Annotated in this window: 147 protein-coding genes and 3 tRNA genes; 80 read left to right on the forward strand and 70 right to left on the reverse strand. The window is 48.1% G+C overall.

Annotated elements, in window-relative coordinates; translation table 11 throughout:
- The 3 genes from T411_RS0108645 to T411_RS0108655 form a co-directional block, all read right to left on the reverse strand.
- Positions 1–268 (reverse strand): IS3 family transposase (locus tag T411_RS0108645; RefSeq protein ID WP_027694886.1); only part of this gene is annotated, 268 nt, incomplete at its 3' end.
- 59 nt (positions 269–327) lie between these two features.
- Positions 328–1,695, reverse strand: a complete 1,368-nt coding sequence (locus T411_RS0108650) for a tyrosine-type recombinase/integrase (RefSeq protein WP_001912187.1) — start codon at positions 1,693–1,695, stop codon at positions 328–330.
- 173 nt (positions 1,696–1,868) lie between these two features.
- Positions 1,869–2,456, reverse strand: a complete 588-nt coding sequence (locus T411_RS0108655; protein ID WP_001131372.1) for a DUF2238 domain-containing protein — start codon at positions 2,454–2,456, stop codon at positions 1,869–1,871.
- Between the two features lie 235 nt (positions 2,457–2,691).
- Between T411_RS0108655 and T411_RS0108660 the strand changes: the two genes are divergently transcribed.
- On the forward strand, positions 2,692–3,321 hold the full coding sequence (locus T411_RS0108660) for a DNA-J related domain-containing protein (RefSeq protein ID WP_001284008.1): 630 nt from the start codon (positions 2,692–2,694) through the stop codon (positions 3,319–3,321).
- A gap of 157 nt (positions 3,322–3,478) precedes the next feature.
- Here the strand turns inward: T411_RS0108660 and T411_RS0108670 are convergent, their stop codons facing one another.
- The 4 genes from T411_RS0108670 to tesA form a co-directional block, all read right to left on the reverse strand.
- Positions 3,479–5,128, reverse strand: coding sequence for an ABC-ATPase domain-containing protein (locus T411_RS0108670; protein ID WP_000375433.1), 1,650 nt, complete (start codon positions 5,126–5,128; stop codon positions 3,479–3,481).
- A 125-nt stretch (positions 5,129–5,253) separates the two neighbouring features.
- Positions 5,254–7,137, reverse strand: coding sequence for a sensor domain-containing phosphodiesterase (locus T411_RS0108675; RefSeq protein WP_000035288.1), 1,884 nt, complete (start codon positions 7,135–7,137; stop codon positions 5,254–5,256).
- 168 nt (positions 7,138–7,305) lie between these two features.
- Entirely contained in the window at positions 7,306–8,514 is a 1,209-nt protein-coding gene (gene fabV, locus T411_RS0108680) for an enoyl-ACP reductase FabV (RefSeq protein ID WP_000547707.1), read from the reverse strand.
- Positions 8,515–8,603: 89 nt separating this feature from the next.
- A complete protein-coding gene (gene tesA, locus T411_RS0108685) occupies positions 8,604–9,203 on the reverse strand; it encodes a multifunctional acyl-CoA thioesterase I/protease I/lysophospholipase L1 (protein WP_000197503.1) in 600 nt (199 codons plus the stop codon).
- Here tesA and T411_RS0108690 point away from each other — a divergent pair.
- From T411_RS0108690 to T411_RS0108705, 4 genes are all read left to right on the forward strand, one after another.
- Positions 9,202–9,879: an ABC transporter ATP-binding protein gene (locus T411_RS0108690; RefSeq protein WP_001194970.1), complete on the forward strand. Its 678-nt coding sequence runs from the start codon at positions 9,202–9,204 to the stop codon at positions 9,877–9,879. The two genes, tesA and T411_RS0108690, sit on opposite strands and share 2 nt — an antisense overlap.
- Positions 9,876–12,323 (forward strand): ABC transporter permease, encoded by a 2,448-nt coding sequence (locus tag T411_RS0108695; RefSeq protein ID WP_000645923.1) that lies wholly within the window; start codon positions 9,876–9,878, stop codon positions 12,321–12,323. Before T411_RS0108690 ends, T411_RS0108695 begins: the two co-directional genes overlap by 4 nt.
- A 388-nt stretch (positions 12,324–12,711) precedes the next feature.
- Positions 12,712–13,878, forward strand: coding sequence for a nucleotide sugar dehydrogenase (locus T411_RS0108700; protein ID WP_000684076.1), 1,167 nt, complete (start codon positions 12,712–12,714; stop codon positions 13,876–13,878).
- Positions 13,879–13,986: 108 nt separating this feature from the next.
- A complete protein-coding gene (locus T411_RS0108705) occupies positions 13,987–15,420 on the forward strand; it encodes an FAD-dependent oxidoreductase (protein ID WP_000175435.1) in 1,434 nt (477 codons plus the stop codon).
- 51 nt (positions 15,421–15,471) lie between these two features.
- On the opposite strand, the gene T411_RS0108710 is transcribed toward T411_RS0108705, so the two are convergent.
- The 3 genes from T411_RS0108710 to T411_RS0108720 all read right to left on the reverse strand — a co-directional run bounded on the left by T411_RS0108710 (position 15,472) and on the right by T411_RS0108720 (position 17,959).
- Complete coding sequence (locus T411_RS0108710; RefSeq protein ID WP_000900850.1) at positions 15,472–16,401, reverse strand: 5-oxoprolinase subunit C family protein; 930 nt, start codon at positions 16,399–16,401, stop codon at positions 15,472–15,474.
- 103 nt (positions 16,402–16,504) lie between these two features.
- Positions 16,505–17,215, reverse strand: coding sequence for a 5-oxoprolinase subunit B family protein (locus T411_RS0108715; RefSeq protein WP_000026710.1), 711 nt, complete (start codon positions 17,213–17,215; stop codon positions 16,505–16,507).
- Between the two features lie 3 nt (positions 17,216–17,218).
- Complete coding sequence (locus T411_RS0108720) at positions 17,219–17,959, reverse strand: 5-oxoprolinase subunit PxpA (protein WP_001882609.1); 741 nt, start codon at positions 17,957–17,959, stop codon at positions 17,219–17,221.
- Positions 17,960–18,278: 319 nt separating this feature from the next.
- On the opposite strand from T411_RS0108720, the gene galE reads away from it, so the two are divergent.
- On the forward strand, positions 18,279–19,295 hold the full coding sequence (gene galE, locus T411_RS0108725) for a UDP-glucose 4-epimerase GalE (RefSeq protein ID WP_000866946.1): 1,017 nt from the start codon (positions 18,279–18,281) through the stop codon (positions 19,293–19,295).
- Between the two features lie 90 nt (positions 19,296–19,385).
- Here galE and T411_RS0108730 read toward each other — a convergent pair whose 3' ends face one another.
- Both T411_RS0108730 and T411_RS0108735 read right to left on the reverse strand, forming a co-directional pair.
- Positions 19,386–20,807, reverse strand: coding sequence for a methyl-accepting chemotaxis protein (locus T411_RS0108730; protein WP_001209486.1), 1,422 nt, complete (start codon positions 20,805–20,807; stop codon positions 19,386–19,388).
- Positions 20,808–21,034: 227 nt separating this feature from the next.
- Complete coding sequence (locus T411_RS0108735; protein ID WP_000194442.1) at positions 21,035–22,237, reverse strand: aromatic amino acid transport family protein; 1,203 nt, start codon at positions 22,235–22,237, stop codon at positions 21,035–21,037.
- Positions 22,238–22,756: 519 nt separating this feature from the next.
- On the opposite strand from T411_RS0108735, the gene T411_RS0108745 reads away from it, so the two are divergent.
- On the forward strand, positions 22,757–23,338 hold the full coding sequence (locus T411_RS0108745) for an acyl carrier protein phosphodiesterase (RefSeq protein WP_001009839.1): 582 nt from the start codon (positions 22,757–22,759) through the stop codon (positions 23,336–23,338).
- Positions 23,339–23,374: 36 nt separating this feature from the next.
- Entirely contained in the window at positions 23,375–24,643 is a 1,269-nt protein-coding gene (locus T411_RS0108750; RefSeq protein WP_001292936.1) for a DEAD/DEAH box helicase, read from the forward strand.
- Positions 24,644–24,742: 99 nt separating this feature from the next.
- Here T411_RS0108750 and T411_RS0108755 read toward each other — a convergent pair whose 3' ends face one another.
- The 4 genes from T411_RS0108755 to T411_RS0108770 form a co-directional block, all read right to left on the reverse strand.
- Positions 24,743–25,477, reverse strand: coding sequence for a TetR/AcrR family transcriptional regulator (locus T411_RS0108755; protein ID WP_000570597.1), 735 nt, complete (start codon positions 25,475–25,477; stop codon positions 24,743–24,745).
- Between the two features lie 103 nt (positions 25,478–25,580).
- Positions 25,581–25,889, reverse strand: a complete 309-nt coding sequence (locus tag T411_RS0108760; RefSeq protein WP_001266838.1) for a c-type cytochrome — start codon at positions 25,887–25,889, stop codon at positions 25,581–25,583.
- A 128-nt stretch (positions 25,890–26,017) separates the two neighbouring features.
- Positions 26,018–27,025, reverse strand: a complete 1,008-nt coding sequence (ltaE, locus tag T411_RS0108765; RefSeq protein WP_000347561.1) for a low-specificity L-threonine aldolase — start codon at positions 27,023–27,025, stop codon at positions 26,018–26,020.
- 8 nt (positions 27,026–27,033) lie between these two features.
- The gene (locus T411_RS0108770; RefSeq protein WP_000034744.1) at positions 27,034–27,549 is read right to left on the reverse strand and encodes an NUDIX hydrolase; all 516 of its coding nucleotides are present in this window, start codon (positions 27,547–27,549) and stop codon (positions 27,034–27,036) included.
- 351 nt (positions 27,550–27,900) lie between these two features.
- On the opposite strand from T411_RS0108770, the gene T411_RS0108775 reads away from it, so the two are divergent.
- The 7 genes from T411_RS0108775 (at position 27,901) to artM (ending at position 34,495) form a co-directional block, all read left to right on the forward strand.
- Positions 27,901–29,559, forward strand: coding sequence for an ATPase RavA domain-containing protein (locus T411_RS0108775; RefSeq protein ID WP_000941295.1), 1,659 nt, complete (start codon positions 27,901–27,903; stop codon positions 29,557–29,559).
- 8 nt (positions 29,560–29,567) lie between these two features.
- Positions 29,568–31,013, forward strand: a complete 1,446-nt coding sequence (gene viaA, locus T411_RS0108780; protein WP_000899954.1) for an ATPase RavA stimulator ViaA — start codon at positions 29,568–29,570, stop codon at positions 31,011–31,013.
- A 223-nt stretch (positions 31,014–31,236) separates the two neighbouring features.
- Positions 31,237–31,310: transfer RNA gene (locus T411_RS0108785), tRNA-Cys, on the forward strand.
- Positions 31,311–31,605: 295 nt separating this feature from the next.
- A complete protein-coding gene (gene artP / locus T411_RS0108790) occupies positions 31,606–32,334 on the forward strand; it encodes an arginine ABC transporter ATP-binding protein ArtP (protein WP_001896687.1) in 729 nt (242 codons plus the stop codon).
- A 73-nt stretch (positions 32,335–32,407) separates the two neighbouring features.
- Positions 32,408–33,139 carry an arginine ABC transporter substrate-binding protein gene (locus T411_RS0108795; RefSeq protein ID WP_000722143.1) on the forward strand — a complete coding sequence of 244 codons (732 nt, stop codon included), beginning with the start codon at positions 32,408–32,410 and terminating at the stop codon, positions 33,137–33,139.
- 1 nt (position 33,140) lies between these two features.
- Positions 33,141–33,830, forward strand: coding sequence for an arginine ABC transporter permease ArtQ (gene artQ, locus T411_RS0108800; protein WP_000244571.1), 690 nt, complete (start codon positions 33,141–33,143; stop codon positions 33,828–33,830).
- Positions 33,827–34,495: an arginine ABC transporter permease ArtM gene (gene artM, locus T411_RS0108805; protein ID WP_000662924.1), complete on the forward strand. Its 669-nt coding sequence runs from the start codon at positions 33,827–33,829 to the stop codon at positions 34,493–34,495. The genes artQ and artM overlap by 4 nt, the downstream gene beginning before the upstream one ends.
- Positions 34,496–34,547: 52 nt before the next feature.
- On the opposite strand, the gene T411_RS0108810 is transcribed toward artM, so the two are convergent.
- On the reverse strand, positions 34,548–35,453 hold the full coding sequence (locus tag T411_RS0108810) for a LysR family transcriptional regulator (protein WP_000933929.1): 906 nt from the start codon (positions 35,451–35,453) through the stop codon (positions 34,548–34,550).
- 174 nt (positions 35,454–35,627) lie between these two features.
- Between T411_RS0108810 and T411_RS0108815 the strand changes: the two genes are divergently transcribed.
- The 3 genes from T411_RS0108815 (at position 35,628) to T411_RS0108825 (ending at position 36,530) form a co-directional block, all read left to right on the forward strand.
- Positions 35,628–36,128: a lactoylglutathione lyase family protein gene (locus T411_RS0108815; protein WP_000109226.1), complete on the forward strand. Its 501-nt coding sequence runs from the start codon at positions 35,628–35,630 to the stop codon at positions 36,126–36,128.
- Positions 36,129–36,345: 217 nt separating this feature from the next.
- Positions 36,346–36,432: transfer RNA gene (locus tag T411_RS0108820), tRNA-Leu, on the forward strand.
- A gap of 24 nt (positions 36,433–36,456) precedes the next feature.
- A tRNA-Cys gene (locus tag T411_RS0108825) sits at positions 36,457–36,530 on the forward strand.
- 32 nt (positions 36,531–36,562) lie between these two features.
- On the opposite strand, the gene T411_RS0108830 is transcribed toward T411_RS0108825, so the two are convergent.
- The 3 genes from T411_RS0108830 to trxC all read right to left on the reverse strand — a co-directional run bounded on the left by T411_RS0108830 (position 36,563) and on the right by trxC (position 39,255).
- Positions 36,563–37,351, reverse strand: coding sequence for a lipase family protein (locus T411_RS0108830; RefSeq protein ID WP_000803303.1), 789 nt, complete (start codon positions 37,349–37,351; stop codon positions 36,563–36,565).
- 126 nt (positions 37,352–37,477) lie between these two features.
- Positions 37,478–38,632, reverse strand: coding sequence for an MFS transporter (locus tag T411_RS0108835; protein ID WP_000402449.1), 1,155 nt, complete (start codon positions 38,630–38,632; stop codon positions 37,478–37,480).
- 188 nt (positions 38,633–38,820) lie between these two features.
- On the reverse strand, positions 38,821–39,255 hold the full coding sequence (gene trxC / locus T411_RS0108840) for a thioredoxin TrxC (RefSeq protein ID WP_000102967.1): 435 nt from the start codon (positions 39,253–39,255) through the stop codon (positions 38,821–38,823).
- A gap of 168 nt (positions 39,256–39,423) precedes the next feature.
- On the opposite strand from trxC, the gene T411_RS0108845 reads away from it, so the two are divergent.
- Positions 39,424–40,512, forward strand: a complete 1,089-nt coding sequence (locus T411_RS0108845; protein WP_000189733.1) for a ketoacyl-ACP synthase III — start codon at positions 39,424–39,426, stop codon at positions 40,510–40,512.
- Between the two features lie 141 nt (positions 40,513–40,653).
- On the opposite strand, the gene glpC is transcribed toward T411_RS0108845, so the two are convergent.
- From glpC to glpA, 3 genes are read right to left on the reverse strand one after another with little or no spacing between them, the layout of a single operon-like run.
- The gene (gene glpC / locus T411_RS0108850; protein WP_001014992.1) at positions 40,654–41,895 is read right to left on the reverse strand and encodes an anaerobic glycerol-3-phosphate dehydrogenase subunit GlpC; all 1,242 of its coding nucleotides are present in this window, start codon (positions 41,893–41,895) and stop codon (positions 40,654–40,656) included.
- Complete coding sequence (glpB, locus tag T411_RS0108855) at positions 41,892–43,202, reverse strand: glycerol-3-phosphate dehydrogenase subunit GlpB (protein ID WP_000972327.1); 1,311 nt, start codon at positions 43,200–43,202, stop codon at positions 41,892–41,894. The genes glpC and glpB overlap by 4 nt, the downstream gene beginning before the upstream one ends.
- Positions 43,199–44,842, reverse strand: coding sequence for an anaerobic glycerol-3-phosphate dehydrogenase subunit A (gene glpA, locus T411_RS0108860; protein ID WP_000128106.1), 1,644 nt, complete (start codon positions 44,840–44,842; stop codon positions 43,199–43,201). The genes glpB and glpA overlap by 4 nt, the downstream gene beginning before the upstream one ends.
- 654 nt (positions 44,843–45,496) lie before the next feature.
- Here glpA and T411_RS0108865 point away from each other — a divergent pair.
- The gene (locus tag T411_RS0108865; RefSeq protein ID WP_001076942.1) at positions 45,497–46,351 is read left to right on the forward strand and encodes an MIP/aquaporin family protein; all 855 of its coding nucleotides are present in this window, start codon (positions 45,497–45,499) and stop codon (positions 46,349–46,351) included.
- Positions 46,352–46,480: 129 nt separating this feature from the next.
- Positions 46,481–47,998 carry a glycerol kinase GlpK gene (glpK, locus tag T411_RS0108870; protein ID WP_000139400.1) on the forward strand — a complete coding sequence of 506 codons (1,518 nt, stop codon included), beginning with the start codon at positions 46,481–46,483 and terminating at the stop codon, positions 47,996–47,998.
- 79 nt (positions 47,999–48,077) lie between these two features.
- Here glpK and T411_RS0108875 read toward each other — a convergent pair whose 3' ends face one another.
- The 3 genes from T411_RS0108875 to T411_RS0108885 all read right to left on the reverse strand — a co-directional run bounded on the left by T411_RS0108875 (position 48,078) and on the right by T411_RS0108885 (position 49,062).
- The gene (locus T411_RS0108875) at positions 48,078–48,329 is read right to left on the reverse strand and encodes a YgjV family protein (RefSeq protein ID WP_001882582.1); all 252 of its coding nucleotides are present in this window, start codon (positions 48,327–48,329) and stop codon (positions 48,078–48,080) included.
- Between the two features lie 263 nt (positions 48,330–48,592).
- Entirely contained in the window at positions 48,593–48,742 is a 150-nt protein-coding gene (locus T411_RS1000000121095; RefSeq protein ID WP_000611728.1) for a hypothetical protein, read from the reverse strand.
- Positions 48,742–49,062 carry a DUF496 family protein gene (locus tag T411_RS0108885; protein ID WP_001089529.1) on the reverse strand — a complete coding sequence of 107 codons (321 nt, stop codon included), beginning with the start codon at positions 49,060–49,062 and terminating at the stop codon, positions 48,742–48,744. Before T411_RS0108885 ends, T411_RS1000000121095 begins: the two co-directional genes overlap by 1 nt.
- Before the next feature lie 187 nt (positions 49,063–49,249).
- Here T411_RS0108885 and T411_RS0108890 point away from each other — a divergent pair, with 187 nt between their 5' ends.
- From T411_RS0108890 to luxQ, 6 genes are all read left to right on the forward strand, one after another.
- Positions 49,250–49,447 carry a hypothetical protein gene (locus T411_RS0108890; protein WP_001246071.1) on the forward strand — a complete coding sequence of 66 codons (198 nt, stop codon included), beginning with the start codon at positions 49,250–49,252 and terminating at the stop codon, positions 49,445–49,447.
- A 41-nt stretch (positions 49,448–49,488) separates the two neighbouring features.
- Positions 49,489–50,139 carry a YceH family protein gene (locus T411_RS0108895; RefSeq protein ID WP_001025632.1) on the forward strand — a complete coding sequence of 217 codons (651 nt, stop codon included), beginning with the start codon at positions 49,489–49,491 and terminating at the stop codon, positions 50,137–50,139.
- A complete protein-coding gene (locus tag T411_RS0108900) occupies positions 50,139–50,444 on the forward strand; it encodes a GIY-YIG nuclease family protein (protein ID WP_000448828.1) in 306 nt (101 codons plus the stop codon). Before T411_RS0108895 ends, T411_RS0108900 begins: the two co-directional genes overlap by 1 nt.
- A 101-nt stretch (positions 50,445–50,545) precedes the next feature.
- On the forward strand, positions 50,546–51,706 hold the full coding sequence (locus T411_RS0108905; RefSeq protein WP_001025868.1) for a conjugal transfer protein TraF: 1,161 nt from the start codon (positions 50,546–50,548) through the stop codon (positions 51,704–51,706).
- A 211-nt stretch (positions 51,707–51,917) separates the two neighbouring features.
- A complete protein-coding gene (locus T411_RS0108910; RefSeq protein ID WP_000823677.1) occupies positions 51,918–53,012 on the forward strand; it encodes a substrate-binding domain-containing protein in 1,095 nt (364 codons plus the stop codon).
- 17 nt (positions 53,013–53,029) lie between these two features.
- The gene (gene luxQ / locus T411_RS0108915) at positions 53,030–55,603 is read left to right on the forward strand and encodes a quorum-sensing autoinducer 2 sensor kinase/phosphatase LuxQ (RefSeq protein ID WP_001026313.1); all 2,574 of its coding nucleotides are present in this window, start codon (positions 53,030–53,032) and stop codon (positions 55,601–55,603) included.
- Here the strand turns inward: luxQ and T411_RS0108920 are convergent.
- The 3 genes from T411_RS0108920 to T411_RS0108935 form a co-directional block, all read right to left on the reverse strand.
- Entirely contained in the window at positions 55,595–56,260 is a 666-nt protein-coding gene (locus tag T411_RS0108920; protein ID WP_000268198.1) for a PilZ domain-containing protein, read from the reverse strand. The two genes, luxQ and T411_RS0108920, sit on opposite strands and share 9 nt — an antisense overlap.
- 243 nt (positions 56,261–56,503) lie before the next feature.
- The gene (locus T411_RS0108925; protein ID WP_000914961.1) at positions 56,504–57,022 is read right to left on the reverse strand and encodes a hypothetical protein; all 519 of its coding nucleotides are present in this window, start codon (positions 57,020–57,022) and stop codon (positions 56,504–56,506) included.
- Positions 57,023–57,259: 237 nt separating this feature from the next.
- Positions 57,260–57,658, reverse strand: a complete 399-nt coding sequence (locus tag T411_RS0108935; protein WP_000831416.1) for a YgiW/YdeI family stress tolerance OB fold protein — start codon at positions 57,656–57,658, stop codon at positions 57,260–57,262.
- Positions 57,659–57,859: 201 nt separating this feature from the next.
- Here T411_RS0108935 and T411_RS0108940 point away from each other — a divergent pair, with 201 nt between their 5' ends.
- The 6 genes from T411_RS0108940 (at position 57,860) to modC (ending at position 65,942) form a co-directional block, all read left to right on the forward strand.
- Entirely contained in the window at positions 57,860–58,165 is a 306-nt protein-coding gene (locus tag T411_RS0108940) for a hypothetical protein (protein ID WP_001181132.1), read from the forward strand.
- Positions 58,166–58,464: 299 nt separating this feature from the next.
- Positions 58,465–61,131 (forward strand): TrlF family AAA-like ATPase, encoded by a 2,667-nt coding sequence (locus T411_RS0108945; RefSeq protein ID WP_000580387.1) that lies wholly within the window; start codon positions 58,465–58,467, stop codon positions 61,129–61,131.
- A 773-nt stretch (positions 61,132–61,904) separates the two neighbouring features.
- Positions 61,905–63,359: a cobyric acid synthase gene (locus tag T411_RS0108950; RefSeq protein WP_000759054.1), complete on the forward strand. Its 1,455-nt coding sequence runs from the start codon at positions 61,905–61,907 to the stop codon at positions 63,357–63,359.
- 11 nt (positions 63,360–63,370) lie between these two features.
- Positions 63,371–64,129, forward strand: coding sequence for a molybdate ABC transporter substrate-binding protein (gene modA, locus T411_RS0108955; RefSeq protein ID WP_000910073.1), 759 nt, complete (start codon positions 63,371–63,373; stop codon positions 64,127–64,129).
- A gap of 3 nt (positions 64,130–64,132) precedes the next feature.
- The gene (gene modB, locus T411_RS0108960) at positions 64,133–64,828 is read left to right on the forward strand and encodes a molybdate ABC transporter permease subunit (RefSeq protein ID WP_000524440.1); all 696 of its coding nucleotides are present in this window, start codon (positions 64,133–64,135) and stop codon (positions 64,826–64,828) included.
- Between the two features lie 13 nt (positions 64,829–64,841).
- The gene (modC, locus tag T411_RS0108965) at positions 64,842–65,942 is read left to right on the forward strand and encodes a molybdenum ABC transporter ATP-binding protein ModC (RefSeq protein ID WP_000005590.1); all 1,101 of its coding nucleotides are present in this window, start codon (positions 64,842–64,844) and stop codon (positions 65,940–65,942) included.
- A 110-nt stretch (positions 65,943–66,052) separates the two neighbouring features.
- Here modC and T411_RS0108970 read toward each other — a convergent pair whose 3' ends face one another.
- The 3 genes from T411_RS0108970 to T411_RS1000000121100 form a co-directional block, all read right to left on the reverse strand.
- A complete protein-coding gene (locus tag T411_RS0108970; RefSeq protein ID WP_001125112.1) occupies positions 66,053–67,315 on the reverse strand; it encodes a hydroxymethylglutaryl-CoA reductase in 1,263 nt (420 codons plus the stop codon).
- An 86-nt stretch (positions 67,316–67,401) separates the two neighbouring features.
- Positions 67,402–67,692, reverse strand: a complete 291-nt coding sequence (locus T411_RS0108975) for a hypothetical protein (protein WP_001889103.1) — start codon at positions 67,690–67,692, stop codon at positions 67,402–67,404.
- Positions 67,693–67,748: 56 nt separating this feature from the next.
- Positions 67,749–67,910 (reverse strand): hypothetical protein, encoded by a 162-nt coding sequence (locus T411_RS1000000121100; RefSeq protein WP_001068418.1) that lies wholly within the window; start codon positions 67,908–67,910, stop codon positions 67,749–67,751.
- A gap of 307 nt (positions 67,911–68,217) precedes the next feature.
- Here T411_RS1000000121100 and T411_RS0108985 point away from each other — a divergent pair, with 307 nt between their 5' ends.
- On the forward strand, positions 68,218–68,763 hold the full coding sequence (locus T411_RS0108985; protein ID WP_001161568.1) for a heme NO-binding domain-containing protein: 546 nt from the start codon (positions 68,218–68,220) through the stop codon (positions 68,761–68,763).
- A complete protein-coding gene (locus T411_RS0108990) occupies positions 68,760–69,707 on the forward strand; it encodes a sensor histidine kinase (protein WP_001271648.1) in 948 nt (315 codons plus the stop codon). The genes T411_RS0108985 and T411_RS0108990 overlap by 4 nt, the downstream gene beginning before the upstream one ends.
- A 9-nt stretch (positions 69,708–69,716) precedes the next feature.
- Here T411_RS0108990 and yccS read toward each other — a convergent pair whose 3' ends face one another.
- Positions 69,717–71,882 carry a YccS family putative transporter gene (gene yccS / locus T411_RS0108995; RefSeq protein ID WP_001124241.1) on the reverse strand — a complete coding sequence of 722 codons (2,166 nt, stop codon included), beginning with the start codon at positions 71,880–71,882 and terminating at the stop codon, positions 69,717–69,719.
- A gap of 198 nt (positions 71,883–72,080) precedes the next feature.
- Between yccS and helD the strand changes: the two genes are divergently transcribed.
- Positions 72,081–74,144 (forward strand): DNA helicase IV, encoded by a 2,064-nt coding sequence (gene helD, locus T411_RS0109000; protein WP_001917927.1) that lies wholly within the window; start codon positions 72,081–72,083, stop codon positions 74,142–74,144.
- A gap of 55 nt (positions 74,145–74,199) precedes the next feature.
- Here helD and T411_RS0109005 read toward each other — a convergent pair whose 3' ends face one another.
- The 3 genes from T411_RS0109005 to T411_RS0109015 form a co-directional block, all read right to left on the reverse strand.
- Positions 74,200–74,736, reverse strand: a complete 537-nt coding sequence (locus tag T411_RS0109005; protein ID WP_001118400.1) for a cytochrome b/b6 domain-containing protein — start codon at positions 74,734–74,736, stop codon at positions 74,200–74,202.
- Complete coding sequence (locus T411_RS0109010) at positions 74,729–75,013, reverse strand: PepSY domain-containing protein (protein ID WP_000054773.1); 285 nt, start codon at positions 75,011–75,013, stop codon at positions 74,729–74,731. Before T411_RS0109010 ends, T411_RS0109005 begins: the two co-directional genes overlap by 8 nt.
- A gap of 172 nt (positions 75,014–75,185) precedes the next feature.
- On the reverse strand, positions 75,186–75,542 hold the full coding sequence (locus tag T411_RS0109015) for a diacylglycerol kinase (RefSeq protein WP_000682922.1): 357 nt from the start codon (positions 75,540–75,542) through the stop codon (positions 75,186–75,188).
- A 304-nt stretch (positions 75,543–75,846) separates the two neighbouring features.
- Between T411_RS0109015 and pncA the strand changes: the two genes are divergently transcribed.
- On the forward strand, positions 75,847–76,467 hold the full coding sequence (pncA, locus tag T411_RS0109020; protein ID WP_000030357.1) for a bifunctional nicotinamidase/pyrazinamidase: 621 nt from the start codon (positions 75,847–75,849) through the stop codon (positions 76,465–76,467).
- A 68-nt stretch (positions 76,468–76,535) separates the two neighbouring features.
- Here pncA and T411_RS0109025 read toward each other — a convergent pair whose 3' ends face one another.
- Together T411_RS0109025 and torT are read right to left on the reverse strand one after the other, a co-directional pair.
- Positions 76,536–76,991, reverse strand: coding sequence for a methylglyoxal synthase (locus T411_RS0109025; RefSeq protein WP_000754102.1), 456 nt, complete (start codon positions 76,989–76,991; stop codon positions 76,536–76,538).
- A 54-nt stretch (positions 76,992–77,045) separates the two neighbouring features.
- A complete protein-coding gene (gene torT, locus T411_RS0109030) occupies positions 77,046–78,038 on the reverse strand; it encodes a TMAO reductase system periplasmic protein TorT (protein WP_001133209.1) in 993 nt (330 codons plus the stop codon).
- A gap of 87 nt (positions 78,039–78,125) precedes the next feature.
- On the opposite strand from torT, the gene torS reads away from it, so the two are divergent.
- The gene (gene torS / locus T411_RS0109035; RefSeq protein ID WP_001234230.1) at positions 78,126–81,080 is read left to right on the forward strand and encodes a TMAO reductase system sensor histidine kinase/response regulator TorS; all 2,955 of its coding nucleotides are present in this window, start codon (positions 78,126–78,128) and stop codon (positions 81,078–81,080) included.
- A 118-nt stretch (positions 81,081–81,198) separates the two neighbouring features.
- Here torS and pyk read toward each other — a convergent pair whose 3' ends face one another.
- The gene (pyk, locus tag T411_RS0109040) at positions 81,199–82,659 is read right to left on the reverse strand and encodes a pyruvate kinase (protein WP_000335359.1); all 1,461 of its coding nucleotides are present in this window, start codon (positions 82,657–82,659) and stop codon (positions 81,199–81,201) included.
- Positions 82,660–82,780: 121 nt separating this feature from the next.
- Positions 82,781–84,160, reverse strand: coding sequence for an MFS transporter (locus T411_RS0109045; protein WP_000931484.1), 1,380 nt, complete (start codon positions 84,158–84,160; stop codon positions 82,781–82,783).
- Positions 84,161–84,436: 276 nt separating this feature from the next.
- On the opposite strand from T411_RS0109045, the gene T411_RS0109050 reads away from it, so the two are divergent.
- The 3 genes from T411_RS0109050 to T411_RS0109060 are packed head-to-tail and all read left to right on the forward strand — an operon-like array spanning position 84,437 to position 89,332.
- The gene (locus tag T411_RS0109050; RefSeq protein WP_001138403.1) at positions 84,437–85,729 is read left to right on the forward strand and encodes an ABC transporter substrate-binding protein; all 1,293 of its coding nucleotides are present in this window, start codon (positions 84,437–84,439) and stop codon (positions 85,727–85,729) included.
- Entirely contained in the window at positions 85,726–88,095 is a 2,370-nt protein-coding gene (locus T411_RS0109055) for an ATP-binding protein (RefSeq protein WP_000060357.1), read from the forward strand. Before T411_RS0109050 ends, T411_RS0109055 begins: the two co-directional genes overlap by 4 nt.
- Positions 88,070–89,332, forward strand: coding sequence for a sigma-54-dependent transcriptional regulator (locus T411_RS0109060; protein ID WP_000843516.1), 1,263 nt, complete (start codon positions 88,070–88,072; stop codon positions 89,330–89,332). Before T411_RS0109055 ends, T411_RS0109060 begins: the two co-directional genes overlap by 26 nt.
- On the opposite strand, the gene T411_RS0109065 is transcribed toward T411_RS0109060, so the two are convergent.
- Together T411_RS0109065 and T411_RS0109070 are read right to left on the reverse strand one after the other, a co-directional pair.
- Positions 89,329–89,946: a lysoplasmalogenase gene (locus T411_RS0109065; protein WP_001912281.1), complete on the reverse strand. Its 618-nt coding sequence runs from the start codon at positions 89,944–89,946 to the stop codon at positions 89,329–89,331. The two genes, T411_RS0109060 and T411_RS0109065, sit on opposite strands and share 4 nt — an antisense overlap.
- Before the next feature lie 198 nt (positions 89,947–90,144).
- On the reverse strand, positions 90,145–91,293 hold the full coding sequence (locus tag T411_RS0109070) for an iron-containing alcohol dehydrogenase (protein ID WP_001160754.1): 1,149 nt from the start codon (positions 91,291–91,293) through the stop codon (positions 90,145–90,147).
- 671 nt (positions 91,294–91,964) lie between these two features.
- Between T411_RS0109070 and T411_RS0109075 the strand changes: the two genes are divergently transcribed.
- Entirely contained in the window at positions 91,965–95,120 is a 3,156-nt protein-coding gene (locus T411_RS0109075; RefSeq protein WP_001264252.1) for a chitinase C-terminal domain-containing protein, read from the forward strand.
- Positions 95,121–95,385: 265 nt separating this feature from the next.
- Here the strand turns inward: T411_RS0109075 and glgC are convergent, their stop codons facing one another.
- Together glgC and T411_RS0109085 are read right to left on the reverse strand one after the other, a co-directional pair.
- Complete coding sequence (gene glgC / locus T411_RS0109080) at positions 95,386–96,609, reverse strand: glucose-1-phosphate adenylyltransferase (RefSeq protein ID WP_001154339.1); 1,224 nt, start codon at positions 96,607–96,609, stop codon at positions 95,386–95,388.
- Between the two features lie 302 nt (positions 96,610–96,911).
- A complete protein-coding gene (locus tag T411_RS0109085) occupies positions 96,912–98,795 on the reverse strand; it encodes a sensor domain-containing diguanylate cyclase (RefSeq protein ID WP_000288675.1) in 1,884 nt (627 codons plus the stop codon).
- 418 nt (positions 98,796–99,213) lie between these two features.
- Here T411_RS0109085 and T411_RS0109090 point away from each other — a divergent pair, with 418 nt between their 5' ends.
- The 8 genes from T411_RS0109090 (at position 99,214) to T411_RS0109125 (ending at position 108,057) form a co-directional block, all read left to right on the forward strand.
- Complete coding sequence (locus tag T411_RS0109090) at positions 99,214–99,870, forward strand: SH3 domain-containing protein (RefSeq protein ID WP_000927901.1); 657 nt, start codon at positions 99,214–99,216, stop codon at positions 99,868–99,870.
- Positions 99,871–99,946: 76 nt separating this feature from the next.
- The gene (locus T411_RS0109095; protein ID WP_000281341.1) at positions 99,947–100,402 is read left to right on the forward strand and encodes a hypothetical protein; all 456 of its coding nucleotides are present in this window, start codon (positions 99,947–99,949) and stop codon (positions 100,400–100,402) included.
- Positions 100,403–100,473: 71 nt separating this feature from the next.
- Entirely contained in the window at positions 100,474–102,312 is a 1,839-nt protein-coding gene (secD, locus tag T411_RS0109100; RefSeq protein ID WP_000730735.1) for a protein translocase subunit SecD, read from the forward strand.
- A 3-nt stretch (positions 102,313–102,315) separates the two neighbouring features.
- Entirely contained in the window at positions 102,316–103,218 is a 903-nt protein-coding gene (gene secF, locus T411_RS0109105) for a protein translocase subunit SecF (RefSeq protein WP_000228820.1), read from the forward strand.
- Positions 103,219–103,888: 670 nt separating this feature from the next.
- Positions 103,889–104,629 (forward strand): SDR family oxidoreductase, encoded by a 741-nt coding sequence (locus T411_RS0109110; RefSeq protein WP_001225698.1) that lies wholly within the window; start codon positions 103,889–103,891, stop codon positions 104,627–104,629.
- A gap of 12 nt (positions 104,630–104,641) precedes the next feature.
- Entirely contained in the window at positions 104,642–105,847 is a 1,206-nt protein-coding gene (locus T411_RS0109115) for an acetyl-CoA C-acetyltransferase (RefSeq protein ID WP_000412026.1), read from the forward strand.
- 29 nt (positions 105,848–105,876) lie between these two features.
- The gene (locus T411_RS0109120; protein WP_000287819.1) at positions 105,877–106,224 is read left to right on the forward strand and encodes a phasin family protein; all 348 of its coding nucleotides are present in this window, start codon (positions 105,877–105,879) and stop codon (positions 106,222–106,224) included.
- 57 nt (positions 106,225–106,281) lie between these two features.
- Positions 106,282–108,057 (forward strand): class I poly(R)-hydroxyalkanoic acid synthase, encoded by a 1,776-nt coding sequence (locus tag T411_RS0109125; protein WP_000486237.1) that lies wholly within the window; start codon positions 106,282–106,284, stop codon positions 108,055–108,057.
- 85 nt (positions 108,058–108,142) lie between these two features.
- Here the strand turns inward: T411_RS0109125 and fbpC are convergent, their stop codons facing one another.
- The 6 genes from fbpC to T411_RS0109155 form a co-directional block, all read right to left on the reverse strand.
- Complete coding sequence (fbpC, locus tag T411_RS0109130) at positions 108,143–109,198, reverse strand: ferric ABC transporter ATP-binding protein (protein ID WP_000414900.1); 1,056 nt, start codon at positions 109,196–109,198, stop codon at positions 108,143–108,145.
- Positions 109,199–109,209: 11 nt separating this feature from the next.
- On the reverse strand, positions 109,210–111,306 hold the full coding sequence (locus tag T411_RS0109135) for an ABC transporter permease (RefSeq protein WP_000545076.1): 2,097 nt from the start codon (positions 111,304–111,306) through the stop codon (positions 109,210–109,212).
- 109 nt (positions 111,307–111,415) lie between these two features.
- Positions 111,416–112,450 (reverse strand): ABC transporter substrate-binding protein, encoded by a 1,035-nt coding sequence (locus T411_RS0109140; protein ID WP_000636729.1) that lies wholly within the window; start codon positions 112,448–112,450, stop codon positions 111,416–111,418.
- Positions 112,451–112,562: 112 nt separating this feature from the next.
- Positions 112,563–113,873, reverse strand: a complete 1,311-nt coding sequence (gene uhpC / locus T411_RS0109145; protein WP_000706876.1) for an MFS transporter family glucose-6-phosphate receptor UhpC — start codon at positions 113,871–113,873, stop codon at positions 112,563–112,565.
- Positions 113,874–113,940: 67 nt separating this feature from the next.
- Entirely contained in the window at positions 113,941–115,524 is a 1,584-nt protein-coding gene (uhpB, locus tag T411_RS0109150) for a signal transduction histidine-protein kinase/phosphatase UhpB (protein ID WP_001096181.1), read from the reverse strand.
- 2 nt (positions 115,525–115,526) lie between these two features.
- The gene (locus T411_RS0109155) at positions 115,527–116,153 is read right to left on the reverse strand and encodes a response regulator transcription factor (RefSeq protein ID WP_000628128.1); all 627 of its coding nucleotides are present in this window, start codon (positions 116,151–116,153) and stop codon (positions 115,527–115,529) included.
- 185 nt (positions 116,154–116,338) lie between these two features.
- Here T411_RS0109155 and T411_RS0109160 point away from each other — a divergent pair, with 185 nt between their 5' ends.
- Entirely contained in the window at positions 116,339–117,607 is a 1,269-nt protein-coding gene (locus T411_RS0109160) for an HD-GYP domain-containing protein (protein WP_000843934.1), read from the forward strand.
- A gap of 43 nt (positions 117,608–117,650) precedes the next feature.
- Here T411_RS0109160 and T411_RS01000000119255 read toward each other — a convergent pair whose 3' ends face one another.
- The 6 genes from T411_RS01000000119255 to napF form a co-directional block, all read right to left on the reverse strand.
- Entirely contained in the window at positions 117,651–117,779 is a 129-nt protein-coding gene (locus T411_RS01000000119255; protein WP_000105479.1) for a TIGR02808 family protein, read from the reverse strand.
- Between the two features lie 11 nt (positions 117,780–117,790).
- Positions 117,791–118,366: a NapC/NirT family cytochrome c gene (locus tag T411_RS0109170; RefSeq protein WP_000670286.1), complete on the reverse strand. Its 576-nt coding sequence runs from the start codon at positions 118,364–118,366 to the stop codon at positions 117,791–117,793.
- A gap of 17 nt (positions 118,367–118,383) precedes the next feature.
- Positions 118,384–118,839, reverse strand: a complete 456-nt coding sequence (locus tag T411_RS0109175; RefSeq protein ID WP_000744356.1) for a nitrate reductase cytochrome c-type subunit — start codon at positions 118,837–118,839, stop codon at positions 118,384–118,386.
- Positions 118,840–118,905: 66 nt separating this feature from the next.
- A complete protein-coding gene (gene napA / locus T411_RS0109180) occupies positions 118,906–121,395 on the reverse strand; it encodes a periplasmic nitrate reductase subunit alpha (protein WP_000784576.1) in 2,490 nt (829 codons plus the stop codon).
- Positions 121,392–121,712: a chaperone NapD gene (locus T411_RS0109185; protein ID WP_000082209.1), complete on the reverse strand. Its 321-nt coding sequence runs from the start codon at positions 121,710–121,712 to the stop codon at positions 121,392–121,394. Before T411_RS0109185 ends, napA begins: the two co-directional genes overlap by 4 nt.
- 26 nt (positions 121,713–121,738) lie before the next feature.
- The gene (gene napF / locus T411_RS0109190; RefSeq protein WP_000228048.1) at positions 121,739–122,233 is read right to left on the reverse strand and encodes a ferredoxin-type protein NapF; all 495 of its coding nucleotides are present in this window, start codon (positions 122,231–122,233) and stop codon (positions 121,739–121,741) included.
- Positions 122,234–122,465: 232 nt separating this feature from the next.
- On the opposite strand from napF, the gene narQ reads away from it, so the two are divergent.
- Together narQ and T411_RS0109200 are read left to right on the forward strand one after the other, a co-directional pair.
- Complete coding sequence (gene narQ, locus T411_RS0109195; protein WP_001901239.1) at positions 122,466–124,154, forward strand: nitrate/nitrite two-component system sensor histidine kinase NarQ; 1,689 nt, start codon at positions 122,466–122,468, stop codon at positions 124,152–124,154.
- Positions 124,144–124,770: a response regulator gene (locus T411_RS0109200; protein WP_001277855.1), complete on the forward strand. Its 627-nt coding sequence runs from the start codon at positions 124,144–124,146 to the stop codon at positions 124,768–124,770. The genes narQ and T411_RS0109200 overlap by 11 nt, the downstream gene beginning before the upstream one ends.
- 50 nt (positions 124,771–124,820) lie before the next feature.
- Here T411_RS0109200 and T411_RS0109205 read toward each other — a convergent pair whose 3' ends face one another.
- From T411_RS0109205 to T411_RS0109215, 3 genes are all read right to left on the reverse strand, one after another.
- The gene (locus tag T411_RS0109205; RefSeq protein WP_000555352.1) at positions 124,821–125,831 is read right to left on the reverse strand and encodes a LacI family DNA-binding transcriptional regulator; all 1,011 of its coding nucleotides are present in this window, start codon (positions 125,829–125,831) and stop codon (positions 124,821–124,823) included.
- Positions 125,832–126,091: 260 nt separating this feature from the next.
- Positions 126,092–127,108 (reverse strand): nuclear transport factor 2 family protein, encoded by a 1,017-nt coding sequence (locus tag T411_RS0109210; protein ID WP_000170557.1) that lies wholly within the window; start codon positions 127,106–127,108, stop codon positions 126,092–126,094.
- Between the two features lie 96 nt (positions 127,109–127,204).
- The gene (locus T411_RS0109215) at positions 127,205–128,500 is read right to left on the reverse strand and encodes an MFS transporter (RefSeq protein WP_000208548.1); all 1,296 of its coding nucleotides are present in this window, start codon (positions 128,498–128,500) and stop codon (positions 127,205–127,207) included.
- 338 nt (positions 128,501–128,838) lie between these two features.
- Between T411_RS0109215 and T411_RS0109220 the strand changes: the two genes are divergently transcribed.
- Both T411_RS0109220 and T411_RS0109225 read left to right on the forward strand, forming a co-directional pair.
- Entirely contained in the window at positions 128,839–130,380 is a 1,542-nt protein-coding gene (locus T411_RS0109220; RefSeq protein ID WP_001882525.1) for a sodium:solute symporter family protein, read from the forward strand.
- A 10-nt stretch (positions 130,381–130,390) separates the two neighbouring features.
- A complete protein-coding gene (locus T411_RS0109225) occupies positions 130,391–131,761 on the forward strand; it encodes an L-serine ammonia-lyase (protein WP_000948685.1) in 1,371 nt (456 codons plus the stop codon).
- Positions 131,762–131,858: 97 nt separating this feature from the next.
- On the opposite strand, the gene dcuC is transcribed toward T411_RS0109225, so the two are convergent.
- The gene (gene dcuC / locus T411_RS0109230) at positions 131,859–133,226 is read right to left on the reverse strand and encodes an anaerobic C4-dicarboxylate transporter DcuC (protein WP_000891426.1); all 1,368 of its coding nucleotides are present in this window, start codon (positions 133,224–133,226) and stop codon (positions 131,859–131,861) included.
- A 405-nt stretch (positions 133,227–133,631) separates the two neighbouring features.
- Positions 133,632–135,395 (reverse strand): methyl-accepting chemotaxis protein, encoded by a 1,764-nt coding sequence (locus T411_RS0109235; protein WP_001026132.1) that lies wholly within the window; start codon positions 135,393–135,395, stop codon positions 133,632–133,634.
- Between the two features lie 146 nt (positions 135,396–135,541).
- On the opposite strand from T411_RS0109235, the gene T411_RS0109240 reads away from it, so the two are divergent.
- Positions 135,542–136,180: a beta-phosphoglucomutase family hydrolase gene (locus T411_RS0109240; RefSeq protein ID WP_000183229.1), complete on the forward strand. Its 639-nt coding sequence runs from the start codon at positions 135,542–135,544 to the stop codon at positions 136,178–136,180.
- An 80-nt stretch (positions 136,181–136,260) separates the two neighbouring features.
- Here the strand turns inward: T411_RS0109240 and bamJ are convergent, their stop codons facing one another.
- The gene (gene bamJ / locus T411_RS0109245; protein ID WP_000034756.1) at positions 136,261–136,734 is read right to left on the reverse strand and encodes a BamJ family beta-barrel-assembly machinery protein; all 474 of its coding nucleotides are present in this window, start codon (positions 136,732–136,734) and stop codon (positions 136,261–136,263) included.
- Between the two features lie 221 nt (positions 136,735–136,955).
- Between bamJ and T411_RS0109250 the strand changes: the two genes are divergently transcribed.
- On the forward strand, positions 136,956–137,570 hold the full coding sequence (locus T411_RS0109250; protein ID WP_000675196.1) for an OmpA family protein: 615 nt from the start codon (positions 136,956–136,958) through the stop codon (positions 137,568–137,570).
- 233 nt (positions 137,571–137,803) lie between these two features.
- Entirely contained in the window at positions 137,804–139,366 is a 1,563-nt protein-coding gene (locus T411_RS0109255; protein WP_001277448.1) for a methyl-accepting chemotaxis protein, read from the forward strand.
- Between the two features lie 105 nt (positions 139,367–139,471).
- Here T411_RS0109255 and glpD read toward each other — a convergent pair whose 3' ends face one another.
- The gene (gene glpD / locus T411_RS0109260; RefSeq protein WP_000994113.1) at positions 139,472–141,010 is read right to left on the reverse strand and encodes a glycerol-3-phosphate dehydrogenase; all 1,539 of its coding nucleotides are present in this window, start codon (positions 141,008–141,010) and stop codon (positions 139,472–139,474) included.
- Positions 141,011–141,407: 397 nt separating this feature from the next.
- Here glpD and T411_RS0109265 point away from each other — a divergent pair, with 397 nt between their 5' ends.
- Complete coding sequence (locus T411_RS0109265) at positions 141,408–142,328, forward strand: aminoimidazole riboside kinase (protein WP_000092350.1); 921 nt, start codon at positions 141,408–141,410, stop codon at positions 142,326–142,328.
- Positions 142,329–142,455: 127 nt separating this feature from the next.
- Here the strand turns inward: T411_RS0109265 and T411_RS0109270 are convergent, their stop codons facing one another.
- Both T411_RS0109270 and T411_RS0109275 read right to left on the reverse strand, forming a co-directional pair.
- Positions 142,456–144,096 carry a glycoside hydrolase family 32 protein gene (locus T411_RS0109270; RefSeq protein WP_000923294.1) on the reverse strand — a complete coding sequence of 547 codons (1,641 nt, stop codon included), beginning with the start codon at positions 144,094–144,096 and terminating at the stop codon, positions 142,456–142,458.
- A 75-nt stretch (positions 144,097–144,171) separates the two neighbouring features.
- Positions 144,172–145,164, reverse strand: coding sequence for a LacI family DNA-binding transcriptional regulator (locus T411_RS0109275; RefSeq protein ID WP_000157566.1), 993 nt, complete (start codon positions 145,162–145,164; stop codon positions 144,172–144,174).
- A gap of 297 nt (positions 145,165–145,461) precedes the next feature.
- On the opposite strand from T411_RS0109275, the gene T411_RS0109280 reads away from it, so the two are divergent.
- Complete coding sequence (locus T411_RS0109280; RefSeq protein ID WP_000386194.1) at positions 145,462–146,901, forward strand: sucrose-specific PTS transporter subunit IIBC; 1,440 nt, start codon at positions 145,462–145,464, stop codon at positions 146,899–146,901.
- A gap of 166 nt (positions 146,902–147,067) precedes the next feature.
- Here the strand turns inward: T411_RS0109280 and T411_RS0109285 are convergent, their stop codons facing one another.
- A complete protein-coding gene (locus T411_RS0109285) occupies positions 147,068–147,505 on the reverse strand; it encodes a DUF3069 domain-containing protein (protein WP_000005282.1) in 438 nt (145 codons plus the stop codon).
- 271 nt (positions 147,506–147,776) lie between these two features.
- Between T411_RS0109285 and T411_RS0109290 the strand changes: the two genes are divergently transcribed.
- The 7 genes from T411_RS0109290 to T411_RS0109320 all read left to right on the forward strand — a co-directional run bounded on the left by T411_RS0109290 (position 147,777) and on the right by T411_RS0109320 (position 153,563).
- Positions 147,777–148,358: a DedA family protein gene (locus T411_RS0109290; RefSeq protein WP_000386912.1), complete on the forward strand. Its 582-nt coding sequence runs from the start codon at positions 147,777–147,779 to the stop codon at positions 148,356–148,358.
- Positions 148,355–149,491, forward strand: coding sequence for an ATP-grasp domain-containing protein (locus T411_RS0109295; protein ID WP_000217408.1), 1,137 nt, complete (start codon positions 148,355–148,357; stop codon positions 149,489–149,491). Before T411_RS0109290 ends, T411_RS0109295 begins: the two co-directional genes overlap by 4 nt.
- A gap of 88 nt (positions 149,492–149,579) precedes the next feature.
- Positions 149,580–150,122, forward strand: a complete 543-nt coding sequence (locus tag T411_RS0109300) for a hypothetical protein (protein WP_000881788.1) — start codon at positions 149,580–149,582, stop codon at positions 150,120–150,122.
- Entirely contained in the window at positions 150,122–150,868 is a 747-nt protein-coding gene (locus tag T411_RS0109305) for an NRDE family protein (protein WP_000337286.1), read from the forward strand. The genes T411_RS0109300 and T411_RS0109305 overlap by 1 nt, the downstream gene beginning before the upstream one ends.
- A gap of 10 nt (positions 150,869–150,878) precedes the next feature.
- The gene (locus T411_RS0109310) at positions 150,879–151,325 is read left to right on the forward strand and encodes a YHS domain-containing (seleno)protein (RefSeq protein WP_000878533.1); all 447 of its coding nucleotides are present in this window, start codon (positions 150,879–150,881) and stop codon (positions 151,323–151,325) included.
- Positions 151,325–153,067, forward strand: a complete 1,743-nt coding sequence (locus T411_RS0109315) for a bifunctional lysophospholipid acyltransferase family protein/GNAT family N-acetyltransferase (RefSeq protein ID WP_002033513.1) — start codon at positions 151,325–151,327, stop codon at positions 153,065–153,067. The genes T411_RS0109310 and T411_RS0109315 overlap by 1 nt, the downstream gene beginning before the upstream one ends.
- A gap of 115 nt (positions 153,068–153,182) precedes the next feature.
- Positions 153,183–153,563, forward strand: a complete 381-nt coding sequence (locus T411_RS0109320; protein ID WP_000933880.1) for a VOC family protein — start codon at positions 153,183–153,185, stop codon at positions 153,561–153,563.
- A 93-nt stretch (positions 153,564–153,656) separates the two neighbouring features.
- Here the strand turns inward: T411_RS0109320 and T411_RS0109325 are convergent, their stop codons facing one another.
- Positions 153,657–155,360, reverse strand: a complete 1,704-nt coding sequence (locus T411_RS0109325; protein WP_000161805.1) for an FAD-dependent oxidoreductase — start codon at positions 155,358–155,360, stop codon at positions 153,657–153,659.
- A gap of 65 nt (positions 155,361–155,425) precedes the next feature.
- Entirely contained in the window at positions 155,426–155,611 is a 186-nt protein-coding gene (locus T411_RS0109330; RefSeq protein ID WP_000151363.1) for a YgaP family membrane protein, read from the reverse strand.
- A gap of 154 nt (positions 155,612–155,765) precedes the next feature.
- Here T411_RS0109330 and T411_RS0109335 point away from each other — a divergent pair, with 154 nt between their 5' ends.
- The 7 genes from T411_RS0109335 (at position 155,766) to T411_RS0109365 (ending at position 162,425) form a co-directional block, all read left to right on the forward strand.
- Positions 155,766–156,083 carry an ArsR/SmtB family transcription factor gene (locus T411_RS0109335; protein WP_001114934.1) on the forward strand — a complete coding sequence of 106 codons (318 nt, stop codon included), beginning with the start codon at positions 155,766–155,768 and terminating at the stop codon, positions 156,081–156,083.
- Between the two features lie 16 nt (positions 156,084–156,099).
- Entirely contained in the window at positions 156,100–156,519 is a 420-nt protein-coding gene (locus T411_RS0109340; protein ID WP_001889079.1) for a YeeE/YedE family protein, read from the forward strand.
- Positions 156,520–156,529: 10 nt separating this feature from the next.
- A complete protein-coding gene (locus T411_RS0109345; protein ID WP_001037650.1) occupies positions 156,530–156,988 on the forward strand; it encodes a YeeE/YedE family protein in 459 nt (152 codons plus the stop codon).
- A gap of 109 nt (positions 156,989–157,097) precedes the next feature.
- Positions 157,098–158,102: an efflux RND transporter periplasmic adaptor subunit gene (locus T411_RS0109350; RefSeq protein WP_000646067.1), complete on the forward strand. Its 1,005-nt coding sequence runs from the start codon at positions 157,098–157,100 to the stop codon at positions 158,100–158,102.
- A 1-nt stretch (position 158,103) separates the two neighbouring features.
- Positions 158,104–161,262 (forward strand): efflux RND transporter permease subunit, encoded by a 3,159-nt coding sequence (locus T411_RS0109355; RefSeq protein WP_000445866.1) that lies wholly within the window; start codon positions 158,104–158,106, stop codon positions 161,260–161,262.
- Positions 161,263–161,477: 215 nt separating this feature from the next.
- Positions 161,478–162,131, forward strand: a complete 654-nt coding sequence (nfsB, locus tag T411_RS0109360; protein WP_001028480.1) for an oxygen-insensitive NAD(P)H nitroreductase — start codon at positions 161,478–161,480, stop codon at positions 162,129–162,131.
- Positions 162,132–162,134: 3 nt separating this feature from the next.
- Entirely contained in the window at positions 162,135–162,425 is a 291-nt protein-coding gene (locus T411_RS0109365; RefSeq protein ID WP_000581563.1) for a putative quinol monooxygenase, read from the forward strand.
- Here the strand turns inward: T411_RS0109365 and T411_RS0109370 are convergent.
- A complete protein-coding gene (locus tag T411_RS0109370) occupies positions 162,422–163,363 on the reverse strand; it encodes a LysR family transcriptional regulator (RefSeq protein WP_000645865.1) in 942 nt (313 codons plus the stop codon). The genes T411_RS0109365 and T411_RS0109370 overlap by 4 nt on opposite strands.
- A 9-nt stretch (positions 163,364–163,372) precedes the next feature.
- Positions 163,373–164,098 carry a tRNA (adenine(22)-N(1))-methyltransferase gene (locus T411_RS0109375; RefSeq protein ID WP_000765958.1) on the reverse strand — a complete coding sequence of 242 codons (726 nt, stop codon included), beginning with the start codon at positions 164,096–164,098 and terminating at the stop codon, positions 163,373–163,375.
- A gap of 191 nt (positions 164,099–164,289) precedes the next feature.
- Here T411_RS0109375 and T411_RS0109380 point away from each other — a divergent pair, with 191 nt between their 5' ends.
- The 6 genes from T411_RS0109380 to T411_RS0109405 all read left to right on the forward strand — a co-directional run bounded on the left by T411_RS0109380 (position 164,290) and on the right by T411_RS0109405 (position 168,683).
- Positions 164,290–164,640, forward strand: a complete 351-nt coding sequence (locus T411_RS0109380; protein WP_000729333.1) for a GlpM family protein — start codon at positions 164,290–164,292, stop codon at positions 164,638–164,640.
- Between the two features lie 39 nt (positions 164,641–164,679).
- Complete coding sequence (locus tag T411_RS0109385; RefSeq protein WP_000110101.1) at positions 164,680–165,129, forward strand: NUDIX hydrolase; 450 nt, start codon at positions 164,680–164,682, stop codon at positions 165,127–165,129.
- Between the two features lie 32 nt (positions 165,130–165,161).
- Positions 165,162–165,677 carry a GNAT family N-acetyltransferase gene (locus T411_RS0109390; protein ID WP_001131618.1) on the forward strand — a complete coding sequence of 172 codons (516 nt, stop codon included), beginning with the start codon at positions 165,162–165,164 and terminating at the stop codon, positions 165,675–165,677.
- Between the two features lie 15 nt (positions 165,678–165,692).
- A complete protein-coding gene (locus tag T411_RS0109395) occupies positions 165,693–166,664 on the forward strand; it encodes a D-2-hydroxyacid dehydrogenase family protein (RefSeq protein WP_000684297.1) in 972 nt (323 codons plus the stop codon).
- A 12-nt stretch (positions 166,665–166,676) separates the two neighbouring features.
- Positions 166,677–167,717 carry an AbrB family transcriptional regulator gene (locus tag T411_RS0109400; RefSeq protein WP_000003785.1) on the forward strand — a complete coding sequence of 347 codons (1,041 nt, stop codon included), beginning with the start codon at positions 166,677–166,679 and terminating at the stop codon, positions 167,715–167,717.
- Positions 167,718–168,347: 630 nt separating this feature from the next.
- Complete coding sequence (locus T411_RS0109405) at positions 168,348–168,683, forward strand: TIR domain-containing protein (RefSeq protein ID WP_000013075.1); 336 nt, start codon at positions 168,348–168,350, stop codon at positions 168,681–168,683.
- Positions 168,684–168,747: the final 64 nt, after the last annotated feature.

Consider the following 168,747-nt stretch of genomic DNA (forward strand, 5'->3'; position numbering starts at 1 on the left):
CTTTTTTTAGTATTTCATTATGCTCTTCAAGGCGAGCCAGCTTCTTTTTCAATTCCCGAATTTCTATTTGCTCAGGGGTCATAGGTGAAGCTTTAGGTGTTTTCCCTTGGCGTTCTTCTCTAAGCTGGCGAACCCATTTATCCATCGTGGACTTGCCCACATTCATGGCTTGGGCTGCTTCCGTCACTGAGTAATTTTGGTCTAAGACTAGCTGCGCTGCTTCTAACTTAAATTCTGCGCTAAATAGTCGTCTTGTACGTTTTGTCATAATGTCACCTGTTAACTTATGAGGTGATGATATCACCTCTAACTAAGTGACCAAATTCACTATGCCACTACAAGTCTGAATATATTGTCTGAGTCCTCGTTACAGGTATTCACAATTTCACTCAAGAATAGCTCTAAGTCGAATCCATAAGCCCCATCTACGAGAGGGACTATACGATTACTTGATTTGTTTTTAACTACATTATCGCCTCTATCGTTAATGTCTATGTACCAACAAAGACCATTTGCAGATTGACGAATATCACCTTTACGTAGCTGTAAGATTTCATTAAGTCGTGCACCTGTAACGGCTGCTATCTGAGGAACCCATTTAAGATACTTCATCCCTTCAAGTGTCTTTTTGCTTCTTCTTGCTTCTGTGAAATAACCATGTTTGAAATAGTCAATCAAAGCTATTACCTCAGACTCTGTTAAAGCTTTAGGTTCCTTAATGTCCCTGTCCTTGATGTTCAACTTAACGGCAGGAGACTTACCGATTAGACCTAACGCCTCAGCATTGTTAAAGATTGCTCTAATATCTTGCATATAACCATTTACGGTTAGTGTCTTTAATCCTCTGTTGATTAGCGCTGTACGCACTTCTAACAGGTCATTTCGAGTAAGCTTATCAATCGGTTTATCTTTAAGAGAACAAGCCTCAAAGATGGTTTTAAGATGCTGTAGCTTTGCTCCTTTCTTCTCCTTGGTTGACTCCATCCATTCACCGCTACTTATCTTATCAGCAATGTAGTTATCAATAAGTTCATCTATGGTTAGTGACTCTTTGTGTTCTTTGTGTTCTTTGTGGTCTTGGGGTTCGCTGTGCTTACTTTGTTCGCTATCAACAATCGACAATAAACCTTCTGTATCGCTCTGTAAGCCCTTCTTCATGATGTCCGAATAGGATTGTATGAATCTCACCTGTTCGACTGTTTGAGCTTCTTGGAGGGCTTCTTGTGCAACGATGATATTACCACGGTAAAACCAATCAACTTTGGGACGTCTCAATAGCTCAGCCTTTGCGATTTCCTTTAAGGTTTCTCGCATATGGTTAAAGTCAATAAAGCTTCCTGCTTGCTCTAAAAGTCTATCCTTTAGGTAATCACTTCTCATCTTTGCCTCTCGTCTGCTTTCTGTTCTTAGTGACACAGTAACACTTTCATTCTTTAAATGTTCTCGGTGTGCTTGCTTTGCTCGTTGTGCTTGCTTCGCTCGCTGTGAGACTCGTAGATAGAACGTGTTGTGCTTCTTTAGTGTCGTGAAGTAAATCTTTTGGGTATCCCTAATGTGTGGGTTTATTCCGTTCCTACAGTCAGGGTTAATTGGATTACTTGAAAATACAGATAGAGACAAAGAGTCGTAGTGACTTCTTTTAGTGACCTTTTTGTTGACTTCTTGAGGATTTGAGAGGTTTTCTTGATGTGTCATCTTACGGTAACTCTTTGTTTATGAAAGAATTACCTTGTTGGGTCTTAGAAAAGAGATGCAATTCATAGAAAATACATGCACAAATTGTCATCGATCATACTCTTATCGAGTTCTGTCAGAACCTGTGCATGCGATTGCGCAATAAAAGAAACAACTAGGAACAATATGCGGCCTTAGCCTCTGGCTCGCTGCCACGCAAGTAGGCAAAGTGCGGTGATGGCACCTAAGGTATCGCACAGCATATCTTTCTGAGCATCCCAAATATCCCCTTGTGAGCCCAAAAATGCGATCCCTTCTTCGCCGCCAGCGAGCGCGGCGTACCACCACTCGATAATTTCGTAAGCCGCTGCAAGACTCATCAAGCTAAATAGTGCAAAGCTGTAAGCTAGCCAAGGTTTCGTTTGTTGCTTACGTAACAGCCATTCCGCAATAGGGTAAGCATAAAGACCGATGGAAAAGTGGGCGACGCGATCGAATTGATTGCGTGTAGAGCCGATCAAGGTATTGAACCAGTCAAAAGGGACTTCAGCGAAGGTGTATTTTGCGCCTATGGTATGCAAGCAGAGCCAAACAAACATCAAGACATAGGCGGTCGTGCTCATTGACCAGCGCAATGAGACCCACCAAATTGTGGCCAGAACCAGAATGGCGGGGATGATTTCGGCAAACCAAACCGCACGTGAAGTAGGTGCTATGGCTGAAAAAACAAAAATTAAGCTATAAAAAAGGGTCAATCCGATGAGAGGTCGCGACAAGGGCATAGTGAATCTCCGTCAATGGAATGGGCACTATCCTGCCATCATTATGAACATTGTTCAATTTCCAAATATTCAGAGCTAAGGTTGCGTCAGAAATCTGGCTTTTACAGTGTCAGAAAAACAGCCTGCAAGCCTTATGCGCATTGAGCTTCACACAATCAAGATTTGCCATTTCGCCGCCGTGACAAATGGGTTAGATTGATCTTGAATTAGAGTATTTCATGGGAATGGAAGCCTTATGTCAGACAGTCACCAGCTTGCTGCAACGTTTCAGACTTATATGGAAAATCCGCTGTTGTGGCCGATTTTTGAGGTTCTGAAACGCCAGCCTTCAGGATGGAAAGTGCATACCTTAGCCGCTCACTTGAGTGAGTTAGGCATCATGCCGGTCTTAGACCCTCAGCCGGAAAAAGATCTGTTCAAGCGAAATTTCCTGATCATGAATGCGCTCTATCAGCTCCAAGAAACCTTGCACCCAGAAAAATGGCTGCAAGTGGAAGCGATGAACATCATTTTAACTCCGATGATGCGTAGTGAATTCCACGACATTGATGTCAATGATCCTTTGCGAGATTACTACACTCAGTGGATGAACTATGAAGCGAATGAGGGGGAAGTGAAGCGTTTGCTCAATGAATTCTGGACGCGATATCGACACTCAGTGGGCAGCCATAATGGTAAGGATTTAACCCGAGGACAAGCTCTGCGTCTGTTTGAATTAACCGAAGAGGCGAGCGCCGTTGAGATCCGTAAAACGTGGCGTAAGCTGGCTTTGCGTTGGCATCCCGATCGAGAAAATGGCAATGCCGAACGTTTTCGGATCTTATGTGAAGCGTGGAATGTGCTCAGACAAGACTCTTTAGTTTAAAAAAGACTCTTTAAGTTAAAAGTGAAAAAACGAGAAAAACGAATAACGAAAAGGTCATGCAGCCCTTTGTCAGTTGCATGACCTTTGAAACCTGTTTTCTAGGGATTTCTTCCAACTTGAAGCTGCTGCAGCAAGTGGTTTTGCCCCTGCGTGGGAATTAGGCTTTAAATTGTGCTTTTCGCATCCGGTTTAGGGCTGCCATTGCATCTAAAATTCGCGGCTTAGCTAAATCACCGTGGTTTGGCATGGCTTGATACCAGTCACCTTCAAGCATTTTAGTCATGGCTTTGGCTGGGTTGTCTGTCCAACCTGGCAGTTGTGCCAGTTGGAACCACAGCCAACCAATGGCATTCACTTCACTTGAACTTTGCAACTGCTCCAGTGCGGAAATGTCCGTGAACTCTTTACCAAAACGCAGAGCATCCAAGCCTTTAGCCGACACACGGAATTTGCCATCCAGCAGCAGTTTTTGCAAAGTGGCACAGTTGAGAGCTCGTGGTGTAAAGGTCGCGAGTGGGGTTTCACACTCATTACGACGCAGCGTTGGGTGCTGGGCAATCACTTCACGCGCTTTTTCTGTTACGTCGACGGGTTGGTAGTCGTGCATCTGAATGACGGTATCGGCTACATCCAGATAGTCACCAGAGCCCCCCATCACCACCAGTGTCGAGATGCCGAGATCATCACGTAACTGACCGATACGATCCACCAACGGTGTGATCGGCTCTTCACCTTTGCTGACCAGTGCCTGCATGCGCTCATCACGGATCATAAAGTTGGTAGCAGAAGTGTCTTCATCAATCAGCAGAGTTGTGACACCCGCTTCAATCGACTCTTGTAACCAAGCCGACTGCGAGGTAGAGCCAGAAGCATCTTGCGTGCTGAAATCGGTCGTGTCTTTACCCATAGGTAAATGATTGATGTAGTTCGATAGATTGAGATTGTGTACACAACGGCCTTCTTCCGCGCGGATCTTCATCGCTTTAACATCAGTGACCATGCGCTCACGACCATCACCCGGAATATGGTTGTAGACCGAACGCTCAAGCGCGGTCAGCAAGGTTGATTTACCATGGAACCCACCGCCCACGATCAAGGTAATCCCTTGTGGAATACCCATACCCACCAGTTCACCTTGGTTAGGCGTTGAGAGGGTGACTTCGAGAGATTTTGGGGCGATGAAAGGAACAGCCTCTTTCATTGGCAGATCGCAGTTACCGGCTAATCGTGGCAATACACTGCCGTTAGCGATGAAAGCGACAAGACCGAGATCGTCCAGTTGAGCGCGCATCGCTTCCTGATCTTCTACGATTTCACAATGATGCAGTAGCGCGGCTTTATCTAACTCGCGTTCAAGCGTGGCACGGCGAATGTATTTCGGCAGGTGAAAGGTTAAGATATTCAGCGCTTTTTTCGCCAGAATATCGCGTCCTTCCGCTGGCATACTCATGCGAAAACGCAGTTCGATGCCGTGTTCGTTAAACAGAACAGAGGTACTATCGAGAACCGTTTGACCGCTAATCGCGATCGATAAGCTGTTGTCTTGTTTGGCGAACTCTGCAAAAGCACGAGCGATAAAATCACGCGCAGCCATTTGATAAGCAGGGGATTTCTCTTTCAGCCAATCTAAACCCGTCAACGACCAAGCGCGCGTAGCACGCAGGCGAGAGGCTGAAGCGTATGGATCAGACTGAATGTGATCGATGAACAGAGTAAAGTCGCCAAAGTCGTACTGACCTTTGATCTGCTGATAAGCACGATAGTTCTGCTTTTCGAGTTTCTTGAGTGTTGCAATTAGTCGATCCATCTCGATTATCGCTCATAGGGAAAGAAAAAGAGGAGCGCGATTATAGGTAGCGCCCACGGAAGAGTAAAGGAATGATAAGCCAATCTCTTTATGCTCGACAACCACAGAGCAGGAGATACCTTCGATTACGCCAGAGCGTGGCTTTCGAGCTTGAGGGTAAACACTTCACTGGGCATAGGTTTGCCATATAAAAAGCCTTGGCCGACATCGCAACCCTGTTCCAGAATGAACTGCTCTTGCTGCGTCGACTCAATACCTTCCACCACCACGTTTAAGTTCAGTTTTTTCGCTACATGCAGCATAGAACGCACGATTTCTTGATCGCTTTCGCTGTGTTCGATCTGCTCCATAAAACTTTTATCAATCTTGATGCCATCAAATGGGAATTTTTTTAGATACTGAAACGAAGCGTAACCCGTACCAAAATCATCGAGTGATAATGTCACGCCTAATGTGTGTAGTCGGTTGAGAATATCACTCGCGGTCGGCTCATCGACGATCAGGCCACTTTCGGTGATTTCCAGTTCCAACTGATGCGCAGGGAAGCAATACAGCGCCAGCAGATCTCGAATCTGCTCGACAAAGCCACTGTTTTTGAGCTGTACGGAAGAGACATTGATCGCGATACAAAAGGTTGGGCACACCGCTAACCAATCACTGGCGGCTTTTAAAGCTTGGTGCAAAACAAAATGCCCCACTTCAAAGATAAGACCATTTTGCTCTGCCATATGAATCAAGGTTTCATTGGAAAATTCACCCAACACCGGATGCTTCCAACGCAACAATGCCTCAGCACCGACCCAGCGCTGGGTTTTCATGCTGACTTTAGGTTGGAAGTAGAGCAGCAGATCGTTGTTGCGCACCGCTTGCAGTAAATAGTTTTCCAATTGATTTTGCCGTGCATGGTTATCGGCTAATGCGGGAGAGTGAAAAAACACTTTGTATCCCGAGTCCTTACACGCCAACATGCTGCTGACGGCATGGCGCAGTAGCTGCTGCGGATCGCGTGTTTCACGGCTAAGGGCCACACCAATATAAGGGTTGAGGTGAACGGGCAGCCCCTCCGTCACAAATTGCGCTTGCCCAGCGTGAATTAAACGATGGCAAAGCTGATTTAATTGGGTGTCGAGCGGATGGGCTTTTAAGATCAGCGTCAAATTGGTCGAGTTAGGGCGAGCGGTCAGTAATTCCCCCTCCGTCACCGGACCAAGTCGCTCACGTAACTGCTTTAGCACATCATCCCAAAGGTGGTAACCCAGCCGCGCCTGTAATTGGCGGGCATTGGCAAAACCGATATGAATCACAGCGAGCTCTTCGTGTTCCGCCAATTGAGCCAGCTGCATCGCGAGCTGCTGCTCCAATGCCGTGCGATTCAGAAAGCCAGTCCCAAGGTCGTGACTGCGCTGATACTCAATCTGCTGTTCTGCGGCACGGCGTTTATCGATCTCTTGATGGAGAGATTGGTTCAGCGAGGCGATGCTTTGCATTTTATGACGAACTTTGAAGTGCAAATCTTGGTTCATTTGCAACAACGTTTCGCGTTGGTAAAGGGTTTTAAGCTGAGCTTCAATCGATTCAGCAAAGGTTTTTATCAATTGCTGATCGGTACTAAGAAACTGGCGAGCTTGACGATCGGTGACACACAAAGATCCAAAAAGCTCACCGTTTGGCCATTGCAATGGTACGCCACAGTAAGCGCGCATGCCCAATTCCAGATCTGGGTTATCCTTCCACAATGGGTCGAGGTCGGCGTTACTGACTAACAATATCTGGCGAGTATTGACCACAGTTTCACAATACAAGCCTGTGCCTAATCGTTCGGTCATGCCGACTTGGTATGGATTGTCACTGCCGACACTGGTACAAAACACATCAAGATCGTGATGGCGTAAACGCATGATCAGGGTGGCTGAGACTTTCAGCACTTCGGCCAGCAGGTTGAGCATCTGCTGCCAATTTGCCTGCATGCTAGAAGGGATCGGGATCGAGTGTGAAAGGATCGGTGCCATTAAGAGGTCCTTGATTGCGGCATGGATTTGGGGTGTGACTAGAGCGACTGCCTGTCTGAAGTCACACCTTTACTTCAGTGGTCAGTCACTCTAACAAATGCCGATCAGAATGGCAGAGCGAATTGAGTTAGCTTGTGTGAATTCTCAAATCTAAAACAACGGGGCGTGTCACTTTTTATTAATAAAATTATGCATATCAACAGATTGGCTATAATCGATCTGGTCAAATTCAAACCCGTTAAGCTGCATAAACTCACGTTTAAAACCCGCATAATCGCCTAACTGCTGAAAATTGCTGGCATTCATTTGTTGTAAACGTTCACGAACTTGTACTTGCGTATCGGGGTTCATCTCCCAATCATCCATACGGATCAAACGTTCGCTATCGAGTGGAATTCGTGAATGGCCATACAGCTTGTCGCTAAACAGGCGCTGCATCTGTTCAATGCAACCTTCATGGGTGCCTTTATTTTTCATTACTTGGTACAGCGCGAGTAAGTAAGGACTCAAACCGGGAATAAATACGCTGGCTTTTGTCACTAACGCCTTACAAACAACGGCATACGCACCGCCATCAAAGTTGGCGAGTTTCAGATTCAAAGCATGACTCGTTTGGTGTAAATCGATTTTAGCGCGGCCTAAAGTACCATCCAGATAGATAGGGTGAGTAACGTCAGGGCCCATGTAAGAAAACGCGATCGTTTTGCACCCTTCGGCGAGTGATTCGGCATTGATCAAGGTATCAATCCAGTTTTCCCAATCATCGCCGCCCATGACGCGTAATGTCCCTTCAATTTCCTCTTCGCTGGCCGGTTGCAAGGTGGTTTCAATCCACGTGTCATTTTCAAGCAAGAGGGTTGCACCAGAGACCGCTTCACCAATCGGCTTAATCGCGGATCGCCAAAATTCAGGGTCAGCCTTTTCGCTTCTGGGCTTGCGGCGCATGCCACTGGCAATGCTGTAAATGATGAGATCCACTTCCCCTTCAAAATAGGTTTCTATCGCTTCAATCACTTGCTCACGCATGTCGACAGAAAAAACATCGCCTTCGAGATTGACCGCGATGCGACCTGCTTGCTCGGCATGCTGTTTAAAAAAGAGATTGTTGTAGTAACCTGCACTGCCGGTTTGTGTTTCACTCGGAGCACGTTCAAAGGAGACCCCAATCGTATCGGCTTGCGCGCCACCAAAGGTCAGCGCAATCCTTGCCGCGAGCCCAAATCCCGACGATGCTCCGAGGATCAGAACGCGTTTTGGACCTGACTTGATCGGATTCGCCTGTTTTACGTACTGGATCTGTTGTAGGACGGCTTGTTCGCAGCCATAAGGATGGGCGCTGCGCGCCACAACGCCCTGAATGATTGGCTTGATGTGCATAGGGTCACCTATTCTCTAGTTAAGGGCTCAAAAATAACGTAAAGCTGAGTAAATTTTATTGAGCTAAACCAGTAAATCGGTGGATGGTGTTACAAATGTGCGGCAAGGTGTTCGGCCACAAACTTGGCTATCCAAGGCTGCGCTTCAGGTTTGGGGTGTAAACCATCTGCCATCATCCATTCTGGTTTGAGGATCACTTGCTCAAGAAAGAACGGGATAAGCGGGATAGAAAACTGCTCAGCTAGGCTAGGATAGATCTGGTAAAACGCATCGCTGTACCGTTTGCCATAGTTAGGTGGGATACGGATCTGCATTAAGATGACTTTTGCGTTTTTAGCTTGGATCTGTTCAATCATGGTGGTGAGGTTATGAGTGACCGTTTGCGGTGGAAAACCGCGTAAACCGTCGTTGGCTCCTAATTCTATCAGTACGGTATCGGGCTGATGTTGGCTCAGAAGAGAGGGCAGGCGGGCGAGCCCGTTGCCTGTGGTATCACCAGAAATGCTTCCGTTAACTACGGTAACGGTTTGACCCTGTTCCACTAGCTCTTCGGCCAGTAAACTTGGCCAAGCTTGTTCGATAGGCATTTCGTACCCTGCGCTTAAACTGTCGCCGAGTACCAATAACGTTTTACTGCTGGCTGCAGCAGAAAAGAGAACAACAAACAAAAAGGAAAGTAGTCGAGTCATGCAAACATCCATCATTTCAGCGCAATCACTATCCAAATTAGTCTCCACTAATCAGGAGCATTTAACAATCCTTAAACAGGTGAATCTCTCGATTCAAGCGGGAGAAAGTGTGGCGATTGTCGGCGCATCAGGCGCGGGAAAATCGACGCTGATGACGCTACTGGCGGGGTTAGATACGCCAAGTGAAGGGGAAGTGTATCTGTTGGGGAAACCGCTTTCACAACTGGATGATGAAGCCCGCGCCGCACTGCGCAGTGAATCCGTTGGGTTTGTGTTCCAAAGTTTTCTGCTTATTCCGAGCCTGTCGGCGCTGGAAAATGTCACTCTGCCTTGTTTGTTAAAAGGTGAGGCGGAGGATCGCGAGCGCGCCCAGAAGCTGCTCAAAGCGGTCGGTTTGGAGCATCGAATGCACCATTCGCCCGCACAATTGTCGGGCGGAGAGCAGCAACGCGTAGCGATTGCTCGCGCATTTATGATAAGTCCCCAAGTGCTGTTTACTGATGAGCCAACGGGCAATTTGGATCAAGAAACAGCTGCAAAAGTGATTGATTTACTGTTTGAACTGAACCGTGAACACGGCACTACACTAGTGCTGGTGACGCATGACCCTAAACTCGCGCAGCGTTGTCAGCGACGATTTTTTATGCAAGCGGGTGAGCTGGAGGAGCGCGTATGAAGGCCTTGCCTCCCGCATCGCTCAATCGCCGCTTACTGCGTTGGAGCTTAAGTGAAATTCGTCACGGGCAGTTATGGCCGGTGACTGTTGCGCTAACCTTAATCATTGCCTCGATTTTTGCATTAACCGCGCTCGCGCAGCGTATGGAACAAGTGATTGTGAAACAAGGGCGTGATGCGTTAACCGCTGATACGGTATTTGTTTCGGGCAACCCACTTCCTGAGTCCTTATTGACCCTGACCGCGCAGCAAGCTAGTCAAACTTCACAAATGACCCGTTTTGCGACCATGGCCTTTAGCGATCAAGGCATGCAGTTAGTCACTGTCAAAGCGGTAGATAGTGCTTATCCACTGCGTGGCGAGATGCGTTTAAGTGATGGTCAGCAAACCTTTAATCATGTGGTGAGCAACCAACTTTGGCTTGAACCGCGAGTAAAAGATCAGTTAGGGGTGGATATCGGTGACAATGTCACGATTGGTGATGCGGATTTTGTGGTCAGCGGTGAAGTGTTGGAAGAGCCAGGACTGAGCTTTAACCCATTCCAGCAAATGCCATCGGTTTACATCCATGCCTCTGATGTGGATAAAACTGGCGCGATTCAGCCGGGGAGTCGGGTGCAATTTAGCCTATTTATGACTGGTGATGACTCTGCGATTGAATCGATAAAACAACAAGTGAGCTTAACGGCGAGCGATCGCTGGCGTGATCAAGAAAGTGGCAGCCGTACTAATGAGGTGTTTGCACGCACTCAACAGTACTTATCGCTGACTGTAGCAATTGTGATCTTGATGGCCGCGACCACCTTAGTGCTGACCTGTCAGCATTACGTTTCCACCCGCACGCATACGATTGCGATGTTAAAAAGTCTCGGAGCAAGTCGCCGCTGGTTACGCCATTGGCTAGCGTTGCAAGTCGGATTGTTACTGGTATTTGCGGTGGTGTTGGGCAGCGTTATTGGTGTTGGGTTGGAGTCGCTGCTGCGTTTGCCACTAAAAGATTTGTTGCCCGACCCGCTCCCCAGTTACGGTTTGCGTCCGCTGTGGATTGCACTTGCCAGCAGCTTATTGATTGCGGTGCCAGCTCTGGGGATCCCGCTGGGACGTCTATTGAGCGTGAGTGCGGTTGCGGTCATGCAGCCGGTGGCGGCGCAAACTCGTTGGCAGCGCAATCTACTGCTGATCATGGTACCGATTGTGCCGCTACTGCTGGTGTATGGGCAAAACCAACTGATCTGGATTGTGCTGATCGGTATTGTGGTGCTGTTTGCGGTGTTAGCGGTGGTCAGTGTTTTGGTGACTCGTCTGCTGGCTAAGCTACCGCTTAATCCTGCGATGGCATTGGCTCTGAGCCGAATTAACCGCTCTGTTGCAGCAAGTGGTTTGCAGTTTGGCGCGTTAGCTCTCTCTTTGATGTTGCTCGCCATCATCTGGTTAGTGCGTACCGATTTGCTCTCAGATTGGCAGCGCACCTTGCCGGAAAATGCGCCGAATGCGTTTGCACTCAACATCAGTGAATCCGAAAAGGCCAGTTACCTTGCGGCATTAGATACAGCAAACATTGAGCGCTCTGCTGCTTATCCCATCATGCGTGGGCGTTTAACGCATATTAACGGTCAAGAGGCGAAACAATACGCGCAAAATGGTGAAGAGAGTTCAGATGCGCTGCGCCGTGAGCTGAATTTAACCTGGGCAGAGCAGTTACCCGATTACAACCCCATTTTGCAAGGAGAGTGGCAAAGCCAAAATGGCGTATCGGTTGAGCAGGAAGTGGCGAGCGACCTCGGGCTTAAACTTGGGGATACGCTGACGTTTATGATCAATAGTCAAACAGTGAGCGCGCAAGTGAACACCATTCGTCAGGTCGAGTGGCGTGAAATGAAGCCCAATTTTTACTTCATTTTTAGTCCGGACGTGGTGCAAAACTTGCCAGCCAGTTATTTGATCAGTTTCCGCATTCAGCCCGAACATGATGCGTTGCTCGGTCAGCTCTCACGGCAACACCCGACGGTGAGCTTGATGGACATTCGCACCATGGGAGCCAAAATCCAAGCCTTGTTGACCCAAATTGTTTGGTCTGTGACGGTGTTGGCGGCACTGGGTGTGCTAGCAGGGGTATTGCTGATTTTTACTTTGCTGCGCTTAAGCCTCAGTCAGCGTCAGCAGGAGATCCGCCTGTATCGCACGTTAGGGGCGAGTCGCCGCCGAGTTATGCACACCATTTGGGCTGAGTATGGAGTGATGGCGTTAGTCGGAGGGTTAGTGGCCAGCGTGAGTGCTGATGCAGTCGTCGCTGCGGTCATGAAATGGGGATTTAGCCTGACTCCGAGTCTGCATATGGCGCTGTGGTTTGTGCTCCCTGCGTTGACTTTTTGCACACTTGCTGCGGTTGTGAGCAGTTTGTTGAAACGCCTGTTAGCCCCCGTCAATAAAGCCTTCAGCGATTGAGCATTGGGGTAAATGGGTTAGTTATCCACAAAATCAGTGGATAACTTTTGGGATAAGTAAAGTAGCGGATGAAGGGGGTTGGGTTGTCAGCCCCGTAGTGGCCGAGGTTTGCGAGGATCGGTTATTCACAAAGTGGTGAAAAGGGAAAAATGGCAAATCTCAGTCAAGCGTTTTTTTGACTTTTTTCGGCTAAAAATCCGCTTTGTGAGCCATGAGTGCGTTTGATCAAAAAACCTTATGTTACAGGTTGTTTTTGTTACTTAAGGTCAAATTAGGCAAGCCATTTGCAGTCACTAAATCGTCAATTTTCTATGGCATGGTAAAACTTGAATCTCTCCCGATAACCGCTTGGGTCGGGAGAAAGGGCATCAAGTGAAAGGGATCCGCCATGAAAATTGCCATTGCAGGAACGGGGTATGTAGGATTATCGAATGGAATACTGCTTGCTCAACACAATGAAGTGGTCGCATTGGATATCGTGGTCAGCCGAGTAGAGCAGCTCAATGATAAGATTTCACCGATCGCCGATCCCGAGATTGAATCTTTTCTACAGCATCAACCCCTTAATTTTCGAGCGACTTGCGATAAACGAGACGCCTACCAAGACGCACAGTTTGTCGTGATCGCCACGCCTACCGACTATGACCCACAAACCAATCATTTTGATACACGAACCGTGGAAGCGGTGATTGATGATGTGTTGGCGATCAATCCACAGGCCATCATGGTGATTAAATCCACTGTGCCTGTGGGTTACACCAAACGCATCAAACAACGGCTCTGCTGTAACAACCTGATCTTTTCGCCAGAGTTTTTACGCGAAGGGCGTGCCTTGTATGACAACTTATACCCATCTCGGATCATTGTTGGGGAAAAGTCGGAGCGCGGCCAAGCGTTTGCAACCTTGTTGGCTCAGGGGGCAAAGAAAATGGATATTCCGATTTTGTTGACTCACTCGACCGAAGCTGAAGCGGTCAAGCTTTTCTCGAACACCTATCTTGCAATGCGTGTATCGTTTTTTAATGAGTTGGATACGTACGCGGAAACCCATGGGTTAGACACCAAACAGATCATCGAAGGCGTTGGGTTAGATCCTCGCATCGGTAATCATTACAACAATCCTTCTTTTGGTTATGGTGGTTACTGCTTGCCGAAAGACACTCGCCAGTTACTGCGCAATTTTGAGGATGTACCTAATAACCTGATCCGTGCGATTGTCGATGCCAATACCACACGCAAAGACCATATTGCGTTTTCCATCTTGAACCGCAACCCGAAAGTGGTTGGTATTTACCGCTTAATCATGAAGTCGGGCTCTGACAATTTTCGAGCTTCATCCATCTTAGGCATCATGAAACGAATCAAGGCACAGGGGGTTGAAGTGGTGATTTACGAACCTGTGCTCAATGAATCGACCTTTTACGGCTCACCTGTGATTCGCGATCTTGCCCAGTTTAAAGCGATGGCCGAGGTGATAGTGACCAATCGCCGGGTGGCTGAGCTGGAGGATGTCGCGGAAAAAATCTACACCCGTGACCTGTTTGGTCAGGATTGAGTGATCGGCCGAGGATAAGTCCGCGTAAAAAATGTGATTTTATTAACGTTTCATACCCTTTAGAATGGCGACCACATTTCTTAGCCTTGATGTAACAGTAGGTAAAATATGACATTGCGATCTCAAGATCCCCGAATTGCTATCATAGGTGGCGGTATTGCTGGTGCGACGGCGGCCGTCCATTTGGGTGAGCTGGGACTCAATGTTGTCCTGATGGAAAAAAGTGCTGGTTTAGTCAGTGGGCCACCGATTTGTCATCTGCATGCCGGGGGCAATCTCTATCGAGAAATTTCCGAGCAGCAGTGTATCGACCTATTGGAGCAGTCAATTGAAACGGTACGCCTTTATCCACACACTTTAAATGTTCGCCCAACCTTGATTGCTATCCCGCAATCCGATCCGGGTCAACCCGAAGAAATTCTGCCGCGCTTAGTGACCATTCAAAACGCGTATCGTAAGTTGGTGGAGCAAGATGCGGCCAATCAAGTGCTTGGCGCAGTCGATAATTACTATCGCTTGTATCAGCGTGAAGAGTTAGAGCGTTTGGCGCAGCAGCAACAAGCCAATCCACCGCAAAGCGATGATGAGTGGGTGATTCCGTTTGCTCAGCATGCCGATCTTGCACAGCTCAAATACCCTGTCGTGTTGGTTCAAGAATACGGTTGGAGTGTGTTTCGCTTAGCAGCCAGCGTCGATCTGACTCTCGAAGCCTTACCCAATTGCCAAGTGATGTTGCACACTGAACTGGTGGATGCCACGTTTCAAGACAACCAGTGGCGATTGACTTATCTTGATGCGCAAGGGGAGCGCCATACTCAAACTGTGGATTATCTGGTCAATGCTTGTGGTTTTGAGACCGGACGAGTGGACGATATGGCTCGCCACCACAGACAGCGTTTGGTGGAGTTTAAAGCGGCGTATGTCACTCACTGGCCTGCATGTCATCAGTGGTGGCCAGAAGTGATTTTCCATGGCCCACGTGGTAGCGAAGATGGCATGGCACAGCTTACCCCTTATGCCGATGGCACGTTCCAACTGCATGGCATGACGGAATCCATCACCTTGTTTGCGGATGGTTTGGTCGCCTCGACTCCGACATCCTCGCAGCCACAGTTGCCTGTGTATCTGCAACACAAGATTGAGCGTGGCTGGCCGATGTCGGCACAAAAAGAGCGCACTATGCGTGCGATACAGCATATGAGCCGCTTTGTGCCCAGTTTTGATAATGCGGAGTTTGCGGGTACACCGCTATTTGGTGCGCAGCAGATCCCCGGTGACGATGTGACACTGCGTGCGGCGGACGTCAGTTTTGAAGCCAATCAGTACGCGAGACTCGAAGTGGTCAAAGGCTCATCGGCGCTGAGAGCCGCTCGCCAATTGGTTGCGGTTTGGCAACTCAAGCCAGATGCTGGTGAGCTATCGATTGAGGCTGAGCACCCATGCAGTATGGCCTTTACTGCGCAGCAGGTGGAGCAGAAGGCGATACGCTTATGCCACGCGCGTGGTTATCCTGCCGCGTTAGCCAAGGTGTATGGGCTTTAAAGTCTCAATAACGGAAGTTTTAAAAACGGAAGTTTCAAAAAACGGAAAGGATCAGTAACCGAAAAATCGCGCCCACTGACACCACACCGCTTGAAGCCCAGCGAGATCGCCAGCGACAAACCGTACGGAATGTCCCGGCTTGGCTTGCGCTAAACGGGGCAGATCGATTCTCGCTACACAACCTAGCTTGGGATACCCGCCAATCGTCTGCCGATCATTGAGCAAAATGATTGGCTGACCATTCGGCGGAACTTGAATCGCCCCCAAGGCAATCCCCTCAGAGAGAATGGTTTGATCCGGTGGCGATATGGTTTCACCTTGCAAGCGATAGCCCATGCGATCGCTGTTTGGGGTCACGATAAACTCGCTGCGGTAGAAGCTTTCCATCGCGGATGGTGAAAACGCTTGATATTGGTAACTCTCAATCACGCGCAGTCGCAGAGGTAAGTTGTAATCAGGTCGAAAGCGAAACGTCATCAGCACCGGTTTCTGGGCAATCTGCTGCGCGGAAAATGCTAAGTCATCACCCGTTTGTAGCGCCAGCCCTTGCGACGTTAGTCCACCTAAGCCTTGCCGAACATGGGTAGATACAGAGCCCAGTTGTGGAGAGACCGTAAACCCTCCTTGAACCGCAAGATAGGCGCGTAGCCCGTTGCGTGGTAAACCAAAGCGCAGCGTTTGTCCTTGCTTGGCATAAAATCGGCTCCAATTGGCGATGGGGCGACCGTCTAGCGTGGCATTGAGATCGCCACCGGCAATCGCCAATTGCGCGTCGCTGCGTAAAAGAAATTCCGCTGGACCGAGCGTGATTTCTAAGGTGGCGCAATTGACGGTATTGGCGAGTAAATGGTTAGCCCAGCTGTAGGCGTATTCATCGAGAGGGCCGGAAGGGGTGATCCCGAAATGACTGAACCCATAGCGACCCAAGTCGTGAAGTAGCGTGAGTGGTCCCGCTTTGATCACGTGTAGCTTACCTAGCATGTTCCTTCCTTATGGAAAATATTCCCTGCTTATTCCTTTGTTACCCTAGGCAACTGTTACCTGAGGCAGCTGTTATCTGAGGCAGCTCTGGGTGTTGGCCATCTTAAGCTCTGTGGATTGAGTACGGCTCAATCACACCGCCCAACTGAATAAACTCATCACGTTCAATCGAGCGAAATCGCACTTGAGTGCCAATCTGCCAAGGTGACATCGGCTCTTGTCTCGGGTCAAACAAGGTTTGCGGACAGTTACCGATAATGTTCCAGCCGCCCGGAGAGGCGTTGGGATAAATGGCCGTTTGTTGCTCGGCAATCCCTACGCTGCCTTTGGGGAGCATTAGGCGCGGGGTAGTGCGTCTGGGGCGGCGCAGCGGCTCGGCGACTTGAGTCATAAAGGCAAACCCGGGAGCAAAGCCAATCGCCGCCACCGTGTAAGTCACAGAGGTATGCAACTGAATCACTTCTGCTAATGCAAGCCCTTGTTCCTGATAGCGAATGAGGTCAAGTCCTACATCAGGATGGTAGTACACGGGGAGCTCAATGAGATTGGCGTTCGCGTGGTTAGCCTGTCGCGGTTGATTAAGCAGTAAAGTCAACTGCGCCACCAGCTCCTTTTGTGTTAAACGGTAGGGTAAATAATCAATCAGCAAGGTGGTATAAGAGGGAGTGACGTTCATCAGTCCATAGGCCAAACTCTGCATGATGTCATGCGCACATTGGCCAATATGCATCGCTAAGGTTGCATCAGCCGGATGCTGAAAGCGCACCAGTATGCTGCCTTCCGCAATCGGCTCAATTTCAAATGGGATGGACATGGCCTACTCATCCAACGCAGCACGAATTCTGGCAATGAGCGACACGGCGTTTGGGTTATCGCCGTGCACACATAAAGTATCTGCTTCAATCGGGATAACGAACCCATCAGAACTGGTGACTTTGCCATAACGGGCGATTTGTCGCACTTGGTTGAGAATGGCTTCTTCGCTACTGAGTACCGCATTGGGTTGTGAGCGCGGTGTCAGCTTGCCATTGGCGAGATAGGTACGGTCGGCAAAAGCTTCAAACAGCAGTGGTACATCAAAACGGTCCGCAATATCGAGATAGTCTTGATTGTTGGCAGAAGCGAGCACCATCAGAGGCAGGTTAAAACAGGAAACGGCATCGACCACCGCACGAAAGATGCTCGGGTCGCTCATCATGTCGTTATACAGCGCGCCATGAGGCTTCACATAGCTCAATTGGCCATTTTTACTTTCACACAGCGCCTTCAGTGCGCCGACTTGGTAAAGAATGATTTCACTCACTTCTTGCTCATTCATCGCCAACGAGCGGCGCCCAAATCCTTGCAAATCTGGGTAGCTAGGATGGGCACCTATCATCACTTCATGCTCAAGCGCTAAATCTATCGTACGGCTCATAACATGAGGATCGGACGCGTGAAAGCCACAAGCGATATTGGCCATATCAATCCAAGGCATCACTTCTTCATCGGCCCCCATGGTCCAGACGCCGAAGCTTTCGCCCATATCGCAATTGAGTTGGATTGTCCGTTTGCTCACTGATGTACATCCTTCTGTAAACTCTGCCCGCTAAAGTAGCGAAAAAGAGTGATTTCGTCAGCCGAAATTAGGGTTTGGTCAATAAATTTTGCGTGTTTTGGAGCATTCTGAATCAAATGCAATGCCACAAATGTTCCGGATTGCCCGCCTCTCGCCTACTTTTCGCCACAAGGGGATATTTTAGAGCTTAAATCTGGATCTCAGATTTGATCCATTTGCTTCAGGTATAGTAGAGCCTGTTTTTAAATCCAGAGGCATCAATGTTTTGGCGATCGCTGAAAAGCCGTTACAATCGCCGAAAACATGAAGGAGGCTAGGCATGAAAGTATTGGTTACAGGTGGCATGGGTTACATTGGCAGTCACACCTGTATTCAGATGATCCAAGCGGGTATGACCCCTGTGATCCTCGATAATTTATACAACAGTAAAGTAACGGTCCTTGATCGTATTGAAAAAGTGATTGGTGTTCGCCCTCAGTTTGTGCAAGGGGACATTCGTGATAAAGCTTTGCTGGTTGATCTCATGCAACAGCATAATATTGAGGCGGTTGTGCATTTTGCGGGCCTCAAAGCGGTGGGTGAGTCCGTACAAAAACCGCTCGAATATTACGATAACAACGTGAATGGCACCTTAGTTTTGGTGGCGGCGATGCGTGAAGCGGGCGTGAAATCGCTGGTGTTCAGCTCATCTGCAACCGTATATGGCGATCCTGCGTCTGTGCCGATCACTGAATCTTTCCCAACCAGCGCGACCAACCCATATGGGCGCAGCAAGTTGATGGTGGAAGAGTGTTTGACCGATTTTCAAAAAGCCAATCCAGACTGGAGTATTACGCTACTGCGCTACTTTAACCCGGTTGGCTCTCATCCCTCTGGTGAGTTGGGTGAAGATCCACAAGGCATCCCTAATAACTTGATGCCGTTTGTGTCTCAGGTTGCGGTAGGGCGCCGCGAGTATCTTTCCGTGTTTGGTAGCGATTATCCGACCAAAGATGGCACTGGGGTGCGTGATTACATCCATGTGATGGATCTGGCGGACGGTCATATTGCCGCGCTGCAAAAAGTCGGCACTCGTGCGGGTCTGCATATCTACAACCTAGGCACAGGGAATGGCTACAGCGTGCTTGAAATGGTGAAAGCGTTTGAAGCGGCTTCGGGTTGCGCTGTCCCTTATAAACTGGTGGAACGTCGTCCGGGGGATATCGCGGAGTGCTGGGCTGACCCGACAAAAGCTGCGCAAGATCTCGGCTGGAGAGCAACCCGAACCTTAGATGAAATGACGCAAGATACTTGGCGCTGGCAGTCGAATAATCCGCAAGGTTACCCAGAAGCTTAAACAGTCATTAGTGACTGTTGCTATTGAATACAAACGCCCATCATGATTGATGGGCGTTTGCTTATGCGCTTCGCTGAGTTGAAACCTAAATTAGGTGCGGTAGCGCGCGAGGATTTCCCCTAAATTGCGTGTCGCTTGAGTAATTTCACTGACACCTTGCGACGTCTGCTCTGCAACACGGCGCAGCGTGTTGGACTGGCTGCGAATATCACTTAGTTCGGATGAAATATCGTGGGCAACCGAGCTCTGTTCGCTGGCTGAAGTGGAAATTTGCACACTGAGATCATTGATAAGCTGCGCCGAATGCGCGATGGCTTGTACATCGTTACCCACTTCACTTACCAATTGGCTGCTGGTGTGTGCTTGGCTCACCGTCTGCTCGGTAAGTTTGGCGATGTTTTGGCTTTCCACCTGTAGCTTTTCAATCATGGCTTGAATTTCCACCGTGGCCGATTGAGTGCGACTGGCCAAAGTGCGGACTTCATCGGCAACCACCGCAAAACCTCGACCTTGTTCACCGGCGCGAGCTGCTTCAATGGCGGCATTGAGTGCCAAAAGATTGGTTTGCTCTGAAATGGCATTGATGGTGGTGATCACCGCATTAATCTGCGTTGCATTGGTGTTGAGGGTTTCGACTGAGGATGACGCTTGGGCGATGTAACGTGAGAGCTGTTCAATATCTTGAATCGCTTTTCTCACTCGCTGCTGGCTGCGTTCAACCTGCTTGGTGTCTTGTTCCGTTTGTTCGGTGGCACGCTGTGAGGTCGTCGAAACTTCGGCTGCTGAAGCCGTCATCTCTTCCATCGCGGTGGCCACCGAATCGAGCGAACTGTATTGATTCTGAATCTGTACTTCCGATTCTTTCACTTCGTGAGCAAAAGTCATTGCGGTGTCACGCAGTGTGGCGCTGTTTTGTTTTACGGCCACAATCAGCTCTGCAAGTGTATCCATGGCTTTATCGAGCGCACAACCAATCGTCCCGAACTCATCACGTCCGGGATGGAAACCGAGTCGTGATGTAAGATCGCCTTCAGCGATTTTTTGGGTGGTGGTATAAAGCACCCACAAGGCACCACCAATAAAGGTCGCGACCCAGTAAGTGAAAATGGCAAAAGGAATGGCCCACAAATAGGTGAGTAAAAAGCTGCGCAGGGCTTGCTCGCGAGCCGGCTGCTCATACTGTTTCATTGACTCTGTATAGGCATAGACCTGACCGTTTGCGCTAGTGGCACTGGCTGTGACGACACCTTGTGAATAGATCGTGTCGCTTACGCGATTTTGTACTTTCAGTACGGAAAGTTGGCTAGGGTCGGGATGGTTGAGTAGCCCTTGTAATTTGTATTCCACTGCCAATTGAGACTGCTGCTCAATGCTGGCAAGGGTGTGCCAATAGCGCATACCTGCAATGGTGGTGATTGCGCTTAAAAACAGTAAAAAGATCACCCACATTTTGTCGTTAATCGACATGCGAATGAACACTCGGTCAATCGTCCTGAATTGAACTTCTCTCATGATGGCTCCTGCATAGCAAAAATAGCTGGCACAAGTTAATCATATTCAAGTGACAAAAGTGAGATTCATGTTCAATAAAAATGAAAGAATAAGATAGGATTATTTCAATAATGAGATTTACATCAAGAAGTTGAGTTGCATAAAAATAGGGCGAATAGAAGCCTATTCGCCCTTAAAATCTGCTTTTATCTTTAAACGCTACCTAAGTCATAAGAGGAGCGTTAGGGTTAACCGAGAGCGGGAAGTATGCCTAACGTAATCAATAGCTGTGCGCCGATGATGAGTAGCCCGACCAAACCTGTCACAAGCAGGGCCCCATTGCCCCCTGTAACTTGATAGTGTTGCTCAGTGGCTTGTTGGCGCACTTTGATCACCATCACCAGAGGTAAAAAGATGGCCAGAATGGCGAGCGCAATCGCGGCATAGCCTAGCGCCATAATGAAGCCTTGCGGGTAGAACAGTGCAAAAATCAGCGGTGGTAAGAAAGTGACGACAGACGCTAATGGGCGGTTCATTTTACCTTGTTGGTTACGTAGAGAATCCCCCATAAATTCAAACAAACCTAGACTAACACCCAAAAACGAGGTGAGTAGAGCAAGGTCAGCGAATACGCCGATGATGTTGCCAAGATTCGATTGGTGAACCGTGGTCGAGAGTACACCGATGAGCGCTGTGAGCCCCATATTGTCGAGTAGGGCAGATTGACTTACTACCCCAAGAGTGACTAGCTGCCAGAAAATGTAAATCACTAGCGGAATCGCAGAGCCGATCAAAATCGCTTTGCGCAGCGCAGGGGTATCACCATCTAAGTAATTCACAATCGCAGGAATACTGCCGTGGAAACCAAAGGAAGTAAAAATGACGGGAATGGCCGCGACAATCAAGCCCTGCTGAATCGGCATACTCAGTAAGTAAGACTGCGAAACATTGGGCGCGAGGAAAAACAGTACCGCTACCATAGCGATCATCTTGCCGGCAAATAATACACGATTGACGCGATCCACTGTGCCTGTTCCAACGGTGACGACCAAAGCGACAATCAAGGTAAACAGCAAAGTACCGCTCGAACTTTCAACGTTCACGCCAGTGAAATCGGTAATTCGTTGGGTAAATTGTGCGCCGCCGCCAGCAATGTAGGCCGCACACAGCGAGTAAAACAAAAATAACATAGCGAACGTCGCAACCCATTTGCCTTTATCGCCTAAAATCTGTTTGGCGAGAGTATGCAAAGTTGCTTCTTTATCCGCGTACTGGTGGATTTCTACCATCAGCAATGCAGTAAATGCCATCAGCATCCACAAGCCGAGCATAATCATCAATGAGGTTGAGAAGCCAATACCGGCGGAAGCTAGAGGCAGAGCTAGCATTCCTGCACCAATCGTGGTGCCCGCGATAATCAAAGTACTGCCTAAAAGCTTCGATTGCGTCATGTGTAAACTCTTTTATACGTTGTTAGATGTTGCGCTTAGTGATTTGTGCGAAATTTGACCGATTAATAATCTCATTTCACTAGTTTTTGGCTATTCTGTAGAAGCTTTCGATTTGCGTCAATCTGTTTGTAAAAATTTAAATCCGAATTTGTAATTAATAATTTACACTTCATGTAACTGAGGTTTTTACCACAAAGAAACCTTGGTACTTACTACAAGCTGTGGTAAACCTTATTGGCGTTTCTGGAAGCGCTTACGATGAACGTCTCACCAGAAACCGTTATCCCCATTCAACGTGAAGCTGAACCTTCAAGTCGAAAGGGTATAAAAGGATGAAATAAGTATGAATTAAGGAGGTCAACAATGAGTGACCACAATCACAATGATGAATGTCTAGAGCTGCTTGATGCGATGGAGATTGGTTTTACGCTCAGCGATTACCAAGCGGTTGAATCAGAGCAAACCGACGTCTCTGTGTCATAATCTCCCATCTCGGTGTAACACCGAATCTCTTATCCCATGAATTTCCTTGCCCATTTGCATATTGCTCATCACTGCCAAAGTAGCTTACTCGGTAATTTACTGGGAGATTTTGTCAAAGGTGATCCGACAGAGCAGTACCCGCAATCTTTAGTGCAAGGAATCCGTTTACATCGCTGGGTTGATGCTTACACCGATAGCCACCCAGTGATGAAAGCGGCGAAATCTCTGTTTCCTTCCCAACAACAACGCTTTGCGCCGATTGCCCTCGACCTGTTTTGGGATCACTGTTTAGTCAATACTTGGTCGAATTGGCATGCCGAGCCCTTGGGGCAGTTTCTGACTCATGCACAACAAGGGATAGCCGAAGAAAGTACATCGGCGCTGCCTGAGCGTTTTGTGCGAGTGAATCGCGCTATGTGGCAAGGAGAATGGTTAGCCTCCTATGCGGAGTTGGCTAATATTCGCTATGCGTTGAGCAAGATGGCGCAGCGCAGCCCTCGCATGCAGCCTTTGGCTTATAGCGCGCAGGGATTAGAGGACAACTACACCGAGTTACAAGCACTGTTTGCGGTGCTGTATCCGGATGTTTTAGAGAAAGCCAAACGCCGTTCACTTTGATACAATCCGCGCCCCAAAAGTTATTAGGTACGCGACATGTCAGAACTCTCCATCACTTTTTCGCAATTAGGCTTGGATTCTCGTCTGCTGAATACATTGAGCGAGCTTGGGATCGCCAATCCCACGCCAATCCAACAGCAAGCTATTCCTCATGTATTGCAAGGAAAAGATGTACTGGCAGGGGCGCAAACCGGAACCGGTAAAACGGCGGCATTTGGCTTACCTTTGATCCAACGCTTTATTGAGCAGCCTTGGCAGCGTGAAGCAAACAGCAAAGAGATCCGGGCGTTAGTGCTGGTGCCAACGCGTGAGTTAGCTCAGCAAGTATTGGATAGCCTACAAGCCTACGCGAAAGGAACGGAGCTTAAGATCGTAGCCGTTTATGGCGGCACGAGCATGAAGGTACAGCTCAATCATTTGCGTGGTGGTGTGGATATTTTGATTGCGACGCCGGGGCGTTTGCTCGATCACGCCCATGTGAAATCGCTGTTTTTGGGCAAAGTTGAAGTGTTGGTACTCGATGAAGCGGATCGCATGCTGGATATGGGCTTTATGCCAGATTTGCAGCGCGTGCTGCGCCGTTTATCGCCACTGCGTCAAACGCTGTTTTTCTCTGCAACGTTTGATAGCAAAATCAAAGCGGTGGCGTATCGCATCATGCGTGATCCTATCGAAGTGCAGGTGACGCCATCCAATTCCACGGCAGAAACCGTGCAGCAGATGGTGTATCCGGTGGATAAAAAGCGCAAACGCGAACTGCTCTCTTATCTGATTGGCTCGAAAAATTGGCAGCAAGTGTTGGTGTTTACCAAAACCCGTCAAGGCAGTGATGCACTTGCGGAAGAACTCAAGTTGGATGGTATAAAAGCGGTGTCGATTAATGGCGATAAAAGCCAAGGTGCACGCCAAAAGGCTTTGGATGATTTTAAAGCAGGCAAAGTGCGTGCTTTGATTGCGACCGATGTCGCCGCACGTGGGTTAGATATTGCCCAGCTTGAGCAAGTGGTGAACTACGATATGCCATTTAAAGCGGAAGACTATGTGCATCGTATTGGGCGTACGGGACGCGCAGGTTTAGCGGGATTGGCGGTCTCTTTGCTGTCGCATGATGAACAGCCACAACTCGAAGCGATTGAGCGTTTACTCAATACACGTCTTCCTCAAGAATGGTTGAAAGGTTTTGAGCCTAGCCCTGTGGTGCATGAGGAAAATTCACCGCGTCGCTCGGCTGGCCGTTCGTCAGAAAAACGCAAACTAAAAGCACAACTGAAAATCCATGCGCAGCGCGGTAAAAAAGCGCGTTAAGTAGGGTCAATAAGTAGCACCCATCGATATCCCGTTTGCTATCCCCAATCACAGCACATCGCAAATAGTGCATCGGAAGGGGATAGCTCACATCGCCTATTACTCTTCCGTCTCTTTATAGACATCTCGCCAGTCGCAACTGAGGGTATACACCAGCTCATCCACCGAGTTGGGCTGCATAATGTAAGGCTTGGCGACATGAAACTTCTCAACCATCAAAGCGTTAAACAACTGCCAATGTTTGAGTAAACAGGCGGAAACGTCTTCAATTTCCGGGGCCCAAGTTGCACGCATAAAAGGCGTCAAACTGGCGGCGCTGTGAGTGTACATAATCAGCTGCCATTTGATTTCCCACAAATGGATCGGAGATTGGGGGTACTGACGGTTGTAGTCGTCCGCCAAGGATTCAACCAAGCGTTCAATCTCTCCAGAAGTATCGAGGAAATAATCGAATAATTTATCTTCTTGGCGTACGGCATCCGCAATCAATTGGATTGGCTGTTTAATGATTAAGCCATGTGCCAACATGCGCATGAGGAAAGTGTACAGCTTTACATTGACGGGAGTTTCTGCTGGCATGGCTTGGAGCACCGTCTGCATGTAGCGAATCATATAATCATGCAGGCCATCGCTGATGCTGTGCCAGATCTTTTCTTTACTGCCGAAATGATGACGAATCAAGCTATGTGAGACGCCAGCCTTTTCACTGATATGGCGCAGAGAAACGCGTGAATAACCGAGCTCACAGAACAGCTCTGCCGCAATGGTGATAATGTGATAACGCGTTTTTTGGGCATCTTGCGCACTACGACGCCCCTGTTTTTTTTCAATCATGTCAACCTAATGTATAACGGTCACTGAGACGTCCCGATTTTTACCAGATCTGCGCCGATTTTTCATGACTCTTGTGCTTAAAAGTGGAATTTTTGGGAAAAACTCATTGGGATGAGGCATAAAAAGCAGCAATGTCGCGCAAATCTTGATCATTTAAACGTTGCAACTGAGCTCTCATCATCTCCGCCATTGGGCCTGTGCGCTCACCTAGTTGATAAGCCTTCATCGCGCTATACAGATATTCTGCGCTTTGCCCATCAAGGTTAGGATAGCTGACCTGAGTAGCTTTGCCGTCGGTGCCGTGGCAAAACACACAACTTGGCGCTTTTTGTTTACCGAGTACCGGGTCGCCACTGGCGAAAAGCGGAGTCGAAACAAGGGTTAAACAAAGCAGAGAGCACACAACGCGCATCAATAAACTCCAAACAAGAGGGTGTAAATCAGTGGCGTGGAGTATAAAGCTTCCCCTAAGGGGAAGCTCAAGAGGTCGCGAGCGAGAATAAAGAGAGTTTAGGAGCCTGTTGGCATTCTCAACTTCACTCAAGCCAGTAAGGTGCGCAGTTTGGCGAGTAGGGTATCAATATCCTGACGTGTAATGTCTTTATGTGTCACGAAGCGCACTGGATTACCCGCGGTGATGATAATGCCTGCTTGGCGAAGTTGCTGGGCGATGGACTGGATATCGACTGTCGAGTCCAATTTAGCAAACACAATATTGGTCTGTACCCATTCGGTATTAACCGAAAACCCCGGTAAAGCATTCAGCCCCAAAGCCAGATGACGAGCATTATCATGATCGGTCTTGAGCTGCATGACTTGCTCGGTGAGCGCCAATTTCCCCGCTGCGGCTAAAATGCCCGCTTGGCGCATACCGCCACCGACCATTTTTCGCCAGCGTCTCGCTTTGGCAATAAAGTCCTTGGAACCGAGCAGTAACGAACCGACTGGCGCGGCTAAGCCTTTGGATAGACACACGGTGATCGAATCAAAATATTGCGCGATCTCTTTGACATCCACATCCAGTGCGACCGCCGCGTTGTAGACCCGAGCCCCATCAAGGTGCAGTTGCAAACCATGTTGATCAACAAACTCGCGCGCCTTCGCCAAATAACTGAGTGGAAGCACTTTACCATTGATGGTGTTTTCCAAGCTGAGCAGTTTGGTGCGGGCAAAATGTGCATCATCCGGTTTGATCGCGGCTTTGAGTTTGGCGAAATCGAGTGTGCCATCCGGTTCATTGTCAATCGGTTGTGGCTGGATAGAGCCAAGTACGGCAGCACCGCCAGCTTCATAACGATAGTTATGGGCTTGCTGGCCACACAAATATTCGTCGCCGCGTTCGCAATGGGCGAGTAAACCTAACAAATTGGCTTGAGTGCCTGAGGTGGTAAACAGCGCGGCTTCAAAGCCATGGCGCTCTGCCGCCCACTGTTCTAACTCGTTGACGGTGGGGTCATCGCCATACACATCGTCACCCACAGGGGCTTGTGCCATCGCTTGACGCATCGCGTCGGTCGGTTGGGTAACGGTATCCGATCGAAAGTCCATATTTTCTCCTACAAATATCCGCAAAGTTTGGCTTTACTTAAACAAGCAATGGTTTTGGAATCGGTGATGTCGCCGAAAACAATTTTACGTTCTAATTCTTGTGGGGTAAGAAAGAGGACTTCAATCACTTCGTCCTCATCGCAAGAATAGCGCGCCGTTTTGCTTAGGTTTTTTGCGACAAACAGATGTTGAATTTCATCGCAGAAACCCGCGAGCGGCGTGACTTGACCGAGTTCGATAAATTGCTGAGCGCTAAAGCCGGTTTCTTCCTCCAATTCGCGCTGCGCACAGGAAAGAGGCGGTTCCCCCTCTTCTATAGTGCCAGCAGGAAGTTCGAGTAACCATTTTTTGAGCGAAGGGCGAAATTGGCGTATCACGACAATCTCGCCTTGGTCAGTCAGTGGCAAAATCACTGCCGCACCGGGGTGTGAAATCGTGGTATGTGTGACCGAGTGGCCATTCGGAAGCAAAACGTCCTCCTCGACCAGTGCGATGCTTTTCCATTGATGGATGATTTTGCTCATGGAGTGTGTCTTGTCAAAATAAAGCGGTGATGAGGGAGTCACCTTACCTTAGGTTCAGTGGCATCCCCAAGAATAAATTGTACTTTTTGCGTCGTGTCTGTGGAAATGGCGAGAAGTTGAGCCGCTAAATGTGCAATCAATGATTACCAATTGTTTCAAGGAAATGAGATCTGTTATAAGGATGCGCAAAACAAAAAATAGACTTTGTAACAAATCGACAACAATTGTATAAAGCGATTGTTTATTGAAACTATTGTTTATAGAGCGATTGTTTATAGAGCTATTGTTTATAGAAACAGTGCTTATTGAAAACGTGTTACCCAATTTGGGCTTTGTCTGAGGAATCAAGAGATGCTGCAACCCACCCACAGCTCACATGCGCGCAAAGCGCTGCTTTCAGAGCGAATCAATAAGCTGGCCAAGGCGCTCTCTGATGGCGTGTATGAGCGTGAAAATACCATCAAGCTCTGTTTATTGACCGCCTTGGCTGGTGAAAGTGTGTTTTTGCTCGGCCCTCCGGGGATCGCCAAAAGCCTCATCGCTAAGCGTTTGATTCAAGCATTTGATAACAGCAGTTATTTTGAATACCTGATGACCCGCTTTTCAACCCCCGAAGAGGTGTTTGGGCCGCTGAGTATTCAAGAATTGAAAGACAATGGTCGTTATGTGCGCCTCACCCAAGGTTATTTGCCTACCGCACAGGTCGTGTTCTTGGATGAAATCTGGAAGGCGGGACCTGCCATCCTCAACACCTTACTAACGGTTGTCAACGAGAAAACCTTCAAAAATGGCAGCGATATTGAGCGCGTACCGATGCGTCTCTTGGTGACGGCCTCCAATGAACTCCCAGACGAAGACAGCGGCCTCGAAGCACTCTATGACCGTATGCTGGTACGAATTTTTGTAAATCGAATCCAAAACAAACAAAATTTCAAATCCATGCTTACCGTTGGTACAGCGCAAGAAGCGCAAATTCCAGCAGGGCTGGCGATCACCGATGAAGAGTATCACCAATGGCAGCAGCAACTGGATAAGCTTGAACTCAGTGATGACGTTTTCGAAAAGCTCTACCAGTTGAAAACCATGGTTGAAGAGCGCTCAAAAGAGAGCGCGGGTTCAGATTTAGAGATGTATGTGTCTGACCGCCGTTGGAAAAAAGCGGCCAAACTTTTGAAAGCCAGTGCATTTTTTAATGGCCGAGACGAGATTAACCCATTAGATCTACTGCTGCTGCAAAACTGTTTGTGGAATACCCCAGAATCACATGATGTGGTGCATGAGGTGATCCGCGAATTTGCGCTGCGTTACGCCTTTGACCAAGCAGAAGTGGAGCAACAGCTCGATGTATGCCGACTTGAACTTGCCCAAATTCAAGAAGAGCTAGAGTCTGAGTTTGCCATGGTACTGTCACTGGAAACCACCAATGGCTTAATCAAAAAACAAGTTCATCATCAATATGACCTGTCTGATGCCAAAATTTACAAAGTGGGCATGACGCCTGATTTGATTAAGCTAGTGTTATTGCAGAGCAATATGTCTGTTTCTGAAGGTGAGAAAGGCGATAGCCGTTGGATTTACGTACAGAAAAGTGAATTAGAGCGCGTGATTAAAGAAGGGCACGGCGAAGCCTATGGCTATGTGAACCAAAACACCAATCTATGTCGCTTACGTTTTGACCTTGATGCCAGCAACAACTTGGTGATTAAAGATATTGCCAACCGCTCCGTACTTCTGGCGATGGTCACCAAACAAGGTTTAGATGAGTCGCTGTATCAGAATTGGTTGACGAAAGCGGATCAAGCCATGGCGCAGCTCACTCATGCGGAGCACCATTTACGTAAAGTGCGCCTCAAATTTCACGATGCGCTGCCGCACAGTTTCATCGATCCTGAATTGCCAACGGCAATGCAAGCGACCTTGCATGAGCTGCAGCAGCAGTTGGATGCCACTCAAGTTGAATGCGAGCGTAACGTGATGCGCATTCGTAACCTCAACCAATTTTTTGCTTAGGTGTCATTATGTTAGGGGCGGATGCGTTTAATCTGGTTGTTGCCATAGCAGAATCTGGCTTGATTGATACCGCCGTCAATGACTTGGTTGCGCGCTCCCAAGTGATGATGATGGCGGAAAACCGTGGTGTGGGCACGTCAGTGAAAAATCATCTGATCAAGTGGCGCACCAGCGTTCGTCGTCGAATGACCAAAGTGTGTGAAACTGAACGTTTCCAACGTGAGTTAGCCCTCTACCAAGAAGTGATTCACTGGGATGAAGAGACGTTTTTTACGCAAGTTCCAGACGTGGTGAAGAAACTGGAATGGGACTCCGCATTCTATTTAGAAGCGCGCCGCTTGCTCGAAAAAGAGAAGCTGCATCATAACCCCATGTTCCCTCATTTCTTTTGTGATCAGTGGTATAAATCACTGTCTGATGCGATTCGCCAAGCGCAGGTGATCGAACTTAAAGCCAACAAAGAGCGTATGTTGGCTGATCTCTATCAGCGTATGGAAACCATGCGTAATATGGATAAGGTCACTGAAGCGGGGGATGAAGCGATCGTCGGCCGACTTTGGGATATGGCGGCGGCGAAATTGAGCCGCAATGACCTCACGGTCATGAAGCGTTACGCGGAGTTTCTCAAAAAACACAAAGGCATGCAGGAAATCGCCGAGCAGCTCGGGCGAATGGCTGGACAGGTTGACGATCCGGACCTAAATCGTGCGCCCGCTGAAGAGATGCAAATGGTCGAAGAGCGTTCAGATGAAGCGACCGATGACATTGTGGGTATCCACGAAAGTGACGATTTGAATAAGCTACTGCCCAACGAAACCATGTTTTTAGCTTATCCAGAGCTGGAAGTGGTGTTTTATAAGCACTTGGTCGATAAACGGTTAATGAACTATCGCATGCAGGGGAAATCACGCACTCTGCGTAAGGTGCGTGCCCATCGTCCTGACAACAAACAGGTTGATATCGAAAAAGGGCCGTTCATTCTCTGTATTGATGCCTCAGGATCCATGAGTGGTTTTCCCGAGCAGTGTGCCAAAGCCATGGCTTACGCGCTGATGCAAATTGCGTTGGCAGAAGATCGTGATTGTTATGTGATGCTGTTTTCTTCCGAGTTCATTACCTACGAATTGACTCGCCAAGATGGGCTGCGCGAAGCGAGTGATTTCTTAAGTTATTCGTTTCATGGCGGTACAGATTTTGAGCCCGTGATCCTCAAATCGATTGAACTCATGAGCAGTGATAAGTATCGCAATGGCGATTTGGTTGTGATGTCCGATTTCATTGCACCCAAACAAAGTGACGAACTGCTGGCGCAAGTGGCGGAACTTAAAACGCGCAAAAACCGTTTTCATGCCATAAGCCTATCAAAATACGGCAACCCGCAGTTGATGAGTATGTTTGATCACTGCTGGAGCTATCATCCGAGCTTGGTTGGGCGGCTAATGAAGAAGTGGTAACTTGAATGCTTCATACCCAACGACGGGAAGTAGCAGGTCGTCAACGCCACTGCTGCTTCAAATCAGAAGAGAATAGGTTGGTTTGCTTGCGGCGGTCAGTTGAGCAGATTGCGCTAAATCTCAGCAAACGATCCGGCATTTCATTTTTTTGTTTGACTCAGTTCGCATAATCCGTAAAGTACGCAGCGCAAGCAACGAAGCAAATCCTTCGTTTGACTTCAGAGGCGCGTTGGCAGAGTGGCCATGCAGCGGATTGCAAATCCGTGAACCTCGGTTCGACTCCGGGACGCGCCTCCATTTCTTTTGAAGTCATCGCTTAAGCCAGCCAAGTGCTGGTTTTTTTGTGTCTGCGTTTCTTCAATCGAGTCCCCACTCTATATTCTATTTATATCTCATCGCTCCCTACTGAGTATTTCCGGTTTACTTATCACGCTTTATGCATTTGGTTGTGGTTTAACCAGTCGTTTTTGCTATTCTTATGACGTTTTTTTATACAAATAGTCTGTGGTTTTGGTTTTTATACATTTTTATTGCATAAAAATACGTTCGTAGTAGTATGAACGCCAGATGATAATTAATGCAGTATGTCCGCATGAGTATTCGAGTTAAAGGAATTAACAAGTCTTATGGCACCACTCAGGTGCTGCACGACATCCACTTTGAATGTGCGAGTGGTGAAACTTTGGTGTTACTTGGCCCTAGTGGCGCGGGTAAAAGCTCACTGCTGCGTGTGCTCAATCTTCTTGAAACTGCCGATAACGGTCAACTGCATATCGCCAATCAATCGTTTGATTTCTCAACGCATCCGACTGAACAGCAAGGCTTAGCGCTACGTCGCAAAGTGGGCATGGTGTTTCAGCAATACCATTTATGGCCGCATATGACCGTGCTGGAAAATCTGGTGGAAGCCCCCGTGAAAGTCGCAGGTATGGCGAAATCGCAAGCCAAACAGCAAGCCATCGAGATCCTGAAAACGTTGCAACTGGCAGATAAAGCCGATGCGTGGCCGCTACAACTCTCGGGTGGCCAGCAGCAGCGAGTGGCGATTGCGCGTGCACTGATGATGAAGCCGGATGTACTGCTGTTTGATGAGCCGACAGCGGCTCTGGATCCTGAGATCACCAATCAAGTTGTGAAAATTATCAAAGAGTTAAGTGGCACAGGGATCACGCAAGTGGTGGTGACTCATGAAGTCGACTTTGCCAAGAAAATCGCCAGCCATGTGCTCTACCTCGAAAAAGGGCGCATTGTTGAACACGGCACGCACGCCTCCTTTACCCATCCGCAGACTCAGCAGTTTGCCGATTACTTAAAACATTAAGAAGTTACTGATATTAGCCCACAGATTCTGGCCAGTGATGCGCCAGATTTCGCAGAACACATGGAGTATTGCAATGAAAAAGATCCTACTCGCGTCTTTGATTGGTTTGGTTTCTGCTAGCGCAGCTGCGCAACAAGAGATCAAGTTTGTGATGGAAGCGACTTACGCGCCGTTCGAATACATGGATGAGAACAACCAAATCCAAGGTTTTGATGTGGATTTAGCCAATGCGCTGTGTAAGCAACTTGAAGCGAAATGTAGCTTCCACAACCAAGCGTTTGACAGCTTGATCCCAGCACTGAAATTCAAACGTTATGATGCCGCCATTTCGGCAATGGACATCACCGAAGCGCGTTTAGAGCAGGTAAATTTCTCCAATCCGTACTACGACAACTCAGCCGCCTTCGTTTCTCTGGCGGGCAAAGTGGCGGATCAAGCGGCGCTGAAAGGCAAACGTGTTGGTGTGCAAAATGGCTCGACTCACCAAAGTTTCCTACTTGAGCAACTGTCGGACGTGGTCGCGGTGCCATACTCAAGCTACCAAGATGCGTTCATCGATATGAAAAATGGCCGTATTGATTCGGTATTCGGTGACACGGCCGTTGTCGCGGAGTGGTTTAAGGGGGATAACAACCTCGCTTACGTCGGTGAGCGTGTCACGAATGCACAGTACTTCGGTAATGGCTTTGGTATTGCGGTGAATAAAGATAACCAAGCGCTGCTTGATCAACTTAACGCAGCGTTGGAAGCCGTGAAAGAAAATGGCGAATACGCCGCGATCTTCAATAAGTACTTCGGAAACTAAGATGGTGTTAACGGGCTACTCTTTATCACTGGTACAAGCAAGCTGGATGACGCTACAAATTGCGTTGGCCAGCTTGCTGGTCGGTTTACTGTTGGCACTGGTGTTTGCTGGCGGTGAAATGGCAAAACTGAAATTGATCAAATGGCCAACCACCTTGTTGGTCACCGTGATCCGCGGTTTGCCTGAGCTTTTGGTGGTGCTGTTTATCTACTTTGGCTCGACCCAAGTGCTGTTTTTCATCACTGGTGAATTTATTGAGATCAGCCCGTTTATCTCTGGTGTGATTGCGCTCTCGCTGATTTTTGCTTCGTACGCTTCGCAGACGTTGCGCGGTGCACTCAAAGCCGTGGGCAGAGGACAGCGTGAAGCGGCCAGCGCGTTAGGGATTCCGCCTAGCCATGCATTTATTCGTATTGTGCTGCCGCAAGCGGTACGCCACGCACTTCCCGGTTTAATGAACCAATGGCTAGTATTACTTAAAGATACGGCGTTAGTTTCTTTGATTGGGGTGACGGATCTACTGAAACAAGCGCAGCTCACTTCCGCGGCCACCCATGAAGCCTTTACGTGGTATGCAACAGCGGCGGTGGTGTATCTGGTGATCACATTGATCACACAACGCGTCGTAAAAGTCATAGATAACAAGTTTTCGATACAAGGCATGAGCCATAGCCAAGGAGCCAGTGCATGAAAGAGCAACACCTATGGCAACTGCTTGAAGGCTTAGGCACCAGTTTGCAACTGACGGCAGCTTCGCTGCTGGTGGGTTGCATATTGTCACTCTTGATGACCGTAAGCTTAGTGATGCGCACGCCCGTCGTGCATTGGTTTAGCCGTGCGGTGATCACCTTGTTTACCGGCACTCCGCTGCTGGTGCAAATTTTCTTGGTGTATTACGGCCCTGGACAGTTTGAATGGATCCGCGAAAGCGTACTTTGGGTATGGCTCAGCCAACCTTGGTTTTGCGCTATGCTGGCTTTGGCGCTCAACACTGCGGCGTACAGCACGCAACTGTTTAAAGGCGCATTTAACGCCATTCCTAGCGGACAGTGGCAAGCGTGCCGCGCGTTAGGCATGAATAAAATCGCTACGCTGCGAGTACTGCTGCCTTATGCATTACGCAGAGCTGTGCCTGCTTATTCCAACGAAGTGATTCTTGTCTTTAAAGGCACTTCGCTGGCCAGCACGATCACCATTATGGATTTGATGGGCTACGCGCAGCGCATCAACGCCCAAACCTACGATACGTTGACAGTCTTTGGGATTGCCGGGGCATTTTACCTTGCAGTGAACGGCATTCTGACCCTGATCTTCCGCCAAATCGAGAAAAAAGCGTTAGCGTTTGAGGCGTATTAGGCTCACTCGCCAGTTCACGCCTCTGGCTTAATTATTGATTCACATCACATCATCAGGGTTGCGTATAGTGCGCAACCCACTCTTTTAATTGCTGGCTGACGTCGGCAAAACGCTGCGGCAAATCGCGCTGCCTTTTCTTAACCAAATACAGCGTTTCCGTTACCGGAGCTGGGTTTTCAAAAACGCTGATCTGCTCGCGTAACGGGAAGTTTTCCACGGCAGATTTGGGCAAAACGGTAAACCCCAAGCCTTTCGCGACAGGCAACAAAATTTGCTGAATTTGGTTCACATAGCCCGATCGAGGAAAACTTTCGCTATTCAGCACCGTTAATGTAAGGTTGGTACTTTTGGCGAGATAGAGCGAAAAATAGTGATCGATATCAGGGTGCCCAATAAGTCCTAGCTGAAGTAGGTGATCTGCGAGTTGGTCAGGCTCTGTTGGGTGATCATGAGGTAGAACAAGGTATAGCGGCTCTTCCCCTAACACCTCACTTTCAAATACACCTTGGCTGGGTTGTGAGGTCACAATCCCTACATCAACATCTCCCTCTTTGATGGCTTTAAGAATCGTGTGATTGGGTGCCGCTTCAAGCTCGATGCACAGCTTAGGATGCAGCTGTTGTAGCGCTAACAGTGGAGGGTAAATCACCAGCGAGAGCGAGCCAGAGCACGCAATTCGATAACGGCCAGCAAACGGCTCAGTTTCGTGGATCTGTTCTAAGAGCCTGCGCTCGTTTTTTGCAAGTTGTGTGGCGTATTCATACACCATGCGTCCCTGGTCGGTGAGTTCAAAACTTTTGTTGATACGATGAATGAGCGGATGTTGACACGCCTCTTCTAACTTTCGGATGTGTTGACTCACGCCCGGCTGAGTCATAAACAGCTTTTCGGCGGTTTTAGTAAAGTGACCAGTATCGACCAAGGTTTTGAATGTCTGTAGCCAGATTGGGTTGAGCATGATTTTTGATAACAAATTATTATTGAAACAATGATAAACGATAATTTTTATTCTGTTCAACGCCGATTTATTCTTTCGATACCAAAGCTACTTGAAGTTACAGCCCACACCTTTGCTGCTTCAAGTAGGCCGTGTACATCTACTTTTGTTTTGAATCGTAAAGAGAGAATCATAATGAGCACATACCCACGTTCGTTTTCCCATATTGGAATTTCAGTACCGGATTTAGAAGCAGCGGTGAAGTTCTATACCGAAGTCCTTGGCTGGTATCTGATTATGCCGCCGACTGACATTGTGGAAGATGACTCCGCGATTGGTGAAATGTGTACTGATGTGTTTGGTCAAGGGTGGGAGCGATTTCGTATTGCGCATCTCTCAACCGGAGATCGCATTGGCGTAGAGCTGTTTGAGTTTAAAAACCAACAAAATCCTGAGAACAATTTTGAATATTGGAAAACCGGGATTTTCCATTTCTGTGTGCAAGATCCTGATGTCGAAGGGCTCGCGGAGAAAATCGTCGCCGCAGGTGGCAAAAAGCGTATGTCAGCGCCACGTTTCTACTTTCCCGGTGAAAAACCGTACCGCATGATTTATATGGAAGATCCGTTTGGCAATATTTTGGAAATTTATAGCCATAGTTATGAGCTGCATTATGCTGCCGGAGCCTATGCATAATTCATTTTTTGAGGAGCTTGGTGAACTCAAGCTCCTTGATACTGCTTGTAAAAACATCGGCTTGAGTGCATTTTGCTCCCTGTGGCTGAAATCTTGCGCAGTCAGACTTGATTGCTGAAATTTTTTATTGACCAGAAATCTCAATCCGTTAAAGTACACCTCGTTCTCACGGCAAAGCTCGTTAGAACAGATGGTGTCTTCCATCGCAGTATGCGTTGCCCTGGTGGTGAAATCGGTAGACACAAGGGATTTAAAATCCCTCGACTTTCGAGTCGTGCCGGTTCAAGTCCGGCCCGGGGCACCATCATCCTCAAAGACACATCACTTAGGCGCGTTGGCAGAGTGGCCATGCAGCGGATTGCAAATCCGTGAACCTCGGTTCGACTCCGGGACGCGCCTCCATTATTTTCTCTCTTGTTGATACAAAACTCTTTCTAGCGTTCATCAAAAAAATCTTTATTGCGGATGTATTTACTCATCAAGTGATAAGAGAACGGTCGAATTAACCAACTGATGATCGAACGTCCTAAACGCTCCCATGTTGGTGTATTTTCGTAAATTCTGCCGTTGTACAGCCAGAGTAGTTTTCCGGCATGCCAGTACAGAAATGGCACGGGCGGCATGAAGGTTACGATGTCCAGATCGCAGCAGATGCGATAGGTTTTATGAGCCAGCCCATAGTATTTCGGAAAGCGCCAATCCCCGATCGCAGGTTGACCAAAAGTGACGACTCGCTTGATCGTGCGTGGATATTTTCGCTCAAAATAGTCCGCAAACACGCAGCCAATCGCGCCGCCGGAAGAATGCCCAGTGATTGCAATGCGTTTGCCTTGTTCAATCAGCGGCAGTAGGGTCTGTTCCAGTTTTTCAATCACCGTCATGCCAAGCGTATCTTGGTTGCGGCTCGGTTGGCTCTCTTGATGCAGTAAGTGATAAAAGCCGGCATGAATGCGGTATTGCAGCCCTAAATGGCGGCAACTGCGTGTCCAAACCGCGAAGTTGAGTAACCAGTCGGTGAGGCTGTGTGAGCCTTTAATCACAACGACTACCTCATCGCTCGCTCGGCTCCACAATACTCGGATCATGATTTTGCCAAACTGATTGGTGATCACACGCTGTCCGTTAGGATCAAATCCGTAACGAGTCTGCTTAAAAATGCGCGGATAAGCGAGGTTGCACAAAACGGCGTAGCGTTCGTATTGGTAGCGTTTGAGTGGTTTCACAGTGACATCAATGATTCGGTTTATGATGACTGTATGGGGCAAATATGAAGCTTAGATTAAGCTTGGGTCGGAAAAGCAAGTTTCTCTCCCTCACGCTGAGTGATAGAAACTTGCTCTAAAAGAAGGTTACTCGCCCGCCACCCATTGGCGTTTGGTTTTGACGCTTTTGATCAGCATATACAAACAAGTCGCGAGTAGGATGGCAAACAAGTAAGCCATCAAGCCGTGGCGATCTTGCATAAACCAATCGGCCAATACTGGACCAACCACCGAGCCTACGCTGTAGCTGAGCAGCATCACTTGGGTTGCGGAAACAATGTAGCTCGCATCCAATTTGTCGCAGCCTAAATTAATCGCGATTGGGTAGAGGGCGAAGGTCGCCATGCCTAAAATAAATAGGCTAACGCCCAGTACGAGCAGCGAATCATCGAACACGGTCAGCGCGATGGCTGCTGTGCCAAGTAAGCAGAACAGCGCCATCTGCAGAGTGCGGCCTAAAAATTTAGACAGCCAAGGCACCAGAGGTTGAACCGCCATGCCGCCCAAAATCACCAGCGCCATTAAGTTACCCAGATCGGTGTGGCTAATGCCACGGTTGGCAAGTTCCACCGGCATCAAACCGTAAATTGCTCCTAATGTCAGGCCCGAAACGAGGCAGCCGATCATCGCCGCTTTACTGAGCTTGAAAATCTGACGCAACGAAAGTGAGCTAGCTTGTTGTGTGGAAGGCTGATCCGAATCTACGTACATCAGCACCATGGAAGCAATCAAAAGTAGTGTGGTGATCGCAATAAAAGGCACGGCACCTGCCACACCCAGTTGGCCAATTGCCATTTGTCCGAGTGCAGTACCGCCATAGAGTGACACCATGTAAATGCCAAGACGCTTAGCGCGACCTTGTTCATCGCCATGCAGTAACCAAGATTCCACCACCACAAAAATACCGGCCACGGCGATACCTGCGACCAAACGTGCCAAAAGCCAAACACTGGCGTAGGGCAATAGCGGCATAACCACAATCGACAGTTGCAGTAAGCTCAAGCACCATACAAAGGCTTTACGGTGGCCTAAACGATTAACGAAAGGCTCTGCAACCAGCGCGCCCGCTAATAATCCGGCATAAAAAACGCTTGCCAGCCAACTGGCCAAATCAGACTCGAGTTGGTAATGCGGCAGCATTAAAGGCACTAGGCTCATTAAGTAGCCTGCGGCAATCGCATACAGAGTTAACGCAATAACAGGCACCGCAATGCGGTTTGGTGCAGAAGAATGGATTTCCACAGCAGGCCTCGGGAACAGCAGAAGGAACAGTTGGCGCGAATATGAGACGAATAGTGCGCAGAGTAAAACGAAAAAAAGCGTTCTTGACGATAAACTTTGCTTGTTGAAGAAAAGGGCGGGGAAAGTGCCAGTTAAGTTGGCATAATTTTATCGAAAATGCCAACTTAATTGTCGATCGCCAGATGCGATTATTTAGTCAGCGCTTGGTTTAACCATTGGTCAAATTGAGATTTTGGCAGTGCACCATTGATCATGTCGATGCGTTGGCCATTTTTGAACACCATAATGGTGGGAATACTGCGAATTTGAAAATGTGCAGCAAGGTTTTGCTGCGCTTCGGTATCAATTTTCACGCAGCGGATCTGGCCTTTTCGCTCGGCGGCAACATCACTAAAAATCGGTGCGAAGCCGACACAAGGGTTACACCATGGTGCCCAAAAATCGACGACGACAGGTTTGTCGCTTTGCAGCAGCGCGGAAAAATTGGCTTCGGTACCTTCAATTGGTGCGCCATCGAGTAGTGCACTTTGGCATTTGCCACAATTTGGGCTTTCGGTAATCCGCTCTTCTGGCACACGGTTAAGGCTGTGGCAAGATGGGCAGCGGGTATTGAATGTTGACATGACTTCCTCTCTTTATTTTGCGCTTTCGTTACCAGTTTAAGCTCAATGGTTAACCATGGTTCGAAAATCGGCGTATACTTCTGCCCATTGCCGACAATGGCGACGGGCGTTGCTCAATATCTTGGGGCGCTCCGCCAAATTACAATAAGCAGCATAGACGGAATTTTTATGACTCAATGTTATGCCGAAATCACCGGGTGGGGTAAATGTCTGCCACCTGCGACGCTCTCCAATCACGATTTGAGCACCTTTCTTGATACTTCCGATGAGTGGATTCAATCACGTACTGGGATTGAACAGCGTCGGATCAGCCACGTGAATACTTCCGATCTCGCCACCGTTGCCGCTCAGCATGCTATTGCCTGTGCGGGCGTAAGCGTTGAAGAGATAGACCTGATTATTGTGGCAACCTGTTCACCGGATTCGTTAATTCCCAATATTGCTTCAAAAGTGCAGCAAAATTTAGGCATTCCTTCTGCTGCCGCCTTTGATCTCAACGCCGCCTGTACTGGTTTCCTCTATGGTTTAGAAACCGCGACACGCTTGATGCAAGCGAGCCATTATCGCCATGCTTTGGTGATTGGTGCTGAGCGCCTCTCTTTCTATCTGGACTGGACGAAGCGAGACACCGCCGTGCTGTTTGGAGATGGCGCAGGTGCTGTGGTATTGAGCAAGACCGAACAAAAAGTGGGCTTGCAAGATGCGCAAATTGGCTGTGATGCCCAAGGACGAGATATTTTAGCGGTACCTAAGTTTGGAACCGCGATGGATCGTTTTGATGCAGACAATGGTTACTGGGCATTTGATTTCGTGGGTAAAGAGATCTTTAAACGCGCGGTGCGTGGCATGGGTGCTGCGGCGCAGCAAGTGTTGGCGCGTAGCGGCTTATCGACAGAAGAAATCGATGTGGTGATCCCGCATCAAGCCAATATCCGCATTATTCAAACCCTGTGTGATTTGGCGGGCATCGCGCAAGACAAAGCCTTTGTGAATATTCATCGCTACGGTAATACCTCCGCGGCTACGGTGCCGATTGCCCTATGCGAAGCGTTAGAGCAAGGCAAAATCAAACCTCATGATGATCTGTTGGTCGCCGCTTTTGGCGCAGGGCTAACGTGGGGAGCGGGTCATATTCGCTGGGGTGAGCGGGTAACGCCTCTGGGTAAAAGTGATGCGCAATTGCCTTCTTGTGATCACACTGCGTTAGATCTGTTGAGCAAGGCGATCGAACACTGCAAGCGTCATCAATCAGAATGATTTTCTGAATGTTGGAATAAGAATAGGGCAAGTTTTACTTGCCCTATTTACTGTCCTCCCTAAACCACGGCTTTCAGCAGTGGTGATTGTTTAATATTTCCGTCCAGCTTTTGGCTTCAAGTAGGAAGTGGCTATTCACGCTCAAGCACGAGGCTCATCGATTAGCGCCATCGCCAGTAAACTCACCGGATGAATGGTTTCCAAATGCGCGTTTTCTTCGATTTGCCACTTACAGGTTTCGCAATCGGTCACCGCATAATCGGCATCAGAGGTTTGAATCGCATCAAACAGATGCGAACCAATTTTCTTCGATACCTCGTAGTTCTCTTCTTTAAAACCATAGGTTCCGGCTAGGCCACAACACTCACTGTCGAGCACCACCAGCTCTAAGCCGGGGATCATTTTCAGCAGCTCAATCGTAAACATCACATTACCACTGCGCTCTAAATGGCAAGGGGTGTGATACACCACTTTTTTGTGCACGGGTTTCATTTTCGGCGCGTTACCGCTCATAAACTCTTTGAGCAGAAAACGCGTGACGTAATGGATTTGATCCACCACTTGGCTGTTATCTACGCCTAGCACATGCGGGTATTCTTGCTGCAAGGTAAACGAGCAGGTGGAAGAGGTGGAAAGCACCGGCGCATGGTAATCATTGACCATAGCCGTAAGGTGTTTGACGTTGTGCAGCGCGTTTTTACGCGCTTTGTTGTGAAAACCATTTGCGATCAGGGGCACACCGCAACATTTTTCGCTATCAAGCAAACGCACGCCTATGTTCATCGCGTTCATCACTCGCACAAAGTCTTTACCCAGTTGCGGGTGGTTATAGTTCACGTAGCAACCATGGAAATAAGCCACTTGTCTTTGGTAGAGCGGCTGGCTGGTGCAGTTTTGTTTAAACCAGCGGCGGAACGTGCCGTGCGAATATTTGGGCAAGGTTTTATGGTCATGCACGCCAATGGTTTTGTGCATCAGCTTTTTCACCAATGGCAACGAGGTTGCGGCGTTGACGAGTGGCGCAAACGGTGTGGCGATCGAGCCAAATAAGTCGGTGTGGCTGAGTACAAAATCACGCACCAACTTAGGGTTAAGTGGTTTTTTGCCGTATTTGCCACGCGCCACGGCGATCATATCGCCAATTTTGACGCCTGAAGGGCAGGCGGTTTCACAGCGTTTGCAGTTGGTACACAGCTTGAGCGCGTCATCATAGTATTCAGCACTTTTGATCCGTAAACGCTCACCATCTGGGCCACACTGTTTGGGGCCGGGATAGTTTGGGTTGGCTTTGGCAACGGGGCAATACACAGTGCACACCGTGCATTTGATGCATTGATCAAAGGTGGTATTTTGCGGTGCAGAGTGAATAAAGGCATGGTTCATAGCAGCACCTCCGGTTGTTTGGTTTGCGCATAAGTCGCAAGGATCTGTTCTACGGCATGATAAGCGGTCGCAATCGCTACGCCTCCGCCACAGCCTTCAAACACGGGGTCGTACCCACTGAGCATTGCGCCGCAACACCATAGATTGTCAATGGTTTTGCCTTGGCGTGACGGATGCAAATTGGCATCGGTAATGACGCCGAAAGTCATAAACGGGTGTGATTGTGCGGCGATAAATTGGGCATGTCGCCACTGAGCGCGGTCAGGGTTTTGCTGGACGTCCAGCGCAAAGGTCGGCTCTTGAATCGCATGTTGTGAGGCTTGTAATCCTTGGCTGAAGTAACTGCCGGTCGCCATCACATAGTGCTCAGCACTGATTGGGAAATCGCGCAGATTTTGAGTATGAATAGCGGTGAGGCGAGAGCCTGCAAAATCGCCACCAATCACTTTGTCTCCCTTGAGTTGCACGCCGCCACCTTGGATGAAACTACGATGCAGCGCTTCTTCAATGCGGATCCCGAGCAGTGATGGGGGCATGGTTGGCACTTCATGAAAGCGCAGTTGGGTTACCTGTTGGAGTTTGGTCATCAAATGCAAACCATCACCGTTGCCCATGATGGCAGGCATGATCACCAGGTCATCTGGACGCGCAACGCGCATCAGTTGGTCGCACAATGCATTCCACGCCGATTCTTGGCGCAGCAAACGCGCAATATCAATCGAGCGCAGCTCGTTAGGATTACGTCTGAACCCTTCAAAGCCGGGGATAGAAACATTCACCGTGAGCATCGGCGTGTTAGCAAGCTCAGGGCGCTGAGCGAGGTTATCACGCAGCATCGCAGGTTGAAAATCGCGATAGCCGTCAATCGCAACAATCACGATGCGTGAAAAGTCGGCATTGCCGCGATAAGGGTAAACAAAAGGCTGCGACAGCCAAGTATTTTTTAGAGTACCAAGTGGGGTAATGCGCCAGTGGTTGGCCCCATCGGGTTCGTGATGCAAAGGGACGTGTGCACTGTCTAAAGTACGTTTGAACCACATCAAACCTTTTTCGCTGTTTTTGCGTCCGACTTTGCTGTAAGGGTGCTCTGGTACTTGCTGTTGTAAAGCTGAAAGTGCGTCAAACGGCTGATTCACTACGCTGCCATCCGGCAAACGGCCAAGCACATCAATCGAGCCGGAAGAAAAATGCAGCGCACTTTGCCCTTGGTTGATTAACACCACTTTTTTTCCGGCTTGCAGTGCGCGCAGGGCGGCGCTGTATCCGGCAATTCCGCCACCGATGACGGCCACATCATAATGCATCATTGTTGTTTCTCCGTGGCTGAGTCGAAGGAAGGTAAATCGCTTGCACCGAGCAAGCCTTCGTAAATCCAGTAGCTAAATTCTGCTTCGCGTAGCGCATCGCCCCAGAAAATCGGTTTGATGCCTTTCCAGCGCTCTTCCAGAAAATCGACCAACAAATGGCTCGATTGGCAACCCGAAACTTGCCCGTATTCACTAAACAGACTGGCTGCGCGATAGCTGCACAGCTCACCCTGACAAGGCCCCATACCCAAACGAGTACGGCGTCGTAGGTCGACCAAATTATTCACATCCAACTGCTTGATGGCGTATTCGATTTCACCGGCGGTGACCATTTCGCACTCGCAGATCACCGCTTGGCTTTTTGCATCGTCGGCTAAAAAGCTCGCGGCACGTTCACCGTGACGATAAATGGCAGATTCATAAACCGGTTTGGCAATACTGGCGGTTTTTTTGAGCGTTTTTGGCGCTTCTTGAGAGCCCGGTAAAGGGCGCAGATGCGTTTGGCAGCTTTGAGTATTGCCAAGCTTCTTGGCGACCAGATCGGTGGCCCACTCGGCCATCAAACGGTAAGTCATCAGTTTGCCACCGGTAATGGTGGTGAAGCCTTTCAAGCCGTCACGCTGCTCGTGATCCAGCAAAACAATGCCACGACTGATATTACGGCCACTGCCATCATCATCCACTGCGACCAGTGGGCGAACGCCCGCATAAGCGCGCAATACGCGAGTGTTGGCCATAATGGGGGCAAGTTTGGCGCCCTCGGCGAGCAAAATATCCACTTCTCGTTCAGTGACATGCAGATTATCGATCTGGTCATAATCAATGTGCTCGGAAGTGGTGCCAATCAGCGAAATGGTATCGCCGGGAACCAAAATGTCCGCATCCGATGGCTTACGGCAGCGGTTGATCACCAGATTATTAATGCGGTAATCCAAGATCAGCAGCGAGCCTTTGGCGGGGAACATCTTGATGTTGAGATCCGCATATTCGCAGATGTTTTGTCCCCAAATGCCTGCTGCATTAATCACTTGTTGAGCGAAAATATCAAACTTAGCGCCACTGCCTAAATGCTGGCAACGCACGCCAAGCACGGTATCTCCCTCACGGATCAACTGGGTCACAATAGTGCGGTTAAACATTCGCGCGCCATGTTCTTTGGCATCCAGCACATTGGCCGCACACAGGCGAAAAGGGTCGAGCGTACCGTCAGGCACTTTCACCGCGCCAATCAAAGCAGGGTTGACATTCGGCTCAAGTAACAAGGCTTCTTTAGGTGTTAAGCGCTGCGTTTCAATCCCTGCATCACTACAGGCGTGAATAAACGACTCCTGAAAGCCTAAATCATCTTCTGGCAGAGTGATAAACAAACCATCGGTGGCTTCAACGCAGTGGCGCGCGATGGATTTCAGAATTTTGTTCTCTTGGATACACTCGCGTGCCGACTCAGAGTCAGTGACCGCGTAACGAGCGCCGGAGTGCAGCAAACCATGATTGCGACCTGTGGTGCCCGCGGCAATGTCATCTTTTTCAACCAGAATACAGCGCAATCCGCGCAATGCGCAGTCGCGCAAGATTCCGGTTCCTGTTGCGCCGCCGCCAATGATGACCACGTCGGTTTCCATTCTTTGATAAGCCGTCATGAGCTCAACCTTATGCAATCAAAACACATACGGTTAGTGTGCCATTATTTTCATTTCATGTTCGTTGTTTTGCTCACAAAAGCGCGAACGAGCATTAAGTGGCAGGTGGAAGTGAATGAAATCTTTCAGTGGTGTAATTTTATGCGATTCACTTATTGATGATTAACACTGTTTGTAACATATATGACACATTTAATGTTCGTTTGAGTGAATATGTTCGTGACTTAATAAGGGAATATCTGTCGATTTTTCAGCGCGATCGTGCGTTAAATCTGGCTTGTACTCATGATTTAGTGATTGCTAAACCAAAAGATTAGCCATTTTCAGACACTGGAGAAGAGAGAGAAAAAAGATGCGTTGTTTAACAAAAAACGAATTTGTTAATAACAAAATTGTGCTCGAACACTCATTAATTGCGGTCGTTTGTTTTCGAGGTGATATTTTTGTGCCAGATTCACCGCGAACAGTGAGATTGTTCATCCAATAACGGCTATTTCATGATGCGATTAGAGCCGACGGGTGTAGGCGGCGACTACAATATAAACCGAAAAATAGTGAGACTGCAGATATTTATGCTGACTTTCTAAGTATAACGGGTGTGGATGGCTGTTCGATACGGCTCTGGTAGCAAGATAACAAAAAGGACTCTGAACTATGAACCAAACAAAGCAACATACTCTGCTCGGGCAGTGTATCGCCGAGTTTATCGGTACAGGATTACTGATTTTCTTCGGCGTCGGCTGCGTGGCCGCACTCGTTTTAGCAGGTGCTCAATTCGGACAGTGGGAAATCAGCATTGTCTGGGGTTTTGGCGTATCGATTGCCATTTATTGTACGGCTGGGGTTTCTGGCGCGCACATTAACCCTGCCGTCACTATCGCTCTGGCCGCTTTCCACGGTTTTGATAAAGCGAAAGTATTACCTTACATCATTTCGCAAGTGGCTGGTGCGTTTTGTGCGGCGGCACTGGTCTACAGCTTGTACAGCAACCTTTTTACCGACTACGAAATCGCCCACAATTTTGTACGTAGCAGCCAAGAAGCCTTAGCGACTGCGGGGATCTTCTCAACTTATCCGCATGCTTCTCTCTCTTTTATGGGAGCCATGGCCGTTGAGTTCACCATTACAGCGGTACTGATGTTCGCGATTTTGGCGTTGGGTGATGAAAACAATGGCGCGCATCGCAATGCGATGAACCCCTTGCTAATTGGTATTTTGATTGCGGTGATTGGTGGCTCATTAGGCCCATTGACGGGATTTGCCATGAACCCTGCGCGTGATTTCGGTCCTAAACTGTTTGCCTACTTCGCGGGATGGGATTATGCCCTAACTGGCGCAAAAGAGATCCCTTACTTCATCGTACCGATTGTGGCTCCGATTCTGGGCGCATGTTTTGGCGCGTGGGCATATCCAAAGTTTATCGCGGCTTATCTGCCAAAAACGGGTACGGGTTGCACTATTCCGAACCAATGTGACACGGCAGAAGAGAGTGAAGAAGCGCGCGCATAGCGGGTATAAACTTAAAAAAGTATATTCAATAACAATAGAGACTACCCCAGCACTTCGGTGTGATCGCCATGCGGCTTAAGTTCGCCATGCTGGGGTAAAGCAAGAACGTGAAACCATAAGGAATAGAACATGACTGAGCAAAAATACGTCGTCGCTCTCGATCAAGGTACTACCAGCTCTCGCGCCGTGGTGTTAGACCATGATGCGAATATCGTGAGCGTTTCTCAGCGTGAGTTTACCCAAATCTACCCGCAAGCCGGGTGGGTGGAGCACGATCCAATGGAAATCTACGCTACGCAAAGCTCAACATTGGTTGAAGCGCTAGGTAAAGCGGGCATTCGCAGTGATGAAGTTGCGGCTATCGGTATTACCAACCAACGTGAAACCACGGTAGTGTGGAATAAAGAGACGGGTAAGCCTGTCTACAACGCGATTGTTTGGCAATGTCGCCGTACTGCTACCATTTGTGAAGAGCTGAAAGCGCGCGGTTTAGAAAGTTACATTCGCGACAATACCGGTTTGGTGCTCGACCCTTACTTCTCAGGTACCAAAATTAAATGGATTCTGGACAATGTAGAAGGCGCACGCGAGCAAGCTGAAGCAGGACAACTGCTGTTTGGTACGGTTGATACGTGGCTAGTGTGGAAAATGACTCAAGGCCGTGTGCATGTGACCGATTACACCAACGCATCCCGTACTATGCTGTTCAACATCAACACCTTGCAGTGGGATGAAAAGATCCTCGCCGAATTTAATATCCCGCTCTCCATGATGCCGGAAGTGAAAAAATCGTCTGAAGTGTACGGTCAAACCAACATCGGTGGTAAAGGCGGTACGCGTATTCCAATCGCGGGGATTGCCGGTGACCAACAAGCGGCGCTGTACGGCCAAATGTGTGTGCAAGCGGGACAAGCGAAAAACACCTACGGTACGGGTTGCTTCTTGCTGATGAACACAGGACAGGAAAAAGTGACCTCGCACAACGGCTTGCTGACCACGCTAGCGTGTGGCCCACGTGGTGAACCCGCTTATGCACTGGAAGGTGCGGTGTTTATGGGCGGTGCATCGATTCAATGGCTGCGTGATGAACTGAAACTGATTTCCGATGCTCGCGACTCAGAATACTTCGCCACCAAAGTGGATACTTCAAATGGTGTGTATGTGGTGCCAGCCTTTACGGGTTTAGGCGCTCCGTACTGGGATGCGTATGCGCGTGGCACAATTGTCGGCTTAACCCGTGGTGTGAATTCAAACCACATTATTCGCGCAACGCTGGAAAGTATCGCTTACCAAACGCGTGATGTGCTGGATGCGATGCAAGCGGATTCGGGCATCAAGCTTTCTGCACTGCGTGTCGATGGCGGTGCGGTCGCCAACAACTTCCTGATGCAGTTCCAAGCGGATGTATTGGATACTGAAGTGCATCGTCCGAAAGTCACGGAAGTCACCGCGTTAGGTGCCGCTTATCTAGCCGGTCTTGCTGTTGGTTTCTGGGATGGTTTGGAAGAGCTGCAAGGCAAAGCGGAAATCGATCGCAGCTTTAAACCGCATCATGATGAAGAGAAGCGTCAACGCCGTTATAAAGGTTGGAAGCGTGCGGTGAAATGTGCCCAAGCGTGGGCAGTACTGCACAACGAAGAAGAGTAATTTTTCTCTCACCATAAAATTTTTCTTTCTTCATAACAATAATGCCCGGGTAAACCGGGCATTATTTTTTCAGGGAAAACTAAGCCGCGCTCGAAGACGCGTCAGGCTTTTTTTCCTGTTGCATTTTCACCAAGAAGTAGACGTTGACGCAGGCAATAAAACCGTTAGTTACGACGACAGGCCAAGCATCAATCATCAAACCGTATGCAGTAAACAGTGCACAACCAATAAAATTCAGTACACGCAGTCTGACGATGTCTTTCATTGTCAATGATACCGCCACCATGATCGATGCCGCGTATCCTAAAATTTCAACCATACTCATATCCATTATTTGACCCTCGTTAATAGTGTGGACAGTGTCAGTGTCGTGCCAATCTTCTCATCGTGAGAGTAGTGAGGAAGCTCCATGCCTCGAATGGTTTCTTGGTGAATTTGCCATGGGTTGAGTATGGCTAAACCATCAAGAAAAGAGGCCGCTCTATCGCTATTTTAGTCAAACCTGCGATTTTCAGGGCACTCTGTTGATTCACTAATGACACTATAGCAATGGAAAATATGTGACGAAAGGCTCGGAATTTTGTTCGGTGAAGGTTAGCGATTACGCAAACGTTTAATGTCGATCACGTTCAGTTTTTGCAAGGCAGACATTGATAGAAACGTTAACGCTTTTACCTTAACTCGAATGAGAGAAACGGATTGGCGCGCTAAAGAAAACCCACCTTGCGGTGGGTCTGGAATCATTAGGCTTTTTTGCCTTGAGTCATCTGCTTATCGTGCTCAGTTAAGTCTTTGATACGACGGCTGATATCACGGCGCTCTTTAGAAATTTCCGCGCTCTTGATGATGTGGTCATCGACACGATCTTCGTAGTCAGACTTCATGTTTTTGATGATGCCGAGAATCTCTTCGTGGCTCATGTTTGGCTTGATGTAGTCAAGCAGGTTTACCAGCAGTTCAACACGCTTACGGTTATCACGTACTTTTTTCTCGTTATCATCGAGTTCGCGTTGAAGTTTATTTTTGCGACGAGCCAAGCTCACAATTTCAAATACGCTGTTCATAGGTTCCTTTTCCTACTTTTAATGCAACTGCGAAGATTAAAACACAACAATTCTTTTCATAACAGACTTAAGATCAATATGCGGCTTATCTTGACCAATAAATCGCCATTCAAAGCGCGAGCCAATTGTACATCAGAAATAATGCGCTATATCATGTGCGCCATTCATGAAGACATGATGAGCAACCATGCGTAATTCTGAGATTTTGGTTCCCACACCGCCGCTGCAAACTGAGCTTGATGCTGTCGCAATCAAACTGCGAGAGGCTTACATTAAAGAGCGTCAGCAGCTTGAGTTGACCGAAATTGAATTAAACCGCGCCAGAATCATTATGATTGATGAGAATGGCAAAATGATTCGGTTACCTCTGTTAACTGAGCATTAAATACCGACTGCGGGTTCGCCCGCCAGCAGAAGGACAGCACGATGAATATTCAACTCTCCCCACTCGAAGCCCGTGTAATTGGCTGTTTAATTGAAAAAGAAGTCACCACGCCCGATCACTATCCACTGACACTCAATAGCTTAACCACCGCTTGTAACCAAAAAAGCAATCGCGAACCGGTACTCAACTTGAGTGAAGCGGAAGTGCAAGACACGGTGGAAGGGTTAATCGCTCGTCGCCTTGTAAGCGATGAAAGCAGCTTTAATAGCCGTACCAGCAAATACCAACACCGCTTCTGTAATACAGAGTTTGGCGATCTCAAACTCAATCAACAAGAACTCGGACTCATCTGCTGCTTATTGCTGCGCGGTGCGCAAACCCCCGGAGAGCTGCGCACGCGAACCAATCGACTCTGTACATTTACCGATGTGAAAGAGACTGAAGCGGTACTTGAGCGCTTAGCGAATCGTGATTCAGGTGCGCTGGTGGTGAAATTGCCGCGTGAGCCGGGTAAGCGTGAGTCCCGCTACCATCATCTGTTTTGCGGTGAAGTGGATATGGCGGCTTTTGCCACGAGCTCAGACAATGAAGCGAACGCCTCTTCTCAATACGCTGAGCTAGAACAAGAAGTGGCAGCACTGCGTGAAGAAGTGGCCGAGTTGCGCGCACTGATTGAACGACATTTAGGCTAATGGAAACCTTGGCTGAGTTGCCTTCACCTTGGTTTGTTTATTTGGTGCGTTGTGCAAATAACGCACTCTATTGTGGCATCACTACCGATGTATCGCGCCGCTTTGCCCAACATCAAAAGGGCAGGGGTGCGAAAGCGCTGCGTGGCAAAGGTCCACTAGAACTGGTGTGGTCATTGCCCGTTGCTGATGGCAAAAGTGCGGCATTGAAGCTCGAATACCGAATTAAAGCGCTCTCCAAATCCCAGAAAGAAGCGCTAGTGGCGGGGATGGCGCGAATTGATCAACTGGAGATTATTTTTCAGTGAACGTGCCCAATTAGTGAGCCATGTCACTCTATTTTCTGGGAAAAAATCATTCATGTATTAACCTTGTGTATGGGATAACCCAAAATGAGGTTGGTAACGGAATGAATATTCAAACAAAAAGTACTTTAGCAGTGGTCATGGCAATGGCCTTCTCTTCTTCGGCATTGGCTTCTAATTTGTTGATGGATGCTCGCGGTGCCGGTATGGGTAACACGGGCGTTTCTACGGCGGATTATCTGCTGGCTCCCTACTACAACCCAGCGCTGACGGCGGTGTATCGTAAAAATGACTCATTCGGTATTTTGCTACCCAGCATTGGGCTGCGAGCGGAAGACAAGGATGAATCACTCAAAACGATAGATGATTTGCAAGATTCCATTGAACAGTTTGAGCGCGCAGGAGTCGGCGCGGCAACGCAGGAAAACGTAGATCAGCTTAATCGTTATCTCGATCAATTGGCGGATGATAAACCCTTGGCCGTCACAGCAGGGATTGGTATTGCAGTCGCCCTACCTCTCGATGCAGTCTCCCTCAACTTTTTTACCCGCGGCTATGCAGAAGTGATTGCGAAAGCCAATGTGGCCGCGAAATCTGGCAACAGTGTCAATGAGGTGAAAACTCGCTATGAAAGTTCCGATGTCGATTTAACCGCGTTTGGTTATACCGAAGTGGGCTTGGCAGTAGGTAAACAAGTGGTACTTGGTGGGCAGACGGTTGCGCTGGGCGTAACACCGAAAGTGCAGCAACTGCGAACTTATCAAGATAATGCATCGGTCAAATCTTTCGACCTTGATGACTATGATAAAAGCGAAGTGAAGGATAACGCCTTCAACTTAGATATGGGCGCAGTGTGGCTTATTGATCAATATCGCGTTGGTATCGTCGCCAAAGATCTGTTTGCGAAGGATATTCAAACCCAGAACCGAAACAACACTTACAAGCTAGATACCCAAATAGCGGTGTCAGGCAGTTATGTGAGTGATTTCTTTATCGCCGCGGTGGATCTTGATCTCACCAAACAGCGTCGCTTCAACGGTGACAACGATGATACCCAGTTTATGCGTTTCGGGGTGGAAGGGAATGCATGGGGTTGGGCGCAGCTCAGAGCCGGTTATGAAGTGGACTTACAAAACTCATTGGATAACTCGGTTTCTGTCGGTCTTGGCGTCAGCCCGTGGGATGTTGTTAGCTTAGATTTGGCTGGCTCTTACGCTGGCGATAACCAATTCGGGCTTTCGGCGAATCTTGCTTTTACTTTCTAAGTCAAACTTGCTGAATAAGTGAGCAGTCGCAGGTGTGAGAAACTATTTTTCCCACACCTGCACTATGAATTACCTCAATCATGCTTAATAATCAGTGACAACGATTTCCCGATCTGGGCAAAAGAGTTCTTCTTGATTCAATGAGATGTCGGCGTTTGCCAGCGAATGTCATTCAAATTGAACATTAGGAAGAAAAGCTCATGAGGAAGCTATGAAAAGAAAGCTAATATCTCCGCTGTTTCTGATAGCAGCACTCTTCAGCTCAACTGGTCAAGCCGATTCATTAAAAGGCTATTGGCATTATGATGAATTTCTTGCTGAGTTCCCTGAACAGCGGCCAATTTCCGAGCTTTTTGCTCAAACAGTTCGTGATAAACCGAGTGCGTTGACGGTGGCGCAAGAACAACCCGTCATTATTTCGGTGGTCTATCCCGGACAGCAAATTTCTGACTATTGGGTTCGCAATATCAAAGCGTTTGAAAAGCGAATGGACGCTTTAGGGATTCGCTATCAAATCAATCAGGTGTTTACTCGCCCGAATCTTGATACTCGCCAGCAGAGTGTTTCCTTGATGGAAGCGCTGAAAAATAAGAGCGACTATCTGATTTTTACCTTAGATACCACCCGTCACCGCAAATTCATTGAGCATGTGCTGCACTCCTCCGAAACGAAACTGATTTTGCAAAACATCACGACGCCAGTCAAAGATTGGCAAGGCAAGCAGCCCATGATGTACATCGGTTTTGATCATGAGTACGGTGCGCAATTATTGGCGCAATATTACCAAGCACATGCCCCGAAAAAGCCGTACTCAGTACTTTATTTTTCCGAGGGGTATATCAGTGAAGCGCGGGGAGATACCTTCATTCAAGATATGAACGCGGTGCACCATTTTCCGTTGGCTTCTTCCTATTACACCAAGGCAACTGAGCAAAGTGGCTATGAAGCGACCCTAAACATCGTCAAGAATAATCCAGAAATTGGCTTTATTTACGCCTGTGCGACGGACGTCGCTTTGGGGGCTGCCCAGGCACTGAAAGAGCTGAATCGACAAGATATTCTGGTCAATGGTTGGGGAGGCGGCTCGGCAGAGCTTGAAGCGCTTGCCAAAGGAGAATTGGATGTCACTGTGATGCGTATGAATGACGATACGGGTGTGGCGATGGCTGAAGCGATTAAATGGGATTTGGAAGGGAAAGCCGTACCTTTGGTCTATTCAGGCGATTTTGAAGTGGTCACCAAACAAGATTCAGCAGCACGTATTTCAGAACTGAAAGCTCGGGCTTTCCGTTATTCGGATCGTTAGGGCAGAGGATTACGTGTTTGAACATTCGACCTAGCCAAATCAAGCATAAACAGCGCATCGCTTCATTTATCACCCATGCTGTCGTGGTGGTGATGGGCGTTCTGATCGTCAGTGTATTATTCCAAAGTTACCAGATCAGTAGCCGCTTGATGTCTCAAGAAAGGCAACGCACCTCAGTTCAAACCTCCAGCTTGATTCAAAGTTTGTTTGATTTTCGTCTTGCGGCACTGCGAATTCACCAGGACAGCACAGCCAAGAACGCCAGTTTAATCAACGCACTTGTCAGCCGAGATTCGAGTCGGCTGGATGAATTCTTTTCGAGTGTCGATGAACTTGAACTTTCTAATGCGCCAGATCTGCGTTTTATCTCCAGTCACGACAACATCTTGTGGGATGATGGCAACGCCTCTTTTTACGGCATTGCCCAGCAAGAGCTGAATAAGCTTATCCGCAGAGTGGCGATCAGTGGCAATTGGCACTTGGTTCAAACGCCCAGCGAGGGAAAATCAGTCCATATTTTGATGCGTCGTTCATCACTGATTGAAGCGGGAACCGGGCAGGTTGTTGGGTATCTGTATGTAGGCATCGTACTCAATGATAACTTTGCGCTGTTGGAAAATATCCGCAGTGGCAGTAACTCAGAAAACCTAGTCCTTGCCGTCGATACTACGCCGCTGGTTTCTACCTTGAAAGGCAATGAACCTTATTCGCTGGACTATGTGGTGCACAGCGCCAAAGATGCTATGCGCGACAGCTTTATTGTTGGGCAAACCTTCTTAGAAGTGGAAAGTGTACCGACCTATCTGTGCGTCTACTCGATTCAGACCAACCAAAATGTGCTCACCCTGCGGGATAATTTCTATTTTTGGATGGCGTTTGCGCTGATCAGTATGATCGGTGTTTCCATCGCGTCACGCTGGTGGCTACAAAAACGCATTCAGCGTGAAATTGAAACCTTGATGAATTACACCCATAAATTGATGGATCTGGATACGAAAAGTGAGTTTATCGGTTCAAAAATTTATGAGTTCGACTATTTTGGGCGAACGTTGGAACAATCATTCCGTCGTCTCGCCAATAAAGAAAAGCAGTTTGAAGATCTGTTTAACTTTGCGCTCTCACCGACCATGCTTTGGAATACCTCTGGTCGGCTGATCCGCATGAACCCCTCAGCGCAAATCCAGTTTTTGCGCGAAGATGCGCAAAACCATTTCTTATTTGAGATTCTTGAACGCCAACTGTTGCCGACCATCACTAAGGCGGCACAGGGCGATAATCCGAGTGACGTCACAACCGAAGTGGATGGTCGTGTGTACCGCTGGAACCTTTCGCCGATCATGGTGGAAGGGCAGATCATTTCCATCATTACTCAGGGGCAAGATATCACCACCATCGCGGAAGCGGAGAAACAAAGCCAAGCCGCAAGGCGCGAAGCGGAAGAGTCGGCACGGGTCAGAGCCGAGTTTTTGGCCAAAATGAGTCACGAATTGCGCACGCCGCTCAATGGTGTGCTCGGTGTTTCCCAACTGCTAAAACGGACCCCACTCAATGATGAACAGCGCGAACACGTGGCTGTGTTATGCAGCAGTGGTGAACATTTGCTCGCGGTGCTGAATGACATCTTGGATTTTTCACGCTTAGAGCAGGGCAAATTCCGTATTCAAAAGAATGAGTTTCGCCTTAAAGAGTTGGTGTGCGCGATTGACCGCATTTATCGACCTTTATGTAATGAAAAAGGCTTGGAACTGGTGGTGAATTCCAATATCACCACCGCAGCGATTGTGCGCAGCGATCAGATCCGGATTAACCAAATCTTGTTCAATTTGCTCAATAACGCGATCAAGTTTACTCACCAAGGTTCGATACGTGTCGAATTGCAATTAATTGAAGGCGATCCGTTAGCTCAACTGGTGATTCAAGTCGTCGATACGGGGATTGGTATCCGCGAACAAGATTTAACGGTGATTTTTGAACCTTTCATGCAAGCTGAATCGACCACCACTCGAGAGTACGGCGGAAGTGGTTTAGGCTTAACGATTGTGCACAGCTTAGTGGAAATGCTCAGTGGTCAACTGCACGTCAGCTCCGAGTATGGCATTGGTACACGTTTTGAAATTCAGTTACCGATTGAGCTGGTAGAAAAACCGGATGCGCCGCAGCAGTTGTTACCAGCTCCTGATCCTCAACCGTTATTTGATAAAACTCTGCGTGTACTGTTGGTGGAGGATAACCACACCAATGCCTTTATTGCTCAAGCATTCTGTCGTAAATATGGCTTAGATGTGAGTTGGGTAACCGATGGACTACAGGCGATTGAAGAGCTCAAAATACATGACTACGACTTAGTGCTGATGGATAACCAGTTACCCTATTTGGATGGCGTTGAGACCACGCGCACCATCAAAAAGGTGCTGCATCTTCCGGTGGTGGTGTATGCCTGTACTGCGGATGGCTTAGAAGAAACACGGCAAGCATTTTTCCATGCGGGCGCGGAATATGTGTTAGTGAAGCCACTGAAAGAGCAGACTTTGCATAAAGCGCTGGAGCATTTCAAACATCATCATGGCCAAAAAAACGCTGGCTTAAATTGAGCCAGCGAGAAAAGCGTGTTCGAGAACCTGTTTTTTTAGCGTTTCCGTCAAAGTGATCGGTTGTTCAAACTGAATGCCGATCAAATGCCCATTCGATTTACGCCGAATATTGACGATATGGCTTTTGAGCCGCTTCGGCAGAAAGGGGTCGAGTTCACTATTAATTCGCACTTTAGAGCCCATATGGAGCTCATTTTCACCACGAATAAACACCCCGCAACCTGAAATGGAAAAGTCGACTAACGTGCCGGCATAGTTTTTGTTGTCTTCACTCACTTCAGCCGGGATCGCCACTTTATAACGTTCATGGCTACGAATCGCTTTGGTCGCAAAATGTTTGGGTGGTCGAATAAACAAAACACAGAAAGGCTTAGTGCTGGGCTGCAAAATGGAACTTTGAAACGCCAAAATATGCCCCAATTCAGTGTCGCACATACCGCGTAAGACGATCGCGACATTCTTGAGTTTACGCATCACCAAGGCTTGATGCGCCTTGAGCGGCAGATCCAGCACAATATATTGCTCAATTTTGTGGCCAATCAGGGTGGTGTGGAACGCATAAGTATCTTCAGGGCCGAAATGAATTTCAGCCGATACCTTCATCCCCGGTTTTAAAAGCAACGCCAGTTTATTCAGATCTTCAGAACCGACAGCCATGCAAAAAACTCTTAACTTGTTTTTATTATTGACAAAGTTATACACCGTAACGCGGGGTATTGACTACTTGGATAGAAAGATTCTTGCACTAAGTTGACGAAAACCGCCCCTAGCATGGCCACGGCTATTCACAAACTTCAAAAATACCAGCGATATAGGATGAAGAGGTGCAGGCGGCACCTCTAAAGGTTGGTATAGCCTTGCTTAAACGGGAACGTTAAGCTGGGGGCTCAAACAGAAAGCTTAAAACTGGAAGCGAACGCCCATACCGACTTGTGGTCCCCACACACCCGCATTACGCGCTTCAGCACTTAGCGAAAGTTGATCGGTTGAGTGAAAACGCACTCCAGCGATAAATACCGAATGGTCATCTAAACGGCCAAGTCTTAAATGTCCTTCCACCTGATTGGTGAGCCACGCACGAGCGCCAAGGTTGAATTCCAGTTGAGTATCTTTCTCGCCGCCCAATTCTTTAGGCATACGAATGTTGTGTACCAACATTTGCCCATACACATCGGCAAATTGATTAATCGGGCCATTAAAACCGATGCCGCCTGCGATATCCCAATCACTATCCAATTGAGAGTCAATACGAGCAATAAAGTGCGAGTTATCGGTAAAGTAGGTACTAAATTCCACACCGCCAGATTCAGGGTTCATTGCGGTTCTGAACTCAAGAAAATTGTAGTTAAAGTTATTGGCAAGGGCAGGAGTGGCAAGAGTAAGGCCCAGCAGTAGGCTCAGGTGCGTTTTTTTCAGCATAATGACGTTGTCCGCAAGCAATCAAATAGGTGGCAAAGATACCGTAACAAGAAGCAAATTACAGGCCATTTATTTCAATACCTTGCTTTTTGAAGGCTTTTTCGTCAAAAAATTGAAGGAGAGAAAGGCGCACCAGCCAAAATATAAAAAGCGGTGCGAAATCGGGTAAGTGAACCTTGGAGAAAAAAGTACAGCGATGTCCGAAAACATCGCTGTAATACAGGGTTTGCGCAGTGATTACAGCAGCTCGATATGATCCACTTCAATCTCAGGCGTGCGGCCGTTTTCAAATTCCCCAAACAGGCGCACTTTGGTTTCTGGCGTGAGCGTTGCGTTCAGGTGAATATCATCATCCAGCTCTACCTGAATTTCGTTGCTGCCATCAGAGAACATAAAGGTGTCTTTGCGCAGTTGGCGAACCAAATTGCCTTCCACCACGACTTTCTTCTCCATAAATGGGTTGGATGAATCCAGCAGCGATTGCACCTTCACCACTTCTACAGGGCCTTGGAACTGAACACCTGCTTGAGTTTGGTTGTCGCCAATAAATTTAATGTGTTGCGCGTTATCCGCCGCGATAACCAAAGTGGGTGCCAGAATCAGAGCAGAAGTCAGAGCGATAATAGTACGTTTCATGGTTTTTCCTTTTTCATCAATGTGTCTCGAAGGAGACTGTTTGTTGTCTTGATGTGGCTATTAAACGCTATCGGATTTGAACCAATACTGAGGCGACGATTAATATTCGGTTCATTTTACGAGGTTTGATTCACGCAACACTGCCGGCCCAGTAGCAACCTATACTATGGAGAGAAATGTCATTGTCTGTGGGGTGGAAAGATGCAAAATCGATTTAAGGTTCTGCTAGGCGTGATATTGCTTTTTCCGATGTTCGCGTTTGCCAAAATCAACATGGCGGAAGTGAATGCCTACGCTTACGAAGGATTGGCCGACATGTGCGCCAATTCTCGCCATATCACTGGTGAGCAGCAGAAAGAACTGCAAGCGATATATCTACAAATCAAACACACTCGCCAAAAAATCTTACCCGCCAATAACGATTTTGCTCACTACGCCGCCAAACAGTTATGGGATATTCACACCACTCCGCACTATGAAGAGTGCATTGCTCTCCTCAAAAAATAGTCACAACCAGCCCAACAAAGCCAAAACGAAAAAGCCGCCCCGAAGGGCGGCTGAAAGTGTGCAAGCAAAGGTGTTAAGTTGAACCTGTCGTTCAGCACAAACCTTAGACTGAATAGTTGCGGTGCTCAATCCGGTCGTGTATAAAACGTGAGGTGCAATGAATTGCTTATGCAATCATCATGACTATAAATTGCATAAGTATTATTGTATGAAGTGATTAGTTGGCTTCTTGCACACTAGTTACTGCTAGGCTGCAATGCCAGCTCATGCGTCATCGTTTGCTACTTTAAGGAGATTACATGATTGGCTCAATTTGGACTAAATGGGATTTACATATTCATTCTCCATATACACATCAAGCAAACGAATTCGGCAGTACCACAATAGATGAGTTTGTTAATAAGGTGATTTCTTCAAACCTCAGTCTGATTGCTATAACTAATTACTTCTTTTTTAAAGAAGATGAACTAGATGAAATTAGGGATAAATTTAAGGAAAAAGGTGCTGAAGTCACGGTTTTAGGTAATCTCGAATTTCGTATTGACCAACAAAATAAAGAAGGCGAATGGATCAATGTGCATTGTATTTTTTCGGAAAATATTACCACTCGCAAGATAAATACCATTCTGTCTACCCTCCCAATTTCTAACACCACCGCTGAACGAAAAAGTATTTATTGCTCACAGCTGTCTTTATCTGATGCCCAAACTAAAATTTCTGAAGTGATGGTGAATTTCGATGGGCTAATTCAGCATTTGAATAGAAACTTAAAATTTGGAGTAGATTTCTTGATTGCTGCCTGTCCAAATGGTTATGGTGGATTTAGACCTGACGTAACTGAAGGGCGGTCTTTGGCTGCTGCATTAGAAATAGAGAAAAGGTGCCAAATCATACTTGGAAGACCTCAAGATCGGCCGTTTTTTCTGGATCAAAACAGATATCAATCTGCTATACAAAAGCCCGTTTTTTTTGCTTCTGACTCCCATAAATTAGAAGAAATTGGAAAAAAATACTCTTGGGTTAAAGCTAAGCCTACATTTGAAGGTTTAAGACAAGCCATTATTGAACCAGATTTAAGAGTTCAGCAAACTGACGATTTTGTTGAAAAAACGTATATTAAACCATGGTTTAAATCGGTTGAACTAGGCGGGAAGGTTTTTGAAGGTGAGGAAATTACTTTCTTAAGTCAGAAAATTCCACTAAACCCCAACCTTATTACGATAATTGGTGGGAGAGGGACGGGTAAAAGCCTATTTTTAGATGCGATGCACTCAAGGTTTAATCATCGGGCTGAGCACTCTAATGCACGAAAAGTTAGCGGTGAAAGTCTTTGTGTTGAGTTAGATCAGGGCGATGGAACAGTGCTGAAATTTGATTCTTCGGCAAACACCTATTCCTATTTGCATGTATCACAAGGAGATGTTCAGCATTTTAGCCAAAAGCCTGATGACTTGAGTGACGAAATCAAAAGAATGCTAGGAATACATGGTATTCAATTTGATTCAGTTGCCAGCTCTGAAATAGTTAACAATTTAAGCAAGTACCAAACATTCGTTCAATATTGGGAAGATACTGATTCACAAGGGCAGCGAATAAATACACAAGGTTACCAACAAAGTGTTATTGATAGTAACACTCAGTTAATTGCTACACTTACTAATCCTCAGAACAAATTACTTATTGAAAGTTATCAGAAAAACTCAAAAAGTATTAATGAGAAGAATAGATTCATTGAAGAGGCAAGAAATATGGTAGCTTTAATTAATCGTTACGCTACCGAATTAAATCAAAAGATTGCACTCTTAAACTCAAACGCTTGCTCAGTAAATCAGTCACCTTTAGTTGATGAGTCTATATTCAAAGATCCAATAAATGAAAATATTAAAAACTGCAAGGATGAAATGGTAATTCTGGAAGATAATAATAAAGAAATAGCTCTTCAATTTCAGAAGCAAGGCATCAGTCAAGATATTTCATCCCTGCTTGGAAAAGTAACAGAATATCAAAAATCTATAGATCAAGCGTCAGCAAAATTGGTAGAGATAAATCAGAAAACTTCTGAATATCATGAGTACGTTCAGAAGCGTGGCGAGCTGGCACTTAGCTATAAAAATTACCTAAATAGCCAAAAAGAAAGTATCGATAATGCATTTCAAAGACTCAAGGTGAAACAGCCGAGTTGGAATGATGAACAAAATGATTTGGTTCAGAATATTCTTGTCGATATAAACATCAATGGTAGAGTGGTATTTAATGTAGAGCAGTTTTATGCAGGGATTGAAGAGTGCTTAAATAAAGGTAAGTTTAGGAACACAAGTGAAAAATCCACCTTTGAAAGGTTGCAAGAAACTTTTTGTGTTAAATCAATCGATGACTTATTCAAGCTTGTGGCAGGTGAAAAAATAATTAACTGTGATGGCACCCCGACAAGTATCGAAGAGTTTTTTTGGAAACCTGAATATTTTAACAAAGGTGGGCGGTTCGAGCTGCTGAGTTACCTATATATACCTTCAAATATTAGAAAATATCTTTATGTAAATGCTGACTTCCAATACAAAGGGAAAGAAGTAAATAAACTGTCAGTAGGTCAACGAGGTACTTTTTACGTATGTTTGAAATTAGCTACGGATCCATTCGGCAGTCCATTTGTCTTTGACCAACCTGAGGATGATCTTGACAACGAGTTTATTATGGCTCAGCTTGTGCCACTATTTAGAAAAATAAAGAAATATCGACAAGTAATTATTGTTACTCATAATGCTAATCTGGTCGTTAATACTGACGCTGAGCAAGTTATCGTTGCTGATAATCAGGGCGAAAATATACGTTACAGAGCTGGTTCTGTTGAAGACGGTAATGTCAAAGATAATTCAGGGATAAGAGCTGATATTTGTAACATTCTGGAAGGCGGGAGTTATGCTTTTGAGAAAAGAGAGAGAAAATACGGTATCCAAGAATTTGCCTAACAAGCCACTACACTCGGAAATTTTACTCGCTTTGCTCCCAAAATTCCGGTGAATGGATAGGTAAACCTATAGAAATTTTAATCCGAAACTCAAAAATTAGAGTTGGGAGCTTAACACGCTTCTGTCCATAAACGCGTCATCCCAAATCAGCGATAAACTCCAAGTGACTACAAATCTAGTTCCCTCCCCTTTTAGGGGAGGGTTAGGGTGGGGTATTTTAGTTTTCGCTGAAGTTTGTATTTTCCACGTTTAACACATCTGGTGCGAAATACCCCCTCCCAACCTCCCCCTATAAGGGAGAGGGGCGTGAAACATTTGAGTTTTGTTGAAGTATTTATTTCCCACTATTTAACTCATCTGGCGTGAAATACCCCCTCCCAACCTCCCCCTATAAGGGGGAGGAGCGTGAAACATTTGAGTTTCGCCGAAGTATTTATTTTCAACTATTTAACTCATCTGGCGCGAAATACCCCCACCCGTCCTCCCCTATAAGGGGGAGGGGGCTGTAATATTTGAGTGTCGCTGAAATATTTATTTTCCACGTTTAATACATCTGGCGCGAAATACCCCCTCCCAACCTCCCCTTATAAGGGGGAGGGGTAACGAAGCCTGTACAAAACGCTTTCCCATTAAAAACAGCAAAGTACCAGACGCAGACCGTATTGAGGTATGCTAACGCCTCTTGGTTTTCGAGGGGCGAGGTTGCTCCTCTGGTTAACGTGATTGCGGAGTGGGCGACACTGGCGCACTCCAATCCATCATTAAGTGATTGCATGAAAAAATGGTTAATGGTGCAAGGCACCACCTCAGATGCGGGAAAAAGCGTGTTGGTTGCCGGCTTGTGCCGAGTATTGGCGCGTCGCGGCATTCAAGTTTGCCCTTTCAAGCCCCAGAACATGGCGCTTAACAGCGCGGTAACGCCTGACGGGGGTGAGATAGGCCGCGCGCAAGCGGTACAAGCGCAAGCCTGTGGTATTGCGCCGAGCGTACACATGAATCCGGTGCTGTTGAAACCCAATTCAGATACGGGCGCGCAAGTGATTTTGCAAGGCCGCGCCTTATCCAACATGGAAGCGAATGCTTATCACGACTACAAAAAGGTCGCGATGGATACAGTGATGGATTCCTTCCAGCGCCTGCAACAAGAGTATGAAGCCATCATGATTGAGGGGGCGGGCAGCCCTGCGGAAATCAACTTACGTGAGAATGACATCGCCAATATGGGCTTTGCCGAAAAAGCCGATGTGCCTGTGATCATCGTAGCGGATATTGATCGCGGCGGCGTGTTTGCCCATTTATACGGCACCTTGGCGCTGCTTTCTGAGTCTGAGCAAGCGCGGGTAAAAGGCTTTGTGATTAACCGCTTTCGCGGCGACATTGGCTTGCTGCAATCAGGGCTCGATTGGTTGGAGCAGAAAACCGGTAAACCTGTGATTGGTGTGTTGCCTTATCTGCATGGCTTTGATCTGGAAGCAGAAGATGCGATTGCCGCGCAGCAAAACCTGTCGGCGGATCGCCAATTGCGTGTGGCGGTTCCGGTGTTTACGCGCATCAGCAATCACACTGATTTTGATCCGCTGCGGCTCAATCCCAATATCGATTTTCGTTATGTTGGGCAGGGCGAGTCACTGTCGGGCGCAGATTTAATCATCCTCCCCGGAAGCAAATCCACCCGTGCTGATCTGGCTTATTTACGTTCACAAGGTTGGGATAAAGAGATCCTCCGTCACTTGCGCTTAGGCGGCAAAGTGATGGGCATTTGTGGCGGTTTTCAAATGCTTGGAGAATGGGTGCATGATCCGCTTGGTATTGAAGGTGAGGCTGGCAGCAGCGAAGGGCTGGGGCTGTTTGCGATGCAAACCGAGCTTACCGCCGAAAAGCGCCTCACTAACGTGCAAGGTCATTTGACCTTAGATGGCCAAACCGTGGCCGCGCAAGGTTATGAGATTCATGCGGGGCGCTCAAGTTGGGCAGCCGATCAAAAAAGCCCGATTATACTCAGTGATGGCAGCTTGGATGGGTTAGTCAGTGACTGTAATCAAGGCTTTGGCACCTATTTACATGGTATTTTTGACCGCCCTGAAACGGCATTGCGCATTTGCCAATGGGCTGGCGCAAAAGAGATTGAAGCGTATGATCACCGAGCGGCGCAAGAGCGGGCGATTGACCGTATTGCGGATGCGATTGAGCAGCACCTCAACCTTACGCTTTTGTGGCCTGACTTATAAGGAACATGCCGATGTTGAAATGCATTCTGCTCCTGCTGTGTGTGGCGCTTAACGCGCCGCTGGCGAGCGCGAAAGAGACACTGCACATTTACGCAGCCTCATCGATGACCAATGCCGTCAATGCGTTAGTGGCCGACTACTCACAGCAGCATGATGTGAAGCTGGTGACGGTGTACGGCGGCTCTTCTTCGCTGGCGCGTCAAATTGAAGCGGGCGCACCTGCGGATCTGTTTATTTCCGCCAATGAAGAGTGGGCGAATTACTTAGTCGAGAAAGGCTTAGTGAAACCGAACATGGTGGTGACGTTGGCGGCGAATAGTTTGGTGCTGATTCGCCCGACTGCGCAGCCGGTGGCAAGTTTTGAGCTGCAAGATGCCGCGGCTTGGCAAGCGGCCTTGGCCGATTCTCGCTTGGCGGTAGCGCAAGTGGATGCGGTGCCTGCGGGCATGTATGCCAAGCAAGCGCTGCAACATGCGGGGGTGTGGCCTGAGCTGGAATCTCGCCTTGCGCAAACCAATAACGTGCGTTTGGCGCTGGCGTTGGTCGAGCGTGGTGAATCACCGCTTGGCATCGTGTACAAAACCGATGCGCTGCTCAGTGATAAAGTGACGATCGTGACGGCATTTTCGGCGCAGTCTCACCAGCCGATCCGCTATCCGCTGGCGAAATTGAATGATAAAGCGGCGAGCGCCGAATGGGTGGCGTATTTACGCTCAGACGCCGCGCAGCAAATCTTGCAATGTTTTGGTTTTGAGTCGGTGAGTGAGTAATTGATGGGGCTCTCCGATTATGAATGGGCGGCGTTGGCGCTGAGTTTAAAAGTGGCTGGCTATGCGACCTTGTGGTTGCTGCCGATAGGTATTGTGCTGGCGTGGGTGCTGGCGCGCACCTCTTTTATCGGCAAAGGGCTGATTGATAGTTTGGTGCATTTGCCCTTGGTGCTACCGCCGGTGGTGATCGGTTATTTATTACTGATCAGCATGGGGCGGCAGGGGTTTATTGGTCAGTGGCTCTATCAGGTGTTTGGGCTCAGTTTTAGCTTCAGTTGGCGCGGTGCGGTGCTCGCGTGCATGGTGATTGCGCTGCCCTTGATGGTGCGCTCGATACGTCTCAGTCTTGAAAGTGTCGATCAAAAACTTGAGCAAGCGGCGCGCACCTTAGGTGCATCGCCGATGCGGGTCTTTTTTACCATCACGCTGCCATTAACCTTGCCGGGGATACTCACTGGCATCATGCTCGCGTTTGCGCGTAGCCTTGGCGAGTTTGGTGCCACCATCAGTTTTGTCTCCAACATCCCCGGTGAAACCCAAACCATCCCGCTCGCCATGTTCACCTTTTTAGAAACGCCGGGTTCAGAAATGGAAGCGGCACGCTTGTGTGCGATCTCGATTGCCATCGCGCTCGGCTCGTTATTTATCTCGGAATGGCTAAGTCGGCGTATGCAACGCCGCTTAGGTTTAACGTCATGAGTGGGTTAACATCATGAGTGAAGTGATTGTGCAACTGCAAAAGCGGTTGGGCGAAACCCAACTTGACGTGGATTTGCGTTTACCCGCCGTCGGGATTTGCGCGATCTTTGGGCGCTCTGGTGCGGGTAAAACGTCCCTGATTAACCTTATCAGTGGGTTAACCACGCCCGATGTGGGCGAAATTCACCTCGCAGGGCGCTCGCTCTTTAGTTCATCACAAGGCATTCAATTGCCGATTGAGCAGCGCAAAATTGGCTATGTGTTTCAAGATGCGCGACTGTTTCCGCACTATACGGTGCGCGGCAATCTGAATTATGGGGTGACTCACGCTGATCCTGAATACTTTGCCAGTGTGACCCGCTTATTGGCGTTGGAGCCGCTCCTTGCCCGTTATCCTCGCGATCTTTCTGGCGGCGAAAAGCAGCGCGTAGCGATTGGGCGAGCGCTACTGTCAAAACCCGATTTACTGCTGATGGATGAGCCGCTGGCCTCGCTCGATATGCCGCGCAAAAAAGAGGTGATGCCGTTTTTGGAAAACCTCGCGCAGCATTTTCGGTTGCCGATCCTCTATGTCTCGCACAGCATGCAGGAAATTTTACGCCTTGCGGATCATCTGGTGGTGTTGGAGCAGGGCAAGGTACTGAGCGCAGGGCCGATTGAGCAAGTTTGGTTATCCAAAGCGATGCGGCCTTGGCAATCATTCAGTGAACAAAGCACACTGTTTTCTGCCACCGTAGCCAAACATCACCAAGCCTATGGTTTGACGCAAGTTCGCTTGGCGGAGGAGGTGTGGCTTTGGGTTCAGCAAGTAGAGGCGGACGTAGGCAGCAGCGTGCGTATGCAGGTGCGCGCCAATGATGTGTCGATAGCGCTGGATAAACCGACCGCAAGCTCGATTCGCAATATTTTACCGGCTCGTATTGTCGCGATTGAGCACCAACAGCCGAGTAAAAAAAGTGTCTCGCTCAAGTTGGAACTAGCACCACACTGCTACTTGTGGGCGGTGGTGACGGAGTGGGCTCACGCCGAACTCGCGCTAGAGGTCGGTATGCCGGTCTTTGCTCAAATTAAAGGGGTGAGTGTGGCGCAGCGTGATGTGATTTTAACGCACTAACTGATGGTTATCCCCTTTCTTTGATCCCCTTGCTACTTACAACACCAAGCAGAAAGGGGACAGTCGCAGTACAAATTGAGGTAACGGTATACGCTCAATGTGCTCAATGCTCAGCGTGCGAGCTTATGGTGCGCACGGGAAAAATGTCCCGCGCAAAATGCGCCAACGATCGATAATTCACCGGCTAAACAGAGTGCTGCGGCCACTTCGGCTAAAGCTCGTGCGTGGCCTTGCCCGGCCAATCCCATCAGCGATAAACAGGCGTGTTGGCTAGGGAGATGGGTGCCGCCGCCAACGGTTCCGACCATCAAATTAGGCAGGGTGACACTGGCGTATAAACCGCCGTGAGGGTGGATCTCCATGCGCGTCATCCCTATTGCGGATTCGGCTACACACGCGGCATCTTGCCCACACGCAATATAAAGCGCGGCAAGGGCATTGGCGTAATGAGCATTCACACCAATCGCGCCACTCAGTGCGCCGCCTACTGTGGTCATTTGCCCAAACTGCATCATCTGCTCTGGTGTGGTGTGGAGGTACTTTTTGACTAACTCGGCAGAGAGATGCACCTCAGCGCTGACTTTTTTGCCGCGCACGCTGCGCAGCGTATAGCTATTGGCTTTTTTGTCACCGGAGAGGTTGCCATCGAGAAAGGCTTGCACTGGCGCAACCGGTGAGTGGCGCATGATGAACTCAAAAACAGCGTGAGTGGCGATCGTCACCATGTTTTGACCGCTGGCATCGCCTGTGGTGTATTCAAACACCAGATAGACGTGATTCCCTTCGATATTGACCTGAATATCTTTCAGTTTGCCGTGCGCGGTGGTGGACTGAGCTATCTCTTTCATCTGCTCAAATTGGCTGGTCACCCAACCGACAAATTGCCCGGCTTGCGCCAGCGAAAGAAAAGCAAACACGGGCGTGCGAGTCACCCCTTCATTGAGCACTAGCGCACTTGCGCCGCCTGCTGCCGTGATGAGTTGGCTACCACGATGGTATGACGCCACTAACGCCACTAACGCCGCTTCTGTGGTGGCCAGCGGAACCAAATAGTCCCCTTGCGCATGAGAGCCGTTAACGCGCAGTGGCCCCGCAATACCGACAGGCAGTTTCACTGTGCCGATGAAATACTCGATGTTTTTTTGGTAAGCCTGCATGGTGCGCTCGGTTTGCTCATCCAAAAGCAGAGCTTGCGCTTCGGGCGCGGCGAGTTTTTGCCAACGCTTCATCACTTGTTGCTCGGTAAGAGCCGGGCTTGGTGTTAGGCGGACACTAGGTCTATCAAATCGGGGAGCAAGCTGATCTATCAATCTATCGGGAGCTAGCGTCGCCACATCTGGCGAATAAAGAGGTTGCAAAGCAAGCTTAGGCATAACAGTTCTTGGTATTGAGTTTGCTGGGCATTGTAAAGCCAACGAGGTGAATTTCAACGCGAGGATAAAAAAGCTTACAGTTTGGCTTAAACACGTACATCCAACATGGTACCGAGCATATCTTGGTCACGCTGGATCAGGTTTGTTCCAATTCGGCTGTAATGTGAGGCTTGGTTAAGGCTATTGAGCGCATCAATGTGGTTGGCGTACTGCTTTTTCGGTGCGGGAGGCGCAGGTTGCAGCGTGGGGTCTATCGGTTTTCCGATAGTGGATTCAACGGGTAAGCTCGCCTGTTGGATCTCGCGCGCAGCATCCTCCATCATTTTGGAAGAGTGCATGACCATGGATGAACCATTAGAAACTGCTGATACGGACATCGCGCTTACCTCATCTTTACGATTAAAGTTTAGTCGTATCGCCTGAGTTACTCAAGTTAGGAAAACAGATGCGCAATCGCATCGCGCTCTTCTTCGGTGAGCAACGCACTCTCATTTTGATGCAGCGAACGATCGATTTCCCCTTGCAGGGCGCGCAACTGCTGCGGGCTTAATTGGCTCAGTTGTGATTTCCAGCGTTCAAATTGTTTAGGGTTCATTGGGTGTTCCGGTATTAACAAATAGAGGTCTTTGTTGAGACGTCTTCGACAATCGGTGCTCATGGTGTTGCTCCCTGTTGCCGCATTGCAATAAGCAAAAATTAGCGCTGAGCTGCTGGTTTCTTGTCCGAAAAGTGTCAAGGTTATCAAAAAAACTGGTGATATCTGCCTTGGCTACAACAGATATCTGTGCAGCATCAACTCGTTTGGCAATAAGAAAAATACTCCTTTTGGGGGAGACGATCTTGCGGCTTTTCCTTATCTCTACAACACTTGAATGAAAACAAGCGCAAGTGAGGCAATCCAGATGCAAGGCATTATCTATACCGTTCTCTCCGATATGGTGATTGAAAAGTTTGGTGTGCTGTTTTGGGACCAGATGCTAGAAGATTTGAAACCCAGCTCAGAAGGGGTGTACACCTCTGGCCAGCAATACAACGACGATGAGTTACTGGCCATGGTGGGTTATTTGAGTGAGAAAGCCCAAATCCCTGCGCCTGATTTAGTCCGTGCTTATGGTGAATACCTGTTTACCCATTTATTTAATAGCTTGCCGGAAAACTACCCGCATAAAAGCGACCTCAAAACCTTCCTGCTTTCGGTGGATAAAGTGATACACAAAGAAGTGCAACGACTCTATCCCAATGCTTACTTGCCTCAGTTTGAAAACCGAGTTGAAGAGAAAACGCTGACCATGAGTTACTACTCGAAACGACAATTGTGCGCGGCGGCGGAAGGGTTAATTTTAGGCGCGGCCAAGCAATTTAATCAGCCGGTAAAAATTACTCAGCCCGTCTGCATGCATTGCGGGGCTGACCACTGTGAGATTGTAGTGGAATTTTTGCCATCATGAGTGCCGAAGCGCAATATCAACGCATTTACGAGCGAGAACGTAAAGCTCGGATCCTCGCGGAAAAACTCCTTGAGGAGAAAAGCCGCGCCTTGTACGACAAAGTGCTGGAGCTGCAATCCACGTTAGAGCAGTTGAATGGCGCTCAGGCGCAGCTATTGCAGTCAGAAAAAATGGCGTCAGTCGGTCAGTTGGCCGCTGGGGTCGCCCATGAAATCAATAATCCGATTGGATTTTGTCTGAGTAATTTGAATACCTTGCGTGATTATACCGAGGTGTTTGCTCAGTTAGCGGATTTCGTTGAGCAGTCAGCGCCAAGTTTTGAAGGCAGTGAGTTTTATCAAGCTTGGATGCGCTTTAAACAGCAGCATGATTTGGCGTTTGTGCGCGAAGATGTGCTCAGCCTTGTCGAAGAAAGTGCCAGTGGTTTGCATCGGGTTAAAGACATTGTCACTAGCCTACAAAGTGTCTCGCACAGCAGTGATGGCCGTTTTGCGGAATGCAATCTCAACGACTGCATAGAATCGGCACTGCGCATTGTGTGGAATCAGTTTAAATACACCATGCTGGTTGATCGGCAACTCGCTGAGAATCTACCCAAGATCAAAGGGATTGCCCCTGAAATACAGCAGGTGCTGATGAATATGTTCATCAATGCTTCCCACGCTTGTGATGAGCACGGCGAGTTAACCATTACCACCGATACCTTGAATGAGAAGGGCAAAGCTTGGGTACAGGTGCAAATTGCGGATAATGGCCATGGGATTTCACCAGAACACTTAGCCAAAATTTTTGACCCCTTTTTCACCACCAAACCGGTCGGGGTTGGAACCGGGCTGGGGTTATCCATCGCGTTTGGAATTGTGGAAAAACATCAAGGTAAGATCTCGGTGACCTCAGAAGTGGGGCAGGGAACACGGTTTACCTTATTGTTCCCTGCGATCTGAATGGCGCGTTCAGTCGGATTGAGAATCGACCTTGACAGCAAACTTGCTGGCGAGCATGTGCAGCTCAGGCAGCATGCGATAAATCAAGTGCAGCTGTTGCAGTACCATGCGCGCCGAGCCTTCATCATCCTCACGCCACTCAGCAAGACGTTTCTCTAGCCCTGAGCTATCAATACCGCTGGTATCACACTCTTCACAGTGGTTGGACAACTGTTGATGCAGCAAGTCGAGATGCTGATGGATCACGCGATGTGAATCGAGTACCAACTGATGCACGGTTTCATCATCCAGCCGGGTTCGATGTGCTCCAAGCGCCGAGATATAACTGAGCAGCGCGTGGTTAAGGGTCAGGAAACGAAAGCTCTCATCGGCCGCCGCACGATAACGCCCCGGCTCCGCCAGCATATTGGTGACCGCGGCAGAAAGCGCGGCATCTTGGTTGTGGGCATGACGCCGCGCAATCCGGTAACTCAAGCTGTCTTTTTTACCAATCCGATATTGACCAATGATCTGCGCCAAGTACTGCTTATTGGCATCAATCGCTTCCGCCATCACTTTATGCAGCCGTTTCGATTGCCAGTCTGGCAGAATGAGCACCACGGCCGCTACCGCCAAGGCGCAGCCAATGAGGGTATCTGCCAATCTTGGTAATACCACCGCATAGCCTTCACCTAACTGATTGAAACAAAACAGCACCAATAAGGTGATAAAACCGGTCGCGTAGCCGTAGTTGTTGAGGCGAAACGCAAAAAACATCACACCGGAGAAGACAATAAACACCAATTGGCTCTCTTGTGATGGGAAGAAGGTGAGTAGCGGCACGCCAATCAGCAAGCCGGCCAAGGTGCCTATGATTCGCGCGGTGAGTTTTTGCTTGGTTGCGGCGTAGTTTGGCTGGCAAACAAACAGGGTGGTGAGCAAAATCCAGTAACCGCGCTCAATGCCGAACCCTTGGATGATCGCATAGCCCAAGGTGAGCGTGATGGACAAGCGCAGCGCATGGCGAAATAACAGCGAATCTTTATTGAGATTGGCGCGAATACGTTGCCACATGCTGCCTAAGGTGTGCGCTTCAGTGTCATCCAGTACCCCTTCTTCGGGTTTGGCCACATCCGGGTTACTGACGTTATTGAGCTGTTTTTCTACGGTCGCTAAGTTATTGAATAAATAGCCTAATTGACCCAAAAGACTTTTCCAATCTCGTCTCTCTTGTTGGCGAAGATAGCTGAGTGATAACTGCAGTTCATCCAGCGCGACAATCGAAGCAGAGTCGTGCTGGTAACTGTGCCCAAGACGAATCGATTGAGCGATATCGCGGCACGCTTTCGCTTGCGTCTCCAATAAATATTTAAAGCGGAACAGAATGTCTGAGCGGCCAAAGTGATCGGCTAGCTCTTGGTAACGGTAATGGCTGGAGCTCACTCGTTCGTGAATGTCTTGCGCCAGAAAATAGATGTTTAAAAAGCGATCGCTGGCGCTGTCCACATGCCCCCGTTTGGAGCGGGTCAGAAACACCGCCTTGCACTGGTTTAACGCATTGACTGTCGCGGCGTTAAGATTGGCCTCAATGATCCGGTGTGGCTGCGGGATCATGTTGGAAACCGGGTGGAAAAGGGTGGATTTCGCCTCTAAATAATTGGCCAGTTGCAGAAACACGTTAGCGAGGTTTTGTTGTACGGGCTGCATTGGCCAAAAGGCATGCCACAGCATCGACATCAAGTAGTACCAAGCGCTGCCGCTGAGTAAAAGTAACGGCTGAAACCAGATATTCGTGCTTTGATGGGCACCGAGCATGGTGTACACGGCAACCAGTAGAGAAGCAAACGCGATGCTGGCGTAGCGTGCCCCCATAGCGCCGAGCATGATAAAACCAAAACTTGAGGTGAATAGACCAAGCGCAAACAGCCACGGGGTTTGAAACAGAATCTCAATCGAGAAAGCGGCAATCGCAAAGCAGATCAAAGTGAGAATGATGGATTTCAAACGGCCACTAAAGCGGTCATCTCGATCGGCGAGTGCCGCGGCAATCACCCCGAGAATCAAAGGGGTGATCCAAGTGTTGAGCTGATAATACCAAGCGGGGATCACCACACCCAGTAAAGTCAATAAGATCAAGACACTGTAGTTAACAGTTTTATTTGCCCAATACAGGCGCAGTTGGTTAATTTTCGGCACAGCGCAGCACATTCATCAGTGTAGAAAGGGCAAAGTCTAGCAGATTACACCAATAAGATTCTGATCAAGATAAAGAAAACCTCGGTTTGTTGCTTCTGCGCTATGCTCGTTAACCGTTAAGAATATTGACATTATCTTTTCATCGGCACCGGAGTTTGGGGTATGATTGCCGACAACTTTGTTAGTGGGCTTTTACCAATGCAGCTGAATGCGAATAAGACTGCACAATTTTTTATTGCCAATGAATATTACCAAGTCCAGCTTGAGAAAGAGTGGTTGGTGTTAACTTCGCTCAGTAGCGAAGAACGTATTCCCTTTCATGTCTGGAACGGTGAAGTGCAGATCCGCAGAGGCGTGTTTTGGGGAACGTTGCAGTTTTTTGCTCATCCCGAAGAGGGCGTGCAGCGCAGTTGGCTGGTACAAGGTCTTCCTTGGCCGGAGTGTCGCCATTTTGCGCACCAATTAGTGGCGCATTATCAAGCGTGGCACAATCGCCAATGTGAGCAATTAAGTCTCTATTTTCCGCGTTGGCAGCAAGAGTTGTCTCGTCTAAAGCGCCTGCCGTCTTTTCTATCCCACTCCTCCGTTGAAGCTTGGGTCGCGCAAGTGTATGCCGATTTAAAACTGATGGACATGACGCTGCATGAAGCGCAAAAACATCTTCCCACGGTTTTCGATACCTTACTGCCTTGGCTGCTCGATACCTCCGCGACGCTGTATGAGCGTAATAAAGCTTGGCTAGAGATAGAACGCGCGAACTGGACAGTCTTGTTTTCCCAGTGTGAATCGTCGCCGCTCAATGTCTCGCAGCAATACGCTGTGCTGCTGAATGACGATCATAACTTAGTGTTGGCGGGCGCAGGTTCAGGTAAAACCAGCGTACTGACTGCGCGCGTTTCCTATTTATTGCAGAGCCATTTGGCGAAACCAGAGCAAATTTTGTTGGTCGCTTTTGCACGCGATGCGGCACAAGAGATGGCCGAGCGCTTAAAAAACAAAATTGGTTTGGAAGCTGAGCGTTTGCACATCAATACCTTCCATCAGTTGGGTCTGCGCATTATCAACCGAGTGGAAGGCAAAACGGTGATCATGTCGCCACTCGCGAATGACAGCAAACTCAAGCAGGCTTGGTGTATTGATTGGTTAAAGCGCCACTGGATGACCCCGACCAATTTTAAACGCTGGCAAAAACATCTCGCCAAATGGCCGATTGCGTATCTGGCAGGGGATGATGAGCTGGGTAGCCACGTCGAAAACCCGAAATTGATCGCATGGCTCGAGAAGCAGCTCGATCAATTGGCACAAATGGGATTGAGTAAAAAAGAGCTGCAAGAGCGGCTGGTGGATCACGATGACTATCCACGCTTAAACAGCGAGCTTTCCTTATGCTGGCCGTGCTATCAAGCGTGGCAGCAGATGCTTAAAGATCAAAACCAAATTGATTTCAACATCATGATCACTAGAGCGACCGAGTATGTCGAAAAAGGCAAATTCCGCTCGCCGTGGAAATTTATCATGGTTGATGAGTATCAAGACATCTCGCCGCAGCGTTTACGCTTGCTACAAGCGCTGTGTGAGCAAAACCAAGGCCAGTGTAACCTGTTTGCGGTCGGTGATGATTGGCAATCCATCTACCAATTTGCGGGTTCCGATGTGGATTTGACCACCGGTTTTGCGTCGCGTTTTGCGCATTCGACGGTGCACCATCTCGATACTACTTATCGTTTTAATGATCAGATTGGTGCGGTCGCCAACCGCTTTATTCAGCAAAATCCGCATCAGTTACCCAAAACGCTCAATAGCTTTAAAACCCAGAAGCAAAAAGCGGTCATGCTGGCACCGAACCATTCGGTTGAAAAAATATTGGATGAAATCAATCGCTCCACCAATAAGCTGAAAACCGTGCTACTGCTTGGTCGTAATCACTACCATAAACCTGAATTACTGAAAGATTGGCAGAATCGCTATCTCTCTCTCAAGCTCGATTTTATGACTTGCCATGCCAGCAAAGGCAAAGAGGCGGATTATGTGATTATTTTGGCGGTCGATGAAGGCCAATTCCCCGCTCGCGTGAAAGCTTTGCATTTGGATGATGCGTTGAATCAAAGTGAGGATGATTTCCCGTATGCCGAAGAGCGGCGCTTATTCTATGTCGCGTTGACTCGTGCCAAAGAGAAAGTGTGGGTGACTTATAACGGCAACGGCTCCAGCTTTGTTCAAGAGCTGTTGAATGATGACTATCCGGTTGTTAAGCAAAAATAGAATTTGGAATAATTTTAAATGGAGAGAAAAGGCGAGCTAAGCTCGCCTTTTTCAATTAAGACTGTTCACTATTTTGTGAAGATGTTTTATGCCCGATCAGCATTCCATGCACATAAGGATGCCCAGTAAATTTAGACATAATAATGACCGCTGACACATGGACGGCAACGGCAGCCATGGTCAGATTAGCTAAGGTTTCATGCACCTCTTTAATCCAGTCTTCACCCCAAAACAGATCCCACTCACTCATCCAACCCGATAAACCGGTGGCGAGCAGTAAAAACCACATTGCCCAAATCATAATCGCACCAGCAGGGTTATGCCCAGTGTGATTATCTTGTTTGGTTCGCACCACTTCTTTAATGTGCTCAATGGCTTTGGGAATGGATGGCGTAAAAGCCGTTAGCCGAGCAGGGGAGTGAGTGATTCCCCCCCAGCCTAAACGCAGGATAATGGCTCCCATAACCACATAGCCAACCCATTCGTGTAAATCACTGCCCTCTTCAATTGCAAAAAAATTAGCCAAGAAAAGGGCGGCAACCAACCAATGCGTTACTCGAACAAAAAGATCCCATGTGTATGGTTTAGCCATCTTTTTCCTCTTTTACTTTCTCCATATTGGTTGGGTTGAAATAGATTTCGACTCGTTTACCCTCTTGGTCGTGACCATACAATTCATAGCAACTGGTTTTGGTGATTTTGAACACTTTAATCTTATAGCCCATATCTTCCACTTGTTGCTGAGCTTGTTCAAAAGGAATCCAACTGCTTTCGGGTTCTATTGTACAAGTCGGGTCAGCGAATGCTGCCGCAGAAACTAAGCCAAGAGAAGTAATAGCGAACAGACGAGAAATTTTGAGTAGTGACATAATGCGCTCCTTTACGTTATGCATTGATCTCATCCTACCGATTCAAGCTTAATGAATACTTAAGAGAATACTTAAGAGAATAGTTAGAGGAGGTTCAGAATTGAACTCAGTCAGCGTAGCGCAATAAAAAAGGTTTGCTTGAGCAAACCTTTAAATCAACATGAGGGAATATTTACAGTAGGATCCACGTCCAAGTAAACGCGGCAAAACAGAGCGAAACAAAAACCGCAGCAGAGCCAATATCTTTAGCTCGCCCGCTCAATTCGTGACGTTCAGCACCAATGCGATCCACCACAGCTTCAATCGCTGAGTTGAGTAATTCCGCAATCAAGATCAACACTAAACTGCCCACCATTAACACCTGTTCAATCGTGCTTACGGGCAGAAAAAAACTCAACGCGATCAAAGGGAGTGCTAAGGTAACTTCCTGACGAAACGCGGCTTCATTTTTCCATGCAGCGGCAAAGCCTTTCATCGAATATCCAGTGGCGTAAATAATGCGACTGAAGCCAGTACGAGAGTGTTTCATGTGGAGAACTCAGTTAGTCAGTGGAAATAAGCGCGTGATTATATACTCTTAACGGAAACATCGGCAGTGTTAATCGGCGTTAAGATAGCGATGAAATCGGTAATCTGTGCCCAAGCTCAAGTCGCAGCGCCAAGTCATTTGGGTATGGAGAAATGGGAAGATTTCCTTTTCACTCTGCAATGAGTTTTGTAAAGTGGCGGCCTATACCCTTCCTACTTAAAGCTGCAACGCTAAGTAGTTTGGGTAAAAACCAATAAGGTCCATTAAATATACATACCCCACTCCCGATAAAGGAAACGAGGCGATGAGCAAAGCACTTCTGTTAGTTGATGTCCAAAATGATTTTTCACCCAGCGGTGCGCTGCCTGTGCCGGATGGCGATGCGATCGTCCCTGTGATTAATCAATTGCTTCCGCTCTTTGAACATGTGATTGCCACCAAAGATTGGCACCCAGCCAAACACGCGAGTTTTGCGTCCGTGCAGGGGAAAACTCCGGGCGAAGTCATTGACCTTAATGGCATTCCACAAGTGATGTGGCCTGATCACTGCGTGCAAAATACCCATGGTGCAGAATTTATAGCTGGGTTAGATGTGCAGCGAATTACGCATATTGTCACCAAAGGCACCCATCTTGATGTGGACAGCTACAGTGGCTTTTTTGATAACCAACGTTTCCATGCTACCGGATTGGCCGAATACTTGAGTAATCAGGGAATTTCAGAGGTTTACATTGCAGGTTTGGCGACCGACTACTGTGTGAAATATACCGCGCTGGATGCGGTTTCCCTCTACTTTAAAACTTGGGTCATTCAGGATGCGTGTCGAGGTGTGGAGCTGAATGCGGGCGATTGCGCGACAGCGTGGCACGCGATGCAAACGGCGGGGTGTCAGTTGATCACTTCTCAGCAGTTGCTTGCCGGTTAATGCTTTACCTCAGGCTTTATAACCATGGCTATCTCAAGACATAGCCATGGTTGCGATTAGGCCAAGTGTTAGGTGCGTTCAGCGAGATAAGCTTGGTAATCCGGAATTTCAATTTGCACTTCCTGCTCCATCAAAGACGATGAAAATAAGAACTTGGCACTTGCGCGGTTGGTGGCGACGGGAATATTCCACACACTGGCGATACGCAGCAGCGCTTTCACATCCGGATCATGCGGAACGGCATTGAGTGGATCCCAAAAGAAAATCAGCACATCAATTTTGCCTTCAGAAATTAACGCGCCCAGTTGCTGATCACCGCCCATTGGGCCGCTGATCATACTTTTGATCGCCAGTCCCGTTTCTTTACTGAGCATATGCCCCGTGGTGCCAGTGGCATACAGGAAATGGCGTTGCAGTTTTTCCTTGTTCTCTGTTACCCAGCGCAGCAGTTCACCTTTGCAGTTATCGTGAGCCACAAGAGCAACGTGTTTGTGCGCTGCCATAGTGCGGGTGGTTTTTTTCATGGGTACATTTCCTAATGATTTTGGATGAGAGGTTTGATAACCAAATTTTCGAGTTTATTCAACCGCTTTTACTTGAAATACTGGCCTGTATTCGGACGGAGATAACGAATCTGCAATGATCTTTTTCTCTAGGTGCTTGGGGGTTAACGCTTCAATCTTAGGTGCTTGTTGTGTCGCGTACGGTTTGTTGCGTAAAAAAGCAGCGGCTTGGCGTACGGAAAGCCGACCTTGTTCGACCATTTGATCGGTTGGGGCAAACTCTACGCGCCCACGCAGTAATCCGCGATAAACGCCATGACTCAAATAGGTTGCGATAAGGCCGATTTGGTCACTTTTGTTGAGTGAACGCAATTCGCTGATCGCCGCTTCAATCGCCACCGCACTGCCAACCAAATAACGCACGTCCGGTTGCTCTAAGGCTTGCTGTATCAAATTGCGTTGCAGCTCTTTATCGTTGTCTGCCCACAAGATTTCTGTAATACGCACATCACTGTGACGAATCGCCTCTTCCAGCCCTTGTAAAACGGGCTTTGTTCCGCCACTCGAAGCGGGGCCGGGTAGCACCACAATCTTAATTTCGCCGCTACCTTTAGGGTGTTTACGCGCTAAATATTCCCCTGCGTAAAATCCCATCCAATACCAATCAACGCCCACTTCGCCTTTTAGATGCTCTTGCTGTTGCTCATTCAACCGCAACTGATTCACCGTCGCAAACACAGGAACGGAGCGGGTGTAGTGGGCTAAATCATCTTGGTACAGCTCGGGTGATACGGTGCCAAGCAAAATGGCGTCAGCTCCCCAACGTACGCACAGGGCAATTTGTTGCTGCTGTTTGTGGTGATTCGGGTAGCCACCCGCCTCCATAACGCGCAAGTTGAGGTTGAGCTTGCGTGCTTCCTCCACCATGCCGTAGTTGACCGACAGCCAGTAAGAATCTTTAAGATGAGGGTAAAGCGCACAGAGTTTTTCCGCGCCAGCCGCTGGCAGTGCAGAGAGCAGCAAAAGTGCAGAAATCAGTGAAAATGAGTGCAAACGCAGATTTGGCATGAGGTTATTCGTTGGCGAACCGGAGTAAACACTGCACAATATAGCCCAATCCGCCACGCAGAAGAAGTCAACAAGAAGGTTTTCCCCATGCGTCTCGCCAAAGCCAGTATTGGTCGCAAGCTCTTATTTTCTTTTAGCGCGATGGCGTTGCTCGTGCTTCTCTCGGCGCTGATCGGCGTTCTAGGTTTTTCTCTGGTTGCCAAAACCGAACGTGATGTGGTCAATAATGCCATTCCTTCGATGATCGAGGCGCGCCAAGTCGCTGAGCTCAGTCATCAAATCATTGCTTCTGTACAGACTCTTTCTAACGCCAAAAATGAGCAAGAACACCAAGCCGCTGGACAGAAGGTTTTCTCGCAATTAGAAACGTTGCTCACTCATATCCAGCAACTGGGAGAAGAGGCGTTTGATAGCGTGTTGCTGGATAGATTAGAGCAAGACGTACAGAACGTGATTGATACACTGGCGCAATTAGGACGGCGCGTTGAGCACCGACTCACCTTGGAGAGCCAATTGAGTACAAGCGTCAAAGAGATGCGCAAATTGGCACAAGAGCTGGAGCAGCTAACCCGCACCCAAGTGCTCAACACCAGCACGATTGCAATCGCCAATGTCACGCACATCTACGATTTATTGCAAAAGCAGCAGCAAGCGCAGGTTTATCAGGCGTTAGACAATCTGGTGGAAGTCGATTTGGATTTAGCGGAACGCTTACATGAGCTGCATCTGTTGGCGTTTAAAGTGCTCAATGAGATAGAAGAGACGCAAACCGTGACCGATTTAGAGCGGATTTTGGCGTTAGATAGCGAATTTGCCGCCAACTTGAGCATTATGCAGCGCCGTGTGCAAGCGGTGGAAGACCCAACGCGCTCCAAACAAATGGTGAGCTTGCTGAGAGGGTTGGAGAAGCGCCGAATCGTATTCGAACTATTGAAACAGCGCTACAGCAATGAACAAGTCGCGCAGCAATTACAGCACGATACCTTGACCCAATTTGCCAAGCTCAATAACACGGTCAATCAGCTGGTGGATGCGTCAAATCAAGTGACCACCGCAGCGGTGAGTAAACTCTCTAACACCCTCTATTACGCGCAATTGATCCTCACCGTGCTGGGTTTACTCGGCCTTGTGATTGTGGTGTGGATCGTGTGGAAGGTCGTTTATCGCTCGGTCATCCAGCGTCTCGATCAACACACCGCCGCGCTGATCTCGGTGGCAAAAGGGCAACTCGACGTCGACGTTTCAACTCAAGGAAATGATGAACTGGGTCAGATGGGGCAGGCGATTGCCCATGCGCGCGATACCGCCAAAGCGCTTAAAGTGGTGGCAGAGAGTGAAGTATTAGCCAAACGCGAGTTGCAACAGCACAAAGAACATTTGGAAGAGTTGGTTGAACAGCGTACATGTCAATTGAGCGAGATGAACCATAAGCTCAATCAAGAGGTGCTGAACCACGCCAAAGCGCGCCAGCAAGCGGAGCAGGCCAGCCGTGCCAAATCCGCTTTCTTGGCCACCATGAGCCATGAAATTCGCACTCCGATGAATGGGGTGTTAGGTACGGCGCGTCTACTGCAAGATACCACGCTGACTTCCACTCAGCAGCACTATGTACAAGTGATTAACCGCAGCGGACGGTCGCTGCTGGCGATCCTGAACGACGTGCTCGATTACTCCAAAATCGAAGCGGGGCATCTGGAAATCCATCACACTCATTTTGATTTGTATCGATTAGTGAGTGAAACCCATGAGCTGATGCAAAGCCGGGCGCGAGAAAAAGGCATCACCCTCACTTACCACATTGATGAGGATGTCACCCAATACTGGCAAGGGGATGAGATTCGTATCGGGCAAGTACTCAATAATTTGGTTGGCAACGGGATCAAGTTTACTGACCAGGGCGAAGTGCGTATTCGTATCCGCCTCGCCCCCGATGGGCAAGGCATTCGCTTTGCAGTAGAAGATTCGGGTATTGGGATTGCTGAGGAAGAGCAAGCGACCTTGTTTGATGCCTTTACCCAAGCTGACGCCGGACGGCGCAAGCTTGGAGGGACAGGTTTAGGTTTAGCGATCAGCCGTAAGTTGGTGCAGGCGATGGGGGGCGAGTTACAACTCGCTTCGCAGCTCGGTCAAGGCAGCTGTTTTTGGTTTACCTTGCCGCTACCAGTGGGAGAGCCAGTTGAAACGCCCGCCCTAGCCGTAGATGATGTGCCTGTGGCTAACGTGCTGCTGGTCGAAGATAACGAAGTCAACTGTTTGGTTGCGCAAGGTTTTTTAACCAGTCTGGGTCATCAAGTGACTCTCGCGAAAAGTGTGCAAGAGGCGAAACTCTGCTTTCAGCAGCAACGCTTTGATATTGCTCTGCTTGATATTCATCTGCCCGATGGCAATGGGGTGGATCTGCTGCGCGACCTGCGACAAATGGAAGACAGTATTCACAATGCGGTGATCCCATTTATTGCCGTTTCTGCCCACGTGTTTAATGAAGAAGTCGCCGGATATTTAGCAGCAGGATTTGATGGCTATCTGCCTAAACCGCTGGTCAAAGAACAATTAGCCGCCATGTTGCGTCAACAGTTAACGGCGAAGAGCGGAGATGATGCCGATATGCGCGATAAAGCAGAGAGCCATGATACAAGCAGCATCTTCGATAATGGCCAACCGCAGGGCGAGCCTTCGCCTGAAGCGCAAGCTGTGCGCAAAGAATGGGTCGCGGTAATGGATCACGCCAAATTTGAGCAGGATGTGCAGATCCTTGGTGTGGAGAAAATGCGTGAGATTGTTGGCTATTTTGAACAAGGGTGTGCTGAGTTTTTCGCTCTGTGTGAGGCAGAGCGTGATAACGATGCACAGATCAAAAGCCAAGCTCATAAATTGAAAGGTTCTGCTGGCGCATTGTGGCTAACGCAACTCTACCAACTGTGCCAGCAAATCGAGAAAGCCGATTCGCCTGCCGCTGCATATCAACAAACGCCTCTGGTTGATGCGGTAGAAAATGCCAAGCAGGCTTTGCGTAATGCATTGGATTTGCTGAGTAAAGAATAAAAAAGACCTGCGACAAGCGCAGGCCAAATCCCTATGTGTAGCATTTGGGAGAGTATAATTACAAAGTTTTGGGGGATATAAGTAACGCGAAACCCTACTTTCCGCGTTACTTATTGGGTTAGGCGAACAGGGCTTCCTGCTGCGCCAAATTCAGTAGTCGGCACACGTTGACGTGACCAACCCCTTCGACCGATTCCAGTTGAGTGACCAAAATCGAGGCGATTTTTTTCTCTTGTGCGGGTTTACGCAGCAAATGAATCAGCTGAGTCGCAATATCACCTTGCTTATCTAAATGTGGGAAATAGGTCGGTGTGACACCACGCAAAATAGCAAGCTTACGCAGTAGCGCAGGTTTATCAGACACCGCCCAAATGGTGGCTTGGCTTTGACAGCGTGACATCAAAAGCGGCGTTTCACCTTGCTCAGTCACAATCGCAACACCGAGATCTTTATTGACTTTGGATGCTGAAATCATCGATGACAGAGCAAAGCTTTTGCCCGCATCGCTGCACAGATGTTGTAGCGCATCCCAACAATTTTGCGCACAGTGAGTTTCGTGCTCAACCCCTTGGGCGATGCGCACCATGGCTAGCACTGTTTCCACAGGGTAGCGTCCCGCGGCCGATTCCGCAGAAAGCATGATCGCATCAGTACCATCAATCACCGCATTCGCGACATCCAAGACTTCTGCGCGTGTCGGCAGTGGGTTTTCGATCATCGATTCCATCATTTGCGTGGCGGTGATGACAGGTTTACCTAAGTGCTTAGCACGCGCGATCAGCGCTTTTTGTACGCTTGGCAAACGAGCATCACCAATTTCCACGCCCAAATCACCCCGCGCCACCATGATCACATCAGACGCGCGAATAACGCTGTCCATCGCTTCTTCACTGGCTACCACTTCTGCGCGCTCAACTTTGGCGACAATGTGCGCATGGCAGCCTGCTTGAGTGGCGAGTTGGCGCGCGTATTCAATATCTTCCGCATTGCGTGGGAAAGAGACGGCTAAGAAGTCGGCTTGCAGCTCCGCCGCAGTAATAATGTCGAGCTTGTCTTTTTCTGTGAGAGCCGGAGCGGAAAGACCGCCGCCAAGCAAGTTAATGCCTTTACGGTTGGACAGTTTGCCACTATTGAGTGCGATGGTGTGAACAAGGCGAGCTTGCATATCGACGGCCGTGACTTCCAGTTGAATGCGGCCATCATCGAGGAGCAGGATGTTGCCTACGTTTAGATCATCAATTAGTTCTGGGTAGTCTAAACCCACGCGCTCTTGCGTACCGGCTTGACCATCTAAATGGCCATCAAGAATAAATGTGTCGCCTGCAGAGAGTTGAATCGCGCCTTCTGCAAAGCAAGCGATACGAATTTTAGGGCCTTGTAGATCAACCAGTACGCCAACGCTCACATTGAGCTGCTGCGCGATCTCACGCACCATTTCCGCGCGAGCAATGTGTTCTTCAGCGCTGCCGTGAGAAAAGTTCAAGCGAACCACGTTCACGCCAGCTTGGATGAGTTGAGTCAAAGTTTCACGAGTTTGGCTAGCAGGGCCTAAAGTGGCCACAATTTTGGTTTTACACATGTTGTAATTCCTATAACGACGCTCAACAAGAAAATAAAAAAGAGAAAGTAAGCAGGAGCTAGGCTCCTTCTGGCATCGTCGTCCTACTTGGCACTACAGCGCCAAGTAGGACGGGTATCGATTAAGAAGCGGTTTGGGTTTTCAACGGCTTGCCTTCTGCTTCGTCGATATCGACGACTTTCTTGGCATTCCACACGGTTAGGGCGAGTAGTACTGAAACCACCCCAGCAGCCAACCAGAAGTACTGAGCGTTACCGAAGTCGTAATGTTTTACGCCTTCGACTTCAGTCACTGTGATCAGTGATGCAGAGATAAGTTCTTGAGCAGAAGCAGCGATGTAAGAACAGAGACCGATCAGGCCTTTCACGGCGCCGACTGCGTTTTTCGGCATTAGGTCACAAGCGATAAGGCCGGCAAGGAACACGACTAGACCACCGATCGAGAAGCCGATCATGCTCAGTGCTACAGCATCAACGATACGGTTATCTGGGCCGAAGAACATCAGACACATACCAGCGATGTTGGTCAATCCGTACAGCAGGTTAGGGATGTTACGGTTACCTTTGAACACTTTGTCAGACAAGATACCTGACAGAATCGCACCAGCCAGACCCGCAGTTGGGTACATGGACATGGCAAAACCAGCGTCAATCAGTGAGTAGCCTTTTTGCTCTTGCAGGAACAGCACTGCCCAAGAAGACATGGCGTAGCGAGAGATGTACATCGCCGCACAAGCCAGAGCGATAAGCCATACCACAGGTTGCTTCAGGATGAACATTTGCGCACGGCGTGTTTCTTTTGGATCGTTGGCTTTTTTGATTTCCGTGCCTTCCTCAAACGCTGTGCCTGGATCAGGCATACCATAAGTTTGTGGGCGGTCTTTCAGTAGCTTAAACATGATGAGAGAAGCCACGACACCCGCGATACCCGCACCGATGAAACCTGCACGCCAGCCAAAGTAGCTCACCAAGCTTGCGGTTAGGATCCAAGTGATACCTTCACCGATGTTACGTGAGCCGCCCCAGATGGAGTAACGGCTACCACGTTGCTTTGGAGAGAACCATTGGTAGATAGAGACGCAAGATGGTGCAGAACCGACCGACTGGAACCAACCGTTCAAGCCCCACAGCAGAACGAAGAAGAACGCGACCGTGTTCATCCCCATGAAGATCGAAGCAACGCCCGACAGCAGCAGCGAGAACGACATAAAGCGGCCAATGTTGGCGTAGTCAGATAGAAAGCCGTTCAGGAACTTACCAAAGGCATAAGTAAAGAAGAAGGCCGAACCCATGATGCCGAGTTCTTCGAGGGTGACGATGCCAGCATCCAGCATCGGTTTTTTCACTACGCCGAGCGCCATACGTACCACGTAGAACATGGCATAACCGAAAATCAGGCCAATAAAGACTTGCCATTGATAGCTTTTGTAGCGTTTTAACATTTCCGCTTTTGAGCTGCTGAGTAAAGGCAGATCGGGGCGGGTTTTAAAGAAATTAAGCATAAGAGCTCTCCCTAGTTCACGATTTCAAACGAGCTGTTTGTCGGGAGGCATCATTAGCCAAAGCCAGTTGTGGCTCAAAAACACCTTTTTGGGACAGAAATGACCCAAATGCGCGTTAGCTGTGAGTCAAAACTGGGAATTTTGCCCTCAGTGGATAAGCAATTGCTGATAAAATTAATGACAGAAAAGGTCAGAGTTGACCCAAATGCGTGGACGACTTTTTTTCAACAAATGACAGAGATTTGAGTGAACGCACAAAAACTAGGGATTTGCCTAATGCCGCGATGGATTTTTGCCTTTATTATGCCCTGCCTCTTACTGAGTTTGGGCGTATCCACTCAAGCTCAGGCTGCCGAGAGAGAGTTGGTGATCCTCACTACATTTTCACGTGAGCCCTTACTGCCTTTGGTGGAGGAGTTCAGTCGCCGTTATCAAGGCATTGAAGTGCAGATCATTCACCGCCGCGCGCAGTCGAGCGTGCAGCTGCTCAACAAAAGCTATATTCAGAATATTGATTTGGTGCTGAGTTCATCGCCATATTTGATGCAGAATTTGGCACAGAGCGGTAAGTTGGCCGCCTTACCAGAGCCGATGCAGACCCCAGAATGGTTGAAACCTTACGCACTGCCGATGACCGAACATGTGGCGACGATCGGTTATTCAGGGGCGGGATTAGTGTGGAATCAAGACTATCTCAAAACGCATCAATTGCCTGAGCCGAAGCAATTTAGCGATCTGGCGAAACCGGTCTATTTTGGGCATGTCACCATGAGTACACCAGCACGCTCTGGCACCACGCAGATGATGGTGGAAAGCATACTGGCCAAATATGGCTGGCAAAAAGGATGGGAGATCTTGCTGCGCGTCGGTGCCAATTTGGCGACGGCATCGGCCAGAAGTTTTGGCGTGAGTGACTATATCGCCAATGGTCAGTTTGCGGTGGGCCCGACCATTGACAGCTATGCCCTGATCCTTGGTCGTAAACTCGACTACGTACAGTTTGTTTACGATGAAAGTTTTACCTTGATGCCGACGTATGTTGCCCAAATTCGGCAAAATCACAACGATCAGTACGCTAAAGCATTTATCGAACTTCTGATGTCCAGCGCTGTACAAACTAACATGGAAGGCAACGATTTTGCCAAACACAGCGTGCAAGATCAGTCTCTAGTCAACGAGCGATTCACCCGTTTGCCCATGGGCAGCATTATTCGCCGCGAAGAGTGCCTGAACGATTTATTCGATTTGGCCATCACCAAGCAACTGCCGCAACTAAAAGATACGCTACTTGCGGTACTTGAAGCGAAGGCGCAGTTTGCACGTCGTCCTTCTGTATTGGCTAAAATTGAGCAGATTGAACGCACGGTTTTTACCATGCCGATTTCCGAGCAAGAGGTTGATGCTTTAGCCATACAAATCGCGCCAAACTCGGCGCTGAGTGAAGAGCAGCAAGCGGAATCTGCCATGCTGCTTGCAGAAAAGGGGCATGAATGGCAAATGCGTTTGGAAAAACAGCTTGAGCAAGCTAACCAAGAATTGAAAATCTTGCTGGCTGAGGAAGCGCAATGAGTTTGACCACTCGCCACACCATAGGCGCAAGACTGTTGCTGGCATTTGCGTTCAGCACTTCGCTTTTGACTATCGTGAGCTTAGTGGCTTGGGGTACATGGAGCCGACTGGATTATCAAGTGGCGGAACTGCTCAATCAAAGCGTACCCAAGTACAACACCAGCTATGTATTGGAAACCCGCAGTTCAGAGATTCGCAGACGAATTCAACTGATCGTCAGTGCAACCAGCAAAGTGACACTCAACCAGCAATATCAGCGTTTGCAAGAGGATTTCACCGCGATCCACGCAGCGTTGGCGAGTTTGCCACAAAATGAACAGCAAGCGGCGCTGCAACAAGGGTACACAGAGTTGCGGCAAACCACGCAACAGATTAACGATCTGGTTTCGGCTCGGATTGATGTCGACCGACGTTTAGCTCTGTTTGCGGAGCAGTTGGATTGGCTGCATCAAGATATTGGGATGGAGCTGTCGCCGATGCGCCAAGAGCTGCAGTGGCAATTAGAGCGAGGTGGCGCAGCCCAGCCACAAGCCCAAGTGATGTTTCAGACCATTAATCTTATTCAAACTATCTTAGATGGTGAAACCCAAGCCTTTTTGTTTGTGGATGAACTACTGAAAGCCAAGCATCTCACCCAAGTGGATAACGGCATGCGCGTTTTGCAGTATCGACTTGATGAATTGAGCCGATTAAGCCAACCGCTATTTACTCAGCCATCGTCGATTGCCTATCAACAACTGCTTGAAGAGTGGCGTAATGTGCTGCGTTTAGAGGGCGATTTTCAGCAAAGCCTGCGTGATAGGGTGGTGCTGACCCAAAAGTTAGAGAGCACGAGTGAACAACTGCAAATTCAGCTCGATCAACAGCATACGGCAATCGCAGATTTGGTGGCGAATGCGGATGCGCTGTTTGTACAAGTCAAAGGACAAACGGCTCAATTGGTGCAAGAAGGTAACCGAGTGCTGCTGATCTGCTTTGGGCTCTCCATCGGTTTGAGCTTGTTGCTGATGTATTACTTTGTGCATAAACGGATTGTCGGACGCTTACACCGCTTAAGTGAAAGCTTGGATGCGATTATTCATAACGATCTTTCTCACCCGATCACCGTGGATGGTAAAGACGAGATCGGGGCATTGAGTGAACAGCTCATCTTGTATGGCAAAAAAGTGGAAGAGATGGAACGCACTAACGCGTTGAGTCTCATCAATAACACGCAAGCGAGTCTGATCACCTGTGATCGGTATGGGCAAATTGAATCCGCCAACCCGAGTGCGATGGCCACGCTGCGTTTAGAATCTCTCGCGCAACCCTTGACGCTATGGAGCTGTTTTGCTAAACACGTACAACCTAAAGTCGGTCAATTATTTGATAAGAAAGGGAATTTAATTCAGAAAGGGGCGGAGAGTTTAACCTTATCACTCGGTAATCCAGAAAAGCCTCATTACTTGCGCCTCTATTTGCGCCGCTACAGCCAAGGCTTGCACGATAAAATCATTGTCACCATCACCGATGTGACCGACCAAGAACACGCCAATCGCTTGTTAGAGCAACGAGTCAAAGAGAAAACCCAATCACTGCGCGAGAAAAACCGTGAGTTACAAGCGGAGGTCGAAGAGCGCCAGCGCGCTGAAGCGCACTTGAAGAAAACACAAGGCGAGCTGATCCAAGCGGCGAAAATGGCGGTCGTTGGGCAGACCATGACCAGTCTTGCCCATGAGTTGAATCAGCCGTTGAGTGCGATGTCGGCTTATCTGTTTTCAGCTCGATTGGCATTAGAGGAGGCACCACAGGCTCAACTGGCAACATCGCTCGACCATATCGAAAATCTCACTGAGCGAATGGGTAAGATTGTGAACAGTCTGCGCCATTTCGCCCGCAAAAACAGCAGCGATGAATCGTTGCAGCCCGTGCGGCTCAACAGCGTTGTAGAACAAGCATTGGTATTGGTGCAAACCAAAGCGAAACGACAGCAGATCAAACTTATCAATACCTTACCCGATGATCTCATGGTAATGGCGGATGCATTGAGTTTAGAGCAGGTCTTAATCAATCTGATTGTGAATGGCTGTGATGCTTCAACAACCTTCGCGCAACCTTGGGTCAAGCTGATTGCGTTAGGCACAGAGCAAGGGATGCAGCGGATTGCGGTGATTGATAGTGGGCAGGGTTTTGAACACGAAGTCGTTGATAAATTATTTACCCCATTTACTACCACCAAAGAGGTGGGCTTGGGGCTTGGGCTGAGCATTTGCCAGTCATTAGTGGAAAAGATGCAAGGCCGGATTGCACTGGCCTCTAATTTGGAAAAAGGTGCAATGGTTATTTTGGAGTTACAGCAAGATGAAAAGTACCGTACTGCTGATTGATGACGATCAGGATGTGTTGGATTCCTACCTACATTTGATGTCGATTGCCGGATTAACCGCCAAAGCGGTGATCGATCCTACTCAAGCCATGAGCCACATCCAACCCGATTGGAATGGCGTCGTGCTGCTGGATATGTACATGCCTCAACTGCATGGCATGGAATTGCTCAAGCAGATCAAAGCCGTAGACGACAAAATTCCGGTCATCGTGATCACAGGACACGGTGATATCCCGATGGCGGTGGAAGCGGTCAAAATGGGCGCGTGTGATTTTCTCGAAAAACCGATCAATCCTCCGCAATTGCTCACGCTGATCAAGCAACATCTTGAGCTGCGTCGCTCGTTCATCGAGCAAAAGCTGCTGTTATCCCGTTCAGTCAAACGTGAATTAGTCGGAAAATCAGCACAAATGGAGCAAATTCGCTCTCATGTGGCGCAATATGCGCTGCTGAATCGCCATGTGGTGATAGTGGGGGAGTCGGGCTGTGGGCGGCACACCATCGCCTACCTTATCCATCAACTGACCACCAATAACGGTCACTTGCCCTGGGTTGAGTTAGTCGCTTCGGCCAAAACCGAGTGGAGTACCGTTGAACCTAAAGTGCAAGAGAGTGCGGGTGGAACCTTGTTGATTGACCATATTGAGTTGCTCAGCGAGGAAGTGCAGCGCAATGTGGTACAGAGTTTACTCAACCAAGAGCGACTCAATCGCCCCAGAACGCGAGTGATTGCGGTGATTGATCAGCCACCCGAGCAGTTAATTGCTCAAAACCAGCTTTTGCCAGAGCTTTACTATTTGCTCAATCAAGGGCAGATCGATGTGCCTTTGTTGCGTCAAAGACCCGATGACATTGCGGCGCTGTTTCACTACTTCCTAAAACAGAGCTGCTATAAGCTCGGCAAACCCATGCCCAATGTTGAGCCGCATTATCTTGCCTTGTTGCGCGCCCACCAATGGCCGGGGAATGTGCGCGAGCTGCGTAATGTGGCGGAGTTGTATGCGATTGGCATTGTAAAACTGGCGGGCAAAGAGCGTCTCTACAATCAAGAAGAGATGCTGTCGCCATTGGATGAGCTGGTGGACGATTACGAAAAGCAAGTGATTGAAGATGCGCTGTTTCTGTTTTCTGGCCGAGTAGCCGATGCCGCGAACTACCTACAAGTGCCGCGTAAAAAGCTCTATCTGAGAATGAAAAAGCATGGTTTAGAGAAAGATGCGTTTAAAGCCCGAGGTTAGGGGATGACGGACAAGGTTAGTAAAGCCTGCGCGCTGTAGTAACTAAACATCACCACATGTCGTGAAAACTGCGATGAAGAGCGAAATCGGTCAATGGCTAGCACCAAATCGGAAAGCATAAACATCGCCGCCCCCATGAGAGCAAGGCGTGAGGCATTGTTGTTATAACCTAGCCAGTACTCTGTGGCGGTGCACGCCATGAATACGATAACGGCAATGTAGCCCGCAACTGGAAAAGTCATTTTGCCAAGGTTGGGCAGTAGCAGTAAAAAAGCGATGACGCCCAGTGCTGACCAAATGGCGAGCGGCCACCAAGTAAAGGTGGTGATGGTGGTGCTAAAACCGAGCGTATAAGCGATGTGGGCCAGCAGAAAAGCCAGCAAACCAGAGACAAATTTATCCTTTGGATGCATCAGTAATATGTCGCCAAGCGCTGAGAGCAAAAGGCCTGCCACGATCCACCACGCAAAATCGGATAATGGGTTAGGGGTGATCACAATCGACAAGGCCATCAGCAGGATCGGGGTGGGCTTCGAGAGATAGAACATCCAACGTGGACCGCGATCAATCGTGATTAATTGAACAACACAAAGAGCAATAATCAACAGCCACATAACTCTATCCGCAATAACATCCGCAATAACATCCGCAATAACATCCGCAATAACATCCGCAATAACATCCGCAATAACATCCGCAAAACGACCATAAACGAAACTCAAAAAATGCAGCACGCCATCCGCATTGGATTGACGTGCTGCAAGAGTGTAACAGGATTTATCGTTTAGCGAATAGCGCTGCTTGGCTCAGATTTAATACAAGGCGTTTTCTAAGATCTTGCGTGACTCTTGTAAGTCAATCGTGCCTTGTTCACCCAGTTTATGCATACCGTGGGCTGTCAGTTGCTGCAATACCGCATCGACGGCAGCCTCTTTTGCCATGCCGTGTTCACCAAATTGGGTCGCCACATTCAGTTGGTGGTAAAAAGCTTCAATGGCCGCAATGGTTTTTTCCGCTAAATCATCGGATTGCGGTAAACCAAAGACATTTTTGCCCATCTGTTCGAGTTTGGCTTTTTTATGCTTCAGTTGATTGCGTAGCAGCCAAGGTTGCACAATCGCTAGCGAACGAGCGTGGTCGACATGCCATAACGCAGTGAGCTCATGACCGATCATATGCGTTGCCCAGTCTTGCGGTACTCCAGTGCCAATTAAGCCATTTAGCGCTTGGTTGGCTGTCCACATGAGGTTAGCTCGCCATGCGTCATTGTCTCGATTTACAAAATCTGCGCCTAAGGCTAACAGGTTGCGTAGCAGCACTTCGGCATAGCCTTCTTGCACCATGGCTTGAGTGGGGAGTGTCAAATACTGTTCACACACATGCACCCAAGCATCGACTAAACCATTCACCAACTGGCGTTCTGGCAAGCTCTTCATCACATCAGGGTCAAGCACGGCAAAACGTGGCTGAACGGCGGGAGAGAGAAACGCCAATTTATCTTGTGTTTCCGCTTTGGTGATGACCGCACCAGTATTGGATTCAGAGCCGGTAGCGGGCAGAGTCAAAATCGCGCCGATCGGTGTGGCTTGTTTTACGGTGTGTTGCCCGGTCAAAATATCCCAACCATCGCCTTCATAAAATGCTGCGGCGGCCACGTACTTTGAGCCATCGATGACCGAGCCACCGCCGACGGCAAGAATAAAGTCAATGTGTTGGTTTTTCACTATGTGCACCGCTTTATCCAGTGTTTCCTTGGTTGGGTTAGGCTCAACACCGGAAAATTCAACCCATTGATGTTCACTTAGTGCCTCAACCACTTGGTCATAAACGCCATTACGTTTAATGGAACCACCACCATACAGCACTAACACTTTGTGATCTTTTGGAATATCCCGACGGATGCTGGCGATCTGCCCCTGTCCAAAATGGATCATGGTTGGGTTGACGTAACTAAACTGCATCTGCTCACCTCATTAGTATGGTTTTTGGAGTAGCCGTGAATCGGAAAAACGAGCAGCCCAAGCTGCCGTTAGCCCACAAGTTTATAGGCTGAATGCTATTACGCATCTGCAAAACACAATAGGTCATTTTGCGAGGAAATTTTGTGTATTGTGCGAGGAAATGGGCATTTCATATCCCCTTCCTACTTGAAGTTGCCGCGGTGTTGGCTACGTTCGTTCACCCCAATCACATAGTTTGCCTATGCTCATGGGGAGTCACTCACTTGCTGCCTACCTGTAACTCCAAGTTGTTTGGGTATCGCAAGGGTTAACAAAAGAGGAAGTAAAATTATTGATGTTTTACTCTTTTGTAACAATAAGCATAGTTGTAGGCTTGTGCTCCCTCTTAGGAAAAATTGTCACACAAAAATTGTTGAACCCCGTATTTTGTTCTGAAAAACGGGGCTTTTTTTATGGTGAAAAATTTATGAGTAATTCGTTGTTGATGCAAAATAACTCGCTTTGATTTGCATAAATCAGACACTCGTTTGCGAGTCATTATTAAAATTCACACTTTTTTGAGTGCCAAATTATCCCTCTATTCTAAAGTTGTTTTACGCAAGATTTTAAGTGAGCCGATGTCGACGTGGTTTATTTAATGGTTGAAATAATAACTTGAGGGAAGAACAACAATGCGTGTACTCGAAGGAAAAGCAGGGAAGAGTGTTTTTACACTAAGCACTTTAACCGCTTCATGTTTAATGGCTTTTAGCAGCTATGCTGCGGTGGATTGCTCGACGTTACCTGAATGGCAATCGTCTGCGGTGTATACCGGTGGTGCCAAAGTGCAGCACAAGGGCAATGCTTACCAAGCCAACTACTGGACTCAAAACAACGATCCTGAAACCTTTTCTGGTAACTATGCCCAATGGAAACTGTTGGATTCATGCAGCACATCGGGGGGGACTAACCAAGCACCGAGTGTGACGTTAACCGCACCGCTTGCCACTGCGCAGGTGAAAGCCGGAGAGGTCATGACACTCGCAGCAAACGCCTCTGATGCAGATGGTTCTGTCGCGCGTGTTGAGTTCTCAGTGGATGGCGTATTGGTTGGTCAGGCAACCAAAGCCCCGTACAGCGCGAGCTGGACAGCGACCAAAGGAACGCATGAATTTAGTGCGGTTGCCTTTGATGATAAAGGGGCTGTCAGCACCAAAAATGCAGTCACTCTGACGGTGAGTGACGCTGGTCCAGCGAATCAAGCGCCAACCGTGGCGGTGGCTCTCTCTGCATCAAGCGTGGATGTTGGGACGGTCGTAACGTTGAGCGCAGAAGCGGCGGATGCAGATGGCTCAGTAGAGAAAGTCGATTTCTATGTTGGTGGTGCGCTTGTCGGCACTTCAGCAAAAGCACCTTACACTCTCAATTACACGGCAACCAAAGCAGGTTCACTAGCGGTTTACGCGCGTGCTACCGACAACTTAGGGGCAGCCACAGATTCTGCACTGACCACGCTGGTGGTGAATGGCGTCGCACCGGTTGCGAATTGCCGTCCGGATGGTTTGTATCAAACGGAAGGCGTACAAGTGCCATACTGTACCGTTTACGATGCAGATGGCCGTGAGAAAATGGGCGTGGATCATCCACGCCGTGTGATTGGTTACTTTACCAGCTGGCGTTCAGGCGATGATCCGCAAGCCGCTTACTTGGTTAAAGACATTCCTTGGGAGCAACTGACACACATTAACTATGCGTTTGTCAGCATTGGTTCGGATGGCAAAGTGAATGTCGGTGATGTCAACGATCCAAATAACGCGGCCGTTGGTAAAGAGTGGCCAGGGGTAGAAATCGATCCAACGCTAGGTTTTAAAGGTCACTTTGGTGCTCTAGCCACTTACAAACAAAAATACGGTGTAAAAACCCTGATCTCTATCGGCGGATGGGCCGAAACCGGCGGTCACTTTGATGCAAATGGTAACCGTGTGGCTGATGGTGGCTTCTACACTATGACCACCAATGCTGATGGTTCCATCAACCACGCAGCGATTGAAAAATTTGCGGCATCTGCAGTTGAGATGATCCGTAAGTACAAATTTGATGGTGTGGATATCGATTACGAATACCCAACCTCCATGGCGGGCGCAGGAAATCCCGATGATAAAGGTTTTATGGAGCCACGTCGTGCTTACCTGTGGGCTTCTTACCAAGAGTTGATGCGTGTTCTGCGTGAAAAACTCGATCAAGCCTCGGCGCAAGATGGCCATCACTACATGCTGACGATTGCCGCACCATCTTCTGGTTACTTATTACGTGGTATGGAAACATTCGATGTCACCAAGTATCTCGACTACGTCAATATCATGTCTTACGACTTGCATGGTGCGTGGAACGATCACGTTGGTCACAACGCCGCGCTCTACGATACAGGTAAAGACTCTGAATTGGCGCAGTGGAACGTTTACGGTACAGCGCAATACGGTGGTATCGGTTACCTGAATACGGACTGGGCATATCACTACTTCCGTGGCTCAATGCCTGCAGGTCGTATCAACATTGGTGTGCCTTACTATACCCGCGGTTGGCAAGGTGTCACCGGTGGTGAGAATGGACTCTGGGGCCGAGCGGCACTGCCGAACCAAAATCTCTGTGCACCGGGTACTGGTGAAGGGGAGAAAAACAACTGTGGTCACGGTGCAACCGGTATCGACAACATGTGGCATGACGTTAACGCTGCAGGTGACGAAATGGGCGCAGGCTCTAACCCAATGTGGCATGCGAAGAACCTAGAAAAAGGCATTTGGGGTTCATACGCAGCGGCTTATAAGCTCGATCCAACCACCACACCGCTGATTGGTACTTATGTACGCAATTATGACAGTGTGGCCGTGGCTCCTTGGTTGTGGAACGCAGAGAAGAAAGTGTTCTTGTCGACCGAAGATAAACAGTCAATTGATGTGAAAGCCGATTACGTTATCGACAAAGAGATTGGCGGTATCATGTTCTGGGAGTTGGCGGGTGACTATAGCTGTTACAACCTTGATGCCAACGGCAAGCGCACCTCAGTGGACCCTTCTGAGCAAGCGTGTGCCACCGGTAAAGGTGAGTACCACATGGGCAATACCATGACCAAAGCCATCTACGACAAGTTCAAAGTCGCCACGCCTTATGGTAACAAGGTGGCAACGGGCGCAATCCCTGCTGAAGCGGTGAATATTGCGGTGAAAGTCGGTGGCTTCAAAGTCGGTGACCAAAACTACCCAATCAATCCGAAGATTACCTTCACCAACAATACAGGGATTGATATCCCGGGAGGAACGGAGTTCCAATTCGATATTCCTGTTTCAGCGCCAGATAACGCGAAGGATCAATCGGGTGGCGGCTTGAAAGTGATTGCATCAGGTCATACCCGTGCCAATAACATTGGCGGGTTAGACGGTACGATGCATCGCGTGGCGTTCTCTCTACCCGCTTGGAAATCACTTCCTGCTGGGGCAACCTATGAATTGGATATGGTTTACTACCTGCCGATTTCAGGTCCAGCGAACTACACAGTGAAAATCAACAATGTGGAGTACGCGTTTAGCTTTGAGCAACCGGATCTCCCTGTCGCCGATTTGACTGCAGGTGGCAATACGGGAGGTAATACCGGCGGTAACACTGGTGGTGGTACGGGTGGTGGCTCAACGGGTGATGTCATCCAGTGGGTTCCCGGTTCGACCCAAGTCCAAAATGGCACAACGGTGACTTACAACGGTAAATGCTTTGTAGCTCAAAATAACCCCGGCGTATGGGAATCACCGACACAATCTAACTGGTTCTGGAAAGAAGTGACTTGCCCTCAGGCGTAACTGTTCGAATCAGGTCATTAAGAACCCCCGCATTGCGGGGGTTCTTCTTATTCAGTCACTAAAGAGTGTATGGTTTGCGATAGATGAGCCATGAACGGCCTAATATATTAAACGGTATATACCCTTCCTACTTGAAGTTGCAGCGGTGTTGGCTACGTTCGTTCACCCCAATCACATAGTGTATCTATGCTCATGGGGATTCACTCACTTGCCGCCTACCTGCAACTCCAAGTTGTTTGGGTATAGACCCCACTTTCCGGGAAAGCTACTCGGTCGAAAACTGATAACTTTCTGGTACGACAACAACGCCTCGCTCTGAGATATGAAAGCGTTTTCTATCCTCGATAGGATTAAGGCCAATTTCGGTATAGGGCGGAATTTTTACGTGTTTATCGATAATGCAATGAATGAGCTTACACCCTTCGCCCACTTCAACATCATCAAACAAAATACTGTCGACGATCAGCGCAGAATCATTGATGCGAACATTGGAAGAGATGATCGAATGTTGCACCGAGCCGCCCGAGTTGATGACGCCGTTAGCAATGATTGAATTGATAAAAATCCCTTCGTTACCCGTGGCCGATGAAACGGTTCTTGCTGGCGGGTACTGCTGCTCATAAGTGCGGATTGCCCAGTTTTTTTGATACAAATTCATGGGCGGAACGGGCTGCAACAAATCCATATTGGCATCATAGAAAGAGTCTATGGTTCCGACATCTCGCCAATAGCAATCCCGAGCGACGCGGCCTTTACCAGAGCAGAACGAGTAGGCAAAGACACTGCCTGTCGCGATCAATTTAGGAATGACGTCTTTCCCAAAGTCGTGGCTGGATTGCTCAATTTCAGCATCTTCGGTTAATGCTTTTTTCAGTACATCCATATTGAAAATATAAATCCCCATCGAGGCTAAACTGTGATCGGGTCTGTTGGGGATACAAGGGGGATCCGCGGGCTTTTCAACAAAGCAGGTAATACGAGAGTCGTCATCAATCGCCATCACGCCAAACGCAGAGGCTTCATGTCGAGGCACTTGCATACAGGCAATGGTTAAAGTGGCATTTTTGCTGATGTGTTCTTCGAGCATGGCAGCATAATCCATGCGATAGATGTGATCACCAGAAAGCACCACGACGTATTTGGCATCACTACGCGCAAGTAGCCACATATTGTGAAACAGCGCATCGGCGGTTCCTTCGTACCATTTTCCTCCCTTACGCATTTGCGGCGGCACCACGGTGATGAATTCACCAAGCTCGGGATTGAATATGGACCAGCCATTACGAAGATGTTTATGTAAGGAGTGCGATTTGTATTGAGTTAACACCAAGATGCGGCGTAATCCAGAATGCAGGCAATTGGTTAAGGTGAAATCGATAATCCGATATTTTCCACCAAAAGGTACAGCGGGCTTGGCTCTGTCATCCGTCAGCGGGGAAAGGCGTGAGCCCATTCCTCCTGCGAGAATCACAGCTAAAGTGTCCTGCATAAAGCGTCTCCATGAATCGATCTGTGACTAACTCCTTCCTCCTTGAAGTTGCAGTGGTGTTGGCAATATTCATTCACCCCAGTCACATAGTTTGTCTACGTACACGAGAATTTATTCACTTGCCGCCTACCTGCAACACCAATGAGTTTAGGTGTGTTTGTAGTAAAACCAACCTATGAAGCGTAGTACAAGACGCAAAAGTTAGCGGAGGGCTTAGGCGCACACTCGATAAGGCTGAGTGAAAATCGCTACAAGCTGTGAGGTATCTCCTAATAATCTTTGCTGCATACATCGATTTTGCATCACGCAAAGTGATGCATTTCCATGGCGGTGAGTACTGATATTTGGTTGCGTCCCGATGTTTTGGATTCATATAAAGCCAGATCGGCTCTTTTGTAGCTTTGGTCGGGTGATGTGCAAACATCGGTAACACCACCACTTAGGGTCACTTGTTGATGGTGTAATGAAGCGATATGCAGGCGTACGCGGTTAAGTACTTGTTCGGCTTCTTCAATGGAAGTGTAGGGGAAAATAATGGCAAACTCTTCTCCGCCAATCCGTGCGATAAAATCCGATTCCCGTAACTGATCTTGGATGCCTTTCGCAACGGTCCGTAACACTAGGTCCCCTTCGTTGTGTCCGAATTTGTCGTTAATGCGTTTAAAGTGGTCGATATCAATGATAGCAAGGCAGCTCTGGGCTTGATCGGGATAACGGCGACGCTTAGCGCACTCTAAAGAGATGGTTTGATCGAATTTACGTCGATTCCACAAATCGGTTAACGCATCTTTTTCGCTCAGCTCACGCAGGCGATTCTCCAGCGCCTTGCGATGTGAAATATCCACAAAAGAGGCAACGTAGAATTGAATGACATTGTCTTCATCGCGGATGCTTTGAATACGGAGAATTTCGGTGATGCTTTCGCCATCTTTGCGTTTGTTGATCACTTCACCTTCCCATACGCCATTGTCTTGCAGAGCTTTCCACATCTGCATATAGAATTCGACTTTGTGTAATCCAGAAGCAAAAATGGACGGCTGCTTACCTTTGACATCTTCAAAAGTGTAACCACTTAGGCGGGTAAATTCGTTGTTTACTTTGATGATGCGATTCTGGCGGTCGGTAATGACCACCGCTGACATGCCATCCATCGCTGCTCGAGCCAATTTACTGTCAAGGCTATTTTTTAAATGGTTGATGTTCCATGCCGCAAATCCAGCCGCAATGATAGAGAGTAGCGATAACACTGTCACCGCTTGACTCATCAGTGCCCAGCGCGCATTTGCGTAGGTCTTATCTATTTCTGCCTTATTGATGCGCAGTACCAATACCAAAGGTTTAAAGTCAGGTAAGACAGAACTGAGATCCACTTTGATATAGCTAAACCAGGTTTGATTGGATAGAGCAAAGCCTTGTTGGTTGAGTTGGATTTTTTGCCAAAGCTCTGGGTGTTGGGCTGAAAAGTGGAGTGAAGAGGTTGAACGTGTACCGGATGGCTTGTGTTCACTGAGCAGTAATTCTCCTGCCGAATTCAAAATATCCGGTGAATCAAACTGATCATAAATAAAAGAGAGACGTTGATAGAGAGACTGTAGCTTCACCGTCACGACAAGAAAACCTTGCCGTTGGCCTTGATGCTCAATACCCGTCACAAAACGAAAGGTCGGCAGCATACCAGAAGGCGTATCTGCTGACATCGCGACTTGCGTTGCCCAAACTTGAGGCGTCGTGAGTTGGGCGTATTGAGCCACAATTTGCTGGCTGAACGGATCTGTCGTTTGAGCAGATTCAACAAAGGTGACTTGGTGCCCATCGTAAATCGCTTTAAGTTGTTCTTTTCCTTGTCTATCCAGCAATCTGAATGAAGAGAAAATCGCTTGCGATCTTAACGTCACATCCCACAATGTTTTGAGTTGACTGAGTGCTTCTTTACTTGGTGTGGTGACAGCCGTGAATAAAAGGTCATTTTTAGCTAACAGCTGGGTGGCTTGGTGTGTGCTTTCCAGCATTCGTAACAAGTCATGCTGACTGAACTCAAGTTGTAAGCGAGTCTGTTTTTCAACGCTGCTGACCGCTTGAGTCTCAAGCTGGCTAGCAGCATGTATGAAATACAGTGTAGGAATGAAACCAAGTACAAACGCAACAATGGCAAATTGTATGAAATATTTACGGGCAGAGGTGTACATAATTCGATGTATAAGTCGTTGAGTGCATACTATAGAACGAATCAAATGAGATTTCGCTTCCAGAATTTTACTTCGTGCACTCGATCATAGTTTGTGTTTGTTAATAAACGAACCATGCTCAATTTTTCAGCAGAGGATCCGATTAAGAGAGGCAATCCGATGATGCCTGCCGCATTTACATTGTAAATCTCGCATTCATTTTGGGTGTCGATTGGGCGACGCGGTGACGGATGATCTTCCATAACCGCAGCATGAAGTGTGTCTTTACTTCAAAAAATCTTTTTATCAGAAGATTTCTGGTCAAGCTTTGTTCAAATATCCCGCTATATTGATAAGAAAGTAAGATTCGTCGCATTTTCGTATTAATGACGTTGTGCTAGAGAAATTTTACGAGCGGGGGAAAATGAAAAAAATACTCATGCTACTCGTGCTGATACTCGGATTAGGCGGAGCAGGTGCGGGATTTTATCTGTTTTATCTCAAGCCGCAGATGGATGCGGAAGCGGCTAAAGCCAATGAAGTACCTGAAACTGCGCCTGAGACTCCTGCAGAGCCAACTCCCGCTATCGAAGCCAAACCTGAGATTATGGATTTTTATGTCGATGCGGTGACATTAAGTATTCGTGATCAACCCGATCCCAATGCTTATCCGGATGTTGATAAGCAACTCTATCGTGGTGACAAGGTTCATTTACTTGAAAAAAAAGGGGGATGGGGGCGTATTTCGGATTATTACGTGTATGAGGACGGTGGGCCTGAAGTGGCAGAGTGGATCCCCTTAGAAGGATTGACCGTCGAACCGCCTGTGATTACGCAAGAAGAGCGCACTAAAACCTTAACAGGTTATATCGAAAGCTCGGATGATTTTCTTTTGCATCAAGAAAAATTCCTGACTACAACCGATACCTTATTAAAAGAGGGAAATTGCTCGCCCAAAGATTTTGAAGAGCTCGGAGGCTGGGTGCGCTCAGTCACTTTCGGAGAGCAGCCGGTGTATTTTATCTACTGCGGAGGTTTGAGCCAGACACATAAGATCTACCTGAACGTGCAAACTGGCCAAATTTTCTATCGCTAGATCACATTTTTTCGCTTGAGCTTCACTGAGCATCGGCCTACACTGCTCACTTATCTAAGAGGCGAGATCTGAAGTCATGTACTTGCGTGTTCTGATCCAGTGTTGGTTTGCTTTACTTGCGGTGGTGCTACCTTCGCAGGTTTTTGCTTATGCGCTGGAAAGTGAAGCAAGCTCTGCATGTCCAGAAGCCAGCATTTCGACAAATCCGATCCTTGAATCCGATTGGCTTTTGAGTTCAGCTCCGCAGCCTGCCATACCGAGTTCGCAGTCGCACGTTAGTCATAGTGCTTATGCAATTTTAAATCATTCGCGTCACGCCCCGACACAACGTCTTCTCGTAGGGTGTGGCTCTGATCTGCCGTTGGACGCTGATTTTGATGAGCCCCAATTAGGCACTTCTCACAGTCGGCCGCTTTTTGCTACAACGACCGACTACTGCAACCGAAGTTACGACTTTTTCACCTCCTCTCACCGACTTGCGGGTTGGAAAGAGAGTAACGCTATGTATGTAGCGCTCAACAGCCAATTCTAACGTTCCCACATTCATTTTTTAGTGTGACATTGTCACTTGTTGAATCACTCAGTTTAGGCTGAGAGGGAACTATGAAGAAAAAAACACAAAATCAGGCGGCGAAACGCCTGATCAACCACTATTCCGCTTGGAAGTATGTGGTTCTGATAACCACCATCATCATTCTAACCTTAAGTGCTATTCCTACTTGGTATGGCGAACAACCTTCTATTCAGTTGCAATCTAAAGATGCAACGAGTGTATTACGCAACGTTCCTGAGCTGACGCAATTGCTCAATAAGCAAAACATTCAGGCCGATGAAATTACCCAACAAGGGGATAACACCACCTTGGTTTTTGCCAACGAAACGCAGCAATCACAAGCCAGAAATGTACTGGATGCGCTTGTGAAAGAAGGGGATACGATCACGTATTCTTATGTGTCTGTTGCGCCAAAGTGGCTAGGCAATTTGGGTTTTTCACCCATCAAATTAGGCTTGGATTTACGCGGGGGCGTACAGTTTCTGCTGAATGTGGATGTCGATAAGGCCTTCCAAGAACAGCGCGACAGTATGATGGATGCAGTAAAAGATTCGCTGCGTACAGAGCGTTTGCGCGGTGTCTCGGTGCAAGCGATGGGTAATGATGCTTTTGAGGTCAGAACTGAACAGCCGCAAGCCTTGAGCCATGTACGCAAATACTTGCAAGAAAATTATCGAGGCTGGGAGATTCGTCAAGGCTCAGATCAGTTGCAGGTTCAGCCATCACAACAAAATAAATCCGAGTTTCAAACTGCGACGATTCAACAGAACTTGAAAATCATGCGTGATCGGATTGAAGAACTTGGGATTACAGAAGCTCTGGTTCAACGCCAAGGTGAACATGCGATCCGTATTGAGCTGCCCGGTGTGCAAGACCCCTCACAGGCGAAGAATGTGATTGGTGCGACCGCAAGTTTGGCGTTTTATGAAGCAAAATCTCCAACGGATGCGCGCAGTTACGACGATTTAATCCTAGAAGATGGCAATGGACGTCCTGTGATTCTGGCTAAGCGTCCAGTGCTGAGTGGCGAGCATATCGTCAATGCCCGTGCGGGTGTGGACAACATGGGTATGTCTGAGGTGAACATTTCACTGGATCACGCAGGCGGCAAAATCATGAGTGATTTTTCCGGTAAACACATTGGCAAACCGATGGCGACCGTCTATCGCGAATATAAAACCAATGCGCGTGGCGAAACCGTTCGCAGTGAGAAAGTGATCAGCGTTGCCACCATTCAATCTCAATTGGGGAGCCAATTTCGTATTACGGGCGCAGGTTCAATGGAAGAAGCACAGCAGCTCGCCCTACTGTTGCGTGCAGGCTCGCTGACGGCACCTGTCACCATTGTTGAAGAGCGCACCATCGGTGCTTCTTTGGGTGAAGAAAATATTGCCAACGGTTTTGCTGCTTTGGCGCTTGGTATGGCAATGACGCTGACTTTCATGGCGCTTTGGTATCGCCGCTTGGGTTGGGTGGCAAATGTCGCTTTGTTGGTCAACATGGCTTGTTTGTTGGGTCTGATTGCTTTATTGCCAGGGGCAGTATTGACCCTACCAGGTATTGCAGGTTTGGTGTTAACCGTGGGTATGGCGGTGGATACTAACGTGCTGATCTTTGAACGTATTCGCGACAAACTCAGTGAAGGGCGTAACTTTGCACAAGCTATTGATACCGGTTTTGACAGTGCTTTCAGCACGATTTTAGATGCCAACATTACCACCATGATCACGGCAGTCATTCTGTATTCGATTGGTAATGGTCCTATCCAAGGCTTTGCTTTGACTTTGGGCTTAGGCCTACTCACCAGCATGTTCAGTGGCGTATTCGCTTCACGAGCATTGATTAATTTGGTTTGGGGACGCGATACGCGTCGTGATGTGAGGGTATAAGCCATGGTTGACTATTTAAAATCTCGAATCCGTCCGATTCGCTACATCACTGGCATTATTTCGGTCTTGTTGATGGTGATCTCGCTAGGGGCTTTTGCAATCAAAGGCTTGAATATGGGCTTAGATTTCACCGGCGGGATGGTCACGGAAGCGATCATTAATCACTCGGTGACCAAGTCTCAGCTGATGGATCAATTACAGCCGGTACTGGGGGAGTCGGTTTCTGTCACGCCTTCGGGAGAAGAAGGGCGTTGGGTGATCCGTTATCCATTAGCTGCTGAAGATGCTACGCCTGTAGACATTGCGACAGAGCTGCATCACATCTCAGATCAAGTGCAAATTGTCAGTAACAGCATGGTGGGATCGCAAGTTGGGCAAGAGTTGATCGATCAAGGCGGACTCGCTTTGTTGATTTGTCTGCTCTCAATACTGGCTTACTTGAGCTTTCGTTTTGAATGGCGTTTAGCGAGCGGAGCCCTATTAGCTCTGCTGCATGACGTGATTTTGGTACTGGGTTTCTTTGCGATAACGCAAATGGAATTCAACTTGACGGTATTTGCCGCAGTCTTAGCGGTGCTCGGCTATTCATTGAACGACTCGATCATTATTTCGGATCGTATCCGAGAATTACTGTTAGCGAAGCAGCAGACGCCAACCGCAGATATTAATGACCAAGCCATTATTGCGACCTTCTCACGTACAATGGTGACATCAGGTACCACTTTGATGACCATTTCGGCACTTTGGCTGATGGGCGGTGCCCCGTTACAAGGTTTCGCCATCGCCATGTTTATCGGCATAATTTCAGGGACTTGGTCATCGATTTCGATTGGTACTGTGTTACCTGAATGGTTAGGTTTGGAATCGAAGCACTATCTCCCTGTTGAGTTGGATGCAGCACCATAAATTGCTCATATAAAATAGAATAAAGCCAGTTTGTACTGGCTTTATTTGTATTTGAAGATATTAAATCTATTATTTTGCTAAATGTATCTATAGTTATATTTGTTAATTCAATATTTGCTGGTTTAATTGCTGATAATAATAACGCTATCCTGATATAAAATGATTAATGTCAGTCCTGTTAATAGTACGTCTGTAATCAGAGACTAAATCGCTACTGTTCGAATCTGTGTTATCTATCATTAACACATCGAAAATGTGTTACGTTTAATGTTTCTTATGTAACCATTTTTGATTTTAACTCGCTGATAAAATTGATTTATTTTTATTTCACTCTGAATTTTTGAGTTAAAACCTCTTATCTTTCAAGAACATTTATTTATTTAACATTTTATTATCATTTCATTTGAATAGCGATATTGATCAACTTTTATAAAAATACACGAAACTGAATTTGAAATGTCATAAACCTCGATTAGGGTTAAATAGGGTAAGTAATTCGAATAACCTATCTAACTGATTATTTAATAAATAATTTGGTTATAGAACTACTTACTAATAAGCATTTTTTATTTCATGTTGAGCGTAATATACGTTCGCCAATTCGAACCACACTGAGTGTCAGAGTTGGAGAGGTATAAATCTAATATTGCTGTTGAGAATGGAGTCTTGAATGAGAAAAATCGCTTTGATCACAGGATCGAAAGGCGGGATTGGTTCTGCAATTTCAACCCAGTTGGTCAGTGAAGGTTATCGAGTTATTGCCACTTACTATACGGGCAATTACCAATGTGCGTTAGATTGGTTTAATGAAAAGCAATTTACCGAGGATCAAGTGCGCCTCTTAGAGCTAGACGTCACCAATACCGAAGAGTGTGCTGAGCGTTTAGCCAAACTGCTTGAAGAAGAAGGCACCATTGATGTGGTGGTTAACAACGCAGGTATCACGCGTGACAGTGTGTTCAAAAAAATGCCCCATCAAGCATGGAAAGAGGTCATAGATACTAACCTCAATAGCGTATTCAATGTTACCCAGCCTTTGTTTGCCGCTATGTGTGAAAAAGGGTTTGGTCGAATCATCAATATCTCCTCGGTTAATGGTCTCAAAGGTCAGTTTGGTCAAACTAACTATTCGGCAGCCAAAGCTGGGATGATTGGTTTTTCTAAAGCATTAGCTGCAGAAGGCGCACGCTACGGTGTGACGGTTAACGTGATTGCACCTGGCTATACGCTGACGCCAATGGTTGAGCAAATGCGCGCTGAAGTTTTGCAATCCATTGTGGATCAAGTACCCATGAAACGCTTGGCTAAGCCGGAAGAGATAGCTAATGCCGTCAGTTACTTAGCCAGCGATGCCGCCGCCTATATCACAGGGGAAACCTTGTCGGTGAACGGCGGCTTATACATGCGCTAAGTAGGAGGAAGTATGGAAAAGATCTATATCGTGGGAGCAAAGCGCTCAGCTATCGGAGCCTTTGGTGGTTCACTTAAAGAGTGTTCGGCAGGCGCTTTGGCAGGACAAGTCATCCAAGCCGCTCTTGAAGCCGCACAAGTCAAACCTGAAGCTGTCGATGAAGTGATTGTTGGTAACGTTGTGAGTGCCGGACAAGGCATGGGTGTTGGGCGTCAAGCGGCTTTAGTGGCTGGTGTTCCACAGTCGGTTCCAGCTTACAGCATCAACATGGTGTGTGGCAGTGGGATGAAATCGGTGATGGATGGGGTTGCGCACATCAAAGCGGGAGATGCTTCTGTCGTTGTGGCCGCTGGTGTTGAGGTCATGTCACAAATCCCATTTGTTACGCCTGCCAGCTTACGAGATGGGCAGAAAATGGGCGCGTTTGAAGTGAAAGATCTGCTCATCCATGACGGTCTGACCGATGTCTTCAATCAATACCACATGGGTGTGACGGCAGAAAATATCGCTAAACAGTACGACATCGCTCGTCAAACACAAGATGAGTTTGCGTTGGCCAGCCAAATGAAAGCGACAGCGGCCATTGAAGCCGGACATTTTAAGCGAGAAATTGTGCCTATTTCGGTCAAAAAACGCCGTGAAACCGTCGTGTTTGATACGGATGAATACCCTAAACCGACGACCACGTTGGCAGCATTGCAAGGCTTACGCGCCGCCTTCGATGCACAAGGTACGGTTACCGCAGGTAATGCTTCTGGAATTAACGATGGTGCCAGTGCGGTGATTATCGCCAGCGAAAGTGCGGTAAAAAAACTAGGCTTAACCCCTATCGCAGAAATTATGAGTTATGCACAAACAGGGTTGGATCCGAAAGTCATGGGCTTAGGGCCTGTGAGTGCAGTCACTCAAGCATTAGCGAAAGCAGAATTATCTATCACTCAGGTTGATCTGTTTGAACTTAACGAAGCGTTTGCCGCTCAAGCATTAGGTGTCGTTTACGGTTTAGCTGATCAACACGCGATTCAACCTGAGGCGATTTTAGAAAAAGCCAACGTCAATGGCGGTGCCATTGCGTTAGGGCATCCACTAGGGGCATCGGGTAACCGCATTCTGGTTACTCTGCTTCATGAATTACAGCGTCGCCAAAAACATTATGGCGTCGCTTCACTCTGCGTCGGCGGTGGCATGGGCACCGCGATCGTGATTAAAACAGTTTAACTTTAGATTCATTCACTAGGAGATAACGTATGTACACGGAATTTTTTAAAACATTCAGCGATCAAACTGAGAAGAACTTCGAACCGTATATCAAGTTCAACAAGTTGGTGACCAAGAATGTTGAAGTGCTGACTGAGCTGCAACTGAATGCTATCCGCACATACAGCGATCTGGGTTTGGCGCAAATGAAAGCGGCCAGTGAGATCAAAGATGTGACTTCCTTAACCTCGTTCAACTCTCAACAGTTGGGCGTACTGAACAAGCTCTCTCAGCAAATGATGGATGACAGCAAAAAACTGCAAAACATCGCGAAAGAGTTTAAAGATGATGTAGAAAAACTTGCCTCTGAAAACCTTAAGACAGTGACCCCTGCGTAACACTGTATTTCGCGCCGCCTTCGGGCGGCGCTTTTTTCTGTTTTAAGGAGTAAGTGTATGTTCCAACATGCCTTTACGGACTACCTTGTCCAATTACAACAAGTGAATCAACGTTGGTGGAAAGAGGTTGAACAGAGCAAAGCGACCGTAAATTCCCCACTCAACAAAGCGATGCAAGAAGTGAATCTGGAAGACTCACTTAAGTTTTTTGAGCAAGCGGTCAACCAACCGGCTGCCTTGTTAAAATTGCAAACTCAATGGTGGGAGCAACAACTTCAGATTTGGCAAAAAGTGGTGCTAGAGTCCAAAGTTCAATCTATCATGGAAGCCGAAAAAGGAGACAAGCGTTTTAGCCATGAAGCGTGGCAGCAAGATCCTTTCTTCAATTTCATCAAACAATCCTATCTGTTGTTTAGCAAAACGTACCTCGATACCATCAACGCTATCGAAGGCCTCGATGAGAAATCCAAAGAGCGGATTTTGTTCTTCTCACGTCAGATGATCAATGCGCTTTCTCCGAGCAATTTCATTGCGACGAACCCAGAGTTGCTGCGTCTAACCTTAGAGAAAAATGGTGAAAACTTGATTGCGGGTCTTGAGCAACTGAAAGAGGACGTGGCTTCCAGTGCGGACATTCTCAAAATCCGCATGACCAACAACAATGCTTTCCGTCTTGGCGAAGATGTGGCCAACACGCCGGGTGAAGTGGTGTTCAAAAATGAGGTGTTTGAGCTCATTCAATACAAACCTCTGACTGAGCAAGTGGCAGTAACGCCACTGTTGATCGTTCCGCCTTTTATCAACAAATACTACATCCTTGATTTGCGTGAGAAAAACTCCATGGTGCGCTGGCTAGTCGAGCAAGGGCACTCTGTGTTTATGATCTCATGGCGCAATCCGGGTGCGGCGCAAGCCCAACTCAATTTTGAAGATTATGTGCTAGAAGGCGTCGTTAAAGCGGTGAATGCGATTGAATCGATCACTGGACAAGATCAGATCAACGCGGCAGGTTATTGCATTGGCGGAACAGTATTAGCGACAACCATTGCTTACTACGCGGCTAAACGCATGAAAAAACGCATCAAAACCGCGAGCTTTTTCACCACGTTGCTCGATTTCTCTCAACCGGGAGAAGTGGGAGCCTACATCAACGACACCATCATTCGAGCCATTGAGCTGCAAAATAATGCCAAAGGCTATATGGATGGCCGCTCACTCAGCGTGACATTCAGTTTGCTCCGTGAAAATAGCCTGTACTGGAATTACTACGTGGACAACTACCTGAAAGGGCAGAGTCCGGTTGATTTTGACCTTCTGTACTGGAATAGCGACAGCACTAACGTGGCAGGTGCTTGCCATAACTTCTTGTTACGAGAGCTCTATCTTGAGAACAAGTTGGTTCAGGAGAAGGGCGTCAAAGTCGGTGGTGTCTGGATTGATTTAGATAAAATCAAAGTGCCGAGTTATTTCATTTCTACCAAAGAAGATCACATTGCTCTATGGCAAGGCACTTACCGTGGCGCATTGCGTACGGGGGGTAACAAAACCTTTGTGCTGGGTGAGTCTGGGCATATTGCGGGAATCGTTAACCATCCTGACAAACGTAAGTATGGTTACTGGGTTAACGACACCTTGGATGATTCTGCGGAAGATTGGCTGGAAACGGCCCAGCACCGAGAAGGTTCATGGTGGGTGCATTGGAATGAATGGTTAAACGGCTTTGCAGATGGCAGCAAAGTTGAACCTTATCCATTAGGTAATACCGACTATCCGGTGTTGTACAGCGCACCGGGTGAGTATGTAAAACAGGTCTTACCCATTCAAGACGCCTAAAAGTAACGCCACCTTAGGGTGGCGTTATTCTTGTTGTACTTGAGTTTAAATGTCGAGAGAGACGGCTTTACTCAAGGTGTTATCACTATTTTGCATAGGGCAGCAAAAATAGGCCACGAGGGTTAAAGACTACATACGCGTGCTGAGTTAATGCGTGATTAAACTGCGCGGAATTGAGCTGTAACAGCAGTTCTTGATCGTGCCATTTTACGGTCACTTCATACATTGAACCCATATACGCTGATTTGAGGATTTGGCAGACTTGGCTTTCGCTGCCTTGCGTATGCAAGGTGATCGCTTCCGGGCGCACACCAATTTGGTATTCACCAGTAGGCTTATTCCGCGTCACTTCTGGATCGGCATCAATTGCGTAGCCATGAATATGAATCTGCTGCCCGTCAAAATGGCCTTGGAACATATTGGCCTCACCCATAAAGTTCGCCATAAACATCGACTTAGGCGCTTTATACAACTCTTGTGGCGTGCCAATTTGCATAATATCGCCCTGTTTCATCACGATAACGGTATCTGATACCGCAAAGGCTTCTGCCTGATCGTGCGTCACGTAGAGCGAGGTAATATCAAAACGCTGCTGCAGTTCGCGAATGGTTTCACGCATGCTGCGACGCAAGTTGGCATCTAAGTTACTCAACGGCTCATCAAATAGCAGTACCTTAGGTTTGAGCACCAAAGCCCGGGCAAGGGCAACACGTTGCTGCTGACCGCCGGAAATCTGGTCAACATAGCGTTCACCCATTCCTTCGAGATCAACAATTTTAAGTGCTTCATCAACTCGCTGACGCACTTCTTCACTCGGTAACTTGAGCATTTTCAAGCCATAAGTCACGTTTTCGTACAGAGACATGTGCGGGAATAGGGCGTAAGACTGAAACACCATACAGATATCGCGTTGTTGGATGGAGCGTTCGGTGACATCTTCACCATCGATGAAAATCTGCCCGCTGGTCGGTTTTTCTAAGCCAGCCACCAAACGTAAAACGGTGGTTTTCCCACAACCGGAAGGGCCAAGTAACGTAACCAAGCTGCCTTTTTTGATCTCAAGATCCAAGTTGCCAATCACGGTATTGCTACCAAAGCGTTTGCAGATGTTTTTGAGTACAACAAAGTTTTGTTTTTCCACGGTGATGTCTCCTAAGAATCTTGATTGGTGGCTTTGGAACGAGAAACACGAGCTTCACCGACCAGTAAATCAAACAACAAAATGATGGCTAACATCACGACAATCAGCACGGAGCCGTAGGCGATAGCGATGCCGTACTCACCATCTTCGACTCGGTTCAGAATGTAGGACGTTGCAACGCGGGTTTCCGGTGTAACCAGAAAGATGATCGCACTGACCGTGGTCATCGCCCGCACAAAGCTGTACACCAGCGTGGAAAGAATCGCGGGGCGCAGCAGTGGCAAAATAATGTAGCGAATGGTTTGTAATGAGCTGGCACGTAAGCTCAGTGAAGCTTCATCCAATGATTTATCGAGCTGCCCGAGTCCTGCAATACCAGAGCGGATCCCCACAGGCACGTTACGCATCACCATTGAGATCACCACAATTGCGGCGGTGCCAGTTAAATAAATCGGCGCATCGTTAAACGCCAAGATGTAGGAAACCCCTGCCACTGTACCGGGTACGGCAAAGCAGAGCATGGTGGAAAACTCGATCACTTTTTTGCCGTAGAACTGTTGTCTCACCACCACATAAGCAATCAATAAGCCGAACAGGGCAGTAATCGGAGCCGCCACACCCGCATAAATCATGGTAGTGATGAGTGAAGGCCAAGCACCATCAGACATGCCATTCCCAAACAGATTGAGGTAGTTTTTGAAGGTCAGGGTGTAATCGACGCCCCAGTTAACCGTAAAGCTGCCGAAGAAGATGCTGCCGTAGAGCAGAACGTTAAAGATCATCCACGCATATAAAGTTACAGTGACGCCCAATTTCAGTGAGGCTGGCATCTCTTGCACATCGCCGCGGTAGGCTTTACCAGAAATGGTGACGTAGGAACGCTGGCCGATCCACAGATACTGCACCACAAAAATCGCGAGTGAGAACAGCAGCAGAACCGAGCCGAGTGTACTGGCTGAAGCGTAATCCAGTTGCGCCCCTGCAATATAGAAATAGATTTGTGTTGCGAGCACATCAAAGCTGCCGCCCAGTACCAAGGGGTTACTGAAATCTGCCAATGATTGCACGAATATGATCAAAAATGAGTTGGCTAACGCGGGCTTAAGCAGCGGCATGATAATGCCGAAGAAGGTTTGATAGCGGTTGGCTTTAAGCGTATAGGAAGCCTCTTCCAATGAAGGATGCAGTGATTTAAGTGCGCCATCCAAAATCATGAAGGACATAGGCGCAAACGCCAGCACTTGCGCGAGCCAAATGCCCGTGAAGCCGTACAACCAGTTGGTTTTCTGTAAACCAAACCCATCGACCATCAACTCAGTGATATAACCTGAACGCCCCAGCATTAAAGTCACGCCCAACCCGACAATAAAGGGCGGTGTCACGATCGGTAAAATGGAAAACACGCGCGCGATAAAGGCGGAGCGTTTAGCAATACGTGTGGTGTAAATGGCAAAAATCAGTCCGAAGAAGGTTGCACCAACACCTACCGCAATGCCGAGTGCAATCGAGTTGTAAATGACGGTGAGGGTATGAGATTGAGAAAGGATCGTCATGAACTGCCATGCCGTCCAGTTGCCCACGTCATCTTTAAACATCGGCAGGAAAATGGCGATGCTCGGATAAACAATAAAAATCACAATCAGCAGAATGATGCTGATCAGCGAGCCAATGACAAAATGGTCGCCACCGAGGTATTCCAAGCGGGCGAAGGCCAGCGTCATAATAGCACCAAGGGCAGTGAACAGAATGATGCTGGAATAACCCAATCCTTTGCCGCTTAGCCATGCGCTGAGCAAAATAGCCAGCATACAGAAGCCAGAATACGCAATGTCGAGATAGTGGCGGTTTGTGGACTGACGTCCCTGAGCTTGCCGAGGCCGAAAAGCCAGCAATAAAGGCAAACTAAACCAGAACCAGGAAATGTTTGGTTCACTCCAACCCATGGCGGCATAAAATTCATCTGGAGTGGATTCAAATAGCCCATAATCCAGAGCAAAGGATGGCAGAAGAATAAAGCTAAACAGCACCGCAGCCAGCCAGTAAAAAACCGGATCGGTTTTGACTGGCTGGTGGAGTGTCAATTTCAGCGCTTGAGAAGGCTCATGCATGGTCAAACCTTAATATTGAGTCGCACTTAACCTGCCCGCAAGCTGTGAGCAGGCTAAGTGTCATGAGAGAAATACCGCCACCGAGTGGAGGTGCGACTACGATTTCGGGTTAGTTACCCATTTTGATTTCGTTAACCCACTTGGTGATCAAACGCTTACGCTCATCAGAAGAGCCGTAGGCTTCCATATCGTAATTGATCAGTTTGAGTGTTTTCGGATCGAGCGCATTCGGCGACTGTTCCGCTTGGGTGTTGGTCAAGATTTGGTAGGAATCACCTTGTTTCCATGCCACTTCTTGGCCTTCTTTTGAGAGTACCCAGTCAACAAATAGCTTGGCATTATCGAGGTTGCGCGCGCCTTTGATGATGCTCACGCCACCTAACTCATAACCTGTACCTTCACAAGGAGAAATGAGCTCCAGCGGTGCACCTTTGGCTTGCTCCAGCGAGTAGTCATGCAGGAATCCAATACCAATCGCCACTTCACCACGTGCCGAGTTGCGTGATGGCGTCACCCCAGATTTGGTGTATTGAGAAACGTTTTTGTCGAGCTTTTTGAAATACTCAAATGCGGTGGGTTCATCCCAGAGCTGGATGAAGGTTGCGAGTGCGGTATAAGCAGTGCCAGAGCTTTGTGGGTCGGAGATTTGAATTTCGCCTTTATATTCTGGTTTGGTCAAATCCGCCCAGCAACGCGGGATCGGAATGCCTTTTTGTGCCAAGCGTTCGGTGTTCACACCAAAGCCCAAAATGCCCATGTATACCGCAGAAGAGTAGTTACCTTTGCGTTTGGCAGGATCACGGAAACCTTCCATGATGTTGGCCAGTTCTGGGGATTGGTAAGCTTGGAGTAAGTCCATTTCACCCGCTTGTGATTGTGGGTCAAGCGTGCCGCCGTACCAAACATCCGCGCGTGGGTTGTTTTTCTCTGCATCAATTTTTGCGAGTGTACTGCCTGAACCGTTGCGTACAAAGGAGGTGTTCACATTGTATTTTTCAGCGAACGCTTTGGTTCCGGCTTCACACATCGCATTGGTTGCACTGCAGTAAACCACCAAACGGCCTTCCGCATGAACCAGCGGCGCAGTCATCATTGAACCAAGAACACTGAGTGCCAGCAGCGTGCGTTTTGCATTAACAATCATTGGGTTTTCCCTCTGGTTGATGCTCCCTTGTGTCCTTGTCAGGTCAGTACTGCGTCAGGTCATAAAGTGGAGCACAGTTACGTTATTGGATGGTAAAGATTGGTTATGTTTATCACTCATCTTCCGTCACCGGTTGCTGAGCTTTTATAAAGGGCAGCAGTTGTAAACTGATCACGGCTGCTGCCGCAGTAATTAGGCAGAAGAAACCTTCCCAGCCCCATGCTTCAATAGCCAGTGACATGGGGTAGCTGGCTAACGCTGCACCGAGATAGCTAAATAGCCCAACAAATCCGGTCGCGGTGCCCGCCAAATCTTTCCTTGCGCATTCTGCGGCGGCCATACCAATCATCATTTGCGGGCCGAAGACAAAAAATCCGATACAGAAGAAGCAGCCAGCCAAAAACCATAAATGATCGATAGGGGTTAGCCATAAGGCCGCAGCGGAGGCAAAAATGCCTAACGCAAAAATCAAATTCATCGGGGCGCGGTTGCCGCGAAAGTAATAGTCGGAACCCCAGCCACCAAGCAATGAGCCCAAAAATCCGCCCACTTCAAACATGGCTACTGCGCTATTGGCACTGAGAATGTTGTACGCGTGCCGCTCAACCAGATAAAGCGATCCCCAGTCGTTAATGCCAATTCTGACCACGTACACCAGCAAGTAAGATCCACACAACAGCCAAATGTAGCGATTAGTCAGTACATAGCGATAAACCGCGACGCGGAAGGCGAGACCTTGGCCTTCTTTTTCGTGCTCGAGTTCGAGAGCATCACCGCGCCATTCACCGACCGAAGGCAACCCCATTTCGCTTGGCTTCTCTTGGATGCGATAACAGAGCCAAAGCCCAACGAAGATCGCAACTCCGCCGGCAAACAAGAATCCGTAACGCCAGCCAAAGGATAAGCTGATAAAACCAATCACGATGGGGATCAATGCGCCACTTAAGTTGTGGCAAGTATTCCAAATTGACCACCAAAAGCCCCGTTCGCTACGTGAATACCAGTGGGTGAGCACCTTGGCACACGCAGGCCAGCCCCAGCCTTGAAAAAAAGCGTTCGCTGTCCATAACAAGGTAAAAGCCAGCAAGGACGAGCTAAAACCAAAAGCGATGTTGATGATGCCGGTAGCCATTAATCCCAACCCCATGAAATAGCGCGAGCGGGAGCGGTCGATCATCAAACCAGAAACAAATTTAGACACCCCGTAAGTGAGGTAGAACAGCGTACCGAGAAAACCCAAATCGGAATAATCGAGTCCTAACTCACTGAGCATTTGCGGCATCGCAAAGTTGAAGCTTTTACGAGTGAGATAGAACACGCCATAACCGACATACATGGAAATCATTAAATGAATGCGCCAGTGGCGATAAGCCTGATCGATTTCCATTGCCTGAATGGGTTGCACCATAGGTACAATCTTCATATTGCTTATCCTTATTGAGTTTCATCCTAATCAAGCGAGGTGGGAAAAACATGGGAAGGAGTTGTATTCATCTAGGAATATTTCCTAGTTTTTCGCTGGTTATTGAGCGTTTTGTGGGTAAGTTAACAATTATTCGCGTGCCAGTTTGGAAAGTGGATGAAGTCATCTTTAATTGACCGCCGAGTGCGGATACGCGCTCGCTCAATCCTTTTAAGCCTTGCCCACGCACCCGCCAGTCGGTAGGCAAACCAATGCCATCGTCTTTGACTTCCAAAACCATTTCACTTCCCGGAAATAGGCTGATGTGTACGCGGGTGGCTTTGGCATGTTTGCAAATGTTGTTCAGCAACTCCTGCACAATCCGATACAGAGTGACTCGCGTGGTATCGTCCAGCTTTTGCGGATTGACCCCCATATTGAGGCGAACCGTCATACCTTGTTCGGCAAAACGCATTTCTTGCACCAGCTGACGAATGGCATGTTCTAACCCGAGTTCATCCAAAATGTGCGGGCGTAGTTGCTTTAAGAGCTGACGTGTGGATTGATGAATCCGCATGGCGAGCGACTGCACGCTGGAAGCTGCCTGTTTGGCTTGATCATTACTGGCTAAACGTTCAGCGAGCATGGATTGAATTTGAATCGCGGTAATGTTTTGGCCAATCTCATCGTGCAGTTCACGGGCAACGGATTTGCGAATCTGCTCTTCTACAGAAACGAGCTGGCGCGCCAGATCTTGCTTTTCACGCAGCTCTTTGGCTAAGCGGGTGTTCATTTTTTGCAGCAATAAAGCGAGCTGATGCTGGCGGCTAATGGCGATACCCAATCCAAGCCCGACAAAAGCTTGGCTCGACATAAAAATCAGCAGCTCTTGATCCGAAGAGAATGAACCACTGAACTGGCGTGCCGTCGCTAGCAGAATGCAGTTTAAACTGCTCGCCAATACACCGCCTTGCCAGCCATAACGATAGGCAAGAAAAATCGTCGGGAGCAAGATGATCAATAGGGCAAACGGCTTCATCTGCTCAAGTAAGGTCAGCTCCGCCAGCAGTCCTAAGCTGAAAAACAGTAAGCTCCACATCAACATTTTCGGTTTAAGTTTCACATCGTGGTGAATCAGTTGTGGAGAAAGCGGATGCCATGTTTGGTGACGGAGATAGTCGGCCACCAGATACAAAAATGGGGTCAGCACAATGCCTCCCGTGAGCGAAGCGATACTCACGGTAATTAACGTCTCCGCCTCCATGTGTAGCGGTTTCGCCAACAAGGTAAAAGTGATACCCACCAAAATAGTGTGCAGCAGCACCAGTGCCACAATCAGTAGCAACTTTTGCCAGTACAAATGTAATTTCGGCCAGTGTTGGCGGGCAATGACTGCGGCTAGCCAAACCACCCAAGGCATGAGCAGCATCAACGGGCTGGATTGGTCTGGAAGCAACACCAAGATCGCGCCAGCCAAAAGCATGTCACTCAGTAACCAAACCCAAGCATAGGTTGGGCGAGCTAACAAATAGACCGCCAAGCGTAAGCCTGTGGGAAAAAGTAAGTAGGCTTGGAGCGGATTGTGGCTCAAATATTGGCTGACATTCCATAGACTAAATTGGCTAATACTGTAGAGCACAAAAGCAAAAATCAGTGGAAACAGCTTGGCCATCGTTAACCTTCCACGAGCAGGTGGTGCTGCAAAGCAAAGCGGATCACATCCACGTTATTGGTTAGGTTTAATTTGCTCAAAATGTTGGCTCGGTGAACGTGAACGGTTTTATGGCTGAGAAACAGCGTTTGCGCGATCTCTTTCACCTCTTTGCCTTGTACCAATAAATCAAACACTTCAACTTCACGCTTGGTAAGGTCGGCAAGCACATTATTGATATCGGGATTACTCAAATTGACCAAGGCATCGGCGCACAAATAGCGTCTGCCAGAGGCAACGGTACGAATCGCACTCACTAGCTCGCTTGGGCCACAACGTTTTGAAAGATAACCTTGTGCTCCTGCATCCAAGGCTTTTTTCACAAATGAAGCCGAGTCATAAATACTGAGGATGATCGCTTTGAAACGCGGGTTATGTTGGCGCAGGCGCTCAAGCAGACTCAGTCCATTTTCATCCGGCATTGAAATATCGATGATAGCGACATCGACTTCCGCTTGGGTGAGGGCATGAAAGGCCGCTTTTGCACTTTCGTACTCTCCTTGCACCCTAATATCTTGCTCAAGATTGAGTAGCTGAGCGAAGCCTGAACGTACAATCGTGTGGTCATCCACCAGCGCGATGGTAATCATGATGTTTATCACCTAGTAAAATCAAATTCACAAAAGTGTAATATTTTTATTGTGCGATGGCTGCGACTTGTCGCACGAAGCATCACTGACAGGCAGAGTTGGTCATTTCGTTGGGCAAAATTGGGGTGGTCTACTACATTCTTATTATGGGATGAGCAATGAGATGGTCAGAAATAGGCTGCACTATGAAATCGGTAAATATCGAATGGAACGTCAATCTAAGGCAGGCATTTTTTTGTATCGCAAGAGCGCTCGACTCGGTCGGTGTGGATGATATCAATCACGGGCATCGTGTCGGTTATATGGCCTATTCTTGTGCTCAAGCCATGGAGTGGAGCGAAGAGGAGTGTCAACTGGTGTTTGCGCTGGGTTTGATTCATGACTGTGGCGTGGCTCAGAAGCGTGATTTCTATCGTTTACTCGAAAATATGCAACCCGACAATACCCAGCAGCATTGCGTGCGAGGCAATGAGTTGCTGTCGAATTGTCCACCGCTTGCGCCGTTTGCGGATGCGATTTTGTACCACCATACGCCTTGGGATGAGCTGAAAAATATTGCTATTTCGGATCGAAACAAACGGTTCGCGGCGTTGATTTTTTTAGCGGATAGAGTGGATTACCTTAAAGAGCTCTATCCAAGAGATGAGTATGGCAATGTGACTCAGGAAGCTCGTAATCAAGTCTGTTTAGAAATTGGTCGATTGAGCGGAAGCTTGTTCGAGCGTGACTTGGTACGCACCATGCAACATTTGCTGAGTAAAGAGTTCATCTGGTTTTCAATGGAGCATCATCATATTGAAGCGATGGGTCACAATTTGCCACCCACCCCATTTTTTGAGCAGAAGTTGGGGGTGGAAGAGATCATGTCTATCGCGATGTTAATGGCAAACGTGGTGGATGCGAAAAGCCAGTTCACTTTTCAGCATTCGCAAAAAGTAGCAGAGCTCTGTCAGCACTTAGCGAAAGAGCTGGGGCTAAACGTGGAGATGCAAAAAGCCCTTTACCTGACAGGATTGGTTCACGATATCGGCAAGCTGCACACCCCAGAAGAGATCTTGCATAAACCCGGTAAACTCAACGAGAGCGAGTATCTTTGTATTCAACGCCATTCGACCGATTCTCGTTATACCTTGCAAATGGTGTTTGGCCAGTCTGTGGTGTGTGAGTGGGCAGGAAACCACCATGAGCGTTTAGATGGTTCGGGTTACCCAAGAGGACTCCAAGGATCGGCGATTGATCTGCCTTCACGGATCATTGCGATTGCGGATGTGTTTCAGGCGCTTACCCAAGCAAGGCCATATCGCGGCAGCATGTCGCTCAACGAGGTGATGAATATCATGCGTCACGAAGTGAGTTGTGGTCGGTTAGATAGCCAAGTGTTTGATGTGATTGTGCGCAATAGCCAGAAATATTATCAGCTCTCGATAGCGGAAAGCTCAACCGAATGGGCATAAAAAATCCGGTGCGAATAGCACCGGATTTTCTCTCTCGGCATTCCTATTTGTCTTTGGTCATGGCGAGCAAGCCAATTGAGACGACGGCAACCCCAAGGAAACCGGCCAGAATGATGACTGGCATGGCGCTGTAACCGAGCACGTGCCAAAAAATCGATTCAAGAGTACTCATAGTGGCTCTCCTTATTGCCAGCCTTCAACACCATGCATGTCGGGTAGATTGTGTGCGATGCCTTTATGGCAATCCACACAGGTTTTTTCACCAGAGGCGAGTGCGGTCGAGTGTTGCTTCGCTGCTCGGCTACTCTGCTCAGAGAAATCCATGTAGTTGAACTGGTGACAGTTTCGACATTCCAACGAATCGTTCTTTTTCAAGCGTGCCCATTCGCGTTCAGCTAAGTGTGCGCGGCGTGCTTGGAACTTCTCTGGCGTATCAATCGTGCCGATAAAGTGTGCCACCAATTCCTTGGACGCTTGCACTTTACGCACAATTTTATCCGTCCATTCATGGGGGACATGGCAGTCAGAACAGATGGCGCGAACCCCAGAACGGTTTGAATAGTGAATCGTCTCTTGGATTTCGGCCACAATCGGCGCGTGACAGCCCGAGCAAAACTCTTCGCTGTTGGTCGCTTCCATTCCTGTATTGAAGGCGCCCCAAAATAACAGGCCGCCGACAAAACCCATCAGCAGAACCACACCGACGGCGGCTTTACTTGGGCTCGATAGACGAAGCCAAAACGCTTTTAGAAATTTCATAAATGGCCTCTTTTCGGTTAACGAAGTGAATCAACACGTTCGAAATCGTTCTCAACCAGCGGTTTTGCATCCGCCTGAAGGACGTGACACTGCAAACAGAAGTAGCGGCGTGGAGAGACGTCCGACAGTACCGCATCTTCGCGGTTCACAAAGTGAGTGACACTGATCTTGGTGGCGCCCATTTCTTTGGCGTTTTTCCAACTGTGGCACGCAAGGCACTTGTTGGCGTTCAACGACACTTCATAGTTGCGAATGTTGTGCGGGATGAGTGGTGGTTGATACACAAAATCACTCTCTAGCGCTTGTTCGCGTGGGTATTTCTTCATTGGATCAGCGGCGCGAGTTGCTTCAATTTCTGTTGCTCCGCGCAGTGATTCTAGACCTCCGATACCGCCTGGATTGTTCAGCTCAGCATGAGCAATGCCAGCCAGTACGGTAAACACTGAAAGTAAGGCAATGAGTTGTTTTTTCATCGTAAATTCTCCGCCTTGCGGCTTAATACTTGGTCTGGGCTGACGGGCAGCCCAGTGCAATCAGGGTTACGCGACTTTGGTGATCTTAACCGGACACTTCTTGAAGTCAGTCTGCTTCGAGAGTGGGTCGGTCGCATCGAGGATTAACTTGTTGACCAAAATGCGAGCATCAAAGAAAGGCACGAACACCAAGCCTTTTGGCGGCTTATTACGACCGCGAGTTTCTACGCGCACTCGAACTTCACCACGCGAGTTGGAGATCAGCACTTCATCGCCACGGCGTAAACCGCGCGCTTGCGCGTCTTCATGGTGCATAAAGCACAGCGCATCCGGTACCGCTTTATACAGCTCAGGGACACGACGGGTCATAGTGCCAGTGTGCCAGTGCTCAAGAACACGGCCAGTACAGAGCCATAAATCGTACTCTTCATTGGGCATTTCTGGCGGCGCTTCATAAGGTGAGGAGATGATCCACGCTTTGCCATCCGGTTTGCCGTAGAAATCCCAACCTGAACCGGCTTTGGCATAAGGGTCAGAGCCTTCTTTAAAGCGCCATTTAGTTTCTTTGCCATCGACAACCGGCCAACGCAGGCCGCGTACTTGGTGGTAAACATCGTAAGGCGCTAAATCGTGACCATGGCCGCGGCCAAACTCGGCATACTCTTCAAACAGACCTTTTTGGATATAGAAACCAAAGTGGTGCGCATCATCGTTGAGTTCACGTGCTTCGCTCAGTGGGAACTTGTCCACCTGACCGTTTTTGAACAGCACGTCATACAGGGTTTTGCCGCGGTATTGCGGTGCTTTTGCCAGCAGTTCTTCCGGCCACACGTCTTCGACTTTGAAGCGTTTTGAAAACTCAATCACTTGCCATGAGTCGGAGTGAGATTCACCGACAGTCTTCACTTGTTGATACCACACTTGGGTACGGCGCTCGGCGTTGCCGTACGCGCCTTCTTTTTCTACCCACATGGCGGTTGGCAAAACAAGGTCAGCCGCTTGCGCCGTTACGGTTGGGTAAGCATCCGATACCACAATGAAGTTTTCAGGGTTGCGGTAGCCCGGTAAACGCTCTTCATTGATGTTTGGACCGGCTTGCATGTTGTTATTACATTGCACCCAGTAACAGTTCAGTACGCCGTCTTTGAGCATGCGGTCTTGCTGCACCGCATGGAAGCCCGGTTTCTCAGGAATCGTGCCTTCAGGCAATTTCCACACTTTTTCGGCAATCGCACGGTGTTTAGGGTTAGCCACCACCATGTCGGCTGGCAGACGGTGTGCAAAGGTACCCACTTCACGCGCCGTACCACAGGCTGATGGCTGACCGGTCAGTGAGAATGGGCTGTTGCCTGGAGTGGCGATTTTGCCAGTAAGTAAGTGCAGGTTGTACACCAAGCTTTGCATCCAGACACCGCGAGTATGTTGGTTCATCCCCATGGTCCAGAGTGACATCACTTTGGTGTTTGGATCGGCATACTGCTTCGCGAGCGTGATCAGTTTATCCGGTGATACTCCGGAAATTTCAGACGCTTTTTCAACCGTGTAAGGCGCAACCGATTTTTTGTACTCTTCAAACGAAATATCGCTGACATCACCGGAGTTGGCGTTTTTCGCCTTTTTCTGTAGAGGGTGATCGTCACGCAGACCGTAACCGATGTCTGTGACCGCTTGTTTGAAATGGGTGTGCTTGTTGACAAAGTCCCAGTTCACCGCATCGTTTTGAATGATGTAGTTGGCGATGAAGTTGGCAATCGCTAAGTCAGACTGTGGGTGGAAAATGTAGCCATGATCCGCCAACTCAAAGGAACGGTGGTAATACGTTGAGAGCACATTCACTTTGACATGAGGATGGCTTAGGCGACGGTCAGTAATGCGCGTCCAGAGCACTGGGTGCATTTCCGCCATGTTGGAACCCCAAAGCACAAACGCATCGGCGTGTTCAAAGTCGTCATAACAGCCCATAGGCTCATCAATACCAAAGGTACGCATAAAGCCCACTACCGCAGAAGCCATACAGTGACGTGCGTTGGGGTCAATGTTGTTAGAACGAAAGCCCGCTTTCATCAGCTTCACCGCCGCGTAACCTTCCATCACTGTCCACTGGCCAGAACCGAACATACCCACGCTGGTTGGGCCTTTGGTTTTAAGCGAAGCTTTCCATTTTTCAGCCATCACATCAAATGCGGTATCCCAAGAGACTGGGGTGAATTCACCGTCTTTGTGGTATTGACCATCTTTCATGCGCAGCAGCGGCGTTTTTAAGCGATCTTGACCGTACATGATTTTGGAGAGGAAGTAGCCCTTAATGCAGTTAAGGCCTTTGTTTACTGGAGCTTCAGGATCACCTTGTGTGGCGACAACGCGACCATCTTGGGTTCCGACCAGCACAGAACAGCCTGTACCACAAAAACGGCAAGGTGCTTTGTCCCAATGAATTGCGGTTTGATCGGAGCTAGCGATCAAGTTGGTGGCAGATGCGGGGAGGGTGATCCCTGCAACCGCCGCAGCTGAGGCGGCTGCGTTTGCTTTCACAAACGCACGTCTGGTCATTTTCATACATTACCCTCGAGTTCAGAAAAGGTATTTCCAGTGTGTAATTGTTCTTCTTCCGTTACCGTCTCTATCTGATGAAACACCAGAAAAGCGTTGAGCACATTGGGAAGATTATTAATATGTTCTATGGTTTCGGTGATGAAGCCTTGACGATCGGTTTCAATCACAACGACGAGTTTGCCTTGCGGATCCTCGCCGTAAATTTCCACATCACGCAGCTCGCTCACCTGCTGTTTCACTGTGAGCAAATGCTCTGGCAAGGTGTGAACCACCAAGCTGGAAATGTGTACTTCGTGCAGTGAAGCTGAGGGTTGTGACATCTTGCTCTCCAATTTATCCACGCCGTTTAAGCGATGTGTTGGGTGTAGTGAACCGTCATTGCGTTACTGGGACAAACCGAAACGCAAGCTCCGCAACCGGAGCACTGTTCGCTGTTGACCTGCGGGCTTGCGGTGCGGCCGATTTGCAAAGCAAAATGAATCGCCTCTTCTGGGCAGGCATCTTGGCAAGAGCGGCACTCCACTTGCTGTTGAGCCAAACAGTGATGGGTAATGTGCACCTTTGCTTGCCATGGCGCTTCGCTTTGCGCCACGAAGAGGGGTTCCGGACAGCTCTGTGCGCACTGGTAACAAAACGTGCACTCATCGATCGAAAAATTCACCGTGGGAAAGCCGCCATCGCCTTTTTCGATAATGTGAGTCTCACACGCAGTAACGCACTTGCCGCAGCGAGTACACTCATCGGTAAACGCGTCTGGACGTGCTAACCAAGGCAGCCGAACTTGGCTTTGGTTGGGCTGACGATTCGGAGTGAACCAACGTCGTTTACTTAAGTCGACCATGTTTTTCTCCACACCTGTTCACAACCTGCCATATTCCCATACACAAATTGTAGTTTTTGACATATTTGTATAAATACCTCTTAGGAGGTAATTGGGGTGGTGGATTGTTTTGGATCAATAAATTAACCTGCCCGTTTCGGATAGTGTGTAGCCCTAAAGAGGTGGAAGCTTGGTTATCAATCAGAGAGAGACTGCATTGTTCACTCCAGTACGACATTCATTAACCCGTACTATGGCGAAAGCCATGTTATTGATTTTGTTTCTCTCGGCATTGACGACTGGGGTCGCCATTGTCACTTTGGCGTCTTCTTTGAATGATGCAGAAGCGGTAAACGTCTCCGGCTCTATGCGCATGCAGAGTTATCGTTTGGCGTATGACATCCAAACCCAATCCCATGACTACAAGGCGCATATTTTTCTGTTTGAAAACTCACTGTACTCACCCTCCATGCTCGCTTTGCTCGACTGGACGGTACCCAGTGACATTCAACAAGATTACTACCAGCTGATTGAGCGCTGGCATGAGCTCAAAAAAGTGCTTAATAGTGACCAAAAAGCGCAATATCTTGACCAAGTTGCGCCTTTTGTCAGCTTAGTGGATGGCTTTGTACTCAAGTTACAGCGCTTTTCTGAGCGTAAATTGATTGCGTTAGCTGCAGTAGGCAGTTTTGGTTTAGGCGGGATTTTTGCGGTATCCCTCTTTGTGGTGTATTACATCCGGGAGCAGGTCGTGCGGCCGCTCAATGCCATGGTTGATGCCAGCGAAAAGATCAAAAATCGAAATTTTGATGTCATGCTGGAGGAGACCAGCAGCACTGAAATGGGGATCCTCAGCCGAACGTTTAACAGCATGGCGGGCGATCTTGGCAAACTTTATCGCGGGCTAGAGCACGCAGTGAATGAGAAAACCAACAAGCTGCAAATGGCCAATCAATCGCTGCAGGTCTTGTATCACTCTTCGCAAGAGTTGACGGCTTCACGGATCACGGCGAGTAACTTCCAAACCATTTTGCGCCATTGGGTCGCGTTGGAAGGGATTTGTGCTCTTCGATTAGAAATTGAAGAGGAAGCTGGCAAGCCATTGATTTTGCAAGAAGGAAAGCCAAGCGGTGCCGTGATGTTGCAAACACCACTCACCTTAGATGGTCATCATCTTGGCTTTTTGTATTGGGAAGCGGGTTCGCCTGAGCCAGATCGGGCTTTGATTGATAACTTTGCGCTGATATTGTCGCGCGCGATTTACTACAATCAAGCGCAGCGCCAAGCAGAGCAACTGCTGTTAATGGAAGAGCGAGCCACCATAGCGCGAGAACTGCATGATTCGCTTGCTCAATCGCTCTCTTATTTAAAGATCCAGTTAACCTTGCTGAAACGTTCCGTCACGCCGTTAAAGTCGGATGGCGATTTAAGTAAGACGGAAAACATCATTCGCGAGATAGACAAAGGTCTGTCGGATGCTTATACCCAGTTGCGTGAACTACTCACCACCTTCCGCCTGACCTTAACCGAAGGCAGTTTTGGTCAATCTCTACTGGGTATGCTGACTCAACTTTCGGGGCAAACCGATGCGAAAATTGAACTCAATAACGCGCTTTCCTCAATTGCGCTGGATGCTCATCAGCAAGTGCATTTGGTGCAGTTGATTCGTGAAGCAACGATTAACGCGATAAAGCACGCCAAGGCCACTAAAATTAAGGTCAACTGCCAAGAGCAGCAGGGACGAGTCCAAGTCACGATTGAAGATGATGGGGTTGGCTTCGATCTGCAAGATCACAAGATCAATCACTATGGTATGAGCATAATGCAAGAACGCGCCGCCCGTTTACGTGGTGAATTAAAGGTTGAATCCGCTCCGGGTAAAGGCTGCAAAGTGGTGCTGACTTACCAACAAAGCGAGGAGAAAAATAAGAATGAGTTGTAGAGTCCTTTTAGTGGATGATCACCCGCTGATGCGCCGTGGTATCAATCAACTATTGAGTTTTGAAGAAGAATTTGAGGTGGTTGCCGAAGCGGGGAGTGGGGCTGAAGCGATCGCTCTGGCGCATGATCTACAACCGGACTTGATTCTGCTCGATCTCAATATGAAAGGGATGTCGGGATTGGATACGCTGACTGCGCTGCGCACCGATGAGTGTGACGCATATGTGGTGATCCTCACGGTTTCAGACAGCGCCGCAGATATTGAAGCATTAGTCAAAGCGGGGGCTGATGGCTATCTCCTCAAAGACACTGAGCCGGATCAACTGGTGGCGCTGCTTAAACAAGCCATGCAAGGCGAAAAAGCCTTTAGTGAGTCGGTCGAACGCTACCTTTTAAATCGCGAGCATACGAGTAATCCTTTTGAAGCATTAACGGAACGTGAAATGCAAATTATGTCAGAAGTGGCAAAGGGTTATCGCAATCGACAAATCGCCGACCGCCTGTTTATTTCTGAATCTACCGTCAAAGTGCACATGAAAAGCTTACTGAAAAAGCTTGATGTGCCATCACGCACCGCTGCCACGATTCTTTATCTAGAGCGGTATGCTAATGCTTAGCCTCAACAACAAGAGCTGACTTTTTGGGGGAGTGTCTTCCCCCCAACCGTCTAGGATTTGAGTGTACTTTTACGTTGGATTAATTTGGTCGGCACCATTAATTTGACCAAGCTCTGATTCCTAGTGGTAATCTGATCCACAATAATTTTGACCGACTCGCGAGCTAGCCGCTTAAAATCTTGGGCAAAAGTGGTGAGTTGGTAACTGAGCCATTCTGTTTGAGGAATGTTGTCAAAACCAATAACTTGTATGTCGTCTGGTATCCGAAGTGAAAACTCGAATCTTGCAATGTCCATGACGGCCATCGCAAGGTTATCTGTTGCGCAGAAAATGGCCGCGGGTCGAGACGAGTCAGCAATCAGACGGCGTATGGTATCAAGTGATCCGGTGTAGTCATAAGTCGCTTTCACCACAGGCGGGGTGAAACCGGTCAGTGATTTGAATTCACTACAAAAACCTTGTTGGCGTTCATCATTGGTAAAAGTGGGTACTTCACCTGTTAAATAAACTGCAGATTGAGCACCTGCTTGATGTAATAACTGAGCCGCTTGTCGACCTGCTTCATAGTTATCGCTGATCACATAGCTACTTTTGGTGCCTTCAACGACTCGCGCGTATTGCACAATGGGAATATTGAATTCTTCACACTCTTCATAAAGAGTTTTATTGAATGTTGCAGAAGCTGCAATCACGCCATCCACTCGATATTGGAAAATATTCGGAATGGAGTGGTTATCTTGTTCATCTACTTGCCAAGGGATCAGTACGGCCGAATAACCCACCTGTTGCAATTCGCTAGAAATTAACTGCAACGTTTTCATATGGATAGGGTAATCTGCATCTGGGAAAACCAAGCCGATCAGTTTGGACTCATTTGTGGTTAAACTGCGTGCAAACGCATTAGGCCGATAGTTAAGGACTTTAGCAGCTTCAAAGACTTTCTGTTTCGTTTTTTCAGATACCGAGCTACCCGGTACAAAAACGCGTGATACGGTAGATTGAGAAACCCCAGCTAACTTGGCAACATCTTTGGAGGTGACGGTGGCTTTTTCAGAATGCATAACTCGTGATTTATCAGTCATTAGAACCGACTACAGCCTAGCATAAATAGTTACGTAGTCATCAATTCAATTAACACAACGTCACATAATTTAGAGCGGTAAACGGTTATTCGCTCATTATTTTGGGTTATACCCAAAATAAACAGCTCTGAGATATCCATAGTAAGAAGATCGCCTCGTCCATGAGGTGATATAGAGGAACTCTCCCAGATCTTAGGGAGAGTTCATTTAATCGAGAGAGTGTGAATCCAGATCGCAGCTTACAAGGCAGGATTCATGATCTTTTGAGTGCGTTCAAACACATCCAAACCTTGCTGTTTTAACCAATAAGGGAGGTCAATCAATACCCAGTTCTCAGAGAGCTTATTACCGTCGCGATAGTAGACATCAACAACCTGCATATCGGCGCGGATCTCTCCTCCCGGCATTCCCAAGAAACCGCCAATCGGCGTATTCGAAAGGTTTGGCCAACCAAAGAAGCACGCAAAATTACCCTCTGCAAATCGGCAGACATGGCCGTTAAACTTCTTATCTTTTAAGTTGTTACGGAAAGGTAATTGGTGTTGTTGTTGGTAGCGAGGGATAGTGTACGAAGCCCCAATCCCACAAGGACCATACCAAATCATGTCTTTTGACCAGCTTTTCTCAAGCACTTCCGGAGGACAGCCCATAGCACCACTATCGTTCAGGGCTGAAAGGTCTGCAACCATTTGATTCACAAGATCTAAGGTAGCCACACCTTCTTCTGGAGCCGCATCTTCAAATAGCAGTCCATTATGATGGCGTGGGCCAGGATAGACAAAATGCTTGCCCGTAGATGGCGGTAACGGATAGCAGCCCGCTTGATCCATAACACCCAATAGATCGAGGAACAGTCCCGTTTTGCTGATCTTGCCATTTTCGACACAGTTAAACTCGGCATAACGAATGTTCATGATTTTGCCAGTTGGACGCATGCCTAAGTATTCAGCATCGAATAGCCCCATAAAATGGCCCATGCTCATTACCCAAATTTCATCTGGATTAATTTCGTTATTACCTGCAATGAAAATATCTTGACGACGCTGCATTCGAGTCATGGATTTCATTAATGGAGCCCAAAAAATATCGGCCGCCGCTTGTGCACCTTGCTGTTCACGGAATGGATAAACACCACGCCATAAATAACCTTCGGTGGTATGGGCTTTTAAAACTTCAGCAACATTTTCATAGGATGCGTTTTCGATTGCATCAAAGTATTCACGAACAATGCGTTTTGCTTGTTGATATTTTGTCATAGTAAAACTCTCTTTTTGCTGTTTGAGTCAGCATGGGGAACAGGACTCATTGAGATGAAAGGGGCGGATGAGAGTCATCCGCGCCTTGAATCAGGTTTACGCGTTAGCCGGTTGGTTGCTCTTACGTTTATCGAATAAACCGCCTTTTAATGTTTCTGGAAGCGATAGCCATAATAAGCCAGCCACTATCCACACAATCGGTGAGCCCCACATTGCAGTCTGTAAGTCGGTGCGCTCTTTGATAAAAATGAGAACCATAGGTGCCCACATTCCAATAATTCGCCCGCCGTGGAAGAGTGCAGCACCATAACTGCGCAAATGAGCAGGGAATAATTCTGAGAAGTAGCCACCCCAAACCGCTGAAGACGAGAGGCCAAAGTTATAAATTAAGCCCAAGATTGCCAGCATATTGAGGCTGCCAATCATCAGATCGCTCGGTGCGATGAAAAAGATAGAAGCCATGATGCCCGCAAGAATGAAGCCAAACGCATTCACTTTACGTCCAAATTTGTCGGCGACCGCGCCCCAAACCCAAGCTCCAAATAGAGAACCAAAAGCGGAGATTGAGAAGATCACACCGATTGTTGCACCATCAAACTGACGAACTTCTTTCAAATACGTGGTGACGAAACCGCTAAAGAATTGAAAACCGTAAAAATTAAGGCCAGCTAGAAGCAAACAGGTGATGGTAAGGAGCCGATAAGGTTTGCTGAGCATTTCACCCCAAGAGCCTTTTTTCGCAGGTGTGTTTTGCCCTGTATTAGCTGAGGAATCTTCTTCGCCGTAAGCGATGACGTTTTTATCGCTAGGTAAGACAAATACCATGGCAAATGCGGCAGCTAAAGGCGGAATTCCACCAACCCACATCAAACTTTCCCAGGGGGCATCTATGCTAGAGATAAAGGCCGCGTATGCCCCCATTACCATTAAAGCTACAGAGAACATGGATGAGGCAAATGCGGTCAGTTTGCCGCGAACCGTTGGGGTAAAGAGGCCAATCATTAAGCTGACAGCGACGGTAAAGTAGCCGCCCAGTGACAAACCTATGATGAAACGCATCGCTGCCCATGTCGCGTAGTCAGTAAACATCATGTTCACTATGGTTGCACCGCCGTTGAGTGCAGTAATCGTGATCAAGGTGTATTTCTTGCCAAAGCGGCCAGCAAACCAAGCGCAACTTAATGCGCCAATCAGCGCCCCAACGGATTGCCATGTATAGAATTGAGCAGTATCTGAAAGGCTAATGCCCTCATAAGCCTCAACGATGTAAGGGCGTACGTAGTCAATAATTACAAAGTTATAACAATAGAAAAAGTAACCAACCAAGATCGCCAGATAGGCGGCTACTCTTTGAATCATAGGAACTTCGCTCATGTGTTTTTTGGTGGTCATGACCGATAAACCTCTGTTTTAAATTGATTTAAATATAATTCAACAGTGTGATTGAGACGGTTTCTCCATCTTTTTCAACCTTTGCTTCGCGAAGAAGAATAGATTTGTTTCGCGATAATGATCCGTGATCAAAATCAATTTAAAAATGAATGCGTACCCATTTTGTGTGTTTAGTTGATCGATGTCTCATAAATGGCTTGTTTTGGTCATGATGTGGAAATTATCACTTATGATGAGCGCTATGTTTGCTCAATTTCGGTATTTTTGGCCGGAATTATTGCTCGATTAGAAGCTTTTTAGCCGTGTAATTGATGAGATAGAGAACGGGAAAAATCATAATGGTTACGTATTCAACTTTTATTGTTATCGCGATTTATCTCATATTGACCATACTAATCAGCTGGTTTGTTAACCAGAGGAGTATTGGGAATACTGATTTTTCAACTGGTGGAAGACAGTTTGGGTGGTTTACCGCAGGCGTTTCTATTTTAGCGACATACATCAGTGCTATGACTTTTATTGGTATGCCTGGATGGGTTTATCAATCGGGTATGGAAGCGTTAAACATCCATTTGAATTATCCGATAGTCATTTTTTTCGCAGTTGTATTTTTTATCCCCGTTTTTTATCGAATGGGTTTTACGTCCATTTATGAATACTTAGAACACCGCTTTGGTGTTTATGCTCGAACCATTAACTCCGTGGTATTCATATTGGTTCAATGTATTTCGTCTGGAGTTATTCTTTATGCTATTGCATTGATTTTAATTCAGATTTTACCCATATCTATTGTTGAAGCGATTGTTTACATCACTTTATTTACGGCTTGTTATACCTATGCTGGTGGTATCTCGACCGTTATCTGGACGGATATGTTGCAGTCAGCAGTATTAATTGCAGGGAGTGTGGCAATCTTCGTTCTACTCCTCCTTCAAGTCGATGGGGTACATGGAGTATCTCGGGAGCAACTGAATATCATCAATCTTCAGTTCGATTTGGGTGTCGACACCACATTGTGGGCGGGAGTGGTGGCTGTCAGTTTCTTACACATGAGTGTGTACGGTACCAATCAATTGATCATCCAAAGAACATTAGCCACGAGATGTGAAAAAACGGCACAAAAGTCGATGTTACTGTGCGGTTATGGTGCTTTTTTTATTTACTTCTTTTTCGCTTTGCTTGGCGTCTTATTGAGCATTTTTTATCAAGAGCGACATTTTACAAACAGTAATGAAGTGATACTTGATTTTGTGTTTCACCATACAAACCCTTGGGTGATAGGTTTAATTATTTCTGCGCTAGCTGCGGCGGCAATGTCCACTCTGGACTCTACCTATAATTCGATGGCAACCGTTGCGACGTTTGATCTTTATCAGCGCTTTATTCGACGAAATGCACCTGACCATCACTATCAAGCGGTCGCTCGTAAAATGAGTTTGGTGGCCGCAGGCTTAGTGGTGATACCTGCTTTGCTCGCGGTATCGAATGAGTCAGTGCTTAAAACGATCGCGAGTTTAACCTCGATTTTTGTTGGTATCCGCCTAGGCTCATTTGTTCTTGGTCTTTTTTCAAATCAAGCCAATGAGAAAGGAGTTATCGCCGGCAGCATAATCAGTATCGCCGCCGTGCTTGGCGCTAGACTCATGGATATTGCTTGGCCTTGGTTTGCTCCTATAGGAACCGTGTTTTTCTTGGTATCCGGAGTGGTGATAAGCCGATACTGGGGCGATAATTCTATTCAACAGCAAGCGTTTATTGCGCGTCAGAAGCATCTCTTCGCAACGCCGACGATGAGCCAGTATGGTTTGTTGGTTTTCGCGGCTGTGACAATTGCGGTTTGTGCCATCATACCTGATTGGCTTTATAACGCTTTATCTTAAGGGGAAAGTTATGCTCTCAATCTTTGATATTTACAAAATTGGGGTTGGCCCTTCCAGCTCGCATACCAATGGGCCGATGATTGCAGGTTACCGTTTTGTGCAGCAGTTATTGCCACAGCTGAATAAAGTTGCTCGCATACAAGTGGATCTGTATGGCTCGCTGTCTTTAACGGGGAAAGGGCACCACACTGATCGTGCGACCTTACTGGGCTTAATGGGGAATCAACCTGCCACCATCAAGATTGGTGACGCTAATCAGACTCTACGTGAAGCGTTGCAAACGGGTAAGTTGCGTCTCAATGGTCAGCATGACATTGCCTTCGATTACCATCAGGATCTTCTTTTTCATCAAGATAATCTGCCGCTGCACGAAAATGGTATGACGTTGAGCGCGTTTGATACTCAAGGACAACAGATTGATTTTGAAACCTATTATTCAGTCGGTGGTGGCTTTGTTGCGACCGCTGAGCAGTTGCAAAATGGTACCGCGACCGCCGATGTGACGGTGACTTACCCCTTTACCAGTGCCGATGAAATGCTGCACCAAGCTGAAAAACATGGTTTGAGTTTAGGCGGAATGATTTTGCGCAATGAACTGGCTTTTCAAGAGATGGCGGTGATTGATGCCAAGGCCGATCAAATCTGGCGAGTGATGAGCCAGTGTATGGAGCGTGGTTTTGCGACCGAAGGCATTTTAGAAGGGGGATTAAATGTCACTCGCCGTGCGCCGAGTTTGCTGAAAAAACTTGAAGCCAATGCGGCGATTGAAAATGATCCGATGGAAGTGATGGATTGGATTAACCTCTTTGCTTTTGCGGTGAGTGAGGAGAATGCCGCTGGTGGACAAGTGGTGACATCGCCCACCAATGGAGCCGCGGGCGTCATCCCTGCAGTTTTGATGTATTACCACCGTTTTATCAAAGCGCTCGATACCAAGCAGCTTAAGGATTTTCTCGCTGTGTCTGGCGCGATCGGTATCTTGTATAAAACCAATGCCTCCATTTCCGGTGCTGAAGTTGGGTGTCAGGGTGAAGTGGGCGTTTCTTCCTCCATGGCCGCCGCAGGCTTAACGGCTTTGCGTGGTGGCAGTAATGAGCAAATCTGCATGGCGGCAGAAATTGCTATGGAACACTCATTAGGGATGACCTGCGACCCGATAGGCGGTTTGGTGCAAGTGCCTTGTATTGAGCGTAACGCGATGGGTGCAGTGAAAGCGATAAATGCTTCGCGCATGGCGCTCAAGCGAACCAGTAAGTGTCTGATTTCACTCGACAAGGTGATTGAAACCATGTATCAGACTGGGAAAGATATGAATAAAAAATACCGCGAAACTTCGCTCGGAGGATTGGCGCTAATCCATCTCGCGCCCCCTTGTGAATAATCCAGAATTGGACATGTTTTTACGAGTTGCTTATACGACTCAAAAAGAAAAGGGCGTGATTTCACGCCCTTTTGAATGTCGGTCATAACACGGACAGTTAAGCGTGCATGGGTACCAGCACCATAGTACCGATGATCACCGTAACAAGGCCCAGTAACACAGGCACAGAAGTACGCTTTACCACTTCGAATGGGCTGATTTTACCCATACCCGCGGTAGCTACTACCACACCAGAAACCGGAGAAATGGTACGGCCAAGGTTGGAGGCTTGCAGCATAGGAATAATCAGGAATGCGGGGTTGAGTCCCATTTTCGCAGCCAGTGACGGAGCCAATTCCACAAACGCATAGAAAGGCGCGTTGCCTGAGCCGGTGGCAATCGCAGCGGCGACGGTTAAACCAGTCAGAATCAACATCAGAGCAATACCGCCAGCCCCCGCTACTTCTGCTAAGTGCAGTAGGTTGTCAATCGCACCAATCGACATCAAACCTTGTGCAAATACGCCTGCTGCAACCAACAACATGACTACGCCTTTAAAGGCATCCGCCATGCCTTCGTAACAGGCTTCAAGATCTTCCAATGTTTGCTTACCGTTGAAACGTTTAGTGATGTAGTCGACCAGCACGCCAATGAAAATTGACAGTACAACGATGGTATAGATATCCAGCGTAATGCCAGGCAGCGTTTCACCATTGAACACAAACACACCGATGATGGGTAAGAATGGCAGGACTGCATAATAGGCTGGTGATTTAACCTCCATTTCCGACAAATCCACTTTCTCCATTGGTGTATTATCTTTTTTATCAAGGTATTGGTTCCAGAAATACGCGGCGGCCGCCATCACAATGATCGCGCAGATCGAAACAGGCAATACGGTTTCTACGGCGAATACGTGCAATGGCAAACCGGATTTTTCTGCCGCAATGACCACGTCACCAGAGGTAGGAGAGAGAATGATCGCAGCCGGAGAGGCACACACCGCTACCGCCGCAGGGCGAGAAATGCCCATCGCGGTCATCATTGGGAATAAGGTCGCCATTAATAACACGCCAAGGCCGGTGGCTGAACTCACGGCCAGAGACATCAAACAGGCAACAAGATAGGCCGCGACCAACAAGATGTAGGGTGATTTAATAAAAGAGAGTGGTTTAGAAAACTGTTTTACCACTACGTTGTTGGCACCGATGTGCGTCATGTATGACGCAAAACCACACAGCAACATAATTTGCATACCTAAGCCGCCGCCACGGTTTTGCAGCATGTATTTCACATACTCCATTGCATCGGTGAGTAGGTTACCGGTTGATTCCATCTGTCCAGGTAGGACTTTGTGTCCCAAGATACCGGTTAAAATGAGTAGCAAAATCCCTGCGGTGAGTAGGATACCCGCAGGCTTATAGCCTTTAACGATGAAATAGCCGACCGCAAAGGTCACGACTAAGCCAATCAGAAGCTCAAGCATAGCAATCTCCAAAAATGTCCGTTTATTTCAAACTGTAAAATGTATGTCAGGAATTTACTGAAAATTAATTTGTAGCACGAGTTCAACTTGCACTTTGCATGATCTAAAGCAATAAAAGTATCAATTAATATTGGTGATTAATTCTTGTTAAAGGCGGATTTTATTTGAATTGATCTGTCTTTTGGTTAGATTGTTGGTTATTTGCTCTGTGAATGGGTGTTTTTACGATGATGGCATGACAAGGATGGATAAAACTTGTTCTATGGATAGCAGAGCATGCTACAACGTTTCATCAAGAAGCTGGATCGCAGCTGGCTCGCGGTTTTATGTATGCTCACCTCAGTCACACAGAGAAAAAGAAGAAAGGCTCATAAGAGCCTTTCTGTGAGTTCAGGAAAGTCAAGCTCAGTCACGATTGGTGCGAAACTCTGCAACCGCTTCATCCATGGCATGGGCTTGGCGTGACACTGTATCGACCTCAGTAAGACATTGCTGTGCGGAGCGCATATTGTTTTCTGAAATCGTGTTCAGCTCAGCAATTGACTCACTGACATGGTTCATCACACTGCCTTGTTCTTCAATCGCTGCCGCGATGCGCTGTGAGTTATCTTGAATCGTATGCATGTCACGCAGGATCTGCTGCAAGCTTTCATCAAGTTGACGAGAGGCGCTTAGTGTTTCCTGACCTTGGTTGTTACACAAATCAATGTCATCGACCACTTGACTCATTTGTGACTGGATATTGGAGACAACGCGGGTGATCTCTTCCGTCGATTGATGGGTACGAGTCGCGAGTGAGCGTACTTCATCGGCGACCACCGCAAAACCGCGTCCTTGTTCACCGGCACGTGCGGCTTCAATCGCGGCGTTTAAGGCGAGTAGGTTAGTTTGTTCTGCAATCCCTTGAATGATGCTCACCGCACCACCGATTTTTTCAACAAAGGCATTCAATGAGCCGATAGAGTGTTGGCTTTTCTGTAGGGTAGAGGAGAGTAAGTCAATGTTTTTCACCGTAGTCACCACCACGCTGCGGCCTTGTTCCGCATTGCGCGCTGCCTGATTAACGCCATCGACAGCAATGTTAGTGCTTTCCGAAATCTCACTAATGGTCGATACCATCTGTTGTACCGATGTCGCCATCAAGCCCATGTGTTCAGATTGAACATTAAATTGCTCAATCACTTGCTCAAGCTCGTCATGCATGCTCGAAGTGCTGCTGTACAATTGGTGAGATTTGGTCTGTGAACTGCTGATCAAATGCTCAAATTTATCCAACAGGCTATTGAAATAGCGCGCCACGGCGGTGATTTCATCATTCCCTTTGAGCTCGGCGCGCAGAGAAATGTCGTTAGATTGCGCAATTCGTTGAATAACCAGCAACAATTGACTGACTTGTAAATTGATTGAGCGGCTGATTTGGAAAATCACCAACAAAATAATCAACACCACAGCGATGGTCACTGAAAGTTTAGTGGTGGTCATTGTTTTCTGTTTATCATCAACCGCTTGAGTTAGGGTTTTAGAGAAGGCTTTAAACATCTCTTCGACATCGTGAGAGTGAGAACGCGTGGCACCCAGTAAGCCTTCGTTGTATTTCAAGCCGATCACTTTTGCCTGGTTCACCACGGCTTGAGCGGATTTGATCAGGTCAGAAAATTGGTTCAACGCGCTTGAGTTGGCGGAGCCTGCTAATACCTGCTGATGGAAATCCACTAGGGCTAATAGCTCTTCTGCGGAAGCTTGTTGTTTGGCTTGCTCGAGCGCCTGATAGTAGCTTTTCCACAAGCCACTTTCCGGATTAAGGCCGAGGGTTTGATAGGCACGCACCAACTGTTCAAAACCCTGTTTGTATTCCAGTAGGTCAGTACGTAAAGCGTTGGAGTCACCCAGCTCATATTTGAGCATGATGGCATCGAGTTCAGTTTGTAAATTGAGGAACAGGTCAGTATTTTTTTGAAAGGTATCCAGATATTTGGCATCGCTACGCAATAAAAAGTCTTTTTCGTTGCGTCTTAAATTGAGTAACCTGACTTCCAGTTTATCGACTTGATTGATAGCTCGATTAAGTTCATCGTTGGTCTGGGCAAACTGTGAGGTTGTAAAGAAAATGGCGATGGAGCCCAGTATGGCAATAATGCCTAAAGTATAAAGTTTATGGCGAATATTCATGGTGTTACCTACTTGTTATTTTTATTCCATTGACATCCCATCAACGAGATAGGTGTCTGAGTGCAATGCGTGCAGCAGTGTACTGAGAATAATGAAACTATCAATACTAGTGTCGTTCATCGCTTTCAGCTTTATATGAAATATTAATGACAAATTTATTACAAAAAATTGGAGATGCTGTGACTGTTGTCAACTTTAGCCTTTATGAAGGATTCATATTTGATATGGATGGAACCCTGCTTGATACCATGCCTGCGCATTTAGCCGCTTGGGAAGCGACGGCGAAGCATTTTGACTTCCCATTTGATGCCCAGTGGCTCTATGGATTAGGTGGGATGCCAAGTGCAAAAATTACGACGCACATCAATAAAAAATTAGGCTTGGCGCTCGATCCCGATCGCGTCGCAGCCTACAAAATGGATTGGTTTGCCAGCATGGGGCTGCAAGCGGAAGTGATCCCCGCCACCTATGAATTACTCTACCAATGGCAGGGTAAGAAGAAAATGGCAATAGGGACGGGGAGCCAACGTGATAGCGCGCTGCGTTTATTAAGTAATGCGCAGGTGTTGGATAAATTTGATGCAGTTGTGACGGCCAGCGATGTGCAACAGCACAAACCGCACCCCGAAACCTTTCTGATGGCGTGTGAGCAACTCGGCTTGACACCTAAACAGTGTTTGGTGTTTGAAGATACCCAATTAGGACTTCAGGCAGCGCACGCGGGTGGGATGGATTGCATGCTAGTGACCGAGCAAGGATTGGTTTTCTACCCCTTTGCTCATTGAGGTAGGCAGAGCGTGAGCATATGAGACAAAAAAGCGAGTGAAGGCACAGCGTTCACTCGCTTTTTGTTCAACGTGAGAACTTACTCAATCGCCAGTAGCTCGACGTCAAAGATCAGTACAGCAGAAGGTGGGATTGGGCCTGCGCCATTTTTGCCATAACCCAAGTTGCTTGGGATATAGAAGCGAGTCTTTTCACCGACTACCATCAGTTGCACGCCCTCTTGCCAACCTTTGATAACTTGATTCAAGCCAAAACTGATGGGTTCACCACGTTCAACCGAGCTATCAAACACCGTACCATCAAGCAACTCACCATGGTAATGCACTTTCACGCGGCTTTTGGGCCCCGGATGTTCAGTCCCCGTTCCCGCCTGCAGCACTTCGTATTGCAAACCACTATCGGTAGTGATGACGTTTTCGCGTTGTCCATTCTCAGCCAAAAACTGCTGCCCAGCAGAAAAATTGGCATCTGCCGACTTATGATTAGTCCAAGTACGGTAAATCATGAAACCTGCGAGCAAGAAAACAACTAAAGGGATAATAATTTTCGACATAAAATGTTTGACGTCCTTTAACAGCGATGACTTTCCCCGTTTAACAGTTAGCAGAGACGCGAGTCGCCAGCTTTACTTATGAGGGAATAATGAATGGCGAACATTCTAACCACGGATTATGTGATGGCAAGCAACCCATTTGTAAATTGTTGTTGATGACAGATAAAGTTTTTAGAAACATGCCGATAAACTATAAGAAGTTCAATAACTGAGTGTTTGAGATGAAATTCTGGGTGTTGTGCGTGACGTTTTTGCTAACAGGATGTGGTTCGCTGGTGACTGACCGCATGTTTAACGACAATCTGCTCGATGTTGCCCCGAAAGGCGATTTCGATGTGCGTTATCCAGAGTGGGGTTACGCACCGCAAAAGAACACCAGTGTGATGTCCAATGCAATGACCCAGCAGCGTTCGGCCAGTTACGAAGATTTACGTCAGTATTTATTGAGTAACGGCATTCAGCATGAAGTGGTGCCGGGTGACTACCCGATGATTAAGTTGAACAATACCGTTCGGTTTGAAACAGGTTCAGCGAAAGTCTCTATGGCTTCCAAACAATGGTTAGACACGGTCGCTCGATTTCTCGCTACCGAGTCAGGGATTGATATTGTACTCGAAGGGCATACGGATAATACCGGTTCAGAGAAACTGAACGACAAGTTAGCCGAGCGACGGGCCAATGCGGTCAAAGCGGCTTTAGTACAGAGTCGAGTGGCACAAAATGCCATTTACACTCGTGGATTTGGTGAGAATGTTCCTGCGTGCACCAACAGTACTAAGAATGGCCGAGCATGTAACCGCCGAGTAGAGATCCGTTTCATCCTCGCGTCTAATTAAGGTTAATATTCAGTGTCTCTCTTTTGAGACTGTTCGCAGAACAAATCGAAATATCGCAAGAGTGGAATTTCATAGCATGAGGTTCCGCTCTTTATTCTTTTCTAAGTATTAACCCTAGTGTTTTTGATGTAATTCACGTTTGCGTTGCCCACGAGTCTCCAGAGTTTGAGTTTTTAATAACAAGTGTGTATACATTTGCGCTCATAAAAATAACCGAAGAACAACAAGCCGAAATGTCAGCCTATACTCCCTCTGCTCAACAAGAAGTCCTTGTCGGCGACCATGACCAATTGGTATCAACGACGGATTTAAAAGGTGTCATCACCTACTGTAATGATACATTTTGTCGTATTGCTGGGTTCCAAGCCGATGAGCTGCTAGGAAAAAATCACAATATCGTTCGCCATGCTTCGATGCCGAAAGCGGCGTTTGCCGATATGTGGCACCACCTTAAGCAAGGGCATGCTTGGCGCGGAATCGTGAAGAATCGCACTAAATCCGGCGGGTTTTACTGGGTTGACGCCTATGTAACGCCGATTTATCAACAAGGCCAACTTACAGGTTATCAATCGGTTCGGGTAAAAGCTGAGCGAAAGTGGGTAGAGATTGCCACCAAAGCCTACCAAGCGTTATTAGTGGCTGAAAAGGCCGGTAAAAAAATCCAATTTAAGCTGCATACTTCGCTGCGTTACGCCTTGTTGCTCGGTGCATTGATGTCACCAGCATTGGCACATGGGTTTCAAGCTCCTGAACAGTGGCAATGGTTAGCCAGTCTTTTACCAGCGGGAGTATTAGGTTTGTTGTTTCGGCAAGAGCTAGTGCGTACCCCGCAACAGCTCAAACAGTGGCAAAACGAGTATGACAGTATCAGCCGTTTGATCTATTCGGGCGCTGATGCTTTTTCTGTTGCCGACTACCATCTAAAAATGGCTTCCGCTCGGATCCGTACCATTCTCGGTAGAATGATGGACTCGGCGCGTCCATTGGGTGAACTGGCCAATCAGCTGCATTTGACGACGCAAGAAGTGCATCAAGCGTTGGCGGCACAAAACAGCAACATCCAAGCCGTAACGCAAGCCACCGATGCTGTCGAGAGCGCCGCTGAGCGGGTTTCGAGCCATACTCACTCGGCTCATCAATTGATTGATCAAGTGCAAAATCATTGTGCCGAGACCAAACACAGCATCAATGTCACCCATCAGAATTTACAGCGACTGGCTACGCAAGCTGAGAGTGCTGCCTTGACGACACTAAAACTGAGCGATCAAGCGCAGCAGGTCGGGCAATTAATGACTGAAATTGGCGGGATTGCTGAGCAAACCAATTTACTGGCGCTGAATGCTGCGATTGAAGCCGCTAGAGCGGGTGAACAAGGTCGAGGGTTCGCCGTTGTGGCGGATGAAGTGCGCGCATTATCGGCTCGTACTCAGCGTGCCACACAGCAGATCCAAACCAGCATTGATACTATGTTGTCCACTATTGAAGCGTGGCGAGGGGATATCACTGCAAGTCGTGATCAAACCGAGCAGTGCGCTCAAGATGCGAATACCACGCTGCAGCAGTTGCAGGATGTAGAATGCGTAATGAGTGACATGCTGCGAGTTATCGGTGAGGTCGCGAGTGCTGCGCAACATCAACGTGAGCTCACCTGCGAGGTTAACCAACATATCCACTCTATCGCCAGTGTGGCAACGCAAAATTCCGCGGCCACCCATACCGTAGAACAGTTAGCGATGGCGATGAGCGGTAAAGTGGCAGAATTTGGAGCGCTTTCGAAGCAGTTTGCACAAAAATAGGCTCGAGGAAGGGCATAGCCGATTCTGAGCCCAAAAGAAAAAAAAAGAGAAAAAGACAAATGGCCACGTTATGTGGCCATTTCAGTTTCAGCGAGTGCTTGGATTTTACACGGTCGCTTTTAGCGGCTGATCAGCGTGGAATTTCTGCTGTAAATAGGACTCCACTTCCTCAACCACACTTGTATCGTGATTTAAGCCGAGTTTGCTTCTGCGCCAGAAAATATCTTGTGCATGGCGGGCAAACTCTTTCTCACACAGATAATCGATCTCTTTTTGGTAGAGCTCACCGCTGAACGCGATGCCGAGATCTTCAATGCCTGTCACACCTGCCAAAAGTTGCGTGGTGCGGCTGCCATAGCTGCGTAACCAACGCTCAATCACTGACTCAGTAATAAAAGGAAAGGCCACCACCAGCTGGTTTTTTAAGGCTGCATAGTCAAAGTTTTCACCACCTGGCAGAGGAGCATCCTCTGTCCAAGGGGCTTTCATTTTCGGGAAGAAAGGGGCGAGATGTTTCATCGCCGCTTCGCCTAGTTTGCGATACGTCGTGAGTTTGCCACCAAAAATGGACAGCAGCGGCGCTTCATCAGCTTGTTGATCCAGAGACAGTGTATAGTCACGAGTAATGGCCTGTGGCGAGTTCGATTCGTCATCGCACAGTGGGCGTACACCACTGAATTCAGCAATGATGTCTGAACGCGCGATTTCGCGCATAAAATGTTTGTTCACAATCGAAATCAAATAATCACGCTCAGCATCGGTAATCGCCACTTTTCTTGGGTCGCCTTTGTATTCGACATCGGTTGTGCCAATCATCGAGTAGGCATCAAGATAAGGGATGACGAAGACAATGCGTTTATCTTCATTTTGCAGAATATACGCCTGCGGCTCATCGTGAATGCGCGGCACGATAATGTGTGAGCCTTGGATTAAACGAATGCCGTAAGGGGAACTGACGTGAGCATTCTCGTTTAAAAACTGCTTTACCCAAGGGCCTGCGGCATTCACAAGTGCATGACTACGGCGCTCAAAGCGTTGTTGAGTCTGCTCATCCAGTAGCGTCACATGCCATAAATCGCCCATACGCTCAGCTTTTTCGACGGTGCAGTAGTTCAACACTTCTGCCCCTTGTTCTTGAGCTTGCATGGCGTTGAGGATAACTAAACGAGCATCGTCAACCCAGCAATCGGAATACTCAAAACCAATTTGCATTTCAGGTTTCGTCACGCTGCCCGCTTTTAAGTTGACTTTGTGACTTGCAGGTAGGGAAGTGCGTTTGCCCAAATTATCATAAAGAAACAGACCAGCGCGGATCATCCATGCTGGGCGTAAGAAAGGACGATGTGGCAAACGAAAACGCATCGGCGTTACGATGTGCGGTGCTTTTTTCAAAAGCACTTCGCGTTCCGCCAGTGCTTCACTGACTAAGCGAAATTCATAATGTTCTAAATAGCGCAAACCACCGTGTACCAGTTTTGAGCTGGCAGAAGAGGTTGCACTGGCAAAATCTTTGGCATCGTATAAGCCAACTTTTAATCCCCGCCCTGTTGCGTCTGCGGCAATGCCAGCGCCATTAATGCCACCGCCAACAATAATCAAATCGAGCACTTCATCTTGGGTAAAACGTGTTGAGCGAGCATTCATTTTCTATCTCCACGCTTAATTGTTTTCGTTTTTGTTCTTTAATGTTCGCATGAAAGCATTAAAACATAGGAATGCGCAATATTTCTACTATGAATTTTGATCTTGATCATAAATGAATGAGGGAAATGGGTGTAATGAGCGCTCGAATATTCCATTTTTACTGGAGCCGCATGTGTGTGGCTGCTGCACCAATCCGTTTGGGGATGGGATGAGACGTGATGATTCTCTAGTTAGGTAACGTTCCCGAAAAAGTAAAGAGAAACTTACTATAGAGATCACAATCTCTATTTAAGCTCACAGAAATGAGCAATTCCTGACCTGAACTCGAATATGGCAGTTTTCCCACTTGAAGGCTTTGGTTAGACTCAGCTCAAACCACATTTTCAGGAGTGATTCTATGTCAAGAGTATGGCTGACAGGCGATGCGGTGGTCGATCTGATCCCAGATGGGCAACAGCATTATTTAAAGTGTCCGGGTGGTGCACCCGCTAATGTTGCCGTCGCGATCGCCCGTTTATCCGGTCGCAGTGCTTTTTTTGGTCGAGTCGGGAACGATCCCTTTGGCCGATTTATGCAACAGACACTCACTGACGAGCAAGTGGATTGCCAGCACTTGCATTTCGACCCCGTACATCGCACTTCCACTGTGGTCGTTGACCTTGATGAGCATGGAGAGCGCAGTTTTACCTTTATGGTGAAACCGAGCGCGGATCAATTCCTGCAACTCAGTGATATTCCCTCTTTTCAAAAAGGCGAGTGGTTGCATGTCTGTTCGATTGCTTTGGCCAATCAACCGAGCCGCAGCTCGACCTTTGCCGCAATTGCGCAAATGAAAGAGGTGGGGGGATATGTCAGCTTTGATCCTAATCTGCGTGAAGAAGTATGGTCAGAGCCGCAAGAGTTACAGGCCACTGTCATGCGTGCCGTCGGTTTGGCGGATGTGGTGAAGTTTTCGGAGGAGGAATTACAGTTTCTAACCGGGACTCAGTCAATTGAAGAAGGATTACAGGCGATAGCTGACTTCCAGATCCCTCTTGTTGTCGTGACATTAGGCGCGAAAGGGGCGCTGGTGGCCACGCCAAACTCGCAGCAAATTGTGTCGGGCAAGGCAGTCAAACCGATTGATACAACGGGCGCGGGAGATGCGTTTGTTGGCGGCTTGCTCTATCGATTATCCGTGGCGCAAGATTGGCATAACCAAGCCACGATTTTAGATGCCGTCAAATGGGCTAATGGCTGTGGCGCTTTAGCGACCACACAGAAAGGAGCCATGACCGCACTTCCGAATCAAGCGGCGCTGTATGCCTTTTTAGAATGAAATATGGCTAGAGTGAAGATTGACTCTGGCCATATTGACTCTTCGCATAGTGGGATATATCTCTCTGAGATATATCCCCTTGCAACTTGAAGCGGCATATCTGCCACGCCAAGTTGTTTATTCAAGGCTACACATTCACTTCTAGGTTAAATGGCGCAGATGCAGGAGCCATGTAGTACAGCTTTGCGTCTACGCTCGCGCCATGCAATGAAATACCGGTTGCATCCAGTGGAGTAAAGATGCGGCTGGTCATCACATGTTCGCCTTGATTGATGAAAATCTCTAATGAGGATTGATCAGCCAAGATGCGCAGCTCAACCGTTGGGCTATCGAGCTTCAGCTCCCGAATGGTGTCCCCTTGGCGAATTTGAGTTGCAGAGCGATCGAGGCGTAATAGTCGATTTTCTGCATCTAACGTTAGCGTGACGCAATACTGCGCATTTTGCATCAAGCGTAGCTCACATCCCCAAGGCAGAGTCACTTGCAGATCAAAGCTCTTGGTTTTTAGCTCAGTGACGGTGTCACTCAAAAGCAAGGTGTGCGGTTCACTTTGCAGTGTGTCGAGTTCACGCAATGGGTGCTGATAAATCTTGCCTTCACGCCACTCTAGTTCACGGAGTGCGGTCAGTTGATGAATCCAGCCTTGGTCACAGCTAGGGTGCTGCGTTTCATCGGGTAGCCCCATCCAGCCACACAATACTCGCCGTCCATCGGCAGTTTGCGCGGTTTGCGGTGCATAAAAATCAAAGCCTTCATCCAGTGGCCAACCCTGCAGTAACGCTATTTCGCCTTGTGCATTCTGGGTCGCTCGAAAGATCCGATTTTGATGTTCAATGGTGTGATGAGGATTCGCCGATGCGATGCCTTGTGGCCCGAACACAAAAAACGCTTCACCTTGCAGTTCAAACCAGTCAGGACACTCCCACATATACCCGTAATCGCCGAGTTCATCGCCATAGAGCTTATCGAAATGCCAATGGAGTAAGTCATCTGAGTGGTAGACCGCCAGTCGCCCTTGATGAGCGAGCGTTTGCGCACCAAGCAACATCTGCCACTTTCCTTGGGTGTAAATCACTTTAGGATCGCGGATATGTTCGGTCACGCCTTCAGGTAAACACCGAATCACAGGTCCTAATTTTTCAAACTCACCATTGGCGTTCATGCGTGCGGCGCACTGCATGGTTTGGCGTTGGCGCTCTGTACCTAAGCGCGTGTTGCCGGTATAGAAAAGCCACAAATCTTGTTGATGGCTGACCGCATGACCTGAAAATACCCCGTGACTATCAAACCAATCCGAAGGTGTTAGGGCGACCGACTGCCACTGCCAATGGACTAAATCGAGGCTCTTAAGATGCACCCAGTATTTATCTTTGTGTTCGCAAGCGAAAGGATGCCATTGATAAAAGAGGTGGTATTCCTCTTGATGATAAATAAAGCCGTTGGGGTCGTTGAGTAAGCCCTGTGGTGGTGAGATATGCCACTGGGGCCGATAAGGGCAGTCTAAGGCTGTTTGATAAGGGAGCGTTGCCCGCTTTTGGCGCTCGGCAATTGCTTTACCTATCGCGGCGAGTTGCTGATCGGACACTTCAGCAGTGCGTTGGACAGAGAGTTGCCACTCTCCGAGTACCGATTGCAAACTCACATCATCAGGAAGGTGAGGGGCATGCGGGGGATGTTTTAGTGCCAAAACCACTTGCCCCTGTGGAGCTAAAATGCGCGTGACATTGTTTATTCCACCCGCGAGTTCGAGCAGCGTATCTAATAACATGGACTTACCTAACCACTAAATTCGGGAACGTTCTCAATTTAGCGCTGCAAAATCGGTAAAGCAAGTGTTTCATGGTTAGACTGGGCAAGTCTCACGTTGAATGTTTTGGAAGGTCAGTACCACTTTACTCATCTCTTGTCCACGTCCGGCGATGCGTTCTAATAGCATTTTCGCAGCGTTTTCTCCTGCCTTATCAAAAGCATAGTTAAAAGTGGAGAGTGGGGGATTGCTGACATAAGCCAACTCATCATTACCGACACCGAGCAGTTTGACTTGCTGTCCAACGTGAACCCCAAGCTCTTGCAAGGCTTTAATGGCGCCAACCGCTAGCCTGTCGGTGGCACAGAAAAGGCCATCGAGCTGCGGATAGTCAAGGTAGGCTTGTTTTGCCATTTGGTAGCCCGATTCTATTGAGAAATTACCGCGCGCATGAAACAGCAACGTTTGTTGATGGAACCCCAGAGCTTGCTGCAAGCCTTGTGAACGCAGCACATCAACCGCAATGTCATCGCTTTGTACCCCAATGAAACCGATCTTTTTGCAGCCTGCTTTGACTAAGCGTTGTCCTGCTTCGAAGCCGACACGGTGATCGTCATGCACAATACTGGGAATGTTATACAAAGAGCCATCTTGGCCAACCAAAACCACAGGTACCGCCGAGTGTTGAATCGCATGAATCAGCGGCTGATCAAGGTGAGTGGCATAAAACACAATACCTTCCACCCGCTTTTGATTAAATATCTGAATATATTCAATTTCCTTTGCATGGACTTGATGAGTATTGGCCAGTAAAACATGTTTACCTGCTTGCTCAAAGATAGCGGTAAGTCCATCCACACCTTGCGCTGTTGCGTGAGAGGAGACGCGCGGCACAATCACGCCAATTAAGTTGGTTTTTTGTGATTTGAGGTCTTTAGCGACTTGATTGACCATATAGCCACACTGCTCAACCGCCTTTAACACTTTGATTTTTGTAGACTCTTTAACGCCATATTCATCATTAATGACGCGTGAGACGGTGGACTTAGAGACACCCGCTAAACGGGCGACATCATGCAAACTGGCCATAACGTATCCTGTAGGCTCAAAAACTGGGATGGATTGCAGAAATCAGTACAGCAATCAAACGAATGATCGGATTTTAACCCCGTTCTAAGGTTTATCCTCACTAAATTTGGCGATCCTATTCACATTTTCACTGTGTTGATTTTGACCATTACTCCGAAACAGACAAGAATCACTTTGCAAACGTTCCCGAAATTAATATCGAAACCAACGAATCATTCAATTACACAACAACATCCAAACGACTTGGAGCAGGTAATACAGCTTCAAGTTGAAAGGGGATAACTACCGGGGTGAGTTATGGACTATCCAGTCATAGCAAAACAACTTCTTGAGAGCTTGGGTGGCAAAAGTAATATCCAAGCACTCGCGCACTGCGCGACTCGTTTACGCTTAGTGCTTAACGATGAAACGCAAATTAATGAGGGCGTCATTGAATCACTGCAAGGTGTCAAAGGACAATTTAAGGTCGCAGGGCAGTATCAAATCATTTTCGGCTCAGGCATTGTCAACCAAGTCTATGCTGAGATGGCGAAATTGACCGGTTTGGTTGAGATGTCAACCAATGATGTCGCTTCCGCGGGTGCCGAGAAACAGAATTGGGTACAGCGCGCAGTAAAGGGATTGTCCGATATTTTTGTCCCTATCATCCCCGCGATCGTGGCCGGTGGTTTATTGATGGGGCTGTTCAACGTATTGACTGCACCGGGACTGTTTATTGAAGGCCAATCTTTGATTGATGCCAATCCGGGATTGGCTGATCTCGCGAGCATGATCAACACCTTCGCGAATGCCCCTTTTGTCTATTTACCCGTATTGTTGGCTTTTTCTGCCTCGCGCAAGTTTGGCGGCAACCCCTTTTTGGGCGCTGCGCTGGGTATGCTGATGGTGCATCCCGATCTCTTAAACGGCTGGGGGTTTGGCAGTGCATCCGTATCTGGCACTGTTCCAACTTGGAATATTCTCGGTTTTGAAATCGAAAAAGTCGGTTATCAAGGCTCGGTATTGCCCGTGCTGGTTTCCACTTACATTCTGGCCAAAATTGAAAATGGCTTACGCAAAATCGTACCGTCCGTACTGGATAACTTGCTTACCCCAATGCTGGCGATTTTTATCACGGGTTTTCTGACCTTTACTTTGGTCGGACCGCTAACGCGTGATATCGGCTTCATGTTGGGAGATGCACTGAACTGGCTGTACGATTCGGCAGGGTTTGTCGGTGGCGCACTGTTTGGCTTTATCTATGCTCCTTTTGTGATCACTGGGATGCACCATAGCTTTATTGCGATAGAAACTCAGCTACTTGCCGATATCGTGACTACAGGTGGTACCTTTATTTTCCCTATCGCTGCGATGTCTAACATTGCGCAGGGTGCCGCGGCTTTAGCTGTGGGTGTGATGACGAAAGAGACCAAACTCAAAGGGGTTGCGATTCCTTCGGGTGTGACCGCGTTGCTGGGGATCACTGAACCTGCCATGTTTGGCGTGAATTTGAAATTGCGTTATCCGTTTATTGCTGCCATCTGTGGTGCGGCTTTAGCCAGTGCTTTCATCACCTTATTCAATGTAAAAGCCCAAGCGCTAGGCGCGGCTGGTTTGCCAGGGATCATTTCGATTAATCCACAGCAAATTGGTTACTACATCATGGGTATGGCGATCTCATTTGTGGCCGCCTTTGCGTTGACTGTCGTGCTTGCGATGCGTGAAAAAAACAAACAAGCGGCTCAGGTCACCGCGTAACTGCTCCCCCTATCTTGGCTACGCAGCCCACTCTTTGAGTGGGCTTTTTTGATAGTTCAATACCAAGGTGAATCTCTGAAAGATAGAAAAACGAAAGGAGCGCTTTGGCGCTCCTTAGTTATCTTTTTGCCTTTCAAACACGAATGTGCATGAGGGCTAGGTTTACTTACTTAGCAAACACATCTTTGAAGTCACGCTTCAGAATCGGGTCGCGGCGGGCTTTTTTGATCTGCTTAACCATGTCTTTCACACAGTTGTGTAGCACTTGATCAAGCAGTTGAGCGCGGTACGCGTCTTTATCTTCTTCGCTCATCTCTTTAGGAAGGTTCAGCGTTGGGAACTCTTCCATCACGTTTAGACCAGCAAATGCTTGGCTTACCGAGATGAGAGCGTGGAACTGTTCAAAGTTATCCAGAATATTTTGCGCGCTCGCTGGCAGTGAATCCCATGCTTCGCGAACCACTTCTTCAGAGACTTCATGGATTGAAGTCACCATATGGAACATCGCTTCAGGCACCTGATCAAACTCTAGAACCTGACGCAGTTCAGGAGAGATGGATTCGAGATCCACTTTTGGTGTTTCGGTTTGGTTTGTCTCAGACATGGAAAATTCTCATTAGAGTAAAAAACGCCATGCTAAAAACTTATCCCAAAATGTCAATACAACAGCGATAAATTGCCGTTTAGAGCACGTTTAACGTTGCTTTTGTCACCAATGCCTTCTTTTATTCTGTCACTTAGCATGACGGGAGAGCATAAGGATCTCCATTTTCTTTTCAGAATCTTTTCTTTGTGGCGTTGAGTGCCTGAAATTTTAAATCCACCGATTCGGTCTAGAGTAATAAGTACAGTGAATGATTGGTTTGGATTGATTTATGGAAGCCGCTTTTAGCGAATGGCTCACCTTGCATAGCTGCTCACCCTTTTGGGTGTTTCTTGGCATCGTTGTGCTTTCTTATTTATTAGAAGATGTCGCGATCGTTACGGCGGCGGGGCTCGCCAGTCAACAGCTCACGCCCATGCCTTTCGCTTTGCTGGCGATATTTATCGGCATCGCAACAGGAGATATTGTGCTTTATTACCTTGGGCGTTACAGCCGTTATTTTCGCGCAATGCGCTACCGATTATTGACCAATCCATATTTTCGACAGGTCCGTCGCCGCTTATTAGCCAGACCTTTCATTAACCTGTTTACGATTCGTTTTATTCCGGGGCTTCGCACGGTCGGCTATACGTTAAGTGGTTATGTCGCTTTGCCGCTGCGGCTATTTACGGCTGCGGTATTGATGGCAACCGCTTTGTGGACGGTGGTCGTGTTTTTCGCCATCTATCAATTAGGCAGTCAGGCTTGGTTTCAGGCCAGTGAATACCGCTGGTGGTGGCTGTGCTTATTGGTTGTGTTGTTACTCGTTTTTAATCGCGTCTTCAGTGCCAAAATGATTAAGGAAACCGCATGACAGTTCTTTCTCCCGTGGCATGTATTGCCGAGCATAAAGTGAATGCGGGTATGCCTCTTTTAGTTGAGGCCGCCAACGAACGGGCGATCTCGCCTTTTGAATTTCTGCCTAGCTGGTTTTGTTACGCGCCTGTGGTGGTGCAAAGTGTGCTGCTGGGGCTTTATTACCGTGATTTACGTCTGCCTTTGGTGGCGAATCCCACCATTTATTTAAGCGGTATGGTCGGTGAGTCCAAGCACGATATTTTGAGCCTAGCTGGCGACCAAGCGCGACGTTGGATCTCGCCGTTTATCACTTGCACGGTAAACGATCTGCCTCTCACCGAACAGGTAAAAGCCATTGAGCAACGTTTACATGACGCAGATTTGCGCTTTCCTTTAGTGGCTAAGCCCGATCTCGGTTGTCGTGGTGTGGGGGTAAAACTCATCCAATCCCATGAACAACTGAGCGAGTACCTACGCCGTTTTCCTGTCCAAGCGCGTTTTCTTTTGCAGCAAAAAGCGCCGTATAGCGCTGAAGCGGGGATTTTCTACGTGCGTTTTCCCGGTGACGCGCAGGGGCAAATCATCTCAATGACCTTGAAATACGCTCCGAGTGTGATGGGGGATGGCGTGCGTACGCTGCGTGAATTGATCCACGCTTGCCCGCGATCTGGACAACTGGCGCACCTCTATTTACCACGCCACCCTGACAAGCTGGACTGGGTAGTTCCGGACAAACAAGAGTTCCAATTAGCGTTTGCGGGCAGTCACAGCCGGGGTTCGATTTTTCGTAATGGCAATCGCTATATCACGCCTGCTTTAGTCGAAAAACTGGATGCAATATTTGACGATTTCCCCGGTTTTCACTACGGCCGACTCGATGTGAAATTTAGCCATATTGATGCGCTCATGCGTGGTGACTCGTTCACCATTCTTGAGGTCAATGGCGCGAGCAGCGAAGCGACTCATATATGGGATCGCGAAACGCGGCTCGGTGAAATCTTCACTACGTTACTTAAGCAATATCGGATTTTGTACGCGATTGGCGCTGAACAGAGAAAACGAGGCCACAAACCGCCAAGTTTGCTCGCTTTATTACGTGCTTGGCGGCAGGAAAAACAATTGATCCAGCACTATCCAGAGACAGATTAGCGGAACGCATGAGCGCCGAATGCTCTGGAATAACCATAACCAGATATTACAAAGACCGGATATTGAATAAGACATTGAAGGGGATTTTATGCTTGCTGTGACAACCTTAGCGCAACCATACCGATACTCAGCCGCCATTCATGGCTGTTTGGAGACACTAGAACAAGGGCGCGATTTTTTAAACACGATTGGAGACGATCACTACACCTACGTGGCGAAGCCGCATGTGAGCAGCAGTATTGGCCAGCATTTTCGCCATTGGTTAGACATTTTCCATGCGCTGTGCGCTGCGCCAAACACCGTCGATTACAACCAGCGTCGACGTGGGCATCCGGTTGAGTTGTCTCGCCAAGTGGCACTTAAGGAGATTGAATCGCTCATCGCATGGTTAGAGTCTGATTTACTACAGTCACCTCAAATGGCCATTGATGTGGTGATGGAAGTGTCTTTATCGCAAACCGAAAGCTGCACCTTTCATTCAACCTTAGAGCGTGAATTGGCCTTCGCTGCGCTGCATGCGAATCACCATTTTGCGATGGCAAAAGTGGTGACCAGTTTACTGAACGTGCAAACGCCGAGTGATTTTGGTTTAGCGCCCGCGACCGCCACTTTTTTACGAGGCAATGCCTAATGTGCTCCGTCACTTGGTCTTTGAGTGACACCGGTTATCAGGTGTTTTTCAATCGCGATGAGCAAAGGAGTCGAGCCTTAGCGCTGCCTCCCGCCATCTATGATCGACAAGGAGTTGCAGTCATGATGCCGCTCGATCCGCAAGGTCAGGGCAGTTGGATTAGCCTTAATCAGTTCGGGTTATCGCTGTGTCTGCTTAATAACTATCAAGGCCGAGTGCCAGATGGGACGCTGATCAGCCGCGGATTGCTGCTCAAATCCCTTGCGGGATCCTCTTCGATTGAACAAATCACGCTTGCGTTTGAAAAATTGGCGTTGTCTCGTTTTGCTCCCTTCACTCTGCTGGCTTTTGATCCTTTGCTTACTCAACAGCAAGGTGAGGTATTGGCTTATGCGTGGGATGGCGAACAATTTTGCTCAGGCGTGACTTCATCACCCCTTTTTTCATCCGGTGTTGCGCTTGACGAAGTGCAGCGCTATCGCACGCAGGTCTATCAACACCTCACTGCCGATGGAGTAACACCGGAAAAGTTGTTGGCGTTTCACTGCCATCAACACCCACAGTGGCCGCATCTTTCGGTGGCGATGCAGCGAGACGATGCCCATACCGTGAGTTTTACTCACATCAAGGTCAGTGATGGACAACTGGGAATGAGTTATTTCTCTGGTCGCCCAACGCAGCTGACAGATCAGATATTGCATCAGCCGCAGTATCCATTTCCTCAAATAATATCTTTGGTTTCTTAAGGAGTTCGTAATGAAATATTGGTTTGGTTTAATCCTGTTCTTTTTCAGCACATTCACCATGGCGCAAGATCCGATTTACACTGGCACGTTCAGCAATAAAGCGCTGGATGGGTATGACACGGTCGCTTATTTCACCGAAGGCAAACCCGTTAAAGGGGCCGCGCAGTTTAAAACTGAGTACCAAGGTGCCGAGTGGTTGTTTGCCTCTCAACAAAACCTCGACGCGTTTTTAGCTGACCCTGAAAAATACGCGCCGCAATATGGTGGCTACTGTGCATGGGCGGTATCTGAGAAGAAGGATTTCGCGCCTGGTGATCCGCAATACTGGGCCATTGAAGACGGTAAGCTTTATCTGAACTACAACAATAAGATTAAAGGATTGTGGGAAAAAGATCGGGCGCATCATATCGCTCAGGGCGACCAAAATTGGCCTGCGCTGATTGGGACAAGCGAATGATGCAAACCCAGCCATTTCGATTGCCGCGCTTCACCCCATTTGGGGTGATAGAAAAGGGGGTAGAGTTAGCGACGGGGCTTAGTCAGCTAGAGCGCTATTACCAACAAAGGCCAACCACGCGTGATGGTTTTGAGTTTATGCGTTACACCCTTGAAGCGCTCAATGTGCATTACCAAGTGGATAGAGGCCGCGTTGAACAGATCCCCGCGCAAGGGCCTGTGGTGATTGTGGCCAATCATCCGCTTGGTGCCATTGAAGGGGTGATTTTGGCCGATTTGGTTGGGCAAGTACGCAAAGATGTCAAAGTGCTCGCTAATCAACTGCTTAAACGCTTACCTGAAATTGAACCTCTGTTCATTGGTGTGGATGTGTTTAATGGCGCGCAGGCGAGTAAAACCAATGCACGAGGTATTCGAGAAGCACACCGACATTTAGCGGAAGGTGGCGTACTGATCGTATTTCCCGCCGGTGAAGTTTCGACACCGCAAAAAGAAACCGGACAGTTGAGTGATATTGACTGGAGTCAATCCGTTGCGAAATTCATTCAGCGTAGCCAAGCGACGTGCGTGCCGATTTATATTTATGGTCGTAACAGCGCGTGGTTTTATCGCGCTGGAAAAATTCATCCGCTCTTGCGCACCGCCATGTTAGGTCGAGAGCTTTTGAATAAAAGCGCGAGCACCATTTCCCTATGCATTGGTCAGCCGATTCCTTATGCGGAATTAAAAGAGTTCACCAAAGATGAAGATGTGGTCAATTACTTGCGGCTCAATACCTATTTGATGAGCCCGCATGGCCAAGCTGAATCGGCAAAAGTCTCTTTTACGATTCCGGTAATTGATCCTGTACCTAAAGCAGCTCTCATCGCAGAGCTTGCTCAATTAGATAAGCAAGCCAAGTTATTGGAGCAGGGTGAATTCACCGTGTACTGCGTACCTTCAACCCACATTCCACTCATGATGCAAGAAATTGGTCGTGTGCGTGAAATCAGTTTCCGCGCGGTGGGGGAAGGCAGCGGGCAGGCTTGCGATGTGGATGCGTATGATCACTATTATTGGCAACTGTTCGTTTGGAATCGAGAGCAGAGCGAGCTGGTTGGTGCGTATCGCATGGGCTTGGTCGATAAAATTGTCGCAGAAAGAGGGCTGCAAGGCCTCTATTCCCGTAGCTTGTTTCATTACGATCACGCTTTCTTGGCGACCTTAGAGAATGCGATTGAGCTTGGTCGCTCAGTGGTGGCTGAACAGTATCAACGTAATCTCAACTCATTGCTTTTACTCTGGAAAGGCATTGCGCGTTTCGTAGAATTGAACCCACATTACACCCATTTGTTTGGCCCGGTCAGCATCAGCAATGATTACAGCCCAGCGGCTCGACAACTGATGGCTGCGACTTTATCCATCCATCACTATGATCAACATAAAGCGGCTTTGGTCAGTCCATCAACCCCTTTGCGTGCCGGAACAGAAGTGTTTTGGCAAAAGAGCTTGCTATCGGCACTCGCCAGTGTCTCTTTGCTCTCAAAAGTAGTTGCGCGGATGGAGCAGGGCAACGGGCTGCCTGTGTTGCTGCGCCAGTATCTCGGTATGAATGGCAAGTTGGTCTGTTTTAACGTTGATCCTGCTTTTAACGATGCGTTAGATGGCTTGATTGTGGTGAATTTGAAGCAAGTACCACTGAAAACGTTGGCTAAATACATGGGTAAAGAGGCTGCGCAGCATTACCTTTGCTCAGTGACGTAGCAAAGATAAGACAGCAAAATCCACAGAGTTTGACTATGGTGATTGAGAATAGATTCGGTCTCGTGGATTCTCTGTTTTTCTGCGGGATAGGGACAATCAAAATAAAGGTGACATCATGCTCAATAATCCCGTAGGTTGGTTTGAAATTTATGTGAATGATATGGAACGTGCAAAAACGTTTTATGAGACGGTTTTGAAGGTTTCTTTGGAAGAAATGCCTAATCCAACGTCGATGCCGATTAAAATGCTCACGTTTCCTTCCAATATGGAAAAGTACGGGGCATCCGGCGCGTTGGTCAAAATGGAAGGCATTTGCGCTGGTGGCGGCGGTACACTGATTTATTTCTCGAGCGACGACTGTGCCGTGGAACAAGAGCGAATTGTTGCAGCAGGTGGTCAAATCCATACGCCGAAAATGTCGATCGGCGAGTATGGCTTCATTACTTTAGCGGTCGATACCGAAGGTAATCTGTTTGGTTTGCATTCGATGCAGTAAATGCAGCAAGCCGCACCATCAAAATAGAAAAGAGATGGCATGTGCCATCTCTTTTGACTTTCTGTGTTCCGATTCTGTCTGGGAACCCTAACTTTAAGCCTTAGCAAACTTGTAAGTACGGTAACCCCCAATCAGGTTGCGTGCTTTAAAGCCGTTATTGACCAGTTGACGGTACGCTACGTTACCGCGTAACCCAACTTGGCAATAAATCACAATCTCTTTGTCTTTTGGCAGCTCGTTCATGCGCTGGCGCAACTGGTCAACAGGAATATTGATTGCGCCGGGAAAATAACCCATGTTTTGTAACTCCATCGGGTTACGCACATCGAGCAGCACTTGCTCATCGGTGAGATTATCAATCTCATCAAAATGGATCGCTTTCGCATCACCTTTTATCAGGTTGGTGGCGACAAAGGCGGCTTGGTTAATCACATCTTTCGCGCTACCAAACGGTGGAGCGTAGGTCAGTTCAAGGTGCTGTAACTGCTCAACCGTCATGCCTGCACGCTGCGCAACCGCCATCACGTCGATGCGTTTATCGATGCCATCTTTACCTACGGCTTGTGCGCCGAAGATTTTGCCTGTCTGGGGATCAAACAACATCTTGAACGACACCACTTCCGCACCCGGGTAGTAGCTCGCATGGCTTGCGGTGTGCACATACACTTTTTCGTAAGCAATGCCTTCACGCTTAAGTTGCTTTTCATTTTTACCGGTCGAAGCGACCGCTAAATCAAAAATCTTACAAATCGCAGTACCTTGTGTGCCTTGGTAGCTTTCGTTGCGGCCAAGCATGTTATCTGCGGCCATACGACCTTGGCGGTTGGCAGGACCTGCCAGTGGCACGAGCGTTTGCTTGCCTGTGACAAAGTCTTTCTCTTCAACCGCATCACCAACCGCGTAAATCGCCGGATCGCTGGTTTGCATCTGCTCGTTAACCCAAATACCACCGAGTTCTCCGAGCTGCAAACCGGCTTCCGCAGCCAGTTTGGTTTCTGGGCGTACACCAATCGCCATGATCAGAATGTCGGTAGTTAGCGTGTCACCATTGCTGAGCACCAAATCCAATTCGCCTTCCACGTGTTTATGCTCAAGGGATTCCCCCGATTCCGTGCTAGGTAAGGTGGCGGCGGGTCTGTATTCGACTGATTTCAAAGCCGCACCTAATCGTAAATCGATGCCTTTGGCGCGGATTTCAGCGTGAGCAAAGCCCGCCATTTCGCGATCGACCGGTGTCATCACTTGATCGGCCATTTCAATCAGCGTGGTTTTTATCCCAAGGTGATGGAAGGCTTCCATCATTTCCAAACCGATAAAACCCCCGCCAACCACGGTAGCATGCTCAGGCTTATTCATTTGCAGCGTCTGGATGATCTTATCCATGTCTGGAATATTGCGCAGCGAATGCGTCAGTGGGTTTTGAATCCCCGGAATCGGCGGGATGACTGGACCTGCACCGGGAGAGAGCAGCAGAAAATCATAGTTTTCATCATACTCAGATTGATCGAGCAGATTACGCACAGTAATGGTCTTTGCGGCGCGATTAATGCGCAACACTTCATTCATGGTGCGCACATCCACGTTAAAACGCGCTAAAAAGCTTTCCGGTGTTTGCAGCAGCAAATTGCTGCGCTCTTTGATGTCACCACCGATGTGATATGGCAAGCCGCAGTTGGCAAAGGAAACGTAGGGGCCACGCTCGAACATGATGATTTCAGCGTCTTCGCTGAGTCGACGCGCACGAGCCGCCGCCGAGGCTCCACCTGCAACACCACCAATAATCACTATTTTCGTCATGAGTTACTCCAAGTCAGTTGCTAAAACCCTACACCGTTTCAGGATGGAAAGGGGTAGGGCTGTCATTAACGTAATCCTAGTTTCTTGAGAAAGAATGCGGCAGGACAAAAGCCTGTGAATGCGCTTTGGATCAGGTTTACACCCACAAATACTGTTAACCACAGAAAGTTGGGGTGGACAAACCAAGTGAGAATGACTGAGAGCAGAACCATGCTGCCAGCTAATACTCTTACACCGTTTTCAATCGTCATGTTGCTAACCTCCGTTGTTGTTTGTTCAGAACTATACGTCTGAGAATTAGCTTTGTCTAATGTAAATTTAACTAAATTCAAAATGGCTAAATAAGAATTGACTAATATAATTATTTTTGTATTATCTCGTTAAATTTTAGTTAGAGGATTCGCCATGCCAGAACCCACCACCATCAAGATTGAAATGGATGAAATGAAGAAGAATGCCGAAGAAGTGGCTGAATTACTGCGTGTGATGGCTCATCCAGAACGATTAATGGTTCTATGCCAATTGACGCAGAGTGAGATGGGCGTCGGGCAGCTTCAACAAGGTTCGACGTTGAGTCAATCGGCCTTTTCACAACACCTTACTGTGCTGCGAAAGCACGGCATTATCCAAGCGCGCAAAGAATCGCAACAGGTGTTTTATCGCTTGGCGGACAGTCGGATCACGGCGTTGATTCAAAGTTTACAGAATGTGTTTTGTCGATAAATAAGTAGAGGAAAGTATGACGTTTTCTATTCCTTGGGACTCGTTAATTGGAGGGATGCTTTTAGGGATTTCAGCGACATTGATGTTGCTTATGAACGGAAAAATCGCCGGCATCAGTGGTATTTTGACGGGCTTGTTAATGCCTAAATCGCGGGATTTTGCATGGCGACTGCTGTTTGTGGTGGGCATGATTTCCGGTGGTGTGATCGGCGTAAAGCTCTTAGGCCATGCTGTGCCGACCGATTTTGGTGTGAGCGGTATTTTGCTTGCGACGGCAGGTTTATTGGTGGGCGTGGGGACACGACTGGCCAATGGCTGCACCAGTGGGCACGGGATCTGCGGCATTGGTCGCTTCTCTAAGCGCTCCATCGTGGCGACTTGTGTCTTTATGGCCGTTGCGGCTGCCACTGTTTTCGTTCGTCTTCATCTGATGTAAGTGAGTGGTTATGAATAAGCTGTTGTTTCGAGCAACTTCGCTCGTCGCTGGCCTGTTATTTGGCTTAGGAATGGTGGTATCTGGTATGGCGGATCCCGCTAAAGTGATCGGCTTTTTGGATGTGGCAGGTACTTGGGACCCCAGTTTGATGTTTGTGATGGGCGGCGCGTTAGCGGTATTCATGCCTGCTTATTTCTTACTCATCAAACCCAAAGCCAAGCCTGTTAACGCAGAAGTGTTCTGTTTGGCCAACAACACCAAGATTGATCGTCGCTTGATCTCAGGCTCAGTGATCTTCGGTTTAGGTTGGGGGTTGGTCGGCATCTGTCCGGGGCCCGTTGTCTCAAGTCTTGCCTTAGGCAATCTCGGTGCATGGGTATTTTTCCCTGCTATGATGGTTGGCTTAGGTGCAACTAATTTATTGATCTGTATTAGAAATCGTAAAGAAAGCCAAACACAAACCGCCTAATGCAACTAGGCTATTAGGCAGTATCTAGGCAATCACTCTCTGACCCGCTTGACGCGTTCGCGATACCGTGTGGCAACAAGCGGGAAAGTAGAATCTGCGAGGGAAGAGGATGAAAGCGTTAAGTTGGAGTATCGCACTGGTGCTTGCCAGTTCGGCCTATGCTCAAAATCAAGACAGTAACGAACGGTTTACCGTGAAAACAGAGTCGATCTCGCAGATAGTCGAATTGGACGGTGTGGTGCAGCCGGTCAATCAAGGCTCGTTAGCCGCGCAAACCTCAGGGCGAGTGGTTGGCTTATACGTCGATGTGAATGATTTCGTAAAAAAAGATCAGGTGCTTTTGGAGATCTCGGCGGTTCAGCAATCGGCCGCATTGGATGCCGCGCAAGCTCAATTGGCGAGTGCCACGGCACAAAACCGTGAAGCACAAGCCCAGCTCAATCGTTATCGTCAACTGTTCCCCAAAGGCGCGATTTCCAAAGATCAAATGGACAGCGCCGAAGCGCGTGCACGCAGTACCGATGCCGCAGTGAAATCGGCACAAGCGGCGGTCGAACAAGCCAAAGAATCGCTAGGTTACACCAACATCACTGCACCTTATGATGGCATTGTTACCCAGCGCATGGTGGAACTGGGTGAAACTGTTGCACCGGGCACACCCCTGCTCCGCGGTTTTTCGCTCGATGAATTACGGGTTGAAACAGAAATTCCGCAGCGTTATCAGCCTTATGTGGCAGATGTCTCTCAATTTACCGTGCGCACTGCGCAAGGTGAGCAGCTGAAACCCGTCGAATTTAGCTTATTTAGCTACGCCGATCCGCAATCGCACACCTTTAAAACTCGCCTTGAGCTGCCGCAAAACAGCGCTGCTCTGGTGCCGGGTATGTGGGTAAAAACCGAATTTAACTATGGTCAGCGTGAAGTCTTAGTGGTGCCGAGCAGCGCTGTGTTACGTCGTGCCGAATTGAGCGCGGTGTACCGAGTCAATAACGGCCAACGTGCACTGAATCCTGTACGTTTGGGGCAAGTCTATGGTGACTACGTTGAAGTGCTTTCTGGACTTGAACTAGGTGATGTGGTCGCTACACAGGCCGTCACAGCAAAAGGTGAATGATATGGAAAGTCGACTCGGTATTTCGGGTCGCATCGCTGCGGCCTTTCAAAATTCAGCCATGACACCACTGCTTGCCTTAGTCGGTTTGCTGATGGGGCTATTTGCGGTCATGGTGACGCCGAAAGAAGAAGAGCCGCAGATTGATGTGACGTTTGCGGATGTCTATATTCCGTTTCCCGGCGCTTCTCCTCGTGAAGTGGAAAGTTTGGTGACAACGCCAGCAGAGCAGGTGATCTCTGAGATTGAAGGGATTGATAAAATCTACTCATTCTCTCAACCGGATGGCGCGATGATCGTTGCCATTTTCAAAGTGGGTGTGCCACGTAATGATGCGGTGGTGCGCATCTACAACAAACTCTATTCCAATAAAGATTGGATGCCGCAAGGCGTTGGCGTGGGTGAGCCCATTATCAAACCGAAAGGAATTGAAGATGTGCCGATTGTCACCATCACCTTGGCGGATAAAAGTGATCGCTTCGATCAGCAGCAACTGACGCAAGTGGCGCACGGTTTAGAAACCGAGCTCAAGCGCATTCCCGGTACACGCGATATTTATACCATCGGTGGGCAGAACACCATTGTCGATGTTCGACTGGATCCCGCCAAAATGAACGGCTTTGGCATCACCTTAGATCAACTCAATCAAAGTCTGCCGGCGGCGAATCAAAGCTCACCGATGCTGCGTTTAACCCATGATAACCAAGAGTTCCCGGTGCAAGTTGGCCAGTTTTTAACTCGGGTGGAAGAGGTCAAGCAACTGGTGGTTGGGTTACATAACGGTAAGCCTGTTTATCTGGAAGATATTGCGAGCGTATCCTTTGGGGTTAACACGCCTACTCAAAATGTGTGGACAGGCGATCGTGACGGTATTCATCCTGCGGTCACCATTGCGATTGCTAAAAAAGGCGGGGAAAACGCGGTCGATGTCGCTAGAGCGGTGGAAGCGCGTTTAGTCAGCCTTGAAAATCAGCTGATCCCACAAGGAATTGATGTCGATATTACTCGCGATTACGGGCAAACTGCCGCCGATAAAAGCAATACCTTGATGGGGAAACTCGCTTTCGCGACGACCGCGGTGGTGATTTTGGTGCTGCTGACCATGGGCTGGCGTGAAGCGCTGGTGGTCGGTATGGCTATCATTGTCACCCTGATGATTACCCTATTCGCCTCTTGGGCATGGGGTTTTACACTCAATCGTGTGTCGCTGTTCGCGTTGATTTTCTCCATCGGTATCTTGGTCGATGATGCGATTGTGGTGGTCGAGAACATTCACCGGCATATGGCGATGGGCAAACGCAAGTTGTCGGAACTCATTCCCCCTGCGGTAGATGAAGTCGGTGGGCCAACCATTCTTGCTACCCTAACTGTTATTGCTGCCTTGTTGCCGATGGCGTTTGTGTCGGGTTTGATGGGGCCGTACATGAGCCCAATTCCAATCAACGCGTCAATGGGCATGCTGATTTCTCTGGCCGTGGCTTTTGTGCTTTCCCCTTGGCTGGCGGGTAAATTCCTTAAGGCTGGGCATCATCAAGAAGAAGGCAAAGCGGCGAATGGCATCTTCCACAAAATCATGTCGCCGTTTGTCACTGCGCCAAAGCAGGGGCGTAACCGGCTGTTTTTGCTGTTGACCATTTTGGCGCTGATTGCTGGTTCCGTACTGCTGCCTGTGTTCCAAGCCGTGGTGTTGAAAATGCTGCCGTTTGATAACAAGTCGGAATTTCAGATTGTGCTGGATATGCCCGAAGGCAGTTCGCTAGAAAAAACGCAGCGGGTCTTGTTTGAGATGGGCGCGGCACTGAATGACGTTCCTGAAGTGCGGGATTACCAAATCTATGCCGGAACGGCCGCACCGATTAACTTCAACGGTTTAGTACGCCATTATTTTATGCGTAACCAAGCCCATCAAGGCGATATTCAAGTCAACTTACTCGGGCGTAAAGAGCGCGACAGAGATAGCCACACCATCGCCAGCCAACTCCGCCCACAACTGAACGAAATAGCGCAGCGCTTTGGCGGCAAAGTGAAAGTGGTGGAAGTGCCGCCGGGGCCGCCGGTTTGGTCGCCGATTCTGGCGGAAGTGTATGGTCCAACTCAAGAAATTCGTAACGAAGCAGCACGTCAGGTGCGTGAAATTTTCCGTGAAACGAAAGATATTGTTGACGTGGACATGTACTTGCCGGAAAGGCATGAAAAATGGCAGGTGGTGATTGATCGCAGCAAGGCCGCGCATCTGCAAGTGCCTTATGCCTCAATTGTCGATGCTCTGGCGACCGCGGTGGGCGGCAAACCCATCACTTACTTGCACAGTGAACACAGCAAGTACCCGATTCCGATCCAGATTCAAGCTACCGAAACCGCAAAGGTGCGTTTAGAGCAGGTGCTGAATATGAAAGTCGGTAGCCCAAACGGTCACGCTTATCCGCTTTCCGATCTGGTTGAGGTTCGCCAAACCCGCATGGATGATTACATCGTCCACAAAAACTTGGTGCCTATGGTGATGGTGGTCGGCGATATGTCAGGCGAGCTGGATAGCCCACTGTACGGCATGTTTGAGATTGGTTTTGCGCTGGATGAGCAAATGGGATTGGCGCAGTACTACATCCATCAACCCGATGGCCTAAGCGGTGTTGCGGTGGCGTGGGATGGTGAATGGACGGTGACTTACGAAACCTTCCGCGATATGGGCATTGCCTACGCAGTAGGTATGGTGCTGATTTATCTGTTGGTGGTTGCGCAGTTTAAATCTTATCTGGTGCCGCTGATTATCATGGCTCCAATCCCACTGACCATCATTGGCGTGATGCCCGGCCATGCGTTGTTGGGCGCGCAATTTACCGCCACGTCCATGATTGGGATGATTGCGCTGGCGGGGATCATTGTGCGTAACTCCATCTTGTTGGTGGACTTTATTAACCAACAGGTCGAGCAGGGCATGGCCTTCTCAGAAGCCGTGATTCAGTCGGCGGCAGTGCGAGCCAAACCGATCATGCTGACCGCCTTGGCGGCCATGATTGGCGCAGTGTTTATCCTCGATGATCCTATCTTCAATGGTCTGGCGATCAGCTTGATCTTCGGGATTTTCGTCTCCACGGTACTGACCTTGTTGGTGATTCCGGTGCTCTATTACGTGGTGATGCGTAAACGCTTCGCGGCACATTAACTCAAAGTGACGAGACAATTTATGGATAGAGGCTGATCGCACAGGTCTGCCTCTTTTTTAGGTGCTATTCGCTGTCCCAAACATGTGGCTGGCCTATTCAAGGTTGGATTATCAAAAAATTTTTGAAAATGATTCAAGCAGCAGGTGGTTTCTTGTTGTGTGTCAGTCAGATATCTTAGCGTCATCTCGAAAGACATCATCCTTAGGAGTGAAACATGAACATTGTACAAGCGTCGCAGTCTCGCTATTCCACCAAAGCGTTTGACGCCAGCCGCAAGCTATCTGAACAGCAAGTCGCCGATCTCAAAGAGTTGGTACGCATGAGTGCCTCTAGCGTGAACTCACAACCTTGGCATTTTATTTTGGCCGGCAGTGATGAAGGCAAAACACGCATTGCCAAAGCTACGCAGGGCGGTTTTTCGTTTAATGAGCGCAAAATTTTAGATGCCTCGCACGTGATGGTGTTCTGCGCCAAAACCAGCATTGATGACGCGTATCTGCTCTCTCTGCTGGACAACGAAGATAAAGATGGCCGTTTTGCGAATGAAGAAGCCAAAACCGGCATGCATGGCGCGCGTAGCTACTTTGTAAACTTGCACCGTGAAAACCTGAACGATGCTGAGCACTGGATGCAAAAACAAGTTTACCTCAACGTGGGTACACTGCTGCTTGGTGCTGCAGCCATGGGCATTGATGCGGTGCCGATTGAAGGCTTTGATGCTCAAGTGCTAAACGAAGAGTTTGGCTTAACCGAAAAAGGCTTCAACAGTGTGGTGATTGTGCCACTAGGTTTCCACAGTGAAGACGACTTCAACGCCAAACTGCCTAAATCACGTTGGCCGGCGGAAGCGGTCTTTACCGAGCTGTAAGTTATGATCCATTTACTCGCAGAAATCAAAGCCTTCCCCGATTCAGCGCAGCAAGTGCAAGCGCTGCTTGAAGCGCTCCTTGAGCCTAGTCGCAATGAAGAGGGGTGCTGCCAATATGAGCTGTATCGTGACAACTCGATTGAGGGGCTGTTTTTAATGCAAGAAATCTGGTGCTCGGAAGAGAGCTTGCAAAAGCACCAACAGAGCGACCATTTCCAGCATTTTCAGCAAAAGATCGGTGAGCGCGAGATGTTGGAATACCTGCAGTTACGCCCACTGACGTTTGTTGGCTAACGAGGATTTTGCTCTCGCTCTTGAATGGCTGTCAGCACCGCACGTCGTTGTTGGCAGCCTTTTTCACGAATGAATTCCTGAAAAGCGCGAATGGTTGGAGTGATCAAACGTCGATCGGCACACACCATATAAATGGGTACAGGGCCGCTTTCCCATTCCGGCAAAATCCGCACTAAACGCCCATCAATAATGTCCTGACTGATGTCCATCAGCGATTTATTGGCAATGCCTTTGCCTTTTACCGCCAATCTGTGTACTACTTCGCCATCATTACAGGCAGGGTTGCCTTGCACCACCACACTGTGCGTTTCGCCATTGCGGCTCAAAATCCATTTGTTGTGTAGCGTATCGGCCAGCATAAAGCACAGACAGTTGTGATGCTGTAAATCGTCAGGATGCAGAATGGGCGGGTGAGCGGCCAAATACTCTGGCGAAGCACACAATACGCGCTCGTTAGAATCGCACAGCAACATGGCGACTAAATTGGAATCGGCGGGCTGACCATAACGAATCGCGATATCGACCGGATTGGCGTACATATCCGTCAGACGATCAGAGAGATCCAGTTTCACCGTGACATTCGGGTGCAGCGCGATAAATTCATCAATCCAGTCGAGCAGCAAATTACGCCCCAAATCTGAAGGCGCGCTGATGTGCAGTTGGCCAGCCAACTGGCCACGCGCACAAGCGATCTGATCCAAACCCTCTTGCAAGGTGGCCAGCGCGGTTTGGGTTTTGGCAAGAAAGATTTCGCCCTCATGAGTTAAACGAATATGTCGCGTTGAGCGCACAAACAGCGGAAATTGCACTTGCTCTTCCAAGCGGCGGATCGCAGCGCTCACGGCGGCGGTCGTGAGTGATAGGCTGTTGGCCGCTTTAGAAAAACTGCCTTGGCGCGCCGTTTCGACAAACAAATTCAAATCATTGAGTGCTTTCATCTTTCTAGCCTATTGAACGAGTTCTAGAGTGGCATCCATCGAGTGAAGGATCTCCACGGCCTGATACGCTTGCCAACGCTGCTCTGCGCCCGCATCACCACCTTGTGCTTTGCGCTGATAGTGCTGCTGCAACTGCTGTAAATAACGCTGCGCGATCTTTGATTGATCTGTGCCGCTGACTTGCCACAGCAACTCACCGACCAAAGAGAGAGGGTGAGAGCAAGCCCCCGAGCTGGGAGAGATTTGCACATGCAGCAGCTCATAAATGCGCTGATTCTCTTCTACTAAACGCTCGCTTTTCAGCTCCGCATTCAGCGCGATTAACTGCTCGCGCAAGGTATAAGTGTGGTGAACAGGGCACAGCAGCAGATCAAACGTCATGCTTGGGTGACGCTTGGCAAGCTCAGCAATAAATTCCGTCATCAAATCTCCGCCTACTCCGGCGATGATGACGAGATGCGATCCGGCGTTGGCTTCGAGTGGCAAATCGCGTACATCAAGACAGTAAGTGCGCCAGCGTGGTGAATCGGTCGTGGCAGGAAAATAGCGGATTAAATCGAGCGTCACCTTATCAATCAAAGACGGAACGATATCGACAAAATGCACTGTGCTGCTTGGGTGCTGTTTGAGCAACGCTGCGCCGAGTAAGCCGTGGTCGCAGCAGCAATCCCAAATATGGTCGTAGTCGCGCTTTACCTGTTGGACTAACTGAGTCAGCCGTTTTCCTAATTTCATGCTGTACCTACATGCGGTAACTAAAAGAAGCCGCCGCTATCGGCTGCCGAATCAAAACAGTGGCGGCCATTTTACTCAGGTTCGGAAAAATGTTGCAGAGAAATTAACAAACTGGTTAATGAGCAGTTCTTCTTAACGGGAGAGTGATTTATAGTGGTTGCCTGTAACCTGTTCTGACAAAAGGAAATGTCATGGCGGCTTTGTTTTTCAAGTGCTTGCTTGGAGCGCTTGCGGTGTTGATCATTGCCCTGTTATCGAAAACCAAAAGCTTTTTTATCTCCGGCCTTGTGCCGCTATTTCCCACCTTTGCTTTAATCGCCCATTATATTGTTGGCACCGAACGCACTATGGAAGATCTGCGCACTACCGCGCTGTTTGGGCTGTATTCGCTTATCCCGTATGCGGCGTATCTTCTTGCGGTGTATTACTTTAGTTACCGCTTGAGCCTTACTGGCACTCTGGTCTGTGCCACCTTGGTTTGGCTGGTATTTGCTGCACTTTTACTGGTGGGTTGGACTCGTTTACACCCGAGCATGGCCTAAGCTCACTCGCCATCATGAAACGGATTTAAGGAGAAAGCTGTGTCTGTAGAAAAAACCGAGCCTGTAGAGAAAACGCCAACAAGATTGCCCGTGGCAGAATGTGTCTCTTTTTTGCTGGTCAAAGAGGGCAGTTGTCTGCTCGAACGTCGCTCAGCAACCAAAGCGAGCGATCCTAATATCATCGCGATCCCCGGTGGGCATATCGAAGCGGGAGAAAACCAAGCGCAAGCGTTGCAGCGTGAAGTGCAAGAAGAGTTAGGCGTGGACGCTACGCGCAGCGTTTATCTCTGCTCGCTTTATCATCCGACAGAATTTGAGCTGCAACTGCTGCACTATTACGTGGTGGATCAATGGCAAGGTGAGATCGCCTGCCACGAAGCGGATGAAGTTTTTTGGACGCCGATTGCGCCAAGTGCGGTGGAAACCATTGCCGATAAAATCGCGATTCAAGAGTTCCAACGCCTGTATCCACGCTATCTGGCGCTGTAAATTCGCGCTCAATCATTCGTCAAGGAGAGACTATGCCGTTAACTCGATTAACTTTGCAGGATGAAGCGGCGTTTGCCGAGTTCTTCCAAGATTTTCAGCGCCACGACCCGATCAATTGTGATTTTTACCGCCAAGGCGATGAGAATTTTGCCGACTATGTGCAACTGTTGGATGACCACGCCCACGGCCAAAACCTGCCTTGTGGCTACGTGCCTTGCAGCTATTTTTGGTATCAGGACCAACAAGGCAAAATTCTGGGTGCGCTGCGTTTGCGCCACCACATTGATACGCCATTTCTTACTAACGAAGCGGGGCATATTGGTTACGATGTTGCACCCAGTGCGCGCCGCAAGGGCATTGGCCGCGAAATGCTGCGCCTTGGATTGATAGAAGCCAAATGCTTAGGCTTAAAACGCGTGTTGCTGGTTGCCGATAGCGATAATCACGCATCACGCCGCGTGATTGAAGTTAACGGCGGTGTGTTTGAAAGTACGATCACCGGAGAGTATTTCCCCTCTTTACTGGCACGCTACTGGATTGATCTTTAACCACAAGGACGTGAGATGAAAATTGCGATTCTGGATGATTACCAAAATGTGGTGCGTGGCTTAAACGCCTTTCAATGCTTACAAGGGCATGACGTCACCGTATTCAATGATAGTGTGAGCGATGAAACCGTATTGATTGAGCGCCTGAAACCTTTTGAGGCTTTGGTGCTGATCCGCGAGCGCACCCCAATCACTGAAAATCTTTTGGCTCATCTGCCGAATTTGAAACTCATCAGCCAGACCGGAAAAGTCAGCAACCATATTGATGTGCCTCTGTGTGAGCGTTATGGCGTGACCGTGTTAGAAGGCATCGGCTCTCCCGTTGCCCCAGCGGAGCTGTGCTGGAGTTTAATCCTTGCCGCTTCGCGCCATTTGCCAAGTTATATCGAGCAGTTACACGCAGGTCATTGGCAACAAAATGGCGGATTAGGCTTAGGTCGAACCCTCTCTGGTCGCACCTTGGGCATTTGGGGTTTAGGCAAAATCGGTCAGCGCATTGCTCAATTTGGTCACGTATTTGGTATGCCAATCTTGGTGTGGGGCAGTGAAGCCTCGCGGCAAAAAGCGCTTGAGTTGGGTTATCAAGCCGCCGCCGATAAAGCCGAGTTTTTTGCTAAAGCCGATGTACTTTCACTCCATTTACGTTTGAATGACGCCACGCGTGGCATCGTCACCAAACAAGATCTGCTTGCCATGAAACCCGATTCGCTGTTTGTGAATACCAGCCGAGCGGAGTTAGTGGAATCGGGCGCACTCTACTCAGTGATGCAGGCTAACCCAATGCGCCAAGCCGCGGTCGATGTGTACGAAAACGAGCCCGCGTTACCCAACAATGAGCCGCTGCTGAGTTTGCCCAATGTGCTGTGCGCGCCGCATCTCGGTTATGTGGAGAAAAACAGCTACGAGATCTACTTTCAGGCCGCGTTTGAGAATGTGGTCAAGTTTGCTCACTCGGCCGCGAAAGCGTCATTGAGCGATAAGGCCTAAAGGAAACACAGCATGTCCGAAAGAGCTTCTTTCACACTCTTTATTCAAATCTTGATTATCGCCACCGTGGCTGCGGGGGCAGGGACGCTACTCTCCATCCCACTTTCTGAAATGTTTATTGCCTCGGGTTTGGTTATTGTGCTGCACAAGAAGCGTTGGCTAACTATTCATACGCCGCCGTGGCTGCTGCTGTTTGTGCAAGTCGTGCTTGGGATCAGTGTCGGTGCGACCATCAGTTTGAGTGAGCTAGGTACCACCTTAACCTTGCCGGTGATCGTGGGTTTGGTGTGCTGTTTAACGCTGCAAATCATCAGTAGCTATTTGTGGCTCACCAAAAAAGAGGGTTGGACGCCGTTTGAATCTCTACTCGGTGCCGTACCGGGTGCAATGGCCGCGATTTTGGTGATCAGCGAATCAAGCGAAAAGCCTTCCGCCAAAGTGGTCTATTCCCATTCTGTGCGACTGATGATCCTCACTTTGTTGGCACTGTTGATCTCCAACAGCGCGCCAGATAGCGCATCCGTAGGCGGCAGCCTGACCGTTTACACTTGGCTTATTTTCTTGGCTCTAGCGCTGATGAGTTTGCTACTGGGTAAAGCTTCCACCTTACTCGGCATTCCTGCGCCTTATATGTTGGCTGCGTTACTCATCACCGCCAGCTTTAATGGCTTTGCCACCGGCATTGATATGCAAGTGCCGAAATGGATGGTGATATTCGCCACCGCTTTACTCGGCATTTTGATCGGCTCACGCATTGCCGATACCACACTGCGCGAAGCCATGGCGTATTCCCGCGCAGGGGTAATGGTCACCATGATTGGCCTTTTGGTCGCGGTGGGTGTCTCCGGTGTCTTTTCTATTTTGATCGATAAATCATGGGTCGTGCTGCTGCTTTCTTGGGTTCCCGGTAGTGTAGAAGCCATGACCGCTGTCGCCTTGTTACTCGGCATGGAACCGGCGTTTGTGATGATTAACCACGCTCTGCGCCTGTTGTTGCTCTATTCACTGCCCGCCATGCTGAAAAAGCAGTTGGAGGAGTTGAGGGGGAGATGATGGGGGAATTCTTGAGTAAGAGCTAGCTAGTGGATGGGGTTAGCTTAGAAGTGCCCCTTTTCTCGTTAGTAGTTTTGCTCATTCACATTCTGTTAATGCGAGTTTGACCTATGAAAAATTATTCGAAGTAAGTACGTTGTAATCATGATGATCTGCTCCAGCCTGGCTGGACATTTAACTAAGCGACTTTGCCATACCTTAGTTAATTAGCAAACATGCACGCAAAATTTTGTCCAACTTGGTGCCAGCCTTTTCGTCAGGCACGTTTACGTCCCATTTCTGTTATAAATCGCTTTACTATCAGTTAGAAAGACTTATTCAAATCACCTTTCAAAATCAACTAAATGCAATGTGACTTATGTCATATGCACGTAGAATGAAGGTTTGCTAATGTGGTCAGTTAATTAGTGCAGGTAACGGATTTGTGAAGTGTAATACTTTGCCTTGTTCATGAGTCACATCATGATTGAAGTGGTTCTTGGCTATATCGATCCTGCTGTAATCAATGAAGTGTGACACGGTGACTCGATCCTTAGCATTGACCACTAAAGTGTGTGATTAGTCCTCGGGAAGAGAGTCCATGTTAATCGATATGTAATCAACTAATCCAACAGATAAGGAAGAAAAAAGATGGCAAACCCAAGAGCATTTATTAGTTTTGACTTTGATCACAATGTCACTCAAAAGAATCTATTTGTAGGCCAATCTAAGAACTCAAAAACCCCGTTCGCAATTGAAGATTGGTCGTCGAAATCTTCGCTGCCCCAATCACAATGGGAAGCACTGATAAAAAGCAAGATTGGTAAATGTAATATGCTTATCGTCTTAAGTGGTAAAACTATGGCGAGTGCAACTGGAGTGGTTAAAGAAATAAAAATGGCTAAAGATCAAAATGTCCCTGTATTTGGTGTATATGTTGATGGAGCCAATACAACTAGGGAAGATGCGATTAAGTCTCTGATATGAGATCATAGCAACCATCAAAACAGCAAGGATGAGGTGACCGATGAGTCATCAACTGACTTTCGCA

It is taken from the genome of Vibrio cholerae ATCC 14035 (assembly GCF_000621645.1).
Classification (GTDB): Bacteria; Pseudomonadota; Gammaproteobacteria; order Enterobacterales; family Vibrionaceae; genus Vibrio; species Vibrio cholerae.

Coding starts and splice junctions, on each gene's coding strand:
- napF (WP_000228048.1), bottom strand. CDS start 122,233: ATGGTCGACTTAAGTAAACGACGTTGGTTCACTCCGAATCGTCAGCCC.
- T411_RS0109095 (WP_000281341.1), top strand. CDS start 99,947: ATGTACTTGCGTGTTCTGATCCAGTGTTGGTTTGCTTTACTTGCGGTG.
- T411_RS0108920 (WP_000268198.1), bottom strand. CDS start 56,260: ATGGCTGTCGGTTCTGAAGATCTGAATAAACTGGCGTTGCTTTTAAAA.
- T411_RS0109285 (WP_000005282.1), bottom strand. CDS start 147,505: ATGTCTGAGACAAACCAAACCGAAACACCAAAAGTGGATCTCGAATCC.
- T411_RS0109310 (WP_000878533.1), top strand. CDS start 150,879: ATGAAATATTGGTTTGGTTTAATCCTGTTCTTTTTCAGCACATTCACC.
- T411_RS0109225 (WP_000948685.1), top strand. CDS start 130,391: ATGCTCTCAATCTTTGATATTTACAAAATTGGGGTTGGCCCTTCCAGC.
- T411_RS0108690 (WP_001194970.1), top strand. CDS start 9,202: ATGCAAACATCCATCATTTCAGCGCAATCACTATCCAAATTAGTCTCC.
- T411_RS0109255 (WP_001277448.1), top strand. CDS start 137,804: ATGTCAGCCTATACTCCCTCTGCTCAACAAGAAGTCCTTGTCGGCGAC.
- T411_RS0108890 (WP_001246071.1), top strand. CDS start 49,250: ATGCGTAATTCTGAGATTTTGGTTCCCACACCGCCGCTGCAAACTGAG.
- dcuC (WP_000891426.1), bottom strand. CDS start 133,226: ATGCTTGAGCTTCTGATTGGCTTAGTCGTGACCTTTGCGGTCGGCTAT.
- T411_RS0109220 (WP_001882525.1), top strand. CDS start 128,839: ATGGTTACGTATTCAACTTTTATTGTTATCGCGATTTATCTCATATTG.
- T411_RS0108875 (WP_001882582.1), bottom strand. CDS start 48,329: ATGGATATGAGTATGGTTGAAATTTTAGGATACGCGGCATCGATCATG.
- T411_RS0108975 (WP_001889103.1), bottom strand. CDS start 67,692: ATGTCCGTATCAGCAGTTTCTAATGGTTCATCCATGGTCATGCACTCT.
- helD (WP_001917927.1), top strand. CDS start 72,081: ATGCAGCTGAATGCGAATAAGACTGCACAATTTTTTATTGCCAATGAA.
- T411_RS0108750 (WP_001292936.1), top strand. CDS start 23,375: ATGTCAGAACTCTCCATCACTTTTTCGCAATTAGGCTTGGATTCTCGT.
- glpA (WP_000128106.1), bottom strand. CDS start 44,842: ATGACGGCTTATCAAAGAATGGAAACCGACGTGGTCATCATTGGCGGC.
- T411_RS0108950 (WP_000759054.1), top strand. CDS start 61,905: ATGAAAAAATGGTTAATGGTGCAAGGCACCACCTCAGATGCGGGAAAA.
- ltaE (WP_000347561.1), bottom strand. CDS start 27,025: ATGGACTTTCGATCGGATACCGTTACCCAACCGACCGACGCGATGCGT.
- T411_RS0109250 (WP_000675196.1), top strand. CDS start 136,956: ATGAAATTCTGGGTGTTGTGCGTGACGTTTTTGCTAACAGGATGTGGT.
- T411_RS0109295 (WP_000217408.1), top strand. CDS start 148,355: ATGACAGTTCTTTCTCCCGTGGCATGTATTGCCGAGCATAAAGTGAAT.
- pyk (WP_000335359.1), bottom strand. CDS start 82,659: ATGTGTAAAACCAAAATTGTGGCCACTTTAGGCCCTGCTAGCCAAACT.
- narQ (WP_001901239.1), top strand. CDS start 122,466: ATGGCGAAAGCCATGTTATTGATTTTGTTTCTCTCGGCATTGACGACT.
- secF (WP_000228820.1), top strand. CDS start 102,316: ATGGTTGACTATTTAAAATCTCGAATCCGTCCGATTCGCTACATCACT.
- T411_RS0109060 (WP_000843516.1), top strand. CDS start 88,070: ATGAAAAGTACCGTACTGCTGATTGATGACGATCAGGATGTGTTGGAT.
- T411_RS0109350 (WP_000646067.1), top strand. CDS start 157,098: ATGAAAGCGTTAAGTTGGAGTATCGCACTGGTGCTTGCCAGTTCGGCC.
- T411_RS0108810 (WP_000933929.1), bottom strand. CDS start 35,453: ATGCTCAACCCAATCTGGCTACAGACATTCAAAACCTTGGTCGATACT.
- T411_RS0109320 (WP_000933880.1), top strand. CDS start 153,183: ATGCTCAATAATCCCGTAGGTTGGTTTGAAATTTATGTGAATGATATG.
- T411_RS0109125 (WP_000486237.1), top strand. CDS start 106,282: ATGTTCCAACATGCCTTTACGGACTACCTTGTCCAATTACAACAAGTG.
- uhpB (WP_001096181.1), bottom strand. CDS start 115,524: ATGGCCAAGCTGTTTCCACTGATTTTTGCTTTTGTGCTCTACAGTATT.
- trxC (WP_000102967.1), bottom strand. CDS start 39,255: ATGTCAACATTCAATACCCGCTGCCCATCTTGCCACAGCCTTAACCGT.
- T411_RS0108775 (WP_000941295.1), top strand. CDS start 27,901: ATGCTGCAACCCACCCACAGCTCACATGCGCGCAAAGCGCTGCTTTCA.
- T411_RS0109405 (WP_000013075.1), top strand. CDS start 168,348: ATGGCAAACCCAAGAGCATTTATTAGTTTTGACTTTGATCACAATGTC.
- T411_RS0109025 (WP_000754102.1), bottom strand. CDS start 76,991: ATGAAAAAAACCACCCGCACTATGGCAGCGCACAAACACGTTGCTCTT.
- T411_RS0108735 (WP_000194442.1), bottom strand. CDS start 22,237: ATGACGCAATCGAAGCTTTTAGGCAGTACTTTGATTATCGCGGGCACC.
- T411_RS0108985 (WP_001161568.1), top strand. CDS start 68,218: ATGCAAGGCATTATCTATACCGTTCTCTCCGATATGGTGATTGAAAAG.
- artM (WP_000662924.1), top strand. CDS start 33,827: ATGAAAGAGCAACACCTATGGCAACTGCTTGAAGGCTTAGGCACCAGT.
- T411_RS0109115 (WP_000412026.1), top strand. CDS start 104,642: ATGGAAAAGATCTATATCGTGGGAGCAAAGCGCTCAGCTATCGGAGCC.
- glpB (WP_000972327.1), bottom strand. CDS start 43,202: ATGATGCATTATGATGTGGCCGTCATCGGTGGCGGAATTGCCGGATAC.
- T411_RS0108885 (WP_001089529.1), bottom strand. CDS start 49,062: ATGAACAGCGTATTTGAAATTGTGAGCTTGGCTCGTCGCAAAAATAAA.
- T411_RS0108705 (WP_000175435.1), top strand. CDS start 13,987: ATGACATTGCGATCTCAAGATCCCCGAATTGCTATCATAGGTGGCGGT.
- T411_RS0109270 (WP_000923294.1), bottom strand. CDS start 144,096: ATGTTATTAGATACGCTGCTCGAACTCGCGGGTGGAATAAACAATGTC.
- T411_RS0109075 (WP_001264252.1), top strand. CDS start 91,965: ATGCGTGTACTCGAAGGAAAAGCAGGGAAGAGTGTTTTTACACTAAGC.
- T411_RS01000000119255 (WP_000105479.1), bottom strand. CDS start 117,779: ATGAGTACTCTTGAATCGATTTTTTGGCACGTGCTCGGTTACAGCGCC.
- T411_RS0108900 (WP_000448828.1), top strand. CDS start 50,139: ATGGAAACCTTGGCTGAGTTGCCTTCACCTTGGTTTGTTTATTTGGTG.
- T411_RS0109355 (WP_000445866.1), top strand. CDS start 158,104: ATGGAAAGTCGACTCGGTATTTCGGGTCGCATCGCTGCGGCCTTTCAA.
- T411_RS0109070 (WP_001160754.1), bottom strand. CDS start 91,293: ATGCAGTTTAGTTACGTCAACCCAACCATGATCCATTTTGGACAGGGG.
- nfsB (WP_001028480.1), top strand. CDS start 161,478: ATGAACATTGTACAAGCGTCGCAGTCTCGCTATTCCACCAAAGCGTTT.
- T411_RS0109090 (WP_000927901.1), top strand. CDS start 99,214: ATGCTACTCGTGCTGATACTCGGATTAGGCGGAGCAGGTGCGGGATTT.
- T411_RS0108670 (WP_000375433.1), bottom strand. CDS start 5,128: ATGGATCGACTAATTGCAACACTCAAGAAACTCGAAAAGCAGAACTAT.
- T411_RS0108650 (WP_001912187.1), bottom strand. CDS start 1,695: ATGACACATCAAGAAAACCTCTCAAATCCTCAAGAAGTCAACAAAAAG.
- T411_RS0108905 (WP_001025868.1), top strand. CDS start 50,546: ATGAATATTCAAACAAAAAGTACTTTAGCAGTGGTCATGGCAATGGCC.
- T411_RS0109325 (WP_000161805.1), bottom strand. CDS start 155,360: ATGACGAAAATAGTGATTATTGGTGGTGTTGCAGGTGGAGCCTCGGCG.
- tesA (WP_000197503.1), bottom strand. CDS start 9,203: ATGACTCGACTACTTTCCTTTTTGTTTGTTGTTCTCTTTTCTGCTGCA.
- T411_RS0109240 (WP_000183229.1), top strand. CDS start 135,542: ATGACAAATTTATTACAAAAAATTGGAGATGCTGTGACTGTTGTCAAC.
- T411_RS0108655 (WP_001131372.1), bottom strand. CDS start 2,456: ATGCCCTTGTCGCGACCTCTCATCGGATTGACCCTTTTTTATAGCTTA.
- T411_RS0109265 (WP_000092350.1), top strand. CDS start 141,408: ATGTCAAGAGTATGGCTGACAGGCGATGCGGTGGTCGATCTGATCCCA.
- T411_RS0109215 (WP_000208548.1), bottom strand. CDS start 128,500: ATGACCACCAAAAAACACATGAGCGAAGTTCCTATGATTCAAAGAGTA.
- glgC (WP_001154339.1), bottom strand. CDS start 96,609: ATGCAGGACACTTTAGCTGTGATTCTCGCAGGAGGAATGGGCTCACGC.
- T411_RS1000000121095 (WP_000611728.1), bottom strand. CDS start 48,742: ATGATTCCAGACCCACCGCAAGGTGGGTTTTCTTTAGCGCGCCAATCC.
- T411_RS0109380 (WP_000729333.1), top strand. CDS start 164,290: ATGGCGGCTTTGTTTTTCAAGTGCTTGCTTGGAGCGCTTGCGGTGTTG.
- bamJ (WP_000034756.1), bottom strand. CDS start 136,734: ATGTCGAAAATTATTATCCCTTTAGTTGTTTTCTTGCTCGCAGGTTTC.
- T411_RS0108745 (WP_001009839.1), top strand. CDS start 22,757: ATGAATTTCCTTGCCCATTTGCATATTGCTCATCACTGCCAAAGTAGC.
- T411_RS0109210 (WP_000170557.1), bottom strand. CDS start 127,108: ATGACAAAATATCAACAAGCAAAACGCATTGTTCGTGAATACTTTGAT.
- T411_RS0109315 (WP_002033513.1), top strand. CDS start 151,325: ATGCAAACCCAGCCATTTCGATTGCCGCGCTTCACCCCATTTGGGGTG.
- T411_RS0109135 (WP_000545076.1), bottom strand. CDS start 111,306: ATGCATGAGCCTTCTCAAGCGCTGAAATTGACACTCCACCAGCCAGTC.
- T411_RS0108935 (WP_000831416.1), bottom strand. CDS start 57,658: ATGAAACGTACTATTATCGCTCTGACTTCTGCTCTGATTCTGGCACCC.
- T411_RS0109275 (WP_000157566.1), bottom strand. CDS start 145,164: ATGGCCAGTTTGCATGATGTCGCCCGTTTAGCGGGTGTCTCTAAGTCC.
- T411_RS0108760 (WP_001266838.1), bottom strand. CDS start 25,889: ATGCGCGTTGTGTGCTCTCTGCTTTGTTTAACCCTTGTTTCGACTCCG.
- T411_RS0109280 (WP_000386194.1), top strand. CDS start 145,462: ATGGACTATCCAGTCATAGCAAAACAACTTCTTGAGAGCTTGGGTGGC.
- T411_RS0108970 (WP_001125112.1), bottom strand. CDS start 67,315: ATGCCTAAGCTTGCTTTGCAACCTCTTTATTCGCCAGATGTGGCGACG.
- glpD (WP_000994113.1), bottom strand. CDS start 141,010: ATGAATGCTCGCTCAACACGTTTTACCCAAGATGAAGTGCTCGATTTG.
- T411_RS0108730 (WP_001209486.1), bottom strand. CDS start 20,807: ATGAGAGAAGTTCAATTCAGGACGATTGACCGAGTGTTCATTCGCATG.
- T411_RS0109235 (WP_001026132.1), bottom strand. CDS start 135,395: ATGAATATTCGCCATAAACTTTATACTTTAGGCATTATTGCCATACTG.
- secD (WP_000730735.1), top strand. CDS start 100,474: ATGAAGAAAAAAACACAAAATCAGGCGGCGAAACGCCTGATCAACCAC.
- T411_RS0109200 (WP_001277855.1), top strand. CDS start 124,144: ATGAGTTGTAGAGTCCTTTTAGTGGATGATCACCCGCTGATGCGCCGT.
- T411_RS0109300 (WP_000881788.1), top strand. CDS start 149,580: ATGCTTGCTGTGACAACCTTAGCGCAACCATACCGATACTCAGCCGCC.
- T411_RS0108755 (WP_000570597.1), bottom strand. CDS start 25,477: ATGATTGAAAAAAAACAGGGGCGTCGTAGTGCGCAAGATGCCCAAAAA.
- torS (WP_001234230.1), top strand. CDS start 78,126: ATGCGTCTCGCCAAAGCCAGTATTGGTCGCAAGCTCTTATTTTCTTTT.
- T411_RS0109400 (WP_000003785.1), top strand. CDS start 166,677: ATGTCCGAAAGAGCTTCTTTCACACTCTTTATTCAAATCTTGATTATC.
- T411_RS0108910 (WP_000823677.1), top strand. CDS start 51,918: ATGAAAAGAAAGCTAATATCTCCGCTGTTTCTGATAGCAGCACTCTTC.
- T411_RS0109155 (WP_000628128.1), bottom strand. CDS start 116,153: ATGATTACCATCGCGCTGGTGGATGACCACACGATTGTACGTTCAGGC.
- T411_RS0108815 (WP_000109226.1), top strand. CDS start 35,628: ATGAGCACATACCCACGTTCGTTTTCCCATATTGGAATTTCAGTACCG.
- T411_RS0108770 (WP_000034744.1), bottom strand. CDS start 27,549: ATGAGCAAAATCATCCATCAATGGAAAAGCATCGCACTGGTCGAGGAG.
- T411_RS0108990 (WP_001271648.1), top strand. CDS start 68,760: ATGAGTGCCGAAGCGCAATATCAACGCATTTACGAGCGAGAACGTAAA.
- T411_RS0108710 (WP_000900850.1), bottom strand. CDS start 16,401: ATGCTAGGTAAGCTACACGTGATCAAAGCGGGACCACTCACGCTACTT.
- T411_RS0109005 (WP_001118400.1), bottom strand. CDS start 74,736: ATGGCTAAACCATACACATGGGATCTTTTTGTTCGAGTAACGCATTGG.
- T411_RS0108845 (WP_000189733.1), top strand. CDS start 39,424: ATGACTCAATGTTATGCCGAAATCACCGGGTGGGGTAAATGTCTGCCA.
- T411_RS0108700 (WP_000684076.1), top strand. CDS start 12,712: ATGAAAATTGCCATTGCAGGAACGGGGTATGTAGGATTATCGAATGGA.
- pncA (WP_000030357.1), top strand. CDS start 75,847: ATGAGCAAAGCACTTCTGTTAGTTGATGTCCAAAATGATTTTTCACCC.
- T411_RS0109330 (WP_000151363.1), bottom strand. CDS start 155,611: ATGACGATTGAAAACGGTGTAAGAGTATTAGCTGGCAGCATGGTTCTG.
- T411_RS0109015 (WP_000682922.1), bottom strand. CDS start 75,542: ATGAAACACTCTCGTACTGGCTTCAGTCGCATTATTTACGCCACTGGA.
- T411_RS0109335 (WP_001114934.1), top strand. CDS start 155,766: ATGCCAGAACCCACCACCATCAAGATTGAAATGGATGAAATGAAGAAG.
- T411_RS0109390 (WP_001131618.1), top strand. CDS start 165,162: ATGCCGTTAACTCGATTAACTTTGCAGGATGAAGCGGCGTTTGCCGAG.
- T411_RS0109290 (WP_000386912.1), top strand. CDS start 147,777: ATGGAAGCCGCTTTTAGCGAATGGCTCACCTTGCATAGCTGCTCACCC.
- napA (WP_000784576.1), bottom strand. CDS start 121,395: ATGAAAATGACCAGACGTGCGTTTGTGAAAGCAAACGCAGCCGCCTCA.
- T411_RS0109170 (WP_000670286.1), bottom strand. CDS start 118,366: ATGAAATTTCTAAAAGCGTTTTGGCTTCGTCTATCGAGCCCAAGTAAA.
- T411_RS0108940 (WP_001181132.1), top strand. CDS start 57,860: ATGCAAAATCGATTTAAGGTTCTGCTAGGCGTGATATTGCTTTTTCCG.
- T411_RS0109120 (WP_000287819.1), top strand. CDS start 105,877: ATGTACACGGAATTTTTTAAAACATTCAGCGATCAAACTGAGAAGAAC.
- artP (WP_001896687.1), top strand. CDS start 31,606: ATGAGTATTCGAGTTAAAGGAATTAACAAGTCTTATGGCACCACTCAG.
- viaA (WP_000899954.1), top strand. CDS start 29,568: ATGTTAGGGGCGGATGCGTTTAATCTGGTTGTTGCCATAGCAGAATCT.
- T411_RS0109065 (WP_001912281.1), bottom strand. CDS start 89,946: ATGTGGCTGTTGATTATTGCTCTTTGTGTTGTTCAATTAATCACGATT.
- modB (WP_000524440.1), top strand. CDS start 64,133: ATGGGGCTCTCCGATTATGAATGGGCGGCGTTGGCGCTGAGTTTAAAA.
- T411_RS0108895 (WP_001025632.1), top strand. CDS start 49,489: ATGAATATTCAACTCTCCCCACTCGAAGCCCGTGTAATTGGCTGTTTA.
- T411_RS0109110 (WP_001225698.1), top strand. CDS start 103,889: ATGAGAAAAATCGCTTTGATCACAGGATCGAAAGGCGGGATTGGTTCT.
- T411_RS0109045 (WP_000931484.1), bottom strand. CDS start 84,160: ATGCTTAATTTCTTTAAAACCCGCCCCGATCTGCCTTTACTCAGCAGC.
- T411_RS0109340 (WP_001889079.1), top strand. CDS start 156,100: ATGACGTTTTCTATTCCTTGGGACTCGTTAATTGGAGGGATGCTTTTA.
- glpC (WP_001014992.1), bottom strand. CDS start 41,895: ATGAACCATGCCTTTATTCACTCTGCACCGCAAAATACCACCTTTGAT.
- T411_RS0109205 (WP_000555352.1), bottom strand. CDS start 125,831: ATGCATTCTGAAAAAGCCACCGTCACCTCCAAAGATGTTGCCAAGTTA.
- T411_RS0108715 (WP_000026710.1), bottom strand. CDS start 17,215: ATGTCCATCCCATTTGAAATTGAGCCGATTGCGGAAGGCAGCATACTG.
- fabV (WP_000547707.1), bottom strand. CDS start 8,514: ATGCACATCAAGCCAATCATTCAGGGCGTTGTGGCGCGCAGCGCCCAT.
- T411_RS0109395 (WP_000684297.1), top strand. CDS start 165,693: ATGAAAATTGCGATTCTGGATGATTACCAAAATGTGGTGCGTGGCTTA.
- uhpC (WP_000706876.1), bottom strand. CDS start 113,873: ATGAAGATTGTACCTATGGTGCAACCCATTCAGGCAATGGAAATCGAT.
- T411_RS0109365 (WP_000581563.1), top strand. CDS start 162,135: ATGATCCATTTACTCGCAGAAATCAAAGCCTTCCCCGATTCAGCGCAG.
- T411_RS0108865 (WP_001076942.1), top strand. CDS start 45,497: ATGAACCAAACAAAGCAACATACTCTGCTCGGGCAGTGTATCGCCGAG.
- T411_RS0109375 (WP_000765958.1), bottom strand. CDS start 164,098: ATGAAATTAGGAAAACGGCTGACTCAGTTAGTCCAACAGGTAAAGCGC.
- T411_RS0109085 (WP_000288675.1), bottom strand. CDS start 98,795: ATGTACACCTCTGCCCGTAAATATTTCATACAATTTGCCATTGTTGCG.
- T411_RS1000000121100 (WP_001068418.1), bottom strand. CDS start 67,910: ATGAACCCTAAACAATTTGAACGCTGGAAATCACAACTGAGCCAATTA.
- T411_RS0109175 (WP_000744356.1), bottom strand. CDS start 118,839: ATGAAAAAACAACTCATTGCCTTACTTTCAGTGTTTACCGTACTGGCT.
- T411_RS0109055 (WP_000060357.1), top strand. CDS start 85,726: ATGAGTTTGACCACTCGCCACACCATAGGCGCAAGACTGTTGCTGGCA.
- galE (WP_000866946.1), top strand. CDS start 18,279: ATGAAAGTATTGGTTACAGGTGGCATGGGTTACATTGGCAGTCACACC.
- modC (WP_000005590.1), top strand. CDS start 64,842: ATGAGTGAAGTGATTGTGCAACTGCAAAAGCGGTTGGGCGAAACCCAA.
- T411_RS0109050 (WP_001138403.1), top strand. CDS start 84,437: ATGCCGCGATGGATTTTTGCCTTTATTATGCCCTGCCTCTTACTGAGT.
- torT (WP_001133209.1), bottom strand. CDS start 78,038: ATGCCAAATCTGCGTTTGCACTCATTTTCACTGATTTCTGCACTTTTG.
- T411_RS0108795 (WP_000722143.1), top strand. CDS start 32,408: ATGAAAAAGATCCTACTCGCGTCTTTGATTGGTTTGGTTTCTGCTAGC.
- T411_RS0108695 (WP_000645923.1), top strand. CDS start 9,876: ATGAAGGCCTTGCCTCCCGCATCGCTCAATCGCCGCTTACTGCGTTGG.
- T411_RS0108675 (WP_000035288.1), bottom strand. CDS start 7,137: ATGGCACCGATCCTTTCACACTCGATCCCGATCCCTTCTAGCATGCAG.
- T411_RS0108660 (WP_001284008.1), top strand. CDS start 2,692: ATGTCAGACAGTCACCAGCTTGCTGCAACGTTTCAGACTTATATGGAA.
- T411_RS0109160 (WP_000843934.1), top strand. CDS start 116,339: ATGAAATCGGTAAATATCGAATGGAACGTCAATCTAAGGCAGGCATTT.
- T411_RS0109140 (WP_000636729.1), bottom strand. CDS start 112,450: ATGATTGTTAATGCAAAACGCACGCTGCTGGCACTCAGTGTTCTTGGT.
- T411_RS0109305 (WP_000337286.1), top strand. CDS start 150,122: ATGTGCTCCGTCACTTGGTCTTTGAGTGACACCGGTTATCAGGTGTTT.
- T411_RS0109010 (WP_000054773.1), bottom strand. CDS start 75,013: ATGTCACTACTCAAAATTTCTCGTCTGTTCGCTATTACTTCTCTTGGC.
- T411_RS0109345 (WP_001037650.1), top strand. CDS start 156,530: ATGAATAAGCTGTTGTTTCGAGCAACTTCGCTCGTCGCTGGCCTGTTA.
- T411_RS0108925 (WP_000914961.1), bottom strand. CDS start 57,022: ATGCTGAAAAAAACGCACCTGAGCCTACTGCTGGGCCTTACTCTTGCC.
- artQ (WP_000244571.1), top strand. CDS start 33,141: ATGGTGTTAACGGGCTACTCTTTATCACTGGTACAAGCAAGCTGGATG.
- glpK (WP_000139400.1), top strand. CDS start 46,481: ATGACTGAGCAAAAATACGTCGTCGCTCTCGATCAAGGTACTACCAGC.
- modA (WP_000910073.1), top strand. CDS start 63,371: ATGTTGAAATGCATTCTGCTCCTGCTGTGTGTGGCGCTTAACGCGCCG.
- T411_RS0108945 (WP_000580387.1), top strand. CDS start 58,465: ATGATTGGCTCAATTTGGACTAAATGGGATTTACATATTCATTCTCCA.
- T411_RS0109185 (WP_000082209.1), bottom strand. CDS start 121,712: ATGTCACAACCCTCAGCTTCACTGCACGAAGTACACATTTCCAGCTTG.
- T411_RS0109370 (WP_000645865.1), bottom strand. CDS start 163,363: ATGAAAGCACTCAATGATTTGAATTTGTTTGTCGAAACGGCGCGCCAA.